The organism is Psychrosphaera algicola (assembly GCF_028401425.1).
Classification (GTDB): Bacteria; Pseudomonadota; Gammaproteobacteria; order Enterobacterales; family Alteromonadaceae; genus Psychrosphaera; species Psychrosphaera algicola.
In genome coordinates, this window is sequence record NZ_JAQOMS010000002.1 from 3460288 (window position 1) to 3690973 (window position 230686).

Annotated in this window: 201 protein-coding genes, 1 tRNA gene and 69 pseudogenes (2 of these 271 running past the window's edge); 139 read left to right on the forward strand and 132 right to left on the reverse strand. The window is 40.1% G+C overall.

The genetic code is table 11. The features are described from left to right. The 6 genes and pseudogenes from PN838_RS18930 to PN838_RS18955 form a co-directional block, all read left to right on the forward strand. Positions 1–16: the 3' portion of a hypothetical protein gene (locus tag PN838_RS18930; RefSeq protein ID WP_272181645.1), read on the forward strand. The gene continues 686 nt to the left of window position 1, outside the view; the window shows 16 of its 702 coding nt (coding positions 687–702); the start codon falls outside the window, past its left edge; the stop codon is at positions 14–16. A gap of 300 nt (positions 17–316) precedes the next feature. Beyond that, a pseudogene (locus PN838_RS18935) lies at positions 317–1411 on the forward strand (polysaccharide lyase family 7 protein). A 178-nt stretch (positions 1412–1589) separates the two neighbouring features. Beyond that, the gene (locus PN838_RS18940; protein WP_272182653.1) at positions 1590–1961 is read left to right on the forward strand and encodes an MmcQ/YjbR family DNA-binding protein; all 372 of its coding nucleotides are present in this window, start codon (positions 1590–1592) and stop codon (positions 1959–1961) included. A gap of 213 nt (positions 1962–2174) precedes the next feature. Beyond that, the gene (locus PN838_RS18945; protein WP_272181646.1) at positions 2175–2663 is read left to right on the forward strand and encodes an HNH endonuclease; all 489 of its coding nucleotides are present in this window, start codon (positions 2175–2177) and stop codon (positions 2661–2663) included. A 109-nt stretch (positions 2664–2772) separates the two neighbouring features. Next, positions 2773–3126 (forward strand): 3'-5' exonuclease family protein, encoded by a 354-nt coding sequence (locus PN838_RS18950; RefSeq protein ID WP_272181647.1) that lies wholly within the window; start codon positions 2773–2775, stop codon positions 3124–3126. A gap of 26 nt (positions 3127–3152) precedes the next feature. Continuing rightward, positions 3153–3410, forward strand: a complete 258-nt coding sequence (locus tag PN838_RS18955; RefSeq protein WP_272181648.1) for a hypothetical protein — start codon at positions 3153–3155, stop codon at positions 3408–3410. Here the strand turns inward: PN838_RS18955 and PN838_RS18960 are convergent. Beyond that, positions 3407–3868, reverse strand: coding sequence for a YccF domain-containing protein (locus PN838_RS18960; protein WP_272181649.1), 462 nt, complete (start codon positions 3866–3868; stop codon positions 3407–3409). The two genes, PN838_RS18955 and PN838_RS18960, sit on opposite strands and share 4 nt — an antisense overlap. A 186-nt stretch (positions 3869–4054) precedes the next feature. On the opposite strand from PN838_RS18960, the pseudogene PN838_RS18965 reads away from it, so the two are divergent. Next, positions 4055–4414: pseudogene (locus PN838_RS18965) on the forward strand (IS66 family transposase); the annotation flags it as partial. 275 nt (positions 4415–4689) lie between these two features. Here PN838_RS18965 and PN838_RS18970 read toward each other — a convergent pair. The 9 genes and pseudogenes from PN838_RS18970 to PN838_RS19010 all read right to left on the reverse strand — a co-directional run bounded on the left by PN838_RS18970 (position 4690) and on the right by PN838_RS19010 (position 11873). Beyond that, positions 4690–5823: a hypothetical protein gene (locus PN838_RS18970; protein ID WP_272181650.1), complete on the reverse strand. Its 1134-nt coding sequence runs from the start codon at positions 5821–5823 to the stop codon at positions 4690–4692. Further along, positions 5820–6248, reverse strand: coding sequence for a hypothetical protein (locus PN838_RS18975; protein WP_272181651.1), 429 nt, complete (start codon positions 6246–6248; stop codon positions 5820–5822). The genes PN838_RS18970 and PN838_RS18975 overlap by 4 nt, the downstream gene beginning before the upstream one ends. A 196-nt stretch (positions 6249–6444) precedes the next feature. Further along, a complete protein-coding gene (locus PN838_RS18980; RefSeq protein WP_272181652.1) occupies positions 6445–7362 on the reverse strand; it encodes a DUF4062 domain-containing protein in 918 nt (305 codons plus the stop codon). A 172-nt stretch (positions 7363–7534) separates the two neighbouring features. Then, positions 7535–8017 (reverse strand): hypothetical protein, encoded by a 483-nt coding sequence (locus tag PN838_RS18985; protein WP_272181653.1) that lies wholly within the window; start codon positions 8015–8017, stop codon positions 7535–7537. Between the two features lie 148 nt (positions 8018–8165). Then, entirely contained in the window at positions 8166–8867 is a 702-nt protein-coding gene (locus PN838_RS18990) for a hypothetical protein (protein ID WP_272181654.1), read from the reverse strand. A gap of 2 nt (positions 8868–8869) precedes the next feature. Beyond that, positions 8870–9196, reverse strand: coding sequence for a hypothetical protein (locus PN838_RS18995; protein WP_272181655.1), 327 nt, complete (start codon positions 9194–9196; stop codon positions 8870–8872). A gap of 551 nt (positions 9197–9747) precedes the next feature. Continuing rightward, positions 9748–10017 (reverse strand): hypothetical protein, encoded by a 270-nt coding sequence (locus PN838_RS19000; protein WP_272181656.1) that lies wholly within the window; start codon positions 10015–10017, stop codon positions 9748–9750. After that, a complete protein-coding gene (locus PN838_RS19005; protein WP_272181657.1) occupies positions 10001–10663 on the reverse strand; it encodes a RelA/SpoT-related domain-containing protein in 663 nt (220 codons plus the stop codon). The genes PN838_RS19000 and PN838_RS19005 overlap by 17 nt, the downstream gene beginning before the upstream one ends. A gap of 347 nt (positions 10664–11010) precedes the next feature. Further along, a pseudogene (locus PN838_RS19010) lies at positions 11011–11873 on the reverse strand (YicC/YloC family endoribonuclease). 498 nt (positions 11874–12371) lie between these two features. On the opposite strand from PN838_RS19010, the gene PN838_RS19015 reads away from it, so the two are divergent. From PN838_RS19015 to pyrE, 4 genes and pseudogenes are all read left to right on the forward strand, one after another. Beyond that, complete coding sequence (locus tag PN838_RS19015) at positions 12372–13745, forward strand: DEAD/DEAH box helicase (protein WP_272181658.1); 1374 nt, start codon at positions 12372–12374, stop codon at positions 13743–13745. A gap of 124 nt (positions 13746–13869) precedes the next feature. Further along, on the forward strand, positions 13870–14253 hold the full coding sequence (locus PN838_RS19020; RefSeq protein ID WP_272181659.1) for a DbpA RNA binding domain-containing protein: 384 nt from the start codon (positions 13870–13872) through the stop codon (positions 14251–14253). Between the two features lie 130 nt (positions 14254–14383). Then, complete coding sequence (gene rph, locus PN838_RS19025; protein ID WP_215962458.1) at positions 14384–15097, forward strand: ribonuclease PH; 714 nt, start codon at positions 14384–14386, stop codon at positions 15095–15097. A gap of 18 nt (positions 15098–15115) precedes the next feature. After that, positions 15116–15758, forward strand: a pseudogene (gene pyrE / locus PN838_RS19030) (orotate phosphoribosyltransferase). Between the two features lie 178 nt (positions 15759–15936). Here pyrE and metJ read toward each other — a convergent pair. After that, positions 15937–16252: pseudogene (gene metJ, locus PN838_RS19035) on the reverse strand (met regulon transcriptional regulator MetJ). A gap of 261 nt (positions 16253–16513) precedes the next feature. Here metJ and metB point away from each other — a divergent pair. From metB to panP, 12 genes and pseudogenes are all read left to right on the forward strand, one after another. Further along, a pseudogene (gene metB, locus PN838_RS19040) lies at positions 16514–17730 on the forward strand (cystathionine gamma-synthase). Positions 17731–17813: 83 nt separating this feature from the next. Then, on the forward strand, positions 17814–18938 hold the full coding sequence (locus PN838_RS19045; protein WP_215962454.1) for an aspartate kinase: 1125 nt from the start codon (positions 17814–17816) through the stop codon (positions 18936–18938). 8 nt (positions 18939–18946) lie between these two features. After that, positions 18947–19845 (forward strand): annotated as a pseudogene (metF, locus tag PN838_RS19050) (methylenetetrahydrofolate reductase). A 1495-nt stretch (positions 19846–21340) separates the two neighbouring features. Next, positions 21341–22156: a DUF3413 domain-containing protein gene (locus tag PN838_RS19055; protein WP_272181660.1), complete on the forward strand. Its 816-nt coding sequence runs from the start codon at positions 21341–21343 to the stop codon at positions 22154–22156. After that, the gene (locus tag PN838_RS19060) at positions 22150–22314 is read left to right on the forward strand and encodes a hypothetical protein (protein ID WP_272181661.1); all 165 of its coding nucleotides are present in this window, start codon (positions 22150–22152) and stop codon (positions 22312–22314) included. Before PN838_RS19055 ends, PN838_RS19060 begins: the two co-directional genes overlap by 7 nt. 108 nt (positions 22315–22422) lie before the next feature. Further along, positions 22423–23207 (forward strand): annotated as a pseudogene (locus tag PN838_RS19065) (sulfatase-like hydrolase/transferase). A gap of 176 nt (positions 23208–23383) precedes the next feature. Further along, a complete protein-coding gene (locus tag PN838_RS19070) occupies positions 23384–23524 on the forward strand; it encodes a hypothetical protein (RefSeq protein WP_272181662.1) in 141 nt (46 codons plus the stop codon). Between the two features lie 131 nt (positions 23525–23655). After that, the gene (locus PN838_RS19075) at positions 23656–23826 is read left to right on the forward strand and encodes a DUF5665 domain-containing protein (RefSeq protein ID WP_272182654.1); all 171 of its coding nucleotides are present in this window, start codon (positions 23656–23658) and stop codon (positions 23824–23826) included. Positions 23827–23916: 90 nt separating this feature from the next. Further along, positions 23917–24498, forward strand: a complete 582-nt coding sequence (locus PN838_RS19080) for a PhnA domain-containing protein (protein WP_215964195.1) — start codon at positions 23917–23919, stop codon at positions 24496–24498. Between the two features lie 3 nt (positions 24499–24501). Then, positions 24502–24765: a hypothetical protein gene (locus PN838_RS26610; RefSeq protein WP_334313408.1), complete on the forward strand. Its 264-nt coding sequence runs from the start codon at positions 24502–24504 to the stop codon at positions 24763–24765. Next, complete coding sequence (gene trmB, locus PN838_RS19085) at positions 24696–25199, forward strand: tRNA (guanine(46)-N(7))-methyltransferase TrmB (protein WP_334313543.1); 504 nt, start codon at positions 24696–24698, stop codon at positions 25197–25199. The genes PN838_RS26610 and trmB overlap by 70 nt, the downstream gene beginning before the upstream one ends. Before the next feature lie 431 nt (positions 25200–25630). Next, entirely contained in the window at positions 25631–27283 is a 1653-nt protein-coding gene (gene panP, locus PN838_RS19090; RefSeq protein ID WP_272182655.1) for a pyridoxal-dependent aspartate 1-decarboxylase PanP, read from the forward strand. 142 nt (positions 27284–27425) lie between these two features. Here the strand turns inward: panP and panC are convergent, their stop codons facing one another. From panC to pcnB, 4 genes and pseudogenes are all read right to left on the reverse strand, one after another. After that, complete coding sequence (gene panC, locus PN838_RS19095) at positions 27426–28328, reverse strand: pantoate--beta-alanine ligase (RefSeq protein ID WP_272181663.1); 903 nt, start codon at positions 28326–28328, stop codon at positions 27426–27428. Positions 28329–28343: 15 nt separating this feature from the next. Next, a pseudogene (gene panB / locus PN838_RS19100) lies at positions 28344–29137 on the reverse strand (3-methyl-2-oxobutanoate hydroxymethyltransferase). Positions 29138–29162: 25 nt separating this feature from the next. Next, positions 29163–29644, reverse strand: a pseudogene (folK, locus tag PN838_RS19105) (2-amino-4-hydroxy-6-hydroxymethyldihydropteridine diphosphokinase). A gap of 110 nt (positions 29645–29754) precedes the next feature. Then, positions 29755–31064 (reverse strand): annotated as a pseudogene (gene pcnB, locus PN838_RS19110) (polynucleotide adenylyltransferase PcnB). 315 nt (positions 31065–31379) lie between these two features. Here pcnB and PN838_RS19115 point away from each other — a divergent pair. Beyond that, complete coding sequence (locus tag PN838_RS19115; RefSeq protein WP_272181664.1) at positions 31380–32237, forward strand: DUF3014 domain-containing protein; 858 nt, start codon at positions 31380–31382, stop codon at positions 32235–32237. 858 nt (positions 32238–33095) lie between these two features. Here the strand turns inward: PN838_RS19115 and PN838_RS19120 are convergent. From PN838_RS19120 to PN838_RS27565, 5 genes and pseudogenes are all read right to left on the reverse strand, one after another. Continuing rightward, on the reverse strand, positions 33096–34034 hold the full coding sequence (locus PN838_RS19120) for an IS110 family transposase (RefSeq protein ID WP_272181665.1): 939 nt from the start codon (positions 34032–34034) through the stop codon (positions 33096–33098). Between the two features lie 759 nt (positions 34035–34793). Next, positions 34794–35756, reverse strand: coding sequence for a tRNA glutamyl-Q(34) synthetase GluQRS (gene gluQRS, locus PN838_RS19125; RefSeq protein WP_272181666.1), 963 nt, complete (start codon positions 35754–35756; stop codon positions 34794–34796). Between the two features lie 36 nt (positions 35757–35792). Further along, positions 35793–36233 carry an RNA polymerase-binding protein DksA gene (dksA, locus tag PN838_RS19130; RefSeq protein ID WP_215965170.1) on the reverse strand — a complete coding sequence of 147 codons (441 nt, stop codon included), beginning with the start codon at positions 36231–36233 and terminating at the stop codon, positions 35793–35795. A 190-nt stretch (positions 36234–36423) separates the two neighbouring features. Further along, on the reverse strand, positions 36424–37128 hold the full coding sequence (gene sfsA / locus PN838_RS19135; protein ID WP_272181667.1) for a DNA/RNA nuclease SfsA: 705 nt from the start codon (positions 37126–37128) through the stop codon (positions 36424–36426). Beyond that, positions 37125–38069, reverse strand: a pseudogene (locus PN838_RS27565) (DUF808 domain-containing protein). Before PN838_RS27565 ends, sfsA begins: the two are co-directional and overlap by 4 nt. A 201-nt stretch (positions 38070–38270) precedes the next feature. On the opposite strand from PN838_RS27565, the pseudogene pepB reads away from it, so the two are divergent. Beyond that, a pseudogene (gene pepB / locus PN838_RS19145) lies at positions 38271–39557 on the forward strand (aminopeptidase PepB). 92 nt (positions 39558–39649) lie between these two features. Here pepB and hslU read toward each other — a convergent pair. Beyond that, a pseudogene (hslU, locus tag PN838_RS19150) lies at positions 39650–40983 on the reverse strand (ATP-dependent protease ATPase subunit HslU). Between the two features lie 13 nt (positions 40984–40996). After that, a pseudogene (hslV, locus tag PN838_RS19155) lies at positions 40997–41514 on the reverse strand (ATP-dependent protease subunit HslV). 186 nt (positions 41515–41700) lie between these two features. Here hslV and PN838_RS19160 point away from each other — a divergent pair. Beyond that, complete coding sequence (locus PN838_RS19160; RefSeq protein WP_272181668.1) at positions 41701–42039, forward strand: hypothetical protein; 339 nt, start codon at positions 41701–41703, stop codon at positions 42037–42039. A 49-nt stretch (positions 42040–42088) separates the two neighbouring features. Then, positions 42089–43294, forward strand: coding sequence for a methyl-accepting chemotaxis protein (locus PN838_RS19165; protein WP_272181669.1), 1206 nt, complete (start codon positions 42089–42091; stop codon positions 43292–43294). Positions 43295–43460: 166 nt separating this feature from the next. On the opposite strand, the gene PN838_RS19170 is transcribed toward PN838_RS19165, so the two are convergent. The 21 genes and pseudogenes from PN838_RS19170 to PN838_RS19270 all read right to left on the reverse strand — a co-directional run bounded on the left by PN838_RS19170 (position 43461) and on the right by PN838_RS19270 (position 60375). Continuing rightward, positions 43461–43970: a serine hydrolase gene (locus tag PN838_RS19170; protein WP_272181670.1), complete on the reverse strand. Its 510-nt coding sequence runs from the start codon at positions 43968–43970 to the stop codon at positions 43461–43463. A 16-nt stretch (positions 43971–43986) separates the two neighbouring features. Further along, the gene (locus PN838_RS19175) at positions 43987–44778 is read right to left on the reverse strand and encodes a serine hydrolase domain-containing protein (protein ID WP_272181671.1); all 792 of its coding nucleotides are present in this window, start codon (positions 44776–44778) and stop codon (positions 43987–43989) included. Between the two features lie 109 nt (positions 44779–44887). Beyond that, positions 44888–45043 (reverse strand): hypothetical protein, encoded by a 156-nt coding sequence (locus PN838_RS19180; RefSeq protein ID WP_272181672.1) that lies wholly within the window; start codon positions 45041–45043, stop codon positions 44888–44890. After that, positions 45040–45984 (reverse strand): annotated as a pseudogene (locus PN838_RS19185) (TRAP transporter substrate-binding protein). The gene PN838_RS19180 and the pseudogene PN838_RS19185 overlap by 4 nt, the downstream one beginning before the upstream one ends. A 97-nt stretch (positions 45985–46081) precedes the next feature. Next, on the reverse strand, positions 46082–46684 hold the full coding sequence (locus tag PN838_RS19190) for a substrate-binding periplasmic protein (RefSeq protein WP_272181673.1): 603 nt from the start codon (positions 46682–46684) through the stop codon (positions 46082–46084). 424 nt (positions 46685–47108) lie between these two features. Next, positions 47109–47255: a hypothetical protein gene (locus tag PN838_RS19195; RefSeq protein WP_272181674.1), complete on the reverse strand. Its 147-nt coding sequence runs from the start codon at positions 47253–47255 to the stop codon at positions 47109–47111. Between the two features lie 71 nt (positions 47256–47326). Beyond that, a complete protein-coding gene (locus PN838_RS19200) occupies positions 47327–49792 on the reverse strand; it encodes a M16 family metallopeptidase (protein ID WP_272181675.1) in 2466 nt (821 codons plus the stop codon). Positions 49793–49823: 31 nt separating this feature from the next. Further along, on the reverse strand, positions 49824–49961 hold the full coding sequence (locus PN838_RS19205) for a hypothetical protein (RefSeq protein ID WP_272181676.1): 138 nt from the start codon (positions 49959–49961) through the stop codon (positions 49824–49826). A 211-nt stretch (positions 49962–50172) separates the two neighbouring features. After that, a complete protein-coding gene (locus PN838_RS19210; protein ID WP_272181677.1) occupies positions 50173–50970 on the reverse strand; it encodes a CvfB family protein in 798 nt (265 codons plus the stop codon). Positions 50971–51027: 57 nt separating this feature from the next. Further along, positions 51028–52383, reverse strand: a complete 1356-nt coding sequence (mgtE, locus tag PN838_RS19215; RefSeq protein WP_215965181.1) for a magnesium transporter — start codon at positions 52381–52383, stop codon at positions 51028–51030. Positions 52384–52560: 177 nt separating this feature from the next. Beyond that, positions 52561–52833, reverse strand: coding sequence for an HPr family phosphocarrier protein (locus tag PN838_RS19220; protein ID WP_215965182.1), 273 nt, complete (start codon positions 52831–52833; stop codon positions 52561–52563). 2 nt (positions 52834–52835) lie between these two features. Beyond that, a pseudogene (gene rapZ, locus PN838_RS19225) lies at positions 52836–53694 on the reverse strand (RNase adapter RapZ). A 1-nt stretch (position 53695) separates the two neighbouring features. Next, positions 53696–54076, reverse strand: coding sequence for a PTS sugar transporter subunit IIA (locus tag PN838_RS19230; RefSeq protein WP_334313544.1), 381 nt, complete (start codon positions 54074–54076; stop codon positions 53696–53698). A gap of 156 nt (positions 54077–54232) precedes the next feature. Next, entirely contained in the window at positions 54233–54520 is a 288-nt protein-coding gene (gene hpf, locus PN838_RS19235; RefSeq protein ID WP_215965185.1) for a ribosome hibernation promoting factor, read from the reverse strand. Positions 54521–54552: 32 nt separating this feature from the next. Beyond that, positions 54553–56040, reverse strand: a pseudogene (locus tag PN838_RS19240) (RNA polymerase factor sigma-54). A gap of 43 nt (positions 56041–56083) precedes the next feature. Beyond that, entirely contained in the window at positions 56084–56809 is a 726-nt protein-coding gene (lptB, locus tag PN838_RS19245) for an LPS export ABC transporter ATP-binding protein (protein ID WP_215965187.1), read from the reverse strand. A gap of 19 nt (positions 56810–56828) precedes the next feature. After that, positions 56829–57320, reverse strand: a pseudogene (lptA, locus tag PN838_RS19250) (lipopolysaccharide transport periplasmic protein LptA). After that, positions 57320–57871: an LPS export ABC transporter periplasmic protein LptC gene (lptC, locus tag PN838_RS19255; protein ID WP_215965189.1), complete on the reverse strand. Its 552-nt coding sequence runs from the start codon at positions 57869–57871 to the stop codon at positions 57320–57322. The pseudogene lptA and the gene lptC overlap by 1 nt, the downstream one beginning before the upstream one ends. After that, positions 57871–58437 (reverse strand): 3-deoxy-manno-octulosonate-8-phosphatase KdsC, encoded by a 567-nt coding sequence (gene kdsC / locus PN838_RS19260; protein ID WP_215965190.1) that lies wholly within the window; start codon positions 58435–58437, stop codon positions 57871–57873. Before kdsC ends, lptC begins: the two co-directional genes overlap by 1 nt. Then, positions 58438–59402 (reverse strand): annotated as a pseudogene (locus PN838_RS19265) (KpsF/GutQ family sugar-phosphate isomerase). Positions 59403–59416: 14 nt separating this feature from the next. Further along, positions 59417–60375: pseudogene (locus tag PN838_RS19270) on the reverse strand (calcium/sodium antiporter). A 269-nt stretch (positions 60376–60644) separates the two neighbouring features. Here PN838_RS19270 and PN838_RS19275 point away from each other — a divergent pair. From PN838_RS19275 to murA, 7 genes and pseudogenes are all read left to right on the forward strand, one after another. Beyond that, complete coding sequence (locus PN838_RS19275) at positions 60645–61442, forward strand: ATP-binding cassette domain-containing protein (protein WP_370661119.1); 798 nt, start codon at positions 60645–60647, stop codon at positions 61440–61442. A gap of 1 nt (position 61443) precedes the next feature. Next, positions 61444–62221, forward strand: a pseudogene (mlaE, locus tag PN838_RS19280) (lipid asymmetry maintenance ABC transporter permease subunit MlaE). A 15-nt stretch (positions 62222–62236) separates the two neighbouring features. Continuing rightward, a pseudogene (mlaD, locus tag PN838_RS19285) lies at positions 62237–62691 on the forward strand (outer membrane lipid asymmetry maintenance protein MlaD). Positions 62692–62698: 7 nt separating this feature from the next. Continuing rightward, complete coding sequence (locus PN838_RS19290) at positions 62699–63364, forward strand: MlaC/ttg2D family ABC transporter substrate-binding protein (RefSeq protein WP_215965196.1); 666 nt, start codon at positions 62699–62701, stop codon at positions 63362–63364. A gap of 3 nt (positions 63365–63367) precedes the next feature. Continuing rightward, positions 63368–63661, forward strand: a complete 294-nt coding sequence (locus PN838_RS19295) for an STAS domain-containing protein (protein ID WP_272181679.1) — start codon at positions 63368–63370, stop codon at positions 63659–63661. A 27-nt stretch (positions 63662–63688) separates the two neighbouring features. Continuing rightward, positions 63689–63946: a BolA family protein gene (locus PN838_RS19300; RefSeq protein WP_215965198.1), complete on the forward strand. Its 258-nt coding sequence runs from the start codon at positions 63689–63691 to the stop codon at positions 63944–63946. A 15-nt stretch (positions 63947–63961) separates the two neighbouring features. Further along, a pseudogene (gene murA / locus PN838_RS19305) lies at positions 63962–65225 on the forward strand (UDP-N-acetylglucosamine 1-carboxyvinyltransferase). Between the two features lie 2 nt (positions 65226–65227). Here the strand turns inward: murA and PN838_RS27965 are convergent. The 7 genes and pseudogenes from PN838_RS27965 to PN838_RS19345 form a co-directional block, all read right to left on the reverse strand. Beyond that, positions 65228–65773, reverse strand: a pseudogene (locus tag PN838_RS27965) (DUF6436 domain-containing protein). 2 nt (positions 65774–65775) lie between these two features. After that, on the reverse strand, positions 65776–66102 hold the full coding sequence (locus tag PN838_RS19320; protein WP_272181682.1) for a methyl-accepting chemotaxis protein: 327 nt from the start codon (positions 66100–66102) through the stop codon (positions 65776–65778). Between the two features lie 8 nt (positions 66103–66110). Next, the gene (locus PN838_RS19325; RefSeq protein WP_272181683.1) at positions 66111–67256 is read right to left on the reverse strand and encodes a methyl-accepting chemotaxis protein; all 1146 of its coding nucleotides are present in this window, start codon (positions 67254–67256) and stop codon (positions 66111–66113) included. A 109-nt stretch (positions 67257–67365) separates the two neighbouring features. Then, positions 67366–67857 carry a S1C family serine protease gene (locus PN838_RS19330; RefSeq protein ID WP_272181684.1) on the reverse strand — a complete coding sequence of 164 codons (492 nt, stop codon included), beginning with the start codon at positions 67855–67857 and terminating at the stop codon, positions 67366–67368. Continuing rightward, positions 67832–68443 carry a trypsin-like peptidase domain-containing protein gene (locus tag PN838_RS19335; RefSeq protein ID WP_272181685.1) on the reverse strand — a complete coding sequence of 204 codons (612 nt, stop codon included), beginning with the start codon at positions 68441–68443 and terminating at the stop codon, positions 67832–67834. Before PN838_RS19335 ends, PN838_RS19330 begins: the two co-directional genes overlap by 26 nt. A gap of 108 nt (positions 68444–68551) precedes the next feature. After that, positions 68552–69934 (reverse strand): DegQ family serine endoprotease, encoded by a 1383-nt coding sequence (locus tag PN838_RS19340; protein ID WP_215965202.1) that lies wholly within the window; start codon positions 69932–69934, stop codon positions 68552–68554. Between the two features lie 99 nt (positions 69935–70033). Next, complete coding sequence (locus tag PN838_RS19345) at positions 70034–70465, reverse strand: ZapG family protein (RefSeq protein ID WP_215965203.1); 432 nt, start codon at positions 70463–70465, stop codon at positions 70034–70036. Between the two features lie 147 nt (positions 70466–70612). On the opposite strand from PN838_RS19345, the pseudogene zapE reads away from it, so the two are divergent. The 8 genes and pseudogenes from zapE (at position 70613) to PN838_RS19385 (ending at position 77594) form a co-directional block, all read left to right on the forward strand. After that, a pseudogene (gene zapE / locus PN838_RS19350) lies at positions 70613–71704 on the forward strand (cell division protein ZapE). 262 nt (positions 71705–71966) lie between these two features. Next, the gene (gene rplM, locus PN838_RS19355; protein ID WP_272181686.1) at positions 71967–72395 is read left to right on the forward strand and encodes a 50S ribosomal protein L13; all 429 of its coding nucleotides are present in this window, start codon (positions 71967–71969) and stop codon (positions 72393–72395) included. A 13-nt stretch (positions 72396–72408) separates the two neighbouring features. Further along, positions 72409–72802: pseudogene (gene rpsI, locus PN838_RS19360) on the forward strand (30S ribosomal protein S9). 961 nt (positions 72803–73763) lie between these two features. Continuing rightward, positions 73764–74356 (forward strand): annotated as a pseudogene (gene petA / locus PN838_RS19365) (ubiquinol-cytochrome c reductase iron-sulfur subunit). After that, positions 74356–75623, forward strand: a pseudogene (locus tag PN838_RS19370) (cytochrome b). Before petA ends, PN838_RS19370 begins: the two co-directional pseudogenes overlap by 1 nt. Further along, a complete protein-coding gene (locus tag PN838_RS19375; protein ID WP_215965207.1) occupies positions 75623–76384 on the forward strand; it encodes a cytochrome c1 in 762 nt (253 codons plus the stop codon). The pseudogene PN838_RS19370 and the gene PN838_RS19375 overlap by 1 nt, the downstream one beginning before the upstream one ends. Positions 76385–76497: 113 nt before the next feature. Beyond that, positions 76498–77123 (forward strand): annotated as a pseudogene (gene sspA / locus PN838_RS19380) (stringent starvation protein SspA). A 15-nt stretch (positions 77124–77138) separates the two neighbouring features. Then, complete coding sequence (locus PN838_RS19385) at positions 77139–77594, forward strand: ClpXP protease specificity-enhancing factor (RefSeq protein WP_272182657.1); 456 nt, start codon at positions 77139–77141, stop codon at positions 77592–77594. Positions 77595–77655: 61 nt separating this feature from the next. Here PN838_RS19385 and PN838_RS27570 read toward each other — a convergent pair. After that, positions 77656–78006, reverse strand: a pseudogene (locus PN838_RS27570) (NUDIX hydrolase); the annotation flags it as partial. A 458-nt stretch (positions 78007–78464) separates the two neighbouring features. Between PN838_RS27570 and PN838_RS19390 the strand changes: the two are divergent. From PN838_RS19390 to PN838_RS19405, 4 genes and pseudogenes are all read left to right on the forward strand, one after another. Beyond that, the gene (locus PN838_RS19390) at positions 78465–78680 is read left to right on the forward strand and encodes an SIMPL domain-containing protein (protein ID WP_272181687.1); all 216 of its coding nucleotides are present in this window, start codon (positions 78465–78467) and stop codon (positions 78678–78680) included. 100 nt (positions 78681–78780) lie between these two features. Continuing rightward, positions 78781–79164, forward strand: a pseudogene (locus tag PN838_RS19395) (SIMPL domain-containing protein); the annotation flags it as partial. Positions 79165–79542: 378 nt separating this feature from the next. Beyond that, positions 79543–81084 (forward strand): MASE1 domain-containing protein, encoded by a 1542-nt coding sequence (locus PN838_RS19400; protein WP_272181688.1) that lies wholly within the window; start codon positions 79543–79545, stop codon positions 81082–81084. Positions 81085–81110: 26 nt separating this feature from the next. After that, on the forward strand, positions 81111–81728 hold the full coding sequence (locus tag PN838_RS19405; protein WP_272181689.1) for a hypothetical protein: 618 nt from the start codon (positions 81111–81113) through the stop codon (positions 81726–81728). A 131-nt stretch (positions 81729–81859) separates the two neighbouring features. Here the strand turns inward: PN838_RS19405 and PN838_RS19410 are convergent. The 8 genes and pseudogenes from PN838_RS19410 to PN838_RS27575 form a co-directional block, all read right to left on the reverse strand. Beyond that, positions 81860–82962: pseudogene (locus PN838_RS19410) on the reverse strand (phosphoribosylaminoimidazolesuccinocarboxamide synthase). Positions 82963–83071: 109 nt separating this feature from the next. Continuing rightward, complete coding sequence (locus tag PN838_RS19415) at positions 83072–84496, reverse strand: methyl-accepting chemotaxis protein (RefSeq protein ID WP_272181690.1); 1425 nt, start codon at positions 84494–84496, stop codon at positions 83072–83074. After that, complete coding sequence (locus PN838_RS19420; protein ID WP_272181691.1) at positions 84480–84695, reverse strand: hypothetical protein; 216 nt, start codon at positions 84693–84695, stop codon at positions 84480–84482. The genes PN838_RS19415 and PN838_RS19420 overlap by 17 nt, the downstream gene beginning before the upstream one ends. A gap of 220 nt (positions 84696–84915) precedes the next feature. Continuing rightward, on the reverse strand, positions 84916–85683 hold the full coding sequence (locus PN838_RS19425; RefSeq protein WP_215965500.1) for an ABC transporter permease: 768 nt from the start codon (positions 85681–85683) through the stop codon (positions 84916–84918). Next, positions 85683–86633, reverse strand: a complete 951-nt coding sequence (locus PN838_RS19430; RefSeq protein WP_272181692.1) for an ABC transporter ATP-binding protein — start codon at positions 86631–86633, stop codon at positions 85683–85685. Before PN838_RS19430 ends, PN838_RS19425 begins: the two co-directional genes overlap by 1 nt. 10 nt (positions 86634–86643) lie before the next feature. After that, positions 86644–87288: pseudogene (locus tag PN838_RS19435) on the reverse strand (flavin prenyltransferase UbiX). Positions 87289–87304: 16 nt separating this feature from the next. Continuing rightward, positions 87305–88684 carry a UDP-N-acetylmuramate:L-alanyl-gamma-D-glutamyl-meso-diaminopimelate ligase gene (mpl, locus tag PN838_RS19440; RefSeq protein ID WP_272181693.1) on the reverse strand — a complete coding sequence of 460 codons (1380 nt, stop codon included), beginning with the start codon at positions 88682–88684 and terminating at the stop codon, positions 87305–87307. Positions 88685–88759: 75 nt separating this feature from the next. Next, positions 88760–91182, reverse strand: a pseudogene (locus PN838_RS27575) (zinc-dependent metalloprotease). Between the two features lie 234 nt (positions 91183–91416). Between PN838_RS27575 and PN838_RS19460 the strand changes: the two are divergent. Together PN838_RS19460 and PN838_RS19465 are read left to right on the forward strand one after the other, a co-directional pair. Continuing rightward, entirely contained in the window at positions 91417–92397 is a 981-nt protein-coding gene (locus tag PN838_RS19460) for a class 1 fructose-bisphosphatase (protein ID WP_215965220.1), read from the forward strand. A gap of 218 nt (positions 92398–92615) precedes the next feature. Beyond that, positions 92616–93083, forward strand: coding sequence for a hotdog fold domain-containing protein (locus tag PN838_RS19465; RefSeq protein ID WP_272181697.1), 468 nt, complete (start codon positions 92616–92618; stop codon positions 93081–93083). A 57-nt stretch (positions 93084–93140) separates the two neighbouring features. On the opposite strand, the pseudogene purU reads toward PN838_RS19465, so the two are convergent. The 5 genes and pseudogenes from purU to PN838_RS19490 all read right to left on the reverse strand — a co-directional run bounded on the left by purU (position 93141) and on the right by PN838_RS19490 (position 97520). Then, positions 93141–93991, reverse strand: a pseudogene (gene purU, locus PN838_RS19470) (formyltetrahydrofolate deformylase). Between the two features lie 129 nt (positions 93992–94120). Next, positions 94121–95173, reverse strand: coding sequence for a hypothetical protein (locus tag PN838_RS19475; RefSeq protein WP_272181698.1), 1053 nt, complete (start codon positions 95171–95173; stop codon positions 94121–94123). A 5-nt stretch (positions 95174–95178) separates the two neighbouring features. Next, positions 95179–95877 (reverse strand): DUF3857 domain-containing protein, encoded by a 699-nt coding sequence (locus PN838_RS19480; protein ID WP_272181699.1) that lies wholly within the window; start codon positions 95875–95877, stop codon positions 95179–95181. Further along, the gene (locus tag PN838_RS19485) at positions 95829–96173 is read right to left on the reverse strand and encodes a hypothetical protein (RefSeq protein WP_272181700.1); all 345 of its coding nucleotides are present in this window, start codon (positions 96171–96173) and stop codon (positions 95829–95831) included. Before PN838_RS19485 ends, PN838_RS19480 begins: the two co-directional genes overlap by 49 nt. 630 nt (positions 96174–96803) lie before the next feature. Further along, complete coding sequence (locus PN838_RS19490; RefSeq protein ID WP_272181701.1) at positions 96804–97520, reverse strand: outer membrane protein assembly factor BamD; 717 nt, start codon at positions 97518–97520, stop codon at positions 96804–96806. Between the two features lie 179 nt (positions 97521–97699). Between PN838_RS19490 and PN838_RS19495 the strand changes: the two genes are divergently transcribed. Then, the gene (locus PN838_RS19495) at positions 97700–98623 is read left to right on the forward strand and encodes a manganese-dependent inorganic pyrophosphatase (RefSeq protein WP_272181702.1); all 924 of its coding nucleotides are present in this window, start codon (positions 97700–97702) and stop codon (positions 98621–98623) included. 157 nt (positions 98624–98780) lie between these two features. Beyond that, positions 98781–99925 (forward strand): annotated as a pseudogene (locus PN838_RS19500) (MFS transporter). Between the two features lie 236 nt (positions 99926–100161). Here PN838_RS19500 and PN838_RS19505 read toward each other — a convergent pair. After that, positions 100162–100317, reverse strand: a complete 156-nt coding sequence (locus PN838_RS19505) for a hypothetical protein (protein ID WP_272181703.1) — start codon at positions 100315–100317, stop codon at positions 100162–100164. A gap of 390 nt (positions 100318–100707) precedes the next feature. Between PN838_RS19505 and PN838_RS19510 the strand changes: the two genes are divergently transcribed. The 12 genes from PN838_RS19510 (at position 100708) to PN838_RS19560 (ending at position 107443) form a co-directional block, all read left to right on the forward strand. Next, positions 100708–101085 carry a hypothetical protein gene (locus PN838_RS19510; RefSeq protein WP_272181704.1) on the forward strand — a complete coding sequence of 126 codons (378 nt, stop codon included), beginning with the start codon at positions 100708–100710 and terminating at the stop codon, positions 101083–101085. A gap of 342 nt (positions 101086–101427) precedes the next feature. Beyond that, a complete protein-coding gene (locus PN838_RS19515; RefSeq protein ID WP_272181705.1) occupies positions 101428–101586 on the forward strand; it encodes a hypothetical protein in 159 nt (52 codons plus the stop codon). A 525-nt stretch (positions 101587–102111) separates the two neighbouring features. Beyond that, positions 102112–102489 (forward strand): hypothetical protein, encoded by a 378-nt coding sequence (locus PN838_RS19520; protein ID WP_272181704.1) that lies wholly within the window; start codon positions 102112–102114, stop codon positions 102487–102489. Between the two features lie 110 nt (positions 102490–102599). Continuing rightward, a complete protein-coding gene (locus PN838_RS19525) occupies positions 102600–103385 on the forward strand; it encodes a DUF2071 domain-containing protein (protein ID WP_272181706.1) in 786 nt (261 codons plus the stop codon). A gap of 124 nt (positions 103386–103509) precedes the next feature. After that, positions 103510–103986, forward strand: coding sequence for a hypothetical protein (locus PN838_RS19530; protein ID WP_215965229.1), 477 nt, complete (start codon positions 103510–103512; stop codon positions 103984–103986). A gap of 466 nt (positions 103987–104452) precedes the next feature. Beyond that, on the forward strand, positions 104453–104893 hold the full coding sequence (locus tag PN838_RS27580; RefSeq protein ID WP_370661120.1) for a DUF2971 domain-containing protein: 441 nt from the start codon (positions 104453–104455) through the stop codon (positions 104891–104893). Positions 104894–105003: 110 nt separating this feature from the next. Further along, positions 105004–105234: a hypothetical protein gene (locus tag PN838_RS19535; RefSeq protein WP_272181707.1), complete on the forward strand. Its 231-nt coding sequence runs from the start codon at positions 105004–105006 to the stop codon at positions 105232–105234. A gap of 11 nt (positions 105235–105245) precedes the next feature. Further along, a complete protein-coding gene (locus PN838_RS19540; RefSeq protein WP_272181708.1) occupies positions 105246–105452 on the forward strand; it encodes a hypothetical protein in 207 nt (68 codons plus the stop codon). 75 nt (positions 105453–105527) lie between these two features. Then, positions 105528–105935, forward strand: coding sequence for a class I SAM-dependent methyltransferase (locus PN838_RS19545; RefSeq protein ID WP_272181709.1), 408 nt, complete (start codon positions 105528–105530; stop codon positions 105933–105935). Then, a complete protein-coding gene (locus PN838_RS19550; RefSeq protein ID WP_272181710.1) occupies positions 105932–106129 on the forward strand; it encodes a hypothetical protein in 198 nt (65 codons plus the stop codon). Before PN838_RS19545 ends, PN838_RS19550 begins: the two co-directional genes overlap by 4 nt. Before the next feature lie 67 nt (positions 106130–106196). Next, positions 106197–106583 (forward strand): hypothetical protein, encoded by a 387-nt coding sequence (locus PN838_RS19555; RefSeq protein WP_272181711.1) that lies wholly within the window; start codon positions 106197–106199, stop codon positions 106581–106583. Positions 106584–107029: 446 nt separating this feature from the next. Next, entirely contained in the window at positions 107030–107443 is a 414-nt protein-coding gene (locus tag PN838_RS19560; RefSeq protein ID WP_272181712.1) for a hypothetical protein, read from the forward strand. Positions 107444–107473: 30 nt separating this feature from the next. Here PN838_RS19560 and PN838_RS19565 read toward each other — a convergent pair whose 3' ends face one another. From PN838_RS19565 to rpe, 18 genes and pseudogenes are all read right to left on the reverse strand, one after another. Beyond that, positions 107474–108304 carry a putative bifunctional diguanylate cyclase/phosphodiesterase gene (locus tag PN838_RS19565; RefSeq protein WP_272181713.1) on the reverse strand — a complete coding sequence of 277 codons (831 nt, stop codon included), beginning with the start codon at positions 108302–108304 and terminating at the stop codon, positions 107474–107476. A gap of 227 nt (positions 108305–108531) precedes the next feature. After that, a complete protein-coding gene (locus tag PN838_RS27585) occupies positions 108532–108756 on the reverse strand; it encodes a diguanylate cyclase domain-containing protein (RefSeq protein WP_370661121.1) in 225 nt (74 codons plus the stop codon). Positions 108757–108776: 20 nt separating this feature from the next. Then, a complete protein-coding gene (locus tag PN838_RS19570) occupies positions 108777–109418 on the reverse strand; it encodes a hypothetical protein (protein ID WP_272181714.1) in 642 nt (213 codons plus the stop codon). Further along, positions 109415–111010 (reverse strand): GGDEF domain-containing protein, encoded by a 1596-nt coding sequence (locus PN838_RS19575; RefSeq protein WP_215965236.1) that lies wholly within the window; start codon positions 111008–111010, stop codon positions 109415–109417. The genes PN838_RS19570 and PN838_RS19575 overlap by 4 nt, the downstream gene beginning before the upstream one ends. Further along, positions 111003–111428: a type 2 periplasmic-binding domain-containing protein gene (locus tag PN838_RS19580; protein ID WP_252736768.1), complete on the reverse strand. Its 426-nt coding sequence runs from the start codon at positions 111426–111428 to the stop codon at positions 111003–111005. The genes PN838_RS19575 and PN838_RS19580 overlap by 8 nt, the downstream gene beginning before the upstream one ends. Further along, positions 111428–112132, reverse strand: a complete 705-nt coding sequence (locus tag PN838_RS19585) for a hypothetical protein (protein ID WP_272181715.1) — start codon at positions 112130–112132, stop codon at positions 111428–111430. The genes PN838_RS19580 and PN838_RS19585 overlap by 1 nt, the downstream gene beginning before the upstream one ends. 141 nt (positions 112133–112273) lie before the next feature. After that, positions 112274–112429 (reverse strand): hypothetical protein, encoded by a 156-nt coding sequence (locus PN838_RS19590; protein WP_272181716.1) that lies wholly within the window; start codon positions 112427–112429, stop codon positions 112274–112276. Positions 112430–112902: 473 nt separating this feature from the next. Next, positions 112903–113292, reverse strand: a complete 390-nt coding sequence (locus PN838_RS19595; protein ID WP_272181717.1) for an acyl-CoA thioesterase — start codon at positions 113290–113292, stop codon at positions 112903–112905. A gap of 27 nt (positions 113293–113319) precedes the next feature. Then, entirely contained in the window at positions 113320–114126 is an 807-nt protein-coding gene (gene speD / locus PN838_RS19600; protein WP_215965239.1) for an adenosylmethionine decarboxylase, read from the reverse strand. Positions 114127–114234: 108 nt separating this feature from the next. Next, positions 114235–114639, reverse strand: coding sequence for an OsmC family protein (locus PN838_RS19605; protein WP_215965240.1), 405 nt, complete (start codon positions 114637–114639; stop codon positions 114235–114237). 47 nt (positions 114640–114686) lie between these two features. Then, positions 114687–115040, reverse strand: coding sequence for a DUF3802 family protein (locus PN838_RS19610; RefSeq protein WP_215965241.1), 354 nt, complete (start codon positions 115038–115040; stop codon positions 114687–114689). Positions 115041–115275: 235 nt separating this feature from the next. Continuing rightward, positions 115276–116775, reverse strand: coding sequence for a succinylglutamate-semialdehyde dehydrogenase (gene astD / locus PN838_RS19615; RefSeq protein ID WP_272181718.1), 1500 nt, complete (start codon positions 116773–116775; stop codon positions 115276–115278). 10 nt (positions 116776–116785) lie between these two features. Further along, positions 116786–117810 (reverse strand): annotated as a pseudogene (gene astA, locus PN838_RS19620) (arginine N-succinyltransferase). Between the two features lie 63 nt (positions 117811–117873). Then, positions 117874–119079 (reverse strand): aspartate aminotransferase family protein, encoded by a 1206-nt coding sequence (locus tag PN838_RS19625; protein ID WP_215965244.1) that lies wholly within the window; start codon positions 119077–119079, stop codon positions 117874–117876. A 357-nt stretch (positions 119080–119436) separates the two neighbouring features. Next, positions 119437–120516, reverse strand: a complete 1080-nt coding sequence (locus PN838_RS19630; RefSeq protein WP_272181719.1) for an HDOD domain-containing protein — start codon at positions 120514–120516, stop codon at positions 119437–119439. Positions 120517–120653: 137 nt separating this feature from the next. Continuing rightward, positions 120654–121232 carry an anthranilate synthase component II gene (locus PN838_RS19635; RefSeq protein WP_272181720.1) on the reverse strand — a complete coding sequence of 193 codons (579 nt, stop codon included), beginning with the start codon at positions 121230–121232 and terminating at the stop codon, positions 120654–120656. A gap of 62 nt (positions 121233–121294) precedes the next feature. Beyond that, a pseudogene (gene trpS / locus PN838_RS19640) lies at positions 121295–122293 on the reverse strand (tryptophan--tRNA ligase). 187 nt (positions 122294–122480) lie between these two features. Next, positions 122481–123146, reverse strand: a complete 666-nt coding sequence (rpe, locus tag PN838_RS19645; protein WP_272181721.1) for a ribulose-phosphate 3-epimerase — start codon at positions 123144–123146, stop codon at positions 122481–122483. 209 nt (positions 123147–123355) lie between these two features. On the opposite strand from rpe, the gene PN838_RS19650 reads away from it, so the two are divergent. The 3 genes from PN838_RS19650 (at position 123356) to PN838_RS19660 (ending at position 125524) form a co-directional block, all read left to right on the forward strand. Continuing rightward, positions 123356–123973, forward strand: a complete 618-nt coding sequence (locus tag PN838_RS19650; RefSeq protein WP_215965249.1) for a TorF family putative porin — start codon at positions 123356–123358, stop codon at positions 123971–123973. Positions 123974–124156: 183 nt separating this feature from the next. Further along, positions 124157–124420, forward strand: a complete 264-nt coding sequence (locus tag PN838_RS19655; protein WP_215965250.1) for a DUF4404 family protein — start codon at positions 124157–124159, stop codon at positions 124418–124420. A gap of 378 nt (positions 124421–124798) precedes the next feature. Beyond that, on the forward strand, positions 124799–125524 hold the full coding sequence (locus PN838_RS19660; RefSeq protein WP_272181722.1) for a SapC family protein: 726 nt from the start codon (positions 124799–124801) through the stop codon (positions 125522–125524). Positions 125525–125673: 149 nt separating this feature from the next. Here the strand turns inward: PN838_RS19660 and PN838_RS19665 are convergent. The 6 genes and pseudogenes from PN838_RS19665 to PN838_RS19690 form a co-directional block, all read right to left on the reverse strand. Continuing rightward, a pseudogene (locus tag PN838_RS19665) lies at positions 125674–126957 on the reverse strand (inorganic phosphate transporter). A gap of 33 nt (positions 126958–126990) precedes the next feature. Continuing rightward, positions 126991–127668, reverse strand: a complete 678-nt coding sequence (locus tag PN838_RS19670) for a TIGR00153 family protein (RefSeq protein WP_215965253.1) — start codon at positions 127666–127668, stop codon at positions 126991–126993. A gap of 261 nt (positions 127669–127929) precedes the next feature. Beyond that, positions 127930–128637 (reverse strand): phosphate signaling complex protein PhoU, encoded by a 708-nt coding sequence (gene phoU / locus PN838_RS19675; protein ID WP_215965254.1) that lies wholly within the window; start codon positions 128635–128637, stop codon positions 127930–127932. 47 nt (positions 128638–128684) lie between these two features. Beyond that, positions 128685–129509: a phosphate ABC transporter ATP-binding protein PstB gene (gene pstB, locus PN838_RS19680; protein WP_215965255.1), complete on the reverse strand. Its 825-nt coding sequence runs from the start codon at positions 129507–129509 to the stop codon at positions 128685–128687. 55 nt (positions 129510–129564) lie between these two features. Further along, positions 129565–131214: pseudogene (pstA, locus tag PN838_RS19685) on the reverse strand (phosphate ABC transporter permease PstA). 33 nt (positions 131215–131247) lie between these two features. After that, a pseudogene (locus PN838_RS19690) lies at positions 131248–133515 on the reverse strand (ABC transporter permease subunit). Between the two features lie 227 nt (positions 133516–133742). Here PN838_RS19690 and PN838_RS19695 point away from each other — a divergent pair. Next, positions 133743–134249 (forward strand): glycine cleavage system transcriptional repressor, encoded by a 507-nt coding sequence (locus tag PN838_RS19695; protein WP_272181723.1) that lies wholly within the window; start codon positions 133743–133745, stop codon positions 134247–134249. Positions 134250–134347: 98 nt separating this feature from the next. Here PN838_RS19695 and PN838_RS19700 read toward each other — a convergent pair. The 6 genes and pseudogenes from PN838_RS19700 to PN838_RS19725 all read right to left on the reverse strand — a co-directional run bounded on the left by PN838_RS19700 (position 134348) and on the right by PN838_RS19725 (position 139142). Next, positions 134348–135315 (reverse strand): annotated as a pseudogene (locus tag PN838_RS19700) (PstS family phosphate ABC transporter substrate-binding protein). A 345-nt stretch (positions 135316–135660) separates the two neighbouring features. Continuing rightward, positions 135661–136368: an ATP-binding protein gene (locus PN838_RS19705; protein ID WP_272181724.1), complete on the reverse strand. Its 708-nt coding sequence runs from the start codon at positions 136366–136368 to the stop codon at positions 135661–135663. 29 nt (positions 136369–136397) lie between these two features. Next, positions 136398–136970, reverse strand: a complete 573-nt coding sequence (locus tag PN838_RS19710) for a phosphate regulon sensor protein PhoR (RefSeq protein ID WP_272181725.1) — start codon at positions 136968–136970, stop codon at positions 136398–136400. An 8-nt stretch (positions 136971–136978) separates the two neighbouring features. Beyond that, entirely contained in the window at positions 136979–137662 is a 684-nt protein-coding gene (gene phoB, locus PN838_RS19715) for a phosphate regulon transcriptional regulator PhoB (protein ID WP_215965261.1), read from the reverse strand. 179 nt (positions 137663–137841) lie between these two features. Beyond that, a complete protein-coding gene (locus tag PN838_RS19720; RefSeq protein ID WP_215965262.1) occupies positions 137842–138381 on the reverse strand; it encodes a hypothetical protein in 540 nt (179 codons plus the stop codon). A gap of 65 nt (positions 138382–138446) precedes the next feature. Further along, positions 138447–139142, reverse strand: coding sequence for a HupE/UreJ family protein (locus PN838_RS19725; protein ID WP_215965263.1), 696 nt, complete (start codon positions 139140–139142; stop codon positions 138447–138449). A 288-nt stretch (positions 139143–139430) separates the two neighbouring features. Between PN838_RS19725 and PN838_RS19730 the strand changes: the two genes are divergently transcribed. Further along, positions 139431–139745, forward strand: a complete 315-nt coding sequence (locus PN838_RS19730) for a hypothetical protein (RefSeq protein ID WP_272181726.1) — start codon at positions 139431–139433, stop codon at positions 139743–139745. A 137-nt stretch (positions 139746–139882) separates the two neighbouring features. Here the strand turns inward: PN838_RS19730 and PN838_RS19735 are convergent. The 3 genes and pseudogenes from PN838_RS19735 to PN838_RS19745 form a co-directional block, all read right to left on the reverse strand. Then, positions 139883–140793: pseudogene (locus PN838_RS19735) on the reverse strand (porin). A 192-nt stretch (positions 140794–140985) separates the two neighbouring features. After that, the gene (locus tag PN838_RS19740; protein WP_272181727.1) at positions 140986–141747 is read right to left on the reverse strand and encodes a metallophosphoesterase family protein; all 762 of its coding nucleotides are present in this window, start codon (positions 141745–141747) and stop codon (positions 140986–140988) included. 90 nt (positions 141748–141837) lie between these two features. Then, positions 141838–142347 carry a hypothetical protein gene (locus PN838_RS19745; protein WP_272181728.1) on the reverse strand — a complete coding sequence of 170 codons (510 nt, stop codon included), beginning with the start codon at positions 142345–142347 and terminating at the stop codon, positions 141838–141840. A 282-nt stretch (positions 142348–142629) separates the two neighbouring features. Here PN838_RS19745 and PN838_RS19750 point away from each other — a divergent pair, with 282 nt between their 5' ends. The 4 genes and pseudogenes from PN838_RS19750 to PN838_RS19765 all read left to right on the forward strand — a co-directional run bounded on the left by PN838_RS19750 (position 142630) and on the right by PN838_RS19765 (position 145272). Then, positions 142630–142860: a hypothetical protein gene (locus PN838_RS19750; RefSeq protein ID WP_272181729.1), complete on the forward strand. Its 231-nt coding sequence runs from the start codon at positions 142630–142632 to the stop codon at positions 142858–142860. A 35-nt stretch (positions 142861–142895) separates the two neighbouring features. Then, positions 142896–143531, forward strand: a pseudogene (locus tag PN838_RS19755) (Dyp-type peroxidase). Positions 143532–143715: 184 nt separating this feature from the next. After that, positions 143716–144054 (forward strand): P-II family nitrogen regulator, encoded by a 339-nt coding sequence (locus PN838_RS19760; protein WP_215965269.1) that lies wholly within the window; start codon positions 143716–143718, stop codon positions 144052–144054. A gap of 11 nt (positions 144055–144065) precedes the next feature. Further along, positions 144066–145272, forward strand: a pseudogene (locus tag PN838_RS19765) (ammonium transporter). 67 nt (positions 145273–145339) lie between these two features. Here PN838_RS19765 and argR read toward each other — a convergent pair. Further along, entirely contained in the window at positions 145340–145804 is a 465-nt protein-coding gene (argR, locus tag PN838_RS19770; protein ID WP_215965271.1) for a transcriptional regulator ArgR, read from the reverse strand. Positions 145805–145944: 140 nt separating this feature from the next. On the opposite strand from argR, the gene mdh reads away from it, so the two are divergent. Further along, entirely contained in the window at positions 145945–146883 is a 939-nt protein-coding gene (gene mdh / locus PN838_RS19775) for a malate dehydrogenase (RefSeq protein ID WP_215965272.1), read from the forward strand. A gap of 227 nt (positions 146884–147110) precedes the next feature. On the opposite strand, the pseudogene ispB reads toward mdh, so the two are convergent. Further along, positions 147111–148081: pseudogene (ispB, locus tag PN838_RS19780) on the reverse strand (octaprenyl diphosphate synthase). 272 nt (positions 148082–148353) lie between these two features. On the opposite strand from ispB, the gene rplU reads away from it, so the two are divergent. The 5 genes and pseudogenes from rplU (at position 148354) to PN838_RS19805 (ending at position 151219) form a co-directional block, all read left to right on the forward strand. After that, complete coding sequence (gene rplU / locus PN838_RS19785; RefSeq protein WP_215965274.1) at positions 148354–148665, forward strand: 50S ribosomal protein L21; 312 nt, start codon at positions 148354–148356, stop codon at positions 148663–148665. 19 nt (positions 148666–148684) lie between these two features. Next, the gene (gene rpmA, locus PN838_RS19790) at positions 148685–148942 is read left to right on the forward strand and encodes a 50S ribosomal protein L27 (RefSeq protein ID WP_215965275.1); all 258 of its coding nucleotides are present in this window, start codon (positions 148685–148687) and stop codon (positions 148940–148942) included. Between the two features lie 144 nt (positions 148943–149086). Next, positions 149087–150245, forward strand: a pseudogene (gene cgtA / locus PN838_RS19795) (Obg family GTPase CgtA). A gap of 19 nt (positions 150246–150264) precedes the next feature. Continuing rightward, positions 150265–150759 (forward strand): type 3 dihydrofolate reductase, encoded by a 495-nt coding sequence (folA, locus tag PN838_RS19800; RefSeq protein WP_272181730.1) that lies wholly within the window; start codon positions 150265–150267, stop codon positions 150757–150759. 88 nt (positions 150760–150847) lie between these two features. Beyond that, positions 150848–151219 carry a DUF3718 domain-containing protein gene (locus PN838_RS19805; RefSeq protein ID WP_215965277.1) on the forward strand — a complete coding sequence of 124 codons (372 nt, stop codon included), beginning with the start codon at positions 150848–150850 and terminating at the stop codon, positions 151217–151219. A gap of 33 nt (positions 151220–151252) precedes the next feature. Here PN838_RS19805 and PN838_RS27895 read toward each other — a convergent pair whose 3' ends face one another. After that, a complete protein-coding gene (locus PN838_RS27895) occupies positions 151253–151699 on the reverse strand; it encodes an EAL domain-containing protein (RefSeq protein WP_441295814.1) in 447 nt (148 codons plus the stop codon). Continuing rightward, positions 151630–153753, reverse strand: coding sequence for a diguanylate cyclase (locus tag PN838_RS19815; protein WP_272181731.1), 2124 nt, complete (start codon positions 153751–153753; stop codon positions 151630–151632). Before PN838_RS19815 ends, PN838_RS27895 begins: the two co-directional genes overlap by 70 nt. A 176-nt stretch (positions 153754–153929) precedes the next feature. Here PN838_RS19815 and queA point away from each other — a divergent pair. Next, positions 153930–154988: pseudogene (gene queA / locus PN838_RS19820) on the forward strand (tRNA preQ1(34) S-adenosylmethionine ribosyltransferase-isomerase QueA). 41 nt (positions 154989–155029) lie between these two features. On the opposite strand, the gene PN838_RS19825 reads toward queA, so the two are convergent. Beyond that, complete coding sequence (locus tag PN838_RS19825) at positions 155030–155290, reverse strand: CBU_0592 family membrane protein (RefSeq protein ID WP_272181732.1); 261 nt, start codon at positions 155288–155290, stop codon at positions 155030–155032. 219 nt (positions 155291–155509) lie between these two features. On the opposite strand from PN838_RS19825, the pseudogene tgt reads away from it, so the two are divergent. From tgt to PN838_RS19850, 5 genes and pseudogenes are all read left to right on the forward strand, one after another. Then, positions 155510–156644 (forward strand): annotated as a pseudogene (gene tgt / locus PN838_RS19830) (tRNA guanosine(34) transglycosylase Tgt). A 93-nt stretch (positions 156645–156737) separates the two neighbouring features. Further along, positions 156738–157073: a preprotein translocase subunit YajC gene (yajC, locus tag PN838_RS19835; protein WP_215965282.1), complete on the forward strand. Its 336-nt coding sequence runs from the start codon at positions 156738–156740 to the stop codon at positions 157071–157073. 66 nt (positions 157074–157139) lie between these two features. After that, positions 157140–159000, forward strand: a pseudogene (gene secD, locus PN838_RS19840) (protein translocase subunit SecD). Positions 159001–159018: 18 nt separating this feature from the next. Beyond that, positions 159019–159990 (forward strand): protein translocase subunit SecF, encoded by a 972-nt coding sequence (gene secF, locus PN838_RS19845; protein ID WP_272181733.1) that lies wholly within the window; start codon positions 159019–159021, stop codon positions 159988–159990. A 69-nt stretch (positions 159991–160059) separates the two neighbouring features. Continuing rightward, entirely contained in the window at positions 160060–160545 is a 486-nt protein-coding gene (locus tag PN838_RS19850; RefSeq protein ID WP_272181734.1) for a YajQ family cyclic di-GMP-binding protein, read from the forward strand. A gap of 22 nt (positions 160546–160567) precedes the next feature. On the opposite strand, the gene PN838_RS19855 is transcribed toward PN838_RS19850, so the two are convergent. Beyond that, positions 160568–162178 carry a hybrid sensor histidine kinase/response regulator gene (locus tag PN838_RS19855; RefSeq protein WP_215965286.1) on the reverse strand — a complete coding sequence of 537 codons (1611 nt, stop codon included), beginning with the start codon at positions 162176–162178 and terminating at the stop codon, positions 160568–160570. Positions 162179–163614: 1436 nt separating this feature from the next. Here PN838_RS19855 and PN838_RS19860 point away from each other — a divergent pair. From PN838_RS19860 to PN838_RS19905, 10 genes are all read left to right on the forward strand, one after another. Next, a protein-coding gene (locus PN838_RS19860; RefSeq protein ID WP_272180397.1) for an IS630 family transposase occupies positions 163615–164651 on the forward strand; the annotation gives its coding sequence in 2 pieces (ribosomal slippage) (positions 163615–164197 and positions 164197–164651; 1038 coding nt in all). 339 nt (positions 164652–164990) lie between these two features. Continuing rightward, positions 164991–165398, forward strand: coding sequence for a YacL family protein (locus tag PN838_RS19865; protein WP_272181735.1), 408 nt, complete (start codon positions 164991–164993; stop codon positions 165396–165398). Positions 165399–165405: 7 nt separating this feature from the next. Next, entirely contained in the window at positions 165406–165810 is a 405-nt protein-coding gene (locus tag PN838_RS19870) for a hypothetical protein (protein ID WP_272181736.1), read from the forward strand. A gap of 203 nt (positions 165811–166013) precedes the next feature. Continuing rightward, positions 166014–166373, forward strand: coding sequence for a hypothetical protein (locus PN838_RS19875; RefSeq protein WP_272181737.1), 360 nt, complete (start codon positions 166014–166016; stop codon positions 166371–166373). A gap of 67 nt (positions 166374–166440) precedes the next feature. Beyond that, entirely contained in the window at positions 166441–167154 is a 714-nt protein-coding gene (locus PN838_RS19880) for a sensor histidine kinase (protein ID WP_272181738.1), read from the forward strand. A gap of 23 nt (positions 167155–167177) precedes the next feature. Continuing rightward, positions 167178–167978 carry a PAS domain-containing protein gene (locus tag PN838_RS19885; protein WP_272181739.1) on the forward strand — a complete coding sequence of 267 codons (801 nt, stop codon included), beginning with the start codon at positions 167178–167180 and terminating at the stop codon, positions 167976–167978. A 15-nt stretch (positions 167979–167993) separates the two neighbouring features. After that, the gene (locus PN838_RS19890) at positions 167994–168647 is read left to right on the forward strand and encodes a response regulator (protein ID WP_272181740.1); all 654 of its coding nucleotides are present in this window, start codon (positions 167994–167996) and stop codon (positions 168645–168647) included. A gap of 94 nt (positions 168648–168741) precedes the next feature. After that, positions 168742–169143 carry an MASE1 domain-containing protein gene (locus PN838_RS19895; RefSeq protein ID WP_272181741.1) on the forward strand — a complete coding sequence of 134 codons (402 nt, stop codon included), beginning with the start codon at positions 168742–168744 and terminating at the stop codon, positions 169141–169143. Beyond that, on the forward strand, positions 169122–169904 hold the full coding sequence (locus tag PN838_RS19900) for a CHASE domain-containing protein (protein WP_272181742.1): 783 nt from the start codon (positions 169122–169124) through the stop codon (positions 169902–169904). Before PN838_RS19895 ends, PN838_RS19900 begins: the two co-directional genes overlap by 22 nt. 87 nt (positions 169905–169991) lie before the next feature. Beyond that, positions 169992–171482, forward strand: a complete 1491-nt coding sequence (locus PN838_RS19905; RefSeq protein WP_272181743.1) for an ATP-binding protein — start codon at positions 169992–169994, stop codon at positions 171480–171482. Between the two features lie 60 nt (positions 171483–171542). Here the strand turns inward: PN838_RS19905 and PN838_RS19910 are convergent, their stop codons facing one another. From PN838_RS19910 to PN838_RS19925, 4 genes are all read right to left on the reverse strand, one after another. Further along, positions 171543–172394, reverse strand: coding sequence for a DMT family transporter (locus PN838_RS19910; protein WP_272181744.1), 852 nt, complete (start codon positions 172392–172394; stop codon positions 171543–171545). Positions 172395–172551: 157 nt separating this feature from the next. After that, positions 172552–173037 carry an FKBP-type peptidyl-prolyl cis-trans isomerase gene (locus tag PN838_RS19915; RefSeq protein WP_215965293.1) on the reverse strand — a complete coding sequence of 162 codons (486 nt, stop codon included), beginning with the start codon at positions 173035–173037 and terminating at the stop codon, positions 172552–172554. An 8-nt stretch (positions 173038–173045) separates the two neighbouring features. After that, the gene (gene ygfZ, locus PN838_RS19920) at positions 173046–173528 is read right to left on the reverse strand and encodes a CAF17-like 4Fe-4S cluster assembly/insertion protein YgfZ (RefSeq protein WP_272181745.1); all 483 of its coding nucleotides are present in this window, start codon (positions 173526–173528) and stop codon (positions 173046–173048) included. A 143-nt stretch (positions 173529–173671) separates the two neighbouring features. Further along, a complete protein-coding gene (locus PN838_RS19925; protein WP_272181746.1) occupies positions 173672–173872 on the reverse strand; it encodes a hypothetical protein in 201 nt (66 codons plus the stop codon). 323 nt (positions 173873–174195) lie between these two features. On the opposite strand from PN838_RS19925, the pseudogene PN838_RS19930 reads away from it, so the two are divergent. Further along, positions 174196–174400: pseudogene (locus PN838_RS19930) on the forward strand (FAD assembly factor SdhE). 13 nt (positions 174401–174413) lie between these two features. Beyond that, a complete protein-coding gene (locus PN838_RS19935) occupies positions 174414–174932 on the forward strand; it encodes a hypothetical protein (RefSeq protein WP_272181747.1) in 519 nt (172 codons plus the stop codon). Positions 174933–175000: 68 nt separating this feature from the next. Here PN838_RS19935 and nadB read toward each other — a convergent pair whose 3' ends face one another. Beyond that, a complete protein-coding gene (gene nadB, locus PN838_RS19940) occupies positions 175001–176611 on the reverse strand; it encodes an L-aspartate oxidase (RefSeq protein ID WP_215965297.1) in 1611 nt (536 codons plus the stop codon). Between the two features lie 268 nt (positions 176612–176879). On the opposite strand from nadB, the pseudogene rpoE reads away from it, so the two are divergent. From rpoE to PN838_RS20020, 17 genes and pseudogenes are all read left to right on the forward strand, one after another. Further along, positions 176880–177460 (forward strand): annotated as a pseudogene (rpoE, locus tag PN838_RS19945) (RNA polymerase sigma factor RpoE). Between the two features lie 122 nt (positions 177461–177582). Beyond that, positions 177583–178200 (forward strand): sigma-E factor negative regulatory protein, encoded by a 618-nt coding sequence (locus PN838_RS19950; protein WP_272181748.1) that lies wholly within the window; start codon positions 177583–177585, stop codon positions 178198–178200. Between the two features lie 97 nt (positions 178201–178297). Then, positions 178298–179344 (forward strand): MucB/RseB C-terminal domain-containing protein, encoded by a 1047-nt coding sequence (locus PN838_RS19955; RefSeq protein ID WP_215965300.1) that lies wholly within the window; start codon positions 178298–178300, stop codon positions 179342–179344. Beyond that, positions 179344–179727: a SoxR reducing system RseC family protein gene (locus PN838_RS19960; RefSeq protein WP_272181749.1), complete on the forward strand. Its 384-nt coding sequence runs from the start codon at positions 179344–179346 to the stop codon at positions 179725–179727. Before PN838_RS19955 ends, PN838_RS19960 begins: the two co-directional genes overlap by 1 nt. A gap of 172 nt (positions 179728–179899) precedes the next feature. Then, positions 179900–180192, forward strand: a pseudogene (locus PN838_RS26625) (hypothetical protein); the annotation flags it as partial. Positions 180193–180291: 99 nt separating this feature from the next. After that, on the forward strand, positions 180292–180528 hold the full coding sequence (locus PN838_RS26630; RefSeq protein WP_334313545.1) for an OB-fold-containig protein: 237 nt from the start codon (positions 180292–180294) through the stop codon (positions 180526–180528). Between the two features lie 108 nt (positions 180529–180636). Continuing rightward, positions 180637–182450, forward strand: a pseudogene (locus PN838_RS19970) (flotillin family protein). 224 nt (positions 182451–182674) lie between these two features. Further along, positions 182675–184464 (forward strand): annotated as a pseudogene (gene lepA / locus PN838_RS19975) (translation elongation factor 4). 23 nt (positions 184465–184487) lie between these two features. After that, positions 184488–185407 (forward strand): annotated as a pseudogene (gene lepB / locus PN838_RS19980) (signal peptidase I). A gap of 83 nt (positions 185408–185490) precedes the next feature. Beyond that, the gene (gene rnc, locus PN838_RS19985) at positions 185491–186165 is read left to right on the forward strand and encodes a ribonuclease III (protein ID WP_272182659.1); all 675 of its coding nucleotides are present in this window, start codon (positions 185491–185493) and stop codon (positions 186163–186165) included. A gap of 31 nt (positions 186166–186196) precedes the next feature. Next, positions 186197–187123: a GTPase Era gene (gene era / locus PN838_RS19990; protein WP_252736776.1), complete on the forward strand. Its 927-nt coding sequence runs from the start codon at positions 186197–186199 to the stop codon at positions 187121–187123. Positions 187124–187126: 3 nt separating this feature from the next. Further along, positions 187127–187423 (forward strand): DNA repair protein RecO, encoded by a 297-nt coding sequence (gene recO / locus PN838_RS19995; protein WP_272181750.1) that lies wholly within the window; start codon positions 187127–187129, stop codon positions 187421–187423. A 19-nt stretch (positions 187424–187442) separates the two neighbouring features. Further along, positions 187443–187904, forward strand: coding sequence for a DNA repair protein RecO C-terminal domain-containing protein (locus PN838_RS20000; RefSeq protein ID WP_272182660.1), 462 nt, complete (start codon positions 187443–187445; stop codon positions 187902–187904). An 18-nt stretch (positions 187905–187922) separates the two neighbouring features. Next, positions 187923–188659, forward strand: a pseudogene (gene pdxJ, locus PN838_RS20005) (pyridoxine 5'-phosphate synthase). Positions 188660–188661: 2 nt separating this feature from the next. Continuing rightward, positions 188662–189036, forward strand: a complete 375-nt coding sequence (gene acpS / locus PN838_RS20010) for a holo-ACP synthase (protein ID WP_272181751.1) — start codon at positions 188662–188664, stop codon at positions 189034–189036. A 70-nt stretch (positions 189037–189106) separates the two neighbouring features. Then, positions 189107–189382 (forward strand): hypothetical protein, encoded by a 276-nt coding sequence (locus PN838_RS20015; RefSeq protein ID WP_272181752.1) that lies wholly within the window; start codon positions 189107–189109, stop codon positions 189380–189382. A gap of 68 nt (positions 189383–189450) precedes the next feature. Beyond that, positions 189451–189897: a transporter substrate-binding domain-containing protein gene (locus PN838_RS20020; RefSeq protein ID WP_441295807.1), complete on the forward strand. Its 447-nt coding sequence runs from the start codon at positions 189451–189453 to the stop codon at positions 189895–189897. On the opposite strand, the pseudogene PN838_RS20025 reads toward PN838_RS20020, so the two are convergent. Further along, positions 189894–190614: pseudogene (locus PN838_RS20025) on the reverse strand (SIR2 family NAD-dependent protein deacylase). The gene PN838_RS20020 and the pseudogene PN838_RS20025 overlap by 4 nt on opposite strands. Before the next feature lie 16 nt (positions 190615–190630). Next, positions 190631–192143: pseudogene (locus tag PN838_RS20030) on the reverse strand (DUF3612 domain-containing protein). Between the two features lie 152 nt (positions 192144–192295). Between PN838_RS20030 and PN838_RS20035 the strand changes: the two are divergent. Next, on the forward strand, positions 192296–192895 hold the full coding sequence (locus PN838_RS20035) for an aldolase/citrate lyase/malate synthase family protein (protein WP_252736770.1): 600 nt from the start codon (positions 192296–192298) through the stop codon (positions 192893–192895). A gap of 60 nt (positions 192896–192955) precedes the next feature. Here the strand turns inward: PN838_RS20035 and PN838_RS20040 are convergent, their stop codons facing one another. The 3 genes and pseudogenes from PN838_RS20040 to PN838_RS20050 all read right to left on the reverse strand — a co-directional run bounded on the left by PN838_RS20040 (position 192956) and on the right by PN838_RS20050 (position 195692). Further along, positions 192956–193663: a recombination-associated protein RdgC gene (locus PN838_RS20040; RefSeq protein WP_334313546.1), complete on the reverse strand. Its 708-nt coding sequence runs from the start codon at positions 193661–193663 to the stop codon at positions 192956–192958. Between the two features lie 20 nt (positions 193664–193683). Continuing rightward, positions 193684–193845, reverse strand: a complete 162-nt coding sequence (gene rdgC / locus PN838_RS27590) for a recombination-associated protein RdgC (RefSeq protein ID WP_370661055.1) — start codon at positions 193843–193845, stop codon at positions 193684–193686. An 87-nt stretch (positions 193846–193932) separates the two neighbouring features. Then, positions 193933–195692: pseudogene (locus tag PN838_RS20050) on the reverse strand (ATP-binding protein). A gap of 442 nt (positions 195693–196134) precedes the next feature. Between PN838_RS20050 and thrA the strand changes: the two are divergent. The 5 genes and pseudogenes from thrA (at position 196135) to ung (ending at position 201543) form a co-directional block, all read left to right on the forward strand. Next, a pseudogene (thrA, locus tag PN838_RS20055) lies at positions 196135–198590 on the forward strand (bifunctional aspartate kinase/homoserine dehydrogenase I). Then, the gene (gene thrB / locus PN838_RS20060; protein ID WP_272181755.1) at positions 198587–199282 is read left to right on the forward strand and encodes a homoserine kinase; all 696 of its coding nucleotides are present in this window, start codon (positions 198587–198589) and stop codon (positions 199280–199282) included. Before thrA ends, thrB begins: the two are co-directional and overlap by 4 nt. A gap of 15 nt (positions 199283–199297) precedes the next feature. Continuing rightward, positions 199298–199540: a homoserine kinase gene (locus tag PN838_RS20065; protein ID WP_272181756.1), complete on the forward strand. Its 243-nt coding sequence runs from the start codon at positions 199298–199300 to the stop codon at positions 199538–199540. Positions 199541–199583: 43 nt separating this feature from the next. Further along, a complete protein-coding gene (gene thrC, locus PN838_RS20070) occupies positions 199584–200861 on the forward strand; it encodes a threonine synthase (protein WP_272181757.1) in 1278 nt (425 codons plus the stop codon). Between the two features lie 12 nt (positions 200862–200873). Then, positions 200874–201543: pseudogene (gene ung / locus PN838_RS20075) on the forward strand (uracil-DNA glycosylase). Between the two features lie 53 nt (positions 201544–201596). Here the strand turns inward: ung and PN838_RS20080 are convergent. The 4 genes and pseudogenes from PN838_RS20080 to tal all read right to left on the reverse strand — a co-directional run bounded on the left by PN838_RS20080 (position 201597) and on the right by tal (position 205684). Then, the gene (locus tag PN838_RS20080) at positions 201597–201776 is read right to left on the reverse strand and encodes a DUF3545 family protein (protein WP_215965318.1); all 180 of its coding nucleotides are present in this window, start codon (positions 201774–201776) and stop codon (positions 201597–201599) included. A 180-nt stretch (positions 201777–201956) separates the two neighbouring features. Continuing rightward, a complete protein-coding gene (locus tag PN838_RS20085) occupies positions 201957–202775 on the reverse strand; it encodes a DMT family transporter (RefSeq protein ID WP_252736778.1) in 819 nt (272 codons plus the stop codon). 150 nt (positions 202776–202925) lie between these two features. Continuing rightward, a pseudogene (gene pgi / locus PN838_RS20090) lies at positions 202926–204554 on the reverse strand (glucose-6-phosphate isomerase). A 177-nt stretch (positions 204555–204731) separates the two neighbouring features. Next, positions 204732–205684: pseudogene (tal, locus tag PN838_RS20095) on the reverse strand (transaldolase). 252 nt (positions 205685–205936) lie between these two features. Here tal and PN838_RS20100 point away from each other — a divergent pair. Next, complete coding sequence (locus tag PN838_RS20100) at positions 205937–206419, forward strand: DUF3429 domain-containing protein (protein ID WP_272181758.1); 483 nt, start codon at positions 205937–205939, stop codon at positions 206417–206419. A gap of 126 nt (positions 206420–206545) precedes the next feature. Further along, positions 206546–207331 (forward strand): annotated as a pseudogene (yaaA, locus tag PN838_RS20105) (peroxide stress protein YaaA). Between the two features lie 115 nt (positions 207332–207446). Here the strand turns inward: yaaA and PN838_RS20110 are convergent. Then, positions 207447–207893 (reverse strand): hypothetical protein, encoded by a 447-nt coding sequence (locus tag PN838_RS20110; protein ID WP_272181759.1) that lies wholly within the window; start codon positions 207891–207893, stop codon positions 207447–207449. An 83-nt stretch (positions 207894–207976) separates the two neighbouring features. On the opposite strand from PN838_RS20110, the gene PN838_RS20115 reads away from it, so the two are divergent. After that, complete coding sequence (locus PN838_RS20115; protein WP_272181760.1) at positions 207977–208207, forward strand: hypothetical protein; 231 nt, start codon at positions 207977–207979, stop codon at positions 208205–208207. Between the two features lie 223 nt (positions 208208–208430). Here PN838_RS20115 and PN838_RS20120 read toward each other — a convergent pair whose 3' ends face one another. The 9 genes and pseudogenes from PN838_RS20120 to PN838_RS20160 all read right to left on the reverse strand — a co-directional run bounded on the left by PN838_RS20120 (position 208431) and on the right by PN838_RS20160 (position 215060). After that, a complete protein-coding gene (locus tag PN838_RS20120; RefSeq protein ID WP_272181761.1) occupies positions 208431–208811 on the reverse strand; it encodes a tetratricopeptide repeat protein in 381 nt (126 codons plus the stop codon). Next, complete coding sequence (locus PN838_RS20125) at positions 208769–208915, reverse strand: hypothetical protein (protein ID WP_272181762.1); 147 nt, start codon at positions 208913–208915, stop codon at positions 208769–208771. Before PN838_RS20125 ends, PN838_RS20120 begins: the two co-directional genes overlap by 43 nt. Before the next feature lie 533 nt (positions 208916–209448). After that, positions 209449–209643: a hypothetical protein gene (locus PN838_RS20130; RefSeq protein ID WP_272181763.1), complete on the reverse strand. Its 195-nt coding sequence runs from the start codon at positions 209641–209643 to the stop codon at positions 209449–209451. Between the two features lie 13 nt (positions 209644–209656). Further along, positions 209657–209986, reverse strand: coding sequence for a hypothetical protein (locus PN838_RS20135; RefSeq protein ID WP_272181764.1), 330 nt, complete (start codon positions 209984–209986; stop codon positions 209657–209659). 8 nt (positions 209987–209994) lie between these two features. Beyond that, the gene (locus tag PN838_RS20140; RefSeq protein ID WP_215965327.1) at positions 209995–210552 is read right to left on the reverse strand and encodes a hypothetical protein; all 558 of its coding nucleotides are present in this window, start codon (positions 210550–210552) and stop codon (positions 209995–209997) included. Beyond that, positions 210549–211094 carry an RNA polymerase sigma factor gene (locus tag PN838_RS20145; RefSeq protein WP_272181765.1) on the reverse strand — a complete coding sequence of 182 codons (546 nt, stop codon included), beginning with the start codon at positions 211092–211094 and terminating at the stop codon, positions 210549–210551. The genes PN838_RS20140 and PN838_RS20145 overlap by 4 nt, the downstream gene beginning before the upstream one ends. A 223-nt stretch (positions 211095–211317) precedes the next feature. Then, a complete protein-coding gene (gene suhB, locus PN838_RS20150) occupies positions 211318–212121 on the reverse strand; it encodes an inositol-1-monophosphatase (protein ID WP_272181766.1) in 804 nt (267 codons plus the stop codon). A gap of 346 nt (positions 212122–212467) precedes the next feature. After that, complete coding sequence (locus tag PN838_RS20155) at positions 212468–212818, reverse strand: DUF2750 domain-containing protein (RefSeq protein ID WP_215965330.1); 351 nt, start codon at positions 212816–212818, stop codon at positions 212468–212470. Between the two features lie 25 nt (positions 212819–212843). Then, positions 212844–215060, reverse strand: a pseudogene (locus PN838_RS20160) (YgiQ family radical SAM protein). Between the two features lie 268 nt (positions 215061–215328). Between PN838_RS20160 and PN838_RS20165 the strand changes: the two are divergent. The 15 genes from PN838_RS20165 (at position 215329) to PN838_RS20235 (ending at position 226166) form a co-directional block, all read left to right on the forward strand. Then, positions 215329–216099 carry a phosphatase PAP2 family protein gene (locus tag PN838_RS20165; protein WP_272181767.1) on the forward strand — a complete coding sequence of 257 codons (771 nt, stop codon included), beginning with the start codon at positions 215329–215331 and terminating at the stop codon, positions 216097–216099. Positions 216100–216677: 578 nt separating this feature from the next. After that, positions 216678–218165, forward strand: coding sequence for a sodium/proline symporter PutP (putP, locus tag PN838_RS20170; protein WP_272181768.1), 1488 nt, complete (start codon positions 216678–216680; stop codon positions 218163–218165). 105 nt (positions 218166–218270) lie between these two features. Continuing rightward, positions 218271–218750: a MarR family winged helix-turn-helix transcriptional regulator gene (locus tag PN838_RS20175; protein WP_272181769.1), complete on the forward strand. Its 480-nt coding sequence runs from the start codon at positions 218271–218273 to the stop codon at positions 218748–218750. 561 nt (positions 218751–219311) lie between these two features. Then, a complete protein-coding gene (gene proB, locus PN838_RS20180; RefSeq protein WP_272181770.1) occupies positions 219312–220154 on the forward strand; it encodes a glutamate 5-kinase in 843 nt (280 codons plus the stop codon). Further along, positions 220108–220407 carry a PUA domain-containing protein gene (locus PN838_RS20185; RefSeq protein WP_272181771.1) on the forward strand — a complete coding sequence of 100 codons (300 nt, stop codon included), beginning with the start codon at positions 220108–220110 and terminating at the stop codon, positions 220405–220407. The genes proB and PN838_RS20185 overlap by 47 nt, the downstream gene beginning before the upstream one ends. Next, on the forward strand, positions 220407–221663 hold the full coding sequence (locus PN838_RS20190) for a glutamate-5-semialdehyde dehydrogenase (protein ID WP_215965336.1): 1257 nt from the start codon (positions 220407–220409) through the stop codon (positions 221661–221663). Before PN838_RS20185 ends, PN838_RS20190 begins: the two co-directional genes overlap by 1 nt. Position 221664: 1 nt before the next feature. Then, on the forward strand, positions 221665–222549 hold the full coding sequence (locus PN838_RS20195; RefSeq protein WP_272181772.1) for a pyrroline-5-carboxylate reductase family protein: 885 nt from the start codon (positions 221665–221667) through the stop codon (positions 222547–222549). Positions 222550–222859: 310 nt separating this feature from the next. Further along, the gene (locus PN838_RS20200; protein ID WP_272182662.1) at positions 222860–223510 is read left to right on the forward strand and encodes an FAD-dependent oxidoreductase; all 651 of its coding nucleotides are present in this window, start codon (positions 222860–222862) and stop codon (positions 223508–223510) included. Further along, positions 223462–223746 carry a flavin-dependent monooxygenase gene (locus PN838_RS20205; RefSeq protein WP_272181773.1) on the forward strand — a complete coding sequence of 95 codons (285 nt, stop codon included), beginning with the start codon at positions 223462–223464 and terminating at the stop codon, positions 223744–223746. The genes PN838_RS20200 and PN838_RS20205 overlap by 49 nt, the downstream gene beginning before the upstream one ends. Continuing rightward, the gene (locus tag PN838_RS20210; RefSeq protein ID WP_272181774.1) at positions 223709–224029 is read left to right on the forward strand and encodes a hypothetical protein; all 321 of its coding nucleotides are present in this window, start codon (positions 223709–223711) and stop codon (positions 224027–224029) included. The genes PN838_RS20205 and PN838_RS20210 overlap by 38 nt, the downstream gene beginning before the upstream one ends. A 52-nt stretch (positions 224030–224081) precedes the next feature. After that, positions 224082–224381 (forward strand): hypothetical protein, encoded by a 300-nt coding sequence (locus tag PN838_RS20215; RefSeq protein ID WP_272181775.1) that lies wholly within the window; start codon positions 224082–224084, stop codon positions 224379–224381. A gap of 101 nt (positions 224382–224482) precedes the next feature. Continuing rightward, positions 224483–225034 carry a CAP domain-containing protein gene (locus PN838_RS20220; RefSeq protein WP_272181776.1) on the forward strand — a complete coding sequence of 184 codons (552 nt, stop codon included), beginning with the start codon at positions 224483–224485 and terminating at the stop codon, positions 225032–225034. A gap of 142 nt (positions 225035–225176) precedes the next feature. Then, entirely contained in the window at positions 225177–225395 is a 219-nt protein-coding gene (locus PN838_RS20225; RefSeq protein ID WP_215965341.1) for a DUF6500 family protein, read from the forward strand. An 88-nt stretch (positions 225396–225483) separates the two neighbouring features. Beyond that, positions 225484–225867, forward strand: coding sequence for an SMU1112c/YaeR family gloxylase I-like metalloprotein (gene gloA2 / locus PN838_RS20230; protein ID WP_272181777.1), 384 nt, complete (start codon positions 225484–225486; stop codon positions 225865–225867). A gap of 223 nt (positions 225868–226090) precedes the next feature. Then, a tRNA-Arg gene (locus PN838_RS20235) sits at positions 226091–226166 on the forward strand. Positions 226167–226377: 211 nt separating this feature from the next. Here PN838_RS20235 and PN838_RS20240 read toward each other — a convergent pair. From PN838_RS20240 to PN838_RS20255, 4 genes and pseudogenes are all read right to left on the reverse strand, one after another. After that, positions 226378–226913, reverse strand: a pseudogene (locus PN838_RS20240) (MarC family protein); the annotation flags it as partial. Between the two features lie 128 nt (positions 226914–227041). After that, positions 227042–227401, reverse strand: coding sequence for a hypothetical protein (locus tag PN838_RS20245; protein WP_272181778.1), 360 nt, complete (start codon positions 227399–227401; stop codon positions 227042–227044). 130 nt (positions 227402–227531) lie between these two features. Next, positions 227532–227723: a hypothetical protein gene (locus PN838_RS20250; RefSeq protein WP_272181779.1), complete on the reverse strand. Its 192-nt coding sequence runs from the start codon at positions 227721–227723 to the stop codon at positions 227532–227534. 791 nt (positions 227724–228514) lie between these two features. After that, complete coding sequence (locus PN838_RS20255; protein ID WP_215965354.1) at positions 228515–228937, reverse strand: MarR family winged helix-turn-helix transcriptional regulator; 423 nt, start codon at positions 228935–228937, stop codon at positions 228515–228517. Positions 228938–229149: 212 nt separating this feature from the next. Here PN838_RS20255 and PN838_RS20260 point away from each other — a divergent pair, with 212 nt between their 5' ends. The 3 genes and pseudogenes from PN838_RS20260 to PN838_RS20270 all read left to right on the forward strand — a co-directional run. Continuing rightward, on the forward strand, positions 229150–229632 hold the full coding sequence (locus PN838_RS20260) for a TlpA disulfide reductase family protein (RefSeq protein WP_215965355.1): 483 nt from the start codon (positions 229150–229152) through the stop codon (positions 229630–229632). A gap of 67 nt (positions 229633–229699) precedes the next feature. Further along, entirely contained in the window at positions 229700–229924 is a 225-nt protein-coding gene (locus PN838_RS20265) for a DUF4266 domain-containing protein (protein ID WP_272181780.1), read from the forward strand. Next, positions 229915–230686, forward strand: a pseudogene (locus tag PN838_RS20270) (DUF3570 domain-containing protein); it runs 534 nt beyond the window's last position. Before PN838_RS20265 ends, PN838_RS20270 begins: the two are co-directional and overlap by 10 nt.

Below are 230686 nucleotides of genomic sequence, written 5' to 3' on the forward strand. Positions count from 1 at the left end.
GGTTTGTTATCAATAATTAAACTGAGGACCTTTGTTCTGGTCTTTTATTAAAGCGGTTCAAAGATGCACTAAGGTGTGTCTTTGAACGTGTCTTTTCCACTAACTTATACTTTCTCTCAATTTTTTGCATTGCGCGCATTTTTACTTATCGCCGTTCTAATTATAAAGTTAACAAACCAATTTAAGCATTTTTGTCTAATTTATTTTAAAAATGGTCAACCAAATTGTAAGTATGACTTGTATTTTGGATGTTAATTGGTTAACAATACACCACAGGATTACAATCAAAAATAAAATTAGAATAACAGAGGTAGGCATGCGTTTAACTAGAATCGCCGTAATATCAGCGTTAACAACAAGTTTATTGGCTTGTTCAGCGACTGAAGAACAACCGGCACCATTTAAAGAAAGAGCAAATTCAAAAGCGCCAGCATCTAAGTTTGACTTACGTGAATGGAAGATCACTTTACCTCTAGATGAAGACAATAACGGTAAAATTGACGAAGTTGGTGTGCGTGCGATCCAAGATTACGCCCACCCAGACTTTTTCTATTTAGACGACAACGGCCACATGGTATTCTGCAACACCAAATAAAGCGACGACCTCTGCTAATTCATCAAACACTCGTAGTGAATTACGTCATATGTTACGCGGTGACAACAAGAGCATTAAAACGGCCTCATTTAAAAATAACTTTGCCATAGCGAGACATACATTTTCTGATAAATTTGCGCAAGTTGGCGGCAAGATGGAAGCAAGTTTAAAAGTCGACCAAGTTGCAGTACGCGCTGGTTACCCAGACAAGCCACCGGCGTTTTCAGTGGTTGTTGGTCAAATCCACGCGGGTAAAGACAAAAACTTATTGGAAAAAACCAACGAGCAGTTTGGTTGGGGTAATGAACCAATTAAGATCTTCTATAAAAAATGGCCAAACCACGACACAGGCTCAGTATTTTGGACCTACGAACGTAACTTGCCAAAAACAGCAAAAGACCGTACCGACATTGCTTATCCTGTTTGGGGTAACACTTGGAAAAACCCTGCCGATCCGGGCGCTGAAGGCATAAAACTTGGTGAAGAATTTAGTTACGTTATCAACGTCCATGAAAATACCATGTACCTAGAATTTACCGCCTCAGGTAAACCAACGGTTAACTATGCAATTGACCTTAGTAACAATATTGATGCGTACGGCAACCAAGACCTTAAAGACAATCCATTTGGCTATACGCTTGATTGGCATTACTTTAAAGCCGGTGCTTACAACCAATGTAGCACTAAAGATGACGTCGCTGGTTGGTATACTGCTTGTCCATAGGTACGGGCGATTGGGAAATCGACAAGGCCAATGGTGACTACACTCAAGTGACTTTCACAAAACTTAAAGTTGGAAAAAGCACAAAGCCTTAAAAGAACACTAATGCACATTTACCAACAAGGTAACTATGACATTCCCCAAAAAGCCCTTTTTAAGGGCTTTTTGCGTTTCTCATGACTGACTTTTTATAATGTTCAAAATGGTATTACACTATTGTGATTAAGTAGAGCAAACTCAGATAAATGCTTAAAACGCCACTTTGGATAGATGATGAATTACGACGAATTTAATACATATTGCCGTTCATTCCCTGCCACCACATATGTTGTGCAATGGGGCAATTCTCATGTTTGGAAAGTGGGCGGCAAAGTCTTTGCTATTGGAGGTTGGACAAAAGACAAGACCCCAGCCTTTACATTTAAAACTTCAGAACAAAACTACGGATTTTTAAGTGAAAGCGAAGGATATCGACCAGCGCCATATTTAGCTAATCGCGGAATGAAATGGATCCAGCAGATATCAAGCAACCCAGAACTCGACGAACAACTTACATATTATTTGTCTGAATCCTATCGTTTAGTGTCGTTAGGATTAACCAAAATAAAACAAAAAGAGTTAAATCTAAATCAACCAGACAGTTAACCCCAGCTATCCCGCAACATAGGAGCTCATATATCCGCGTACACATTGGTTTGTGACTTAACAACACAGACACTTTTTGCTAGAGTTTTGCTAAGAAATCAAAACAGTTTGGCTTGCTTTGCACTAAATAAATAACCGTTGTTGAGCTAATTACAGCAAAGTTAAGCCGCCGTTTAACACATTAGGTATGGCCATAAATGCAGGGAGTCAGCTATGTATACCGTAAGTTTCCATGCCGCCGAAGGTACCGACAACCATTCTTCTGCGAGTTCGAATAGCGGTGCAAAGGGCAGCGCTAAAAGCATCTCTAAAAAGAAGAAATACAAAACCGAATCCGGCGCAATGAAGGCAATGTGGAATTGGCTTAATGCCAATAAAGGTTCTGTGAATTATTTCTCCCCACACAGCATGCCGCAAACATTTACCGACAGTAACGAACTGCCATATGAAGGAACCAAAACCGAAACCGATTTTTATCGCACGGCTAAATGGCTCCGCCTGCGGACAACAGCGTTTGAGCAATTTGGCAACAGATGCGCGTGCTGCGGCGCAACGCCAGACACCGGAGCCGTGTTGCATGTAGATCACATAAAACCACGGTCTAAATACCCACATTTAGCACTAGAGTTAGACAATCTTCAAATCCTGTGTGAAGCGTGTAATATGGGAAAACTGAATGTGTCAGAGACCCAATGGCGTTAGTGTGTATTAGTTGGCAAATGGGCAACTAGGTTGCTTTAGCTCGTTAAAGAGTAACGTTGAAGCAGTAATATATAACTAAGTTATTTGCAAAAAGATAAAAGAGATAAATTTGAAACGTCCAACTAAAGAGCAAATTCGAGCGCTACCTATGTACTCAGGTCTAAATTTACAAGACATCACCATTGTTGAAAACGAGCAAGATGCAAAACAAGCATTTGCGGCATTAAACCAAGAGCGCTGTGTTGGGTTTGATACAGAAATGAAGCCTATTTTTAATAAAGGTGAAACCGGCCCTGGACCGACCTTGATCCAACTGGCTACCGACTCACATGGCTATTTATTTCCCACTCGGTTTAAGTGTGCAGTAACCGCCGCTCGAAAAATTTTAAACAATGAACAGATCAAAAAAGTCGGTTTTGGGCTAAGAGGTGATAAAAAGAGCTGCGCAATAAGCTCGACATAGAACTAAACAATGTAGAAGACTTAGCTGTGACATTGAAAGTAATGATTGGCGACAGGGACCTAATTGGCGCTCGAACCGCTGTTGCCATGGTACTAAACGCACGACTCGGCAAGGGCGCACAAAAATCCAATTGGGGGCTTACCCACTTAAGCCAAGCCAAATCCAATACGCTGCAAACGACGCCCACTCAGCAATTTGTATCGCTAATGTATTGGCCAAACAGAAATGACCAAGCAGAATTGACCAAGCAAAGTGGGCGCGAATACAACAAGGCCGTTGGTTAATAACGACGACGCAGATTAGCCACTTCGGCAGCAGCGTTCGCTTCATGGGCTGCAGCCGCGACTTCTTTGTCTACAACGGTTTTACCAATAGGCGCAATTGAAATACCAGCGAGCTTTAGGTGTTGGATGGCAAACGGGATCCCTATAATAGTCACAAAACAGGCAATAGCAGAAACAAGATGACCAATGGCGAGCCAAAGCCCAGCAAACAAAAACCAAATTACGTTACCCACAACCCCAAACTCACTAGTGCCAACGTCCTCTTGCAAGGTTAATTCGTCGCGGGCAATAGCCTCTTTGCCAAAAGGAAAAAACGAAAACCCCGCCATCACAAAACAAGCGCGACCCCACGGAATACCCACAATACTTATAAAGGCTAGTAACCCAAAAAAGCACCAAGCCAAACCCATGACTACACCGCCAAATATAAACCAGATTAAATTACCAATTGCACTCATCTCAAATCCTCAAAAAACACTCACTTTAGAAATCATAATAAAAAATAGGGGCAGTGCGCTATAACTAATTTGTGAGAAAATGTGTGGCAACCCAGCCAGCAGCGCCAAAGCTCGACTTGGGGTTGAAAATATTAGGAAAAATTAGAATCGTTTATTTGTAGTGGCATAGTGATTTTGGCCACTACACTGCAAACATGGTTAGAGAAAAACCAACCAAGATTGATTGGAAAAACGAAATTAGCAGAGGCCGCCAACTACTTAGCAAACCAATGGTCAAAGCTCATTGTGTATCTACAAGACGGTCAGTTGAACATCGACAATAACCGAGCAGAGAGGGCCATCAAGCCCTTCGTGATTGGTCGAAAAAACTGGGTGTTTAGCCAAACTGCAAACGGTGCCCAAGCCAGTGCTAATCTCTATAGCATCATCGAAACGGCCAAAGCCAATGGCTTAGTGCCGTTCGATTACATGATGAAATGCCTCGATGAACTCTGCAAGCCAGAGCCCGATATCGAAAGTTTATTACCATGGAACTTCAAAGCCTAGGTGGGATTGGCCGGACGTTTACTACATTGTTGAAATAATCTACACGAACAAAACGTCCTGCAAGTATTTCAACAGCACGTTCAAGTATCTGTTCATCATTTAATTAAATGGATTTTGGGTAATTGCTGGGATGAAAGACTCCTCATTCCAATAAATATAAGGGTTTTCAACGTCCCGTTTTTGAAATTTGGGAAGTTACTCTTTACATAGGTAGTTATTTTATTATTCAATTTAATATGCGCTAAGTATAAAAAGCAAAGTTTTTATTAGAGCTTCTACCATGGTAAATCAGATTCGGGTAATAGTTGTTTAATCGACAGCAACACATTCACATTTCGCAGTTGAGACAACATTCCCTTACCCTTTAAACTTTCTATACAGTGAATGCACCTACTTATACATAATAATAATTTAACATCATTTTGAGGTAATAAATTTAATAACTCCAAATTATATTCAAGAAATTCAACATAAAAATCGGCTGCTTGTTGCATGTATAATGGGCTATCAACATCGTAATCACATTTATCTGCTAGGGATGAGCTCATGGCTGGAGGTTGGGTAGCCAAAATATTCCACAACTTGAAAAGCTCGACTCTTGCACTGTCCGCTTCTCTTAAAGCAAGCAATACATTTATCAGGTCTAACATAGAATCGATAGTATATTTATTGTACTCACCGAATTGACCTTTATTAAAGAGCTTAAGGTTGTCGCATATTTTTAATTTGGCATTTGAATATTCTCCGAGGTTAGTAGATGCAACAGCTTCATATACACAAGCTGACTTGAACTCCTCTTCTTTTATGTTTGGATTATTTTGACATAACCGAGAATAAAAGTAAGCTAAATGTTGTTCATTATATTCTAGTAACACTCTAGAAAATTGAGCGCGTCCCGCATCCTGAAATGAATCCTTCCAGGTTGTTATAAATACTCGTTTAAACATTTCTGATTGGTCAGAGTCTAAAATATTTAAAAGTAAAGCGTCTAAAAGAAATGGAGAATAATCGTACAACGCAGAGATCAATAGTGGGGAGGAAATAAACAGTGCCGAATAAGTGGGAGCTTTTGAAAGGTAAGCTTGTTGGGCTATAGCCTTATATGTACCGTTAGAAAATAATAACTCTGGAGTATTTCGGCTGTACTTTTTGTAAACAGCATCTAGAAATTGATATCGCCATTTTTTAATTTCGCTGTTAAGTGACTTAATGCTAATGCCGTCAATGTTATTGATAATTACAGGGTTTAATAAATAAATTGCTTTTAAAACAAGTGCTTCGTTAATGTCTGGCTTAATGATTTTTATACAAGAATATATTTCCTCTTCACTCGTCTTAAAATCTCCTAGAAGGGAATACACATAGAGCACCAGATCAAAATTAGCATCTTTGAATAGTAAAGTATTCATCGACTCAATGTATTTTTTTCGATATCTTGAAGCGACGTGGTGTTACTTAAAAAACGTTCTAAATCAGCTGTAATATTATTGAAATCAGATATTAACCTTAAGTACTCAAATGTAATATTTAATGCTAAAGGGCTATAAATCATGGAGTTGTTTAAAATTGATAACAATTCATTTGAAACTGCCTTGCCATACATCGACGCAAATTTCGTGAAATAAATCTGTCTGTAATCGAGTAATTCATTTTCTTTAATCGCTATCTGGTAGACTTTCGATTTTGCATCTTTGCTTATTAAGTCTAGTTGCGTGTTAGAGTATATAATGAAGAGGTTTTTGGGCAGGCTCGCTTCTGACAAAATTAAATCAAAATACGAGTGGCCTATAGGCTCTGATTTATCAATGCTAGACTTTATTAAGTCATTTAACACAATAAAAACTTTCGTTTCTTTTCGTGAATTCCAAAAACTCATTAATCTTGTCAGCGTATCCCAAGCATTAAAATAGTGTATATCTTCTCCTGGCGTTTTTTAGTGTAGGTTTTAACGTTTAAAAGTTCGGCAATAGATTTATTTGCAATGTTTAGAACGTCGAGAATTGATCTGCCAATGCTATAATTTTCAATAATCAACGAATCTGGAAAAAGATTTCCAGTACGTTTGCCATATGCGCTAAAAACGTTGTTGCTCCATAACCACTGTTGCCCTCAATTCCGATAATTGAGTATTGTTCAGAGTTTATCTTCTTTAATATATTATCCGAACCGTAACCATAGAAATGCGGATGAATAATGCCGTGAGAGATTCTTTTTCGTTTTAATTTTTCAACTATCTGGTATTTATTTATGTCCGAAGTATTATTAGCCGTAGAAATAAATTTATGTATTTCTTCGGTTAGGTGCTCTGATATGAGTGTCACTAATTCGTCTGGTGTTTCGTAAGAATGAGGGGAAACATACTTATCCATAGCGAGCTCGGCTTTTAATTTTTCGAGTTGGTCGCGCTGTTTATAAACATTCTTTTCTCGAATTAGTGAATTAAAAGAGCTTTCTCCACGTCTTGGGGATAATTGTTTTAGAATATAGGAGTCGTCAGGTTTTCTAAAGTAGAACAATAATTGTTCATGGGAAATAGCATTTTCAATGGCGTGCTCAATTTCCATATGGGTAATACTTATTCTTCTTTCTAAATAAGTTCGGATTTTAGCTGCTAATTGACTAGTTGAATTTTCTGTATACTTCTTAATATCCACTTCATCTAATCGAGGGACCCACCCATAGCGATCACCTATAATGTTAATGAAAAATATTTTAGAGTTAGTGCTATTTTCAATTTCCGTAAGGCAATGCTCAATTGTTAAACCCTGCTCAACCTGTTCAGGAGTGACTCCCCAATTCAAGTCGATTACTCGAAAACTTAGTCCGTGAGTTTGACACAAGTTTTCTAGTTCCGGAAATACCTCCAATCGTAGCGCATTTCTTTCTTCTGTCATGTCTTCGAAAGTTGAAGATAAAAACACTCTTATTTCATAGGGATTGTATAACATAATTAAAATTCTTAGTTGCTAGCAATTAAATACCGAGCGACTGATAAAAAGTCACGTAAGGTCATTTGTTTATTCGAATAGGTTTTATCTTGGCTGACTTATAATAATCAAATATTCCTCAATATAAGAATAACTGGTATCCGTAGATGAATGAATAATAAAAGCTTTCAAATTAACCTCCATGTGCTGTTGTTAGTGTTTTTATGTTGTTTATATTTAACCAAATAACGTGCTCATTCGATAACTCTTGTGCAGCAATTAGTGCGGTTTTATCAATGTTTTCTTCGTCAATATCCTTATTTTGAATAGCCTCGATGGCTTGGTCTAAAAAAATAATATGTTGATTTGCGAACTGAGATTGTTCCTTTAAGGATTTATTCACAGCAAGTTGCTCGTTTATAAGGCCAATAACAGGAATTAAAGCTGATAAAAATACGGCCCAGACTTTCCCGGATATCCCAAGAAAAACAAATGAGTTTAATAAGTAGTATGTCCATGGAAATAACACCAAAAAGAGTATAATAATTGGTAAATAAATGGATATTTTAATAAAGCGCTCAGCTTTTTCGTGCGAGCCATGTAATCTATGGTGAGACTTGTTAAAGTATGCTCTTTGATTTTCAAACCAGTCTAGTAGAACATCTCGTTTAGACATGTTGCCTGTTGGAGCATATCCACAAATAGTAGATTGCTTTAGAATTGACCTGACAGTTGAGTCAAATTCTGAACCCCTGTATTCAAAATAGTGCTTAAGGACTTTTGGCCAACTCTATCGGATACGCCACTCTGAGATAAATAAAATTCTATGCGTAAACTCTCAGAAATGAGCCGAAAAAAGCGTAACTCTCCTTTAGCTTATTAGGGTTAGCTAATTTAAACCAACAACCCCCAAAGATAAACAACAAAATATATCCGGCTAGAATATACTGAGAGGGAAATAGCTTTGCGTAAATCAAAAAGCTCGTGGCAATTAGTAATGTCAGCATGGCTAATGTAGAATGAATTCTATTAACTTTTTGTTGCGTACGATTAGCTAAAAAATCAAAAACTCCAAAATACTTCATAATTCGTTTGGCATCATCTGACTTATAGTTTTGTACGTGATCAGTGGGCTTGTAAAGCTGTTCTGATTCTAGATCATAATTTGAAATTTCCTTTTGTAAGGATGATAAATTTATAAGCTTTGCTGTCAGAGCTTTAGGCTGCTTCTGAGTAAGAACTTTTTCATCTAGGTTAAATAAGTACCCAGATTTAGTTTGGCAACTAGGGGAGTCGTAACTAATTCGCTTACAGGGAATAACGTACACTGGAATATTTGATTTTAGATAGAAATTTCCAGCTGAGGTTAATGGAGTCCTTCTGAAGGCCAAAGACGTTACATCGTATGTCCCTCCTAAAGCCTCAGTTTCATTTAAGTCCCAAACAGAGATAATAATATCGGACTTGTTGAGTAAGTATGAGCCTAACTTTTGATAGCAAGCTGGCCTAGTTCCGTGCTCTTCCAATTCTATAATGTTGAACTGATTTGATTGAAGTTTTTTATTAGACTATCAAATTCGTTGCACTCGGAGTTAGAGAAGTCATTTTTGTAATCTAATATAGGGAGAGGGAGCACGCCTGTACATGAAAGTCTAGGGTTTGATATATCCAGAACGGCATTAGTAATTATTCTATCGGCTCCAGATGCAAGACCAGATAACACTCTGAAGTTTAACTCAGGGTATTTAGTTAATAATTCTAAAATGTATTCTTTAAAGCTATCTACAACTTTATCAATATCATTAGGTTCTATATCTCTATGTCCTGTAACCCCGATAACAACTTCTAAGTTCATCTACATTATCCCTTCTGAAAAGTTTACGAAACAAGTTTTCTTAATATACCGAAACGTCGCTAATATTTAAAATTGGCTAATTATATACTTATTCAATCCAAGGTAATGCTTTATCTTTTTCATCATTTTCAATATAAAGCCCTGAGCTATTGGCGGTAAAAACGACTGTACCATCTGTAACTAACATTAATCCGTTTATGCCGATACTTACGATATCCCAAACTTTTTCATTAGCTTCATTTTTTAATGAGTATGCAAATGTACTACCTGACGAGGTACTTAATGTATCAATAGCTGCCGAGTTAGCATTAACTGTGGTACTTAATGATTCAAGAGATTCTGTGTTTGTAGTAACACTAGTACGTATATCACTTCGAGTGCTTTCTTATTCATAACTATCTATCTTAAATTCTTAGTGGATTGGTTGATAGGCAGTTACACCGATTTAGTTACAGTCTCAAATTGTAGCTCACCAGCCAAGCGCAGGTGTATTAGCTTACAGCTAGAAACTTTTAATTTATGCATGCGTCGCCTTTTTCATGATTTTTTACTCAATAAAAAGCAGCAAGACCAACTAATCCGACAGCCAGTAGCGCGCCATTACCGCTATTGTTTTCTGCCTTTGCAAAATAGCGACTGTGTGTTCGTTTTAAATCGGCTAGGCTATTAGCTTCAAATACGACGACTTCCATCTCATGTTTATTAGCTGTAAGAAACTGTTGCTCTTTTAGTAAACAAGCATTTTGAGCATCAATATAGTTATTATATTCATCGCATTCTGTCGTTTTAGTGGTGCGATTATGTTCAATCAGATAATACATGGCGAATCGCTGCCTCTATTCGTTGTTGATATTGCTCAATAGAGTGATTGTGAGCTTCTGAATCAATGGTAACAAACGACTCTGAGAGTTGCTTTAGTTTATTCATTATTGTTTGCTCTTGCTCATTGCCGCCATATTTTAAGGTATTTTTTTCATCAGACATAGTTTCGACTAAGTTTGCCCAAATATCTTGAGCATAGGTTCGTAATTGAATCTCATAAAATTGTTTACCTAATTTAGCAATAATATGAATAGCCCGATAACCGTCATTGTCTCTTTCTTTACCTTCTACTTGCCAGTCTTGTTGTGTAAAAGCGGCAAGCAGTAAATTATTTAATTCACTGGCTTGTTTAGTGCCTGATTTTAATACTATGCGACATCCTGCGATATCTTGCATTTGAGGTAAACGTAGTTGGGGTAGCCTACACAGTTTATCAACAATTGATTGTTGTGTTTTGCGCTTACGTTTGGTTGCTGTCCAATCAGAAGTATTTTCCAGTACTTTATGTGTGATGGTATACGCTTTTTCATCAATCTCACTAAAAGTTTGACGAAATTCATCAAGTAACGCTAAATCGTCATTAGTAATTGAACTGCTGCGGAGCCTATCGCCTAACCTTGTTACTTGACTGTTACTCAATGCCATTTGATTTGCCTCAATTTCCGCTATTGTATTTTTCGATATTCTTTTTCTCTTTACTATTAGTTAACACTAAAATAGTAACTGTAATGCACGTATTAAAAAATTAACTAATTCGAGTAATATAAATGTTTAGCAGGATATTATCTCAGTCTTTACATACTACCTAGGTTTGTAGACTACTATAAAAATACTTTATTAGACCAGTAAGTTAAGCGATAAAAATGGCTATGATTTATAAGTTAGTAACCAGTTTTATAAGGTGTGATTTTATGCTGGAAAATATAACGGTTTATTCCAACTATTAGGAAAAAGCTAATAGTTGGAATGTTGAGAATCTTATTGAATAAACATTACTCTATATTTTGAATTTGCTCCCTCATCTGCTCAATAAGAACCTTTAACTCAACAGCGGCTTTAGTGATGTCGGCGTTGATTGATTTTGAGGCTAGGGTATTTGATTCGCGGTTGAACTCTTGCATCATAAAGTCGAGTCTGCGGCCACATGCGCCGCCTTTTTCATGATCTTTTGCGTTTCAGTTACGTGGCTTTCGAGGCGGTCGAGTTCTTCGGCGACGTCGGTTTTTTGTGCCATATAAATCAGTTCTTGTTCGAGGCGAGCGGCGTCGATTTCAACTTTTGCGTCTTCGAGTTTGGCAACTATGCGTTCTTTTTGCCACGCCATGATTTCAGGCATGTGTTGTTTTACGATAGCGACTTGTTCAACAATGATCTCAAGACGAGAGTCGATCATTTGTTTTAAGTTTGCGCCTTCACTGCCGCGGGCTTCTTTGAAGTCTTTAACAAGTTGGTCAAAGCCACCGATAACGTCTTTTTGCACTGAGTCCATGTCGGTTTCTTCAGCTTCCATAACGCCTTACCATTTTAATATGTCGACTGGATTTAACTCGCCAGCACCAGCGGCTTTATTTACCCAGTTTGCACTGTCGATAAGTTGTTGCGCTAAGGTTTCATTTAATGACAATTTGGCAACTGCCGAGGCATTGGCGGTGTATTTTAAAAATACTTCAACTTTGCCGCGCTGTAACTGTTTGCGCAGACGTTCACGTATAATGGTTTCCATCGAACGGAATTGCTCTGGTAAGCGAATATACGTTTCGAGATAACGTTGATTTACCGAACGTATTTCCCAAACGGCGTTGCCCCAATCGCCTTTAACTTCGTTACGGGCATAAGCGGTCATACTTTGGATCACGGTCGTTCCTAACATTTTATTTTACAATTGCCTCTATTATAAACATCGGAGGAGTTAACACACGGAAAATTTGTTTTTTGGATCTAAAACTATACCTAGTGCTTCGCTTTTAGTTTGTGGCAGTTTTAGGATTTAATACGCTAATTATTTGTTTTTTAGGTTTGAATCTAATCCTAATACTTTGATTGCAAATTTAATTTGGGTGGAGGTGACTGAGATAAAAATTAATTTGTGATTTTATAACGATGTACAATTTTTCGACTATAATTTTCGGCACGCGCAGGTGTTATCGAAACTTTATTTAAGTAATTACTTTAATTTGATGCTTTTTTATACATTAAGGCTCGCTAAAGGTTATAAAAACGTGTACAATGCGCGCCCTTTGATATATATCCCCATATCAGGCTAAGCTCGAATTGTGAACGTGTATAAGACGCGTGTGTAGGTAGAGTGATGACGGAATAGTGCGTGAAGTTGGGGTCGAAATGTGAGTAAACAATGACAGAAAATGTAACACCCCAACCAAATGCAGCCGTAGTTGCTGAAGCAACAGAATTAAAATTCGCTGATTTAGGTTTAAGCCCTGAAGTATTAGACGCCGTTCACAGTGTTGGTTATGAAACACCTTCACCAATTCAAGCAGAATGTATTCCTCATATCTTAAACGGCGATGACGTTTTAGGTATTGCGCAAACAGGTACTGGTAAAACAGCCGCGTTTGCATTACCAGCATTATGTAAATTAGATGCAAAAATTAATTCACCACAGGTTTTGGTATTAACACCAACGCGTGAATTAGCAATTCAAGTTGCTGAAGCATTTTCAACATACGCTGAAAAATTATCAGGTTTCCATGTATTACCTATTTACGGTGGTCAAGACTTCCGTACGCAATTACGTTCTTTAAAACGTGGTGTGCATGTAGTAGTTGGTACTCCTAGCCGTGTTATGGACCATATGCGTCGTGAAACATTAGACTTGTCTAACCTGAAAATGGTTATTTTGGACGAAGCTGATGAAATGTTGCGTATGGGTTTCATCGACGATGTTGAATGGATCATGGAGCATGTTCCTAAACAAGCACAAATTGCTTTGTTCTCAGCAACGATGCCAGCACAGATCTTAAAAGTAACTAAAAACTACTTAAAAAATCCTAAAGAAGTGCGCATTAAGCCTAAAACGGCGAGCCACTCAAACATTACGCAGCAATATTGGATTGTTAATAACAACCAAAAGCTTGACGTATTGACTCGTATTTTAGAATTGATCCAATTCGACGGTATGATCATCTTTGTTAAAACACGTATTAGCACAAGCGAACTTGCGGATAAATTGTCGGCAAGAGGTTATGCGGCAGCGGCACTTAATGGTGATATGAACCAGTCGCATCGTGAACAATGTATCGAATCTTTAAAATCAGGTCGCTTAGATATCATCATCGCAACAGACGTTGCTGCTCGTGGTATCGACGTTGAACGTGTTAGTCACGTTATTAACTACGATTTACCATATGATGTTGAGTCTTATGTTCACCGTGTTGGCCGTACGGGTCGTGCGGGACGTAAAGGTAATGCAATCTTGTTTGCTGCGCCACGTGAACGTCGTTTATTGAAAACGATTGAACGCGAAACTAAGCAAACGATTTTACCTTATGAAGCGCCTTCAAATGAAGAAGTGACCCAATTACGTGTTTCTTCGTTTAAAGAAAAGATCTCAGATGCATTGGGTTCTCAAGAATTAGAATTCTTCCAAAAATTAGCGATTGAGTATGCTGAAGAGCATCAAATGGATGTTGCTGAAGTTGCAGGTGCGTTAACGTACTTAGCGCAACAAGAAGCGCCTCTACAGGTTACTGGTAAAGGTATGCCTTAGTCACAACAACGGCGATGATCGTGGTGACAGAGGTCCTCGTGACCGTAACGATCGTGGTCCTCGTGATCGCAATGACCGTGGTGACAGAGGCGGCCGTGATGGCGGACGTGGACGTGATCCAGGTATGAAGATGCAAGCTTACCGTATCGAAGTTGGTCGTGAGCATGGCGTATCACCAAAAGATATCGTTGGTGCAATTGCAAATGAAGCGAACATTAGCTCTCGTTTCATCGGCAACATCAAACTTGCTCCTAACTTCTCAATTGTTGAGTTGCCAGCAGAAATGCCAGCTGACGTACAACAGAAGTTGAAGCAAACTAAGATCCGTAATCAAACGATTGACCTTAAAGTTGACCCTCGTGGTGGCGAAGGTGTTGGTCGTCGTGAAGGCGGTGGCGGTCGTGACGGCGGACGCGGTAGAGATGACCGTGGCGGACGTGGACGTGGTCGTGACGGCGGACGCAGTGGCGGTGGTGAAGGCCATCGTGGACGTCGTTCAGAAAAATAATTTAACCATCTAGGTTAATCTAAGGGCAACGTATCGTTGCCCTTTTTATATAAACAATTTACAAACGTAATTTAGGTATACACCTTTTGTTGGTATATTACGTTTTCAAGAAATTTAATAGGGTATTAACATGCGTCCAAGCGGCAGAACAACTTCTCAAATTCGACCAGTCACCATCACACGTAACTTTACAGCACACGCTGAAGGTTCAGTTTTAATTGAGATTGGCGATACAAAAGTATTATGTAATGCGACCGTTGAAGTGGGCGTACCGCGTTTTATGAAAGGTAAAGGTAAGGGTTGGGTAACGGCGGAATACGGTATGTTACCGCGTTCGACTCATACTCGTAACAACCGTGAAGCTGCGCGTGGCAAACAGTCTGGCCGTACAATGGAAATTCAACGTCTCATCGCTCGTTCACTTCGTGCCGCTGTCGACTTAACGGCGCTAGGCGAAAATACCATTACCGTTGATTGCGATGTTATCCAAGCTGATGGCGGAACACGTACTGCGTCAATTACAGGTGCTTGTGTGGCGTTAGTTGATGCAATTAACTATATGCGTAAAGAAAACATCATTAAAACGAATCCACTTAAACACCTTATTGCGGCTATCTCAGTTGGTGTTTATAAAGGCACGCCAATTGCCGATTTAGAATACCTTGAAGATTCTGAGGCTGATACCGACATGAACGTGATAATGACTGAAGACGGTCGTTTAATCGAAGTACAAGGCACGGCAGAAGAAGAACCATTTACGTTTGACGAAATGCAAGAAATGTTAGCTTTAGCTAAAAATGCGATTGGCGAACTTATCGATGAACAGAAAAAAGCGATTGCTTAAGTAATACTAGGTGACCACATGAAAGATTATCAAATTGAATTTATTGAATTTGCACTAGAAAAACAAGTTTTAAAGTTTGGCGAATTCACCTTAAAATCTGGCCGTACGAGTCCGTATTTCTTTAATGCAGGTTTGTTTAATACCGGTCGTGATCTCGCGCGTTTAGGTCGTTTTTATGCAGCTGCATTGGTCGACTCTGGCATCAAGTTTGACGTATTGTTTGGCCCTGCTTATAAAGGCATTCCAATTGCGACTACAACGGCGGTTGCGTTGGCTGATCATCACGATATTGACACGCCATACTGCTTTAATCGTAAAGAGAAAAAGACCCACGGTGAAGGCGGAAGTTTAGTTGGATCTGAGCTTAAAGGTGACATCATGTTAGTGGATGATGTGATCACAGCGGGCACGGCGATTCGTGAATCGATGGAGATCATTCAGCAACATGGTGCTAATTTATCTGGGGTGTTAATTGCTTTAGATCGCTAGGTAAAAAGGCAAAGGCGAATTGTCTGCGATTCAAGAAGTTGAACGCGATTTTGGTACAAAAGTCATATCAATCGTGACATTAGCAGACGTAATTACTTATTTGGCTAAGACGCCATCTTATGCTGACTATTTACCTTTAGTGGAAGCGTATCGTACAAACTACGGTATTTAAGACAAAGGTGCTGTTGGTCAAAAGTCTTGTTAATCAGTCATTTTGCTAACAGGCGTATTCATATTAAAATCAAACGTTAATATAAATAGCAAAAACGAACGTAAATAAAAAAGCCATCGAATGCAAATTTGATGGCTTTTTTTATTTCGGTTGTATTTAGTCGAACTAACTAAAATAACTAATCTTCGATTTCAGGGATCGCTTTTCCCATCTCTATCAAAATATTGCGCACTTCTTCAGGTATTTGTTCAGGATTGTCTTTCGACAAATCACCGTCGGCCGGCAAAGGTTGGCCTGTAAACGCGTGTAGAAATGCTTCACATAACAATTCGCTATTAGTAGCGTGCCGCAAGTTATTCACTTGGCGTCGAGTTCGCTCGTCGGTTAATACTTTTAAAACGTTAAGCGGAATTGAGACGGTTATTTTTTAACCTTTTCCGCTTTTTTCCATGTTCTGCATAAGGATGAATGTATTCGCCATTCCACGTAGCCATAGTACACCTGCGATGTTCAGTAATTCTTTTTTAACATTTTTGCCACTTCGAACTCGTCTTTGGAAGTATTAGGACGTTATGGGCAAAATCGAAAGATATAAGTTAAAGACCCGGCAAATTGTATTGGATTAAATTAATTAGTCAAATTATCGATTTCTAAAAGTTTAGACGTCTAGACTGTTGACATAAAAATTAATCAGTTTATAGTCTAGTCATCTTGAATGGTTTAGCCATCTAAACGTATAAAAGTCTGGAATGAACATGAGTAACTTAGCAAATAAAGATTTCGCAGCAGCAACAATAGCCGTGCAAACCGGTTTAAACACAGATAAAAATCACCAATCAGTTGTTGCCCCAATTTATATGGCTAGTAACTACAAGTTTGAAGACTTAAACAATCGCCCGGCTTACGAATACAGCCGCAGTGGCAACCCTACCCGTGACTTGTTAGCAAATGCATTAACCGAACTTGAATACGGTGTCGGTTCGGTGGTTACGTCATCTGGCATGGCGGCAATCAACTTAGTGTTAAATCTGTTGTCAAAAGATGATGTGATTGTTGCGCCACAGGATTGTTACGGCGGCACCTATCGTTTGTTCGACAGTTTTGCTCAGCGCGGTGTGTTCAAATTAGTCTGGCTTGACTATTACGCTGACGATATCGAACAACAAATTCAAAAAATTAAACCGAGTATTGTTTGGATTGAAACCCCAAGTAATCCGTTACTTCGTATTACTGACATTAAAAAATTATCAGCGACCGCTAAGTCGGTTGGCGCACGCACTGTTGTAGATAATACGTTTTTGTCGCCAATTGGTCAGACGCCGTTAAAACTTGGTGCCGACATTGTTGTGCATTCAAGCACAAAATATCTAAATGGTCATTCAGACGTTGTATCAGGCGCAGTAATTTGTGCGAGTGCTGACGATCATGAGCAATTAGCTTGGTGGGCAAATAATACAGGCGTTACCGGTTCTCCGTTCGACAGTTATTTAATATTGCGCGGGATCAGAACCCTGCCGTTAAGAATTAAGCAACACAGTAAAAATGCCCAGTCTATTGCTGAAGTGCTCGATGCGCACGAATTGGTAAAGCACGTTAATTTCCTGGATTACCTTCACACCCAGATCATGAACTAGCGAATCGTCAGCAAAATTACAATGCTGGAATGTTGAGCTTTGAATTAAACGGGGATATCGACACCGTAAATTCGTTTATCAAAAATTTGCAGCTCTTCACATTAGCTGAATCATTAGGTGGCACCGAGAGTTTGGTTTGTCATCCGTCAACAATGACTCATGCGGCAATGGATGAAGAAGCCCAATTAACGGCTGGAATTACGACTCAACTTGTTCGTTTCTCGGTTGGGATTGAAGATAAAGCAGACTTAGTAGCTGACGTAATACAGGCTTTATCCGTTGCGAACATTGAAAAAATACACCAAATGCGGCGGGACGTTCTGCTAAAGCTGGTTTAAAAAAGTATTAGACGATGATTCAGTAGACTCGGCGGCTTGCCGACTCAGTCCTGCGCTCGCGGCATTGTGGTAGGGAGTAGATAATGTCAAATAACCTTACTGAAATTAATGTCGTTGTATTGGGGCGTGGTGTTGTTGGCTCGGTCTGGCTTGACGGTAGTGCTGAGCTTAGATCTCGTTTTAAAAATGTTGCTAACGTTAAAATTGTTGCTGTTGCTAATTCGACTCGCTATTTGTTAGATAAAAATGGTCTTGGTATTGAACAATTAAATCAATATGCTCAGTTATCTAAAGCTGCGGACTTACATCAGCTGATTGGTGCGTTGTCTGATTTAGAGTTACCAAACTTGGTTATTTTAGATCTCACAGCCAGCGATATTGTTGCAAATCGTTATTTAGAATTTGCTGAACGTAGCTGGAATGTTATTTCAGCTAACAAAATCCCTTTAACTAAATCAACAGAACGCCATAAATTGTTGATCAATACATTCAGAGCGAATGGTTGTTTTTGGGGTATTAATGCCACAGTAGGCGCGGCGTTACCCGTGCAGTCTAGCTTAAGTGACTTACTGCAAGCGGGTGATAAACTGCAGTCCATAACCGGTGTTTTTTCTGGTAGCTTGTCCTACTTATTAAGTTATTATGACGGTGAACAAAGTTTTACTGACTTAATCAAACAAGCAAAAGAAGTCGGTATGACCGAGCCTGACCCACGAGACGATTTATCTGGGACAGACGTTCAACGCAAATTATTAATTTTGGCGCGTATCGCAGGATATTCGTTAAACCTAGAAGACATTAGAGTATCGCCGTTATTACCTCAGTCTTTATTAGACGGTGACCTTAATGACTTTTGGAACAATGCTGAAGCGATTGACCAGTTTATGGCTGAGAAAAGCGCGGCAGCTAAAAAAGTCGGTCAGAAATTAGCTTATCAAGCAAAAGCCACTTTTAACGGCAATGTAGCCGAAGGCGAGGTGAGTTTAGTGTCGTTACCACTTGATAATGCGCTTACCCAACTTACGCCAGCGGATAATGTTTTCACATTAACAACTGATTTTTACTTGAATAACCCGCTTGTTATTCGAGGCCCGGGCGCAGGTGCAATTGTCACCGCGACCGCTGTAAACATAGATTTGAATAAATATATCCTGCAGATTGCTGTCGCAGCATCTGGCACAGGAAATCCAAGAACAGAATTATATTAGGAGGCGTCATGGCTTTTCATCATGCGCAACAGCTAGAATCCATCAACAACAACTTGTTGGACATTAAAGGTAAGATCGACGTTTCATTTGAATTTTTCCCACCAAATTCAGCAGAAATGGAAACCACATTGTGGAATTCTATCGAGCGTTTAACTCCGCTTAATCCAAAGTTTGTATCAGTTACATACGGTGCAGGTTCAGGCACACGTGACCGTACTCACGATGTAATAAAACGCATTCAAAAAGAAACAAATCTTGCAACGGCTGCTCATTTAACGTGTATAGACGCAAATGAAGATGAGTTGAAAGCAATAGCTAAAGATTATTGGGATCACGGCGTTCGTCATATTGTAGCTTTACGTGGTGACTTGCCAGACAACTCTACTGTTCCGCATATGTACGCGACAGACTTAGTTAAGTTGTTGAAAAAGAAAACGATTTTGAAATTTCAGTAGCCGCTTATCCAGAAGTGCATCCAGATGCACGCAATGCACAAGCAGATTTGATCAACTTAAAACGTAAAATAGACGCTGGGGCGACTCGTGCTATTACGCAATTTTTCTTTGATGTAGAAACCTATTTACGATTTAGGGACCGTTGTGTTGCCGCTGGAATCGAAGCTGAAATCGTACCGGGTATCTTGCCTGTAACTAACTTTAAAACGTTAAAGCGTTTTGCCGGATTAACTAACGTTAATGTACCTAATTGGTTACACAACTCCTTTGACGGTCTTGATAATGACCCAACAACTCGTAACCTAGTTGGCGCGTCAGTAGCTATGGATCAGGTAAAAGTATTATCTAAAGAAGGCGTAAAAGACTTCCATTTTTATACCTTGAACCGTAGTGAATTAACGTATGCCATTTGCCATTTGTTAGGTGTTCGCGCACAAGACAATCAAGGGTAAAATAAAAAGATTAATGCGTCTGATGCTGTTTAAGCCAGACGCAAATCCTTTTAGGCACGTCTGTAGCAATCGCTATTCTCAATATATATGCTCATAATTTTAGAAAAAAGTCATTCCAAAAACACAGAAAAACGTCATTCCAAATACCCAGAAAAAACGTCATCCCAAAAGAGCCACAGCGATATTAGGGATCTCCAACCAAATGCAGAGGAATTTCATAATTCGCCTTTCAATTGGCTCAAGATTTCAGAACAAAAAACGCCATTCCAAATACCCAGAAAACCGTCATCCTTTAGCTTGTAATATGAGTCGAGCCTAAGCGATATTTGGGATCTCCAACCGAGTGCAGAGGACGTTAAAAAAATCAGCGACATTGACCCAGCAGGTCCCCAAATCCATAGAACACAACGTCATCCCAAAAGAGCCACAGCGATATTAGGGATCTCCAACCAAATGCAGAGGAATTTCATAATTCGCCCTAAATTGGCTCATAATTTCAGAACACAAAACGTCATTCCTTAGCTTGTAATATGAGTCGAGCCTAAGCGATATTAGGGATCTCCAACCGAGTGCAGAGGATGTTCATAATTCGCCTTGCGGGCTGCGCTTTTCTTTGCCCTGCGGGCGGCTATTTCGACTGCGTCGACCTTACTTTTTCAACAGCCAAAAAGTAGGCAAAAGGCCGCTTTCGACCAAATCCCTAATCCTTATTTAAGATTTATATTATCGTCGAAGACGGAATGTACGCACATCCCTATGCACATTCCTTGCAACGGCGTCCCTGCCGTTCACTTCGAGATATAAATCTCAACTAAGGGGATTTAGACGAAGGAAAAAGTCGCCTGAACTTTATGTGCAATAACGTGTTGTTTTAAAGAAAACCGTCATCCCAAATCAACAGAAAAAACGTCATCCCAAAAGAGCCACAGCGATATTAGGGATCTCCAACCAAATGCAGAGGAATTTCATAATTCGCTTTAAATTGGCTCATAATTTCAGAACAAAAAACCGTCATCCCTTAGCTTGTAATATGAGTCGAGCCTAAGCGATACTAGGGATCTCCAACCAAGTGCAGAGGACGTTAAAAAATCAGCGACATTGACCCAGCAGGTCCCCAAATCCATAGAACACAACGTCATCCCAAATACCCAGAAAAAACGTCATCCCAAAAGAGCCACAGCGATATTAGGGATCTCCAACCAAATGCAGAGGAATTTCATAATTCGCCCTAAATTAGCTCATAATTTCAGAACAAAAAACCGTCATCCCTTAGCTTGTAATATGAGTCGAGCCTAAGCGATATTAGGGATCTCCAACCAAGTGCAGAGGACGTTATAAAATCAGCGACACTGACCCCATTGGTCTTAGTGGGAGTTCATATTTAGTGATTAGTATTCGATTTGTTACATTTTTGTTTATGATTTATTAAGGTTTTGTTTCACATACTGAAGCGGTCACAGTAAAATTGCGCTGAATTTTTAATGATGAGCAATTTATGACAAACCGTGCAGTATTTCTAAAATGGACTTTGGCCTTTTCTATCTTCATCAGTGTGATCTTGTGTGTCATTTCACTTCGATTTTTTGAATTTATGCCAGAAATTTCCAGTGCCAAAGCAGCGCTTTTCATCTCAACGGGTCTGTTTAGTCATTATGTGCTTATTTGTTTGTTGGTATATTTGTCTCTTTGGCTTGTCAGTTTTCCACTCAAGTTTGTTCCCCACGGATTCAAGGTGCTAAAAGTCATCACCTTAATATTGGCTGCGGCCGGCTGCTTTCTATTGGTCGCTGATACCTTTGTGTATGCTCAATATCGCTTCCACATTTCTGGATTTGTGGTCGACATGCTGCTTCAAGGCGGAAGTGCGATAATCGATTTATCTTGGTTTACTTGGTTGATTACAGGTTTGGTTGGCGTCATCTGCCTAGTTGGTATTGTGGCGCTATCTCGCTGGGCAAATCTGGTATCGCAAAGTGGCCAGTGGTTACGAATAAAAAGGATCTATTTATCAGCGTTTTTTGTGAGCTTTTTTGTAAGTAACGGCATTCATTTATTTGCCGACGCAACGTATGACCAAAGCGTGACAGCGCTTGTTCGTCATATTCCAATGTTTTCGCCACTTACGGGTAAATCAACATTACTCAACTCTGGTTTAATAGACGCGGAGTCCATTCGTGCAGAGCGACAAAACCTGTCGGTTAAAACCTCAAGTGAACTTAATTACCCAAAACAGCCAATTGTTACAACAGATAATGATGAATCGCTAAACGTTTTAATGATCATCGTCGACTCCTGCGTTATGACATGTTAAACGATACAAACATGCCATCGGTTATGACATTAAATAATGGGCCAAATACGTTAGGCTTTGAACAACATATCAGTGGCGGCAATTCTACTCGCACTGGTATTTTTAACTTATTTTATGGCCTACTAGGTACGTATTGGAACGCATTTTCAAGTAACTAGGTTTCGCCGGTACTGGTGGATACGTTTTTAGAACATAACTATCAACCTAAAATTTTTGCTGCGGCACCGCTAACAAAACCGGCTTTTGACCGCACAGTGTTTTCTAAGGTGACCGATTTAACGTTAAAAACCCTAGGAGACTCTCCTTGGCAACGGGACGAAAATATTACCGAATATTGGCTCGACTTTGTTGAGCAAAGAGCCGCAGATCCAAGTAATCAAACGCCATTTTTTGGCATGTTATTTTACGATGGTGTACATGGCTTTTCCGTACCAGAAAATGCGGAGTCTAGATTTGAACCAAGTTGGCAAAGGGTGGATCATCTATCGCTAAATGCCGATTTTGATCCAACGCCGTATTTTAATCTTTATCAAAACTCGGTTTATCAGGTGGATAAACAAATTAATCGAGTATTGACCCAGCTACGGAAACAGGGTTGTTAGACAATACCATTGTCATTTTTACCAGTGATCACGGGCAGGAATTTAATGATAACAAGCAGAATTACTGGGGGCATGGCAGTAACTTTACTGACGTCCAAGTCAAAGTCCCATTTTTTGTGCACTGGCCCGGTAAAGCCAAAGCAAATTACACGCACCGTACGAGCCACAGTGATCTGAGTGTGACATTAATGGAAGATTTATTTAACGTCACCAACTCTCGGGCTGACTACAGTACCGGCGTTCATTTATTTGAAGAACAACGAGACTCGTGGACCATAATTGGAAGCTATGTTAATTACGCGATAAAAGAATCAGAACAGCAAACGGTTACTTATCCAAATGGCAGCTATGAAATTTTGGATAACCGAGGCAAGCCAAAAGAAAACGGTAAGCTAGCTACCGATATCGCGCTTAAGGCCATGAAGCAGATGTCTGACTTTTATCAGTAATGTGATTTAAAGACGGGTAAAGTCGGTCATCACTCAACTTGCTTGTTAGGTTATTTACGTTATTCTGTTTTTATTGCTCAGTCGCGGCTAGTCAAAAAGTCGATAGCCGTTTCTTGTAATTAACCATTATTTACCCTTAGCTATTTATTCATAGGCGTCACAAATTAAGTATGAAGATGACAAACGAAGACAATCTTGTTGCTCACAAAAGTGAAGCGATGAGCGACCCAAAAAGTGACGTTTTAGGATCAAATCTAGAGCCGAAAAAGATCTGGAAGAAGCCACTATTAAAGCCGAGTCTGAACAGCAAAATGTAGCGTCATCTGACGAAACATCTGAGCTTTCTATCTATGATGCCTTATTAAAACAGACTGAAAATATTCAGGCGGAACTCGAAAAACTTAACAATCATAAGTTAGTACATACTTACAACTCAATTCCTAGATTGATGTGGTTTAGTCTGCTAAAAGGCATTTCTTTGGGTTTAGGAAGTGTCTTAGGTGCGACGGTTGTTTTATCTACATTAGTGTATTTGCTATCGCAAATGGAGTTTATTCCTATCATAGGTGAATGGATTTCCGCGATTTTAGATGTAGTGAAGGAAAAACCAGACAATTAGTGTGCTTTTACAATTTAAATTTATCGTGAAATTTGGCATAATACGTCGCCTGTTTGCCACACATTGATGGCTCTTATTAAAAGGCTCAACATGTCTATCGAATCAACACTTCAACAACGCAGTAACAATACTTGTGAACTTTGCAGCTCAACTACTGACTTAACCGTTTATGCCGTTGCACCGAAAACCGGTGACCACTCGGATGATTGTGTTTTGACGTGTGGGACTTGTACCGAGCAACTTAATGGCGACGCTGACCTTAATATGACGCATTGGCGTTGTTTAAACGACAGCATGTGGAGCACAGTGCCAGCGGTTCAAGTATTGGCATTTCAACAGCTTACTATTTTGACTCAAGCTGGCGAAACCTGGGCTCAAGACTTGTTAGACATGATGTACCTAGAAGATGATGCAAAAGCATGGGGCGAGTCTGGAATTGCACACCGTACAGCCGGTGGTGATTCTGAAGCCATTGACTCAAATGGGACAAAGCTTGCTGCTGGTGACAACGTTTATTTAATTAAAGATTTGCAAGTTAAAGGGGCTGGCTTTACGGCCAAGCAAGGGACGACAGTTCGCGGCATTTCGCTAACCTCTAACCCTGATCATATCGAAGGTCGTGTTAACGGTCAGAAGATAGTGATCTTAACTAAATTTGTGAAAAAGGTTTAATTTATGGAGAGTGGCGAAGGTAATTCGAGAGCCGTAACATCGAATCAAACTGGTGTGCACGACGATTTAGTGTCCGTCGTAGATAAACATCTCAACACTCAGTTTAAAAACCTTACGCCGCTTTTTCAATCGAGACGTTTGAACAAATTAGACGCACCGTCAATGCGTTTCTGCAAGACAATCCAGCGGGAACGATTATTCTCGACTCCTGTTGCGGTGTTGGCGAGAGTGCTTATCATCATGCTCGCAGCAACCCAGCTAGCTTAGTTATTGCGATTGATAAATCAGAGCATCGGATCGAAAAGCAAGAACATCATAGTCAGGCGTCAGTAACCAACTGTTTTTTCTTTCGTGGTGACTTAAACGACTTGTGGCGTTTGATTTCAGTTGAAGACTGGCCTATTTCTCATCACTATATCCTGTATCCAAATCCTTGGCCTAAAAGCAAACATTTAGGTCGTCGATGGCACGGTTCTCCTGTTTTCAAAAACTTACCGAAAATTGGCAAACGTTTGATTGTTAGAAGTAATTGGTCCATCTATATTGAAGAATTTGTAGCGGCGTTAAAGCAAACGGGTATCGTTGCCCAAATGCAAGAGTATAAAAGCGACACCGCCATAACGCCTTTTGAGCGAAAATATTGGGCAAGCGGTCAAAAAAGCTATCAACTCGACGTTCGGCTAGATGGTTATTTTGACTAAAATTTAGTTAAAATATAGAAAAGTTAAAATTCCCCATCTGTTGTCACTTTGTACTTATCCTTTAATAACAATGGGTTAACTATTGGCATTTATCCTGTATTAGCTATTGTACTTATAGATTACAGGAAGACACAAAATGACAACTCAGCACCCCAAACGATTTGTATTAACGACCGCATTTGCTTTAATTGCATTAGTCGAACTTTCATTTGTTTTGCTTGGTTCCATGATGTGATTTCCTACATGATATAAGTTTTTTCCCAAATAGCGCGGATATGAACAGATATCTAAGCTAACCAATATTTTGACCGCTTGTCTCACCATTCAAGCGGTTTTTTTGTTGATTTCGGTATATTTGTCCCGCTAATTGCAGACATTACAGTTGAGTTACAGTAAAGTACTGGAAAATTTTTCGCTCAATTTTCTAAATGATGTCAGAGAAAAGATTCGCTGCGGCGACGGAACAAAACTTATTTCGTATTTTTACGATACCAGAAGAAGCAGACTCAACGTTGGCTCGGATAGAACAAGAGATCTCTAATAATTTAGATGGTTTTTTGCGAGATAATATTGTGGCTGTGGAAAAACCCTTGTCTGAAATAGAACAAGACTTTTTGGATTCTGTCATTCCTGAGCATCCTCAGTTTGTTTCAGATTTTGCTGACGACATACTTGCGAAGCTTATTGCTCAGTCGGTACATACTTCATCCCCTAGCTTTATAGGGCATATGACATCAGCCTTACCTTACTTTTTATTGCCATTGTCCAAACTTATGGTTGGGTTAAATCAAAATTTGGTAAAGATAGAAACATCTAAAGCGTTTACACCGTTAGAGCGTCAAACCATAGGTATGTTGCATCGAATCGCCTACGGTGAACTGCAAGCGTCACCCCAGCAAGCGGACGATTATTACAACCGATACATGCACAGTGCAGAAACCTCACTTGGGGCGTTTTGTTCGGGCGGTACGGTTGCTAATATAAGTGCTCTTTGGGTTGCACGTAATGCCTTGTTACGTCCTGATGGCGCATTCCGTGGTGTTGCCAAAGAAGGTTTGTTCCGGGCGATGACCCATTATGGTTATCAACGGTTGGTGATCTTAGTTTCAGAGCGTGGCCATTATTCCTTAGGTAAATCCGCCGATGTACTCGGTTTAGGTCGCGATGACATAGTGACTGTACCAACCGATGAAAATAATAAGATAAGAGTTGATGTCCTCGAAGACATTATTCTGCAGTTAAAAGCGGATAATGCCGGAATTCTTGCCATTGTTGGCGTCGCAGGGACAACCGAGACAGGTAATGTTGACCCATTAGATAAAATTGCCGATGTTGCAGATAAATACAAAATTCACTTCCATGTCGATGCGGCTTGGGGTGGAGCTACGTTAATGTCTGAGACCCAGCGTAAGATTTTACGAGGCATCGAACGTGCTGATTCAATAACTATCGACGCCCACAAACAAATGTATGTGCCTATGGGCGCGGGTATGGTGTTGTTCAAAGATCCGCATTCAACCGACGTTATTGAACATCACGCCGAATATATTTTACGTAAAGGTTCAAAAGATTTGGGAACCCATACGTTAGAAGGTAGTCGACCTGGAACTTCTATGCTGGTGTATGCCTGCATGAAAGTGATGGGGCGTAAAGGTTACGAGATCTTAATTGATAGAAGTATCGACACTGCGCACTATTTCGCTAATTTGATCGCTAACGATCCTGATTTTGAATTGGTTTCCAAACCTGAACTTTGTTTATTGACATACCGCTACGTGCCTAGTGCTGTGCAGGAGTATTTACGTCACTGTAGCGATGAAGATAAAAGGGTCATTAACGAGTTACTCAATGATCTAACAAAGTTCATCCAGAAGAAACAACGTGAGTCAGGAAAATCATTTGTGTCTCGTACGCGTTTAACTCCTCAAGCTCATAGCGGACAAACAATTACTGTATTTAGATGTGTGCTGGCGAACCCGCTAACCACTCGTGATATTTTGCATGAGATACTTGAAGAACAAAAAGAAATCGCTCGGGAAAGCTGGAGAAGTTTACCGGCTATTTTAGAAAAGCTACGCAGTTAAGCCATACAGCATAAAAAAGCGCGAACAAAGTTTTTTGTTGGCGCTTATCATTCTTATCTCAAGTCTAGTCGATTTAGCCAAACTCCATTTAATTTAGAGTGTTAATCAACGATTCGCCATTTATAGGTACTCGCTAACAAACCTAACGGCTAAACGTGATGTTATCGATAAGTCGGGCTTTTCCTAAAAAGGCAGCGCCGAGAACAACAAAGTCTTGGGTGTCTTGGGTTATAGGAGCCAAGGTATGGGCGTCTCGAGCGATAACATAATCAACTTTTAACCCTGCTTCATTTATTGCAGCAATCGCGGCAGCTTCAATCTGGGCGTTATCATCAATCACAGAACGGTTATTTGATAAATTATCAGTTGTGGTTGAAGATTGGTAATGTGCCAAAATGGCCGTTTTAACCTGCTGAATTGATTTATGCAGCACAGGAGCAATGGCTTTTTCCGCCGGAGTTAAATAGCCGTTTCGTGAGCTTTTGGCTAAACCACTTTCTTCTCTTACGGTCGGCACTCCAACAATCTTTATGGGCATGTTGAGGTCGGCGACCATAGTGCGGATAACACGTAATTGTTGATAGTCTTTTTCACCAAAACAAGCCACGTCGGGCTGAACCATATTAAATAGCTTGGTTACAACGGTCGATACACCGCGGAAATGTCCCGGGCGCTGCGTTGACTCAGCACACAATGTATTGTCGTTATCTGGAACCTGAACAAATGTTTGTGCGCTTAAGCCATTCGGATACATTTCACTCACACTAGGGAAGTAAACAGCATGGTTATCCGCGGCAGCAAGTTTTTCGCAATCGGCATCAAATGTTCGTGGGTAGGCATCTAAGTCTTCGTTTTCACCAAACTGCATTGGATTGACAAAAATCGAGGTGATCACCACATCTGCATGTTGATGAGCTTGATGCACAAGCTGAATGTGACCTTCGTGTAAATTACCCATAGTTGGAACAAAAGCCAAGGTTTTGCCGTCCATACGCAATTGCTGACGCCATTGGCGAAGATCTTCAAGATGCTTAAATATTTGCATTGTTATTTACTTCAATTAGTTAAACGAACGGCTTTCGTCTGGGAAGTCGCCAGATTGCACTTCTTCAATATAAAGTGAAACGGCTTTGCGCATATCCCCGGTGAGCTCGATGTAATTTTTCGAAAATTTTGGAATGTAACCTGAGCTGATCCCAAACATATCGTGCATCACTAAAATTTGGCCGTCGGTTTGATTGCCAGCGCCTATGCCAATCGTTGGAATAGCAATAGCATCAGTTATCGCTTTTGCCAGATCGGATGGTACGCATTCTAAAACCAACAAACTTGCGCCTGCAGCTTCTAATCCCTTAGCATGTTCAATCATCTCTAACGCTTTTTGATTGTCACGTCCTTGCACTTTAAAGCCACCAAATACATTCACCGACTGTGGTGTTAGACCTAAGTGACCACAAACTGGAATACCGTTTTGAGTTAACTGTTTTATTGTGCCGTATAACCAATCACCACCTTCCATTTTTACCATGTTAGCACCGGCAGCCATTAGCTCGTGGGCGTTTCTCATGGTTTCAGTCTCGTTGTAATACGTCATAAATGGCATATCAGCAATAACTAAGGCATTTGTCGCACCGGCTCGGACTGATTTGGTATGATAGGCAATTTGTTCGTTGGTGACAGATAATGTGCTGTCGCCCCCTTGTAGTACCATTCCTAGTGAATCGCCAATAAGTAAAACGTGGACACCAACTGAGTCGAATAAACTGGCGAAACTGGCATCATAAGCCGTTAAAGCAGCAATTTTTCTTCAGATTGTTTCATTTTTAACAGGGTAGATGTGGTGATCTTAGCCATAGGAATTAACCTTTATCACGTTAAGTTAGTTAATTGGCGTCATGCCGTTTAGAGAAATGTGTTTTGTTAATTCAACAACTTCTGTGCCGCATGGTAATACGAGATTTGGTGATATGTCGAGCAGTGGGTAAATGACAAACTCTCGTTGCTTCAATCCATAATGAGGAATTGTTAAGACATCGTTACTAATAGTGTGATCACCAAACAGTAAGATATCTAAATCTAACGTTCTTGGACCCCAATGTTCACCGTCGCGTGTTCTTCCATGTTGCTGTTCAATTGTACAGGTGTGGTCGAACAATGTTGCTGCCGTAAGACTGGTTTCTAATGCAACAACACAGTTGATGTAATCGGGTTGGTCAGCCGGGCCCATTGGGGCACTGCGATATATTTTGGAGACACCAAAAACTCGCAATCTGGCAATTCCGACAACGCATCAATGGCTAAATGAATCGTTTTTTCCGGTTCATTTAAGTTAGCCCCAAGGCCAATATAGACAACTTCAATCATGACTAGCTCGATTGAGTATCGGTATTTTTAGGCTTTGGACGTCTGCGGCGTTTTTTATACGGGCCTTTTTATTTGGACCATCTGTTGCCGCAGGTGCATTTGTTTTTTCACCTTAGCACAACAGGGCGGTGACGGGCTTTAGACGCTCTAATAGCGGCTTCTTTCGCTTCATCACTTTTTTGGAATTCGGTCCAAAATTCGGCAAGTTGAGTTAATTCTCCACCTTCTGCTTCAGCACGTAATATCAAGAAGTCGTAGGCAGCACGGAAACGTGGGTTTTCGGCCAGTTGCACTGGGCGACGGCCTTGAGTCTTAGTTAAACGATGCTGGAATTGCCATATTTCGCGCATAATGGCACTGAAACGTTTTGGAATGGCAACGGTTTTTATCATTTTTTGCAAAATATCATTTGATGCAATTTGGAAAGCATCATAGGGGTGTAATCCACCTTCGATGGCTAATTCGTTGGCGTGTGCTTCAAGTGGGTACCACATTAGCGCCGCTAAAATAAATGCTGGAGATACCGACTTGCCGCTATTAATGCGCTCATCAGTATTTTGGAACATTTGTCTTACTAATATTTCTTCTTTATCTTGGTCGTTACCTGTTAATACTTGATCAACGACCGGGAAGAAATAACGGAACAAGCCAAATTCACGCAACATTTGGAAGTTGTCTTCAGCTTTACCGGCTAAAAACAGCTTTAAACTTTCGTCAAACAAACGTGCTGGCGGTATATTGCGTAACAAGTGTGCCAATTCGTACATTGGTGTTTCTGTACGAGGGGCGATTGTCATACGTAATTTGGTCGCAAAACGGATAGCTCTGAGCATACGAACCGGATCTTCACGATAACGGGTCTCTGGATCACCAATTAAGTCGATGATACCTTTGTCGATATCTTTTAAACCGCCGGCAAAGTCGTGGATGCTAAAGTCATTGATGCTGTAGTACAGCGCATTGACCGTGAAGTCGCGACGTTCTGCGTCTTCTTCAATAGATCCGTAAACATTATCTCGTAATAATTGACCTTCACCCGATGCACGCGATGTTTTTTCGCTAATTCTTTTGGTGTTTCTTCTTCTTTTGGATCGTCTTCTGGCGCATCGTGATGGCCCCTAAACGTAGCGACCTCAATGATTTCGCGACCAAACATAACGTGAGCAAGTCTAAAACGACGACCGATTAAGCGACAGTTATTAAAACAACGTTTTACTTGTTCTGGTGTCGCATTAGTAACAACATCAAAATCTTTAGGTTCGAGGCCGAGTAATAAGTCGCGAATACAGCCACCGACTAAATACGCCTCAAAGCCGTTGTCTTTTAGTCGATACAATACTTTTAAAGCACTTGGACTAAGTTGCTTACGCGATATCGCATGTTCACTGCGAGGCACAGTTGTAGCGCCCGCAAAGATTGAGTCGACACTGGGGGTGCCGCTTGTTCTGGTTGCTTAACTGATTTTTTGCTTGAGAATCTTTGCCCAACCAAGAAATAACCTTTCTAAATACCACGAATTAAATACCCAATCTTAAGTTATGAAGGTCAACCTTAACAGGTTGAAGTGGCGCGCATTTTACAGCAATCTGACGCAAATTAAAAATAGTTCGCGCATTGTCATAATATTTAAAATTTAATTTGAACTAAGCCTATGATTTCTGGTCTTATAGCTAATAGTTTTTACGCCATACTGAATTAAGCCTAAATTGGAGAACAAATACAATGGAAACAAGTGGAACTGAAAAAAACCTTTACCGATTGCCGTATATGCAGGTGCCGTTGCCATTATTCTTGCCGGAGTTGTCTGGGTAGCGATGTCGCTATAGGTGATAATGAGCCTGAAAAACCAGCGCCAATTGTAAAAATGCCAGAGCCAGTGATATTGCCTGAAATTGAAAAAGAAGCCCCGGAAATGGTTGAGCCAGAACCTGAGCTCGCTGAAATTACGATTGAACCTGAGCCAGAGGTCGAGCCTGAGCCACCAAAACCAGCGCATCCGCCATTGATGGAAAGCGATAATTGGTTTCGCGCGGAGCTGACTGACTTAGTAATGGGCACGCCTGCAATCAAAAAGGTGGTTCAAGAAAATATCATCAGTAATTTTGTTGTATTTATTGATAACGCCGCTAAAGGTGAGATTGTTCGTAAATTTAGCCCAGTAGTTGAACCTGAAGGAAAATTTAAGGCGACTTTGTTGGAAGGCCCGGAACTTAAATATGTTCTAAACGAACAGAGTTACAAGCGTTATGACATGTATGCCGATCTAATTACTGCGCTGCCAATTGATGCGAGTGATAATTTATATGACACTTTGTCTCCTTTGGTAGAGGAAGCATACTTTGAGCTTGGTTACAGTGAGAATGACTTTAATGATAAAGTTCTTGAAACCATCGATATTTTGATGGAAACACCAATTGTTGATGGCGATATTAATTTAGTAACACCGTCGGCTATGTTTGAGTTTGCAGACAAGAAGCTTGAGGCGTTATTGCCAATTCAAAAACTATTTTTACGTATGGGGCCAAATAACCAACGTAAAATATTACCGGTTTTAGAAGAAATCAAAGCGAAACTAGAAGCGAAAGACTAATCTAAAAATAACAGGGTATTGCCTGTTTTTAATTAACAGTTATTAACGAGAGTTAATTGGAAAGCGACGTTTGAGTAATCAATCGTCGCTTTTTTGTGACGATCCTAGACCTGTGGGGTCAGAGTCGCTGATTTTATTATTTCCTCTGCACTCGGTTGGAGGTTCCAAATATCGCTCCGCTATTTTAGGATGACGTTTTTTGTTCTGAAATTATGAGCTAATTAAAAGCGAATTATGAACTTCCTCTGCACTCGGTTGGAGATCCCTAATATCGCCGTGGCTCTTTTGGGATGACGTTTTTGTTCTGAAATTATGAGCTAATTAAAAGCGAATTATGAAATTCCTCTGCACTCGGTTGGTAGACCTGTGGGGTCACCCATTAGACAAACCGTGTCAATAGCACGAGCGATCCCGTGTCGCTTGTGCAACCATTTATATCGTTAACTTGTTGTTTCTATGAACAAAAGCGTTTTGGCCTTTTTTACTCGCTAATTTGTTTTTCTATGGTTTGTGCTGAATATAATATTCGCACCACTCACCCATCTGGATCTAGGATAAATATTATCCCCACGCACTTTTGGTGCGCCACAAAAACCTCAGTTCCCCATGTTATCCAATGCGTAAATCGCACAGAGTAAGTGGCTAAACAAACGCTACATCGTGTTGTTTTCCAGACCCTAAGTGGCTTAACATGCGGGCGAATAAATAAGTGCCGATAACAACCTCCATTCAGAGGAACATTGGCTTGTTATCCAACCCCAACTACTGGCTGATTGTTATCGGCTAAGTCATTGAAATACCCTGTTTACATCAAACGGCTCGTTGTTTTTCAACATATGATACACAGCTCTGGCTATTTTATGTGCCACAGCGCGTATGGCGACGATGCCGTTTCGTTTTGCTTTTTTCTCTCATAAAAACGCTTTGCTTTACTGTCAAAACGTACAATGTAATGCGCGGCTTCTGAAAACGCCCATGATAAGTATTTGTTACCTGCTTTGCGGTTGCCTGAGCCTTTTTCTTGCCGTTACTTTCTCGTAAACTGTTTACGCATCGACAATAAGATACGTAATTCCCTACGTCATCAAACCGCTGAATATTGCCCGTTTCTAACATGATGGTTAAGCCGAGAATGGGACCAATGCCTGTGATACCTGTTAGTAACTTATATTCATTTTCTAAGTTAACGGCGTTTAATACTTCGGTTTCTATCTGATGGATTTGCAGTTGTAATAATTGCAGCACCTGCAAGTTTGCATTGGCCGAATGGTATAAATAGCTGTTTTGTTCAAACGGCAATTCAAAGTCTAGTTTTTTCATTTGATTACTATCGACTCGGTAACCTAACGAGCGCCATATTTGATTTTGAATACTGATCAGGTGCGTAGATGACTGCCTAACTAGTTGTCGACGACGGCGTAATAAGTCTCTAACCGCTCTGCGCTCTTTGGGATAAATATGTCCGGTAGGCAATATCCCAAGTCGCATTAAATGAGCTAAGAAAAAGGCGTCTTGGTGATCGCCTGAATATTTTAATCCCTCGTATTGTTTTACAGCGGCAGTATTGACTAATTCAACACTGAATCCTGCATCTAACAGACCATCGACCAACCAATACCAGTTGAAGGTAGATTCAACAGCAATGGAGTGTAACTGGTTTTTAAAGGGTGATAACAACTCAATTGTTGTAGATAAGTTATTATCAATACGTTTGTTCACAAGTTTATTATCCTCTTCATCAATCACCACAATGACGTGATTATTTGAATGTAAATCAATGCCGCAGTAAAGTGTCATAACAGCCTCCAGTTTGGGTTTTGGATTTGAGCATCTACAGCATAGCTGGTACTCAAATTGGAGGTCTGTCTAGAGGATTTTCAGAGTCGCTGATTTTATTATTTCCTCTGCACTTGGTTGGAGGTTCCAAGTATCGCTCTAGACCTGTGGGGGCAGTAGACCTGTGGGGTCAGAGTCGCTGATTTTATTATTTCCTCTGCACTTGGTTGGAGGTTCCAAATATCGCTCCGCTATTTTAGGATGACGTTTTTGTTCTGAAATTATGAGCTAATTAAAAGCGAATTATGAACTTCCTCTGCACTCGGTTGGAGGTTCGAAATATCGCTCCGCTATTTTGGGATGACGTTTTTGTTCTGAAATTATGAGCTAATTAAAAGCGAATTATGAACTTCCTCTGCACTCGGTTGGAGGTCCCAAATATCGCTAAGGCTCTTTTAGGATGACGTTTTTGTTCTGAAACTTTGAGCCAATTGAAAGGTGAATTATGAAATTCCTCTGCACTTGGTTGGAGGTTCCAAATATCGCTCCGCTCTTTTGGAATGACGTTTTTTGTTCTGGTTATTATGATCCAATTTTGGGCGAATTATGTGATTCCTCTGCACTTGGTTGGAGGTTCCAAATATCGCTGTGGCTCGACTCATATTACAAGCTAAGGAATGACGTTTTTTGTTCTGAAATTTTGAGCCAATTGAAAGGTGAATTATGAAATTCCTCTGCACTTGGTTGGATATTCTGAATATCGCTTAGGCTAGACTAGTTTTACAAGCTTGAGAATGACGTTTTTTGTTCTGAAATTATTATTTCAGTCGTATCAGGCAAGTTGGCGATATCCCAATGTGCCACAGCCCATGTAATGATATCTGCTACCGATTTTAACATTAAATCTTGCTGAACAGGTAAGCCGAGTAAGGTTAACGCTTGTATTAGCTCAGGTTTTGGATTGTTGATATCAATGGCACGAGCATGATTTTGTTTACTGAGTTTAAACCCTGGTTTAGTTGATACTAATGGCAGGTGCATATAATTAGGTGGGGTGATGCCAAACAACTTGTACAATGACGTTTGTCGAGTTGTGAGGGGTAAAATGTCTGCGCCTCTTACTACTTCCGTTATGCCCTGATCTATGTCATCTATAACAACAACGAGTTGATAAGCAAATAATCCGTCGCGACGTTTGATAATGTAGTCTTCGTGATTAAAATCAGAGTTAGTCTTTGTGGCGTTAACATGATCATTGCAAATTCGTATGGCCGCATCGGTGAGAGGTAAATTTTTGTTTCTACAATAACCCGTATAATTGGCCCCCATTTGCCTAATTTTCTTGCGGCTACAATGACAGGCATAGGTAAGGTTATGTGCGTGTAAGGTGTCTAAGATCTCTTGATAGCGACGTAAACGCCTAGTTTGAACTAAACATCCCCGGTCTGCAGGTGCGAGGTCTTCGCTCGTATTTGGATCAATGTCCCAAGACATACCAAACGCGCTTAGAGCATCTAAAATTTGGTCAACGGCGCCAAACTGTTCTCTGGGTTTATCAATATCTTCGATGCGTACAAACCACAAACCATGGTTGGCTTTTGCTTGTAGATAACTGCCAAGTGCAGTTAATAGAGAACCAAAATGTAGGGGACCACTGGGGGAGGGAGCGAAGCGGCCACGATATTGTGCCTGTTTAAGCAACGTAGATTGATTGCTAAACAAGTTCGTAAATGTGTGGCTCACGCAACGCTAACTTAACAAGGTGTTAAGGCTTTAGCCTTAACCGCCAAGTTGTTTTTCTTTAATTTCAGATAACGTTTTGCAATCGATACATTGGTCTGCAGTAGGACGTGCTTCTAATCGACGGATACCGATTTCGATGCCACATGTTTTACAAAAACCAAAATCATCGCTTTCGATTAAACCAAGTGTTTTTTCAATTTTTTTGATCAACTTGCGTTCACGGTCACGCGTACGTAATTCAAGTGCAAATTCTTCTTCTTGTGACGCGCGGTCAACTGGATCTGGGAAGTTTGCAGCTTCGTCTTGCATATGACTTTTAGTTCTGTCTACTTCTTCACGAAGTTGGTTGCGCCACGCCTCTAAGATTTTTCTAAAATGCGTAAGCTGCTCATCGCTCATGTACTCTTCATTTGGGCTTTCTTGATAAGCCTCAACGCCTGCTTGGGCTAATAGTCCCAATGATTTTTTATCTGCCATGCGTTGTTTATCTCCTAAAGTTCTAAAACCAATTCGCGCAGTTATATTTTGTGTACTTTAGCATCTTGTGCGTAGTGCTAAAAAAACGGCGCTATCTATAGCAAAATTGGACACAATACGCAATCAATTCATGTTACATATGGTAATTGGGCCGTAATTTACTGCGAAAATGAGTAATTCTGAGTTAAATTTACTTATTTATAAATTTGCCTCTTTCACTCACTCTAATTTGTTGCGGGTCTATATGGGTACAAATTACTACAATTTCTACCCCTTGAGCGATAGCTTTTTGCAATTCTTTGGCATATATAGGGTCGATATGGTCAGCGACCTGAACATTTTTGATCCCAGTATGCTGTACTAAAAAGAGTAAAACAGCTCTAGAGCCCTCTTCAACTAAGCGTGTTAGTTCTCGTAAATGTTTTTGACCACGAGTGGTCACCGCATCGGGGAACGCTCCTAAATGGGTTTCAGCGTTTAGCAATAAAGTTGCAGATTTAACTTCAATAAAACAATCTGGCAGCTCAGGCGACGAAAGTTTAATATCGATTCGACTGTTTTCTTCACCATATTTCACCTCACGTTGAACGGTATTGTAGCCATTAAGTTCTGGGATTAACCCCGCCTCAAAAGCATTTACGGCGAGTTCATTTGCTTTAACAGTATTGATACCAATATAGTGGCCATACTGATTTTGAGCCAATTCAAAGGTATTTGGGTATTTACGCTTTTTGTTGTCACTCGTGCTGTAATAAACGGTAAAGCCCGGCTCGGCACATCCTGTCATTGCACCCGTGTTAGGGCAATGAATCGTAATTTCATCCCCCGACTCAGTGGTCACATCGGCTAAAAATCGCTTATACCGTTTTATTAAAGTACCTTTTTGTAATTTCAAACTGTCTCCGTTGGTGACTTTTTAGGAATAAAATGAACTACGCCAGCAACAAATAAACCGGCTAAAATTCCGTAAATAGCGTCGAGTAATATACCTGTTGTGCCTTTTAACAGGTACATGTCGGGAACGATATTGACGACTGATTCAGAGAAGTGATGCAAAAATGGAATGTTATGTGTGAGCATACCGCCGCCAACTAAAAACATAGCAACAAGGCCGATGACCCCCAAACTTTGCATTAGGCGCGGAGCAAACAATAAAAGTCCACCACCTAATGAGTACAAAACTTTGTTGACCTGGGTTTTATTGCCTAGTGATTGCCAATATAAACCTAAGTCGTCGAGCTTAACAATAACCGCGATAAGGCCATAAACACCGATAGTCATTGCAATAGCAATGATGCTCAAAACCGTAATTTTGTCACTTAGTGATGCTGTAACTAATGTGCCTAGTGAGATGATGACAATTTCAGCGGACAATACAAAGTCAGTTCGGATAGCACTTTTGATTTTATTTTTCTCGAATTCAACAAGGTCGACAGTTTCGTCTTTTACCGCTTCGACAAGTTCTTTATGTGCGGCTTTTTTTCGTTGGTCTTATTATCGCTTTGGTGGAATGACTCTAGGATCTTTTCTGCGCCTTCAAAACACAAAAATAAACCACCTAAAATCAACAAGGGGACAATTAACCACGGTAAATAAACACTAATTGCCAGTGCGGCTGGGACGAGGAAAAGTTTGTTGATAAACGAGCCTTTTGCAACCGCCCACACAACAGGAAGTTCACGATTGGCTTTGACACCAGATACTTGTTCGGCATTGACCGCTAAATCGTCGCCTAAAACACCGGCCGTTTTTTGCAGCAACTTTTGTCATTGCAGCAACATCGTCTAATATTAGCGCGATATCGTCAAATAGCGCGAAAAAACTTGCTCCAGCCATGTAGCCTCTCCATGTGTAGTGTTTAAAATTGAATACGTAGAATTGATAATTAGCCAATATTAAAGATTATTTTTTACATTACCATAGAGAACGACTGACTAAGGTGTGATAATTTTCTATTATCTATAATGAAACAAAGACATCGTGCACAAAACGAGTTTTTGATAATAATAAAATCCCTACAAAATTGAGAATAATGATATGACTAATACGATCGAAGTGACGTTGAGCGGACAACCTGCCGCTAAAAAATGGGGTGATTCAAACCCAATTAGTACGACAGTAGAAGGTTATCAAATACATATTCAGCAATTGGACGAACGCGCAAGTTTGCCGCTTGTACAAACGTCATCACGTAAACTTCAAGGTTTAGGTATCGACGCAGTGACGCTTACTGGTGAGTGGACAGTTGAACAACAATGGGCTTTTTATCTCGGGTTTGTCACTGCTAAAGGCGGCCAAACGGTTGTCTGGGCGAGTGATGATAGCGAATTAGAACACCGCAAGCTGGCCTATGATTGGACTCGAAATATTATCAATTTGCCGCCACAGGATATGTATCCATTAGCACTGGCTAATCACGCCATAGACTTTATTAAGTCGGTAGCAACGGGCAAAGTTGAAGCAAATGTTATTATTGGCGACGATTTATTAGAAGCTGGCTGGGTAGGTATTCATGCCGTTGGCCGAGCGAGTGTGCATCCTCCAGTGTTATTAAGCTTAGATTACAATCCTACAGGCGATGAGAACGCGCCAATAGAAACGGCACTAATTGGTAAAGGGATCACGTTTGATAGTGGCGGATATTCAATAAAATCGTCTGAAGGCATGTTAACGATGAAATGCGATATGGGCGGTGCAGCAACCGTTACAGGCGCGTTGGCATTGGCGATCTTTCGTGGTTTGAACAAACGTGTCAGACTGATCTTATGTTGTGCTGAGAATATGATTGGTGGCAATGCATTTAAACTTGGCGACATTTTAACGTATAAAAATGGTACGACAGTCGAAATCGTGAATACCGACGCCGAAGGCCGTTTGGTGTTGGCGGATGGATTATTCCATGCAACAGAATTGGGTGCTAAAAAGTTATCGACGCGGCGACATTAACTGGTGCAGCTATGATGGCCGTAGGTTCCGATTACAACGCGGTATTTGGTTTAGATAAGGAATATGTTTCTAAAGGTTTAGCGGCTGCAGGAAGTTGAGTTTGAAGGTGCGTGGCCTTTGCCATTAGACAAATTCCATCGTAATACTTGTCCGTCTCCATATGCTGATACGGCAAATAGTCGTCCGCAAAAAGGTGGCGGTATGGGTGGCGCATCAAATGCAGCTGGCTTCTTATCTCGATTTGTTACAGAAGACGGCACGGGTTGGTTACATTTTGACCTCGCTGGCGCATTTAACGGTTCGAGTAACGCTAAGTATTCTGCTGGTGCAACGGCGATGGGTGTAAGAACAATTGCTAGATTGCTAACTGAAGATTAAGAAAACGAAATTTATTTTTCTTAACCCAAATGAAAGTACAAAAAAGGCCTGATTAAATCAGGCCTTTTGTCATTTTTGGGGTTCGCTAACAATTAAAGTATGTATTTACTTAAGTCTTCGTCAGCCACTAATTCATCTAAATTATCTTTAACAAATTGCTCGGTAATCTCAAACGTTTCGCCCGATTTTTCAGAGGCGTTATAGGAGATTTCTTCCATCAAACGTTCCAAAACGGTATGCAAACGTCGAGCACCGATGTTTTCATTGGTCTCATTGACTCTGAATGCCGCTTGAGCGATTTGTTTGATACCATCCGTAGTGAAGTTGACAGTCACCCCTTCAGTCGCTAACAATGCTTTGTATTGCTCGGTTAAAGAAGCATGGGGCTCCGTTAAAATCCGTTCAAAGTCTTCAGCAGTTAAGGCATCTAATTCAACGCGGATTGGTAAACGACCTTGTAACTCTGGAATAAGATCCGACGGTTTGCTCATTTGGAACGCCCCAGAGGCGACAAATAACATATGATCGGTTTTCACCATGCCGTATTTTGTTGATACTGTGCTGCCTTCTACCAGAGGCAGTAAGTCACGTTGCACACCTTCGCGTGAAACATCGGCGCTATTTGCCCCTTCACGTTTACAAATTTTGTCTATCTCATCGATAAATACGATGCCGTTTTGTTCAACCGATTCAATAGCTTGTTCTTTTAAGTCATCATTGTTGATCAATTTAGCGGCTTCTTCGTCAATCATTAACTTAAGTGCAACAGAGACTTTTAGTTTTCGCTTATTGGTCTTTTCACCCGATAAGTTCTGGAACATGCCCTGTAATTGAGAAGTCATTTCTTCCATGCCCGGAGGCGCCATTATCTCAACACCAATTTCTTTTTGAGCAACGTCAATTTCGATTTCTTTGTCGTCAAGCTCACCTTGTCTCAAACGCTTACGCAAAACCTGACGAGTTGAACTTTCTGGCGCATCGCTATCAACCGTTTGTCCAAACGAATCTCTAGCCGGTGGCAAAAGGGCGTCTAAGACACGTTCTTCTGCCGCTTCTTCTGCTTTATGTTTGTTTTTTGAATTGCCGTTTCACGGGTTAACTTAACCGCTATTTCGGTAAGGTCACGGATAATACTTTCGACTTCTTTTCCGACATAACCGACTTCAGTGAATTTAGTTGCTTCAACTTTTATGAACGGCGCGTGGGCTAGTTTTGCCAATCGACGTGCGATTTCTGTTTTACCGACACCGGTTGGTCCAATCATTAATATATTTTTCGGGGTGACTTCAGCACGAAAGTCAGCGTCGAGTTGCATACGGCGCCAGCGGTTGCGGAGCGCAATTGATACGGCACGTTTTGCTTTGTCTTGACCAACGATGTGCTGGTCTAACTCATGTACTATTTCTCTAGGGGTCATTGCTGACATAATAAAATCCTGCTTATAGCTCTTCAATCGTAAGATTGTTATTGGTGTAAACACAGATGCTGCCGGCAATATTTAGGCTTTTTCCACGATTTCTTTGGCAGAAAGCTCTGTGTTTTCTAATAAAGCAGTTGCTGCTGCTTGGGCAAATGGTCCGCCAGAACCAATTGCAATTAGGTCATGTTCTGGTTGGATGACATCGCCATTACCTGTAATTATTAGTGAGGCGGTTTCATCTGCAACGGCCAAAAGGGCTTCGAGTTTGCGCAACATTTTGTCGGTGCGCCAGTCTTTTGCCAATTCAACAGCTGCCTTAGTTAAATGGCCCTGATGCATTTCAAGTTTGGCCTCAAACTTTTCAAATAGGGTAAATGCGTCGGCTGTACCACCGGCGAATCCGGCAATAACTTTGTTGCGATATAAGCGTCTAACTTTTACGGCATTACCTTTCATTACGGTGTTGCCTAACGAAACTTGGCCGTCACCGCCTAAACATACTTTGTCGCCGCGACGAACTGAAACTATTGTGGTCATTTTCCACTCCTGTTTGGATCAATGAACAATATGTAATGGTGTTTTTTCCATTTTCAATGTTAACTTATGAATTATCCCGCCGTTACCCTTATTATCTAGTATTAAACTAGAATGAAATATAGTCGTGATATATTCGGTCTTAGTTACTTGGGCCTATGTTGTCTGTTGTCAATTCGAGGAATAAATATGTTGTTGAATTCTATTAGCCGAAAAGTCTTAGTCGGTTACGCAGCCATCATTGTCATTGTTGCTATTGTAACGAGTGTGCTGTTTACCGGTCTATCAGACATTAATAGAGTCACGGATGAGTTTGTCGATAAAAGTTTACCCGCCTTGCAAAATGTCACAAAAGTAAACCAAGGGGTCAATCGAATTTTAGTTGCCGCTTACAGTTTGTACGGTTACACCATTGAAAAAGATGCATTTGAAACTTCAGTAAACAGCGAATTTAAGTCCGTTGTTAGTGCGATGAAAAGTTTAAATATTTTAGTACCGACCGGAAAAAGGTTAATTTTGAACTGCTAAAAAGTGAACTTGAGCGATTTCAAAGCATAATGACCAGTGACGAAGTAGATTGGGACGGTGCGCGGGGTCGCTAACAAAAATTCAAGAAGAAGCCACGCGGATTGAGTCTATCGTCTCTATGTCAGCAACCGTATTATCAAAAGAAGCCAATCAAAAAACGTCTGTCATCAGCAACGATGTAAGTAGCATGAGACTTTGGTTGTTTTTAAGTACTTTAAGCATTGTTGTTATAACGGCAATCGCTTACGGATTTGCCAAGAAAAATATTGCGTCGCCAATTAAATCGCTGTCCAAACAGCTAGATAATGTGGTTGCACATAATGATTTGAGTCAATCGGTCGATGTTCGATCAAACGACGAAGTTGCATTAACCGCGGCAAGTATTAACAAGTTGCTATCGGTATTTAGAAAAGTTAATTCAGATATTAGTAACTCTGCCGCCATCGTTAAAGATTCAATTTCAGTGCTGAATCAGAGTGCGAGCTTATCAGGTAATGAAGTGGCGAAACTATCTGATGTTGTGGACAAAATATTCTATAGTTCAGAACAGTTAGCGGCAAGCATTGCAGATGCAGCTAATCGGTCGGAAACCGCGTCTGACATTGCTCATACCGGGGCGACACAGGTTGAAGATGGCACCGCTAATATTAGTCAAACGGCAAATATTATCTCTGAACTCTCAAGTGATATCGATGCGTCGGCAGAAATGTTACTCAGTTTGAAGCAGGCTGGGGATAAAGTTAGCGACGTTGTTAAAACCATCGCGGACATCGCCGACCAAACGAATTTATTAGCGCTTAACGCCGCGATTGAGGCTGCTAGGGCAGGCGAAACCGGTAGAGGTTTTGCGGTTGTTGCCGGTGAAGTGAGAACTTTGGCCTCTCGAACTCACGAATCAACCTATGAAATAAACTCGATATTGGAAGAGATCGTTAACTCTATATCTAGTGCCGTTGAAGCAATGGATGTTAATAAAGAGAAAGCCAACGAAGCGGTATCGGCTGCTGAAATCACCGTTGATTCTTTAAAAGTCATTCAAGCAACTGTGCGTTCGTTAAGTGATGAAAACCGAGTGTTAGCAACCGCGGCGCAGGGCAGTCAAGATGACATTGGTAGGATGAAGTTGGATCTCGATGACATCAAAAAAGGCATGACAATTGTTTCGGACTCGTCGAGTGATACTAAGCAAACTGCAGCGACACTGGCAAAACTCTCACTGGACTTAGAACAAGTTGCAGGTCAATTTAAAGTCTAGATTAGCGACTTTATGTTTTGTCTCTATTTAAATGTAAAGGCGATTGATAAAGAGGTTTATCAATCGCCTTTTGCTATTTTACAATTAGCTGTAGGGATTTACTGCAACTGATTATTAGTCAATTCTCTTGGCGGGATGATTGCCATTTTGATGCAGCACTAGGAGTCTACTTTCCCTTCTTTATTTTTATTAAATGTATAAGACGCTTTAACAGCTTTATAAAAAATTCATTTTTAGATTTCGCAAAGATTGGTAATTTTTGTTGTCCGGTAGCCTGGGCAAACAAACGCCCGCCCGCTTCGCTTATGGTAATGATGAAGTTGGGCGCCAATTGATAATCACCAGTAAGGGCTGTTAGTTCTTGTTTACTTAACGTCACTTCCTCAGTCACAACCATTTTTATTGAGTCAATTTTTCCGGTCAACACCGCTTGTCCTATCGCGTCGGGAGCGTCCTGTGAGTTGGCTAAAACAACCACCCCAAGATTGGATGTTTTATTAAATCCAATAAACGAACGATACCCACCAGTGCCGCCGTCATGCACAATGACATCTCCGGCTGGCGTGTTAGCGATTATCCAGTTTAGTCCTATGGATAATGTGTCATTACCAAAGGAATGTTGAAACTTATGAGTTAAATCGATGGCTGCCGCTAATGGGCTGTCTAGTAGGCCCATATTGGCCTTCAAAAGATCAACATATCTGCGCCAGAAGAACGTAAAGCACCTGCTCAGGAAGTGTCGGGAAATCCCAATGAGGGGTTGGATTACCAGATACATCGTGGCCAGTTGTCAGTTGTTTTTGTTGGGCGGCAGAAATAGTTATGGTCGTATTGTCCATGCCTAATATCTTTAAAATTCGTTCTTTAACTAAGTCTTCATAAGATTTTCCAGCTTTTAGTGCGAGTACATGTCCTAACAGGCCCACTCCGAGGTTTGAATATTCTGGGGTTTGGCCAATATCACGGGGTAAGTGATAGTTAGATAGAAAGTCATACATCATATCGACCGAGTAATCTGCGTATGGATTTGTCATATCTTTAGGTTTGAAATCCGTAGGTAGACGCGGTAAACCGGAGGTATGTGTTGCTAAATGCAATAAGGTGATCTGCTTATCGTTGCGGGTCGGCATAGATACCCCCTTGGGTAAATATTTAGACACAGGATCGTCAAGATTTAATTCACCTTTAATCACCATGTCTGCCAATAAAAGTCCGGTAAACGTCTTACTGATCGAGCCAATTTCAAACAAACTCGATTTATTTAGTGCCATGCTGTTTGTTTTATTGGCTTTACCCACAGCAATGATTTTGTCTTGTTTACCGTCTACGACAGCAACGACGAGTCCGACGCCAACCGAACCTTCAGATACCCGTGTTTGTAAGTGTTGCTCAATAAGTTTGGTATCAATATTTGCTGCTGATAAGAGGGAAGAGCAAAGTAATAATGAGCTAGTTAGGGCAACTAATTTAGTCAATTTTGGCATTTTATTTCCTTAATGTTTTTATCTGCCATGGGGCCTGTAAATATTTAATGAGTTTCGCGTCCAGAAATACCGTAATAAACTCAAATTTTATCATCTTAGCTATTTGATGCTATTTGATAACATCCAATACCTCGTCAATGAGTTCTTTACCGCCCACTCTGAAATAAAATTCAGGCCAAATCGAACGCGCTTTTGCCTGCCAATCGCCTACTTCATTTAAAGGGTCAACAAATATCATGCCCTTGGTTTTGGCAAATTGTGTCATTTTATCATCTTCTTTTTTACCAAACTCCAACTATACACCTCAGCCTCTCTAGCGGCTTGTTGAACAAGCATCTGACTATGTGGTGTTAGTTGACGATAAAATGATTCTGACATCATATGGGGCGCGGTAAACATAAAGTAATGGATGTTAGTAACGTATTTTAATACATCCCATACTTCTTCTGTTTTATTGACGCCATCAAAAATAATATTGATTGGGTTTTCCTGACCTTGAATAACCCCAGACTCTAGGGCTGGCCAAATACCTGTCCAAGGCAATGGCACCGGTTCGATGCCCTAGGAACGAAATGCTTCGACCATTAATTGGTTGCGCGGAACTCGGATCCTTAGCCCCTGCAAATCCGCAGTGGTCCTTACGGGCTTTGCGCTATTTGCCAATAGGCGGTAACCGCCGATAAAGAAGCTAAGTGGCCTCACATTTGACTCTAATCCAGTACGGTCGGCAATTTTTTCCATCAAAGGATCGTGAAACAACTTTTTAATACTCTCCTCATTGGGAAACATGTACGGCAACGATAGAAAGCCTAACGATGGTGCAAAAGGTGACAAGTTATTTGTCGCTACCATTCCCATGTGACTTTTACCTTCGGCAATATTCATTACGATGTCATGCTCGGTGGTCACGCCAAATTTTAGGTTTACCTTTAACTGCCCGACGGAAAGTCGTTCTAAAGACTCTTTGAATTTTGCAGCATATTGCCAATATCCGCCATATTTAGCTGTTGAGCCTTCGAATATTAGTGTTGCAGATTCAATTTTTTTGCCGCCTGATTTAAAGTTAAAATTAGTTTCTAATCGTTCGACATAATTTCCAGCAAACGGGTCGCGTTCAATTGCAACTTGGTTTTCCCAGTCCGTCAGACCGTAATTGGCCATGACCTTAGCAAGCTCTCCCGACTGGCGCATTTCGGTAATGCCCATCGTCACTATTTCAGCGTATGTGTTAGCTTGTTGATTATTTGGAGAGAAGCCGACATATAAATGATCTGGAGGAATGACACCGCCTTCTATTAGCTTTTTATTTTTTTCTTTTTAAATGAAAATCCAGTACGTTTTTATCTTCGAACAAAATATCTATGTACTGATTTTCTAATAGTTTTAGCAGGTTTGTTGTCGAATTATTGCCATAATTTTGGTAAATGACGCGGTTGTCTTTGGTATGGCGCTGTATGTAACTGTCAAAAATACCGTAAGACTTACCGGCCTCAACGCCAAGTATTTTGCCTTTCAGAGAATTTAAGCCAGTATATAGCCAGTCACTATTGCCAGAGGTGTACATGACATATTGCACTTGTCCAATGCTCTTCGCAGGGTAAACAAGTTGCAGAGCATTACGCTGTAAGATACCGACAACCCCATCGATAACATTATTTTCAAGCATTCGCATTGCGCGATTTAGAGGGAAGAATTGAATTTCAACGGTCACCCCTTTCTTCTCAAAGATGCGTTTTATTATATCAACTAGAACACCTTGATTTGCTGAATTTTCAGCACAAACGTAAGGACATCTTTCAGTTACACCTAGTTTGATTTTGGGCTCTGCCTTGACGACAAAATGCATGCAAAAAGCAGCAGTTAATAAACATGTTAAAAACAGTTTCTTAATTGCATCAATTGTCATAAAAACAATCTCTAATAGAATTTTAATCTTCACAGTAACAGTTTTAGTTTATATAAAAAAGCTAATTTGGCGCTTATAAACGGCTACTTTTGAAGTTTATTTAATTCAAATCTACGCTGATTATTATTGGTAATAAACCGACTTTCGACTAGTGGCAATCGACTCATAAGAAATCAAGTGACTGTCGCTTTTTTGAATAGGAATTTCGTGCCTAGCACCGACGTTGGGTTTGATTAATCGCGCGATTTTTCAAAATGTATTTCGGTGTTTTTCGTGAACAAGTAATTTTGTTTAGGTTTACGCAACAAAAAGCCCGCTTATTATTATAACAAGCGGGCTTTTATTGTTTAACAATCAGGTTGTTATGCCTTTTTAAGCCGAGCAGTACAGGGCACTGCTCGACGCCGGTATGGCAGGCTATTTTTTATAGTTTGAAGTCTATAACTTTGTAGTTTAAAGCTTCTAGCTGTGGTTTTAACACTTTTGCATCACCAACAACAACCATCAACATTTCGTCGATGTTGAGATGTTTTTCGCTAAAGCGTTGATTTCTTTTTGCTGATATTGGCAACTATATCGTTTCTGACATTAACAAAGTCAGGTGTTAAATCGTGCTCAAGTATCTGTGCAAGGAAACCTAATTTAGCGCCTTAGCGTTTCATATTTTAATGCATCTCGCTGATTGATTGCTTTACGCATGAAATCAAGTTCTGCATCCGTTATACCATCTTTATGGTAGCTTTTGATTTCGTTAACAAATTCGACAATTGATTTGTCAGTTGCATCGGCACGGACTTCAGCACTGGCAGTGTAACCACCTGATAACTTGTCACCCCAAAAGTACGAACGTGCGCCGTAGGTATAACCTTTGTCTTCACGTAAGTTCAAGTTGATTCGGCTGTTAAATGCACCACCCAGAGGGAAGTTCATTAGGTAAGATTTGTAAAACTCACCAACAATATCGCGACTGATCCCGCGCTTACCAATTCTGATCGCAGATTGCGCTGCTTGATCTTTATTGACTAAATAGACCACACCTGCTTTGTGAGAGCTATTAGGGATTTCAATTGATAATTTAGGGCCTTTACCTTGCCAGTTATTTAGCGAATCCAATGACTTCTGAACGGTTGTTTGTGGCAAGTCAGAAACAACGATAAGTTGTGCATCAGCTGGTTTTACATGAGTTTGATAAAACGCTTTTACGTCAGCTAAAGTCAATTGCATGACAGTTGCTTCAGTTCCACCTTGAGGCATTCCTGCTAATGAATCACCAAACATTAATTTACGATACGCAGTAGATGCTAAATAACCCGCATCCTTTTGGCTGTTTTTAATGCCTTGAATTGCATTATTTTTAACGCGAGCAAATTCATTTGCATCAAACGCTGGAGCGACTAATTTTTCGTTTGCTAATGCAAGTGTCGCATCAAGATGTTTTGTTAACGCATTGATATTGATATTAAGGTAGTGATCATCAGCAGAAATACTGACGTTACTGCCAAGTTTTTCTAGCGCTTTACTCATATCTTCAGCAGAACGTGTCGTTGTCGACTCATTTAACATTGCAGCAAGAACTGACGCCATGCCTGCTTTGTCTTTTGTCTCAAAGTAATTACCTGCAGGAACTTTGATTAGAATCGCAGTAGTCGGTGTTTCAGTGCTTTGAGCGCCTAATACGGTAATACCGTTATCTAATTTGTTTTGCCACATTTGCGGAACATTCACGGCCTTGTTTGCACCCGCTTGAGGCATAACACTGCGGTCAAAACTTGAAGTCGCTACGCGTAATTCTAAGTCATCTGCGCTAGTATTAGATTTTTCACCAATCGTTCTTTTTGGAATTGTGTAAGTATCTTCGTGGGCAATGGCTTGTAATTGACCTTTAGGTACTATGCTCATTACAACTGAATTTTTGCCTTTAATGTATTGTTTAAATACACGCATGATGTCTTCTTTAGTGACATTGGCATAACGAGCGATATCTTGCTCAATATAATTTGGATTACCAGTAAATGTTTCATTGGCCGCGAGCTGGCTCACTTTACCTGACACACTTTGTAATCCAAATACAAATGACGCTTCCATTTGTGCTTTGGCTTTAATCAAATCATCTTCTTGTACGCCACGTTGTTCAAATTCAACTAACGCATCTCGAATGATTTGTTCTAGTTCTGCAAGTGACTTGCCTGCCGCTGGGTTTGGCAAAGCGTACATATTAAACATACAAGCAAGCTCTGAACACGGGTGACCGACAGATGCCTGTACTGCAAATTGGTTTTTAACCAAGTTTTTATAAAGGATAGAGGTTTTTCCTCCACCTAAAATTTCAGATAAGATATCCAGTGGTGCTTCGTCAGGGTGACGGTTACTTACTGTTGGGAATGCCATGTATATCAGTGGCAAATGTACGTTGTCTTCCATAGAGATATAACGATCTTCGTCAAGTGTCACCATGGTTTTTTCTGGCATGTTAACTTCAGGGCCGCGAGGAATAGAGCCGAAGTATTTTTTGATAAGTGATAATGTTTCTACTTCATCAAAGTCACCACCAATCGTTAATGTAGCGTTGTTTGGGCCGTACCAACGAAGGAAAAAGGCTTTTAAGTCATTAACGTTAACGCGGTTTAAGTCTTCCATATAACCAATTACAGGCCAAGAATATGGATGTCCTTCTGGGTAAAGCGCTGCTGATACTGTTTCGTACAAGCGGCCATAAGGGCGATTGTCGACACGCTGACCACGTTCGTTTTTAACGGTTTCGCGTTGAACTTCAAATTTTTCTTGAGTTACCGCATCTAACAAGTAACCCATGCGGTCTGATTCTAACCATAACATTTTTTCTAGTTGGTTAGCCGGTACGGTTTCAAAGTAGTTTGTACGGTCTGAGTTGGTTGTACCGTTTAAAGTACCGCCAGCTTCTGTGATTATTTTGAAATGTTGCTCGTCAGCCACGTTTTCTGAGCCTTGGAACATCATGTGCTCAAAAAAGTGTGCGAAACCAGATTTACCAATTTCTTCACGGCCAGAACCAACATGATAAGTGACGTCTACATGAACAAGTGGATCGGAAGTATCTTTATGCAAAATAACCGTTAGGCCGTTTTCCAATTGGAGTTTTTTATATGGGATAACTGTTTTGCTAAGGCTCCGCAGTTACTTCTTCGATAACCGGGATACCAGCGATGACTTGTTGTTTGTCAGCGTCACCAAATGGTGAAACCAAATTACAACCAGTTAATACGGCAAGGGTAATTACCGGTAGAGTCCACTTTTTCATTTTGAAAATCCTTTGTTGAACACAAATTTTTACATGCAATATTATGCACATAGTTTCAGCCAACAAGAATAACGTAATGGCGTTACTCTTGTCACCTGTACTTAACGGCTTAATACTTGTTTAAATGTAAAAAGTTGTAACAACCTCAGGATCTGTTCTAGGCCTTGTGTAGCCTACTTTTCAATCAGTCGGATGCCGGTTGATTCGATGACTATGTCACCTTTTTTATACAGTCCACCAATGGCTTTTTGAATGCGCTTTTGCTCATGCCAAATAATTTTCTAATTAAATTAGGATCTGACTTGTCGTGAACGCCGGCAAATCCACCTTCTTTAACTAAAAAGTCGATGATTTGTTGGCTCTGACGGTCACGAATTTCAGTGGTTTTTTCCAGTGCGATATTAATTTTGTCATCGCCACGGATCTGTTTTACAAATCCCGACACGGTGTCACCGTAGGATAATCGTTTTGATATGTCGTCTTTAAAAATTAGACCCCAATGGCTCTGGTTGATAATCGCCTTTAAGCCCAAATCTGTATTCGACGCAATAAGCAGTTCAACTTGTTCGTTTGTTTTAAATGTCTTGTTATTTTCTTCAACTAAAAATTTGTCTATTTTAGAAGACGCGGTAGGGCGTAAGTCGAGTGAATCGATGTACATAGTGACGATATATGATTGGCCCACTTCCATTGGCGTATTTTGCTCTGCAAATGGCACCATCAAGTCTTTTTCTAAGCCCCAATCTAAAAACGCACCAACGCGATTAACGTCGACAACTTTTAAATAGGCAAATCCGCCAACTTGTATTTTAGGCTTTCTAAATGTTGCGATTGGTCGGTCTTTGGAATCTAGGTAAATAAATACACTGATCTCTTCGTCAACTTGCACTGTGTCATCAACTTCACGACGTGGAAGTAATATTTCGCCGGCTTCTCCACCGTCGAGAAACGCGCCAAATTCAACATGTTTTACTACAGTGAGCGTATTAAAGCGGCCAAGTTGTATCATTTAAGTCAGTCCAATATAAAGAAAATAGGGTATTCGGCAAGAGTATAGCGTATTGAGTTAGATCAGTAACCAAGTCGCTGTACCTAAAAAGGTAAAGATGCCGACTATGTCGGTAACTGTGGTTAATATTACACTGCCAGCAAGCGCTGGATCAATGTTCATGCGTTTTAGCATTAGGGGGATAAATACGCCAGAAAGTCCGGCTGCGATTAGGTTCATCATCATTGCAAAAGCAATAACTGCGCCTAACATTAAATCTTGTTTCCAAAGTGCAACTACGCCAGCAATCAACACAGCCCAAATTAGACCATTATAGAAACCGATAGCGAGCTCTTTGCCCATTAACCATCGTTGGTTAGCTTGTGTAACATGACCTACGGCCATCCCGCGAATAACGAGAGTTAGTGTTTGACTACCCGCGACGCCACCCATACTCGGGACAATGGTATTTAAAACCGCTAGGAACGCTAATTCGTCGAGGGTCGATTCAAACAGGCTGGAGACAAATGCGGCTAATAACGCGGTAAACAGGTTCACGCCCAACCACAAAGAACGTCGTTGGGTACTTTTTACGATTGGCGCAAAGGTATCCGCCTCGTCGTCGAGACCCGCCATGCTTAGCATCGAGTGCGCGGCATTTTCGCGGATTACGTCGACGATGTCATCGATGGTTATACGTCCAAGCAATAACCCATTTTCGTCAATAACCGGAGCTGAAATCCAGTCGTACCGTTCAAACAAAGACGCGACTTCCGTTTCTTCCATCGTTGCAGGAATGACTTCGAAATCGGTTTCCATTACTTCAGAAATTAGGCTAACCGGTTGGCTGGTTAACAAGGCCGCGAGGGAGACTTCACCAATAAATTTTTCGTCTTTGTCCACGACATACAAATAATCGGTGGCTTCAGGTAAAGCGCCTTTTAATCTCAGATACCGCAAAATGACGTCCACCGTTACGTCCGGACGTACTGTTATTGTGTCGGTGTTCATCAATGCACCGGCGGTATCTTCTTCGTAGGACAACACACGCTCTGCGCGTTTGCGGTCTCGCTTGTCCATACTTTTTAATACTTTACGATAAATCGTATCTGGCATACCACGTAAGACTTCGGCAAAGTCGTCGTCGTCTAAGTTACCGGCAGCTTCAGCGACTTTTTCTGGGGTCATGCTACGTAAGATAGGGTTACGCACATCTTCAGACAGTTCTTCGAGAACTTCACCTTGGATACTGGAGTCGATTAATTGCCAAATTACGGTTCGAGATTTTGGTGGTGAGGAATGCAGTAACAGAGCGATATCTGAAGTAGGCATCGAATCCAACATGTTTCTAACGTGCACAAACATACCGCCGCTAAGTGCAGTATTGAGTTCTTCGATAGGGATGTTGTATTCTTGCTCTAAAAGCTCTGCCATAAAACCCTTAGTGTGTGATGAAGTTACTTTCTATAAAGGATATATTGCCAATCGCTGGCCCAATATATAAAGGAAACGTAAACCTAAGTGTGGTCTCGCCGCCAATATTAACTCAAAATGACATTTTTTAATAGCAACTGATTGTTTTTATTTAAGTTAAAACAATCAAAATACTAATTATTCGTCTTCATCAAATTTATTGCTAATGAGCTCGCAGATAGCGTCAACAGCGACTTTTGCTTCGTTACCCGTCGCGATTACGGTCACATCTTTACCTTGGTTACTGGCCAACATCAACAATGCCATCACGCTATCGGCATTGGCTTTTTTGTCTGCTTGTTGAATAGTTACCGTTGCTTCAAATCCCTGAGCTAATTGCGCTAGTTTGGTGGCCGCACGGGCGTGCAACCCAAGTTTGTTTTCTATGGTAACGGTACGACTAATTTCCATGTTTATTCACTCTTCAAATAACGACTTATCTCACGATGGCGCGTTTTAACGTCATTTTCACGTGAGCGATATAAGTTTGCAAGTGCCTCGGCGATGTAAACCGAGCGATGTTTTCCGCCAGTACAGCCAATGGCAATGGTTAAATAACTGCGGTTGTTTCGTTCCAAATGTGGCAGCCACGTCGACATAAAGTTATTAATTTGGAATACAAATTTATTAACCAATGGCTCGGCTTCTAAAAATTCTATTACGGGTAAATCCATACCGGTTAAAGGCCGCAGAGCAGGTTCCCAATGTGGATTTGGTAAAAAACGTGCATCAAATACAAAGTCGATATCGTTTGGTACACCATATTTGAAACCGAAAGACTCAAACGTTATTACGAGGTTTTTTCTGATTTACCAAGAATTTTTTCGCGCACCATTTCGGTTAGTTGGTGAACGTTTAAATCTGACGTGTCGATAAACAAATCGGCACGAGTAGCAATAGAATCAAGGAGCTTGCGTTCTTCTTGAATTGCCTCAGGTAGGCCAGACTCTTTTTTGATAATGGGTGCAAGCGACGAGTTTCGCTATAACGACGGATCAAAACCTCGTCTTTAGCGTCAATATACAAAACCGTTGTATTAACGTTTTTAGGTAAAAAATCGAGGTTTTCGACTAGCTCTTGCTCGGATTCTGGAATATTCCGAACATCAATGCTAACGGCAACTTGTTCATAATTTTGACTGAGACTGTGCGATAGAGCTGGCAATAGATTTACTGGTAGGTTGTCCACACAGTAATAACCAAGGTCTTCTAACACTCGCAGTACGACGGTCTTCCCTGAGCCTGAACGGCCACTAACAATAAAAATATGCATTTTAGGCGGCTTCTATTATGTTGTATAAATCCAAATCTGTTTCTGCTCTACGAATTTTGCGTAAAACATCTTTGTTGTCAAAGGTTTTTGCTATCGATGCCAATGTTGCCAGATGAGTGTCGCATTGATCTTCTGGTACTAACAGGGCAAAAAAGATATCTACAGGTCGTTTATCAATCGCATCGTAATTCACTCCTTTGTGGGTAACTAAGAGAACTGCTACCGCTTTACTCGAATTTTTTATTCGGCCATGTGGTATCGCAATTCCGTTACCTATACCAGTGCTGCCCAACTTTTCTCTGTTCATCAAGCTCTCTAAAATATCTATGCTAGATAAATTTGGCAGCTGCGCACTCGCAATTTCAGCTATATGTTCAAGTATTTTTTCTTGCTTTTACAATCAGCAATAACTTTGGTGCAATCTGGTTGAAGTAATAATTTTAAATTCATGTTTGGTTAACTGCCTACCTTTTGCTTACGCCAAAAGGTGTTGTTTGTGACGCCGTCCCTAGCGTCACGTTTATTTAGTTTAAACCCATCAGTGACGGGTCAATTTCTCTTTATGTTTTATTACCTGTCGATCTAGCTTATCTATTAAACTATCAATCGCGGCATACATATCGTTATGTTCAGAAGTGGCGAACAATTCACCACCGTTTACATGTAAGGTTGCTTCAGCTATTTGACTCAGTTTTTCAACGTCTAAAATCACATGGACATTATTGATATGGTCAAAGTGACGCTCTAATTTAGCAAATTTGTTATCTACGTATTCTTTTAATGACTCTGTTAAATCTATATGACGACAAGTTAAATTAATTTGCATAAAAAATTCCTTCTGTTGATATAGAGAGGTGTTTACACCAGTCGTTTTCGTTGGTTTGAAGGGGAATATTCAATGATTCCCGGTATTTTGCAATAGTCCGTCTGGCAACCTGAATACCTTGGTCAGCTAGGATCTCTGCAATTTTACTATCACTGAGAGGTTTAGCCTGATTTTCCGCCGCAACTAACTTTCTGATTAAAGCTCTAATCGCAGTGGAAGAACATTCACCACCGTTCTCTGTACTTACATGACTCGAAAAGAAGTACTTAAGTTCAAAAATTCCTCTAGGTGTGTGCATATATTTTTGAGTCGTCACACGAGAAATTGTTGATTCATGCATGTCGACCATTTCTGCGACATCGTTCAAAACCATTGGTTTCATGGCTTCTGGGCCATATTCAAAAAATCCCTGCTGTTGCTGCACGATACAGTTTGATACTTTTAGCAGCGTATCGTTACGACTTTCTAAACTTTTGATAAACCATTTAGCTTCTTGTAAATGGGAACGTACAAATTGCGTGTCACTGGTATTTTTTGAGGTTTTTGACAACGATGCATATTGTTCGTTTATTTTTAGTTTAGGCATGGAATTTGGATTTAGCTCTACTAACCAACGACCTTTTTCTTAACGACCGTTACATCGGGAATGACGTAGTCGATTTCATCTTTGATAACGACACTTGCAGGATTTGGATTAAGTTGTTGGATGAGTTCTAGAATATCTTTCAGATCGGGTTCTTTTAACTTGGTTTTTCTAAGTAAAGTCCGGTAATCACGATTGGCCAGTAAATCGATGTAATTGTCGATAACGTCTATGGCTTCAAATTTCCACGGCGTGTCATTTGAAAATTGTTTCAATTGCACCGACAAGCATTCTTGTAACCCTCTGCAGGCGACGCCTACGGGGTCGAATAGTTGAATACGTTTAAGTACCGCTTCAACTTCTTCTATTTCCACATCTTCGATGTCAATGGCTTCTACGATGTCCTCAGCGGTGAGGCGTAAAAGCCTTTTTCGTCGACACCGTCAATAATGGCGGTCGCGATTGCAAGATCTTGTTCGGTAAACGTAGAAAGGTTTAACTGCCAGCGTAGGTGGTCTTGAATATTGTCAGTGGTTTCACCTTGATAGACTGTGTCTTCGCCTTCATATGCTGGGCCAGAGCTCGCAGGGGCGGCGCTCATGTAGTCATCCCATGTTGTATCCGTAGACATCTCTTCACTGATGGTTTCGGTTTGAAGTGCTTCAGTGGTATTTATTTCTTCCTGCGCCCAGTCGGTATCGTCGTCGGTCGTTTTGTTTTGACCTTCCGTTTCACCCAATACATCTTCTATCGATTGTTCGCTTTTTTCGTGATTTAAACTTTCGTCTTCTGCGTCCAATAGAGGATTGCTATCCAAGGCTTCTTGAATTTCTTGGTGGAGTTCTAATGAGGATAACTGCAACAACCTTATGGCTTGTTGCAATTGTGGGGTCATTGTTAATTGCTGACCCATTTTTAATTGAAGTGAAGGTCTCATCTAATTCCAATCAGATTATACTAATTAATGGTTATACACTAAATTACAAAGTGAACTGGTCACCTAAGTAAACTTTTTTCACGATTTCGCTAGCAAGGACTTCTTCTGGTGTACCTTCTGCGATTAATTCACCATGACTCACGATATAGGCTTTTTCACATACATCAAGCGTTTCACGTACATTATGGTCGGTAATTAAAACACCGATCCCTTTTGCGACGAGTTGTTGGATAATCTTTTTAATATCAATTACTGATATAGGGTCAACCCCAGCAAATGGTTCGTCAAGTAATATGATTTTAGGATCCGCAGCCAGCGCTCTTGCAATTTCTACTCGCCTACGCTCACCACCTGACAATGCCATACCTAAACTATCGCGAATGTGTTCTATATGAAATTCACCAATAAGATCATCTAACAAATCGGCTTTTTGGTTGGCATTGATGTCCTTTCTCATTTGTAACACGGCCATGATATTTTGGGAAACAGTAAGTTTTCTAAATATCGATGATTCCTGTGGTAAATAACCTATTCCATGACGAGCACGAACATGCATTGGTTCGTGACTTAAGTCAATATCATTAAGCGTAATGCTACCTTTGTCGTTAGGAACCAATCCAACTATCATATAAAAAGTTGTCGTTTTACCGGCACCATTTGGCCCAAGTAGTCCGACGACTTCGCCGGCATTAACTGAAATACTGACGTCTTTTACAACTTGCCTTTTGTTATACGACTTGGCGAGATGTGTTGCGATTAATTTAGTCATCGAGTTATTAATTCCGTCGTTAGCCGTTTTTCTTTTTTGTTTTTATCGTAGTGGTAACTCGACCACCCGTTGAGGCATCGCCATCCGCTTTTACGCGCTTTTTAGCAAGGTCAAATTCGATCGAGCCACTTTGTACTTCAGAGCCACCTTGTTTAAACTTTGCGTCGCCACTTAATTTAAGGGTTTGAGTTGTAACAAAGTATTCAATCTCGTTTGCTTTTGCGGTTAAGTTACCGTTTTCTTCGTCGATTTGAGTAAATAAAGCCGGACTGCCTTTGGCAATTAATTTTTCACCAGTGCCGTCCTAGGTGTCGACAAATAGCTCATCCGCTTTAATTGATATAGGCCCCTGAGAAACAACAACATTACCTTTAAAATACATCGTATTGTTGTTGTAATTAAGATCTTGATTGTCCGATTTTATTTTCAAATCTTCGCTGTTTGCCGAAACGGCCATACTAAATAGAGCAACCAATATTGTGGCGATATACGCGTGTCGCTTGAATGTCATTACTTGTTACCTTTAATCAGCGTTTCCACATGATGAGTTAGTGTCACCGTGCCTTCAGTTAAATTTGCAACCAAACCTTGCCCAACAATTGTCAATTTATCACCCGTAATCGTAATCGGATTGTCTGTTGTTACCAAGTTAGAGTCTAAGTTAATTTCTAAAAAATTTGTTGTTATGGTTTGGATTAACGACTTTTCGCCAAGTTGTACCATGATGACATTTTTATCTAAGGTTAATATACCTTCTTGCATGTCGCCAATTTGTGCGGAGAGTCGCCAAAATGGTTTTTTATCTTGATAAATTATAAATTCAGGTGAAATAAAATGAGTAAGGGACAACTCTGAGAAGTGCTCCATTTTTTGTGAAAACACTTCTTGCTGCAGTTCACCATTAGAGTCAAACAACTCTTGATGCAGCAATTTAGCGGTAAATTCCGGGATCAGTTCTTCTTCAAAGTCAAAAGGCATTTGCGATTGTGGCGCGAAATTGGGCTGCCATAAAACGGCAACGATCCCCAAAAACAATATAACAACAACGCCACGGGCTAACATTATAGACTTGCTCCGGTGATATTCTCGGTAATGTACTCTTCACCATAGTTCGCCATGATCAGTAGGTCGGTTAATTCTCTTACAGAACCTCGTCCACCATTTAATGTCGTTACTAAATGAGCAATGCTTTTGATATATGGGTGCGCGTCGCCTGTAGCGGTTGCAAGGCCAACTTTTAACATTACCGGAGCATCTGGAAAATCATCACCAATGTATGCGATTTGTTCGTCGGTTAAGTTTAAGTCTGATTTTAGTTGCTCGTAACCTTCTAGTTTTTGGTCCATACCTTGGTAAATATGTTTTACACCTAAACTGCTCATGCGAGTTTGCACAATTGTTGATTTGCGTCCCGTGATTACGGCGACTTCAACACCTGCATCTATTAAAGAACGAATGCCATAACCATCTTTGGTATTAAAGCCTTTTAATTCTTCACCACTGTTGGCTAGAATTACGGTTCCGTCTGAAAAAACGCCGTCGATATCGCATATTAATAATTTGATTTGCTGCGCGCGAGCGACAACATCATTTGGTATTGCCTGATACCAAGTTTCATATCTGCGCATTTAAAGTACCCCTGCTTTTAATAAGTCGTGCATATTTATCGCGCCCACTGGGAAGTTATTATCATCGATTATAAAAAGACTGTTTATCTTTTTTCTTCCATAATATGCAAAGTTTCTGCGGCAAGGATATTTGCGGCGCTGCAAATTGAGTTACGAGTCATATAGTTAACTATACCGGCGGACATGTCGAGCTTGTCTTGATCTAGACAACGACGCAAGTCTCCGTCGGTAAAAATACCCGCTAATTGTCCCTGGTCATTGGTGATCCCCGTCATACCAAGTCCTTTGGCTGACATTTCGATGATCGCTTGTTTTAATGTCGCTTGGTCAGTGACCAACGGGATCCGTTTTTCAGTATGCATTACATCTTTATTAGTGAGTAATAACTTACGGCCAAGTGCTCCGCCGGGGTGACTAAGGGCAAAGTCTTCCGCGGTAAACCCACGTTCTTCTAACATTGACACGGCCAATGCATCGCCAAGAACTAAACTCGCTGTTGTCGATGCTGTTGGTGCAAGTCCGAGTGGGCAGGCTTCTTGTTTAACGCCTGCATAAAGGTGCACATCGGAATTAACGGCTAGTGTTGAGCTTGGTTTTCCAGTCATAGAGACAATTGCACAGCCAATGCGTTTTAACACCGGTAATAACGAAATGACTTCGGCTGTCTCACCACTGTTTGATAACGCTAACACTATATCGGCGTCAGTAAACATACCTAAGTCGCCGTGACTTGCTTCACCGGGGTGAACATAAAAAGCTGGTGTCCCTGTGCTAGCTAATGTCGCCGCTATTTTGTTGGCTATATGACCTGACTTGCCCATTCCAGTAACAATAATTCGCCCTTTACACGCCAACATTAGTTCGCATGCATTTGCAAAATTGATGTCTATGGAATCGGAAAGTTGCTCAATAGCGGCCTTTTCAATCGCAATAACTTGTAAACCTGATTGTATTAACGAATTCATAATAACGACTTAAATTAACTAAATAAGACAATTTGGTATGCAACGAACCCTACTAACAGTAAACCGCCTTCAACGCGATTAATTCTGCGAGTGCCTTTAAAGTTCATTGCCATAAACAGTAGAGCGACTGTTGCTCCGATCATGACAAAAATATCACGGGATGCGGCGTTCGGGTCTATTTCACTCGGATGAATAAGGGCGCCAACCGATAACACGGCTAGGATATTAAATATGTTTGAGCCGATGACATTACCAATTGCCATGTCATCTTCGCCTTTTAATACGCCGGCTACACTTGCCGCAAGCTCTGGCAAACTGGTTCCAATCGCGATAATTGTTAATCCAATAACAAGGTCGCTAATGCCAAAGAATTGAGCGATGATCACTGCAGAGTTGACTAAAAAGTGAGAGCTAAGTGGCAACATGATTAACCCGGCGATGACCCATAACACGGCATATAAGGTTGGTAGATCTGACGGGATTTCGTCGTCGTTATCGGCAAGTAAAGGGTCGTTAGGGTTCTTAGTGTGGTTAGCCAAAAAATGAGAAAGCCAATAAACATAAAAAAGCCAACCAACAGGCCGATTCCTTCGTTAAAGCTTAAAACATTATCAGATAAGATATACCAAGCGAGCAATGTAAATCCTAATAGAATCGGCATTTCACGATATAAGGTGGTAGAAGATACTGTCAGTGGGCGAACCATCGTTGTAATGCCAAGCACTAAAAGTATATTTGTAATGTTAGAACCAAGTGCATTACCGACGGAGGTATCCGTCGCACCATTTAATGCCGCATTGGCTGATACCATTATTTCAGGTGCAGATGAGCCCATTGCAACTATAGTTAAGCCGATGATCATTGGAGAAACGCCCAGATTTCTGGCTAATCCAGAAGCTCCATATACAAATTTGTCGGCGCTCCACACGAGCACCGCAAAGGAAAGAATTAAAATTATTGAGGCAGATAACATAAATTAAGTCATATCGATAAACATAGTTGCCTGATATTGTGGCGGTTGTAGAATTATAAAGCAAAGAATTATCGTTGATTTAACGCATTTAGGAAACTTTTTGCGTGATTTTTCGTCAATATAGCTACGTTACATTTTTTAACGTTTTAGACGTAGCATAATCGCTATTTAACTCATACAATGTACATCATATGGAGCCACTATTAATGTCAGAATCGGAGTTGCGATTGACCTCTCAATTAGAAAACAGTGAACAACCCTCAGATTGGTTGAAATCACCACATGTTGAACTAAAAAACGTGACGTTTTCTAGAGGCGACAGATTGATCTACGACAACATGTCTATGATCTTTCCTAAAGGTAAAGTGACCGCAATAATGGGACCGAGTGGTATAGGCAAAACAACCTTGCTGCGTTTGATTGGCGGTCAATTATATCCTGATTCGGGTGAAATTCTTGTTAATGGCCACAATATCCCTTCTTTGAGTCGTTCGGAATTATATAAAGTTCGTGAGACAATGAGCATGTTATTTCAAAGTGGAGCGTTATTCACAGAAATGACGGTCTTTGATAATGTGGCGTTTCCAATTCGAGAACACACTAAGTTACCGGAAGAGATCATCCGAACTATGGTTTTAATGAAACTTGAGGCCGTTGGTTTGCGTGGTGCTCACAGCTTGATGCCAAATGAGTTATCCGGAGGTATGGCAAGACGAGCTGCCTTGGCACGTTCAATTGCTCTGGATCCAGAATTGATAATGTACGACGAACCATTTGTAGGACAAGACCCAATATCTATGGGCGTATTGGTTCGTTTAATAAGAGATTTAAACCAGTCATTGAACTTATCAAGCATTGTGGTATCTCATGATGTAACAGAAGTGATGAGTATTGCTGATTATATTTATATCGTTGCCGATAAAAGAGTTATTGGGCATGGAACTAAAGAGCAACTATTGGCGAGTGAGTCACCTTTGGTCCAGCAATTTTTAAGGGGTGAGTCAGATGGTCCGGTGCCATTTCATTACAACGCTCAGCCTATCAAGCAAGATTTAATGCAGGATTAAGATGGATTGGTTGCAAAATTTAGGTAAGGGTACGTTAAGTAGTTTCGCGGCAATTGGTCGGGCGACGTATCTTTTATTTGGTGCTTTATTTGGTGGTAAACCAAATTTCAAAAAGCGTTTCCACTGCTAATTAAGCAAATACATGTGGTTGGCGTTCAGTCACTTGTGCTTATTTTAGTGTCAGGTTTATTTATCGGTATGGTACTCGCCTTGCAAGGCTATACTGTGTTAATTGATTACGGCGCTGAGGATAGCTTAGGTCCTATGGTGTCATTGGCACTATTAAGAGAATTAGGGCCGGTTGTTACCGCATTGCTGTTTGCTGGTCGTGCAGGTTCGGCATTAACAGCTGAAATTGGCTTGATGAAAGCAACAGAGCAGTTAACGTCGTTAGAAATGATGGCGGTTGATCCACTTCGCCGTATAGTCGCTCCGCGATTTTGGGCTGGTGTGATTAGTATGCCTTTGTTGGCAATCATGTTTTCGTCGGTAGGTATTCTTGGTGGCCACATAGTTGGTGTCGAGTGGCTTGGTGTTGATCAGGGAGCTTCTGGTCCATTATGCAAGCTAGCGTTGATTTCACAGATGACATCTTAAACGGTGTTATTAAAAGTATTGTTTTTGCGTTTGTAGTGACTTGGATTGCATTATTTAGAGGTTATGATGCAGTTCCGACGTCGGAAGGAATTAGCCAGGCGACAACACAAACTGTTGTGCAAGCGTCGTTGGCAGTATTGGGGTTGGACTTTGTTCTTACAGCCCTTATGTTTGGAAATTAAAAGTTGGTAATTTAAATGACATCTCGAAAGTTTGAAATAATGGTTGGTTTTTTGTCGCGTTGGGTATTGCAGCTTTGATTTTCTTGGCTTTAAATGTGGCCAGCGCAGGGGTTACAGGGTCGGGTCAGACATATAATCTTTATGCAAAATTTGACAATATTGGCGGTTTAAAAGTGCGTAGCGCGGTTAAAGTTGGTGGTGTTGTTATTGGACGAGTTGAAGAAATCACACTTGATCCTGTTGATTATGCACCAATCGCAAAACTTGCAATTGATTCACGATACAACAACTTCCCAGACACAAGTTCGTTGTCCATTCTGACCTCTGGTTTACTCGGTGAACAGTATTTAGGATTGGAACCTGGGTTTATCGACGAAACCGTTGAAATATTAGGTGAGGGTGGCTTTATTGAAGATACGAAGTCAGCCTTAGTACTTGAAGAGTTAATTGGGCAATTTTTATTTAGCTAGGGTAATCATGATTAAACATTTTTCTTTATCGCTTTTATTGGTCGTAGGGCTTGCAGCCCCAGTTTATTCAGCACCGGTAAAAACTGAAAACATTACTGATTTATCAAACGTAGATAAATCTGATCCATTTGGATTAGTGCGCGTTGTTGCAGACCGTTTATTTAGACGCATTGCACGTGAACAAGAACAAATTCAGCTAGACCCAGAAGTTCTACGTGGTGTTGTTGCAGAGCAATTAGCTCCAACGATTAATCACAAATTTGCAGCGGCAAAAGTTTTGGGTCCTTATTATCGCCAGACCACTAAAGAACAAAGGGAAGAGTTTTATGAAGCTTTTCGTTCTTATTTAATCGCGACTTACGCTGGTATTTTGACTTTATATAAAGACCAGCAAGTTATATTTGAACCTTCTACACCGGTTACTGGTAAACGCGTGCAAGTTAAAGTTCGTGTGTTAGATGAAGGTCGTCCAGATATTCCAATTTCATTTGTATTGCGTAAAAACAAGCAAGGTGAATGGGCCGCATACGACATGGTTGCACAGGGCATCAGCGTGTTAAATAGTAAAACGCAGGAGTTGCAGGGGCTAATCCGCCAACAAGGCATAGAGTCTGTTACTCAGTTTTTATTAGAGAAAGCCGCTAAGCCAATCGTCACAAAAGACCTAGGTTAACCCATGTCAGTTAATGTTAAACGCGATAAGAATAAGTTACTAATTGACGGTGAATTAGATCGATTTAATTTATCTGATGATGCACTTTACGAGTTTTTAGCGTTCGATGATCGGGTCGAAATAGACCTTGAAAAAGTGATCAACATCGACACCGCAGGTGTCGCGTACCTGTTAAAGGTTGTCGATCATTATCAAAAATTACACAAGCTTGTTACGATTTGCGGCGGTTCTGAACAATTAATTGCTTTAGCGAATATAAGCAACGTGTTAGAGTTACTGCCATTACATCGCAATTAAAAATTCAGTTCCAATTTTGAGCGTATTATGGATTTAAACCAAATCAAAACCCTTTTAAATGAACAACTTGATTTAAGTGAAGTTATTGTTAAATCAGACGGTTCACATTTTCATATCACTGCTGTAGGCGCCTGTTTTGACGGTTTGTCTCGAGTGAAGCAACAACAATTAGTTTATAAACCTTTGTTGGCAAATATTTCTGACGGCAGCATGCATGCAGTTAGCATTAAAACCTACACCCCTGCGGCGTGGGAAAAAGACAAAAAACTTCAACTCCTTTCCTAACTACAAGTTGTTCCTATGGAAAAATTGCTAATTACCGGTGGTCCAGCCCTTAGTGGCGAAGTGACCATTTCCGGTGCTAAAAACGCCGCACTGCCTATATTAATCAGTTCTATTTTGAATGAACATCCGTGTGTGTTTCATAACGTTCCCGATTTGCGGGACATTGTTATCACCCGCCAATTGTTAGAACAGCTCGGGACCAAAACAAAGCAAGTGGGCAATACTGTCACCATTGATGCTGGTCCGATTTATTCAACAAATGCCCCATATGATCTCGTCAATATGATGCGTGCTTCAATCTTGGTATTGGGCCCGCTTTTAGCGCGATTTGGCCATGCTGAAGTATCGTTACTAAGGCGGTTGTGCAATTGGGGCGAGACCTGTTGATTTGCATATCGAAGGGTTAAAGAAGCTCGGTGCTGAAATTACAGTTGAAGCTGGTATGGTTAAGGCGAAAGTTGATGGTCGCCTCAAGGGCAATCGGATTTACATGAGCACGATAAGTGTTGGTGCAACTGAAAACTTGATGATGGCCGCTGTTTTAGCCGAAGGTACCACAATTCTTGAAAACGCTGCGCGTGAGCCTGAAATTGTCGACCTTGCCGTATGTTTAAATAAAATGGGTGCCAAGATCACTGGTGCTGGTAGTAATAACATCGAAATTGAAGGTGTTGATACATTAGTGGGTTGTGAACACACTGTGTTACCTGACCGTATCGAAACTGGCACGTTTTTAGTGGCGGCTGCGGTAACAGGTGGCGACATTGTTTGTCGAAATACAGATTACCGTTTGATTGAACCTGTTATCGAAAAGTTGCGTGACGCAAACGCGATTGTTGAATGGGATGATGATTCTATTCGGCTTGATATGCGCAATCGTCAACTTAAGTCAGTGAATATCAAAACACTAGCGCATCCTGGTTTTCCAACGGATATGCAGGCCCAATTTACAATTTTAAATGTAGTTGCAAAAGGGGTAGGAACGATTACTGAAACGATTTTTGAAAATCGTTTCATGCACGTCCCTGAACTACGCAGAATGGGCGCTGAGATCCAACTTGAAGGCAACACTGCTATTTGTACTGGTAGTGATAAGCTAACGGGGGCACAGGTTGTGTCTACTGACTTGAGAGCATCAGCTAGTCTTGTCATTGCAGGCCTTGTAGCGAAAGGTACAACACAACTTGACGAAGTGTTTCATATCGACCGTGGTTACGAAAAAATTGAAAAGAAACTGATCGCGTTGGGCGCTCTGATTGAACGTGTAGACCAACCTTAGTTTTAAGATTTTAAGGCTGTTACTGCACAGTAGCAGCCTTTTGTTTGCGAAATAACCGCAGCGCCTACTGCAACAGATTTCCCCATATTAGAAATAAATGACTCCACGATTCCATTTCCAATAGTACAGCTGTATCCAGCAGAATAGGGCCCTAAATACCGTAACTCACCGTCTTGATCAAAAACAGCAACTGCAGGTGTGGATGGGATTAAAGCTAGCATGTCTTTTGAATCTTCGTTGATAACGATATTAGACATCAAGTGTTCCTAGGCAAGCAACTTAACACTATTTATGTGCTCCTCTGCCGCCTTATTACAGTTGCACTGAGATTGGCTAAAATGCACTACGGTATTATTTAGCTGAGGTGCATATTGCTGTATTCTCGCTTTGAAATCTTGATCAAATGAACTCGATGCAGCCTGCGTTACCAACTGTTGCTTAGGATCAAACTCTGTTAACGTTTTAATGGTCGTCAGGTAGAGCAAGATAATGACGACACTTGCCCAAATTGCCATTGCGACGGCCCAATACCACCTTGTCGACTTCATTGTTACACTTCGAATTTTTGTAATTCGTCGTTGAGTTCACCAATATGCAACTGCAAATTCTGCATCTCTTGCTGCGTCAAAGAAATGTTTTGATTTAAAATGGAAGATAGATTTTGCATCTCTTGTGTTGCGCTAGAAATCGCATCGGATACGTCGGATTGATGAACCGTTGCGTCAGCTACTGACGTAATGTTATCTGCAACTAATTTGATACTAGAAACGACTTTATTTGCAGTATCTGACATTCGCTCAGACTGTTCCACAGCTTGGTCAACTTGGGAAATACAGTTGCCCATTTGCGTTACCGATAGGCCAGCATCTTCTATCAAGGTTTGTACTATTTCACTAATCCCTGAGCATTTTCACGAGTTTTTGTAGCCAGTTGACGCACTTCATCGGCCACTACGGCAAAGCCGCGTCCATGCTCACCCGCTCTGGCTGATTCAATGGCGGCATTTAACGCGAGCAGGTTTGTTTGATCAGATATCGCGGTTATTGATGTCATAACTTCGGTGATTCGGTTGCATTTTGATGATAAGTTTTCAATTGTGCCAGCGGTAGATGAAATGATCTCTTTCAATTGCCTAATGGTTTGGTGAGAGTGCGTTATGGTTTCTTGGATCTCTAAAGTTGAGCCCTGAGCTGATTTTGCACTATCACTTACATCCTTGGCGCGATTTGAAATGTCAGAATTTGCCATCGCCATATTTTCCACAGAACGAGCTATCGATTCAACTTGACCTGTGCCTTGCTCTGAGTAGGCCATCATTTCTGTAGAGGTATCTACCGCTTGTTGAGTTGCGGTTAACGCTGTATTTGCGGTGTTTTTCGTTTGTTCAATTAAAGATTTAAAGGACATGATCAGTCGATTATATTCGTTTAATGCAGGCAACTGGTTAGGAATTGGCACCGTCAGGTCAAATTTCCCAGAATGAGCCAAAATCTGATGAATCGAATTTTGAACAGCATAAGCGGCCACCCCTTCGTCGTGGCTGTCTTTTGCAATATACATTAGGATACAACCTTCAATCACGGCAAATAATGCATGAATAACTAATATGTAAACCGCAAGATGACCGGCTTCAAATACATAAACAGGCATGTTCTGTAGTTGCAAAATAAAGAATAGGACATGGTGGACTGCAACGACCAAAACACTCGTGAGGATAACTTTCCAATCTCGATAAAATATCAAAATGGCAAGCAACGAAAATATCTCAAAATGAATTTCGGTTAAACCCTGCGCTAAATGGATATGCAGGGCGGTTGCTAATTGAATTGCAATTGCGACACAATGACGCGTGATTGTTTCATAAGGTTTTTGGGTTAACAGCAATAATGGGAATGCGGCTATTATCCCGCCGATAATAAGTGCCTGTGTAAAGCTATCATTAAAGAGCCCAATAACTAGGCCAAAAACTAACTGTGAGATTATGACATAAATAAATGTCTTATTGGCTTTTCTTAACCACGGATACTGCATAACCACTCCGAATTTAAAATCTACTGCTTGTGTTAAGCGTAGTATTTTAAATGGCAAATACAAATTTAGTCATTGCATGCAGTTTTGCAGTTGGTCGCAGGGTAATCCGTTATCGACTGGTTTCAAGTCTTCCGACTTCAACGTCCTTATTTAATAAATTGCCATTTCGGAACAGTTTAAAAGTTATGATGCTACCGGGCTCGACGTTTTCAACAAATGACAAGAGTTCACTTAAACTGATAAGTTGTTTGCCGTTAACCGACAACAGTACGTCATTTGCTTTTAAACCTGAAGCCCACGCCGGACCGAGGGGATCAACACTTGTGATCTGGATACCAGCGATGGACTCAACACTGCTTCTTACCGGTGCCCCCATTTGGTTTATTGCCGTACCACTGAGTCCTAAATAACCCCGCTTAACTTCACCATCGGCGAGCAGTTTATCCATAATATTTTTTGCTTGTTTGTAAGGAATAGCAAAAAATATCCCTTGAATACCAGTCCGGTCTGATTGTGCAGACGCAGTATTGATGCCGACCAACATTCCCTTCGAATTTACTAAGGCACCGCCTGAATTACCTACATTTATAGCTGCATCCATCTGAATCAAATCGCCATGGCTTGGGCCTTGGCGTTAGGCCGCGTTTGCCAGAGGCACTGATAATGCCCTGAGTAATCGTTTGGCCATAATTTAATGGGTTACCGATGGCTAGAACAATATCGCCTACCTGCGCTTCTAGGTCTGGATCTTGTGGGATAGTAGGTAAGTTGGTGGCGTCAATTTTTAATAATGCTAAGTCGGTGACTTCGTCCAAACCAATAACTTCGGCACTAAAACGTCGTCCATCCTGTAAATCGATGTAGATAATCTCGGCGCTATCAACAACATGGTAGTTGGTGAGAATGTGCCCATTCGACGCCATAATGACACCTGAACCAAGATCGTTAATTGCCTGCGTTTGATTAAAGTTACTGTGATTAACAACAATAGAATAGATATTAACAACTGCAGGCGCTGCCAATTTAACTGCGTTTGCAAATGACATGGCCTCCTGATTAATGACTTTGTCAGTAAACTGGGTAATACCAAGATTTGAACGCAGTTGTGGGTTTATTGCGATGACAACCAACGCAGCTGCCAAACCATAAGCAATCGCATTAAAAATATAACGGAACTTCTGCAACACTGGCTGTCCTTAACTTACTGTAAATTATCTATAAAGTTGTCACTGTTGGGCCAATGAGAAAGGCCTACAATGTTGGATATTGTAGGCCGTTCTTGAGTAAAAAGCGAGTTATCGAATGAGTATGAATAATGAACTGCCACCGCGAGATACATTAAGCGCCATAACGCCGCCGGAATTTTCCAGTGATTCTCTTAGTTCGGTAACGGATATTACTCGTTTATTATTAACTGCAACTATGACATCGCCATCTTCAAGCCCTACCATAGCGGCGGGTGAACGTTCTGCAACTTCAGAAACAACGACACCAGCTTCGCCTCGTTTTGTCTCGCCCGCAGCTAGTTTTGCACCTTTTAATGATGGGTGAATATTTTCCGCAGTAACCACAGGTTGGTCAGCTGCACCTAATACAACGTTGACATCAACTTCATCGCCGTCTCGTAATACTTGTAGTTCAACTTTTGTGCCTGCGCCTTTAGTTGCGACTTTACTTCTTAATTCAGTAAATGAACGTATTTTCACGCCGTCAACATGAGTGATAACGTCACCTGATTTAAGCCCGCCTTTTTCTGCCGAGGAGTCTGGCATAACTTGTTGTACAAAAGCACCTTGCGCCAGTTTTAGACCAAATGCGGCCGCGATATCTGAATCCATGTTGGCGCCTTGGATACCTAAAACGCCGCGTTTGACTTCACCAAATTCGATGATTTGTTCAATCAAGTTATTCATCATTACTGAAGGTATAGCAAAACCTATCCCAACGTTACCGCCGCCCGGGGCAATAATCGCCGTATTAATACCGACTAACTCACCGTTAAGATTGACCAACGCACCACCAGAATTTCCTGAATTTATAGCGGCGTCAGTTTGAATAAAGTCTTCATAACCGCCGTTACTCGTGTTTAACCCTGTGCGTCCTTTTGCACTGACAATACCGGATGTAACGGTTTGACCTAAACCAAATGGATTACCAATGGCAACAACAAAGTCCCCAACTCGAATTTTATCTGAATCGGCTAGTTCCATTTCTGTTAAATTGTCGGGTTCAATTTTTAACACGGCGATGTCGCTTTGTTCATCTCCGCCCAATTTTTTTGCTTTGAATTTGCGGCCATCCTTTAGGGTGACTAATATTTCATCGGCGTCATTTATTACATGGAAGTTGGTAACGATGTAACCCTTATCTTTGTCGATAACCACACCAGAACCTAAACCTTGAAATGGTTTTTCTTGAACTTGCGATTGACCTCGTCGTTGACCAAAGAAATATTGAAATGGGTCCATTCCAGCTTTGACTTCTTTACTGCCCTTAACCGAAATGTTGACAACGGCAGGCGTTACCCTTTCCACCATAGGAGCCAAAGAAGGGACTTCGTCTTTGAATGATGAAAATGGAAACGCTGCGTGTGCAGGAAGGCTCATACTGAGACTTGATAATACAATTGCTGAAATCGTGGTTAGTTTAATGATTTTAGTTTTTACCGAAACTGACATTTTCCGTACTCCTTAAATAGAATCACTGAAACAGACAGGATTAGCTTGGCTAAGTTCACTGTTGAAACATAATGTTACTTTTTAAAATCAAAGTCTGTGTTACACACTTTGTTTTTTGTTTAAATTTTCGCCTTCAAATACACCTGATTTTGTAGATGAATAATCCAATGGTTGATCTGAAAGCATTGTTTTTTCGCGTTTTTTCGAATCTGCACTTTGCAATATTTCAGTCGCCTCTTTAGAAAAGAATGGGAATGAAGGTGTTTTAGGTGCTTTATTAAGCAGACTTTCAGCTTCTTGAATATTGCTATTAATGTGGCGCGACATTTCGTCTAAGTTAGTTGCAACTGAACGAAACTGCGCAAGTTGATCTTGCCAATCTTGCTTTAGTTGCGCTTGATCTTGTTGGCACTGGTTTAATGCAGTTTGTGTTTGTTGGACCCCTGAATCCCACTTGCCTCTAAGTAACATAATTCCGATGCCGGCAATCAAGCCCAACAGAAATAATAAAATACCAGTCAAAATTTCCATAACTACTTCCTAAATAATAAATTTACGTCTTTTATCATAATTGATTATGTCTCAGAACGCCTATGCCATGTTACTATTTTCTTTATATAGTCAAAATTAAAAATTTAAAGCGTAGAACTTAATATTATGTCGAATCCGACCACTGAAATGACTCCTTGGCAACAATATCAGACTGATTTGCAACGTAACGATTTCCAGCATGATGCTGCACAAGAAAATGCCGTTAAAAACTTACAACGTTTATATGATGATTTAGTGCTAAATCAACAAACTGAAAAGCCGAGCTTTTTTCAAAATTGTTTGGTAATAAGTCGAAGCCCCAAACGGCTCAGGGGATTTATTTTTGGGGCGGTGTTGGACGCGGTAAAACGTATTTGGTCGATACCTTTTATGAATGTTTGCCAATTGAAAAAAACTACGCATTCATTTTCACCGCTTTATGCACAAAGTTCATGATGAGTTAAATTCGTTAAAAGGTGTTAGTGACCCGTTAAAAATTGTGGCGAAACGCTTCGCCGATAAAACACAGATTATTTGTTTTGACGAGTTTTATGTTTCCGATATAACTGACGCAATGATTTTAGGAACATTATTAGAAGAGCTGTTTAAACTAAATGTTGTATTTGTAACGACTTCAAACATAGTGCCGGACGATTTATACAAAAATGGGCTACAGCGCGCTCGATTTTTACCAGCGATTGCCTTATTAAAGCAACATTGCGATGTGGTTAATGTCGACTCTGGCGTTGATTATCGTTTGAGAACATTAAAAAAGCTGAAATTTTTCATTCACCACTCGATGCGCAGGCAGATAGCAACCTTCATAAGTATTTCAAGCAACTTGCTCCTGAAGTGGGCAAGCAGAATTTCACGATAGAAATTGAAAGTCGTAAAATTCAAACGCGCGAAGTGGCAGACGGGGTAGTGTGGTTTGACTTTGGCGCACTATGTGAAACAGCGCGTTCGCAGCTAGACTACATGGAGATCAGTCGAATATACCATTCTGTTCTACTTTCAAATGTAAAAGAAATGGGGCAGAACAATGATGATGCTGCTCGTCGATTTATTGCTATGGTTGATGAATTTTACGAGCGCAAAGTAAAGTTGATCATTTCAGCGGCAGTCCCTTTGGATCGACTTTATACCACAGGTACATTAGGTTTTGAGTTCAGACGGTGCATCAGTCGACTGCAGGAAATGCAAAGCCACGAGTATCTGGCCGAACCGCATATTCCTTAGGTGAGTTAAAGTAGGTTTGGTTTAAAGCAGCGTGTTTTAACAAAAATAGACTTATTGCTTAGATTTACATAATTTTGTTCATTTTTTAGGTGATCTTTCTTTGTAAATCTGTATAATCCCGCGCCTACCCACCGTTACTAACCTTATTGCTTTAGCCGGCATTAGGTTACGCACTCGAAGGGGTGCAAATGAAATGGGGTATTTTGTTGTCAAATGACAGCAACTTACTGGCTTAAAACTTTAATTTATTAGGTTCTAGATAATGAAAACCTTTACTGCAACACCATCTACCATCACTCGTGATTGGTATGTTGTCGATGCTGAGGGCAAAACCCTTGGTCGTATCGCAACAGAAATTGCTCTACGTTTACGTGGCAAGCATAAGCCTGAGTACACTCCGCACATGGACACTGGTGATTACATCATCGTTGTTAATGCAGAGAAAGTAACTGTTACTGGCAACAAAGGCCAAGGTAAGATTTACTACTCTCACTCTGGTTACCTAGGTGGTATTAAAGATATCAATTTTGATGACTTACAAGCTAAAAAGCCTGAAATGATCATCGAAAAAGCAGTTAAAGGCATGTTGCCTCGTGGTCCTCTTGGCCGTGCAATGTTCCGTAAACTTAAAGTGTATGCTGGCGCTGAACATTCTCATGCTGCACAGCAACCACAAGTTTTAGATATTTAAGGAGCATATACCAATGGCTAATACTCAATACTATGGAACAGGTCGTCGTAAGAGCTCAACAGCTCGCGTATTTCTTCGTCCAAGGTACAGGCAACATCTTAATTAACAAGCGCACTATCGAAGATTTCTTTAGTCGTGAAACGGGTCGTATGGTTGTTCGTCAACCATTAGAATTAACTGAAACATTAGGTAAATTTGACCTATACGTTACAGTTAAAGGTGGCGGTACTACAGGTCAAGCTGGTGCAATTCGTCACGGTATCACTCGCGCACTTATCGAATTTGATGAGTCTTTACGTCCTTCATTACGTCAAGCAGGTTACGTTACTCGTGACGCTCGTAAAGTTGAACGTAAGAAAGTGGGTCTACATAAAGCACGTAAGCGTCCACAGTTCTCAAAACGTTAATATTTATATTACGTTTATCAAATCAAAAAGTCTGCTCTCGCAGACTTTTTTGCCCCAAGGATGGGGCAACACCCGGTGGCCATGGATGGCCAAGAAGGGTGTTCGGTACTTAAATGTACAACATGAATCTCAAACAAGGATGGGGCAACACCCGGTGGGCACGACTACATGGATGTAGGAGGTAGAATGAAGCAGGATGCCAGAATCGATGGATGCCCAAGAAGGGTGTTCGGTACTTAAATGTACAACATGAATCTCAAACAAGGAAGGGGCAACACCCGGTGGCCACGACTACATGGATGTAGGAGGTAGAATGAAGCAGGATGCCAGAATCGATGGATGGCCAAAGAGGGTGTTCATAAGTTCAAACTTATAGCTGGGATAAGACAAGGATGGGGCAACACCCGGTGGGCACGACTACATGGATGTAGGAGGTAGAATGAAGCAGGATGCCAGAATCGATGGATGGCCAAAGAGGGTGTTCATAAGTCATTTGATTAACGTTTTTATGCCAGTATTTAAACCCGAACGTGTGTCACCCGTCTGCACTTTTTGTGTTTCGAATTATGGGATAAATATTTAAGTTGTGCATTTTTAGCGCATAAAATAATGACCCGTTTGGTGGTACGTAAAAACTCCGCCATAGTCGTACAAATGAAATTTTGAGGCTATTTGGTTACTAGCCGCCAAGTTTTTTGATGAAGTCAAAAGTGTTCAGTGACTCAACAAAGAGCAAAACGTTAGGAAAATAGACAGATCTCGACTTAACTAACTGGTTAAAATGTAGCCGTTAATGGCATAATCATTAAGTATTTGAATTTTTCTAACCTATCTTTGTATATTGCCTTGTTTTACATAGGGCTTTTTCGGTAGAATCGTAGAAATTACAAGAATTTTAAGAACCAGCTACAATTAGTTGACTCTTAGACGCTTTTTAATCCTAATCGCGGAGAAAAATTGGATGAGCAATGCGCCCGTAGACAATAGTCGTCGTCGTTTCCTTACCGCCGCCACCTCAGTTGTAGGTGGAGCTGGTGTGGTAGCTGCGGCAGTGCCTTTTATTGCTTCTTGGAACCCGAGTACTCGAGCTAAATCAGCCGGTGCTCCAGTGGAAGTAGATATTACCAAAATAGAGCCGGGTCAATTGATCCGCGTTGAATGGCGAAGCAAGCCAGTTTGGATCGTTTATCGAACCCCTAAAATGTTAGAGCAAATTTCTAGCATTTCAGAAGACAATCTAAAAGATGCTAATTCGACAGCAGACCAGCAACCAGAATATGCCAGAAATGCGTATCGTTCTAAAAAAGAAGAAATCTTTGTTGCAGTTGGTATCTGTACTCACCTAGGTTGCTCACCAAGTTATCTGTCTGATGGTTATCAGGAAATTGTTGAAGGCCAAGACTCTGGATTTTATTGCCCTTGTCATGGTTCAAAATTTGACATGGCTGGACGTGTATTTAGCGGTGTACCAGCGGGGCAAATCTACAAGTTCCGCCTCACTACTTTGTCAACGATACAACGATCTTGATCGGTGAAGATGGAGGAGCTGCATAATGTTTAAAAATTTAGTTGAATGGATTGATGCTCGCATCCCAATGACACGTACATATGAAATGCACATGTCAAAATATCCTGCGCCTAAAAACATGAACTTTTGGTACGTATTCGGTTTTTTAGCGACTATCGTTTTGGTAAACCAATTGGTTACTGGTATCTGGTTAACAATGAGTTACGAACCATCTGCAGCGGGCGCATTCGCCTCTGTTGAATACATCATGCGTGATGTTGAATATGGTTGGGTTATTCGTTATATGCACTCTACAGGCGCATCGGCGTTTTTCGTAGTGGTTTATCTGCACATGTTCCGTGGCTTAATGTATGGCTCTTATCAAAAACCACGTGAGTTATTGTGGTTGTTTGGTATGTTCATCTACCTTGCACTTATGGCTGAAGCCTTTATGGGATACCTACTTCCTTGGGGTCAGATGTCTTATTGGGGTGCTCAGGTAATCATCGGACTATTTGGTACTATCCCAGTCATTGGTGAAGACCTTGCGTTATGGATCCGTGGTGACTACGTCGTATCGGGCGCGACATTAAACCGTTTCTTTGCTCTACATGTTATTGCATTGCCTTTAGTTATCGTTATTTTGGTTTTCCTTCATATCGTTGCATTACACGAAGTGGGTTCAAACAACCCTGATGGTGTCGATGTTAAACGTCCTAAAGGAACCGTAGCTGACGAAGATAAAACAAAATTCGAATTCCATGAATATTACACGTCGAAAAAGATTTACTCGACGATGTTGTTCCATTCTTCCCGCATATGGTGTTGAAAGACTTGATGGCGTTTGGTGTATTCTTGTTTATATTCACCTACATCATGTTCTTCAATCCAGATTTTTACGGTAAGTTTATTGAACACCCTAACTTTGAACCGGCTAACAATCTTAAAACACCAGAGCACGTATTCCCGGTTTGGTATTTCACTCCGTTCTACGCGATATTGAAGGCTGTTCCAGATCCATTCGGTGGCATGGTTACAATGTTTGCTTCAATTATCTTGTTAGCGTTAATTCCTTGGATCGATCGCGGTAAAGTTCGCTCATGGCGTTACCGTTGTGGTTTACACAAAGTGAACCTAATTATTTTTGCAATGGTATTTATTGTTTTAGGTTATCTCGGGGCGACCCCAGCGACACCGTTTAAAGAAACCATGGCGAAACTATTCACCATAGCCTACTTTATGTTCTTCGTGGCGTTATGGTTGTACAGTAAAAACGAAAAGACTAAACCATTGCCTGAAAGGATCACAAAATAATGAAAAAGTTTATTAAGACTCTTGGATTGTTAGTTGGTTTAGTTTCAACGTCTGCATTTTCAGCAGGTGGTGGTCATTTACCGTATACAGTAGATATTGATTTAACAGATAAGGCATCTCTTCAAAATGGTGCTAAAACGTTCATGAACTACTGTTTAGGCTGTCACCAAATGCAATACCAACGTTACGAACGTACGTTTAACGACTTAGGTATTCCACTTGATCTTGGTTTAGAGCATTTAGTTTTTACTAAAGGCACAAAGATTGGTGAGCACATTAAAAATGCGATGCCAGCGGATGACGCCAAAAAGTGGTTTGGTGCTACACCTCCTGATTTAACTTTGGAAGCACGTTTGCGTGGTCCAGATTGGATTTACAGCTACCTAAAATCTTTCTATGTTGACCCTTCACGTCCATTTAACGTGAACAACACAGTATTTAAAGATGTTGGTATGCCACATGTATTGCAAGAACTACAGGGCGTTCCTACAAAACAAGAAGTTTTTGAAGAGCGTTTAATCGACGGTGAAATGAAACGTATCTCCCTTGGAGAGCAAATTGTTGTTGATGGTTCTGGTGAGCTAAGTGAAGATGAATATGACGTTGTCGTTCGAGATTTAACAAATTTCATGGTTTACATAGGTGAACCAATGATTTTAGAACGTGAAAGCATGGGCTGGAAAGCCATGTTATATAGTTTCATATTCTTCGTATTTGCAGTGCTCTTGAAGAAAGAGTACTGGAGAGATATTAAAAAATAGTAATACTTTAATATTCAAGTAGTTAACTATTCTAAAGTATAAAAAGGGGTGTTTAACCCCTTTTTGCGTAATTTAATTTAAGTGGCGAAAGCCCTAAATTTATGGAGATTTAAATGGCAGTGTCTGCAAACAAAAGAGCAGTAATGACCTTATTTTCTGGTGCTAACGATATGTATAGCCACCATAGGTCCGCATAGTGCTAGCAGAAAAAGGTGTCAACGTTGATATTCATTATGTAACGCCTGACAACATGCCTGAAGATTTATATGAAGTTAATCCGTATGGTAATGTTCCAACTCTAATTGATAGAGAACTAGGCCTATACAGAGCAAATATCATTAACGAATATCTTGACGAACGTTTCCCTCATCCACCACTGATGCCTGTTTATCCGGTTGCCCGTGGTCGTTGTCGTTTGATGATGGATAGAATTGAGCAAGATTGGTATTCGTTAACGCGTAAAATTGAAGCTGGTGATGATTCAGCTCGTCAAGAATTGAAAGAGAGCATTTTAGCAATCGCGCCAATTTTTGCAGAACAGCCATATTTCATGAGTGAAGAATTCAGTCTTATCGATTGCTATTTAGCACCATTATTATGGCGTTTGCCTTCTTGGGGCATCGAGCTTGAAGGCATTGCGTCTAAAGAAGTTAAAACGTATATGCTACGTGTATTTGAACGTGAATCTTTCCAAGCATCTTTAACAGATGTTGAAAAAGATATTCGCGCGACGTACTAAGTCAAGATGGATAATTTGACGTCAAATCGCCCTTATTTGTTGAGGGCGTTTTATGATTGGATTTTAGACAACGACTGTACTCCGTATATTGTTGTGGAAGCCGATTTACCGCATGTAAGTGTACCGCCTCAAACCGTCAAAGACGGACAGGTGGTATTAAACGTGAGTCCTGATGCTGTCAACGCGTTAAATATGGATAAAACACAATTAACCTTTTCTGCTCGATTTGGTGGTGTGCCGCATGACGTTTATATCCCAATGTATGCCATAAGTGCTATCTACGCTAAAGAAAATGGTGCCGGAACTATGTTCCCGCCAGAAGATTTACCAGATGATCTAGAGCAAGATTTAGATGGTGATCCATTAACGACTCCAAGTGCTGTTACTGAGGTTGAATCTGCTGGAAAAGCAGCTGATGAGCCCAAAAAACAGAAACCTAAAGTAAGTCATTTGTCTTTAGTTAAGAAGTAAAAACTTCAAAGTAAAAACCGCCTTCATGGCGGTTTTTTATGCCAAAACACTAGTTTGCGATTTAGACATTGCCTGCTAATTTAGTGACATAAAGTTGCAGAGCAGCTTTTAATGAGTCAAATCCAAATTGACTAAAGTTTATCTCGCTTATTTTTATCCATTTTGCTGCAATTAACTCATCATGTTGGATAGTAATGTCTGGCTTAGCATCTAGTACGGCATAAAAAGTAGTGTCGACAGTGTGATATGTAATTGAATCGTAAAGGTACGTGTTTGAGCCTGAGCAGAGATATTTCCAATTAGTAATCCGAATACCTAGCTCTTCTATTGTTTCTCGTGTGAGGGCTTGCTCAAGTGTTTCGTCAAAGTCGGTAAATCCCCCAACTAAATCTAGGCAGCCTGCGGCGGGTTCTTTTTTCGTACGTTTATTAAAATTTCATCCCCGACATGAATAATACCCGCTACGGCACTAGCCGCGTTATGAAAGTAGGTCTGGTGGCAATCAAGACACTTAAAGAATCGATTGTCAGGCATTTCAAAATGATGACTTTGGCAATAAGGGCAATTTTTAAAATTCATAATTAAGATATTTGAGACTCAGAGAATACTGACCCTAACACGAGTGCGTCGCCAGACACCAACAAAAACAAGCTAAGTAGTGCTTTCGACAAGTAAATTTATTGCGATATTAGCTTTGCAGTTGTCATTTAGGGCAATGGTAAAATAAGCCCAATTGCAATGGAAATCGAGTTGTAATCAAGTGATAGTTACCTAAAAAGTACAGTTTTTAAGTGTAAAACTTGCTTTATTCTTAGTGAACTTATACAAATTGCCGTTGTCGAATCACTAACTATTGAACAAGGATATTTCATGAGATTCATCCCGTTAATTTTATTTTTTGCCGTTTTTTTATCGCCTTTTGTTCTTATTGCAGAGGGACAACCCAGCTTTCCGTTTTTGAGTGTGGTTGGTCATGCTGAATATGAAATACCGCCAGATAAGTCAGAGGTCAATTTTCGGATAGTTACGTTCGCAGAAGAGTCAGAAGATGCCGTTAAAAAATCGTCAATATTTCTAATCATGTGAACAAGATTATTACGGAATTGGGTATCGACCCTAAACATGTTAATTCGTTTGATATAACAAAAAAGCAAAGCGTTTTCGACATAGAGAGTCTCAAAACGAACTTCAGATTTTGGGCTACGAGATGACCCAAAATTTTAATGTTGTGATATTTGATCTATTGGCATCAGAAAAACTGGTGAATAAACTGTTAGTCCTCAACGGAGTTGAAGGCATTAACGTTACGTTTGACTTACAAAGCCGAAAAGAAATAGAGCAAAAGTTGTCAGTATTAGCCGGTAAAGATGCCAAACAACGCGCAGAAAACCTCGCATTGGGAGTTGGCGCTACCATTGGCTCTGTTTATTCGGTTAGAGAGCAGGGGCGAAGTTATCAAGCATTCGGTGTTAGACAAAATTCTTCGATGAGAGAGAACTTGTCAATCAACCCGCCTGAAACGATTACAGTAACTAAGTCTATTGAGGTTATCTATCGTATAAATCCTTAGTTTTTTGTAACGGATTAGCCGGTTAACTTTTTCATATACGACAGAGGAGTGTAAGTCGTTACTCGATTTTCATGCTGTATTTGGGATGGTTTGGAAGTTTTTTCTGCGAACTAAGAAATACAGACTATACTTTCTTTTTAATGTACCGATATTTAGCGAAACTATGCATTTCCGATGTTATTCACGTCAAAGGAAGCTAGTTATTAAGTGTTTTTAGATGGCGAACTCCTATTGGCAGCAGCGAAAAGCGATGAAGTAAAGCGAATAGAGCGCCAGTACACAGCGACATATAGAAGATCAGTCCATTGTTTTTTGATATGTTTTAGTAAGCACTAATTGTGACTACAACCTCACCAATAATAATAAGAGGGTTGTCTAATGGAGTGGAAGACTGTTACATCCACTGAACGAGATATAGAAAGTCATATTCGAATTAAAGAACGTGTCGCCTGCGACCACTTATTTAATGTTCAAGCGCTTTACGACATCCGCTTAAAAGATATTGTAATTTTTACAGTCGTATACATATTGCTCGCGAGATTTAGTCAAAGCTTTGCGATTGCACCTAGCCATGTCAGTCCTATTTGGATCCCTTCTGGAGTCTTGTTTGCATTAGCCTTAAAGTATGGTGTCCGTGTTTGGCCGGGGGTTTTTGTCGGCGTATTGTTTAACAATATTTGGACCTATTCGAGCTCAACTGCATTAATTGATTCTTTGATAGCTGGGGTTTTTAATGGCATAGGTGATGTTTTTAGCATCATTGGATCTGCCGCACTTATTTATCATTTAACCAAAACAAATAACCCATTGCATCGCAAACTACATTTTGCCATTTTTGTCGCTGTCGGGGTCATATTAGGGCCCCTAATTAGCGCTTTGTTTGGCGTATTGGGGCTATCTGTTTTTGATTTTATTGGTTATAAAGATTTGATCAATATGTTTTTTACTTGGTGGGTTGGTGATGCTGTTGGCGTATTGGTATTTACGCCATTATTGATCTCTTGGTTTAATCCTGAACAGATTCATCATAACCATAGCGCTTTGGTGTTCTTTATTATTGCGTTGCCCGCTAGTTTAGCGACAGCAGCTATTTTTGACTTAATAATTATGCCTATTGAATTGATGTTCTTGAGCACTATTATGTTGCCGATGCTGTTAGTTACTATGGTGCATTATGGGCAGCGCATACTTTTTACAATTCAACTGATTGTGTTAGCAATCGCGGTTACTGCAACATCACAAAATTTAGGTCCTTTTGCCGTGGGGGACAGCAACCTGTCTCTTATTCAATTGCAGTGGTTTGTTGCTATTTTTTCATGCTCCATTTTTGGTCTAGCGGTAGTGACCTATGAAAATCAAAATGCCAAAGAAGTCATTTTTGAAAAAATGAAGGAGCTAGAAAAATTATACCGAACGGATAACTTAACCGGCGTCGCAAATCGGCATCTCATCACAGAGTTTATTAATCGTGAATTTTCACGTATGGCTCGCACCAACTTACATTTTGGGGTGATATTAATCGATCTGGACAATTTCAAACTCGTAAACGACAAGTTTGGGCATAACGTTGGCGATCAGGTATTAATACAAATGTGTGAAGCGATTCAACTGCAAATCCGAACAAATGATTTGCTCGGGCGTTGGGGCGGCGAAGAGTTTATTGTGATTTGTGACAACATTGACCGAGATGGTTTGATGCATGTAGCTGAGAAAATAAGAATTATGATTGAAAATTCTACATTTGAACAATACCTCAGTCTAACCATCAGTTTAGGCATAACACTAGCGGATCAAAACGATACGATAAATACGTTAACAAAACGCGCAGATGATGGCTTGTATACTTCGAAACGGAATGGTAAAAATTGCTCTACCTATGTCGATGGTAGTCATAGTGATTTATCAACGACCACGAAATAATTGTTTTGAAATACGAGAGCTCTGTAATGGAATTTGACAAAGAAAAATACAAAATTTGGAAGTTACCTCACCCAATGTTAATACACTGGGTAGTAAACCCTAGGCTAGCTTTTAATGAGCTTATCCTAGGACAACGAATTCCTAAGATAACCTTAATAGATAAAACCAGCGACGCCCCGTTAATGGAGCGGCAATATATTCCCTGTCCACACTGCAATACGATTCACAATGGCTTGTTATGGGCTAAACGAGGCGCCTATAAAAACTGGTTTGGGTTTATGTGCCCTACATGTGAAAACGTCATTCCATGCCTTTGGAACTTTACAAGCTTGGTTCTATTGGCTATTACCTTTCCGATTTGGGGTTGGTTTCGTAAACCGTTAAAAACAAAGTGGTTGAAGTTTAAAAAGGCAGAGTTACTAAATAGTCCCGAAGCTGAACTTCCAACAGCAAAACAAACGCCTTGGCTGAAAATGGGTCTTATTTATGGCGCACTAATGTTTTGTTTTACCGCTGCACCAAAGATCGTTAGTGGTGAATTGACCTCGACAGGTATTGCCGTGCAAGTGGGTATTTGGCTCTTTGCGGGCTTGGCATTTGGTGGTGTAATGAAATTGGTATTAGGTCGTAGTAAAGTGCAATAAGGGCTGGTGCTTTAATGTGCATTTGAAAGTGGGCTACCTTTTTTGAAAAAGTCGTCACCAAAGATAGAACAAAATAGGTAAATAAAAACCCGCTTAAGTCAGCGGGTTTATTGTATTTACGTACTTATAACCTATTTAATTAAATCAAATTTCTCGCGTAATACGTCGATGATTTCTTGTTTTGGATCCGCAGATAAAACGATTTTCTCACCAGTTATTTTTTCTGCAATATTGCGATAGGTTTCTGAAATTGCCATGATAACGTGTTTTGGTAAATCATTGTCTCGTGCTAATGCTTCGCGTTCAGGCATGCGGTTTTTATTGAGTAAGATATCTGGATCTGGGAAATAGTTTAACAAGGTCTGCCTAAAACCTTCTTTAGAGTTTTCTACAACTTTACCGTCACGGTAACTTGGTCCATCCCAAATACGCGATGAGTCTGGGGTTCCGACTTCATCCATATAGATCAACTTATCGTTACCTGATGCGTCTTTGACATAGCCAAATTCAAATTTAGTATCGACAAATACTTGGTCAATTTGCTCCAGAGCGTCACTGATAAGGTTGAACCCTTCCTTTAGTAACACTTCATAGCGAGCGACATCTGATTCTTTTAAGAAGTTAAAAGCTTCGTAGTTTTCTAAAATATCCTAGCGTCGAATATTTACGTCATCGGCTTCAGGCACATTAGGGATCCCTTTTAGAATACCTTTTGTAGACGGCGTAATTAATATTTCAGGTAACTTTTGATCTTGTTGTAAATTGTCAGGCAAGGCGATGCCACAAAATTCGCGTTCACCTTTTTCATAGCTGCGCCACATCGAGCCTGTTATATATTGACGGGCAATGGCTTCAATCATGACAGGTTTTGCTTTTTGCACTATCCAGACAAATGGATGGGGGATATCCAAAATGTGGCTATCTGCTAATCCCTGTTCTTTAAATAATCGGAACCAGTGATTAGAAACGGCATTTAGTGCAGCGCCTTTCCTGGAACACCCTTGATCCCACCTTCACCGTGCCAGATGCAATCAAATGCCGAGATGCGGTCACTGATAACCATAATGGCCAAAGGAGCGTCAGATTGAACGTCATAGCCTTTTTCTGCAATCAGTCGTTTGCTGTCTTGCTCGGTAAGCCAATAGACGGAACGTACTTTTCCGCTATGCACAGGCAGGTCGGTTTTTATTGGAAGATCATTATTAACTGCTAAAACGGAACTGGCTAAGCTCATTTGGGATCCTAAGGTGGTAACGAAGAGTCGATTTTGCGCGAATTTTAGCAAATGCTGCGAACAACAAAAAGACTACAATGCAGTCTTTTTGTCGAACTTAGTGTTAATTTTACAATTTAAACTTAGATGCCGCTTCAAGTAGGTCGTCAGACAGGGTATGTAGACTCTTAGAAACGTCACGAATGTCGTCTAGGGCTTCTAATGAATCACCGATTGAATGGTTCATGTCGTCAACGTTTTGGGTAACGGTTTGCGCGACCATCGTTTGCTGCTCGGTTGCGGTGGCAATTTGGGTATTGAGCTGATTAATCGTTTGAATATGCGTCGCAATTTTATTAACTGATTCACCGGTCTGTGCTGCAAATTCTTCATTTCTTTGTGCTTGCGTACTGGCACTTTCCATTGATTCAACCGACGCACTTGCTGCCTCTGTTAGGGCATTAAGCAATTCTCTAATTTCCGTAGTCGATTTAGATGTACGACTTGCTAATTCTCTTACTTCATCAGCAACCACGGCAAAACCACGGCCTTGTTCGCCTGCACGGGCAGCTTCAATAGCGGCGTTTAACGCCAATAAGTTTGTTTGTTCAGCGATAGAAGTGATTACATCTAAGATTTTGTTTACGTTCTGCGTATCTTGAGCCAGTTTATGAATGACGGTAGACGCCACTTTAATTTCGTTATTGAGCGCTTGCGACACGGCCATAGTTTGATTCAAAATTTCAAGGCTTTGAATTGCTTCTTGTTCTGCGTTAGTAGTCGCGGTTGCCGCTTCATTAGCCGAATTTGTTATTTCAGCAACACTTTGGCTCATTTCAGTCATGGATTGTTTAACATGAGTCGAGTCTTCGCCTTGTTTATGCATGGCCGATTCTGCAACTTCCATTCGTTGGATTAATCGAGTGGAGTTGTCCAATAATGGTTGAACCACCGACATAACGTCACTAATAGACCCTCTTAATACCGCCATGAAACGATTAAAGTTGCGCGACATTTGGCCAATTTCGTCATTGCTTTCAACAACTAACGTGGACTTTAAATCACCGTCACCATCGGCTAACTCGCGTAAGGTTTCCGCTGCTACTGATGCGGTTTGTTTAATGCCTTTACCGATGACAATGCCTAATCCAACAATGATAAACACGAGAACAACAGATACGAGAACACTGGTGAAAATGGCGTTTTCTGAGCGAGTTTTTGAATCTTCGGCCAGCTGTGAATATTTATTGTCAGACTGTTTTTTGTATTGCTCTAAATTGCTTGTCAGTTGTTCAAAAAGGTCCGACTTAACTTTGGCTTTTTCTTGAACCACCGCAAAATCGACGTCACCTGCAATAAAGCTTTTGACGATGACTTTGGCAATCTCATTGTAGTCTTTTAGTGTTGATTTAAATTCGTTGAGTTTGGCGCGCTCCGCGGCCTGCTCGAGACGTTGAATAGAGTCGATGTTTTTTAATAAGCGCTCGTATTGTGCTTCTGCGCTATTAATTAAGTCTTCATCACCAAACGTAACTGCCTTAGGTGTAGGTTTCATCTATTTTGTTGATAATAAAAGAGTTAGCGGTAGATAACTGGGCTATTTCATATCGGCTGTTTTTTAGTTCATCTAAGTTTTTATTATTGGCACTGATGGCAGTTGCATTTAAGACGATAACCACAATTAGCGCTACAAGTGCAATAACTGTAATGACATTTATTTTAATAAAGACACTTAGATTTTTAAAATTGTCCACGTGATCAAACCCTTTAATATCCGGAGGCGTTGTTTTTTATCGACCCAAGTGGTCATTTCTTTAGTCTAATTATTAACTATGCATTAAAAAACAGCCTACTTCATAATAATCAAAAAATTAGTTAACAACATATAGTTATAGTTGAATAAAGGGGAGTGTAAAGTGCAGATGGGATGAATCGAGGTAAAAATAGGATTTTTACCTCGATTTTAAATTTTTGTTACGAACGAATACCAATACCACGATTTATTAACATCATTGCGATGGTGAAAAATATCACAGCAAAGCCAATGATCATTGCAAATGCGAATGTCAAATTGACGTCAGTTACGCCCAAAAAACCATAACGAAAGGCATTAACCATATATACGATTGGATTAATCTTTGACACGGTTTGCCAAACTTCAGGTAATAAAGTCAGGCTATAGAAGACACCACCGAGATACGTTAGAGGGGTAAGCACAAATGTTGGTATGATTGATATGTCATCAAATGTATTGGCAAAGATGGCGTTAATTAACCCCGCCAACGCAAAAACCATCGCCGTGAGCAGTACTGTTGAGATTAATACAAAGTAGCTATGAATATGAATATCAACAAAAAATGTCGCAACGAGCGTTACGATAATGCCCACTAACAAACCACGTAACATACCACCACCAATATAGCCTAAAACAATAATGTAATTAGGCACAGGTGCAACGAGCAACTCTTCAATGTTTCGTTGAAACTTGGCACTAAAAAATGAGCTCGCTACGTTTGAATAGGAATTTGTAATTACAGACATCATGATCAAGCCTGGCACTATAAAGGCCATGTAATCAAACCCGCCCATTTGGCCAATGCGCTCGCCTATTAGGCTACCGAAGATGACAAAATAGAGTGTCATAGTTATCGCTGGTGGGACTAAGGTTTGAACCCAAATACGGAGAAATCGTGTGCATTCTTTAATTAAGACGGCATTAAGCGCGACTGAATATTTGCCAATCATGATTTGTCTCCTTTGTTCGCTTTTTGTTGTTTGCCGTCTTCTACAAGTTTGACAAATAATTCTTCAAGTCGATTGGACTTATTGCGCATACTCAATACTTGGATATTCTGACTGGTTAATTGAGTGAATACGTCGTTAAGGCCCTTTTGTTTTTCCACCGACACTTCAATTGTGTGGTCGTCGATAATAGAGTAAGTAAAATCGGTTAACTCTGGCGCTTGGCTAAATTCAACCGTATCTAAAATGAAAGTTTCGATATTGAGTTTTGACAGCAAACTCTTCATATCGGTGTTTTCACCAATCTCACCTTTATCGATAATCGCAATGTTACGACACAGCATTTCTGCCTCTTCGAGGTAATGCGTTGTCAATATTATCGTGATGCCTTCTTTATTAATTTTATTTAGAAATTCCCACATACTGCGGCGGATCTCAATGTCTACACCTGCGGTTGGCTCATCTAAAATTAACAGTTTAGGTTCGTGCATTAAGGCACGTGCAATCATTAGTCTGCGTTTCATTCCGCCAGAAAGTGAACGTGCAGCGTCGTTGCGTTTTTCCCACAAATCAATCTGTTTGAGGTATTTCTCTGCTCGAATATGCGCTTCGCCGCGCTCAACACCATAATATCCAGCTTGGTTTAAAACAATTTGTAAAACGGTTTCAAACTGATTGAAGTTAAATTCCTGTGGAACTAGGCCGATTTGCGCTTTTGCATCTTCAAGCTCGGTATCGATGTCGTATCCAAACACCTTTACTGAGCCCGATGATTTATTCACAAGTGAACTAATAACGCCAATTGTGGTGGACTTTCCTGCACCATTTGGGCCTAACAGGGCAAAAAAGTCGCCCTGTTCAACACTAAAAGTAACCCCTTTAAGTGCTTCTACCGTACGATTTTTAGAACGATAGGTCTTTTTTAAATCTGTTATTTCTAAGGCTTTCATATCGTTAAGTTTACTTTTTATTTGTATAGCCCCAACGTGGGACTAAAGTTTGTTCAATTCGGAGGTGGTCTAACATTCTGGCGACCATAAATTGCACTAAATCGTCAATGGATTTTGGCTGATGATAAAACCTAAGGTGCTGCGGGCATTATAGTGACCCCTAACCTTGAAAGCTTTAACATATTTTCTAAATGGATAGCGGAAAAAGGTGTTTCACGGGGACCAAAATAAGGTTACCACGTTCTTTTATAACCACATCTGCCGCTCGCTCAAGTAAATTGTCACTGGTGCCATTGGCAATGGCCGATAAAGTACCGGTGGAGCACGGGACTACGATCATATTTTTAGGTGCAGCCGAACCCGAGGCTGGGGGAGAAAACCACTGATCTTTTCCCAGCACACAAATTTGCCTAGGGGCACTATTGAAGTAGTTTTCGCACCATTGGCTAGCCTTTTCAGGGTGAGCGGGGATATCGAGTTCAACTTCAGTTTTAAATACCACTTTTGCTGCACTTGAAAACAACAAATAGATTTGATGATTGGCGGCAACTAACTGTTTAATTAGCTCTAAAGTATAAGGTGCGCCAGATGCACCAGTTACACCAATAGTCACTTCACCTGCAAATAAGCTCGGACCGGAATAAGGCTGTGTCATCTCATTCTCCATGGCGTTAGTTTGACGCAAATTTTGTATTTAATTGATTTGTAATTAGCTGGTGAATACCCGAAAACCCACCATTACTCATCACCACTATATGGTCATTTGGTTGGCAAATTTCAATCACACGTGCAACTAAACTTGATATTGACGTTTCGATAGTGGTTGGTGTTGTCGAGTTAGACAAACGTTCTGCCCAGTCTAAATCTTTTTCGAGAAACAGAAAAACCTGATCTGCGTTTTGCCACGAATCCGCTAATGTATCTTTATGCACACCCATTTTCATTGTATTTGAACGAGGTTCTATGATGGCAATGATCCTGCGTGTCCCAACTTTTTGGCGAAGTCCAGCGAGAGTGGTATTGATTGCTGTTGGGTGATGGGCAAAGTCGTCATAAACTTCAATGTTGTGCTGATTGTAAATTAGTTCCATGCGTCGTTTGGGGCTAATGAAGTTCGAAAGTGAAGCTATCGCTTGCGCTGTTGTCAGCCCAGCATGGTGAGACGCTGCCAAAGCCATTAACCCGTTGTCGACATTATGTTGACCCGTTAATGTCCACGCCACTTGGCCTACCAATGTTTGTTGGTAATAAACGTCAAATCGACTGCCGTCAGTTCGGCCTTCACTATTAGGCATAAGCTTTGCCTGCCAGTCGGCATGATCACCGACTAATTCAACATCGCTCCAGCAACCGCGTTGAAGTGTTTCGGTTATCGCATTTACATGTTTTGGTGCAATGATTTTACCGGTTGAAGGCACAGTCCGAACCAAGTGATGAAACTGGGTTTGGATAGCGCTTATGTCTGGAAAAATATCAGCGTGGTCAAATTCTAAATTATTGATCGTGACCGTACGTGGTAAGTAATGCACAAACTTAGAGCGTTTATCAAAAAATGCAGTATCGTATTCATCGGCTTCAATAACAAAAAATGGAGACCTACCGGCACGGGCCGAAACCGAAAAATTGCTAAGGCACGCCGCCAATGAGGTAGCTAAGGTTCTAGTCCTGCGTCTTCTAACAATCAAGGCAATCATGCTTGAAGTTGTGGTCTTGCCATGCGTTCCACTCGAAGCGATAACCCAACGGTCTTTAAGAAGGTGGTGTTTTAGCCACTCCGGACCAGATGTATAAGGTATGTTTCTATCAAGGATATATTCTACAGCTGGATTGCCCCGCGAAAGGGCATTGCCGATTACGACAACATCAGGTTGAGGGTCAAATTGGCTCGTGTCCCAACCTTGGGTTAGTTCAATGCCTAATTGCTCTAATTGAGTCGACATGGGTGGGTAAACATTTTGATCAGAGCCCGTCACTTTATGACCTAGCTCTTTGGCAATAGCCGCGATTCCGCCCATGAAGGTACCGCAGATCCCGAGAATATGTATATGCATGATTTTATTACATGATGAAGTTTGTAACAGGATAACAAAAAGGCGACTTGTTCGTCGCCTTGGTTTACATTTTTTCTAAATTGGCGAACCTGGCGGCAACTTAGGTGCTTTAATTAACGGCTGCCATTTACGGTGTTCTAAATACCAGTCAATGTGGTGCTGCAACAAATAAAGTGTCGTGTCACTGTGAGCTGTTTTCTCGACAATCGACACGGATAACCAATTTGACATACCTTTTATGACTTTCAGCGTTGCCGCTTTTATTTCAATACTTGATGATTCATTGGTTAATAAGGTCATTAGATTTTCAACCGTTAATGCCGATAATCTTTGATAAACAGGAGCTTGGCTGCTATCCGCTGGCAGCGTTTTTACTGTGCTATCAACAATCGTTTGCAAGTATTCGGTGAGCGACCAGTTGCTTTGATCTTGGCTATGTTGAAACGCAATTCGGTTTAGACGAGCAGGGTCTAATATGGCCTGCAGCGTATGTTGCGCGTTGGCGCTTGCTAATGTTATTGGATCAAAAACTAAACCCATTTTAGATGGCGCACTTTCCCTATTCTTATAGCTGCCATAGGCTTTAGGTGCAATTAGGGTTAAGGCTGTTTTAGGTATGGTTAGATTATCAAAAGTTAACGTGGCCATGAGCTGCTCTAAAGCAAAACGTTGACGTAAAGACGTAACATTGCTGATGCCGAGGTTTTTAGCGCCTTTAATTTCGTAATGATAGTCCACGCCGCCAATGAGTTTTGCTGCAGCAGTGACTTGGAATCGATGAAATAAGTAAATAGGGACTAAGATTTCTTGTAAATCACTTAATGGTTGGTTTGCCGCTAAATTGTTAAGGCCAAACTGAGCTAGGGCAACCTTTCTTATTTCTAGCATACGTTGCAGTTCAATTGCAGGATCTTGACCATTATCCCATAAATGCCCATCTGGATTAGCACTGCTCATCGCCCGTGCATCAGGGTCCGACATATAGCGTAAGCCGGCATTTTTGCTTGTTCGACAAGTTTTGCAAGAGCTTCGGTTTCGTTGCCATCCTTACCAAACTCGGAATAACCATACTTGATGACATAGTGATCCCAGTCACCGACACCATGGGTATAGGCTTGCGAAAGGTCTATTTTTCCGTCAATAAGTACTGCATTTGGATGTGGGTAGTCCATCACAGAGGCGCGATTATTAACCGACGCCGAAAAGTTATGCGCTATACCTAACGTATGGCCAATCTCGTGCGCAGAAAGCTGTCTGATACGGTCCAAAGCCATGCTTTTTATCGCGTTTGTGTCGGGCTTGTCTGAAGTAAATGGTGCCGTAAGTCCCTGTGCGATGAGATAGTCTTGGCGCACACGTAGTGAACCTAATGTCACATGGCCTTTAATAATTTCTCCGGTTCTGGGATCTATAACCGATGCACCATAACTCCAGCCTCGCGTAGCGCGATGAACCCACTGAATCGTATTGTAGCGGACGTCCATTGGATCGGCATGGGGCGGTAACATTTTTATTTGAAAAGCATCAATGTATCCGGCGCTTTCGAACGCTTTATTCCACCATTTTGCACCGTCTAATAATGCCGTTTTAACAGGTTCTGGCGTACCTTGGATCAAGATAATAAACAATTGGTTTTATGGTACTTAGCTCTTTGCCTTATTTGGGAAACGTTTTTGTAAGCGATGTCGGGGGATATATTTAACGTCCATAGATTGGTCTAGTGAGGCTGAGTAATCTTTATGGGATACGCTCCAAAAACCACTGAATGGGTGAAATTTACGTGGTTTGTATTTATCGTCAGGCAATTCAATTAAAGAATGACGCATGTGAACAGTGAGCGCTGAAGGTTCTGGTGCTATTTGTTTCACAAATTTGCCAGCTTTGCTGCCCACAAATGTAATTATTGCTTCGAGTTCGGTATTTTTAGGAAACGCTTTACTGCTGCCAAAATCGACGGCACTTCTGGATTTATCAACACTGAAGGACCCCTGCTCTGTAGCGGTTAGTGTCGCGGAAACTTGGTGGATATCGCTTAAAAGAAAATCGGTGTATTCAATAAGAATGGAACCGCGAGTCTTAGCCTTTATTTCAAATCCTTGAATGATTGAAGTGGCAAATGCTTCTTCAACGCTTTTTTGTTCTGCACGATTTGTCGATGACGCTCGGTAGTCGGTATTTAGTTGCACCAATAATACTTTATTACCATGGCGTTCAAATTGAACCAAGCGAGTACGACCTAATTGACCGCGGTCTAAACCTATGTCGTTAGAGCCTAAACCGCTTGGAAGAGAACTTTGAAATAGGAAAGGTTTCTTTTCTTTGTCAACGTTAAGAAATATTTTGCCGCTATCCTTGTCATAGTAGAAGTCATAATAACCTTCGATATGCAACATATCGCGCGTGAATTCGCCGACTGAGCTGACGGCAGCAAATAACTGAAAGGTTAAAAATAAAGTGGCTATACTTAAATAACGTAACCCGTGTTTCCAAAATCGCATTTGCTAACTTCCATCTTTTATCGGTTAATGTTTAGTGTGCATTATGTTGGGAGTGATTGGAATAACCAGACAATCGTTTTTAGTAAAAAGCTTATGTAATCGTGTTGGTAAACTTTCATGTTAGGCAACTTTTGACCTGCAAAGTCGACCATTTTGATGTATCATGTTCGGAAAATTTGGCGGAATATTAGTAGTCTCTGCGGCGGCAGAGGGAATTAAAAGGGCAAAACTTATATGCGTAGATTAGCACCAGTTTTAAGAGAAGACGGCGTAGAGCTAGATTTAATTTCATTAATAAGAACCATTTTAGCAGCGTGTAAAGATATTTCGTTTCGCGTAGGACAAGCTGACTTAGCAGGTGTTTTAGGTTCAACGCTAGACGAAAATATTCAAGGCGAAACGCAGAAAAAATTAGACATATTGTCCAACCAATTATTAAAAGACATGCTGTTGGAATCTGGGTTTGTTCGTGCCATAGCCTCTGAAGAAGAGGACTTTGTAGTAGAAGGGATCCACGGTGGTCGTTTTTTAGTTGCATTTGATCCCTTAGACGGCAGCTCAAATATCGACGTAAACAGTCTTACTGGCACCATATTTTCTATTATGCCGGTACCAGCTGACAAACCGACAGATGAACCTATTACCGAGCAAGACTTTTTGCAACCGGGTCGTAATCAAGTCGCTGCGGGCTATGTAATGTATGGACCTTCAACTATTTTGGCACTTACAACGGGCAAAGGTGTGAAGTTTTATACCTTGGATAAAACCCATGGGTCATTTTTGCTGACACAAGAAGCCGTCACCATTGAAGAAGAAACTCAGGAATTTGCAATTAATAGTTCAAATCAGCATAAATGGGAAATTCCGATGCAGCGCTATATTCGGGACATTTTAGATGGTAAGCAGGGCATTCGTGGTAAAAACTTTAACATGCGATGGGTCGCTTGTATGGTTGGCGATGTGCATCGCATTTTATGCCGTGGTGGGATCTTCACTTACCCGGCTCACACTGACGAAGTAGATAAGCCATTTAAGCTTCGCCTTTTGTATGAAGCCAATCCGATGGGATTATTGATCGAACAAGCTGGTGGATTAATATCAACCGGTAGCCAGAATATTCTTGATATACAGCCAACTGAATTGCATCAGCGAGTGCCGGTTATTTTGGGTTCAAAACAGGAAGTATTAACCTGTTTGGACTACCATAATTATTAATTGATTTGGTTTCAAATATTGACCTAAAAGCATCCTTAATTGGATGCTTTTTTGTTTCTGGCATATTTGTTTCTGGTATAGATGAGCAATAATATTTGGACTTCATCTGGTCGGATGTGTTAATTTGCCCCACTAATGTAATTCGATCATGCCGTGCTAACTGAGCGGTATTTTTCGAACATATTAATTATTTAAATCTTGTTGATAGGTGAAGGGTAATGTCTAAAAACTATGTGCTGTCGTTGTATAACAAAATGGGTAAATTACCTTTTGGTAAAAAATTGTTTAGTTTATTTGCTAGCAATAAAGCCCCGTATTTTAAGACCGTGTCTCCTTTGATCACAAAAGTGGTTCCTAGCGAATGTCACTGCCTAATCAAAAAGCGTAGAAAGGTCGAAAATCATATTGGCACTGTACATGTCATAGCTATAGCAAATGGTCTTGAAATGGCAATGGGTTTTATGGCGGAAGCATCAATACCAACCCATTTACGATGGATACCTAAAGGCATGGATTTACAATACACCGCCAAGGCCGGTAGTGATATTCGTTGCGTCGCTTTACTAGAGAATAATCAATGGCAAGTTGGCGACCTGCCAGTTGAAGTTACAGCGTATGATGAAAATGATGTTGTGGTTGTTAAAGGGATTATCCACTTATGGGTATCTGAAAAACCGAAAAAATAACCAATGCTCGGTATTTAATCGGTTTTAAATAGGCCTCTGTTTTTATAAAGCGAGGCATTAATCAGCAAAAACGACAGTCTTGTTGCCTTTAACCATTACGCGGTGCTCTAGGTGGTATCTAAGCCCGCGTGCTAGCGCCTGCTTTTCACATTCTTTACCTTTACGCACCATGTCTTGTACTGAGTCACTGTGGCTTATTCTACTTATTTCCTGCTCAATGATAGGCCCTGCATCTAAGTCTGCTGTGACATAATGGCAGGTTGCTCCAATCAGTTTTACACCACGTTCATAGGCTTGATGATAAGGTTTTGCACCTACAAACGAGGGCAAAAAGCTGTGGTGAATATTGATGACTTGGTGAGCAAACTTTTGACATAAGGTGTCTGGTAAAATTTGCATAAACCTAGCAAGCACTATGGTATCGGCTTCGTAGTCAGAGACGAACTGTTCCATTTGACTAAATGCAGAGGTTTTGTCGGCCTTAAAATCGATATGGTGGAATGGAAGTTGATACCATTGAGCGTATTTTTCCATTTCTTTATGATTAGCAATAACCGCAACAATTTCACAGTTTAATTCGTTTTCATGCCAACGATGTAAGATATCAGTGATGCAATGAGATTCTTTACTGGCCATGAGCACAACTCGATTTTTACGGCATTGTCGGCCAATGTCCAGGTCATATCGTATTGAGTCGCTATTGCTTTGAAGTCATTCTGTAACTTGTCTTTAGTCGTGACTGTGGGATCAAAAATGATTTCGTGACGCATGAAAAACCATTTTGTTTCGCCATCAGTATGGTGATTTGCTTCGATAATCGAAATTTGGTGTTTCGCTAAAAAGTTACTTACTGCAGCGACGAGCCCAACTTGGTCCGGGCATGAAATAGTTAATGTTAATTTGTTCATAGTTTAATACTGCTTGTTTCCAATTTATCTATGATAACGCCCAATATGCCAATGTTTTAAGAATGCATCGACATATACTAGATCCCTTGCACTAACTTAACTGTTTTAGTCAGTGTTAGCTCCCGAGGGTTACTCGGGATTATTTTGTTCTGCACCTGCCTGCTCAGACAGCTTACGATTAAGTAAGTTTCGTAACACAGAACGTATCGATGTACTCGCATTTTTTCCGTTATAAACAGACAAATAAATCGCGTCTCTAATCTTTTTTATATCTCGAACATAACCTGCAACCGAAGCTGGTGGCATGGATTTTTGTTTCGTTTCATAATGATGTGTAACCGTTAACCTTTCTTTCTCAAAACTGATGTCTCTAACGTATTTGATAGATTCATTTTCGATAGTCAGTGGGTTGTTTTCAAATGTCCATTCCACCGTTTCTGGAAAAATAATATCTACTTGTTGTGAGACTTCTGAATGATGGTATAAACCCAGTGGAAATTTACGTTGAATGGTACTAGGTAACTGGGCATAACTCGACAGAAACTCACCGTACAATGGCGTGGTAACTCGATTATTTTCGATATGCCAAAATTCAGCTATTTTGAATTTACCTGTCAATTCGACAATGTTGTTGACTGTGTCATCTACCACTTTTATGTCGTCAACGACGCTGATCCCGTGGAAGTGTTTACTGTAAAAATCCAGATAATGCTTGGTGAACTCTGTAATTGATTGGGCGGCTAACGCGCCTCTTAAGTATTCTGCTTCGTGGCTGTGGAATTTAATCGACATCGTTAGATTGACGTCATCTTCATAACCACCTGTAGCTGCAAAAGTCTCATGCACATGGGTTTGTGAACGATGTTTAAATTGTGTTTTTAATTCAGTTAACGACTTTTGATTAGGCCTGATAACCAACGCTTGCTCAAAGCTAGAAACACCTATGTTATCCAACTTGCCTAATTGAAATGTTCTTGTGCCGTCAATCCAGTATTCTTTGCCATCAACGATGAAATAAGAAATAACATGATCAAAATGTCCTGGACTTGGTAAGTTATCGGCAATGGTTCCCCGTGATTGCATTGAAATCAGCGCTGGGTACGCTTCAATTCCATGTTCGGTTAATAGGTAATTTAGCAACATGGTTTTGTCTTTACAGTCACCATAACGACGCTCAAACACTTCACCTATGGTTTCGATGGGATATGGCTGTTCTGACCGGTTTCAATTCCGAAGTAGCGGACATCGTTTTGGACAAATTTTATTGCAGCTTCAATGTACTCAAATTTATCCTTGGATGTCGCTTTTAATTCATTGACATATTGTTGCAGAATTTTTGAAGCTGAATTTTGCTGTTTGTAATGGATCAAAGCCCAGTCGATAACTGACTGCCAACTGTTAAATTCACTAAATTCGATAAATGGGTAAGGGGTAAAGCCTGCCGGGTAACCTTGTTCATCTAAGATTGCGAGGTTATCTTTTTGAGCCCAGGAATATTCAATGGTTGTTGCGGTTTTGTTAACCACAGGCTCGCCCGAATGTTTGTGGACTCGATATTCTAAAGGTCGGTCAAGGTCGGTGACTAAGCGCATAAAGCTCGATTGCACAGCCACGCCCCATCCCAGCGAAAACGAAGCAAAATTATTGTCGCCAAAAACTGGGTTTTTACCGTAGGTTGTAGATGCGTACTCAACAATATCGCCCACTCGGATGTCGGGAATAACAATAAAAACAGTGACTTTGCCGTCGTAAATGTTGTTATTAACTTGTTCTTCGCGTTGGAATAGTTCGATTTTACTGGTGCGAGTAAGATCCAATGTGGTTGCGCCACGTTTAACTAAAATTTTATGCAAAGCAAATGTCTGGAATTCAGGATTAAACTGCATAGAAAGTTTAGACGCCTGTTCAAGGCTTTGTTCGGTTGTGACTTTTGTGCGACTCGCGAGAAGCTGTCGTATCGACCCTCGGATACATTAAGTTGCTCGTCACTTAGTAAGTATTGACTGCCCTGAGAAAGCTCCTTTTGTGGCTCTGGAACAGCTTGCTCTAATACCCAGTCTGGTATTGGCGTAATTGAGTATTGAAATCCACCCGAGGTGAGAGGTTCATCTGAGGCAAATGCAATTCCGCTATTGGCCATTAACACAACAAATAAAATGCGAATTATCGAGGTTTTAATCATAATTTATGGTGCTCAGTAATAAAAAGTTTTGCAGGTTCGAATCCCAAGTTTGCGCTTTTTGGACTAATTCTTGTCCTTTTAGCTCATTCTGTTTTGAGGTATCTGCCGTTTGAATAAAATATTTGCCTAATATAAACATGGCGTTTAAGTCGTTTTTAGACGACGCAAACTTGAGTAGGTCAATTTCGTTATCTGGAATTGCCTGTCTAGCTTCTACTGGAGGTTGGTAATGTTTTCCAACCGCTTGAATAATATTGATGTTTTGAGTGGCTTGCCACCATCCTGAAACTGCCTGAGTCGGTGAAGGGTGGCTTAGAATATTGTCTAAAACAAGCTGGTAAGCAGTGCTTTGATCACTTAGTTTGATGATTTGTTCAAGGCTTAGGTCAACCTGCTTAAATTCTTCTTCTGTCTCGCCGTATCTAAGTAAGGTGTCTATCAGCGTTAAGTGGGCTTCAAGCGAGCCACTTTCAGAATAAGAGACTAGCGGTTCGATGAGTTGTTGAAGTGCATTTAAATCGTGTTGTTGTAATGCAATGTCTGCCCGAGCGACCGCAATCAGTTGCCTTAGATGTTCTGGTTTTCCAAGGGCGTCGATGACATTTTGTGCTTCGTCTACTTTTTTGGCATTTAGCAGTTTTTTACATCAAGGAGCACAATTGGCGCATGGCTTTGTTCGCGATAGGTTTGCAACGCTAAATTGGTCGACATCTGACGCGAGACGGGCTGGCTAATAGCACTTTTATGGATTGCATACATAAACTCAGAGTTATCAAAATACTGGTATCTGAATTTTTGAGTCAAGCGGTCGAAGGTGTGCATTTTGTAAATAAAGCCGACCTCGCCTAAGATGATTTCTGACCCTAAAAGGTCAAATCCAGCGGTATCAAGGATGACATATGCTTCATCAATTTCGCGAACTTTAACGGCATGGCGCGGCGTTTGACCATTATTTTCACCAATAAGCTGCGTTGCAATTGCTTTCACATTTGTCAATAACTGCTCCGCTTTAGCCGATTCTTTGGTTTCTAGTGCGCATCGGTATAACGACAACGTCGCCACTAAACTTGTGCGATTGAGTCGAATTGCATCAATGAGTCTGGACTGGTTCTCAGGGAGGCAGATTTGATTTCGTTCAACTGTGTCAAACGACCTGATAATATCGAGGTAATTTCCATAAACTTGGATGGAACCGAGTTGATTAAATTGCTCTAAAGCTAATCGCCATTGCTGAGGTGTCAATGTTTGAATTAGGTTTTTGTCAATTTTTGCAACGGTTTGTTGTTTCGTTGCTGAACAAGACGCTAGGGTTAGCACAATCGCGATTGCGGCTAAAATTCTGAACATTTCATTCCCTGAATTTGTGATAAGTATTCCCCCATACTAACCCGCGTAGACAGGATACTTCAATCTTAGACTGAGTCGATTTAACTAAGGCGTTATATTTTTAGGTTAATTACTCGAATTTTGCGCTAATTTGGTTATAATTCGCGCCAATATCAAAACTACTTTTGTGAAGGTTTATCATGCCAAATTATGTTGTGGGTCATAAAATCCCAGATTCAGACTCTATCTGCTCTGCAATTGCATTGTCTTATTTGAAAACAACGTTGGGTGAACCAACTGTACCAGCGAGATTGGGTGAGTTGTCACCTGAGACGCTATACATATTGGACAAATTTGGCTTTGAACAGCCTGAACTAAAATTATCGTATGCGGGCGAGAGCTTATACATAGTCGACCATTCAGACCGCGTACAGGGTCCAGATGACATTGACGATGCAACAATCCTAGGGATTATTGATCATCATAAACTTGGCGATATCACGACAAATGCTCCATTAGAATGTTGGATCCGTCCAGTAGGTTGTACGAATACCATCATCAAAATGATGTATGACTTCCATGGTGTTGAAATTCCTAAAGATATTGCGGGCGCGATGATGTGTGCAATATTAAGTGACACAGTTATTTTTAAATCCCCAACGTGCACAACGGCTGACATCAAATGTGTAGAAGCACTCGCCGAAATTGCTGGAATTGATGATCCAAAAGAAGTTGGTATGGATATGTTCAAAGTAAAATCAGCGGTTGAAGGAACGCCAGTTCGAGACTTAGTATTACGTGATTTTAAAGACTTTAAAATGAACGGACAGTTGATTGGTATCGGTCAGCTGGAAGTTATCGACTTAGCTATTTTCGATGACATGAAAGCGGATTTAGAAGCCGATATTGCGGCACTAAAAGAAGAGGGCGGTCGTCATACTGTAATGTTGTTATTAACAGACATTATGAAAGAAGGCTCAGAAGTTTTGGTGTCTAGCGACGATGCGAGCATTGTTGAATCCGCCTACGGCGTTAAATTGGTCGACAATAAAGTATGGCTTGACGGTGTATTAAGCCGTAAGAAACAAGTTGTACCACCGTTGCAGGAAACGTTCGGCGCTTAATCGCAACATCCTGCTAAAAAGGCCGCTAAATAGCGGCCTTTTTTCTCTTAAATTTTGCGCAACTACTCTTGATCAACATTTTGGCTCATGGGGAAACAATTTTGAAATTATCTAATCCTTTTACTGCTTTACCACAGCAGCATGTCTTTTGTTGGCAATGGCTTTTGTTATGCCCTTTGTCTTTTCTGTTTGGGTCACACTGCTAAATAACTTTGTTGTTGAAAAAGCGGCTTTTACCGGAGCAGAAATTGGCATGTTACAGTCAATTAGAGAGATCCCGGGGTTTTTAGCCTTCACCGCGATATACGTTTTGCTATTTATTAAAGAACAAAAATTTGCGATTTTGTCGTTAGGTTTATTGTCTTTTGGTGTTGCGATTACTGGATACTTTCCGTCAGAAATTGGTCTCTATTTAACCACGTTAGTTATGTCGATTGGCTTTCACTATTATGAAACCACGCAACAAAGTTTAACGTTGCAGTGGCTACCAAAAGATCAAGCGGCCCATTTTATGGGTAAAGCATTAGCTATGAAGTCATTTGCGTCGCTACTTGCATTTGGTGGTATTTGGTTGGCGATGGAGTTCTTTTCCGTTAGTTATGAGTCGACCTATTTGAGTGCCGGGGTCATTGGTGCTTGTATTGTTATTTGGTTGTTGATGCGCTTTCCAACTTTTGAACAACCACATGCTCAACACAAAAAATTATATTGCGTAAAACTTACTGGTTGTATTACGCCTTGACGTTTTTAAGCGGTGCACGACGTCAAATATTTATGGTGTTTGCCGGTTTTATGATGGTCGACAAGTTTGGTTATAGTGTTGGTGAGATTAGTATTCTGTTTGGTATTAATTACGTTTTTAACCTGTTGTTTGCATCTAAGATTGGCAAACTTGTTGGTAAAATTGGTGAACGTAAAGCGTTAACCTTGGAGTATGTGGGACTTATTTTAGTATTTACCGGTTACGCTTTTGTAGAGTCTTCAGAAATTGCCGCTGGTTTGTATGTCATTGACCATATGTTTTTTGCCTTAGCGATTGCGATAAAAACCTACTTACAAAAAATTGCTGACCAGCAGGATCTCGCCGCAACAGCGTCTGTTAGCTTTACGATTAATCATATTGCTGCAGTCGTTATTCCTGCTTTGTTAGGTTTGTTATGGTTACATTCCCCAACGTCGGTTTTCCTCGTCGGAACTGGCTTTGCGGTGTGCAGTTTAGTGTGTGCTTATTTTATTCCAGATAGACCGACGCAGACTCATGTGACACGTTTTATTACAACGCCAGCTGTTGTTACTGGATAACAAATTGGCTCATAATTTCTGAAAGAAAAACGTCATTCCTTAGCTTGTAATATGAGTCAGCCACGGCGATATTAGGGATCTCCAACCAAGTGCAGTGGAATTTCATAATTCGCCTTCAATTGGCTCATAATTTCAGAACAAAAACGTCATCCCCTAGCTAGTAATATGAGTCGAGCCTTAGCGATATTTGGGATCTCCAACCAAGTGCAGAGGAATTTCATAATTCGCTTTGCAGGCTACGCCTTTCTTTGCCTTGCAGGCAGCTTTTCGCCTAAAGGCGAGTCACTTTTCTCAACAGCTAGAAAAGTAACCAAAAGAGCCGCATCCAGCCAATATTCTTGTCTTACATTAAATTCAGTTTTGTCTAAAAGACGGGATGTAATTTCGTCCATGAAAACATCCCTTACTCGACGTCCTGTCTCATACTTTTGAAAACTGATTTAATTTCAGGAATATTGAATGGAGGAAAAAAGTCGCCTGAACTTTATGTGCAATAACGCGTTGTTTTAAAGACAAATGTCCTCCCAAATAACTAGTAAAAACCGTCATCCCAAAAGAGCCACGGCGATATTAGGGATCTCCAACCGAGTGCAGAGGAAGTTCATAATTCGCCCTAAATTGGCTCATAGTTTCAGAACAAAAACGTCATTCCCTTGCTTGTAAAATTAGTTTGTAGCAAAGGTTTGTGTAATTTGATACAAATATAAATATTGTTAAAAAGAGGAAAGTTTCCTCTGATTAAACTGTTATGTTTCAATCGAATTATCGGAGATGTTGACAATATGGAAATTAATAAAGACTCTGATCTTATGGCTTTACATAGAGCAATTGTTGAAGCTAAGTTTAGTGAACAACCGCAAGATAAATGCATTCCTTACAGTGAAATTTTGGCTAACCTTTCAAGTAAAATATTCGATAATATTATCGAAACATTAAATGTTCAAAACGAACCTGAACAGGCTGAACATTGGGCTAGTTGTAGATATTTGGATTCTGATTGGGTCGGCTACGATAATATCAAAAAACGAATAAAAGAAACTGATGTTTGGGCTGAGCTCTCCGAAAAAGAAAAAGTAGAATTAATCAATATTATTTGTGCACCATTCAAGCCGAATACAGAGCAAGTATCTGAGTTGTTGATGTGCAATAATGAAACATAACAAGCTAATAAACAAGGACAAAAACAGTTTGCTGTTTTCGTTCCTCAACATTTTAGCAAACAATTTTTTGCCTGTTATTAGGGCGTTATGAGTATTAGGGATGATTGAGCTTTTAATATTTCTTCTGCCAATAATCACGGCAGGAATTGGAATATATCAAAAAACGATACTAGATGAAGGTTCTGCTATTTCCTTTGTAGATTATGCAAATAAGCATGGTGCAAAAGCGAGAACGTTAAAGTCACCTCGTTTCTTTTTGCAATTAACCTCATATATCATTTCGCCTCTGTACATCGGTTTTGGCTGGGTTTGGATGATATTAGGGGCACTTTATTTATTTGGATGGGTGTTTATTTTTTATTTGGTGATGAAAAAACGGTTACGCCAAATCTATGTTCTTCTGACTTTGATAAACTTGTTCTAAAAAGAAGAAAACAAGCAATGGTAAGCTCGGTGGTAATGTTCTTATGGATTGCTAGTTGGGTTGCAGAATACTCATAACAAGTCATTAAAGCAGGACAAAAAAACAGTTGGTTTTTGCTCGTGCCTCGCTTATTTTAACCAACTATTTTTTGCCTCTTAATGAGGCGTTAGCAAGTCAAAGGAAGGGCTAGGATTTTTATTTAAACAAGGAATGTGTTCTGCTCAAATCAAAGCAATATTTCAACATTTCCTAGTTTGCACCAAATCCCGATAACGTTCCGTAAAGTATTAAAGTAGTGTGGTAGTTTGGCTACTCACATTTTATGTTTTGAAAAAGTGTGGTTTATCTGAGAAAGTTGAACCATGAATTATTAATTAAAAATTGTCTCACAGCGGAATTCTGTTTTGGCTTGGATTTGCCGGTAACTTACAGTGGTTGCAGTAAATTGCACACTCTCAAGGTTGCCAGCTAACAAGTCACTAAAGAAAGACAAAACAGAGTTGTACCGGTTCTTGCAAACACCGCAACAACCGGCCCAACAAGCTGTTTTGCTTCTTAGTGAGGCGTTATGTTTCAATCGAATTATCGGAGATGTTGACAATATGGAAATTAATAAAGACTCTGATCTTATGGCTTTACATAGAGCAATTGTTGAAGCTAAGTTTAGTGAACAACCGCAAGATAAATGCATTCCTTACAGTGAAATTTTGGCTAACCTTTCAAGTAAAATATTCGATAATATTATCGAAACATTAAATGTTCAAAACGAACCTGAACAGGCTGAACATTGGGCTAGTTGTAGATATTTGGATTCTGATTGGGTCGGCTACGATAATATCAAAAAACGAATAAAAGAAACTGATGTTTGGGCTGAGCTCTCCGAAAAAGAAAAAGTAGAATTAATCAATATTATTTGTGCACCATTCAAGCCGAATACAGAGCAAGTATCTGAGTTGTTGATGTGCAATAATGAAACATAACAAGCTAATAAACAAGGACAAAAAACAGTTTGCTGTTTTCGTTCCTCAACATTTTAGCAAACAATTTTTTGCCTGTTATTAGGGCGTTATATTTCAAGGATGATTAGGCATTGGATTCACTAAAGTTAAATGATTATCTCCATTCAAGACCTCCGCCAAAAGGGATTGATGTTCTATGTAAACTACAGCACTTTTCCATAATTACTTACGCTGTAGATCCTTCAAGATTTGATGGACTTTTCCCTGAACGTTTTAAATTGGATACCGTTGAAATCAACGGAGTAGAAAAAGCTCTGATTTCAGTAGTCCCATTTATCGATGTCGATTTTACTTCCGCTGTTTATCTATTCCCTAAATTCACTATGGGTCAAACCAATTATCGAATCTATATAATCGATAAAGAAACCAACGAACGCTGTGTCTGGTTTCTAGGAACTACATTGGATTCATGGACGCTTGCAGTACCAAGATTTTTGTGGAATTTACCTTGGTATTTAGGCGAAGTTAAATTTGATTGTGACTTTGACGAATCACAAAAAATATATCGTAAATATAAAATGACTACAGATGCTACTTGGGCTCCAGCTAGTGTCGAGCTGTCTCAAACAAAAGGTGCTTCAATTGAGCTCGTAGGGTTTCCTGATACTGAAACTGGCCTAGTGTATTTAACTCACCCATTAGCTGGTTATTATCATCGACGTGATGGTAAATTGGGTACGTATAGGGTTTGGCATAAGCAACTCGAAGTGTCTTCTGCAAAACTTGAGTTTGCCAGCTTTGGGTTATTGTCGCGTTTAGGTTTGGTCACTCAAGAAGAGCAACAAACAGCTCATAGTGTACTGGTTGAACCAATAAATGAATTTACTATTTATTTGCCGCCAAAAGTGGTGAAATAGAAATATAACAAGCTAATTAATAAGGACAAAAAACAGTTGGCTATTTGTTCGTGCCTCACTTATTTTAGCCAACTGCAATTTGCCGCTTAAAACGGCGTTATATATCTAAGAGAAACCGAACCTGATGAGCAAAAAATACTTATTAGTTTTATTTGTGGTTTTATACTCTGCTAAAATATTTGCAACTTCTACATGGACACCGCAATGGGATAGCATATCAATTTCTGCAATAGGCCCAAAAAGTGCGGGGGATATTAACATTAGTGCTAAGAGGATAGATTCCGACGAGCTTAAACTGGTAGTTAAATCCAATTATGGTGAATTTAACCTCCAAGACGATTTAAAAAAGCCTCAGATTCAGACTATAACTGTGACAAGGTATGGAGAAAGCGTAAAAAACTATACTGATTTATTTTACGTTTGTTTGTTTTTCGGTGACGAGGCCTTAGTTAATAAAGGTACACGTGAAAAACCCAGAAATGAGTGGCAACCTAATCTCGCGGTTTATACCTTTTCAAAAGGTAGTGCTAAGCTTAAGAGGTTTAAAAATACAGATAAAACATGGTTCTTTCCCGAATGCCTCCCAATAATGGGCATATAACAAAAACATTAAGAACGGACGTATAACACTTGGCTTACGGTCATTTCTCCCAAAGTATAGCCAAGCTTAGCCGCAGCTTCTTAATGAAGCGCTGAGGCCGTAGAATAACTTTTTTATGAAAAACGGCCCATTTTATGGGTTCCAAATGCATTACCTAGTGCGAGAAAAAGCTTAGAATTTGTTGCAGGAACACGATTTTCATCAATTTGGGCTGTTGGAGTATTTCTACAGCCTCGTTAGCATGCCATCGTTGGATTCACTGGGAAGTCTATGAAACTTTATAAGTTTAAATCTTTAGAAGGTGACGGTTTTTGCACTCGTTAGATATGATTGTAAATCAACGAATTTTTCTTCCTCCTTGCAAATCATTAAATGACCCTCTTGAGGGCAGTTGGAGTAGCACGGAATCAAGAGTAGAACTTTTGAACAATGACTCTTTAGATATTAAAGATAAACTATACTTTTTATTGCTTCAAAAAGAACCGTCAGCTTTACCCGTTGTTTTAAAAATGAACTTTTATGGGCACATTATGCTGGTGGCTATTCAGGCGTTTGTTTTGAGTACGACTTATCTCCAGAAGACTTCGATATCAGGGCTATCCAGTATGGTCGTCCACCATCAATTTCTATAGAACAGACAAAACAGATACTAGATGGAAAATTACAACCACAAGATCTAGGGATTTTAAATAGTAAATCTAGTTGCTGGAAGTATGAAAATGAATATAGGCTATTTCAGAATGAGTATTCTAAAGATGAATATATTTCCGCTGTACCAACACGAATAATTTTTGGAATGAGAGACCTTAAATATGATAGTGTTTTTCGGCAAATATCTATCAAGTATGGCATTCAAACAACCTATTTAATGAATAACAATAATGAATTTAGCACGTTGGATTTGTAAGGGCATGATATTAAGTTACAAAAACAGTTAGCTTTTACGCCTTTCTCTCTCATTTTAGCCAAGCTATTTTACGCCGCTTGATTCGGCATTAACCATACCTAAGGATCTGCATGAGCATTGTCACCAATATTAAGAAAACAGTCTGGGATCTTGGAGCAATTTTATTTTTTATTTGGCTTGGGTTTAAAGCCATAGGCTATGGAATGGATTTGTTAAATGTTGACGTTTCTTCAATATGTAAGCATACAGACGTAGCAGAGTTTCCTTCGCCAAACGGTAAAAAATTGCAAAACTTGGTTATTCTGATTGTGGTGCAACAACAAATTGGCAATCAGGCTTAAACATCGTTGATGTGAAAACCGGTAAAGTATACCGAGGCTTGTTTGGGTTGGATGGAAAACCCGACAATTTAAAAGTTGTGTGGACGTCAAATACGAAAGTAGTGGTTTCTAATTTCTCAATAGAAAATTTGCTTTGGTTTAATAATGATAACTTTGCAGGTGCATGGATAGAGTTGGAGCCAAGTATGGCTAACAATCTACTCAAGCAGGACAAATAACAGTTGGTTTTTTTCCTTCGTCGCTTATTTTAGCCAACTATAATTTCCCGTTTAATGGGGGTTAGGCAAAACCCTATGAATCCAGCACAAATAGGCAAAAACTACGACACAATTACAGATCGTTGGTCTGATGATCGATTCAATATGAAAAACGGAATCGATCAACATAAAAAAGCAATATCCTTTGTAAAGTTGAGAGGCAAGGCACTTGATGTTGGTTGCGGAAGAACTGGGAGAATAATGGATTTGCTAGCCAAAGAAGGCTTTAAGCCTGAAGGCTTAGATATCTCAGAGAAAATGATAGCGCTAGCTCGAAGCCGCAATCCAGAATGGAATTTCTATCAAGAAGATATCTGCTCTTATCCGTTATCAGAAAAATATGACTTCATAACTGCTTGGGATAGCATTTGGCATATACCATTGGATAAGCAAGTTAGTGTGATTTCAAAACTGGCAAATGCGTTAAACCCTACGGCATCATGATATTTTCATTTGGCGGGGTTAACGAACCGGGAGATCATACCGATGATACTATGGGGCCCATGATGTATTACTCATCTCTTGGAACAAATGGCTTTATACAAGTGTTTCTCGATAATGGTTGTACTATCAAACATTTAGAGTTTGATCAGTACCCGGAGTTACACACCTACTTAGTGGCGCAAAAAATTGTCTAATAAATTTGTCAACTGCTCCGCACTTCGGTTCGATTACAAGGTTTCATACATCTAAAAAGGAAGTTTCGTGTTCTGGATTAAGCGTCATTTATATTATCAAGTTAAAAGAGGTCAAGTTACGGTAACTTTTGTTGAAGGTAACAAATCAATAACTAAATCTTGTAGTGCTTTAAATCACCCAAGAACGTTAATGGGTAATTTTATGGAGATTGAAGACTGCTTCAAAAGCATTGCTAAGGAATTAGCTCCTCGACGTTTCTTACTGCAAGACCCTACAGCGGTTGTTCACTTGTTAGAGTCAGTTGAAGGTGGTTACACAAACGTAGAAATCAGAGCTTTTAGAGAGGCTGCATTTGGCGCTGGTGCGCGCGAAATATTTATGCCTAACAGCAATTCTAAGTTATCTAAGTCACAAATTTTAAATCGAGAGTTTATGGAGTGGGACGGCGTATAAATCACAAAACTCGGACACTAAACAGTTCGCCTTTGTTCTTTTGCTCCTTTGTTTCTCACCCTAACTAATGTTGTTTTGTCTATTTTCGAGACACTTTAATTTAAAAGATGGCTCGTGTTAAAAATGTCAATTTGGGAAAATCATGTCAAATGTAATGGATAAAATTGAAACTCAAGAAAAGAACTACAATTTTAAGCTGGTTATGATCTTAGCGTTCTTGTTGGTCGCTATGTCTTTTTTGCGGTAGGTTTTTATATGCACAGGCTCCGGGTTTTGAGCTGTTAATTAAGTTGTTAGCTGTATTTGGCGGTATTAATATTTGGTTGCTCTACTATTTATGTAAAAATTTAACGGCGTAGTAAATATTTAATCTCTGCTGTTTGTTTGCTATAAAAACAAAATCTTAGGTAATGTAGTGGTCTTTAGAATACTTGAGGAATGGGACTATGTTTAACCGACAACAGTCTGGCCGAAAACGGTCTTACCAAGTCAGGAAAACGGGCGTGAAGGATGAAAATATCGATCGCCAGATCACCGTCATCCATAGTGCCATTGCGTTAAAGTTGGTAAGTGCCAACTTAAAAGGGGATGACGCGTATATTAAACAAGTACTTGCTGTCCTTGAACAACGTCGCGACGAAGGTCGAATGGGATATGGGGCTTTTCTAACGTGGTGGTCAATTATGGAATTGATTGATCAACCCGATGTGTTTGTTGCTGCAATAGTAGAAGATTCACCGCGTATGCGTAAGCTCAGACGCAGAACACCTTTTGTTGGTATCCTAACCGAAGAAGAACGGCAAAATGCGTTAGAACAAGACTCACTTGGTAATTTACCCGATTTAAAAACACTTTATTAGCCTGCCACTGAGTTGCTTTGCCAAGCGTTATTAGTTTGCCTGTCTTATCGGTGTAACGTTGCCGTTCCCTTGAGCCTTGTAATTAATTAAAAATTGAATGAACTCTTGCTGCGGAATGGGCTTTGACCAGTAAAAACCTTGGCCGTATGTGCAACCAAGTTCTTTTAACAATAAGCTGGTTTGTTTGTTCTCGATGCCCTCAGCAACATTTTCTATGTCTAAACTCTTACTCATTTGCAGTATCGCATTAACTAAGTGTTTATTAAGGGGCGAGTCCATAATGTCGAGTACAAAAGACATATCTATCTTTAAAGTCGATGCGTTAAACTGACTTATATAACTTAGGTTCGAATAACCTGTACCGAAGTCGTCAATAGCAATCGAAGCACCTCGTTTGGTAATGGTATGTAATTGATCTTTAACGGAGTCTGTATCGTCAAAGACAATGGATTCGGTGATTTCTAATTCTAAAAATCGTGGTGCTAATTCACTTTTATTTAGGGCTAAATGAACAATATTAGGTAAGTTTCCACGGCGGAACTGGTACGGTGAAATATTCACTGAAACTTGAATTTGCTGGCCTGTTTTTGAGTGCCACTCTTTACAATCACGACAGGCCTGCATTAAAACTTGCTTACCTATTGGTGATATTAGCCCAGAGGATTCGGCAATAGGGATAAAGTCATTTGGTGTAATAAACTCACCGGTTTTAGTTTTCCATCTCAGCAGTGCTTCTGCACCAACGATTTCATTAGACTCCAAATGAATTTTAGGCTGGTAGTAAAGCTCAAATTCTTCGTTTTCTATGGCGCTTTTGAGGGCGTGAGAAAGATGACTGCGCTTTTTCAACTGGCTTTCCATTTCCATTTCAAAAAAGTTAAATTCTCGACTTTCAAGCGAATGGGCATGGGATAAAGCAATTAGCGAGCGGGTGCGCAGGATCTCATAACTTTTGCCGTCAAATGGGAACAGGGCGATGCCAATTGAATTTTGAATTTCAAGTTCATTGTCATCGATTAAAATCGGTTGGCGATTAATCGATACAATGTCTTGAACAAACTGAGAGATCTCGTCGTATCCGTTCGCTTCTAATAAAAATGAAAATTCGTTGCCAGAAAGATGAAATAGACTGGCTTTTTACCGACTAAAATCTGAAGTCGCTCTGATAAAGCTTGTATATACTTATTGCCTACTTCATAACCTAAAGTTGAATTTATCCACTTTAGGTTTTTTTGGTCAATGGTTATTAACGCGATTAACGTGGGGCCATTAGTATTTTTTTCGATAGCGGCATTAGTTTTGACCGCAAAAATGTGTTCATTAGGTAAATTTGTTAGGGGTTTAAATCAAATGCGACCTTAGCCTTTGCCTGCGCTTCTTGGGTTTTTTCGTTTTCGGTGACAAGGCGAGTAATTAATTTTAGATTCTCATTGGTCAAAAATCTCAAAGAAATGGTATAGAAAAATAAAACCAGTGCGAGGTTGTTGGCTTTTGCCCAGATGGAATTATCAGTAACGGAAATTGCGTCAATAACCCCTAACTCAGTCACCCAAGCTAATCCGTACAATGAACACACCATATAAGCCAATAGGCTAAATAGTAATATTGAGCCACTTAACAGCGAAGTGCCAATTAGAATACAGGGATAGATGAGGATAGCGGTGTCGTATAATCCATCGTTTTTCCAACAAAAATAAGACGCTAAAATGACTAATGTCCACATGAGTAAACTGACAATTTCGTTAGTCGTATCGTCGCTCAGAAATTTGTAGAAAAAGCCCATTAAAATGAGTGTACTGGCGTGTTCGTAGAGGTTACTCATGTTCAAAAATATTGAATCGTTAATCAATACAATTGTCATTACGACCATTAAAACGATTAATAGTTGGCGGGTACGGTTTGTTTTATTTTGAAGTTGAAAACGTTCGGAATTCGATATTGGATTTCCTTTTACAATGACGTTCTCATCAATCATTTTACGCCTCCGGAACTGTCCTGATCGAAAGCAAATTTAATGTATTCACTTGGCGCAGTTTGTTTATTTCTTTTGGCTCGGTACATCGCTTGGTCAGCTAACTTCACTAACGACTTAAGATCGGTATGGTCGTCAGGATAAAAGGTTACGCCCATACTTGATCCAACGGCAACTTGCATGTCTTGATTATTAAGGTAATAGGGTTTGGCAATTTTATCGTATATTTTTTCTGACAATTTCACTAAGTCTTCTTTACTGATACCCGGTAAAACCACGACAAACTCATCTCCACCCCATCGACATGCAATGTCACGCTTACGTAAACTTATCAATAATTGTTTTGCAACATGGCGCAGTATTTCATCCCCTGCGTCATGACCATAGATGTCATTAACTTGTTTAAAGCCATTTAAGTCTAGCAAGATAAAGGCAAATGGTATTTGATCGGCAATGAGTTGCTTGATTTGAACTTCTGCGCCATGGCGGTTAAGTATATTAGTAAGTTGATCGTAGTCGGCAAGTTCACTGAGTTTTTCAAGCTGTTTTCGACGTTTTGAAATATCATGTAACGTTAATTGGTAATACTCTTTTAAGTCTTCGGAGACAATTGTTGTGACAACGATTTGAACCCAAACGGTATCGCTTGAAGGGTCTTCAGAAACAAGTTTAAATTCGCCGGTGGCGATTTCATCACTTGATATCGCGAGTTCAACTACATCTTTTAGTTGTTCGCGGTCGACAAATATTTCTTCTAACAAAACCCCAAAGTTCTTTTTAAAATGTTTACCAAGTTTACTTAACAACACTTCAAATGCTTTGTTAAACAATATGATATTGCCCGACGGTTCGGTCAAAATTATTGGTGAAATCGAGTTTTCGAATAACATTCGGAATCGTTTTTCGAGAAATTCAATGTCTTGCCTTAGTTTGGTTTCTTCTTGAAATGAGTTATATGCTTTATCAAGTAGGAAATTGACGTCGTCGACGAGTACTCCTATTTCACTGCTGGTATGAAAAACAGGGTAACTTAACCTATCCTCTGTACCGGGCTTAACTTTACCTAGTGCGCTTCCTACAGAAAGGATTGGTTTAGTGATTAAGACATAGGCAATAAAGATTGTAATTAACGTAACAAATATCGCCTGAGTTACTAGGGCGGTGGCATTGTTCTGACCGATTTGTTGTGCGTGTTGCTGAATGTATTTTTCGTCGTGGTAAAGAATAAGTTTGCCGACGGTGTCTTCTTTTATAAATGGCGATGGGATATCAAATTCACTTTTGGCGTTATCCGATTGCGCAAGAACCCCATCAATTAATTTCAAATTACTCGTTTTAAATTCGGCCGCAAGAACAACATTGTTGCTCACTAACCCTTTTAGTACGTCGTTGGCCATTTCAGTGTCTTCGAGATAAGCCGCCACAGATGCGGTAGCTGAAACGGTTGAATACAACTGGCTAATTTCGTTTTTAGTATCTTGAACAGTATCTAAGTAGGTGATCCGATAAAAAATTTGGGCCGAGAGAAAGCCTATTGCTAATGCAGCAAATATGATGATTAAGGCGAGACGAATTAATAATCCACTTTTATTCAAATCGATATACCACTTTCATGTTTTCCGTTACATAACTGGATTCTATATAGGCTATCGCATTTTTATTGTTTGCAATATAGTCCTGAATAAATTCCATTGAATTATATCCAATCGGCGGCGTAGCTTTGCCAGTAAAGCGCACTCTCGACCAATAAGAGTTAATTTGTGATAGGTTTTTATTGACCAAAGTATAATAAAATTTATGTCGCATTGCGCTTGGGCCATCAATTGGTTGCGCTTTTTCACCATTGGGAAATGCGACATATTTTCCCATATATAAATCGATTAGTTGTCGTTTGCTTAGTTGTTCCGTCGGGTTGTCAGTATTTACCACAACAACGAGCGATTGTTCCAACGCGTTGCTATTAAACACCGTTAACATGACGAGTAATTTGAAACTTCTAAGCAGTAATTTCATCAGAATATAAAACTCAGATTAAGAAACAAAGCGTGAACAATATGATCTTTGTCTAGAGATTTATCAGGGTTGTTGAGCCATAACGTATCGCCGCCTTGGTCAACATCAGTTCGGTCTAACTGCAGTTTTAACGCCATACTGTCGCTGATATCCCATCGGCCACCAATAGACACAGTACGCTGACTCGACGCATAATAATTTGCTACAGACTCAGTACCTTCTCTTAAAAGGCTCAGTTGATAAAATGCCTGGGCAGGTAATGATTTTAATTGAAGGCCTGTGTCTCCATCTTCTGAAAAACTGTATCGCCCTGAATTAGTAAATCCTAGGCTGGTAAATATCTGAAAGTTATCAATTCTATAGGTTGCAGAGAAGTAACCACTCGACAAATCCGCTATCGCTCTTTCTTGACTGGAAACTTCAGCGAGTTCACCATAAAAAGTCAGGTTGTCTAAATCGTACCGACCACCAATGGATACATAATCTGCAACAGCATCTTTTAGTTCAAATTGAGTGGCAAAGCGTTCTACGTCAGGCCAATAAGGTTCTAGTGTTTTTAAGCCGTTAATCAACTCCATTGTGCCTATTGGGTTTTCATCAAAATGTCCCCGACTAAATTTTGTCGATACCATCCAATTAAAACTCTGCAGTTCAAAAGAGAAACCAGTGATATTGGCAATCTCAATTAAGTCCGCATACTGCAAACTACCGATATTCGAACGTGAAGAACCTGTGTATATTTTTGATAAAAAGCTAAAATCATCAAGCGGTAGAGTATAAGAAACATCAACACCATCAACAAAGTAGAAAGGAATAATGCCGTAGACTTCATTTGGGGCTTTTGCCTAGGGGAATGCATAGTCTACTTCTCTATACTCTGTAATCAAAAAGGTGTCTAAAGGAACTCGGCCTAATCGAATGTCTAAATTTGCTGTTGGTTTGTAACGTAAAAACGCTAATCTAAAATAATCTGATAACGCTTCTTGTTTGTTTTCCTGCAATAATACTTGTACAACAGCATCAAAGTCATTGTTACCTTGCCATTCAAGTTGTAAGCCTAGTTTTGAGTTTGTTCTAAAATCGAGGTCGCCGGAGAACTTGCCAAAAGCCTGAGAGGTGTTATTGCGATATGCGAGGTAATCTGAATCACTCGCAACAATGCCTAAGTTCCCAAAGCCGCTAAATCTTACATTAGCGTTGGCTAAAGAGGGAAGCTTAAAATAAATAAAATGATCAAAGCTTTTGTCACAGAAAGTCCATTCATTTGTGCTAGTTAATCTTTTAATTTAAAACAGTAAGACTGTGAATTAGTCGTTTAATCAAAGCGCTTACTTTTATCGAATTTTACTTTTTTAATCTTTTATTGCGACTGTTTTGTTTGGATGCCAAATTTAATTACCTGAGTATAGCGCTAATAAATTCTAAAGTGTCGATTCAATTGTATTATTTTGTCGCAAAAAGACGATTATTTCGACTATCTGATGTGTTTTTTGAGTGAATATTGCTCACTTTCAGAAATGGCGCAGGATTGGTTAGTGCCATAGTCAAATTTGACGAGCACACATTCACCAAACGCGACTTTTTGGTCTTGCTGCCAAACTTCCTGTAGTAAAGTAAGCGAGGAATTTCCTATTCGTTTTACAAAGGTCCTAATTTCGACATTAGCGTTATACGACATTTGCGCTACATAATTGACTTCAATCTTGGCTAAGATCAAGTTCCACTTTGTCAAACTTTGGGTCGGATTGAAAATTTCAAACACCGGCACCCGGGCGGTTTCAAACCAAACAGGGACAACAGTGTTATTGATATGACCTAACGCATCGGTTTCTGAAAATCGAGGTTGTAGACTAATTGTTAACATAATTGCCCTAATGAGTTAGAAACACACCTAGTCAGGCATGTTTCTACCGTAGAAAATTTCCTGCATTTCTTTTCGCAGTTTTAGTCGGATTTCATCTTCTTCGTCTTTTTCCAAATCAGCTTTAGTGATCCCAAACAAATAGTTGTTCAGATCATTATCTTTGATCATCATTTTGGTGTGGAACATATTTTCCTGATACACATTCACGTCGATCATTTCATAAAGCTCTAAAATGTCATCACCGATGAAGTTTTGGATAGAGTTTATATTGTGATCAATATAGTGTTTTCGGCCGTCGGTATCTCGTGTAAACCCGCGTACACGATAATCTAACGTTACAATGTCTGATTCTAACGCATGGATTAAGTAGTTTAACGCTTTAAGTGGTGAAATGACCCCACAAGTAGACACTTCAATATCGGCTCGAAATGTACAAATACCATCGTGTGGATGAATCTCAGGGTAGGTATGAACACAGATATGACTTTTATCTAAGTGCGCAGCAATTACCTCTGGTACATCTGGAACCGGACCCGGTGTTTCAGTTTGGTCGACTTCGTCAGGCGATTTTATTTCTTCTTCGCTTACTAAAATCGTTACTGAAGCACCTTGTGGTTCATAGTCTTGGCGCGCAATGTTTAAGATGTTTGCACCAATAATGTCGCAAACTTCGGTCAAAATATCGGTCAAACGGTCTGCATTGTATTGTTCATCGATATACTCGATATATTCTTTACGTTGCAATTCTGTTTTTGCATAACACACGTCATATATGCAAAACCCTAGGCTTTTGGTTAGGTTATTAAAGCCATGTAGTTTAATTTTACTGTTCAACGCAGCACCCTCTTAAAAATTTTGCGTATGATAATGGTGTTTTACTATTTTAGACAATAATTTTTAAAGTAGTTAATCGCCCGCCCTTATATCAAAAAGTGTTGAGGACTAAGCGGCTTTAATTTCAAAACTGTGGGTTATGGTTGCTGTGTTTTCTAACATTTTGGCAACAGAGCAATATTTTTCTGCAGATAAGCTAACGGCACGTTCAACATGTTTTGCCTGAATGTCATGTCCGGTAACGACAAAATTCAAATGAATAGAAGTGAAAACTTTAGGAATACTGTCGGCGCGTTCGCCACTAAGCTCGACTTCGACATCCACAATTTTTTGACGTGCTTTTTCTAAGATACCCACAACGTCAATAGCACTGCAGGTTCCTGCGGACATTAGTACCATTTCCATTGGCGTGGGGGCGCCACCTTCTCGATCGCCATCCATAACAATTTTGTGGCCAGTTTCTGAATGGCCTACAAATGTCATCGCGTCTAACCATTTTACCGTTGCTTTCATTTTATTTACTTCTTTGATTTGTTAATAGGGGTGGTTAATTGAAAAACCTAATCGAGCAGGTTGGCAATTGCTGTATCAAATACATTTTTAATTAGCCCAACAAACTCTTCGAGAAATTCTTTTTGCTCATCTGTTGCTTTTTGACCCCAAAAAACACCAAGAACTTGCTGAATGTCATACACAATACCATCAACTTCTCGAACAATTATCGAGCGGTGGTTTGTTTCAAGTTCGTCGTGTTGCGTACAAAGAATGATAATCTGGTTGCCAATTTCCTGTTCGACGAGGTCTTCAATTATTTTATTGCTCGACTGTTCAGAAGCCGTACCGTGGCGAAACACATCTAAGTTGGATGTCAGATAATCGATTAATTCTACGTAAGCGGGTTTGTCGATAACCATTTTGCCCTCATCACATTTAATATTTGGTTAGGTAACGCTTGTTGAAAGTCGGTTTCAATATGCGCTTTGTTAATGTGCCTTAATTTAACTCTTAATTGGTCAGTATTCAAAATTAGTTGCGGTTATTAGTGTATTTTTGAAGCTGATCAACGGCAATGTTATTTTTCACTAAAAACGCGCTAAGTAATGGGCCAAAAAAACCTCTTATAACTAAGAGGTTTTTCTAATAGGTTGTTTAGATTAGATCGTATCTACCTGGGCTTAATGTGGCGGGTAATTCGACTTTATCTAGTTCAACAGAGGCGACTGGGTAAGCACAGTAGTCAGCCGCGTAATAAGCGCTTGCACGGTGATTACCACTTTGGCCTACACCACCAAACGGCGCTGCACTGCTCGCGCCAGTAATTGGTCTATTCCAGTTAACGATACCGGCTCTAATACGACTTAGGAAACGTTGGTATAAATGTTCATTGTCACTAAGTAAGCCAGCAGATAGGCCGTATGTTGTATTGTTTGCAATCTCGATTGCTTGATCAAAATCTGAGAAACGGAAGACTTTCAGTAAAGGACCAAAGTGTTCAACATCTGGGAAGTTTGCGATATTAGTACATTCAATAATCCCAGGAGAAACAAATCCGGTTTCTTCTTTTAAGTGAGTTAACTCAACTAAAATTTCGCCGCCAAGTTCAACTAATTGATTTTGAGCTTCAACCATGCCTTCTGCAGCTTGCACCGATATCATCGATCCCATAAATGGTGTTTCATTGCCTTCTACGAGAGAATCGCCAACAACTATCGCTTTTGTCGCGTCAATTAATTTGGCTAATATCGCATCACCTTCAGGGCCTTCAGGTAACAATAGTTTTCTGGCACATGTACAGCGTTGACCGCTAGAAATGAATGCCGACTGAATTATATCGTGCACAACGGCTTCTGTGTTTTCAGCTTCCGTTACGATTAGTGGGTTATTGCCACCCATTTCTAATGCCAGAATTTTACCTGGTTGTGCAGCATATTGTTGATGCAATACGTGACCGGTATTTGAACTACCTGTAAAAAACAGTCCGTCAATTTGCGGATGACTTGCTAGTGCTTTGCCGGTTTCAACTTCACCTTGTACAAGGTTTAGTACGCCGTTTGGTAATCCTGCTTTTTGCCATAGCTCTACCATGATCTGAGCAACCATTGGTGTCAGTTCACTTGGTTTAAACACAATCGTATTACCGGCGATTAACGCAGGAACTATGTGTCCATTTGGTAAATGTCCTAGGAAATTGTAAGGGCCATAAACCGCTACAACGCCGTGTGGACGGTGACGTAATATGGCTTTGCCCTGTGGCATTGGGTTTTCTTTTGTGCCAGTACGTTCAAAGTACGCTTTTTCAGAAATTGCGACTTTGCCAATCATAGCGCCTACTTCAGTTTTTGTTTCCCAAAGTGGTTTGCCAGTTTCCATTGCAATAGCGTAGGCGATTTTATCTTTGTATTCACCAAGCAGTTCAGCGAAACGTTTAACGATTTCAAGACGCGCTTCAACTGTTAGATCAGCCCAAGGATAAAATGCCGCTCTAGCTGCAACAACCGCACTATTTACCTGCGCTGGGGAAGCGCTTTGGGCAGCCCAAATTGGCTCATCTGTTGCTGGATTTAAAGACTCAAATGCTTCGCCTTCGCCCGCTAGCCATTGGCCGTTTATAAATTGTCCGTTGATAAACAGATTTTCACTTTTAGTCATAATATTTACTCTATATCAGTTTTGACGCACGGACCTTGTCACCGGCCGCCACGTGTAAATTAGCGGCGACTTTAGCCGGCAACTGGATCACTAAATTTTTATGATCTAACGTTGTTTTTAACGCTGTTGCTCTAAAGTTTTTGACCGCTAGGTTAGCGACAATTATAAATTCAGTGCCGCTTGCTTGTTCAGATATTTCGACCGTGTAGTTGTCACTATCACGAACGGTTCTAATTTGACTCACGTCAGCTTCAACCGTAGGCCCTGCATCAAATATATCGACGTAACGTTTCCAGCTGAAACCTTCTGACTTTAATAATCGAAGTGCTGGTTGGGTTTTATTGTGTACTTTACCGATGACTTTTTGTGCTTCTTTCGATAGCAAGTTTACATACACAGGGTATTTAGGCATAAGTTCTGCGATAAAGACTTTTTGACCTATACCTGTTAAGTAATCGGCGGTAGGAAAATCGATAGAGAAAAATGATCTTCTAACCATTGCCAAAAAGGTGATTTGCCATCGTCGTCAGAAACCCCGCGCATTTCGGCAATTACTGTATTGGCGAAACGACGTCTGTGTTCGGCAATAAATAAAAATCTAAACTTACTTAATGCGCGACCATTAATGCTTTTCCGATGGTCATCGCGAAGAAACAGCGTGCATAACTCAGTTGCGCCAGTGTAATCATTACACAGCGTTAAAATTTCGGCTGATTTATAAATGTTTAATTCGCGACTGTTATGAACCACTTTACTTAAATGGTAGTGATAAAAAGCGTCGTCGAGTCCAACCGCACCTTCTATTCCGCTGGTTCCCATGATCGCGCCAGTTTCGACGTCTTCCATAACAAACAAGTAGCCTTGTTCGGTTGGGATCTCTGATTCATCAGAGTTAAAAGCGGTTTCCGCGCGTTGAATTTTAGAGGCCAGTAATTCACCATTAACAGGTAATGATGTAAATCCATGGCCAGACTCTTCCGCGATTTTGAGCAACTCAGAATAGTCATTTTTTTCAATTGGACGAATTACAAACATGCGTCATCCTCTTTAACAAAGGCACCAGTTGGTGCCTTTAAGATAGGTATAATTTGTGTGATATTAAGCGTTTACGATTGCTGCGACAGCTTTTTCAAATCGTTCTAAACCGGCTTCTATGTCAGCTAATGGAATGACAAGAGATGGTGCAAAACGAATAACACTGGCGCCAGCAACAAGTGTCATAAGACCTTGTTCCATAGAGGCATTCAAAAAGTCTTTAGCGCGGCCTGTATATGTTTCGTTTAATTCAGCACCAACCAATAAACCAAGACCACGAATATCACTAAAAACATTGTGTTTGGCATTAATTTCAGCAAGCTTTGTTTTAAACAAGGCTTCTCTTTGTGCAACACCGGATAGCACCTCAGGTGTATTTACGGTATCAAATGCAGCTTCAGCAACGGCACAAGCGAGCGGGTTACCACCATAGGTTGAACCGTGTGTACCCACTTTCAGATGTTTTGCAATGTCTGTCGTCGTTAACATGGCACCAATTGGGAAACCGCCACCAAGTGCTTTTGCGGTTGTCAGAATATCAGGTGTAACACCCAGGCCCATGTAGGCATATAAATGACCAGTACGGCCAACGCCAGATTGCACTTCGTCGAAGATCATCAATGCATTGTGTTTATCACATAGTGCACGAACGCCTTTGATAAACTCATCAGTAGGGGCAATTATTCCGCCTTCACCTTGAATCGGTTCTAGCATTACGGCACAGGTATTGTCAGAAATTAACGCTTCTAAGCTGGCAAGGTCGTTGTATATCGCATGTTCAATTGCACCAGGTTTTGGCCCAAAGCCATCAGAATAAGCTGCTTGGCCGCCAACCGTTACCGTGAAGAATGTTCTACCGTGGAAACCTTGCTTGAATGAAATGATTTGTGATTTTTGCTCACCAAAGTTTTCCAGAGCCCAACGACGAGCAAGTTTTAACGCCGCTTCATTTGCTTCTGCACCAGAGTTGGCGAAATATACTTTGTCAGCGAATGTGGCATCAACCAATTTTTTGGCTAAACGTAAAGCCGGTTCGTTGGTCATAACATTGCTCAAATGCCATATTTTTTGGCCTTGCTCATTTAGCGCTTCTACTAATGCTGGATGGCAATGACCTAAACAGTTAACTGCAATGCCACCGGCGAAATCGATGTACTCATTGTCTTTTTGGTCCCAAACTCGCGACCCTTTTCCTCGAACTGGGATCACAGCAGAAGGTGCGTAGTTCGGTACCATTACATCATCAAAAATATCGCGGGTAATATTCATTGTCGCCAACCTCAATTAAAACAGTAGACTAGTAAATTTAGTCTAATTAGTAGGAATATGAATCGATTATTGCAGAATTTTTTTGATATGTCTTGCCATCAAAATCGTGGCAACGCCTTTAAAATCAAGCAATAAACGAATATATAAAGAAAAAGTGAATAATTACCCACAAGTCGAAGTTTGCCAATAATTAAATACGTATAAACTATTCCCTTATGTATTCACGGACTGGATTTATAGCGCAAATTGGATCCACTTAATAATATGCAAAATGTCGGTTGCATAGAATGTCAGAAAAAAAGTACAAATAATTTTCACGGGATCTTATTTTCTGACTGAAAACGACGAATAAAGAGCTTATTCTTGCGGTCGAATGTCAATCTTGAGCAAATCAACTTTATTTAAAATGGTAATAATGTCGTTATTGATATTTGCTTGAGTCAAAAAAACCTTAGCGTCATCTAACTCAATTAGTCGCGATTTTTGCAGCATTTTGTACTGCACAAATGTTTGTGATTGTTTTAATAGCCGGGTCATTGGACTTGATTGTTTAAACGGTACGTTCTCTCGCAACTCCTCCATTGTTGGCAGTATTGGCGCAAATTTGAGTCCAAGTCGTTCAATAACATGATGGGAAACTGTGGGGGTAAATCGTCGTAAAGCTTCACTAACAAAGCTATTATCTAGCGTTAATGTGTCGACTAATTTGACAATGTCTTTGCGATTGGCTTTGGTTAACGCTTTCATTTGTATTACCCGCACTGTATCAAAGGCACGTAAATAGAGTCGAAGCGACATAGACATACCTATGCCATGGAGCAGCCCTAACAAAAATGCGACGGATTCATCTATTTTGTAGTATTTAGCCAAAGTGCGGGCACAATTGGCCGTTGCGATAGAATATTGCCAAAACTTTTCTTTAAAATCGTTATAAGGCTCTGTGCTGTGTGGCAGCCAATTTTTACCAATGTAACTTAATAGCGCAAACCTGACATTATCAACACCAATATATCTCACGGCTAAGCCAATTTTATCCACATGCGCCTTGTTTGAGTTTTCTGCTCGGAAGGGCGGGTTATTTACCATTTTTAAAATGTCACGAGTTAAGAATGTGACTTTTGATATTAAGGTATCCAACTGCGTCGCCGTCGTGGCCCTTTTTACGCAGGCGTCTAAAACATCAGGGATATTTGGGTCAATAGTTAATATTTGGGAGAATAAATAGTTCTTATCATTTGAGTATACGTCTAAATATTCGAATAGGGCTTCGTGGAAGTATTCGTTCACATATTCTTTGAATTCTGTTTCAGTGGCTTGTTGTTTCACCTTACGTTCAAGCGCTTTCTCTTCAATGTGCAGTAACTCTCGAGCAGTACCCAATTGTTTTCTGTCGGCATAAACACCCAAACGGGTTAAAGCGATTTTTTCTGACAACATAAGATCAAAAAATCGAGACTGGATAAATGATGTGGTTTTTCCTGCTGCGATACGCTCATAACTTTACTGCTGCCCTGACTGTTACACTGACTGTTACACTATGATTTAAGGTTGTTTTTTGCAATTTAGTATTGTAGCTAGAATTTCAAAAAATTGTCTAGAATTAACATACCTTGATGCGTTAACACAGATTCAGGATGAAATTGTACCCCAGCAACGGGATAATCTTTTAACTGCAACGCCATCAATTCATCTTTTACATTATTTTTTTCCAATCCCCAAGCGGTAGGCTGGATAAAGTCCGGTAGCGTATTATGATCAACAATCAGTGAGTGATATCGTGTTACTTGTAATGGATTTTCTGCACGACTAAACAAGCCATTTTCTGAATGCGTAATTAAGCTGGTTTTACCATGCATTACTTTTTTAGCTTTAATGACGTCTGCTCCAAAAGCCTGCGCTATGCTTTGGTGACCTAAGCAAACCCCAAAAATAGGCGTGGTTTGATAAAACTGTTTAATGATCTCAAGTGACAAACCTGCTTCATTCGGAGAGCAGGGACCTAGCGAAATTACTATATGTTCGGGATTTAATGACTTTATTGCAGCGATAGAAAGTTCGTCGTTGCGAACCACTTTTACGTCTTGATCTAGCGATTGAAAATATTGCACTAACGTATACGTAAAAGAGTCGTAGTTATCTATCATTAACAACATAGAGGAATGCTCGCTGAGGAAAATAAGGCGGCGAGGTTAATTGCCTTTGCCGCCTTTAATCTTTATGGACGCGGGATAAAACCGATTGCATCGTAAACTGCTGTGAGTGTTTTCTCAGCTTTAACAGATGCTTTGTCTGCCCCTTTTTCATTATGTCGTTCAATAAAGTTTGGTCGCCTCGGATTTCTTTAAATCGCGCTTGAATTGGCTCTAACATTGAAACAACTGCGTCGGCGGTATCTTTTTTAAGTGCCCATACATTTTGTCTTCATATTGAGGTACTAAATCTGCTATTGACTGATTAGTTGCAACGCTTAACAAGGTTAAGAGATTTGAAACGCTAGGTTTCTCAGCAGTGTCAAAATAGATACGGGCTTGCTCGTCAGAATCAGTAACCGATTTTTTGAGCTTTTTCTCAATTTTCTTAGGTTCATCTAGCAACATGATGTAGCCATTTGGGTTGTCATCGGACTTCGACATTTTTTCGTCGGGTCTTGTAGACTCATTACACGTGCACCAAACTCTGGGATATACGGTTCTGGAACGGTAAATACGTCGCCATAAACATTGTTGAATCGCGTTGCGATATCGCGAGTCAGTTCCAAATGTTGCTTTTGATCTTCACCTACAGGCACTTTGTCAGCCTGATATAACAAGATGTCAGCTGCTTGTAAAACTGGGTAGCTAAACAAACCAACATTGATATTGTTGTTATGTTTTGACGACTTGTCTTTAAACTGAGTCATGCGATTTAACTCACCCATTTGGGCGTAACAATTTAGTACCCAAGCAAGTTGTGCATGTTCTTTTACATGTGATTGCACAAATAACGAAGAACGATCTGGGTCAATTCCGCAGGCAGCGTACAAGGCAATACCGTCTAAGACACGACTTTTCAGTACGTCTGGTTCTTGGCGAATAGTAATCGCGTGCATATCAACCAGCATAAAATAACAATCATGATCGTTTTGTAACGTACGCCATTGGTTGATTGCGCCGATATAGTTACCTATTGTCATACCGCCCGTTGGCTGGATACCGCTTAAAACTGATTGTGTCATAACTGTCCTGTCAGAGTAAAAGTGTCGAAACTTGCTGGAAGCCGCTATTGTAGCGGCTATTTTTATTGGTGCAATCGACTTAGGCTGATTTTTACAATAATTACCCACTTAGGTAATCGACTATCTTTAAAGTGTAAAGTTGACCGTCAGATTGTCTTTGCAAATTTTGGGCATGGTTAATTTTAAATTAGTTAACCTGCGCTAAAGTCTGTTTAATTGTGGCTGCCCGATCTTCACTTGCAAATATCGCCGAGCCCATGACAAACGTATCTGCCCCTGCATCGAAGATTTGCTTAATGTTGTCTGGCTTAACGCCGCCATCTACAGACAGTCTGATATCTAAATTATGTTCGTCAATCAAACGACGCACCGCACGGATTTTATCTAGTGTTTTTGGAATAAAGCTTTGCCCACCAAATCCTGGATTAACTGACATAATTAGGATGATGTCGAGATCCTCCAATACATCTTTAATCAAATTAATTGGGGTTGCAGGGTTTAATACAAGGCCAACTTTACACCCTAACTCTTTTACAAGGTGAACCGAGCGATGAAGATGTTTTGTTGCCTCTGGATGAAAACTAATATAATCGGCACCTGCAGCGGCAAACGATTTAATCATCTCATCAACAGGTTCAACCATAAGATGCACATCGATTGGGGCTGTAATACCGTAGTCTTTTAAGGCTTTACATATCATTGGACCGAATGTCAGGTTTGGGACGTAATGATTATCCATCACATCAAAATGCACCCATTGGCAACCGGCTGTAAGCACTTCATCAACCTCAGCACCAAGTTTGGCAAAATTGGCTGACAAAATAGATGGGGCAATAACCGCTGAATTTTTCATATATATCTCTTAATAACTGATAAAACCGCCCTTAAATGGTGAATTTGTTCGCACCATAATAGGGATATAATCGCTTTTTTTAAATGAGTATAAAAAATACTCAATAAAAACAATGTGTTAAAAGTTGGCTTGGTAGTTGAATTAACCTAGTAAACCACAAATCAATAATAATTATATTTATAAAATACAAAAATCTAGGGAACTTTCACATGAAAAAAACACTTTTAACAGCATTATTAAGCGCAACAATCCTTGCACCAGTAGCAGCACAGGCTGAATGGTCTGCAAACGCAGGATATGTTTCTCAGTATCACTTCCGTGGTGTACAACAAACAGCATTCGGTTCTGGTAGCGCTGGTATCGATTATGAAAAAGGCAACTTGTCAGCTGGTGTTTGGGCTGCAGACGTTTTTGACGGACTTGAAATTGACCTTTACGGTGCATACGGTCTTGAAACTGAAAGCGGTTTTGCATTAAGTGTTGGTGTTACAACTTACCAATACACTGGTGATTTTGACACGTCTTACAACGAATTAAACTTATCAGCTGGTAAAGGCGCATTAAGCGTTGAATTAACATTTGGTACTCACGAAGACGGTGCTGACGATGGCGACGCAAGCTACACATTCTTAGGTGCTACGTACTCTGCTGATAACGGCGTATACGGAACAGTTGGCGTATTTGGCGGCGATTGGGAAGGTAGTTATGTTGAAGCGGGTTACGGAACAACTGTAGGCGAATTTGACCTAGGTGTTTCTCTTATCGTTTCTGGTTCAGACCTTGATGATAATGAATCATTAGTATTTAGCCTTGGTAAATCTTTCTAATTGTAGATTGACAAACAATAGCTAAATCTTCAAAAGCCGCGTAAAGCGGCTTTTTTGTGCCTACTGATCAGCCAAAAGTAAAACTCAGTTAGTTGTTGATATCTGCGCCAATTGAATTCCTTGTAACTTTGCTATTTTTAACACCTCAACTATATTTGAAGAGTGAGAAAACTGGAGAAAGATATGCAATCAAGACAATTGTTGGATTCGGTCGTTGAATTACATACGGCGTTAGAAACGATGCCAAATGTGGACGATGCATTATTGGAACAGGCGCGAGAATTAGATGCACAAATGCATCAAATGATTAAGTCTAACGAACTTAAAGCCGAAGAGTCGCTTACAGAACAACTGTTGGCAATGGAGACACAGTTTGCTGTTGAGCACCCAACTCTAGAACGGTTGACGAGAGAAATAATCGACCGGTTATCACAAATGGGTATATAAATACCAAAAGTCCTTACAATATTGCCTAACTACGGTGGATTTTCATTCGCCTGTTCGATTATTTCAATCTTTTAGTTGTTTCCCCTTTTATTTGTGGATATTGTCCACATGTAGTTTACAAACATAAATAGTCGAATTTAAACATCATGGACTTTTCCGGTATTAACAAATCGTCATCTGATTCATTTCATCAGCAAAAGAACATGATTAAACAAGTATTGGCTGGAAAGTCTGTACCTTGTCTCAAATGTAAAAAACCGTTAAAAGTAGAAACGATTGAGACTGGCCTACACCTTTTCTGTGCCGCTGGTTGTACCGATGTTAAATTGGACACATAATAAAGGGTCTTAAAGGCCTCGGAACCCAAGGAGAATAACAATGGCAACTAATTTTCAGCCGTTAAATAAAGAAACGCACAAGAATGTCAAAATCAAAACAATTTCTAATGTTGAAGATCTTGCGGGACAACATGCACTAGGTGTTGTTGTTCAAGAGTTTGCACTTGCTGGTAATCAATACCCGATTGCATTTGTTAAAGATAAAAGCGAAAGTTTCTTTCCGGTCGCCATTTTGGGATTAGAACAAGGTAAAAACTTGTTTGTTAGCGAAGAAAACAAATGGGATGGCATGTACATGCCTGCACGTTACACTCATAAACCATTTAGCGTTATCCCTAACCCAGATGATAAGAATCTATACGGTATTGCAATCGACGTCGACAGCGAAGTTGTGAGCGATTCTGAAGGTGACGCTTTGTTTAACGAAGATGGTTCAGAGTCTGAGTATTTGGACAAACGTAAAGCGTCTTTAATGAGCTACGTAGAGAATGAGCAAATGACAAAAGCGTTTGTTGAACTTCTTGTTAAACACGACCTACTTAGCGCACAGAACATCAGTGTAAAAGTTCAAGGTAAAGAATACGTATTAAACGGTTTAAATATTGTTGATGAAAAGAAACTGAATGCGTTGTCTGATGAAGACTTCTTAGAGATCCGTAACCGTGGTTTCCTTGGACCGATTTTTGCTCATTTAGGCTCTATGCATCAAGTAACCAACCTGATCCAGCGCCAAGCTAAAGTATTAGCAGCCTCTGAAGCAGCATAAATACTAAGAGTTAACACGCTTCATATTTAGCGTAAATTTTAGATATAAAAAAGCCGCTTATAAAAAGCGGCTTTTTTATGTCCGTTTGTTTATGCTAATAAAAACAAACGGACGAAATATGCATTCATTTAAAATACATCAAAGGGCTATTAAGCTACCCCAAAGACAGCTTTTAGAATGAAGAACATAACAATCGATATTCCGGCGCCGATTGGTAGGGTAATTACCCACGAAATCACGATGTTACGTACAACACCCATATTTAACGCAGCAATACCACGAGCAAGACCTACACCTAACACGGCCCCTACTAAGGTTTGTGTTGTTGAAATTGGCAAGCCTGTACCTGAAGCGATAATAACGGTTGATGCTGCAGCAAGTTCAGCAGCAAAACCACGACTAGGGGTTAAATGCGTAATGCCATTACCAATTGTCGCAATTACACGATGACCGAAAAGGGCTAAACCTGCAACGATACCAAATCCACCAAGTGGTAATATCCACCAAGCAAGTGCAGCTTTAGCAGCGATTTCACCATCATTTTGTACAATAGACACAACCGCAGCCAAAGGACCAATTGCGTTAGCAACGTCATTCGAACCGTGGGCAAATGCCATACAACATGCGGTAACAACCATCAACACTGCAAATATTTTTTCAACATTGTTGAAATGCATTTCTTTGTCAGCTTTAGGGTCAATCTCAATTTTGCTTATGAAGTACTTACCAATCAATGCAATAGCAATACCGATGATAATCGCATAAACATAAGACTCAGTGGTTGAAATTGAAAACTCGCCTGATTTCATGACATGTTTAAGACCTTTTTGATCGTGACCAAGGCCATAACAAATCCAGCAAGAAACATATAAAACGGAACGTACTTTTTGGCATTAGCTAAAGGATCTTTAGTATCAAAGATCAGCCGCTGTGCCGACATAAATATAAAGTAGGCTAAGGTTCCGGAGAGGGCGGGGGTTACAATCCAACTGCCGACTATGCCACCAACTTTTGCCCAATTAACGGCATCAACACCAACACCAACAGCCGCAAAACCAACAATGGCTCCGACAATTGAATGGGTCGTTGATACAGGCCAACCTAAGTATGACGCAACAGCTAGCCATATAGCAGCGGCAAATAGTGCTGAAATCATACCAATTACAAGATATTCAGGGTTGGCGATAAAAGGAGTAGAATCGATAATGCCTTTACGGATGGTAGAAGTTACTTCCCCACCTGCTAAATAAGCACCAGCAAATTCAAAGATCATCGCAATTATGATGGCTTGTTTAATTGTTAGCGCTTTAGAGCCAACTGATGTTCCCATTGCATTGGCAACGTCATTTGCCCCAATACCCTGAGGCCATGAAAAAACCGACTACTGCCGCAAGAACGATCAGCATTACGCCGTAAGTTGAAATAATGTCCATTGAAATACCTAACTATTTTTTTATTAACATTAATTATCGCGCGAGCATAAGCTCAAGGCGTGAACCAACTCGTTCGGCAACATCTGCCAAATCACCAATCCATTCGAGCATACGATAGGTCACCATGACATCAATCGGGTTTAATTCGTTTTCTAACTTTTTATAAGCCATGCGGATATTGATCTGCATCGTGTCCGTATCATCTTCGATTTTGTCCAATTCAGTGATAATACGAGCAACAAGTTCAACTTCACGTCCTCTGAAACCAGTTTCTAATAACTCGTCAAATTCGTTGATAGCTTTACGTGCTTGTTCGGTAGCATCGACATTACGTTGGATAAATGCTTTAAATTCAGTTTGAATCGACAATGGGATAGTCAACTCACGGCCAAGGAAGCGACCAGAAATATCTTTTGCGCGGTTAGCAATTTTATCTTGTTGGGTAATTAACTCTAACAAGTCTGTACGTTCAACAGGAAGGAATAAACCACGAGGTAAATTCATACGTATTTCACGTTTTAGCACGTCGGCTTGTTTTTCAGCGTGGGAAATTTGAGCGCGGATCTTGGCGGCTTCTTGCCAATCTTCTGCAAAAACAGCGTCAAAAAATGGCAACAATAGTTCAACTGCTTCTTGAACCTGATTGATGTGCTCTTCTAAAGGTTTTAGAGGAGACTTTGCAAATACGCCTAATATTGAATGAGCGGCCATATTTATACCTTTATTTATTTGGTAAACAGCAAATTTGTTGTGTTGTAAAATTCTGCGTTAACACAACAACTAAATTCCTAGTTCTATAGTGTAGTTGTAAAATATAGACCTAGGTTGAGCGGAACGCAGTTTATGTCACTTTTATTACATTATTATGACAGAAATGACTTCGCGCGGTATTTTAACCATAAAATTGCCGCAGGTGTGAAAAAACCGCTTATTTAAGCGGTTTTTTACTGTTGACAAGCTTACGCATAATATTTATGAAAGCACGTTATTTTGAATGTCCTTTTCAGAAGTATGGCGTACATCGGTGCCTTTAACAAAATAGATAACGTATTCAGAGATGTTTTGGCATCGGTCACCAATGCGTTCTAACGAGCGCACTGACCAAAAGACATCCATAACCTTTGGAATAGAACGTGGATCTTCCATCATGTAGGTCATTAATTGGCGTGTAATAGCTTCGTACTCTTTGTCCAAAATTTTATCTGACTTATGTACTTCAAATGCCGCGTCAACGTCCATTCGCGCAAATGCATCTAATACTTGGTTCAACATATGGATCGCTTTACGGCCCATGTTGTCCATCGACACCAAAAACTCCTGTTGTGTCTTATTAAACGATTCCAATGCGACTTTAGCAATTCGTTCTGCTTCATCTCCAATGCGCTCTAAATCAGTTATGGTTTTGACAATTGCAAGTACTAAACGTAAATCTGACGCCGCTGGTTGACGTTTGGCAATGATACGTGTGCATTCCTGATCGATTTGAACTTCCATCCGGTTGATCAAATAATCGGTTTCCAATACACGTTTTGCTAAGGCTTGGTCTGAATTGTTAACGGCATTTAACGCATTGGTTAACTGCTGTTCAACAAGGCCGCCCATTTTTAATACGTCATTTCTGATCTGCTCCAATTCTTCATTAAATTGGCCTGAGATGTGTTTGTTTAAATTTAATTCCATGTTTCCCCTAAGTCGCTATTTAACCTGTTACTACTAAGACCCGGTTGTTAACCGTAACGACCCGTAATGTAGTCTTCAGTCTTTTTCATTTTTGGTGTAGTAAATAGCGTATTTGTATCGGCGTGCTCGATTAGTTGCCCCATATACATAAAGGCGGTTTGGTCAGAAACACGAGCGGCTTGTTGCATGTTATGCGTAACAATAACAACAGTGTATTTGTCTTTAAGCTCAGTGATCAATTCTTCAATAGTTAATGTTGAAATTGGATCCAGTGCTGAAGTTGGTTCATCGAGCAGCAAAACTTCTGGTTCAATGGCAATTGCTCGGGCAATCACAAGTCGTTGTTGTTGACCACCAGATAGGCCTAGTGCACTGTCGTGTAAGCGGTCTTTCACTTCATTCCAAAGTGCTGCGTTTCGAAGAGAACGTTCAACCACTTCATCTAAAATGCGTCGGTCTTTTATACCTTGTAAACGCAGCCCGTAAACCACATTTTCATAAATGGTTTTTGGAAATGGGTTAGGGCGTTGAAATACCATACCTACGGCACGACGAAGTGACGCAACATCAACTGACTTATCGTAGATGTTTTGGTTATGTAATAATATTTCGCCTTCAATACGACAAGTATCAACTAAGTCGTTCATTCGATTAATACAACGAAGTAATGTTGATTTACCGCAACCAGATGGACCGATAAAAGCAGTCACTTGGCCTTTTGGGATATTCATCGTAATGTTTTCTAACGCTTGTTTTTCTGCGTAATAAAGATCTAACTCTTTTATCCTAAGGGCAATCTGCTCATCTCTTAGGTTGTTTAAATCTATTACTGACGACGTTTTGTTGCTCATATCTGGTGCTACAGAAATCATCTCACACTCTCTTACTTTCTTTAATCTTTAAAATTCTATTTAGCTAGGGACCGGTTTAGTGCTCTAGCGCTTTATATTTTTCGCGTAAATGGTTACGAATGCCAATCGCTGTAATATTTAGCGCGACGATAACCGTCACTAATAAAAACGATGTTGCATAAACCAAAGGTCTTGCGGCTTCTACGTTTGGACTTTGGAAGCCCACATCGTAAATATGAAAACCTAAGTGCATAAACTTGCGATCTAAGTGTACAAACGGAAAGTTTCCGTCGACAGGTAAGGTAGGTGCCATCTTAACGACACCAACTAACATTAATGGTGCGACTTCACCTGCTGCGCGGGCAACGGCTAAGATCAGACCCGTCATAATTGCTGGGCTGGCCATAGGGATCACGATACGCCATAGTGTTTCTGCTTTTGTTGCACCTAATGCTAATGAACCTTGACGTAACGAACCTGGAATACGAGATAGGCCTTCTTCTGTTGATACAATAACAACAGGTAAAGTTAATATCGCTAATGTTAGTGCCGACCACATTACACCTGTGGGTGCCAAACGTAGGTCCTAGCAAAGCTTCAGGGTAAAACAATTGGTCGAGTGAACCACCAAACATATATACGAAGAACCCTAGACCAAATACACCATAGACAATAGATGGGACACCGGCCAAATTGATAACCGCGATACGGATGATTTTGGTTACTGCACTGTTCCCTGCATATTCATGAAGGTAAATTGCAGCGATAACCCCAAATGGTGTAACAATAACAGCCATTAACATTACCATAAAGACCGTACCAAATATGGCTGGGAACACCCCACCTTCGGTATTGGCTTCACGCGGGTCATCAAATATAAATTTCGATATTTGTTTTCCGTATCGTGCAACCTTGCCAAAAAGTTCATGTCGTTTGGAAATGCGACATCCAAGATGTAGTTCATTGGCAATGATACTAATTCACCGCGCATGTCTTTTACTATAACTTCGTCACGTTTCGCTTGGTTACGATAAGCAAATAGTTGCTTTTCGTATTCGCGATATTCCAAATTAAGTTCGGCGCGTCGGTCATATAGCTCTTGAACTTTTTCAGCGGTTAATGTGCCTTCTAATTCATACTTTCGTTGTTTTAATCTAAGTCGTTCTAGTTCGTAGTTTATTGCACCGATTTCATCGTTTTGTAAATCTAATGCCAATTCATTGAGTTCAACAGCGCGTTCAATAGCTTGTTCTAATGCGGCTTCTTTGTTTTCAACGATACGTTTGCCGTCGGCTATTACCGCTTCAACAAAACCGTAAAAGTTACCATTTTTGCTGCGTTCAAATACAGCGAGACCACTAGGTGTGTCGCTTTGTGTAATTTCAGGACTTAATATCCACTGAAAATCCAGTTCAACAAATTCGCGGTTACCGGTTTTCACTAATAGGCGTTCAACTTCCTCGCCTTGAATGTTATCAAACTTGATCCCAGCTTCGATAAGGCGTTGTGTTGGAACCAATTCGCGGTCATAAATTTCACCGATAACAGTGTAGCTCTGACCCGTTTGGGTATTCACGCTAAACTGATGAATATCTGACGGCCAAAAATACGAAAGGCCGCGACTTGCAATTAATAATAGTAACCCGATTACAGATATCAAGCTGATGCTAACTGCACCAGCTGTCATCCAGATCCAAGGGGCACCTGATTTAAACCATGACTTCATTCTAAATTCTCCAAAATCTTAAGTAGGTGCGCATTAAAGTGAGCTGTACTTTTCACGTAAACGTTGGCGAACGAATTCCGCAATCGTGTTAAAAAAGAAGGTGAATATAAACAATACAAATGCGGCTAAGAACAAGATACGGTAGTGCGAACTGCCGACTTCCGACTCTGGCATCTCAACAGCGATATTTGCTGACAATGTGCGCATTCCTTCAAATATGCTCCAGTCCATAATTGGTGTGTTACCTGTGGCCATCAATACAATCATTGTTTCGCCAACTGCGCGGCCTAGCCCCATCATTACAGCAGAAAAGATACTCTGGGCTTGCTGTTAACAAAACCACTTTTACTAAGGTTTGCCACTGCGTTGCGCCTAGTGCTAATGAACCAGATGATAAGGTTTTTGGTACACTAAATACCGCATCTTCCGCAATTGAGAATATGGTTGGGATAACTGCAAAGCCCATTGCGATTCCAACAATTAACGAGTTTCGTTGGTCGAATGTTATGCCTAAGTCGTTGGTGATAAAGAGACGTGTATTACCATCAAATAACCACAGTTCAACTAGCGGACTTAACGCAAACGATGTCCAGCCAACAATAACAACAATTGGTAGTAAAATAATTGAATCCCATCCGGCAGGTACTTTATTACGTACTTTGGTCGGTAAGTTGTGCCAAATAAATGCAGTTATAAAAACCGAAAGTGGCAACAATATGAGTAACAATACAACACCATGGAAGATGTTCTTCGATGACGGGGGCAAGCCATAGGCCAGCTAAAAATCCTAAGATAACCGTAGGTAATGCTTCCATAATTTCAACCGTTGGTTTTACTATCTTACGAACGCTTGGGGCCATAAAGTATGCGGTGTAAACCGCTGCCGCTAAACCAATTGGTACGGCGAACATCATTGCATACATCGCTGCTTTTAGGGTGCCAAACGAAATTGGTACTAGGCTAAATTTAGATTCAAAATCGTCACTTGCAGAAGATGATTGCCAAATGTAGTCGGCTTCTGGGTAACCTTCGTACCATACTTCTTGCCATAGTCCCGACCAACTAACTTCAGGGTGTTCGTTTTCAATTTTAAACACACTCAAGCCTTTTGCAGAATAAATCACAATGGCGTTAGAGCGCGGCGAAAATTCAAAATCGAGAATTGCCTTAGTCCACTAATTGCCCTTGCCATAATTCCGCTTCAGAAGTGGTATGGAATATATTTGCTTCACCGCTTTTAGTTACCGCGGTAAATGTTCTGCGATAAAACTCAGGGTAAATAGCAACAACAGCTTTATCTTCGGTGTCTACTGCCATTTGGAAATGACGAGATTGAATAAACGCTCGTCCATCCGCACTATTTGTTTCAAACCACTGACCAATGTAACCATCACTGTAGCCAACCATCAGGGAGTTTGCGCCGGCCAGTAACTTTGCTGTAGTAATTGTCGCGGCGTTTCTGCCAACATCAACTGTATACAACAATTGAACATCTTCACCATCTCGGCTATTTGCGACATAGATATGTTTGTCGGTGACAACAAAGAGCCTTGATGCATCTGGGGAAATTAGAAGCTGTTGTATTGTTCCTGTAACAAAGTTTAAATCCGATTGATAAGACGTCCAGCTGAGTTCGTCAGTGAACATATCTTCTTCACTTTCTAAACGTGAGAAGATAACGTCATCATTGGCTGTTTTGTAAACGATGCCAATGGCGTTTTCGTCAGTTGCAAAAGCAAAGTTGGTCTTTTCACCGCGAGATAAAATATTTCTCGCTTCTCCTGCTGGGAGGTCTAGCGCCGGTGTAGGTTGCTCACCAAAAGGGTAAGTAATAACCGGAGTTAACGTGCGTACATCATTAGGAAACGCCACTCTAAATGACGGTTTGATTACAGTAATTTCACCGTGTTCGTTTAGATATGCATATTGTCCTTGATGAGGCGCACTTGAGGAAAATGCGATTATATTGTCATCGATGTTGGCGTCAACGCTAGTAATTAGCTTACCTGTGCCCGAACCTTTGACGTTATAAAAGTCAACCATACCTTTGTCAGTTAAGCCAAACGCAATTTCGGTTTGTTCTTCTATCCCAACGGCGACGTATTTATTAGCCATAGTGCTAACTGAACTGCGAGGTTCAATATGAGCTGCATTAAATACGGGTTTCACCACATACAATAAATAAAAGAAAATCAAAAGTAGTGCACAAAGGACTAAAACACCGCCCGTCATTACACCGTACTTTGCGAATTGATCTTTGAATAAACGTTTTGAATCTGTTTTCAATCCGTTACTCGAAATTTGAGACATACAAATTACCTGCCCTAGATTAGTTGCTGCGTATTATATTTCGTTATTGTTACAGTTATGTGACATAGGACGGAAACGGGGGTCATGATAGAGAAATAAATATGATTAAATAATATACATTAGACAATTTGATTGCACTTTATCTGGGCATAGTGCTGGATTTTTTTGATTTGTTGACAATACTCTTCCCAAATAATAAGAAAATAAGTGGCCAAGATATGAAGAAGCTTGTGTTAACAGTAATCGGTAAAGATAAAGTTGGGTTAGTACAGAACCTATCAAATGTTTTAGTAGAGAATCATGGCAATTGGCTTGCGAGTAACTTGTCTCATTTATCGGGCTATTTTGCTGGTGTTGTTGAAGTTGAAGTTGCTGAAGAGTTTATAAGTGATTTAACTTCTGCATTGTCACAATTGGACGATCTAAAAATAGATGTTCACGACGGTACGGGTAGTGAAAGTGACCAAAACCAACAAATTGAGTTTGTGATCACGGGTAATGATCGTAAAGGAATTGTTCGCGAATTATCTGAAATAATTCAGCATAAAGGTGCCAGCATTGTGAACTTTACGTCGAGTCGCCAAAGTGCTCCTAACTGGGGCGGAGGCTTGTTTCATGCAGTCGCAAAAGTCGAACTTCCGGTAGGTTTGGACGCAGATGTGATCGCAGAAGCGCTTGAAGAATTAGCCACAGATATCGTGGTGGATTTGGAGTTGGCAAGTTAAGGTTTGATTACAAATAGATTATTGTATTGCGATCAAAAAAGAGCACATTAAGTGCTCTTTTTTTGTTTTGGAAACTATCTATCTAACATTTATGACGTTTAGTTAAGACCAAGTACTTTAAGTTGTTTCTCGATAACTTTTGCTGGAAGAGGGATGTAACCGTCTTTTTCAACAATCTCTTGGCCTGTTTGAGATAACACCATTTTTACAAACTCAGTTTCCATTGGAGAAAGAGGTTTGTTTGGGTGCTTGTTTACGTAAACAAACAAGAAGCGAGATAGTGGGTACTTACCGTTAACCGCATTTTCCATGTTCGCATCTACATAGTTTGTGCCTTTCTTAGCAAGTGCAACAGCACGTACACCAGACGTTTTATAACCGATACCTGAATAACCAATACCGTTAAGCGAAGATGATACTGACTGGACGACAGATGCTGAACCAGGTTGTTCATTCACGTTGTTTTTAAAATCGCCTTTACATAGCGCTTTTTTCTTAAAGTAACCGTAAGTTCCAGAAACTGAATTACGACCAAATAACTGAACGTCTTTTGCAGCCCATTGACCTGTCAGGCCTAAATCGCCCCAGCGGTCGATATTTTGTGGTGCGCCACATTTACGTGTTGATGAAAATATTGCGTCGACATCAGATATTTTAAGCCCTTTAATCGGGTTGTCTTTATGTACAAATACCGCTAACGCGTCGATTGCAACTGGAATAGGTGTTGGTTTATAACCGAAACGTTTTTCAAATGCTTCTATTTCTTTAGACTTCATTTTACGGCTCATTGGACCGAAGTTTGACGTACCTTCCGTTAACGCTGGTGGCGCTGTTGATGAACCAGCTGCTTGAATTTGAATGTTAACGTTCGGGTATAAACGCTTAAATTCTTCAGCCCAAAAGGTCATCATGTTAGCTAATGTATCAGAACCAACAGTAGATAAATTGCCAGATATACCACTGGTTTTTGGTAAGTAGGGATGTCTTTGTCTACGGCTACCGCAGAGGTCGAGACTAACGTGGCTAACGTAAAACCAAGTGCGCCAACAAGTGCTTTAAGTTTCATTTTTTGCTCCGATTAAATAATCTGTTTTACCTGACGTTGGATAAGTTTTTACCCGAAAGGTTATGTTTTACTTTTCAATGTTGGCCATAGTAGAGATGAAATGTGACATCTTTATTACATGTGTCATTTATTCTGGTAATTAAATGCTAATGAGGTCTAAGCTTCTGAAATGTATTGAGTATTTATTTTGTAAAATTCGTTATTGTTAGAAAATAACGTGCCAAATGATCTATTAACGCTTGGCAAACGACGTTTTAAATAAAGTGTCTTTAATTTGTAATAAACTGGTTTTTGCGGGTTTGAAAGAGATTTCATATAGCCGTTTGGGCATGAAATCTCCTATCGTTATTGGCTTTCAGGCGGGCAGATGAATTTTTTATTAATGACAAAGCCAAATTGACTACCAACTTGTCGACGACTCGTAATGGTAAGTTTGCTGTCATGAATTTTTAATATACGATTGACGATAGACAAGCCTAAACCTGAACCTCCACTATCTCGTGTACGCGCTTCGTCAATTCGATAAAAACGTTCTGTTAGTCTTGAAATATGTTCCGGTGCAATTCCCTGTCCATTGTCTTTACAACAAAATTTAGCACCGCCTTTGTCGTCACTGAGCCATTCTATTTCTATTTTTCCGCCGGCAGGTGTGTACTTTACGGCATTAAATATCAAATTAGAAAAGGCACTACGGAGTTGCTCTTTGTCAGTTAACATCCACAATGATTTGTCGATATTTAAGGTGATTTCATGTTGGTTGTTCGATAGCGCAATTGCGTCAGACTGTATTTTTTCCAACAGTGCAGGGACGTCGGTGGGTTTGGCATATTGTGTTGGCTGGGCGTTTTCCAAACGTGTTAATGTCATTAGCTGCTCAACCAATGCTTCCATTCGTTGGGACTGTTCACTCATCATCTTGTGTGCTTGTGGCCAAATTCCCATCGATGGCGCTTCGTCATTAGGTAACATTTCTAAATAGCCGCGCATAACCGTTAATGGTGTTCGGAGTTCATGCGACACATTGGCGATAAAGTCTTTCCGCATTTGTTCCATGAGTCTAAGCTGAGTGACGTCGCGAGCAATTAACGTCCACTGGTTTTTTCAAACGGGGCGATTCTGCATTCGAGTGTGATGTGTTCATTTAGCGGTGAAGAGAACTCAAATGGTTCGTCGTATTCTTTTTGTTCTAGATAGTGAATAAACTCAGGATGACGAAGAAAATTATCTAGACGATTGCCAATATCACTTGGCATTTTGAAGCCCATCATTATTTGGGCTAACGTATTACACCAAACTATGGTTCTATCAGTGGTAAAAACAACAACGGCATCTGGCAATGATTCCGCGCCTTTGCGAAACCGTTTGATCAGCAGCCCTAACTCTTTGCGTTTTTGTTTGTGCTTACGTTGTAACTGAAACAGGCCATCAAAAAGTAGCGCCCAAGCGCCTTTGGCATTATACGGGGCAGAATTATTGTCGTACCACAGCCAATGAATGGCTTTTAGAAGATGAAAGTAATGCCAAATAATAATCGACAATAAACCAATAGCTATGGCTTGGTAGACATACCCGAAGGCCATTCCGATTAGGATAAAAGGCAACAATATTAACGCTACCTTTACAACAATATCCCTAATTTTTGGCAGTTGTATCATTTAAATCCTTAGTTGTTAGCTGAAAACCGATATCCTGAGCCTCGAACCGTTTGGATCATATGATTAACGTCGCCCATGGCTTTTCTCAAACGTCGTATTTGTACATCAACTGTACGATCTTCAACATAAACGTTTGTACCCCAGACATGATCTAATAATTGTTCCCTGCTGTAAACCCGTTCTGGGTGCGTCATGAAAAAATGCAGTAATTTAAATTCTGTTGGACCAAGCTCAATTCGTTCATCGTTTACCGTTACACGGTGTGAAACTGGGTCTAAAACCAGTCCATTAGCCTGCACTGAATCTTCAATTGAAGTCGGTGAAACACGGCGTAACACCGCCTTAATACGGGCCATCAGTTCTTTTGGTGAAAATGGCTTTGTCATGTAATCGTCCGCGCCTACTTCTAGACCTCGGATCTTATCTTCTTCTTCGCCGCGGGCTGTTAACATTATAATTGGAATGTCTTTGGTGTAGTCCTGCTGTTTGAGCGTTTTAGCAATTTGAATGCCGCTGGCGCCGGGTAACATCCAATCGAGTAAAATAAGCACAGGTGAAGGGTCTATTAAATACTTTTGGGCTTCCTCAAAACTTTCGGCTTGAAGTGCTTCATAGCCATTTTGTTCAAGTACAAAAGCTAACATTTCTCTAATTGGTGCTTCGTCTTCAATTACTAATATTTTATTTGTCATTTTCTATTCATAAAATTGGAATAATTACTGTGAATACAGTATCAAATAAGTATATGACAATAATATGACAAAAGACTTAGGGGTAATAAAAAATGACATTAAACGATCATTAAATAGAAACAATCATAAAATTGTTATGTCATTTAATAACTTAGAACTTTTTGGATGAAATTAAATGACTATTTTAGGCGATGTGATATGTATTGGCCTTCAACAATCAGGGTCACAATGACGGGCTTATCAGTGGTATTTTTCCAATACCAACCATGTGAACCGGAAAAAGGGGCGGTAAAACTGCCTTTCATCGTTTCTAATGTCGCAATCGCGTAACTTTCAAAATAGCCCGTAGTATCGCCTTTGGGTTCGCCGTGCAAATCGAAGTACAGTAAAGAGCCGTTGGTTTGCCATTCGTAGTTTAGTTTTTGATATTGCGTCATTACAAATTTGTATTCAACGCCACGTCCAGCTGGCACAATTACTTCTATGGTGACCGGCGGTTTATTTGTTGCGTTCTGGACAGGTTGTTTTAAGTTTGTGTTAATGGCATTTGTCGAAGTTTGAGTAAATACCGTTAGCCCTAATTTTTCACCTAGCCCGGTTGGGTCAATATTATATTCTGCAGGAAGAATAATGATCAGTAATACAGCCGCTGCAAAAATAAAGCTTAACAATGTGTATTTAATTAAAGCTGGCGTTGATAATAAAACTGTTTGTTGCATATTTAACTCTCTTTTTCAATATGGCATTATTGAATTAATAATTATTGTTACACTTTTAAGCCCAACTAAATAAAGTATCCAGTTAACTGTAAGCCGAAGAGCATAAAGCCAGCGCTCATCAATAACCCATTTGTATATTTGGCAAATCGGATAAAACTCGGATGTGTTCGCCACGTATTAATTATCAATAAGATAAACGCTAATGCGGTAAATTGACCCAATTCAACACCTAGGTTGAACGCTAACAAATTGATCACTAAACCTTCATCCTGTAGTTGGAATTCCTGCAGTTTGGTGGCTAATCCAAAACCATGAAATAAGCCAAAGATGAGAACGACCAGTTGAGGATTAGGAGATTTTCCAAATAACGCGTTAAAGCCGCCTAAATTATCAAAGCCCTTATATAAAACTGACAAGCCAATAATCGCGTCGATTAAATAGGCGTTTATTTGAATGTCATTTAGAACGCCAAAGAGCAAAGTTAAACTATGCCCAAGTGTAAACATGCTGACATACAATAATACATCGCGACTTTTATGGATGAAAAATAGTACACCAACTAGAAATAATAAGTGGTCATAGCCTGTTACCATGTGTTTAGCGCCGATATACAAAAACGGGATAAACTGCACTCCCGAATGTTGTTGCAAGAATGCCCGGGTACTCTCATCAACACCGTGGGCAAAAAGTGCAAACGGTAAGCACAACGCGAGCAGACCGATAAGACTTAGCCAACGGAATCGAAGTAACGTATCAAACATTCATATTTTCCTTACGGGCGATAAGATGGCGGATTAGGTGATAACGCACCTTAGCAAAAAAATGTAGATATTTGCGGTAAATCTTGTTTTATTGGTTGAATTTTAGATAAGCAAATTGGTGTGTTTGCTATACAGTACAATAACCTTATGAGTGATAAATAAACGGTGAGGATGTTAAATGCACTATCAACATAAACAAATCGGTACGGCATTGTTGGTTGTAATGGCAGGGATTTTCGGTTTTGTCTTTTTTATGGCGATTGAAAAAACGCAGATATAGGTTGGCCAGTGTTTTTGGTGCTAGCGCCTGTCGCTTTTCTGTTCCACTCTCTTAATATCAACGTAGATTCTGACGTTATTAGGTGGTCTTTTGGCCCAGGCTTTTGGCGTAAGTCATTGCCGTTAGAAGCAGTGGATTCAGTAAGTTTGATCACAACTAAATGGTACTACGGTTTAGGGATCAGATACATTCCAACGGGCTGGTTATATACGGTATCAGGGACACAGGCGATTGCGCTAAAACTAAAAGATGGCACTACAATTAGCTTAGGTACAGATGATCCTGATAACTTGATTGCTGCGATAAACTCGGTTCTTAAATAGAGACAAGATCACTAGCTTTGTTTAGCTAATGACATAAACAAAAAAAACCGCAGGGTTAACCGCGGTTTTTGAATTTCTAATTAAAGCATAAGCAAATCGTATAAAAGGGTTGCTGAAGCTTTTATCATCGAGGCAAGTTAGAACTTTTGTTCTAGACCTAAACCTAAGTAATTTTTGTTGCTTCCAGAAGCATCATCATCTGAACCAAATGTCGTATAAAACGCAAATGCTTTGGTATTTTTACCTAATTTACGATCCGCACCGACGGTAAAGCCAGAATCATCTTCTAAGGTTTGGTATTGACCTTTTAAGTTATAGGCTCCCATTAGATACTCAGCACTGACCATAAAGCCATCTTTTTCGATGCCGGTATCAACACTTTCCTGAGTCTGGAACATAGCACCAAGTTTAACTGAACCGACTTTAGTTCCGCCCGTTAGTCGAGTTACGTTGTAGCCATTTAGTTCATTGTCCATCGCAACGGCTGCATAGTACTTGCCTTTTTCAGGGCGCTGTCACCGTAAGTCACCGAAAGCGATGTCGCAGAATCGTCGTTCTCTTCATCGATGTAATAACTTGCACCAAACTGGAAGCCATTAACTTTAGGCGTTTTATAGGTTATTGAATCGTTAATGCGATTTTCACCTTTCCAGCCTACATTTTTTATATCGGCAGTTAAGTCAGAGAATAGGTCAAATTTTCCTTGAGACTGCTTTAAGACAGTATCGTTACGGCCTAAAATAACCTCACCAAACGAGCCTTTAAGACCAATATATTGGTTACGTGATTTTAAGTTTTCTGTTGTAGATTCATCTGCCACATCAACTTGAATTTCGTATTTGTAAAACACTTCCAAGCCGCCTTTAAGCTTTTCAGAGCCCTTTAGGCCAAAACGAGATGAGTTGCTTTTTAATTCAGTTTCACCATCTGAGTTTTGTACGGTAACGTTAACTTTACCGTAAACGTCAGTGGTAAATTGAGCAGCAAATGCGCTGTTTGTCAGTGCACTTAGGGCAGCAACGGCGATGATTGGTCGCAATATTTTCATTTTAATACCTATATCAAGGAAGTTGATTAACTTAATCCTAGACGCAAAATCGGCGTCTTGAAATATTTGACGGTATTAAATAGCACAAATGTTACAGAAATATTTCAATGTGAATAAAATATTTCATTTTTATTTCTGTTTTGTTTCTAAGTTGTGACTTTTTTATTAATTTTTAGTGAGATAGAGAAAAACCTACCTAATTTCAATTTCGGCTGGTAAACAGACAGGATCGCATTGTTCAATTGTAATTGTGTCTGGTGTAACCGTCATGATGGCAAATTTAACATCTTGAGTATCGGCGGTTATAAAGTGAGGTAAGCCCACTTCTTCTCGCTGGTAATAAGCAAATTTGTGTTTGTGGGCATGAAGCATTTGATCAAACCCATTTTTAGCCAAGAACTGGCTTAGATCTGGGGCTCTTCCCCAAGGTTCGATGTGTGACATACCAATGGTGTGTAGCCGTGTTTCGTTGTCAGAAATTGCTGAAGCTTGCTCTAACCAGTCAAGATCTGGCACGTCTTCAAATTCGTATTGGTTGTCGTTGTAGGCAACAAACTTCGTCCCTAAATATGAAAATGTAAAATCGTACTCACCAAACGTTTGAAGCCAAATATCGACCCCATAAGATAATGAGTCGTGGTTACCGATTACTGGAATAATAGGTTTGTTTGAATGATTCATGGCTTTACATGTCCACTCAAACTCCTGTTTTAATCCAGTTTCGACTAAGTCACCTAATAGAATAATAAAATCGACTTCCGCATAGGTGTTTAACAATTTTATCGTTTCGTCAAAATCTTCTGGAAATTGTTGTGGGTCGCCCAATAATGCAACTTTAAATGAATCGCCGATTTGTTTGGTTTGTTCAATCTGTTTAATCAACGCAAGGTTTTCATCAACGGATTGACTATGGGCAATAGACGTCGGTTTGCCATGGCGAAAGTTCGTAATCACAGCCCACCAAAATGAGTGTTGTTGCTACAGCAATTAAGGCTGTGCGAAGATAATTATAGCCGTTTGAGGCGACAATATTCATAATTGAATTCAAAATCGTTTCCTTATACCAAAGCCATAACTTACGATACCTTCCAAACCAAAGGCGTCGTAATTGTCATTATAAAATTCAAAATTTCTAACGTAATTTATCAGGCCAACATCTAGCACACTCCAATCCATATAAACTTGCAGGTCTGAATTGAAAGAAACAACTGTCTGATAGTTAAAAATAACGCGTTTTGCCGTAGGGAAATAATAGCCATCGGGCAGGTAATCTGGGCTTTTCTTATATATTTCGTCTTGGTGACCAATTAGACTTGCCAAACCAAAGTTAAATGGACTAATTGTTATAGACGTACCAAACAATTCGCTTTCAATACGAGTGTCACCTTCATAGCGATATTTTAAACTCGTTAACGTCATTTCTTCGTGGCTGTCTAGCTCTGGTACAAAACCAATGCCAATGGAAAAATTGTGATTCTTATGGAGCGTTAGACCAAACGAAATATGTGCCATTCCCATTAATGAGCCTGTTTGCAATTCAACAAATTTCTCCACAGCATGACCTGTGTGGCTAAAAAATAAACTGAAGATGAGAGTAACTATGATAATAAATTTGGGCATTAATTGTTTTCTAACTATTTCATTCAAAGTACAGACCGGTCGGTTTGTAAATAATAAGGGCGGCTAAGGTGTTTTTCAATTTAAAAAGGCAAATTTGTGGTTATATAATAAAAGAGAGTTATCTATAGTTGAAATTTAGGACATAAGGTTATTGTTTTTATTAAGCTTAAGTGTATTTCAGAGTAGGATGCGTTAATACAAATGAAGAGGTGAATAATGGCGAGAGAACAATGGGGCATTTGTACTGAAGCAAATTTACATGGATTGCATTTGTTTTTTAATGCACATGAAGGTTACGAGCCCGTAATTAGAGAAGCGCTAAGCCAACTACCGAAAATCTTTGACGAAATTTCTGAACAGTTTTCCGAAGGTATGTTCAGTGGAGTTATTGCGATTGGTGCAAGTTTTTGGCAAGAACTTTACCCAGATGATATCCCCATGGTTTAAAACCATTTCCGGCAATGGGGCAAGACGACAGACAAATGCCGGCGTCGCCAATGGATTTGTTTATTCAACTTCGTTCTGACCGCCAAGATGTGAACTATATTGCGAGTCGCCGTATTTTAACTTTATTTGGTGAAACCATAGAACTAATCGAACAGGTGCCATGTTTTCGCTATCTAGACGGTCGTGATTTAACAGGCTTTGTAGATGGTACCGAAAATCCAAAAGGCAGAAAACGTCGTGAAATTGCATTACTAGCAGATGCCGGCAAGTTCACTGCTGGCAGCTTTGTTCATGTTCAACGCTATCGCCACCACCTTAATCGCTGGGATAAATTACCAACCTAGGAGCAAGAGTTGATCATTGGTCGGACAAAAATGGATGACAAAGAATTTTCAGCGGAAGATATGCCTTTAACCGCGCATGTGAAAAGATCAAATGTCAAAAATGCAGAAGGAAAAACGCGAGAGTTAATGAGACAAAGTATGCCCTATGGTGATTTAAGCCATCAGGGATTATTGTTTATCTCGTATTGCGCTGACCCTGATGCGTTTTCTGCGATCTTATCAAATATGGTCGTCGGTAATGATGATGGGGACTATGACCACTTGTTAAATTATACAACTGCAGAAACGGGGGCAGCCTTTTTGCACCTTCAGTGGACTTTTTGGTAAACCAAGGCTCTCTCTAAATCTAGTCTTTCACGCCAGTCACCCTAGACACTATCATTCGGCTTTTATATGGGTGAAAAGATTTCATCCATATAAGTGACCAATACTCACCTGTAACTATTGCATATTTAACTGTGAATATTTAGGCTCTTTTTCAAAATAAATATGCAATCAACATGGTGTAAAAATGAAAAAGATTGAAGCAATCATAAAGCCGTTCCGTTTAGAAGACGTTCGTCTTGCGCTGCAAGAAGTAGGAGTCGTCGGCATGACGATTACAGAAGTAAAAGGGTTTGGACGCCAAAAAGGGCATACTGAAATGTATCGAGGCGCTGAATATCAGGTCGATTTTTTACCAAAAGTGAAAATTGAAATGATTGTCAACAGTGACGATGTGGAGCGCTGCATTGATGTCATTACCAATACAGCCAGAACTGGCAAAGTTGGCGATGGCAAAATTTTTGTAATTGATGTCGACCGTGTCGTGCGGATCCGTACTGGTGAAGAAAACAACGAAGCGATATAGGGTTAGACAAAATGCAAGAAATTAATAGTGCAGTAGAGACATTAGTCCAAAGCTCTAACACGTTATTTATATTACTCGGCGCTATAATGGTTTTTGCCATGCATGCCGGATTCGCCTTTTTAGAAGTTGGTACGGTTAGACACAAAAACCAAGTTAATGCGTTGGTTAAGATCATGGCTGATTTTGGCGTATCATGCGTAGCTTACTTTTTGTTGGTTATTGGTTAGCGTACGATACGACCTTTTTGCGAGTGCTCAGACGTTATCAGAAAACCATGGTTATGATTTAGTTAAGTTTTTCTTTTTAATGACGTTTGCGGCAGCAATTCCAGCTATCGTGTCGGGCGGTATTGCGGAACGTGGTCGTTTTTATCCATTTTTAATCGCATCCGCGTTGATAGTTGGTGTGGTATATCCAACGTTTGAAGGGATTATTTGGAATGGCAATTGGGGCTTTCAGGCTTGGTTAGAAGCGTTAACCGGCGCTCAGTTTCATGACTTTGCAGGTTCTGTGGTCGTCCATGGTGTAGGTGGTTGGTTAGCCTTTGTCGCTGTTATAATGTTGGGAATGCGACAAGGCCGAATACGTGGCGGTAAACTTGTGGCATTTGCACCATCTAACATTCCATTTTTAGCGTTAGGTGCTTGGATATTAAGTATCGGCTGGTTTGGCTTCAACGTAATGTCAGCACAAACACTGGATGGTATTTCAGGCCTTGTGGCGGTTAACTCATTAATGGCGATGGTCGGTGGTATTTTAGCTGCTTTGTACTTTGGTAAAAATGACCCTAGTTTTATTCACAATGGTCCATTAGCGGGCTTGGTGGCGGTTTGTGCAGGCTCTGATGTCATGCATCCAATCGGTTCATTGTTTGTCGGTTTGATTGCTGGTGGCTTATTTGTTTGGTTGTTTACCTATGTACAGAACAAGTTTAAGTTTGATGATGTATTAGGTGTGTGGCCATTGCATGGCGTTTGCGGTGCATGGGGCGGTATTGCCTGTGGCATATTTGGTAGTGAAGCGCTCGGTGGTTTAGGTGGCGTATCATTGACAGCTCAAATTATCGGTACACTTGCTGGTATTACAATTGCGTTAGTCGGTGGTGGAATTGTTTACGGTTTGGTTAACAAATTCTCTGCTCTAAGAATGACAGATGAAGACGAATTTGTTGGTGCAGATCTTTCGATTCATAAGATCGGATCTATAAACGAAGATTAGTTTAAAGTAATTACTTATAAAAAATCCGCATGAAAATATGCGGATTTTTTTATTTTTGGCTAGTTATCTAGACAGTTTCAAACAATTGTTTCACGTTTGTTAGGGTATGTTCAATCTCACTTACCTTCAATGGTGCGATGAAAATAGTATCGTCGCCGGCGATTGTTCCAAGCACACCTTCGGCTTTTCCAACTGAATCGAGTAAGCGAGCAATGAGCTGTGCAGCGCCCGGACTGGTTCGGATTATAACCATAGACTCGTTGTGTTCTACATCGAGCACTAATTGTCTAAGAGGGCTCTTAGCGGTAGGCATACCAAGCTCTGCAGGCAAACAGTAGACCATTTCTTGTTTGGCATTACGGGTTCTAACAGCGCCAAATCGAGTCAGCATCCTTGAGACTTTAGATTGACTTACATTGTCAAATCCTTGAGCTTTTAGGGCGTCAACGATATCGCCTTGCGATCCGAAACGTTCTTCTTTTAGTAATGCTTTGAACGCTTTTATTAGCTCTTCTTGTTTGGTTTGACTCATGTAAATATTTTCCCCACATTTAACAAATAAATAATAATTCATTTGCCGCTATAATACTAATTGCTATTTGAGTTTTTACTCATATTTAAGTATGGTTTGCCGGAAATCGTACTCTATAACCAATTAAACTGGAGAAATACATGAAAGTTGCAGTTTTAGGTGCCGCTGGTGGTATCGGTCAGGCTCTATCTTTATTACTAAAAACTCAGTTACCACAAGGTTCTGAATTAGCATTGTACGACGTAGCACCGGTTGTTCCAGGTGTTGCTGTTGACTTGAGCCACATCCCAACTTCTGTAAAAGTTGAAGGGTTTGGGGCAGACGACCTTGATAAGGCGTTAACGGGTGCAGACATTGTATTGATCCCAGCTGGTGTTCCACGTAAACCGGGTATGGATCGTTCTGACTTGTTCAACATCAATGCAGGTATCGTTAAAAACTTGGTTGAAGGTATTGCTGACCATGCACCAGAAGCATGTATCGGAATTATCACTAACCCTGTTAATACGACAGTTGCAATTGCTGCTGAAACGTTAAAAGCAAAAGGTAAATACAACCCTGCGAAATTGTTTGGTGTTACGACACTAGACGTTATTCGTGCAGAAACGTTTGTTGCTGCAGTTAAAGGTTTGGATTGTGAAGATATTGTAGTGCCTGTTATTGGTGGTCACTCTGGTACAACAATTTTACCTCTTCTTTCTCAAGTTGAAGGCGTAGAGTTCTCTCAAGAAGAAATTGAGCAATTAACTCACCGTATTCAAAATGCAGGAACAGAAGTTGTTGAAGCCAAAGCGGGTGGCGGTTCTGCTACTTTGTCTATGGGTCTAGCAGCTGCACGTTTTGCACTAAGCTTAGTAGATGCGCTTAACGGCGAAGAAGACGTATTTGAATACACGTATGTTGAAGGTGACGGTTCTGATGCTCGTTTCTTCGCACAGCCAGTATTAATTGGTAAAAACGGTGTTCAAGAAATTCTTCATTATGGCGACTTAAGTGAATATGAAGAAAAATGTAAAGCTGAAATGATTGAAGGCTTACGTGGTGATATTAAACTAGGTGAAGATTTCGTTAACGCGTAATTAAACTTAAAATATCGTCAAAAAACCGCTTTGGGGCTTAGCCCTTAAGCGGTTTTTTATTATTCAGTAGGCGGTAAAATTACTGCTTTGATACGGGTTCAGTCCACCGTTTATGCCTAAGTCATACCTAAGCAAAGTTTATTTATGTGATATTGCTTTATTACTACGTGACCAATTTACTAAATAAATTGGCCACGTAAACTTAAAGTGGAACTAATGGTAAGAAGTTAATTCGTTCGATGAACGGAGATATGTGCTAAAGAAACAAGCGCTTGCTTAAATTCAGACTCTTCTAAACAGGTTAATTGCTCTATCGCTTTGTCTGCTTCTTTCTCGGCTTTTATTCTCGTATATTCTAAGGCACCGGTTTGTTCCATCGTTGCTATGATGTCTGAGAGGTGGGGCAGGCCATCACCGTTTTGAATCGCAAGACGAATTTGTTCAGATTGTGCACCTGTGCTATTCCACATGGCGTATAGCAGAGGCAAAGTCGGTTTCCTTCTGCTAGGTCATCACCGGTATTTTTACCCATGTCGCCGGCTTCTGAAGTGTAATCCATTACATCGTCAATTAGCTGAAATGCCGTACCTAAATGCATGCCATATTTTTGCATCGCTTGTTCAGTTGCCTCATCTGCACCTGCAATAATAGCCGAGAGTTGCGTTGCCGCTTCAAATAATCGTGCGGTTTTACCATAAATGACATCAAAATAACTTTGTTCAGTGGTGTCTGGATCATTACAGTTCATTAACTGCAAAACCTCGCCTTCTGAAATTTCATTGGTCGCATTGGCTAAAATATCCATAATACGCATGGATTTTAAGCTAACCATCATTTGAAACGAGCGGGTATAAAGAAAGTCACCCACAAGTACACTTGCTTGGTTACCAAACACTTCATTGGCGGTCTCTTTGCCACGGCGCATCGTAGATTCATCGACAACATCATCATGGAGTAATGTTGCGGTATGGATGAATTCAATTATGGCCGCTAAAGTAGAATGGTTATCACCTTCATAACCCAGCGCTCGCGAGGCTAATACGGTTAACATAGGGCGAATGCGTTTACCGCCACTATTAACGATATAAACACCTAATTGGTTAACTAACGCGACATCTGACTTTAATTGTGACGCGATACACTGATTTACGGCTTGCATGTCGGGACTGGCAAGTTCGATGATTTTCTGAATTTCCATCAACTGCTTTAAAATTTTAATTCAACTTGCGGCAAAGTGTACCTGAGTACACACATTATCTAAATACAAAATAGATTAAGAAATCTAAATCATCATAAAATAAGTAAACTTAAATGGGCAATCTACCGCTTTTATCTGATTTAGTAATTAAATGTCGTTTTTTATTCATTTAAACGTAATTAGTGCTTGCGTCTATTTTGCATCTCATTTAGAATTCGCGCCCTGTTTTACAGATTAAAATTGTGCGAAGAACGCACAGGAGACGGAGTAATATGTACGCGGTATTCCAAAGTGGTGGTAAACAACACCGTGTTGCTGAAGGCCAAACCATTCGTCTTGAGAAACTAGACGTAGAAACTGGTTCTGCAGTCGAGTTTGATCAAGTGTTGTTAGTTGCTAACGGCGACGATGTAAAGGTTGGTGCGCCATTAGTATCTGGTGGTAAAATCACAGCTGAAGTTGTCTCTCACGGTCGTGGTGAGAAAATAAAAATTGTTAAATTTAAGCGTCGTAAACATTCACGTAAACAAGCTGGCCATCGTCAGTGGTTTACAGAAGTGAAAATTACAAGCATTAACGCTTAATTAGTAGAGGAACTATAAAATGGCACATAAAAAGGCTGGTGGTAGTACTCGTAACGGTCGTGATTCAGAAAGCAAACGTTTAGGTGTTAAGCGTTTTGGTGGAGAAACAGTATTAGCCGGTAATATTATCGTTCGTCAACGTGGTACTAAATTCCACGCTGGCACAAACGTTAGTATGGGCCGCGACCACACATTGTTTGCTACTGCAGAAGGTAAAGTTAAGTTTGACGTTAAAGGTCCACTTAACCGTAAATACGTGAGCATTGTTGCTGAATAATATCAGTAACTGTAAAGTATTTTAAAACCCCGCTTATGCGGGGTTTTTATTTCTAATGCATACATACTAGAATAGTGGCAGCTTTACCCATCCCGAGATATAGTGATAGGTAGGCGCTTTAGAACAACAAGAGTTAATTGCGAAATGAAATTTGTAGATGAAGTAGAAATCAAAGTCGACGCTGGTGATGGCGGTAACGGCGCGATCTCGTTCCGTCGTGAAAAATATGTACCTAATGGTGGTCCAGACGGCGGCGATGGTGGCGATGGTGGCGATGTATTTTTACTCGCAGATGAAGGACTCAATACCCTTGTAGATTATCGTTTTGAGCGTTTTCATAAAGCCCAGCGTGGCCAAAATGGCATGGGTAGAAATTGCACAGGTTCACGTGGTGAAGATTGCATATTGTCAGTACCAATCGGTACTCGCGCTCGAGACTTAGACACAGACGAAGTCATTGGTGACTTGACCAAACACGGTCAAAAGTTATTGGTGGCCAAAGGTGGATTCCACGGATTAGGTAATACGCGCTTTAAAAGTAGCGTTAATCGTGCACCTCGACAAAAAACCAATGGTACGCTAAGGTGAAGTTAGAAACCTACAAATGGAACTGTTGTTATTAGCTGACGTAGGTATGTTAGGTTTACCAAACGCTGGTAAATCGACTTTCATCCGGTCAGTTTCAGCAGCTAAACCGAAAGTCGCTGATTATCCATTTACCACACTTATTCCAAATTTAGGTGTTGTCCGTGCGGGTAACTCGTTTGTTGTTGCGGATATACCTGGCCTAATTGAAGGTGCTGCAGATGGCGCTGGCTTAGGGATCCGATTCCTCCGCCATTTAGAACGTTGTCGCGTACTGTTGCATTTAGTCGATATTTTACCTGTTGATGGTTCTGATCCAGTCGACAATGCACGAGTTATCGTTGGTGAATTAGAACAGTACAGCGAAAAACTTGCAGGCAAACCGCGTTGGTTAGTCTTTAACAAGATTGACTTGATGTCAGAAGAAGAAGCAAACGAGCTTTGTAAATCTATCGTAGAACGCTTGGAGTGGGATGGGCCTGTTTACCAGATTTCAGCTTCCACCGGTCAAAATACAAAAGATTTATGCAACGATTTGTCAGACGCGTTAGAAGATATGCCGAGAGAAATTGTTACGGATGAAGATGAGAAAGTTGAATTCCAGTGGCATAGTTACCATGAAGAAGCGTTGGAAGCGGCTGCAAGTGATGCAGATGACGAAGACGATGAAGATTGGAACGAAGATGACTACGATGTTGAAGTCATCTACAAGCCATAATTGAGATTAGGAAAGCCGCGTGACTAAGATTTCATTAATTGCCGCGATGGCCCACGATAGGGTAATAGGCAGAGATAATGACATGCCTTGGCATATGCCTGCCGATTTAAAGCATTTTAAATCGGTAACGCTTGGTAAACCGGTCATTATGGGGCGTCGGACATTTGATTCAATTGGCCGACCACTGCCGGGTAGACAAAATATTGTCGTCACTAGTAATAAAGATTGGACGCATGAAGGGGTCGATGTTGTACATTCACCTGAAGATGCGCTCACTTTGGTTGAAAAAGAAGCTGAAGTAATGATCATTGGGGGTGGTAAAATATACCAACACTATTTATTATTAGCGTCGACCTTGTATCTAACTTTGATCGATTTAACGATTAATGATGGTGATACACAATTCCCAGATTGGGAAACCGTCGGTAGTTGGACGGAAGTGGACAAAGAAAGCCACCTCCCTGACGAGAAGAATAGCTATCCTTATACGTTTGTTACTCTTGTAAAGGATTAGGGGTTTTCCTTAAATTGACAAAACATAGACTTGAATAACAATAATTCTGTGGTAATGTCCTTAATAATAATAAAAAGCGAGAATGTTTATGAAGTTTGTAACAACACTATTGTCTGTTTCTTTGATTTTAGGTGGAATTGCGTTTTCAACTCCAGCCAAGTCTGCAGATATGGCTTCAGTGCTTGCAGGATTTTGCGATAACGTTGCAACTGATAACAAATCACGTGTCCGTAAGAAGTTAAAAGAAGCCGGCGTAAAACTACGCCATATCTATGACGGCATAACTTGTGGCGGAGAGAACTTGGTTCGTTACGCAATGACAAAAAATGCTCAAGGTGCGGGCGAGTTTATCGTTAAACGTATGCCAGCATCACATTTTGCTGATTCAGGTGATTTAGATTGGGCAAATGCCAATGGTCACGGAGATTCAGAGATAGCCAAAGCAATTAAAGACAGATAATTTAAAAATTATTTGGATAAAAAAGCCACTTTATTAAGTGGCTTTTTTATTGTGTGCGAATTGAAAGTCTTTAACGTCATCAAGTTGTAACGGTCGGCTAATGTAATATCCTTGGGCATATCGAACCCCCATTTTCAACAACTCGTCAAAGATATCGGCGTTTTCAACAAACTCCGCGACGGATGTCTTACCTAACGCGGTTGCGACTTCTGCAATAGCACTTACAAGAGTTTTATCAACCGAATTATTGTTCATGTCTTTAACAAAACTACCGTCAATTTTAACAGAGTGTGCCGGCAGTTCTTTCAAATAAGCAAACGTACTAAAGCCCGTACCAAAATCGTCTATGGAAAATTCACAACCTAGCGCGCTTATGGTCTCAATCATCCGCCTTGTGCCACTTACATTAGTTAAGCTGGCTGATTCAGTGAGTTCGAATATAATTCGATGACCATCGACATTGTATTTTTTAGTTTTGATTCAATAAGTGGCGCTAAGCGTTCATCTGAAAAAGCATGTGCAGAAAGGTTAATGGCCACACGGTGTAATTCAGGGTTACTACTCAGGGATTTTAATGCTTGGTTAATCACTTGATGATCGAGAAAACTAATGTCCTCTGCACGTTCAAGCGCAGGAATAAACTCGTTTGGAAAAGTTAACGTATCGCCATGTTGCAGTCTGACCAACGCTTCAAAGTAGGCCACTTTGTTTTCTTCAAGATCCCAAACTGGCTGGAAGTGCAGTATTAAATTGTCATTAATAACAGCATCTTGTAGCCGGTGTACCCATTTCATATTGTCGAATTGCATTGTCGATTCAACGTCATCTTCTGCAAAACAATGAATTTGATTTCGGCCTTTATTCTTGGCCACATACAAAGCGATATCAGCTTGTCGGAGGTATTCAGGCGCTGTGCTGTGGCCGTCTATTTCTGACAGACCAATACTGGCGCTGATTTTATAGGTGTTGTTGGAAAATTGAAAATGGGTATCGGATATTTGCTTACAAATATTATTGCCAATCGTTTTTGCGTTTTCCATTGTTGTACTGGACAACAGGATAACAAATTCATCACCACCAACTCGGCATAAAATGTCTGACTGTCTAAGGCGTTGCGAAAGTATCTGAGACACTTCTCGAAGGACCATATCACCCGTTTGATGACCTTCTGTATCATTAATTACTTTAAAGTGGTCAAGGTCGATGTAGAGCAAACAGTGGCTGTCATCTCCGCGTGACGCAAGGAGTGTCAACCGACTCAGTTGCGTATCAAAGTAATATCGATTATAGAGACCAGTTAACGTGTCGTGTAATGCAAGGTGACTTAATTTTTCTTCTGCTTTTTTACGATCATGAATATTATCAACTGTTGCACTTAAACCTGACGTTACGCCATTTTTAATTATTTTATGCAGCTTAATCTCAACCCACAAATTGTAATTGTAAGCCGTTCTAATTTTGACCTCTTCGGTAGAGGATGTTTGATTCAACTTCAACATGCTGTTGATTTTGGCGGTGAATCTGACAGCGCCTAATTCATCAACTTCAATAAACTCGAGTAAGTTTTTGCCAATACATCGTTCAATCGAAAACCCAGTTAAACTGCGCCAAGTTTTGTTCAGGAATTTTATTTTACCCTCTTTATCTAATTCAATGACAACAGAACTCAAGTTCTCTAGAAGGGTTGTATGCTCGTCAAAAAGGTCGCGAAATTTCCGTTCACTTTGTTCTAGCTGCGATACTTTTTGCGCAAATTGATTATTGCTGATCATAAAGTCATTGCGTCGCGCAGCCCGTTCACAAATATTAAGAACTCGGGAAGGATTTAAAGGGCGGTAGATAAAGTCACTTGCGCCATGGATCATGTAATATTCGGCAACTTCAATATCGTTCCTAGGAACGATAACGACACATGGGATTTCGGGCAGTTCTTGATGTACAGCTTTGATTAATTCTGACGCTGTGTTGTCCGGCAGTGCATTATCAACGATTAGAAAGTCAATGTTTTGTTGGCGGAGAATAGCCAAGCCATCTTTGGCATTTGGAACGGTGAAGGTCTCAAATTTTGAATCTATAAGTAATTCGATTTCCGACGCTAAGCTTTTGTCCGCCATAACATTTAAGGCGGTCATTTTACTACTGATCGGTAATGAGAGAGAAAACGCGTCGGCTAAGATTTCGTTTACTTTAGATGTTTCACTTTTAGTTAATACCGCGTTTATACCAAATGCTTTAGCTGTGGCTTCGGCAATACGTTCACTGTGAGTGTCGGTCAACAATACGATAGGAATTTTACGGTCGCATACATAAATGTCCGATCGAATTAAACTTGATAGACACCAACCATCAACATCACCGATATCAATATCTGAAATGATAAAGTGAAAATTATTATTTTTTAACTTTTCAATTGCACTTGTGCTGTTTTCAACAGTATGGATATCAAACAGTTGTAAACTTCTAATTCGATTACTTAGTTGTACACGATTCTTAGGATCAGATGTAATGAGTAGTAGGGGAAGTTTGCGATCCACGAAATTACAACCTTTATATTACGCGTTCATTTAACGCATCTGTGCCTAAAAGACCTTTACTCTATAAAGAAACGAGAATTTAAACAAGTCGTGAATAAGATAAGTACCACAAGTTGGGGATTTCTATTAAAGACTGGTAGAATATCGCGAATTTTACCAACTATTTGAGGTTAGATGTGCAAGTCGCCGATTTCCATTTTGATTTACCCGAGCAGTTAATTGCCAAAGCACCTAAAAGTGAACGCAGTAGTAGCAAACTAATGGTGTTAGATGGCAATACGGGCGAGGTTAACCACAGGGTATTTTCTGATATCGTGTCGTTGGTAGAACCTATGGTGATTTACTTATCTTTAACAATACTCGTGTTATTCCAGCCCGGATGTATGGCAAAAAGAATCTGGCGGAAAAGTTGAAATTTTAGTTGAACGATTGATTGACGAAGCTTCTGTCTTAGCGCATGTCAGAGCCAGTAAAGCGCCAAAGCCCGGGACGATTCTTATTCTAGAAGAGGACGTTCGGGCAGAAATGATCCAGCGCCACGATGATTTATTTGAATTGCGATTTCTTACAGACTCCACAGTTCTTGAGGTTTTAGAACAAAAAGGGCATATGCCACTGCCACCATATATTGACCGTCCGGACACAGAATCTGATAGAGAACGTTATCAGACGGTTTATAACGAAAAGCTAAGGTGCGGTTGCTGCACCAACGGCTGGTTTGCATTTTACTGAAGGGTTATTAGCGGAATTAGCCGCAAAGGTGTGCAAACTGAGTTTGTTACTTTACATGTAGGCGCTGGAACGTTCCAGTCGATTCGTGTTGATACGGTGACCGACCATAAAATGCATGCTGAATATGCAGATGTGTCGGCAGAGGTTGTTGAAGCAATTCAAAAAACTAAAGCGAATGGAAAACGAGTCATTGCGGTCGGGACAACGTCGGTGAGATCAATAGAATCGGCGGCTTGGAAGTCAGAGATGCAAACGGGGCAATATTCGCAATTAAAACCTCTAACTGGCGAAACCGATATTTTTATTTATCCTGGATATGAATTTAAAATAGTTGATGCGATGGTCACTAATTTTCATTTACCTGAGTCAACCTTGATCATGTTGGTGTCTGCTTTTGCTGGTCAACAACATATTTTGAATGGCTATAACTTAGCGGTTGAAAATGAATACCGATTTTTAGTTACGGTGACGCGATGTTCTTAACTAAAAAAACGGTTCCATAGCTGATGAAAGAAAATGGTAGAGCGGAAAACCGCTTTACCATTTAGACTTGCACTCGGCCTTTTCTAAAATATTTATACAATCCAACCAAAGACGCTGCTATCCAAAACAGTTCAATGACAAAACTCGCTAAGTTAAAATTAATGCAAAGGCTAATCAGCAGCAAGATTGCGCCAACCAAATTAAGCATATTGTAGATCACGCCTTTGGGATCCATTTTATCCAATTGGATCATGAAATAGGCAAGAACAATCGAAAAAGTGCCGCACATACCAATGATGTCGGCAATTATTGAGATAGACATTATGACTCCTAAATCTCTATACAGATTAAAATAATATGGCGCGGTTCCTTGGAGACATGCCCATGCAGCGTGCGCTGACTTCCATTTGGCAGAAGTTGCCATTGTAATTCACCTAGTTGATTATTCAATAGGGATTTTTACTAAGAACTCAGATATAATGCGCGCAATTTTAGAAGACTTAATCAAGCTAAATAGTGCTTGTCATTTTAGAGACCAACGATGAAATTTGAATTGATCAACACCGACGGCAAAGCTCGCCGTGGTAAATTAAAGTTTGATCGCGGTGAGGTAGAAACTCCTGCGTTTATGCCGGTCGGTACTTACGGTACGGTTAAAGGGATGACACCCGACGAATTATTAGAAACCGGTGCTCATATTTGTTTAGGCAATACGTTCCATTTGATGTTACGACTAAGGCACTGAAATTATTCGTAAACACGGCGATTTACACGACTTCATGAATTGGCAAAAACCAATTCTGACAGACTCGGGTGGTTTTCAGGTATTTAGTTTAGGCGATTTGCGCAAGATAACTGAAGCCGGTGTGGAATTCCGTTCACCAATTAACGGTGAAAAAATTATGTTAACGCCAGAACGTTCAATTGAAGTTCAACGCGATTTAGGCGCTGACGTTGTGATGATTTTTGACGAATGTACGCCATATCCAGCGACAGTTGAAGAAGCTAAAACGTCAATGGAATTATCATTACGATGGGCACAACGTTCTAAAGAAGAACACGGTGACAGCAAAGCGGCATTGTTTGGTATCGTGCAAGGTGGCATGTACCCAGACTTACGTGAAGTTTCACTTGCGGGTCTAGAAGAAATAGGTTTTGACGGTTACGCCATTGGTGGATTGTCGGTTGGTGAGCCTAAAGAAGATATGATAAATATCTTAGATACCACGGCTTACAAATTGCCAGAACAAAAGCCTCGTTATTTAATGGGGGTTGGAAAGCCTGAAGATATCGTTGAAGCGGTAAGACGTGGTATAGATATGTTCGACTGCGTAATGCCAACTCGAAATGCTCGTAATGGTCATTTATTTGTTACTGACGGTGTTGTTAAGATCCGTAATGCACGTCATAAAGACGATACGGGCACACTTGATGCTGGGTGTGATTGTTATACCTGTGGTAATTATTCCCGCGCTTATTTACATCACTTAGACAAATGTAACGAAATTTTGGGCGCTCGTTTAAATACGATCCACAACCTTCGTTATTACCAACGATTAATGCAAGGCTTACGTGATGCAATTCAAAACGATCGACTAGATGAATATGTTGCTGAGTTTTACGCATTACGTGATTTACCTGTTCCGCCAATGTCGGATGAAGGGTTAAACAAATAGCTTAAAATTAGTGGACGAGGCATTGTATAAACGCTGTTTCGTCCTTATATAGAATTTCATTGTAAAAATTATTAAAGAGATTAAGGGAAATCCATGAGTTTATTCATTTCTAACGCATATGCCGAAGGCGGCGCTCCAGCTGCAGCTGCTGGACCTGACATGTTGATCATGTTGTTAATTTTCGGTGTGATCTTTTATTTCATGATCTACCGTCCACAGGCTAAACGCGTAAAAGAACATAAAAACCTAGTATCGTCACTTGCAAAAGGCGATGAAGTTTTAACGGCTGGCGGCATGATTGGTAAAATCACTAAAGTTGCTGACGATAAAGACTTCGTTCGTGTTGAACTTGCGGAAGGTATTGAAGTAATGGTTCAAAAAGGCTCAATTAATTCTGTTTTGCCTAAAGGCACAATAAAATCAATTTAGTAGTTGTTAAGTCCGGCTTAGCCGGGCTTTTTCATTTAACGATAATAATTATAAAAGGGTCTTAACGTGTTAAATAAGTATCCACTCTGGAAATACGTCATGGTGGTGTTGGTACTGCTTATCGGCGGGTTGTATTCTGCACCAAATCTCTACGGCGAAGATCCCGCCATCCAAGTATCTGGCGTCCGTGGCGCTGAAGTTAATGCGTTAGTATTAGACACTGTTGTGGCTAAGTTAGATGAAGCCAAAATAGAATATAAAAAATCAGAATTGGCTGAAGGTCGTATTTTAGTTCGACTTAAGCGTGAAGATGATCAATTAAAAGCAAAAGAAGCGATTGGCGATAGTTTAGGCGACGGTTTTGTAGTAGCGTTAAACCTTGCTCCTGCAACACCTGGATGGTTACAGGCCTTTGGTGCTGGTCCACTTAAGCTTGGTCTTGACTTACGTGGTGGTGTGCATTTCCTTATGGAAGTGGACATGAAAGAAGCCATGAATAAAAAATTCACTGAAATGGAAGAAGACTTTAAAGCTGACCTTCGTGAAGAGAAAATTTATTATCGTCGTATAGCGCAAACCGGTTCTGGTGAAGCTGTCCGAGTTCAAATTCGAAAAGCTGAAGAATTAGACGACGCCCGTCGCTTTATCGAGAAAAAATATCCGGATCTTGTCGTTATTGAAGATAGCAAAACAAGTGAACCTGACTTGTTAGTTTCAATGACGGAACAAAAAATCAAAGAAACGCGTAATTACGCGGTTGACCAAAACATTACTATTATTCGTAATCGTGTAAACGAACTCGGCGTAGCTGAACCTTTAGTTCAACGTCAAGGGCAAGAACGAATTGTTGTGCAATTACTAAGGTGTACAAGACACTGCACGTGCGAAAGAAATTTTAGGCGCTACTGCGACATTAGAATTTAAAATGGTTTATCAAGACGGTGATATTGGCGCTGCTATGAACGGCCGTGTTCCACCAAAAGCTAAACTATATGACAGTAAGAAACAGGGACCTGTTTTACTTGAGAAAAAAGTAAGACTTACGGGTGACCACATAGTTGACGCACAAAGTTCATTTGATCAATACGGAATGCCGCAGGTAAGTATTTCATTAGATACAAAAGGCGGCAATAAAATGTCGGCGATGACAAAAGACAACATTGGTAATCCAATGGCTGTTGTGTTCATCGAATACAAGCCAACTGAAGTAAAAGACAAAAATGGCGTTTCGATTCTTAAAAAATATGAAGAAGTTATTAGTGTTGCAACGATTCAAGCGCGTTTAGGTCGTAACTTCGTTATTACCGGTTTGGATTCGTCATCAGAAGCACATAACCTTGCCTTGATGTTACGTGCGGGTGCGCTAATTGCGCCAATTCAAATTGTTGAAGAACGTACGGTTGGTCCAAGTTTAGGTCAAGAAAATATCGATGCTGGTTTTAATGCCGTAATGTTAGGCTTTGGCTTAGTTTTACTGTTTATGCTGGTTTATTACAAAAAGTTTGGTCTTGTTGCAAACGTCGCACTAGCTGCAAACTTAGTTATGATCATCGGTGTAATGTCTATGATCCTAGGCGCAACACTAACCCTTCCTGGTATTGCGGGTATCGTATTAACCGTTGGTATGGCAGTTGACGCCAATGTACTTATATTTGAAAGAATAAGAGAAGAGTTGAAAGATAACCGTAGCCCTCAACAGGCGATTCATCATGGTTATGACAGTGCTTTCTCGACAATTGCCGATGCCAATATCACAACGTTTATTGCTGCGGTTATATTGTTTGCTATAGGTACTGGACCAATTAAAGGCTTTGCGATTACGTTAGCCATTGGTATTGCTACTTCCATGTTTACTGCCATTGTTGGGACACGTGCAATCGTGAACGCAACATGGGGTGGTAAACGAATCGAAAAACTTTCGATATAACTCGGCGAGATTATTAATATGCAACTTTTAAATTTATCAGAAACAGTTAATTTTATGTCGCTTCGCCGCATAACGTCGGCGCTTTCAATCTTATTAATTGTCGCTTCAATCGCGTCATTTGCAACAAAAGGTTTAAACTGGGGACTTGATTTTACCGGTGGTAGCTTAATCGAAGTTTCTTTTGAGCAAAGTGCTGACTTAACAAAAGTCCGTCAAGTTATGGATGAAAACGGCTTTGGTGACGCTACGGTACAAAACTTTGGCTCAAGTCGTGATGTATTAATCCGAATTGCACCAAGATTACATGCTGAGGGCGAATCAGTAGGTGAAAAAATTGACTCTAAAATGATCGGAGATACGATCATGTCAGCGTTAACTGCTATGGACGATACAGCGACAATGCGTCGAATCGAGTTTGTTGGCCCGAGCGTGGGCGGTGAACTTAGAGAACAGGGCGGTTTAGCCATGTTAACGGCGTTATTATGTATCCTAATCTATGTTGCTCTTCGTTTTGAATGGCGATTTGCGTTAGGCTCGGTATCCGCGTTAGGACATGACGTTATTATTACGGTTGGTTTATTTAGTGCCCTAGGTATTGAATTTGACCTAACGGTATTAGCTGCTGTGTTAGCCGTAATCGGTTATTCACTTAACGATACTATTGTTGTATCCGATCGAATCCGAGAAAACTTTCGAAAGATACGTCAAGGTGAAGCAGAAGAAATTATCAATATTTCGTTAACGCAAACGCTTAACCGTACTATGGTTACATCATTTACGACAGCTCTAGTGTTGTTGGCCTTGTTGTTTGTTGGCGGTGAGCTAATTAAAGGCTTTGCCACTGCGTTATTGTTTGGTGTTGTAATTGGTACATATTCATCAATTTATGTTGCGAGCTCTATCGCGCTTGCTTTAGGGATCAGTAAAGAAGACATGATGCCAACAGAAGTTGAAAAAGAAGGTGCTGATCAAGACCAATTAATGCCTTAACAAAATCCGCGTAAATTTGTATTTTGATAAACGGTAAGCTTAGGCTTACCGTTCTTTTTGGAGATTATTATGCCTAGTTTCGATATTGTGTCAGAAATTGATGTAAATGAAGTGCGTCACGCTACTGAAAATGCAACTCGAGAAGTGTCAACACGATTCGATTTTCGTGGGGTTGAGGCCAGCTTTGAATATAAAGACGGCACCGTGAAAATGGTTGGTGAAGGCGATTTTCAGTTAAAGCAAATGTTAGATATTTTGAGAAATAAATGCACCAAGCGCGGATTAGATCCGGCATCAATGGACACCGAAGGGAAAGTCGATATCACCGGTAAAACCTATACACGAGTTATTGGTTTTAAAGAGGGCATTGAACAAGACATGGCTAAAAAGATCGTTAAGTTGATCAAAGAAGACAAACTTAAAGTTCAGGCGTCTATCCAAGGTGATAAAGTCAGAGTGACGGGTAAAAAGCGTGATGATCTGCAACAAGCTATGCAAGTGCTACGAAGCGCAGAGCTGGGGCAACCGCTACAATTTAACAATTTCAGAGACTAGTCGATATTTTACGATCTACGTTTTAGGTAGTCGCTTGGATTAGTAAATTTTGACTAATCGCGTCGACTAATTGGTCAAGAGCAATTGGTTTAGTGAGAAAGCTATCAAATAAGGCTTTCTCTCTACTTGACCTATACACATCTGCGGTAAGTGCTAGGATCGGAATTTTGACTTTGTTCGCTCTTAGCCGGCGAGTGGCTTCTATCCCACTTATTCCCGGTAAATGAATATCCATCAAAACTAAGTCAAAATCAGCATTTGTACCAAAGGTTACAGCCTCTTCGCCAGTCCCTACGATTTTAAACTGCACCGGTATTGCGCCTAACAAGGCTGCAATAACCATTTGATTGACTTTATTATCTTCAACAACAAGTATGTTTGTCGTGTCTGGGATGTTCTTTGTTTGTATATTGCTGGACGAGGGCGTCGGTACATTCTTATAAGGCAGAGACACAGTTACTGTTGTGCCGACTTTGTTTTTACTTTGAACATCGATATGACCATGCATGAGTTCGACTAAGCCCTTAGTAATCGATAGCCCTAAGCCCGAACCTTCATTGTTTTGTGATTGCCCCGTAATTTGCGCAAACTGATTAAATAGGTAAGGGATCTTTTCAGTTTGAATTCCAATACCGCTATCGACGACTTTTAATATCAGTGTCTCATTAAGCACTGATGCACTCACAATGACCTTGGAGTTTGAATGACTAAACTTGATGGCATTGTTTATTATATTAGATAAAACACAACCAAATTTAGCTTCATCAATTGCCACTGTTTTAGGAATATCATTGGCTATTTGGACATCAACTTTAATGCTTTTTTCGTTGGCCTTGATCATTAAGTTATTTACGACAAATTTGATATAGTCAGAAGGGTCAGAATGCGTAATTTCTAGATTTAACACACCAGCATCAATTTTACCGACCTCCAATAAGGCATTCAGTGTTTTTAACATTTGCTTGCCGCTTAAGTCTATTTGCGACAAGTTTTCAGTGACGGCGGGAAATTGCGCTGCGAGTTCGACATTTTTCGTCAACAAGTCGGAAAGGCCAATGATTGCATTCAGAGGGGTTCGCACGTCATGGGAAATATTAGACAAAAACGATTCTTTGTAGCTGTTTGCTAAAATGAGCTTGGTACTTTGTAATTTTAATTCTAGTTGAGACATCACGGACGTTGCCAAAGTAAGCAATGATTTACTTTGCTTTGAACTCAATGTTTTAGGTCGGTCACTGGCAACGCAAATCGTGCCTATATTTAGACCTGATGGGGATTTAAGGGGCGCTCCTGCATAAAATCTAATGTGTGGAGAATTGGTCACGAGTGGGTTGTCAGCAAACCGTTCGTCTAACATAGTGTCACGAACTTCAAATATTTCATCTTGTAAAATTGCATGGGCACAAAACGCTACGTCACGACTTGTGCAGTCTATATCGACACCAATCCGAGATTTATACCATTGTCGCTTTGCATCTACTAAGCTAATCATTGCAATTGGGCATTCACATATTTCAGACGCCAATATTGTTAAGTCATCAAAAGCTTTTTCATGTTCTGTATCAAGTATCCCATAGGAAAATAAGGTCTTCAGACGTTCTTTTTCATTTTTAGGTAAATCAGCAATTTTCATAATAAGTGTACCAAGTAATTGATTACGTCCATTTATTTCCGCCTATCGTGTAAAAATAGCTTGCGAACCGTCAGCATCAATTTTACTCATTGCAGTTGTCTGTTATAAGCGAGCAAGTTACATCGCAAGTTTATTGATATTGCTTATTAACAATATGTTTTTACCCAAGTAAGTTGTAAATATCCCCACCGCTTCGTTTATACATGTACCTTCAATTACGCAAGAAATCCTCTAGCGGTAAAAATTAAAATCGACTCTTAATTAGATTATAGACAGTAAATAAAATGTTGAGGGACTAATTTTGATCACTTTTAATGGAGTAAAAAATAGGTGAGAAATAGTAGAATAAAAAGCTGAAATCCATATGATTCAGTAGCTGTGTGTGCATGTCTGGGTTTATTTGACAGAGCTTGATGATAAAAGCTGTAGGTGCGAAGTTCAGTTTGAATGTTAGTCGTATGAATAACTTAAAATGACGTAATTACACAATAGAATGTCGATAAGCGGTGATCTACAGTCATAAAAAAGCAGCGCTAAGCTGCTTTTTCATAGACTCTTTAAGCGTCCTGCTCAACTAATTCCGTTAGTATCGTCTTCCCTGTTTGCTCCTTGCCCTCAATTCCATTGAGTTCCCATCCATTTGGTCCCATATTCCTTTGCGCTACCTTGCGTTCATGTCCTTATGATTCCAATTTCCATACCGACTGATTTCCGTATTGTTCGCTCCGTGCGTCCATATTAGTCCGTTAACGCATCCTACGTTTCCATCCCTAATAGTCCAATTAGCTTCCCATCTATCCCTATCCATTTCCTTGTGTTTAAGCTCCTGCTTTCCTACAATATTTCCTTATTCGCTTCCAGCGTTTCCTATCCCTGTGTGTTAAATCATTTAACACTCTCGTCGTTTCGTTGAGTTCATATTAGAGACAAACGAAAAATGGGGAACTATGAAAATATTATGGTTTCTAAATATAAAAGTAGTCACATTGTGTTTTTATTGTTATTTTCCTTATGAAACAAGTGTTTATGGTGTTTTGTTCTATGGTTTAGTCGTCTATATTCAGAAAGGTCTTAGGGTACTGTGAGATATGTCTTACAAGTTTTCAGGCGGTATACGCTTTTGCCCATAACGTAACTTGGTATCCGCCATTCAAAATGAATTTTTAGTCAACTGTAATGGTCTGCCGGGTCAACCCTTTATATACTAGAGTACTTTACGTGATGGTGAGTTTAGTCCAATATTTTCTTTTAATAACGACACTCAAGCAATGCAGGTTGATAGTAATTACGGAAATGCTAGCTTATTTAAAACTCCTGTTGCCAATGTCCTAGGATCAATGTGGTCGATAATTATCAATAAGCAAGAGGATGACTTATACCATTTCATTTTAAATTGTGATCTAATAACAGCACTTACAGTCTAATCGTTTATAAATGTGAAAGTAAATTCTAAAAATGATGTTTTGGCCTTAGCCAAAGCTGAACAAAACGCACGTAAAAAGTTACGCCTTTTGGCCGTTTACCATTTTCTAGATGGTAAAAATAGAACCCAGATAGCCAGTATGCTAGTCGTAAGCCGGCGTATCGTTAATGAATGGATTAAGCGGTACCTTTCCTTTGGCTTAGATGGATTGGAAAGTAAAAAAGCAAAAGGACGAGAACCGTATCTAAACGAGATCCAAAAACTAAAATTAGCCAAGTTTGTTGAAAAACAATCCGTTAGCGCAACAGGCGGCAGATTGACTGGTGAACGAATACACCGTTACATCGTGGATAACTTTGGCGTAACTTACCACCCGAATTCCGTCTACAAATTACTCGAATCTTTAGGCTATAGCTGGATAACGAGTCGCTCTAAGCACCCAAAGCAGTCTCAGAATAACCAAGAGACTTTTAAAAAAGTTCACCCTGAAACGATCCTTAACACTCCATTTAATGTTATGCCTAAAGATATGGATATATGGTTTCAAGACGAAGCAAGGTTTGGACAGCAAAATACAACGACAAGAGTTTGGGCAAAAAAGGGACTAGGCCAAGAGCGGTCAAACAGCAACAATTTGAATATGCGTATCTCTTCGGCGCAGTCTGCCCACGCAATGGAAGGACAGAAGCGCTGATCACTCCATACGTTAACAAAGAAGTAATGACATTGCATATGGAGCAAATATCAAAGGCGACACCAATAGGCCGACATGCCGTAGTTATCATGGATGGTGCAGGCTGGCATACGCTCGATACGGTACAACCATTTGATAATGTGACGCTAATAAAACTTCCACCATATTCACCAGAACTGAATCCAATCGAACAAGTATGGAGTTGGATGCGTCAGCACCATTTAGCCAATAAAAGTTTTAAAGGTTATGACGACATTGTGAACTCATGTACAAAAGCATGGAATTGCTTCATTAGCGATACAAAAAGAGTCATTAAAATGTGTACTAGGGCTTGGGCTTCAGTGGGAACAAATTAAGGTGGATTGGTATTATTATTAAAGCGTAACGGTTAGTTATTTTCTTGTAGTAAGAATTTGTTTGGATATGATGAAAGGAAAGTCTTTAGGTACTTTTAGTGAATTATTTATCGTTTCTAAACAACTTCTGACACGGATTTTGACGCGAATTTTACGGAAATGCTTCAATTGGTTATTCCTAATCTAGTTGCAGCGCTTAAGCTACTTAACAAGAATACCCACTTATTTTTAATATCCGCAGATTATTCATTAAGGCTTTTTGTTTAAAACAACTACTATAAGTTAATACGACACTAGCGTAATGCGAGCGGTATACGCAATTACAACAAAGGACTTAACTTGGACTTTCAGTTTGTTTACGATCGACGTCTAAAACGACATTTTTTAGAACTTGGCGGTGAGTACACTGTTGTCGCTAATTTATTTAACGACGAGTTAGCGCCAGCTGGTATGAGTATTTCAGTGCTGCAAACTTTACGCGAGCAATTGCTAAAAAATTCTGGGGTATTGATCGGGCAAGAGTGGTCGGTCAATATTGAAGCAGAAGAACTCACTATTTATCACAATAATTATGCTGAGCACTTAGAAAATCTGGTTACTGAACGTGACGAAGATGAGGATATGCGTCAGGAAAAAACAGAAGATGAAAGCGAATACGATGTATTTCTAGGTGACCATATTTTGAGGTGCGGTAAGGACGATCTTATTTATCTAATTGATAAATGGATTGATTTTATTCAGGAATGAATAACGAATGTTAAATAGTACAAATTCACCTCGTCATTTTGTCGTGGCCACGTTGGCATTTTTTGCTTCGTTTGTTGTGATTATTTTTATGTCACAAATGCAAACAGCCATGTTTCTAAACTATGATTTTTTTGTAAAAGTTAAAAGCTTCAAGGCAGTACTGTGTTTGTCTGCGCTATTTTATCTTTCATTTTTAACAAAAAGTTATTTGGGCAGTGTATTACGTTGGGATCGTTTTAAATGGCATATACCGACTATATTGGTAGCACACGGCATTGAATCAACATTTTATGGGTATGTTGATAATCCCGCATACTGGGTTGTCATTAGCTGTATAACATTAATTATTTCCGCCGTTGTTACGCTATTTTATGTTGTATCTCAGATAAAAAAATCAAAAAAGAATGGCTGATTAATATTCTAATTGGTACGGGGTTAATTTTTAGCTGCGTTTATGCATTTACATTAAATGTGAATTTTAATCATATTGATGAATTCAGTTTGTTGCTTGTCATACTGGTTACGTTTTCAGCCTCGTGTTTAATTTTGTCTTCATTACTGCTGTTGAGTCATCCCCATAGTTCGCAACGTGAAATGCATTCTGTACCTTTGGTCATGGCTATTATTTCTTTATTTGAAATATTTGGTCGGGAAGGGTTCGTTGTCTGGTGGGGAGCGGTAATACTCCATGTATTTCTATTTTATTTGTTGGTTGTCACAATTGTTAGAATAAATCAGTCAGTAGCTCGCGTGATGAATATGTATCAACAAGGCTTAGATACGAATTTAACTCCCTACTTTTGTGGTAGCCTAAATGGCCGTATCTTGTTTGCTAATCAAGCATACAAACGCCTTGTTGGCGAGAAAATTGATAGCAACACCAAAGAGTTACATAATGTTTTGTTGGAACACCCCTTTGGCCAGAAATTAAAGAAAAATTTTGTACAAAAGGTTTTTATAAAGCGGAAACAGTAATCAATCGAAATAACTTAGCCCCGCATACGGTGTCGTTACATATTAAACCATTGCATCCAGAAAACGATTGGTACCAAGCGTCTTTTACCGATTTGGAATCTCGAATCGAAATCCAAAAAATCGTGATGATGCACTTGAAAAACTCGCTCAATTGTCAAAAAACTTGATGGAAAAGCAGGAAGAAGAAAGACGATATTTTGCTAAAGAACTTCACGACGAAATTGGCCAAGGTTTGACGCTTCTTAAAATTCAGCATCAATTACCTGAACCGGATATTGAACTAATTAATCATGTGCTAAACGAGTTATTGGAATCGGTTCGTAATCTATCACTTAATTTAAGACCTTCAATTTTGGACGATATGGGGGTATCTGTTGCATTAGGCTGGCTAGCAGAACGACAGGTTAAATTCAGTACATTAAATGTTGAGACTAAGATCCAAACTGATGTTCCGAGGATGTCCGAAAAATTGGAGATTTCTATTTTTCGGATTGCACAGGAAGCGTTTACCAATATTCATAAATACGCTAAAGCGACAAAAGTTAAGCTCGAGTTCACCTTTGTTGATAATACAATTACATTATCAGTAATCGACGACGGCATTGGTTTTGATGTAGGCTCTAAGTTAAATTTTGCAATCAAGAGTCAAAGTTTAGGACTGGTAAGTATTAGAGAGCGTGCTTTTACTATTAATGGAAAATTGCAGTTAAATTCCAGTCCTGAAACTGGGACATCGATTAAACTGGTGGTGCCTTTTGTTGGCAGAGGTAACGTAGTTTGAAATGTCTTAAATATATAGTCGTTGTGTTGCTGGTATTGGCATTTAGTGCAAATGCTAACGAACAGGCCAATTTTAATGTGGTTTATAAGGTCATTACCAGCGCCGATAATCAGCTATTTTTAGTTACCGATAATGGGACATGGAAAGTAGACGGGCAATATATTGTTAGAGTTGACTCTGTAACAGTTGAAAAACTTAAACTTGCTAATTTTGATTTTCCAAAACCTGTTTTATCGTTTAACCATGTTTCAGAAAACCCAAGCTGGCATGGCATTTTTATTGTTATCGTAGGGATATTACTTTGTATTGCACTATTTATTTTGCAGCGCGATTCAAGCCTTAAAGATAAACAATATATGACTACGTTGAGGCAACAGAAACGATTAATGGATTTGTGTTTCTGGGTGACAGGTGACATTGTATTAGATTGTGATTTAGAACAAAATTTTGTCGAAAAAATCACAGACAGTAAGCTGTTTTTTGATCTGGATGGAATTACATTTTTATCTGACAGCTACTTAAATCAGATCCACCCCGACGATAAATCAATGTTTCAAACGCAATATCAAGCTATATTGGCAGCTGGCCACAATCGATTTCAATTGATGTACCGATTTTCTGATAACAATGGCGATTGGCGATGGATTGTTGAAAGGGGGTGCGTCATCGAACGTGCGTCTAACGGAGAAGCAAAGCGAATAGTAACGAATTTGCGAGATGAAAGTGAGTTGCGACGTGAGCAAAATAATCTGGTTAGAATTAATCATGCTCTGGAAAAGAAAATTGCAGCGATTAAAGTGCAAGAGCAGGCAAACAAAAACTAAAATAGGTGATAGTTAATGGAGAAATACACCATATTATTTGCAGATGATCATACCTTGATAAGACAGGGGATCATCAGCTTAGTCAGACACTTTGCCTTTATTGATAGTGACAACATATTACAGGCAAGTAATGGCCTAGAGGCCATCGCTATCGTTAAACGTGCGCATCCTGATGTTGTTGTTATGGACGTTTCTATGCCACAGATGAACGGACTTGAAGCGACCCAACTCATTAAAAGTCAGTTTCCGGAAGTGAAGGTGCTTATATTGTCTCATTACAATAACGAACCTTATGTGCTAAGAGCCCTAAAAGCTGGTGCCGATGGTTATATGTTAAAAGACGCTGCGGTAAGCGAATTGGAGCAAGGTTTATTAAATGTGCTACATGACAAATTGTATATTAGTCCGGATATCGATCAGAATATTATCGCAAAGTTGAATAATAGCCCTAACGGACTGAATGACGCATTAGAATTGTTAACTGCACGGCAGCGTAATATTCTACAATTAATTGCAGAAGGTCATTCTACTAGAGATATAGCCGAAAAACTTTTCCTGAGTGTAAAAACCATTGAAGCTCATCGTTCTAATATAATGGATAGACTCGCTATACGTGATATCCCTAGGTTGGTTCGTTTTGCAATTCGAGTTGGACTGATTCAAGCCTAAATTATTAATAAATAAATCAATAGCTTTATTTGGAAATGCAGAATTTTTAATTGGACTTATACTAAGGTTACATATTTTAAAAAGGGTATTTGAATTGACTAATAACTCGCTTCTAGCGCAGCGGTATGCATTTTTGTTACTTGGCTATTTTGGTACCGGTTATATCCTTTCTAATATTTCTTTTAACAGTCAAATTGTGCCAGTTTGGTTACCTGCGGGTATCGCGCTTAGCGCTGTATACCTATGGGGATACAAGCTATTACCCGCGGTATTTGTCGCATCAATCATTTTCAATTTTTCAGTTTTGCCCAATTTTGAAGTTTCTCAAATACTGTCTGAACTCGGCTTTCAAAATATCCTAATCGCCTCCGGTGCGACGTTGCAGACCTTTGTCGGTGCATACATTCTTAGTCGTTGGATTGGTAATCCTATAAAACAAGCAGAAAGTAAAAAAACCATCAGTTTTATTTTTTTGTGGGCCTATTTGTTAATTTAATTTCGTCAAATATTGGTACTTTGTCACTGACTTTACTGAATGATCTTTTTAGCTGGGACGCTTACCTACTTAATATGATGTACTGGTGGTTGGGAGACTCATCGGGTGTATTGATCATGACACCATTTTTACTCAGTCTTTACACAGTTAATGATGAACAGCAGGACTCAAGTCAACCGAAATATATGGTTGTGAATTCGGTTAGTATCTTGTTTGTAGCAATTGTTATGATGACTTGGTTATTCGTAGAGGACTCTAATCAAAATGCGGATTCGCATATTGATTCAAATATTAAAACCATTGAAAATGCGATTTACAGAAAAATAACAACCAATGTCGCTAAACTTCAGCAATTGAGTCATTCAATTCAATTGCAGGATGACTTAAAAAAATCTGATTTTTTAATGTTATCTGATGATTTTTTGGCCATTGATAATTCGATTAAGGCATTGTCCTGGAACCCCTTAATTTCACAAGACAAACTGGATGCTGCGCAACAACTTCTGGCAAGAGAATATAGTGATGGTGAGCATATCAAAGGTGACCCTTTAAGTGAGGATGACCCTATTGTTTATGTGCAATATATCAATCCAATTGAAGGTAATAAGCAAGCAGTTGGCTTTAACGTCTATTCAAATCCTTTGAGAAAGCTTACTATTGATTCAATTTTAAATACCTATCAACCCGCAGCGACGCAAATTTTACAGTTGGTTCAAAACGACTTTTTGATCCATCTTTTTTGGTGTTTTATCCGGTTCTAAAGCCTTAGTCACGACATCGATGACCCCACCAAAAATCACATCACTGGATTTGCTACAGGTGTTTTTTCGGTTTCTAAAATAATCGAAATGGCCTTAACTAAAGAGCAACGACATTTATTTGAGTACGAGTTATTTGAATTTGGCGAAGAACACCCATTTTTAACCAGCAAAAATTTTCAGGACGTTAATACACTAAAGACTAGCGCAATTTTAAATCTAAATATGTTGAACCAGATTTGGAAGATGAAAATATTTGTCAATGAAGCAAATCTCATACTATTTAAAAATCGTTCGTATTTAGTGTTGTTTATCCTGCAATTTACTTTAGTGGTTATTTTTATAAGCTTAATTTTAATGATGAATAATCGACAAGTTGTATTAGACCGCCTCGTTTTACAAAAGACCAAGTCGCTCAGTTTGGCGGTGAAGGAAGCCAAACATGCAAATGAAGCCAAAAGCCGGTTTTTGGCGAATATGAGTCATGAAATTCGAACACCAATGAACTCTGTTGTTGGTTTTTCTCGACTTGCGAATAAATCTGATGATATCGATGAGATTAAGTCGTTTGTTAATAAAATCGAAATTTCGTCAGATATTATGATGAATGTCGTCGACGATATCTTAGATATTGCCAAAATTGAATCCGAGAAATTGAAACTAAGCGAAGAGGATTTTGATTTAAAAATAATTTTGCAAAAGGTATCTGTGATATTTAAAGCTCAAGCAGAGCAAAAATCCATAAACTGGTTGATTAATGACAACTTACCCGACGGGGTGTTGTATAAAGCTGACAAAACAAGGTTGCAACAAATTATTATGAATTTGTGCAGTAATGCTATTAAATTTACCGATAGCGGCAGTATTACCTTAAGTGCCGATGCTAAAATGCAAAGGAACGGGGTTGCGGAAGTAAAGATTGGCATAACGGACACAGGAATAGGCATGACCCCGAGCCAACTTAGGCACATTTTCACGCCATTCACTCAGGCAGACGATACAACCTCAAGAAAATACGGTGGCACAGGATTGGGATTAGCCATATCTAAACAATTGAGTGAATTGATGGGAGGACAGCTTACTGCTAAAAGTCAAATATCAAAAGGGACGTATTTTGAACTATCGTGCCCGTTGAAAATATCAACTAAACATGGACATGAGAAACTTAAAACACAGCAATCTGTACCAACGGTAGATATTAGCCATTTAAAAATATTGGTTGCAGAAGACAATAAAATTAACCAACTGCTTGTAACTAAGGTACTTGAAGAATTTGCTATTACACCAACTGTTGTAGAAAACGGTGCATTGGCTGTTGAAGCAGCAAAACGCGAACCCTTTGATGCAATACTCATGGATTGCCAGATGCCTGTGCTGGATGGTTATGAGGCGACAAAACAGATTTTAATGACACCAGATTTAAACAATATGCGAATAATTGCCTTAACTGCTGATGTGGACGTATTAAGTAAGTCCAAGGCACAGGATTTTGGTTTTTCCGCACATCTTTCGAAGCCAATTGATGTCGAAAAATTGTATGAATGTTTAGCTGAAGTTGTTCGTCATTCCAAACATAAATAGCAAGACGTTAAGCGGCGAATATTCCGCACAGGTACAGCCATATTCGACTTTAGTTGTTTCTTACACTCGAACTTTTTGGCTAAATGGTTTCGCTAATACAAGAAAAATACCGCCAATAACCAATACGGATGCACCAACGAGCCGCAACGTTATTGCTTCATCAGCCCATATTAAGCCACCAACCGCTGCAATAATCGGAACGGCAAGTTGTATAACGCCAGCCTGTAGTACGTTGATATGTTTTAATATGATGTACCAGACCGTGTAGCCAGCAGCACTTGCTAATACACCAGATGCGATCGCAAGCAAAACCCCTGTCTGATTGATAATAGTTGTGTCTAAATTAAAAAGCGCAACAAGCAGGCAGATTGGTACGGCGTAAATAAAGTTAAAGCTAGTATCAATGCTTGGATCAGAGCCAGCTTTTCCACGAATCGTATAAACTGCCCAGACCATACCTGACAGGGCCATTAGGATAAACCCAACAATACTCGGTGATGTTAACTCCGGAAACACCAAAACTACGAGCCCCAAAAAGGCTAATCCTACGCCAAACTTCTCAATGGCTAATGTCGATTTTCCCTGCAATGCAGAAGCAATAAACATGGTTATCTGTACAGCGCCAAATAATATTAGTGCCCCTGTGCCAGTATCTAGTGAGACATAGGCAAGTGAAAAGCAAAAGGCATAAACCATTAACCATAATGAAGAAAGCCAATTCGACTTCCGATTCAATGCCAATTTTTGTCTCTTTGCAAAAAGGAAAATAGCTAATGCAATAGCACCAGATATTAGTCTAATGTTGGTGAACGTTATGGGGTCGATGTGGTTATCACCTAACGCTAAACGGCCAAAAATAGAATTGCCAGCAAAAGCAAAGAGCGCAAATAAAATAAGGAAAATCAGCTGCACGTTAATAATGGCCTAGCCTATGGTGATTAACAGTTATGCGAATCAACTATTGTTATTGGAGATATTATTTTGAAGACAAGAATGAACAGATAAATACTAACTGTAAATTTTGAGCTAATGTCACACTTTGCAACATTAACCCAAACAGTTGATGCGCCTAGTGAGAGTGGCCACATCCGCCTGCACTATGAACATGACCGTGGGCAAGTTCATCTTGAGTTGCTTCACGCACCTCTAGTATTTCAACGTCAAATGCTAAGTCGATTCCCGCAAGAGGGTGGTTACCGTCAACAGTTACACTCTCGTCGTCTTTTGCGACAACGATAACCGTTTGCTCACCATTGTCTGTCCCAGCGCGCAATTGCATGCCAACTTCAACTTCAAAGTCTGCAAACAACTCTTTACCAAGTTTTTGTACTAGACCGTCAAAACGTTCCCCATATGCATCTTCAGCGGCAACTTTAACTTCAAATGTATCGCCGACAACATGGTCAATTAACTCTTTTTCTAATCCTTCGATTAAAAATTTTGTCCCTAAAATAAACTCGATTGGTTGTGAGTCATAAGAACTGTCAATTAGAGTATCTTCGCTATCTTTTACCGCGTAATGCATTTTAACAACGGAGTTATTTGTAATTTTCATTTTTAGCCTTAGTTTTCTGCAAGAGAGTAGGGCAATTCAAGTAAACTTAGTGCCGTATCATCATCTTGGTTTATATAAATAGGTTGCTGTTCGATGTCCTTTGGCAACACGAGTTGCACGGCGGTTTCACCTTGATAGTTAGAGAAGTTTATCACTTTACCCTGCGCTCTGCGATTGCCATTTAACGCAACGTATACGTCTTGGCCAATTTCAAATTCAACAGGTTGGTCAATTGAAGCGACAAATAATGCACGTTTGTTTTTGCCCAAGTAGCGCATTCTGGCGACAGTTTCTTGTCCCATATAGCAACCTTTGTTAAACGAAATATAGTCTAACGCTTGGAGGTTCAACATTTGAGGTACGTATTCACCAATTGTCTTGGCGTACAGATGTGCGCGTCCGCTTAGGACTTCTTGATGCCACCATTGGGCCGCATCACCGCTGGTTTCGATTTCATCTTTACTTAAAATTAAGACATGTCCAGGTGCCAATTCAAAGTTAAAACCTTGGGCATTGACGTGGTCTGAACCATAAACGTGCCAGTTAGCGGTGTCGTCTACGATATCCGCTTTTGCAAAAACACCGTATTTGTTTAGTTCAGCTAATGATGCTGCAGCACTGTCTTTGGTCGCGATTAGATAAAGTGCATCGTCAATTTTTTAGCGATAAAGGTCGACCACATTTTGCCTTTGGCATTGCAGTGACTACCGGCAAGCCAATTTGCGTCCGTCAACTTTGTGACGTCACAAGAAACTTGACCTTGTAAAAACGAGGTGGCGTCCACCCCAGAGAGTTTAATCACACTGTATTGAGTTAAGGAAACGGTCATTGACATGGTTTAGTCCAATTTTTACGAATTGCCTACTTCTATGGGGATGAATTTACAAATTCCAATTGATTTTGTTAATTAGTCTATCAGAGCTGAGAAATGGGGGTTGTCGTAAAACATGATTGAATGCCAAGTTGATTTGGACAAAATGAATATAAGCTGAAGTCCAGCTATATTTTAAACTCAAACTTTTGGTATCATAGGCCTTCAAAATGATAATCGAGACGGTTGATGACGGAAAAAAAGCACAAGTCGTATATGTAGATGAGAGCGGCACAAAATTTCAATTAGATTCCAAGCCAAAACTTAAATGGGCATGCCGACGCGGTATGTTAGAACTCGATGTATTGTTTGAACCGTTTGTTGACGATGCATATGACGCGTTAAACGAAAAGCAGCGATATACTTTTCAGCGGTTATTGGCGAGTGAAGATCCAGAGTTGTTTGCCTTGGTTTATGGGACATGAAATTTGTCCAGACGAGGAATTACGCGGCATGGTTGAGCTCATATTAAATAGAGTTAAAGTGAGTTAACGAGAATAGGATCATGGATGATTCGTCTTACTTTAGGGTAGCCGTTGCAACAACCAATAAAGTGCGACACAGGTTGTATGTTGCGCTTTGTTTCTTAGTTGTAGTTAGTGTCTTAATAACACCGCATTTAAATACTCTATTGTTATCACTAAGTAGTTTGCTGATTGCGCTATCTGGCCTATTCATCTTTTTGGTGTTTTCAAAACGTCCGACACCACATCTTCTCCTACTAACTGAAAAAGGCCAAGTAAACCTTGTATTTATTGCGCGACATAGCAATAGGCCAGCAATGGCAACGGCCGCCAAACCATTGAAAATTGATTCTATGCCTAGCACCTATGAATTGTCGCAAGACATGCAAATACAGTCGGGGAGTTGGGTGTTATTTGGTTGTTTGCATATCAAATTACAAAATAGATTGTCGGCTCAAATTACTTGGCTAACGCTTTATTCTGATCAAATAATGGCAAGTGATTGGTGTCGGTTAAGGCGGATTTGCCTTAGATGTAATCGACCAGCGCCAATAAGCTAACCTAAATTGGCGCGTTTAGTGGTCAATATTTTAGTAAGTTTAATTACGACATAAATCGTTTGGTTAAACTAGGCATCTTTGTCCGGTGATAAAAACGTTGGAGTTGCGATGTCTAAGGTATCAGGATAATCCTTGTTAAAATGTAACCCACGACTTTCTTTTCGTTCCAAAGCACACAGCACAATAAGTTGCGCTACTTGTGCCAAATTACGTAACTCAAGCAAGTTATTACTCACTTTGAAATTAGCGTAAAACTCGTCTACTTCCTGTTTTATCAATTCGATCCGAGTAATCGCTTTATGTAAGCGGCGATTGGAACGGACAATACCGACAAAATCCCACATTAGTAATCTGAGTTCGTGCCAGTTGTGACTGATAAAAATGTTTTCTTCTGAGATGGTTACGCGACTTTCATCCCACATCGAAATTGGATCGGGTTCACTGATATTGTTTATTTCAGCCAGAATTGAACTCGCCGCGCCATGGGCAAATACAATACATTCCAGCAAGCTGTTGCTGGCCATGCGATTTGCGCCGTGCAACCCTGTGTAGGCCACTTCACCGATAGCAAACAAGTTGTCTAAGTCTGTTTTGCCGTTTAAGTCAGTAACAACACCGCCACAGGTATAATGTGCTGCAGGGACAATTGGAATTTGTTCTTTAGTAATATCAATACCTACTTTTAGGCATGTGGCGTAAATCGTAGGAAAATGTTCCAAGATAAAAGTTTCATCTTTATGACTTATATCAAGGTACATGCAGTCAGCACCAAGGCGTTTCATTTCAAAGTCGATTGCCCGTGCCACGATATCTCGAGGTGCGAGTTCTTCACGTTCGTCAAAGTCAGGCATAAAACGAGTGCCATCAGGACGTTTTAGATAGGCCCCTTCACCACGCATTGCCTCAGTAATAAGGAAATTTTGTGCTTTATCATTGTATAAACTAGTTGGATGAAATTGATTAAACTCCATATTGGCGACACGACAACCGGCACGCCATGCCATTGCAATACCATCGCCGCTGGCAATATCGGGGTTTGACGTATATTGATAAACTTTACTGGCACCACCTGTCGCAACCGCAACGAACTTAGCTTCAATGGTTTCGACCCGCTCTTTTGATCTATTCCAAACATAAGCGCCGTGTACCCGCTTGTCTTTTTTACCAAGTTTTTTGCTTGTGACCAAATCAAGCGCATTGAAACGTTCAAATAGAAAAATGTTTGGGTGGGCTCGTACTCGGTCAAGCAAAGTGGTTTGTACTGCTTTACCTGTCGCATCTGCGGCATGCAATATTCTGCGATGACTATGACCGCCCTCGCGGGTTAGATGAAATCGAGTTGAACCATCCTGGGCAATAATTTGATCAAATGGTACGCCTTGGTCAATTAGCCATTGCATTGACGTTTTTGCATTGGTTGCTGTAAATCGCACTGCTTCTTCATTACATAAGCCTGCACCGGCAATTAATGTATCTTGAACATGAGATTCAATACTGTCATTCTCGTCAAAAACGGCGGCTATACCACCTTGGGCATATAGGGTCGAACCTTCTTTCAGTTCGGACTTACTCAATATAATGACTGATGCTTTATCGGCTATACTTAGCGCTAAAGTCAATCCAGCGGCACCACTGCCGATAATTAAACAATCTATTTTATGTTGGATTTTGTCATTCATCTGTAATTGGCCAGTTAAATTAAAATTCATAAGTGGTGGAGTGTTATCCCATATTACTATTTAGTCACTTAGTAACCGTATAATTAAATGGAATGGCATGGCTCAAACCACTATAATCCCGCTATGAGATCTTGAAAAATAAGAGATTTCGAGTTTTTACAAAAAAAGTAAATATATTCGAACTTTTTTAAATTCAGCAGGTCATAGTTGTAACAGATAGGGATGATATCAGATTATCAACTCTAATAAACTGGGAGTAGTAGCTCGAATGAGCGAGCAAAGCAAAGATTTAGGACTGGTAAGGCGAGCGCAAGCTGGTGATAAAAAGGCCTTTGATTTATTGGTTAGAAAATACCAGAACAAAATCATTAGCTTAGTTTCTAGATATTTGGGGCATAACGGGGATGTACAAGATGTTGCGCAGGACGCATTTATCAAGGCATATACCGCATTACCTGGATTTCGTGGAGAAGCGGCTTTTTACACTTGGTTGTACAGAATCGCCGTAAATAGTGCAAAAACTATTTAATGGCCAAGGGGCGTAGACCCACAAACGTAGACGTTGATGCAGAAGACGCCGAATATTACGAAACAAGTGATGCCCTTAGAGAAAACGCATCACCTGAACGGTTGGCATTAACAGAAGAAATTAAACATGTAATTTTTGACACCATGGAAAGCCTCCCTGAAGAGCTGAGAGTAGCGATTCAATTAAGGGAAATAGATGGCATGAGTTACGAAGATATAGCAGCAGCGATGGGATGTCCGATTGGGACCGTAAGGTCTAGGATATTTCGAGCAAGGGATGCAATTGATATTAAATTGCAACCGTTGTTAGATAATCGTTAAAACAGGTTTAAAAATTGCTAGGTGTTTTAACTAGCACCTAATTATTTGATAATTGTTTTGTTTTGGTGAGCATTTAGGTTTTACTAAAAGCAATACAGTAATAACTGGAGTCGGTCGTATTTATGACTAACAATAATTTAGAATCTCTTTCCGCATTACTGGATGATGAAGTAAATCAATCTGAAATAGAACAGACAATGGATGTTCTAGGTGATGAGCAAACGGCAACGTTTGGGCGTTACGGATTGATTGGCGATGTATTACGTAACGAACAACAGTTGGTTACAGACAATGCGTTTTCCATGAGTATTCAAGCCGCAATTGAAGGTTTGGAACAGGATGCCGGATTAGAATCGAGCGTTGCTTCAGATTCTGTTGTTGCAATAAATACGCATCCTAAATGGCATCAGCGTATTACTGGTAAGGTTAAGAGTTTCACCTCTAGCTCTACTGGTAAAGGCATGGGCCAAATGGCAATTGCCGCGTCAGTTGCACTTGTTGCGGTATTTGGGGTGAGCAACATGGCACCACAAAATAATCTAATGCCTTCTCCGGTATTAAATACAACACCGCTTATTGATGGTATTTCACCGGTGTCGACGGATGGCTTAAAAGCTAAACCTTCAGCCAACCAAGTGACCCAAACTCGCATTAATGCGTTGATGGCTGACCATAATCAACAACTTCGAGTTGCTGAAGATGAAGAGCTAGATAAAGACAAAGAAGAGAACGACAACTAAAGTCAATTTGTCTAATGATGTAAAGTTAAAATCAATTAGTGTAAAAACGCCTGTAACTCGATAGAATTACGGGCGTTCTTGTTTATAAGGAAATCCCGTGGTCCCTTTGTTTTCGTTTAGCTTCACTACTTATTTTAATCGTATTTTTGTGGCAGCTAAGTCTTCCATTATTTGTTTGTTTTTGCTGTTTACCAGCACAGCATTTTCCTCTCCCGCCATTCCTACCGATATTGCAGCAACGACTGAAAAAGTTAATGCAGCCTTCTGGTTATCTAAATTACGAATGGCATTAACTCAAACCAACTTTGAGGCGGGCATTGTCACTTTAAAAGGTGAAAAAACCGAATCTTTTCAATGGGTCCATGGTGTTGAAGAAAGCACTGGTACAGAAGTAGAGCGAGTATCCCCTCTTATTGGTGGCGGCGTTATGACGATTCGTAAAGGCGATACTGTGACATTTGTGGAGCCTAACAAAGAACCGTATTCTGTTAAAAGTACAAGCATTCGAAGTTTTATCCCGCCAGTTTTTTATAAAAATGCAGCACAACTCATTAATAGTTATCAGTTTGTGTTGGTGAGTAAAAGTCAAATCGCAGGCCGTTCAGCACAACTTATCCGTATTGAATCGGTAAGCAAACATGCCTATAACTACTGGATTTGGATCGACGTATTAAGCGGTTTACCGCTACGTTTAGCCTTTGTCGACGAAGTAGGCGATGTTAAAGAACAAGTTCTGATGACTCACTTAACGTTGCACAAAGAGCCGGCACCAGAGATTACAAAACTTTTTGAATTCTCAACACCACCGGCTACAGAGGCATTGATCGCCCAGCGTCAGGAAACGAATAATTGGAATATGTCATGGTTACCAAACGGCTTTAAGTTGATCAAAAGTGACCGTCATCATGTCTCTATAAGTCGTGAAGTTTCTGATTATTATCTATATAGCGATGGCTTGGTTGAAGTATCTATCTACGTTCAAAGACCACTAGAGAGTTTTAATGGACCTTTAGTGTTACGAGATGGTGCAACATCGTTTGCAATGGTGCACGCTAATGGGTTTGACGTGACCGTTGTTGGTAAAGTGCCAGAAGAAATCGCCGTAAAAATTGCCAGCTCAGTGAAAGCGGTTCAACAACCATAATGATTAAAGAGCAAGGGGTTGTTGTCCAACTCGAAGGTGAATTTGCATGGGTTGAAACGTCAATCAAGTCAACCTGCTCAAGTTGTGCGGCCAAGTCGAATTGTGGCACAAGTGCTATTGCAAGCGCTGTAGCCGGCAAGTCAGTTGTCAATAAAGTGGTAAATCATTTAAATGCTGAAAACGGAGCCGTTGTTGAAATTGGTATTGCAGAAGATACGATAGTTAGTGGTGCGTTTTATATGTATATTCTGCCACTTATAACCGCTATGTTTTTTGCCTTTTCGGCACAGTATTGGTTGGCAAATTTGATTGAAGTGACCGAACCTATGGTGATACTTTTACCTTTGCAGGTGGCGCATTGGGTTTCTATTTGGCCAAGTTAAAACTGAGTAATTTGTCGGACACTGCTCTGCTACCGCAATTATTGAAAATTATTCCACAATCAATTGAAATTAAACAACTGAACTAAAAGAAAAAACTAATTAATAATGGATTTTTTGTGTCTCATAGGTTACGTTTGTAATTTATAAGCGCACGTTATAGGGAGAATAACCAATGAGTGAATTTCTATTTGCATCATTTAACAGTTACTACACCATCGCTTTATCAATCGTATTAATATTGTTGTTTATCGAACTTGCCGGTCAACTGGTTGGCTTTTCCTTTTCTCATCTATTCGACAGTGGTGCAGATATTGACACGACAGCGAGTCTTTCTGGCAGCGCATCAGTGTCATTGGATATTTTGGGCTGGTTAGGTCTAAAAAATTACCCTTGTTAATTTGGCTTGTGAGCTTTTTAACAGTCTTTGCCATTGTTGGCTATTGCTTGAGTTATTTTGTCTTTTTTGTACTCGATGTTTCAATAGCAAAACTTTTAGCTGGTGGTATTACACTTGTTATCTCGCTCTTCTTAAATAGCAAAGTCTGTACTAAATTGGCAGAGATTATGCCAAAAGAAGAATCCTCAGCAGTATCGAAAGAATCCTTTGCCGGTTTACTTGCAAACATCACAGTTGGCACGGCGAAGCTAGGTCAACCTGCAGAAGCCATGATTAGAGACGAATTTAATCAAAAACACTATGTGTTAGTAGAACCTATTGAAGAAGACGAATTTAGCCAAGGTGAAAACGTTGTTCTTGTAGTTAAAGAAGGTTCTCGGTGGTTGGTAACACGGTTTGATTAATCTTGTTTAACTCAATAAGTTTATTCTAAATGGATGGCGTGTCAGCGCCTCCCAAATACAAAAAGTAAGTCAAAAAAATCAACAAAAGTTAACTCTTACAAAATGGAGATGGATATGGAAAGTATTACAACGGATATGAAACTTATATTAATTATTGCAGTAGCAGTAGTGGTCGGTTTACTCACAATAGGGCTGATTTTCGCTAAATTGTATGTCAGAGCAACAAAGAAGTTTCCTTTGTTCGTACCGGCTTTGGTGGTGAGAAAGTCGTAAAAGATGGTGGCGCATTAGTGTTGCCAGTTTTGCACGATACAATCCCAGTAAACATGAACACGCTACGAATTGAAGTGGAAAAAACGAAATCTGAAGCCCTTATCACCAAGGATCGATTGCGGGTCGACGTTAAAGCCGACTTTTATTTGCGCGTTGCGCCAAATCAAGAATCGATCGCTATGGCAGCACAAACTCTCGGTATTCGTACGACACGCGTTGAGGAACTTAAAGCGTTAATGGAATCTAAGTTTGTTGACGTTTTACGTGCAGTGGCCGCTGAAATGTCAATGACAGAAATGCATGAACAACGTTCTGAATTTGTACAGAAAGTGCAAGTGAATGTCGCTAACGACTTAGAAAAAATGGTCTTGAACTGGAGACGGTTTCTCTCACCGGCTTTGACCAAACCGATTTGCAATATTTCAATGAAAACAACGCGTTTGATGCAGAAGGTCGTGCAAAACTGGCTCGTATTATTGAAGAAAAGAAAAAAGAAACAAATGACGTTGAGCAAACCAACCGCATTGCAGTTGAACGCCGTAATTTAGACGCGTCGCGTGAATCACTAGATATTAGTAAAGATGAACAACAAGCTAAACTTGAGCAAGAAAAATCGCTGGCATTTTTACGAGCAGAGCAAAATGCAGAAATCGTAAAAACACGTGAATCAAAAATGCGTGAAGAGCGACAAGCTGAAATTGAAAAAGAACAAGCGATTGAATCGTCAGAAATCGAAAAACAAAAAGAAATTGAACGTCGGAATATTGAAAAAACAATGCGATTGAACAAGCTAAAATTCAACAGCAGCGGGATATCGAAGTCGCTCAACAAGAAAAGCAAATTGCTGTAGCTGTGAAATCGGAAGAAGAGTCGGCGGCACGTGCTAAAGCGGCTGAATCTGAGAAGCTGAAAGTTGAAAAGGAAGAGGCGGTTGTAACAGCAAAGCAAGTCGCCACAGCAGAAAGACAAAAACAAATTGAAGTTATCGATGCGAAGAAAATAGCTGAACGTGAAGCTGTCGGTGTCACAGTTAAAGCCGAAGCAGAAAAACAAGCCGCAACAGACTATGCTGAATCTATACAGATTAAAGCACATGCTGAAGCAGAGTCAGCTGTGTTATTGGCTAAAGCTGACGAGAAAAAATTCGAAGTCGAAGCCGCCGGTAAACGTGCCTTGCATGAGGCTGATAACGTATTGAGCGCCGAACAAGTCGAGCTGCAAAAAGCGTTGGCAATGCTACAAGCCTTACCTCAAGTGGTTGCAGAAGCCGTTAAACCTCTACAAAATATCGATGGTATTAAGATTTTACAGGGTTATGGCGCAGGTCAAAGCTAGGGGGAACTGAAAGCAATGGCACCAATGGTGGTGGTTTTTCAGAGCAGGTAACAAGTGCAGCACTTAATTATCGAGCAAATGCGCCGCTTGTTGATGCCATGTTAAGAGAGCTAAATATGGTTGATGGTGAAAGTGGAACATTAAATGACTTAGTTTCAGGTAATTCGCCATTGCTACAAAACTCGGTAAATCAAGGGGCTGAGCAGATCCAAGTAAATCAGAGCCAGCATAGTGAAAATAAACCAAACAGCGTCCAGGCGGAGGTTGTAGCGAATAATTCGCCGTTAGATAAAACGGAAAACAGTCGTACTTAAGCGGTTTAAATATTTTGTTACCAAAAACCAGCATTGAGCTGGTTTTTTATGTCACAATTTTATCTCAGAAGTTATTGGTTTAAAAAACCGCTGAGTTATTTAACAGTGGAGTACAACGTCATTTCAGTGTAAAATTGCGCCCTTTTTATACGCTTGAAAATGTCGAGCGTAGATCAGTTTTTGTTATTACGTCAGTATCATGACGAAGGTATATCACTAAATATATGAAGAACATCCGGAATTTCTCAATAATTGCCCACATAGACCACGGTAAATCCACATTATCAGATCGCCTAATTCAGCATTGCGAAGGACTAACCAATCGTGAAATGAAAGCGCAAGTACTAGATTCGATGGATATTGAACGTGAGCGTGGGATTACGATAAAAGCACAAAGCGTAACGCTAAATTATAACGCTAAAAATGGTGAAAGTTATCAATTGAACTTCATCGACACGCCTGGACACGTTGATTTTACTTATGAAGTTTCTCGTTCGTTAGCGGCCTGTGAAGGTGCCTTGCTCGTTGTTGACGCGGGTCAGGGTGTTGAAGCGCAAACGGTTGCAAACTGTTATACCGCCATTGAGATGGACCTAGAAGTACGTCCTATCTTGAATAAAATCGATTTACCGCAAGCTGATCCTGACCGTGTTTCTGAAGAAATTGAAGACATTGTTGGTATTGATGCTCTCGACGCCGTGCAATGTTCTGCTAAAACGGGTATCGGTATTGAAGATGTACTTGAAGATATAGTATTAAATATCCCGCCACCGGTCGGTGATCCTGAAGCCCCGCTTCAAGCGCTTATAATTGATTCGTGGTTTGATGCTTATCAAGGTGTTGTGTCGTTAGTTCGAATTAAACACGGCAAATTGAAAAAGGCGATAAAATTAAAGTCATGTCGACTGGCGCTTCTCATATCGTTGATAAAGTTGGTATTTTCACGCCTAAACAAACAGACACTGGTACGTTAGGGACCGGTGAAGTTGGCTTTATTATCGCAGGTATTAAAGATATTTTGGGCGCACCAGTAGGTGATACGTTAACGTTAAAAGACAACCCATCGCCAGAGCCGTTACTCTGACTTTCAAAAAATAAAGCCACAAGTATATGCTGGTTTATTTCCGGTGAGCTCTGATGATTACGAAGCGTTTCGTGATGCTTTGTCAAAGCTAAGCCTAAATGATGCTTCTTTGTTCTATGAGCCAGAAAGTTCGACAGCACTTGGACTTGGATTCCGTATTGGTTTCCTTGGTATGTTGCATATGGAAATTATCCAAGAGCGTTTAGAGCGTGAATATGACTTGGATTTGATCACCACAGCACCAACGGTAAACTACGAAATTCTTAAAAAGACGGCGGAATAATTAAAATCGACAGCCCGTCTGAACTTCCTTCTGTAGGTGAAATTGAAGAAGTTCGGGAACCAATTTGTAAAGCCGACATCTTAGTACCACAAGAGTATCTCGGAAATGTGATTACTTTGTGTATTGAGAAACGCGGAACGCAAACCGCCATGAGCTACCATGGTAAGCAAGTTGCAGTAAGTTATGACTTACCAATGGCGGAAGTTGTGATGGATTTCTTCGACAGATTAAAATCGACTAGTCGTGGGTTTGCGTCGCTAGATTATAACTTTACTCGTTTTGCTCCTGCGGACATGGTACGTGTTGATATTTTACTTAACGGTGAACGCGTCGACGCGTTATCAATGATTTGTCACCGTGACTTTTCACAAAGTCGTGGCAGAGAATTAGCTGACAAGTTACGTGAGCTTATTCCACGCCAAATGTTTGATATTGCGATTCAAGCGGTAATTGGTGCACATATTATTGCGCGTACAACGGTTAAACAGCTTCGTAAAAACGTAATAGCGAAATGTTACGGTGGCGACATCTCTCGTAAGAAAAAGCTATTGCAGAAGCAAAAAGACGGTAAAAAACGAATGAAGCAAGTGGGTAATGTTGAATTACCACAAGATGCATTCTTAGCCATTTTGAAAATTGGCAAGTAAATCTAAAATAGGAAATTATTGGTATGGCAGGATATTTCGCAGTATTTCTGGTGGTTATCACTTTGTTGAGTGGCCTGATCTGGCTCATTGATGCAAAGGTGTTTGCGCCTTCTAGAAGAGAAAGAGTTGCAACCGCAGTAGCTTCTGGTGTTGAACTTCCTCAGGAAGAGCTAGATAAAATTGCACCGCAACCAGCAATTGCAGAAACAGCACAGTCCATTTTTCCAATTTTGGCGGCGATTACTATTTTCCGTTCGTTTTTGTTTGAACCGTTTCAAATCCCGTCGGGTTCGATGATGCCAACGATGTTGGTGGGTGATTTTATTTTGGTTCAAAAATACTCGTATGGTGTCCACGATCCTGTTTGGCGCTCTGAACTGGTTGCTACGGGTGAACCCAAACGCGGAGATATTGCGGTGTTCAAGTACCCTTTAGATGAGCGTCTTGATTACATAAAACGTGTTATTGGGTTACTATAGGTGACCGCATTGTTTATCGTAATAAACAATTGGCGATTCAACCAAGTTGTGACCGTGAACCAGAAAATTGTAAAAAACTGATGCCGGTTGAATTGGAAGCTAAAGAGCAGGGGGCCTTTGTTCATATGGGCATGCCATTGATTACGGCCAATGAGCAATTAGGTGACGTAAATCATGAAATATTAGTTAACCCAGCTATCCCAGACATGGCAGATCGCTTTTATCAACAATATGGAACGCGCGCCAGTGAATGGATTGTCCCTGACGGCAAATACTTCATGATGGGCGATAATAGAGATAATAGTACAGACAGTCGTTTTTGGGGTTTTGTTGACGAAGAGCAGTTAGTAGGTAAAGCGGTATTCATTTGGATGAGTTTTGTTTACAACGATGGCCAAGTTAGTTGGTTACCAAATTGGGTTCCAGTAGATATCCGTTTCTCACGTCTCGGCACAGTACAGTAACTTTAAGAAAGACAGGCCAACTCGAATTTGCTCTGCTAGAGTTAATTCGAGTTGGCCTTATTGTTTTTTGGGCGAAAAAATTGATCAAAAAAGATTATAAGCAATTATGTAAAAAACTTGGTTACCAATTTAACGATGAGTCGTTATTGGTACAGGCGCTAACGCACCGAAGTTTTAAAGGTAGTCACAATGAACGTTTAGAGTTTATTGGCGACTCGTTATTAGGAATGTTTGTTGCGGAAAAACTGTATTTTTCCTTTCCTAAAGCAACAGAAGGTGAATTGACTCGAATGCGATCACAAGTCGTTAAAGGTCAAACCTTGGCAATTGTAGGTAAAGACCTCGAGTTAAGCGAGTGGTTGCGTTTAGGTCCAGGCGAAATGAAAAGCGGCGGTTGTCGCCGCGAGTCAATACTAGAAGATGCAATTGAGGCGATTATAGGTGCGGTCTATTTAGATTCGGGTCTGGAAGAATGTAAAACATTTGTCCTTAATTTAGTCGACAAACAATTAAAAAATGTTGATCCAAATTCAGCATTAAAAGATCCAAAAACGCAGTTACAAGAGTGGCTGCAATCAAGAAAACGCGCTTTACCTATATATGAAGTTGAAGAAGTATTAGGGCAAGCACATAATCAAAAGTTTAAAGTCTCATGTACTTTAGACAATGGTGAAGTCGTTTTGGCATCAGGCACGAGTCGCAGGAAAGCGGAACAGGGTGCAGCACGACTAGCTTTAGAGGTAATTAAAAGTGAGTAATTCAGAAAATAATCAACAAGAATTAGACGCCTTGTTGGCAAACCTAAACAATCGTGCAGATTTATCTGACCCTAAACGGTGCGGATTAATTGCGATTGTTGGTCGTCCAAATGTAGGTAAATCAACCTTGATGAACCAAATTTTAGGGCAAAAGATTTCGATCACGTCTAAAAAACCACAAACGACACGTCACCGTATTTTAGGTATTCATACGGAAGGTAATGATCAGGTCATTTACGTTGACACGCCGGGTCTGCATAAAGAAGAAAAGCGCGCGATTAATAAGCTAATGAACAAAGCCGCGTCAAGTGCTCTTGGTGATGTTGAAATGGTGTTGTTTGTTGTTGAAGCCATGAAATGGCATGAAGACGATGAAATGGTATTGAACAAAATAAAACGTTCAAAACAGCCATGTATTCTTCTTATTAATAAAGTCGACAACATCAAAAACAAAGAAGAATTGATGCCATTTTTGCAAGAAATAGGTGCCAAACATAAGTTTGAAGAAATCATTCCAATTTCAGCAGAAAAGTCGACAAACATTGAGCCGATAAAAGAAACTGTACTTAAATTTTTACCTGAGAACCCATTCTTTTTTCCAGAAGATAATGTCACAGATAGAACTTCTCGTTTTATGGCCGCGGAAATTGTTCGTGAAAAGCTAATGCGATTTTTAGGTGAAGAATTACCTTACAGTGTAACTGTTGAGATTGAACAGTTTAAATGGGATGAAAAAATCTGGCGCATCAATGCCTTGATCTTAGTTGAACGTGAAGGTCAGAAGAAAATGGTTATCGGTAAAAAAGGCGAAAAGCTAAAAATTATCGGCCGTGACGCACGTCAAGATCTTGAATTGTTACTCGACGAAAAAGTCTTCCTTGAGCTTTGGGTTAAAGTCAAAAGTGGCTGGGCTGACGACGAACGTGCATTGCGTTCATTGGGGTATGGCGAAGATTAATAAATGACACCTGATGTAGAGATAAAATCTGCTTTTATCCTTCATTCTCGAAGTTATAAAGAGAACCAAGCTATCGTAGAGGTTCTACTCGAAGATGAAGGAAGAGTGTCTATTGTGACCTATAAAGGGAGCAAGAAAAACTCTCAGCGCTCTGCACTGCTCCAGCCTTTTAGACCCTTGAATGTCGGTATTCAAGGGACTTCAGGCCTCAGAAAGTTAAAACAAATTGATGCCGACTTAGAACAATCTAAACATTTGTTAGCACTAAAGGGTAAAAGCCTTTTTGTGGCTTCTATTTAAATGAAATCATTTGCCGTCTGTGTGCATCGGATGCGTTTTTCCCCGAACTTTTTCAATATATCAATCCACCCTTATTTCATTGTCAAAACTGGATAACACCGCAGCGCATTTTTCAGTGCAGATGGCGTTATTGTTGCGCCGGTTTGAATTGCAGTTATTGCTGCAACTTGGCTATGGACTAAACTTTGAAACTGACATGATGACAGGGGATGACATTGTATTTAACGATGTATATGAGTTATTTGACGCCAGTGGATTTGTGTTGTCTAACCGGTCGATTTCTGCGCCTGATACATTTATCGGAGAAGATCTTAGTTTAATGTCGAGTTTATTAGAAATCCCTTTTGAAGACATCACAATTGACCAATTTCGTCAGCACCAGCCACTGTTTCGACAATTAAAATTGATTATGCAAACATGTTTGCATCGCCATTTAGGGGATAAACCGTTAAAATCCCGTGAATTATTTAGAACCGCTTAATTCTTTTTTGGAGACTGTATGAGCGAAATCCACTTAGGCGTCAATATTGACCACATCGCAACACTTAGACAAGCCCGTGGTACAACGTATCCGGATCCCGTTCATGCTGCTGCTGTAGCCGAGCATGCTGGGGCGAGTGGTATTACTATTCACCTTCGTGAAGACCGTCGCCATATTCAAGATAGAGACGTATATGTTTTGGCAAAAACGCTACAAACACGGATGAATTTAGAAATGGCGGTAACGGATGAAATGATCCGTATTGCAGAGGAAGTCAATCCTGAGTTTGTGTGTTTAGTGCCTGAAAAACGTGAAGAGTTGACCACCGAAGGCGGTTTGGATGTTTGCGGTCAATTAACCAAAATTACCGATGCGGTGACTCGACTTGATGCTATTGGTACAAAAGTTTCTTTGTTTATTGATGCCGACCAAGCGCAGATAGACGCAGCTGTTGCGACTAAAGCGCCTTATATTGAGATCCATACAGGTCACTATGCTGATGCAACAACAGAACAAGCGCAATTAGCAGAACTCCAAAAATCATTGAAGGCGTTAAATACGCGACTAGCAAAGGATTAATTGTTAACGCTGGGCACGGCTTACATTATCATAATGTAAAACCTATCGCGGAAATTTCCGAAATTTATGAATTAAATATTGGTCACGCAATTATTGCCCGAGCGGCGATGGACGGTTTAGACAAAGCGGTACGTGACATGAAAATATTAATGAATGAAGCTCGGCAGGGAATATAGCCATGTCAGTCATCGGTTTGGGAACAGATATTGTTGAAATTGCTCGGATAACGCAAGCGTGTGCAGGGTCAGATAGACTGGCACGTCGAGTGTTAACAGATTATGAAATGGGCTTATTTCAGCAAGATAATGAACCAAGCCGATATTTAGCCAAGCGTTGGGCTGCTAAAGAAGCAGCCGCAAAGGCCCTAGGAACAGGCATTGGACGTGGAATTTCATTTCAACATTTTGAAATTCGAAACAATGATCTGGGAGCCCCAAAATTGACTTTAACATTAGCTGCAAAACAAAGAGCAGATGACCTCGGTGTAAAAAGCGCTTTGCTTTCTATTTCAGATGAGCAACATTATGCGATGGCGACAGTAATTTTATCGTAAATAAACTGGCTAAACCGTAATCGAAGGTTACACTTAAAGTATCCATAGTTACAGGGATTGATATTGGGAAATGTCTAAATTATTTAGTTACTTAGTTAAACTTGTATTGGTGATATTGTCATTTACGTTCAGTCAGGCCGCGGTCGCTGATGATGAGTGGGTTGAACTCTTCAAACTTCACAATCAAACGAACTATGTGGCGGAAAATTATCCTCCGGCAAACTTTTATAAAGATAATTTACTGCAGGGCGTTTCCATCGACTTGCTTCACGAAATTTGGTCGACACTCTCCTTACCCAAAAAGACGTTTTGGTCGTGCCATGGGTGCGAGGCTATCGACAGCTAGAAAATACACCTAATACTGTACTGTTTACTATGTCGCGGACCAAGGAGAGAGAAGACTTATTTAAGTGGGTGGGTCCGGTATTTTCATCGACTCATGTGCTAGTTGCAAAACAAAAAACAGTCATCGATATAAAAGAAACTAAAGACATCTTTAAATATAGTGTCGCCACAGTTAGAGCGGATATTTCAGAAAAGTCACTGCGCAAAATTGGCTTTCCAGATCAAAAATTAGCAAAGTTGTCGAATGTAAAACAAGCCTTTTTAATGCTTAAAAATGAAAGAGTTGATTTGGTTATGCTGTCTATTCACGGCTTACATCACGTATTGATGGAACTTCACGAGTCGAGAAACCGCTATAAAATAGTCTGGCAAGTTAATAAAATTGGTAATTATTTTGCGTTTAGTAAAGAAACCCCAGACCTGATCATAAATAAATTTCAGCAGACGCTAGACTCACTTGAAACCAAACGTATAGAAATACTGCAGAAATACAAATTGCCAGAAGAGGAGTACTAATCCTGCTTGGAAATGTACTCTAGTGCCGTCATCGCGTGGTAAGTGACATCCGGATGTAATACATGACTTGGTGATGGGTCTACAACTTCAATTGGGGTTTTATTCTGGCGCGCGATATCGAGTGCCATTTGAGTGATATTGACGCTAAAAGACGTCCCCATAAAGACTATTTTCGCCGCGTTTTTCATTTTATTCTGAGCCGCTGATACCCGGTACAATTCGGTATAAAATTCATCAAATAGCAATACAAACGGCTTTAACGATACATATTTCTCGGGGCCGGTTGCTGGAATTTTGAAAATGGATAACAACGACTCGGTTAAATTTGATTCGTCTACCTGATCCCAAGGTGCGGCTAAACAATCAATATCTTGGCCTTGAGTATGAAACAAAGTAATTTGGTCGATACGACCGTGAATTGGAATATAATCGGTATTCCCTGCCTTACCATCTAAGCCATCAATGTTTTGAGTTACAACATCCTTGTTTGCCAACCAATGGTGGACGTCATTCGGCCCACAGTTCCGATATGTAACAAAACGCTTGTAATACTCAGGTCAAAAACTCACTCGGATTTGTTTTATACATCTCACGAGTAGCCATTTGCTGGGGAGTGTAATTTTGACTGCCTATGGTCCAAAATCCATCTTCTCCTCGAAATGTAGGAATGCCACTTTCAGCACTGACACCGGCGCCCGTGATATATAATGTACTCATTTAAGTCCCGCTAAAGTTATGACGAACATGGGTTGTAGCAACTCGGTTGGCGAGGGCACACATTCCCCCTCGAACAAATGAGTTTAGCTTGCTTATCCATCGCCCGTTCTATCCAGTTAATATTTAATATTTTTGCAACGCTCAACAGGTTGGATTTTAGTTTTGGCGTGAGCACAGCACTGCCGCCATTTTTAACACAACTTTGTTGGATTTCATAAGTGATAGAATCTGCGTCTTTTCCCTGCGCTTGAATGGCTGGTGTTAAATCGATACCCGCGCAAAGTACGTGGTGGTTAGTCGCCATATCTTGAACCTTGATGGATTCACAAATATACAATCTCGATTGGCCATCGACGTTCATTATTGAAAGTTGCGCTGACGTGCCTTCAGTTGGTTCTGAAATCATATTAAAAACAGCCCAATGCTGACAAGGATCGTCTACTTTTGTCATATTTCCCAGGGAAGCGGGATGCCATTACCTCGATAAACAGCTTTAAGCTTACTAGGAGAGTATGCATCGAAATAATGCCAGTGACGATATGGTGATACCGCGGTCATGCGACGCATCGCGACTGAGGCCGATACATCAGCCATCTGGTGACTCGAAATTTCATACCCGTTTCGATCGAGCAGTTGCCTAAAAGGCACTTTGGGGCACAACAGAGCGCCGGCAAAAAGCTCGACTCGAAGTCATGCCATGCATGGAGGATATCCTGTGGATCGACGCCTGAGTGCGCGGTTGGTCTGTTACTAGATGTACTGTTTTGACTGCCAACGGACTGAGCACTGCGTAGACTTTCTTTGTTATGTAAAATGCAATGGCCAATGTAAACCGCGAGTTCATATTTCAAACGGCGAGGGTATTGCTTTAGGCGTCGGTTTAAGTACAGTTTATTGGCGGGTTCAAAATAGGATGTGATTAGGTTTTTTGACGTGACCCCTAATTCATCACGCGCTTCTTTTGGTGCTTCGTCAAACCAAAATATTTTAAGCCCAACCTGTTTAACGATGGCAAATAATTCATCGATGGTCAGCGGCATGCGTTTTAATCCTACTTCTTCAGCTGCGCGTTCTAAATCGGGAAAATGGTTTTGGTTGTTTTCTTGATGCGCTCGAATTAGCAAATGAGCAAATTGACGTCCGGATATACCTGTTTGTGACAGCATTTCGGGTATTGCGATTTGTAAAATATCTTGCGAAAACAAAAAACTAGGCTCAAGTGGCATGCCGTTTATGCCGCCTCGATTACCTTTGTCTGGCACAATATCCTGATGTTCAGGGGTATCATCTAAAAACCACTCTGTGGGCTTTTGAAAAACACTGGCCACCACCTCTAACATATCAATACTTGGCACTCTTTTGCCACGTTCAATCATCGATAAATATGAAACTGAGGGAGCATATTCAGGGTCAATCCGAATACAACGTGCGGACAAATCTTCAATGGTTAAATTATTTCTCTTTCGTAAATTTCGTATCTTTGTGCCAAGGAAATGGGACTTACGTAACAGGCTTTTATTCGGTCGCATTTTGGTTCCTATTTTGTAAAATTTACAGTGTGAAATTTTTATTGTGAAATTTTAGTGTAAATTCATCTAGACTGCTTATCAAGCAATTCGGACAAATACTACACAAAAAAGAATTGCACTAAAAATACCCGACATATAACGAGGATTGAACAATGAATATGACAAACACTTCACAAAATGAATTTAATGCTACGTCTGGTTTTGATCAGTTCATAAATGAAGAAGTATCCATTTTGGCTGAATTAAACGAGAAACGCGTACTTGAAATTATGACGTACTCTAAAAGTTTCTTAGATAAGGTTTTCCCTTTGGAGTCGGGTTCACATCGTGATGTGAGTAGCTATGTAATTTATTACACGCATTTATTGGCGTTCTTCCCAGACGGCAGCAAAAGTGGCTTAAGCCATCCCAAACAGTTTGTCGCTTTATCAGGTCACAAAAGCGAACCAACCTCGATTGTGTTAAAAAATGACGGTTTTCATGTTGAGCTTATTTTCAATAAAAATGGGACTCGTGGGATAAAAGATATTGCCGGTATCGATGACATTCAAGTAGAAACCAACAAGCTAAACTTTGGTGGCGAAAATGCGGCTAATGACGAAACAACAGAACAAAAAACACGTCATTGGTTCAGTATGATTAGAAATGACGACGAAATGGTTTATGACGCAAAGGGCAAACAATTGTGTCGTTGTGTTGACGTACCAAAAGCGTTTACTGATAAAAACGGTGAGGACTACCCGCTTTCTTAAGGGGATGCATGGTCAACATATAAGGGTCAGTAATAGACCCAGTATGTTGGCCATGTTTTGTTATACGATGACTTTTTCCAGTTCTAAAATGAGCTGGTTCAATTCGCCTGTCATGATGGCGTAATCGGCGTCAAACTTCGCCAATTTGTCTTCATTTGGCACATCTTCAGTTTGCTCTTTTACGATATCCAAAAACTTAATTTGTTTAATGACAGCTTCTTCATTTAATACAAACTTAGATTTTTCAGACCAAACTAAACCTAATTTTGTGACAAATTTACCGTTTGAAATATGCAGTTGCACTTCTTCTTCGGTGACATTGTGATTTTTTAGTTTTGCGACAGCGGCTTCTTCGTCTAATGCTTTTAGTTCAATATCCTGGGCAAATTCGAAAGGAGCAGGTAATTGATCTTTTTGAACCCACAACGTCATGGTTGCCATTAGATCACCCTCTGGTTTGAATGGCAAAACAGGTAAAGTCCCTAAACATTGGCGCATGAAAGATAATAGGTTTTCAGCTTTATTTGCGCTTGAAGAATTGACCACAATAAACTGGTCAGTCACATTGATATAGGCGTAAAGACGACTATTGCGAGAAAACGCTTTTGGCAATAATTGCTGAGTGATCTCTTCTTTGATTGTTTGTTTTTCTTTTTTACCGACTTTCTGTCCACGTTCTGCTTCAATCAGCTGAACTTTTTCATCTAATGCTTCTTTAATGACAGACGAAGGAAGAATTTTTTCTTCGGTTTTAAGACAAACTAAAATGTTGTTATTGGCGCTGTGGCTTAAACCTTCAGTTCAGGAATTGGTGAAACCCAACCTTGAGTTTGTTGATCTTGGCTTCCACACGGGCGAAATAGGTGCGCTTGAAATGAATCAACTAACTCTGCTTCGCTAGTCGTAAACGGTTTTGTAAATTTGTAAATATGAGCGTTGTTAAACCACATGATCTTGACCCTAACTTTGATGAGCCAAAGATAATACCAGAGTAATGTTAAATTGGCTGTTCAAATCACAGCCAATTTATCGACATTTTATCTGTGAGTCTGAGGTAAGGCGTTTTCCAATGATTTTGGAATTCGCAAATGATAGGTTAGACCTTCACCTTCTTTAGAACTGGCTTCAATGTCGCCTTCGAGGGTCTGCTTCACTAAGTTATAAGCGATATTTGTACCCAGCCCAGACCCGCCAGCTTCTCGCTTGGTGGTATAAAATGGGTCAAATAACATCGCAAGTTGTTCTTCTGAGACACCATTGCCATTATCTTTATATATAATGTCTACATATTCGCCATCGAGCTTTACGTCGATATCGATACGGCCTTCATCTCGACCGTCAAAGCCATGGATCACACTATTCAATAAGAAGTTGGTAAAAATTTGAGAAACCGCACCAGCAGGAACTTTCATATCCAAGTCGTCTGGGCAATTAATAAAAATATCGTGTTTTGACTTTTTCAGTTTTGGTTTTAACGATGTGATCACTTCATTGAGGTATTGTTTAATATTGATCGTACGAACAGCTTCACTTGTTTGGTCTACTGCAATTTGCTTGAAGCTTGCAATAAGTTCGCTGGCGCGTGACAAGTTGTTGTTGAGTAAGTCGATGCTCTGTCTGCTTTCAGATACAAAGCTTTTCATGTCAGATGCACTTAAAGATTTGTCGTCAAATTTTTTGCTTATGTGATTCAGGCGGTCAGCTAAAAAGCTAGTTGCAGTTACACCTACACCAATTGGTGTGTTTACATCGTGAGTAATGCCGGCCACGAGACCACCAAGTGCAGCGAGTTTTTCAGATTCAACTAGTTTACCGTGCGCAAGGCTTAAGTTTTCGATGGTGTTTTCAAGTTGATTGGTTTTTTCAACCAGTTCTTTTTCTGTTTCGCGTCGAGTTTCAATTTCTTCTTTAAGATTTTTTTGCTGAGTTTCCAATTGATATTTCTGTTTTTGCAAATCCATCATAGCTTGGCTGAGATTGGCGGTTTTTTCGCGACTTCTTGCTCCAGCATCAAATTTTGTTGGTCGAGCATATCGTTGGTTTTTAGCAATTGTTTTTGAGCTTGCTTCAATTCGTCTTGGGAACTCGAGACTTTTCCAATGAGATTATTAAAGGACAGTTGGATAACGCTCAATTCGCTTTCTTCAAGTTCGGTCACTTGCAGTTGTGCTGTTCCTAAGTTATCGAGATCAATTCGTTCAATTTGATCAACCAAATCGCCAAGTGGCTTGGTAAGATGTTTTCTAAATGCGAGTAAAAATAGACCAATTAGAAATGCCGTTTTTGTCGCTGCGCTGCCGAGCATAAAGTAAATACTGACAATGATTCTATCGATGACAACATGGTGACTTGAGAAAAGGGTGACATCGCCCACATGAGTCGAACGGCCAGAAAATTCGAAAACGAGAGGAAAGGTATAGCCAAATAAACCATCGGCACCATGGATGACATTGCCATGTCCTGTTGAGGTGTTGCTTCTAGAGTTCTCAAATTCTGAGACTTGACCCATTTGGGTCAGCAATTCGCTTTGATCATCTCTGATCAATACGCCTTCAATCATTGGGATCGCCAATAAACCCTCAGAAATGGATACAACTTGTGGGGTATTAAGTTCCCAAATAGCGCGGGTTAAACTGGCACTGAATGTATTTTCTAATGTCCTTAGCTCGTCACTAATGTAATTTTTGGTCGTGGTATATTCGGCCACAACTTGAATACAAGTCACTGCAAATGTTAGGACAAAGTAGACAGATAATACACTTACAAGTAGTCGACGCGAGATACTCTTGGTTGCCAGCATTCCAACATATTCCTAATCGGTTTAAAGAATCAATAGCTGTAGACTTACAGTTTGGCTATTTTTCTGTGAAAATCCAGTATTATAGTGAGGATAACCCAAAAATGACGTTATTCAATTTAATTTCTTAATGTTAGTGGTTATCTAAAATCAAAATCTACAGTAAATTTATTGGTAACATTAACAATAAATTGCGTAGAATTGTAACCGGATTATGTTTAGTTGCAATTAATGCAACATTAGCTGTAATAATTAGCACTTGACTTTTTGGCCCATTCCGTCAAATTTAGCACCTATGAATTTACGCATGATCCGCACTATTATTACGACCACCAACATTACCCATACGGGCTAGTGGTCGAACGAGTGCAACAAAATTTTGTTAAACCCGTGACCAAAATCACGGGTTTTTTTGTCTTTAGACTTGGAAAGGTAGTTTAGTATGAGAGTAGTTAAGTTTGGTGGAAGTTCTTTGGCCGATGATTTTAGATTTCAATCGGTTGCGGCTATTATTAGCGAGCAGGCGACCTCTAGCACAATTACCGCGGTACTTTCAGCGCCAAAAGGCGTTACCAATAGATTGGTGAAGTTGTGTGATATCAGTGAAGCAGGTGAAGACTACCAAGGCGAACTTGATGGTTTAGAGAAACATTTTCTTAATATCGCCGAGCAAGCCGGTTTTAGTCAAACAGCTGAATTAGTATCAAAAATAGAACAAACTATTTCTGAACTAAGTCAAAGACTTCAAGGCGTGAAGTTATTACAACATTGCCCTGATCATATTCGTGCGTTCATTATTTGTCGTGGCGAAGTGTTTAGTGTGCATTTAATGCAGCAATATCTAAAAGTAAAAGGGTTTGAATCGCAGGTATTAGACCCTACCAAATCGATTGTTAGTTCTGACGATTATTTAAATGGCGTTGCGGATATCGAATTATCACGCGCGGCGTTATTGTCACATATGGAAAACGGTAAAAAGTTTACTTATTACTAGGATTTACCGCCGCCAACGAAAATGGTGAGTTAACAACGTTAGGTCGCAATGGTTCTGATTATTCTGCGGCAATTGTTGCAGCGTGTTTACATGCTGCTGTTTGTGAAATATGGACAGACGTTGATGGTGTTTATAGCGCAGACCCACGTCAAGTTCGCGGTGCTATGTTAGTTGAAAAGCTGTCATATGGTGAAGCAATGGAGTTGTCTTATTTTGGCGCCAGTGTTTTACATCCAAAAACAATCGGCCCTTTGGCGCAGCACCAAATTCCATGTGTTATTAAAAATACGTTAAATCCAAATGCAGAAGGCACGTTGATTGCTGAAGAAGCCGCCGCAAATACGTCGCCGATTAAGGCAATTTCATCTTTAGAAGATGTAAGCATGCTAACCGTTTCAGGCCCAGGCATGAAAGGTGTTGTCGGTATGGCGAGTCGCACGTTTAAGGCAATGGCCGACCGTGAAATATCGGTTGTACTTATTACTCAGTCTTCCTCTGAATTTAGCATCAGCTTTTGTATCCCAACGGAACGTGAAAAAGACGCTGTTGCTGCGTTGTTACGTGAATTTGAATTAGAAATTAAAGCCGGTTTATTGGCTCACCCTAAAGTAGATAACGAAGTCGCTATTGTGTCGATGATTGGCGAAGGAATGAGACAACACAAAGGGATTGCTGCCAAATTCTTTACGTCTTTAGCACAAGCCCGTGTGAATATTCTTGCGATTGCTCAGGACAGTACAGAATCGTCAATCTCTGCAGTACTTGAGTCTAAAAAATGCGCCGATGCGATTAAAGTCTGTCACGAAAACTTCTTTACTAAAGTTCCGTCAATCGATGTGTTCATCTTAGGATGTGGCGTTGTTGGTGGTGAGTTGGTAGAACAAATTAAACGTCAGCAAACGTGGCTACATCAACGCAATATTAAACTCAATGTTTATGGCATCGCAAATAGTCGTAAATTGTTGCTTGACGCAGAAGGTATCGACTTGGCGTCTGACTGGCAATCGACACTAGCGGACTCTGAAAACAATTTCAGCCTGTTAAACGTGACGCAGTTTGTTCAAGACAATCATTTAGTAAACCCCGTACTTGTCGACTGTACGTCTTCTGAAAGTGTTGCAAGTCAATACGTAGAATTTTTAGCTGCAGGTTTCCATATCGTTACGCCAAATAAAAAGGCTAATACGGGTAGCATGGCATATTACAACGAGTTACGTGATACCGCACAGTCAACAATGCGTCGATTCTTATATGAAACGACCGTTGGTGCAGGCTTACCAGTTATCGATACATTGCAAGGGTTGTTCAATGCCGGTGATGAATTAGTTGCATTTGAAGGGATATTGTCGGGTTCTTTGTCTTATATCTTTGGCAAATTAGACGAAGGAAAAACCATTTCTGAAGCAACAATCGAAGCGCGTAATTTAGGTTATACCGAACCAGACCCACGTGATGACTTAAGTGGTATGGACGTGGCGCGTAAGTTATTAATCATGGCGCGTGAAGCTGGATTAAACCTTGAATTATCAGACATCGAAGTTGAATCTGTATTGGGCAACGACTTTGACGCCACTGGCAGTGTTGATGAATTTATCGCAAAATTACCGAGTTTAGATCCAACGTTTGCTGCCTTGATTGATAACGCCAAATCAAGCGACGAAGTATTACGATATGTTGGTGAAATTAAAGACGGAAAATGTAAAGTTAAGATCGTTTCAGTCGGCGCTGACAATCCATTATTTGCCGTTAAAAATGGCGAAAATGCATTAGCGATTCATAGTCGTTATTATCAACCAATTCCGTTTGTTTTACGCGGATATGGCGCTGGTGCCGCTGTCACAGCAGCGGGTGTGTTTGGCGATGTAATGCGTACATTGAGTTGGCAACAAGAGGTGATGCTGTGAGTCAGATAGGACAACGCGCTTCAGCGTTTGCGCCAGCAAGTTCTGGCAACGTTAGCGTCGGGTTTGATTTGCTTGGCGCTGCGCTTCTACGTATCGATGGTGGCGAACTTGGTGACCGTGTTAATGTTGAATTTGCAGAGCAGGACGAGCTGAAAAATTCGGGTGAATATGCCCACGTGTGTCCAGATGATGCTGAGCAAAATCTAGCGTGGCAAGCTTACCGCCTGTTTCGCAGTAAATTAGCAAATGAGAGTTTTCCAAAAGTAAAAATGGAACTGGTAAAATCGTTGCCAGTGGGCAGTGGATTAGGTTCTAGTGCCTGTTCTGTGGTTGCAAGTTTAACCGCCTTGAATCGATTGTTTGGTCATTATTTTAGCGATAATGACATGTTACTGATGATGGGTGAAATTGAAGCCGCAGCAAGCGGTGACTTGCATTATGACAATGTCGCGCCTAGTTATTTTGGCGGACTACAATTAATGTCACCGTCAACGGATGAGCCGGTGCTAGATTTACCAATACCAGATCAATGGTATGTTGTTGTCGCGTTTCCTAGCTTTGCTTTCCCGACCAAACAAGCTCGAGAAGTATTGCCAAAACAGTACGACAAACATGATGTTATTGCCAATGCTCAAAATCTATCTGTGTTTATTACGCAGTTATTTAAGGGGCAACAAGTTAAAGCGGCCTGAGCAATTAAAGATGTCGTGGCTGAACCTTTTAGAGGCGAATTAATCAAAGGTTTTGTTAGTGCGCGTAACGCATTAGTGGAACAAGGGGCTTTAGCGGTTGGAATTAGTGGGGCAGGGCCAACATTGTTTGCTGTAACCACTGAGTTAGCAGAAGCCAAAAACTACGAACAATATTTGAATGAGCATTACCTTCAATCGGAGAATGGTTTTGCCCATATATGTAGAATTGCCCCGCAGGGTGCAAAACATCTAGATTAACCCAGTAAATACTGGAATAAAGTAAGAAGTAACGAGGATTTCAATGTTGTTAGCCAATATAAAACATAACGACCAACAGGTAACGTTTGAGCAAGCAGTAAAAATTGGCTTAGGTCGTGATCAAGGTCTATTTTTTCCACAAAAAATTACTCCGCTTGAAAACTTGAGTGAACTACTGGCAATGCCGTTTGTTGAACGTAGTGGAATAATTATTTCTCATTTATTAAACGGTGAAATCAATGTAGCTGATGCAACAGCTATGATTAAAAATGCCTTTGAGTTCCCAGCACCTTTAGCCAATGTTACTAGTAATATCTATAACTTAGAGTTGTTTCATGGTCCAACGTTAGCATTTAAAGACTTTGGCGCGCGATTTATGGCTCAGTGTTTAAGTCGTTTTTCCCAGGATGGCAAGCTAACTATTCTTACAGCAACATCAGGTGATACTGGTGCGGCGGTGGCACATGCTTTTCACGGCATTGACAACATTCGTGTTGTTATTTTGTACCCTAAAGGCAAGATAAGCTTGTTGCAGGAAAAGATGTTCTGCACATTGGGTGGTAACATTGAAACAATCGCAGTTGAAGGCGACTTTGATGATTGCCAAGCATTAGTTAAAGCGTCTTTTGAAGACCAAGAATTACGCCAAGAAATTGGTTTGAACTCGGCAAATTCAATTAATATCAGCCGTCTATTTGCACAGGTTTGTTACTACTTTGAAGCAATTTCACAATTGCCAGCAGAGCAACAAGATAAAGCGGTAATTTCAGTACCAAGTGGTAATTTCGGTAACTTAACAGCTGGTATTATCGCTAAAGTATTAGGCTTACCAATTAAACGCTTTATTGCCGCTACTAACGCCAATGATACCGTTCCACGTTACCTAGCTACGGGCGAATGGAAACCAAAAACGACAGTCGCGACCTTATCAAACGCTATGGATGTGAGCCAACCAAACAACTGGCCACGCGTAGAATTTATGATTGAGCAAGGTTGGTTTGATAAAAGCTTGTTATCAAGCTACATGATTGACGAAGACTTAACGCAAATGGGTGTTAAAGAACTTTATCAAATGGACTACTTGTCAGAGCCCCATGGTGCGATAGCGTATAAAGCGTTAAAACACGAAATTAAAGAAGGCGAAGTTGGGATCTTTTTAGGTACCGCTCATCCAGCTAAATTTAAAGAAAGCGTTGAAAACATTTTGGGTGAATTAATTTCATTGCCTAAAGAACTAGCAGACGTCGCTGGGAAAACACTATTGTCTAGTGAGATGGCGCCTGAATTTGCTAAACTACGAGCCTACTTAACAAATCAATAGGCAAGGTTATCTTTGAATTGGCAAACCTTAATTGAGCAACAAAAGCAGCTAACGTATTTTCAACAGATTGAAGCTAAATTAGCTGCCGAGGTGGAAAGTGGTGCAACCGTTTATCCGCCTCAGAAAGACATTTTTTCTGCGTTTGATAATACCCAGTTTGACCAAGTCAAAGTCGTAATTCTAGGTCAAGACCCATACCATGGACCCAATCAGGCACATGGTATGAGTTTTTCCGTTTTGCCAAGATCAAAATTCCCCCTCATTACGTAACATGTATAAAGAATTGGCGTTAGAGTATCCAAATTTTGAGATCCCGACGCACGGTTTTTTGCAATCTTGGGCGGACCAAGGTGTGTTGTTGATCAACAGTGTCTTGACGGTTCGAGCAGGTGAACCTAATTCTCATCAAAAATGGGGTTGGGATATCTTCACCGACAATATGATAGCGGCATTAAATCAACACAGAAGTGGCATCGTGTTTTTATTGTGGGGCGCGTTTGCACAGAAAAAGCAAAATCTAATCGACCCAGAACGTCATCATATTTTAACCGCGCCACACCCATCTCCGCTGTCGGCCAGAAGAGGATTTTTTGGTTGTGATCATTTCATCAAAACCAATGATATTTTGGTAAAGCAGAATATGGTTGCCATAAACTGGCAACCGCCATTAAGCTTAAGCTGAACGGTATAGTCGACTTAAAGCAAAAAAGCCCAACTGGTTAAAGTTGGGCTTTTTTAAAAATCTAATTCTGCTAAATCATATTCCATTGATGGGTCGATATCTTTAAGTTCGTCGCGAAGACGATACTTTTCTTTTATCGACTCTATTTCGCGCCACTTACGCTTTGATGCTCGTTTTGAAGACGGTTTGTTATTTTGTACAGCACTTTCGAATAACTCAGCTAGACCTTCCATAATGGCCCCTTAACGTCGTATTAAAATTTTTATTGTTATAAGGAATACTCAGTACATTTTTCGATGCCTGAATAATGCTTAACGCAACATTTACCATAACGCCGTTAAAAGTAAAATACTTTTGTGAAAAAATATGACCAGTTTATGAAACTAATTTGAACAATTTGTCGGGAAAGTAAGCTATTTCCTAGGTTTTATAAGGCCTGTAGTCAACATAACGCCTAATAAAATAAGCAGACCACCAAACAACATATTGATAAATAGTTGCTCATCTAAGAAGACGTTACCAAATACCACACCAAATATCGGAATAAGGTAGGTTACCATCATGGCTTTTGTTGGGCCGGTATTTTCAATCAATCGATAAAATAACACATAAGCAATACCCGTACTGAAAACACCAAGACAAGTTATAGCAAGCCAAGCGTTGCTTGAGACTGAAGACCATTCTAAAGAGCTGCTGAGGAGCACTGGGAGCATAATGATAGCGCTGCATGCCATTGTACTCGATGCAACTAAAAGTGGCGGTACGCCTTGTAGAAAGCGTTTAGAGTAGTTTGCAGATATACCGTATAAACACGTTGCTGTAACAACGGCTAATATTGCAAAGACTTCGGCATTAACACCGTGAGTGAGCTTATGAGATGACAGTACAACAACCCCCGCAAAGCCAACAAACAAACCAAACCAAGCGCTTTTACTTAACGTTACCGACAAAATTATAAAGCTAAACACTGCGCCCCATAAAGGGGTGACCCCATTAATTATCGAGGACAAACCCGCATCGATATTCATTGCTGCATAGCCAAACAACATAAATGGCAGAACTGAGTTGCCTATTCCAACGAATATTATGGGTTTAATGAAAGGTTTAATTGATTTCTGTTTGCTAAATTTTGTGGCCGTTAAGTACAGCAAGGGACTGAGTGTGAGCGCCGCAATGATGATCCTAAGGGACGCTAAATTTGTTGCGCCTAACTCAGGAGCCGCAACACGCATGAATAAAAACGACGCCCCCAAAGAGCGGATAAAATAAGTAATTCGACAAAATGTTTCGCGGCCACGTTGTACTCAACTATAAAAATTAACTGTCAGGCAAAAAAACGCCTCACTAAGGAGGCGAATTATAACACTATATTTGACAATGAGTTACTTGATGACCGCTCTAAACATGTCAACTAACTGCTGAGTAGACGAGTCGAGTTCCGGTTGCGCTTTATCTTGTAATGCGTCTAGCACTCGGTTACCTAACACTTTCCCTAGTTCAACACCCCATTGGTCAAAGCTATTGATATTCCAAATAACGCCTTGAACAAATACTTTATGCTCATACAAGGCGATTAGAGAACCGAGTTGTTTTGGAGATAATTCATCCATCAACAGGGTATTTGACGGGCGGTTACTAAGGCATAAACTTATGTTTAGCCAGTTTTTCCGCTTCGTCAGCATCAACGCCTTTTGCAAGTAAGGCGGCTTTGATTTCTTCTCTTGTTTCACCTTGCATTAACGCTTGAGTCTGCGCAAAACAGTTTGACGCTAACATTTGGTGATGTTCAATTTCGTCATGTGCTGGTTTTACTGGCAAAATGAAATCCGCTGGAACAACGGTATTGCCTTGATGCATTAGTTGGTGGAAGGCATGTTGGCCATTTGTGCCTTCGCCGCCCCAAATAATAGGACCAGTTGAGTATTCAATTTCTTCATCCTCGTGGCTCGTACGTTTACCGTTTGATTCCATATCCAGTTGTTGGACGTATGCTGGGAATCCGCGCAGATAATGCGAGTACGGTAACAATACGTGGCTTTGGCAGCCAAAAAGTTGCTATACCAAACACCAAGTACGCCCAAAATTACAGGTAAATTTTTGGCTAAAGGTGTATTTTGGAAGTGATCATCCATATCACGAGCACCGTCAAGTACCGCGGAAAAATTGTCGTAACCAACGGCAAGGGCAATAGGTAGGCCAATCGCTGACCAAAGTGAATAACGACCACCAACCCAATCCCACATTGGGAAGATATTTTCTTCAGCGATGCCAAATTCTGTTGCTTTGGCAATATTGCTCGAAACACACATAAAATGTTTTGCGATATCAGTAAATTTCGCACCAGACGCCAAAAACCACTCACGGGTTGTTAACGTATTTTGCAAGGTTTCTTGGGTCGTGAAGGACTTAGAACTCATTACAATTAGTGTTGTTTCAGCGTTTAATTTAGCCAAAACGTCAGTTATATGATGACCATCAACATTAGCAACAAAATGTACTTTGATTGCTTTTTGTTGATAAGGTTTTAACGCTTCAGTAACAATTTTAGGACCTAAAAATGAACCGCCTATCCCAATGGCAACAACGTCAGTAAATGTTTTTCCGGTGTACCCTTGGCGAGTGCCGTTGTGAACTTCTGCGACAAATTGTTTGATCTTGGCAAGCGTAGCGTGAACTTCATCAACTACGTTTTCGCCATCTACTAATACCGAATCGCCTTTGGCTCTGCGCAATGCGGTATGTAAAACTGCGCGTTGTTCAGATAAGTTGATAACTTCTCCGGCAAACATAGCGTCACGTTTTGATTCAACACCTGAGTCACGGGCAAGTGAAAGCAGGGCGTTCAAACTTTGCTGGTCTATTCGGTTTTTTGAGTAATCTAATGTAAATCCGCACGCTTTTGTGGTGAATGTTGCTGCTCGATTTTGATCGGCTGCAAACAAATCACGCATATGGCTCGGTTTCATGCGGTTATATTCTTGCTCGACATTTTGCCATGCTTGATTGCTCATTAATTGGTCCTCTAAAAGCTCTTTGATTGACGTTGTAATAAGTATTACAACGATATTTACGAAAATAAAACAAATCGATTTATAGCATTAACGTCTCCCACAACATTAACTCAATATCATCGAATTTATTAAACGTAAAGTGTAGTAGAAACGCGACCTAAAAGGTCGCGTTTAATTTTATAGTTTAGCTTGTAATAATGCTTCAAGCTTAACTTGGTCTTTGGCGAAGTTGCTTATGCCTTCAGCTAATTTTAGCGTAGCCATTGGATCTTCGTTATGATCCCAACGGAATTGCGCCTCTGTTAGTTTTTCAGGTTTAGCTTGAACTTCACCAGAAAACGTTAGTTTTCTTTCTAATGGTTGAATTTCTTGTTCAAGTTCGTCAAGTAATGCAGGTGCGATTGTTAAACGGTCACAACCAGCAAGTGCCTTGATTTCATCGGTGTTACGGAAACTCGCGCCCATAACGACAGTTTGATAACCGTGTTGTTTGTAATATTGATAAATTGAACGAACTGAAATAACACCTGGATCAGTTTCACCGGTGTATTCTTTTTGGTCCGTGTTGGCTTTATACCAATCTAAGATACGGCCAACAAATGGTGAAATTAAGTAAACGCCAGCTTCTGCACACGCACGAGCTTGGGCAAAACTAAACAATAATGTTAGGTTACATTGAATGCCTTCCTGCTCTAATTGCTCAGCAGCTTTAATACCTTCCCATGTTGACGCTACTTTAATTAGTACGCGGTCTTTAGAAATGCCAGACTCTTCGTATAATTTAATTAACTTGTGTGCTTTAGCAATAGTCGCTGCAGTGTCAAATGAAAGACGAGCATCTACTTCAGTTGATATACGACCTGGGATAACGGCACTGATTTCTTTACCGATTAATACGGCTAGCTTGTCACCCGCATCATCTAACTGTTGCTTAGGATCATTAGATTGGCTTTTTGCATAGCTTACTGCTTCATCTAAATAACTCACGTACTCTGGGATCTGAGCCGCTTTTAACAATAAAGAAGGGTTTGTCGTGGCGTCGACTGGTTGGAATTTTTTATCGCTTCGATTTCACCCGTATCTGCGACGACAGTTGTCATTTCTCTTAATTGCTGTAATACACTTGCCATTTTTGGCTCCTAAAATTAACTGAATATTTGGTGTTTATCTAATTGCAGATTGGATTTTGTAGTTCTGTAACTTTATTACAAAAACAGTCTTTCATCAAGTGGAATTCACATTTACCTGTAGGTAAATTACAAACTGTGACGCTATTGTACAAGTACAACAGGTAATTCTGTTATTATGATTTTTCTTGTGAAATAACGGAATTCTATTAAGGTAACCGCTGAAATTCCTTGCAATTAGAATATTGAACAAATATGACCGAATCATTACAACAAAATAGTCAAAATAGCCTGAACTCTCAAGTGCGCATAGTCACCTTTGCAGGGGTACTCCCTTTTGTTTTCTTTACCTTTTGTGTTTGGTTTCCACAACTGAATCCATTTAAAATTGATGCCTTGGTTATTTTCCGCTTTTATAGCATCGTTATTTTAAGTTTTATGGCTGGGGCATTATGGCCTTTGGGTTTTATCGCAGATCTTTCGACCGATAAACGCCAAGTGGTTAGATCTGGACTGTTATGGGGCAGCATAATGATTGCACTTGCCGGTTGGGGAACTTTGTTTTTACTGCCTAAAGTGGCAATTTTTGTTTCAGCGTTGCTGTTTTTAGTCATTTGGCAAATAGAAAATAAAACCCAATTAGTGAAAAGTTATCCACAGTGGTATGCAAGTCTCCGGGCTGGTGTAACTATGGTTGTCGCGATAACACATATGTCCGTTTGGATGACAATTGCCTAAGCATATTTAAAGGTCCTCAAAGTGGGTTAACAATGTCATCGTAGGGACAAATCAACGTCATCGCTTTTTTATGTTAGTGCGTGGGCGTTAATTTGGTAAACTAGTTGCAGTTTATGGCAGTAATTGATGTTGAGATATGTTGTATTTAATTTCCCCGCTAAAAATTTAGATTATGAAACACCGCCTGCTATTGCAGAGTTCACTTTACCCGAGTTGATGGATGACGCTCAAGAGTTAGCAAAAGTCTGTGTTAAATTAACGCCACAGGATTTGAGCTCGCTTATGCACATCAGTGACAAATTGGCTGGGTTAAATGCAGCTCGGTTTACACAATGGCACCCAAATTTTACCACTGAGAATGCGAAACAAGCCGTATTAGCGTTTAACGGCGACGTTTATAGTGGCCTTGAGGCAACTAAATTTAATCAACAAGAATTTGACTATGCCCAGTCGCATTTACGCATATTATCTGGCCTTTACGGGATCTTAAGACCGCTTGACCTAATGCAACCTTACCGACTTGAAATGGGGACCCGCTTAGCAAATCCTCGCGGTAAAAACTTGTATGAATTTTGGGGCGAGATAATCACCAACAAAATTAATGAACAAATTGCAGTAACTGATTCTAATTTTGTGGTGAACCTTAGCGTCTACCGAATACTTCAAATCGGTGAAAAAGAAACAACTAAGTGTGCCATTAGTAACGCCAATGTTTAAAGATTGGAAAAATGGTCAGTATAAAATGATCAGCTTTTTTGCTAAAAAGCCCGGGGCATGATGGTTCAGTATTTGATTAAAAACCAAATTAAAGACCTTGAAAATTTACTTAAGTTTGACATGGATGGTTATGAATATAACGCGGACTTGTCTAAGCCAAATGAACCTTGTTTCACCAGACGTATTGCAGATTGATCTAGATAATTGAACAGCTTTTTAGCGCTCCATTATAAATTTAAAAGGGCTGTATTATTAATACAGCCCTTTTGTATTGTCACTTTGTTAGGGTAAGAAGTGATCAAGCTATGGGTTAAGCTTTACTGTCATGCCAACTAAATTCACATGACTTGTCATATTCCTTCCAAACAACAGGTGTCCAGTGTTGTCCCGTTCTTATCTGTGATTTTGCATCCCGGTTAAACTTTGAGGCTAAGGCATATTTTTTATCCGCGCTCACATTTAAGGTTAATGTTTTCGCTTCGCTCGTGCCATTGAGTTGTCTAAAACGTCGAACCGTTTGATCATCTATCATTTCCTTCAGTTCGATTTCATGAGTCCCGACAGGTAAGTTCATTGTTTGTCTTTGGCCCATAATATTCTTACCATCGACTTTGTAAATAAAAGCAGGGTAGATGGATTGTGATTCTTTCGTAATGTTTTTTACCGTAATTTGACCACATTGTTGGTCAGCCAAAACTGTGCCAGAGAAAGACGCTCCAGCAGCTATTAGGCATGTTGCGATTATGATGTGTTTCATGTGTATTCCTCTTATTCATAAAAATGACGAACTAGAATTTTCAAATAAGGGCTGTCAACACTTTCCCTAACAGCCAATGTTTATTGTTAACTTCATTATTAAAGACAATACTCGACGGTTATTGGTTACAAATAAATATGATAAAAGGTTATCCACCGCTGCCCATAATAGCGGACAAAGCGATATCATTGAGTTCGCCTGCCAATATTTGGTATTGGCTAATACTCATACCTGTGCAAGTTAAATTTCGTTCACAGGTTTGGCTAAATATTTTAGAGCCGGTATTAACTCGATATTTTTCAGGTGAGATATGAGAAAAGCGCTGAATTTCATAATCAAATATTTCAATTAACGATGGTGCGCGAACGGTTATGACCTCTGTGCCATCGTCTTCAGGCCAACGAAACGTAGATTTTCTCTTGGCTTTTGAGTTTGGAGCCTGCTGAGTTTCGATGCTGTCAGATGTCTTATTTTGAATGGCGCCATTCGATTTTTTCGCAACGACTTGTTGCTCCGTATTGGCTTCTGTTTCCTTAGCTAAATTTGTGATGATCTCGTATACATCAGGTAAGTTGTCGGCATTAACTTCCCTTTTAAATAGATATGCTCGATAAATTCCCTAACCTGCTTGTTATTCTGTTCATAGGCTTTAGTTAGCCATTTGTCAGCATCTGAAAGTGATTTTTCACCTAATTGGCCACGATAGTAAATAACACCGAGGATAAATGAAGATTGCCCACTGCCATTGCGGGCTGCCTTTTTAAAGTATTTTAAAGACTCATCGTAATCAAAGTTTTCTTTGTCAGTAAGGTAGATATAACCAAGTTTGAACTGCGCTAAGGACGAACCAAATTTTGCAGCCCGCCGATAAGTTTTTATCGCGCTGGAGGGATCTTTTTCGTGCCGTATCCTACCCAATACATATCTCCTAAGGCGTACATTGCATCAGCGTAACCACGTTTAGCATACTGCCTAAACTCTTTAAAGTAAGTCACACACTCAGCATCAAGACATTCTTCCATTTGATTGGCATAGATTGTTGGATTAAAAAAATCAAAAAAACGATAAATAATTTTTTCATTTCAAGCTCCTTGTTTATTTACTTGCATTCATTACGTTAAATACGATGTGTCAGTTCTGTTAATCGTCATGCCACTTTAATTCGCAGCTTGCTTCCGAGACTTCTAAAACACTAATTTGCCATTCTTTATTATCGTTAATCATTTCAGCCGCGAGCAGATAATTTTTGTTTGGAAGAACATCAAGCGTGAATTCCTTTTTTCATGAAGGGTTTTAAACATCGGACGCTTTTTTGTATATCTTGCTGCGGGTTCAGATTTAAATAGAAGTTTATGACGGCCAGCTTTTAGTCTAACAGAGTTTAGGGCCCCGTTTTGCTTTGAAATAATACCCATGTTGGAAACGATTTGACCGCTGAAGTTTTGGGTCGTTTTACCATCGATACGGCGCAGTTCTAACGGAAAAAACGTTCTGTCGCTTCTTGCTTTTGGGATCGTGTATACACGCCCACATTGATCTTCTAAGTTGTCTAATTTTAGGGTGAAGTCAGAATATCAGTGACACTTAACACGGCTGTTAAGGTTTTTCGCTCGCCACCTTGCTGTACGTCTAATTTGATACTTTGTTTGTCGGTGAAACTACGAACAAAAGAAGAGAAGGCCGTAAGTTGGCTTCTATGGGCTGGAATATCATCGAGGAAAAATAGTTTATCGCCGGAATTGAGTCCCAATTTTTCCGCTACGCTACCTATGGGTGATACCGACTATATGAAAGTAGTTGTCGTTACTTTGAACATCGAGCACTAAGCCTAGATCACTAATACGTGTGGGTTCTGAAGACAATAACTGTTCAAAATCACTTAATGAATTACCTCTTTGCGCCTCAATGTTTTTAACCCGTAAAATAGTCTCAGTTGTGGTTTGCTTTAATTGCGCTAATAATTTTGCTGACTCAGGTGATAATGAATTTGTTTCGTCATCACTGAATGGCTGTCCTTCAACATTTTTATTCGCTAGTAGCGAGCCACTTGAGATAAGTGCTGAGATAAATAAAATAACTTTTACATAAGACATAACAATCCCTATATCTTCATTGTGGCAGGCGAAGTGGTTTTAGCTAAAATCCTTTCGATTTCAGATTTTCGTTGACGCCACAAATCGTGAATAACAACTTTATTACTTTGACTTAAATATGCGTTTTGGATCTGACTGTCTAATAACATCAAATTATGATTAATCTGAGCGGTTTCACTATAATCATACTGCCTTGCCATTTGCTTTTGTAATTCAGTATTTTGATCTATCAAAAGGCTTGTCTCTCTGTCTATCGTGTTATTTTCGGGCATCAAAAAATATACTGAAGTTGCAAATAAAATGCTCGCGGCCATGGCAAACCATTTGGGTTGTAATTTTAATTTAGTGACATTTGAAGTTGGATTTTGGGCCCGTTGAAAATCGTCCCAACTAGGTGCGCGCTTATTTTCGATATTTGTTGTTAACTCGGTTTGCATGTTCAAATTGGCAAACGAACTTCGTATTGCAGTCAAATTATTGAATCGAGACAGACACTCCTCACATTGCATAATATGTGGCTCGTCACCTGTGGATCCTAAAAGTTGTAAATCGGTTAAATGTTTCATTGTTCTGCCAATACTTTTAGTTGCTGATAACAACGCATCAAGACAACTTTTGAGTAACTCACTGACTTATCCAATAACTCAGCAATCTCTTTATGTTTATAGCCTTCAATTTCGTGAAGGACAAAAACGGTTCTGTATTCGTCATTAACCCGCATTAACAGAGAATTTATATCTCGAACCGCACTAAGCCAATTCTCGTTAAACAGACTTGTCGTTTCGATAATATCCTCTTCGGGGAGTTCGCAATTAAATTTGTTTTGTACTTTAAGCTTGTTAATTGCTTGGTTAATCACAATTCTTTTTAACCATGCAACAAAAACCTGTTCACCTTGGTATTGCTTGATATGGCGAAATACATTGATAAATGCATCCTGTAAAACATCCTGAGCCAACTCGTGATGCTTTACCATTCTCAGTGCAATACCATAACCAATACCGCTGTATTGTTCGTAAATTGCTTTAAATGCAGCTTCATCACCAACTTTTGCGCGCTCTAGTATCTCTTTTGAGACAAGTTGGTTAAATTCCGTATTTAAAGGCATAACATCCATAAATTTCGAGTTTTATCTAAAGACAATGGGATCGTTCAAAAGGTTACAAAAAATTTAACCATATAGGTTTTTTTCTTTAGTATCGAATTTTAACGAGATTTATCTGTGTTGGAGGATTGGTATAAGATAGCGAAATGCAGATACAAAAAAGCCCGCTACATTGAACGGGCTTGATAAGTTAAACCAAAACGTTTGAGTTTTGGATTAGCGGTAATTACTTAGAACGTAAACCGTCGTTTAAGTGTGGACGAATCGTTTTTAAAATTGAGCCCAATACTTTTGGTGTTGCGACAACGATATTGCCAGATTTGTCGAAGTTGTTACCACCTTCAAAGTCAGATACTACCGCACCCGCTTCAATGGCGATTAATTGGCCGGCAGCTGTATCCCAAGGCTTTAAGCCCATTTCCCAAAAACCTTCCATACGACCCGCTGCGACATAAGCCAAATCTAATGCAGCTGAACCGGCACGACGCATATCCGCAACTTGTGGGAATAGGTCAGCAAAGATGTTTTGATAAGCTTCAAGTTGGTGTTTTTGTTTGAACGGAAAGCCTGTTCCAATTAACGTGCCTGAAAGGTCACGTGCTTTAGAAACTCGAATGCGTTTGCCGTCTAATTGAGCGCCTGCACCTTTCGATGCAGTGAACATTTCACCACGAATAGGATCTAAAATTACGGCCTGTTCTAATTTTCCATCAACCTTAAGGGCAATAGAAACGGCAAAGTGAGGGATGCCTTTAATGAAGTTTGTTGTGCCATCTAATGGGTCGATGATCCACTGATATTTTTCGTCGCCTGCGGTAATTCCACTCTCTTCGGCAATGAATGAGTGATCTGGGAAAGAGGCTTTGATAGTTTGGATGATTGCTTCTTCTGCTTCCTTGTCAACATTAGTTACAAAGTCATTAGAGCCTTTTAGTTCAGCTTTAACCATATCAAGTTGCTCGAACGCACGAGCGATAATTTTACCAGCATTACGCGCAGCACGGACTGCGATGTTTAACATCGGTTGCATTTACAATCACCTATTTGTAGAAAGAACGTAAGTATTCTGAATATTCGAAGACACGGCAACGCCGCAGAGTCTTATACAAGCTTTCGCTTTGAGCTCTACATCAAACATCAGAACAGATTACTAAAGAACATTTTTTAAACAGTCGCGCATTGTAGAGATTTTTTGAAAAAAGTAAATAGTTAATGCTAAAAATGTGGAGGCAATGGCTAATTTTGACTAGGGTTGTAGAGGTTTTGCACAGGAGTGGCTGAATAAATCAGCAGCAGTAAACAAGCGATAATTTGGCAGGGTTAAACGAAAATTTAACCCAAACCAAATGTGCTAACTGTTTAAATATCAAACAATTTTATAGCGCTTCAATTTCAGCAACTTCCTGCGTAAAGTCGACAACTTCTAATTCTTCGCATGGGCCATTATCTTCCCAGTCTAAGCCGATTAAAATGTCGTCTTCTTTTAGTTCCTCAAACCAAAACTCTAACCATTCAGCAACAGAAATTTGAGTTGGGACAAAATCAGACCATTCATCAACACAACATTTTTGTGCCATAGACTCTGTAGACCATAACGGCATTGTTTCTGCGTTTTCAAAATTTGAAGAATCGGCAACAACCCATCCGTCATTCGCTTTGTCGTGTAAACCCCATAACATTTGGGTGGCTTTTACTTCTTTAAAAAATTCTGCAGTTACGTCAGACATATTGATTCCTTACCGGGTACGGTTTTTAGTATTTGATTTTGGTTTTTTGTCGACGTCGATGTTGAACCACTATTATTGCGGCTCGATGACGCAGGAGCTGGTTTTTGCCATGTTTAAATTGGCCAAGCCCTGTATGACGAGACAATGCTTTTTGTCCACGACCACCTTTGCTAGCAGACATACGTTCTTCATCTGCGGATGCTGGTGGCACTAAGTGTTGTTTACCGTGACCGATTAACTTAGTCAGGCCCATGTCTTTTAAGGCATGGCGGATCATTTTCCAGTTTTTTGGATCGTGATAACGCAAAATAGCCTTATGTAAACGACGTTCTTTTTCGCCACGAGGGATCGCAACAAGATCGTTTTGACGTTTAACTTTATGCAGTGTATCAATTTCAGTGTGATACATAGTTGTCGCCGTCGCCATTGGCGATGGGTAGAAGTTTTGCACTTGATCGAGTCTGAATCTGTTTTCTTTTAACCAAAGGGCTAAGTTGATCATATCGTCAATAGTTGTACTAGGGTGCGCAGCGATAAAGTAAGGAATAAGGTACTGCTCTTTTCCTGCCTCTTTCGAGTACTTTTCAAACAACTCTTTAAATTTGTCGTAGGTGCCCATACCCGGTTTCATCATCTTAGACAATGGACCTTCTTCGGTATGTTCAGGCGCAATTTTTAGATAACCACCAACGTGATGAGTAACGAGTTCCTTGACGTAACGTGGGTCTTGGATCGCTAAGTCATAACGCACACCAGAGGCGATAAGAATTTTCTTCACACCCGGTAATTCACGTGCTCGCTGATACAATTTAATCGTAGGTTCGTGGTCGGTGTCCATGTGCTTACAAATATCGGGGTAGACACAGGATGCACGGCGACATGTTGCTTCGGCTTTAGCGCTTTTACAACGCAACATATACATGTTGGCCGTTGGGCCACCTAAATCAGAGATGACACCAGTAAAGCCTGGAACCGTATCTCGAATTTGTTCAATTTCATTGATGATTGAATCTTCTGAACGACTTTGAATAATACGACCTTCATGTTCGGTTATTGAACAGAAAGTACAACCACCGTAACAACCACGCATGATATTAACTGAAGTTTTTATCATTTCGTAGGCTGGAATTTTTTACCTTCATACTTTGGATGAGGGATACGCGCAAACGGCATTCCAAAAACATAATCCATCTCTTCCGTTTCTAAAGGAAACGCTGGTGGATTGATCCAAACACTTCGGTCACCGTGACGTTGGAATAACGCTTTAGCACAACTAGGATTGGTTTCCTGATGCAAAATTCGGTTGGTATGTGCATATAGAGTTTGATTTTGTGATACAACTTCAAACGCTGGCAGTTTAATGTAAACACGGTCCCATGGACGTCTTAACTGCGCTTTGGTTTTTTCTTGTCGTATGGTTGTACAACAATCGCTTGGCTGGCGTCTTTATCTACTGCGCTTTCTTCTATGGCTTGATCTTTATTGCCACAAGTATTTGGCTCGTAATCTTGATAAGGGCTATAGAGAGGGTCGATGATCCTGGTTTGTCGATTTGTGTCGAATCAATGCCTTGCCAATCTGGTAACGCATCTTTAGTTATAATTGCGGTGCCACGAACGTCTCTAATATCTTTTATATCTTCACCACGAGATAAACGATGCGTGACTTCAACAAGCGGGCGTTCAGCATTACCAAAAACCAACATGTCGGCTTTGGAATCAAAAATGACACTTCGGCGTACTTTGTCTGACCAATAATCGTAGTGACTAATGCGGCGTAAGCTTGCTTCTATTCCACCAACAATGACCGGGACACCTTTGAAGGCTTCGCGACAACGTTGTGAATAAACCGTTACTGCACGGTCTGGGCGTTTACCACCTATATTGTCTGGCGTGTAAGCATCATCATGGCGTAATTTACGGTCCGATGTATATCGGTTGATCATTGAGTCCATGTTACCGGCGGTAACCCCAAAATACAGATTTGGTTTACCGAGTCGTTGGAAATCATTTTTACTTGTCCAGTCTGGCTGGTCGATGATCCCAACGCGAAACCCTTGAGATTCCAGCATTCGGCCGATAACCGCCATACCAAAACTTGGATGGTCGACATACGCGTCACCCGTAACAATAATTACATCGCAGGAATCCCATCCTAGTAAATCCATTTCTTCACGAGTTGTTGGTAAAAATGGCGCTGGACCAAAACATTCCGCCCAAAATTTTGGGTAGTCCCACAACATTTGGTCACTATGGACGGTGGCCTGTGGTGGTTTGACTGCTTTTGTCGCAACAGTAGATTGAGATTGCATAAATAGATGTACCCGAGCTTTGCAATTAAATATCAACTTGAACAAATTTTGTACAAGAAATGAAGACGCGGGATTATACAGAAATTTGATCAGAAGTGGAAAAGGGTTTTCCCTATATTCGAACTTTTCATAAATATATAACTTGAAGCTTTGCAATTCCGCCTTAGAATAGAGGCGATTTTTTGTCTAAAGGTGCATTATGAGTGAACAGATGGAATCGGCAACTGAATGTGTTGAACCGAGAAAAACAATAACAAAATCAACATGGTTTGGACTTGCGGCGTTTGTTTTAGTTTCGTTATTTTTCTATTTATTCCCGCAAGTAGACTTGTGGGTTTCAAGTAAATTTTACGATGAACAAAATGGATTTTATTGGAATGAAACCCAATTAGTTCAAATAACCTACGATATCTTTAAGCATATGCCTAAGTTATTGCTACCAGTCATGTTTATATTTTTACTTTTAAGTATTAAAAACGTGTATTGCAAAATCCGTCGGCATTTGTGTTTATTTGCTTTAGTCACTTTATTAGTTGGCTCAGGTATAATTGTCCACAATGTATTTAAAGATCATTGGGACCGAGCTCGTCCAAGAACGGTTGTCGAGTTTGGTGGTGACAAGACGTTTTCTCCTGCGTGGGTAATCTCGGACCAATGTGAACGTAATTGTTCATTTGTCAGTGGTCATGCTGCAATGGGCTTCTACTTTATGATCTTAGGGTGGTTACTAGGTTCACGTAAGTGGTTCTACATCGGTTTAGGTATAGGCGCGGCCGTTGGCATGATACGAGTTGTGCAGGGAGGTCACTTCTTAAGTGACTCCATCTTGGCTGGGTTTATGGTCTACTGGACAATTTGGGTATTTGCAAAATGGATGCGGGTTCCTAATCCAGGAGACGATTGGCAATGCCCACAAGTTGAAAAGCAGCGTAAGTTATGTGAGCAAGAAAAAGCCGCTGAATCAGCTTAATTTATCTTTATAGTCATAGCATCACGTTCGACAATTTTATTTGGAATAGAATTGTCGTTCGTGAGATTGTCCCCTCGAAAACCTTTCGTTTAGTAAGCATTATTTTACAATTCATCGTGCTACACCTCTCTTCATCATAATTTGTTTTCTACTATTCCCTACCGAACTCATCGCTTGGTTCTCTTAAATACCCTTATCTTTGTTGCCTTTTTCATATGTTTTTTCCGAACTGATTAGCTTACTAATTAACTAAATGTCTATGTAACCTTGAAATAATTACTAATTTCGCCCAGAATACTTAGTGTTCTAATAGTTAGAGGTGGAATCATGTTTACTGGTAAGCGATTAAGTAGAGCACCGGATTATATTGGGTATCTTTGTTTTTGGTTGATTATAGGTGTTTATGTGGTGCCCACTATGGCTTTTAGAGGTTTGTGCAGTGCTGTCAATTATTTGGACAGGCTTACACAAAAGTGGTTATATGGTTAAATTAATTCGTAGACGAATTAATTATTGATTGCGCCAGAGAGAATGTTTATACATTCTTTCTTTGTATTTAACACACTATGAAGTTGATTATGTCGATAGATTATTCAGTTGTTTCTATAGTTTTATATTTTGTATTATTAATCGCAATAGGCTTTTATGCCATGCGTCAATCCACATCTAATAACAGTGAATATTTATTAGGGGGCAGACAAGTTGGCCCGAACGTCACTGCTTTGTCCGCAGGTGCGTCTGATATGAGTGGCTGGATGTTGTTAGGATTACCTGGCGCTGCTTACACCACTGGCATTGGCAGTATTTGGTTGGCTATTGGTTTGGTGATAGGTGCTTATGTTAATTATCTCATTGTTGCACCAAAACTGCGGGTTTACACTGAGCTTGCTAATGATTCTTTAACCATTCCTGAATTTATGTCTCGTCGATTTATGAAAGACAAAAGTCACCTGCGACTTATCGCGAGCGTTGTTATCATCCTATTCTTTACCGTATATACGGCGTCTGGCCTTGTTGCCGGCGGCAAGTTATTCTCCTCAGCATTTGCGACATCTTATTCATTTGGGGTTTTTGCAACGGTAGGAATTGTAGTCGCATATACTGTTATGGGCGGATTTTTGGCTGTGAGCTTAACCGACTTTGTACAGGGGGTTATTATGCTCATTGCGCTCATTGCAGTGCCATACGTTGCATTTATCTCAATTGATACAGTGGCACAGTCAACGAGTTTTGGTTCTCAGTTTTGGGAGTTGTTAACCAAAGAGGCCAATTTCGAAATTGTTGCCTCCATTAGTTTATTCTACTGGGGGCTTGGTTACTTTGGGCAACCACACATTATCGTTCGATTTATGGCGATAAGCAGTCACAAAAAATTACCACAGGCTCGAAGAGTCGGTATAAATTGGATGATCGTATCTATTATCGGGGCGTTATTAACCGGTATTGTCGGTGCTGCGTATATTAAATCTGTTGGTACACAATTGAGTGACCCTGAAACGATATTCATTCATTTGTCGCAAATTTTGTTTCATCCTTTAGTTGCTGGCTGGTTATTAGCAGCAATTTTAGCGGCGATTATGAGTACGATTTCCTCACAGCTTTTAGTGTCATCCAGTTCGCTTGTTGAAGATCTTTATAAAGTTTACTTTTCAGAAAACGTAAGTCCTGAAAAATCACTAATTATCAGCCGTGCTTGTGTAGTGGTTGTTGCTGCTTTAGCGTCACTTATTGCACTTGCTGAATTAGGCGGTGTACTTAAATTGGTCTCTAGTGCTTGGGCAGGTTTTGGTGCCGCATTTGGTCCAGTTATTCTATTCAGTTTATGGTGGAAGCAATTAACTGAACAAGGCGCAATTGCAGGCGTATTAGCAGGTGCTATTACTGTATTTATTTGGGGTTATATTCCATTGTTACCAAATGGACTAACATTGAGCTCTGAGTTTTATGAACTGTTACCAGCATTTTTAATAAGTTCCTTGGTTATTGTGATTGTAAGTAAACGCACACAAGTACCATGTGAAAAGACAACTGAGTTATTTGAGCTAACTAAAAATTCATTAAGTTAGTGGTCAAATAATTTGAATAATAAATAATTGCTAGTGGATTCTATGTTGCCAACATTTGTGAAGCAGAGTAGAGTTCGGCATTTTTAAGATTACGGCGGGTGTACATTGGAAAAATATGAAGAGTTGTTAGTCGCAATTCGGCAAATTATCCGCGCAATTGATTTGCGTTCTAAGAAGTTAAGTAAAGCAGTTGGGATCACCGGCCCACAACTGTTGGTTTTGCAAGAAGTTTCGGCTTTACTAGGACTGACATCAAAGCAGGTATCGGACAGCATTAACTTATCTCAAGCAACGGTAACGAGTATTTTAGACCGTTTAGAGTCAAAGGAGTTATTGGTGCGTAAACGCGATAGTGAAGACCGCCGAAAAGTTTCTTTATATTTGACCGACCTGGGCGTGGAAACATTAAAAGATGCGCCACGTGCAATGGAAGATACGTTTATTGAAAAGTTTGAAAACATTGAGCCTTGGGAGCAGACATTGTTGCTATCAAGCGTTCAGCGAGTTGCAAGTATGATGAACGCAGGTGAACTCGATGCAGCACCAATTCTTAATCTAGGTGAAATTCACGCACCTAAAGATTGATTGCATTGCAGTATTAAAGAACAAAACCGCTCTAACTAGAGCGGTTTTTTGTATTTATCCATTAATGCCGGTTACTCGAGTCGCCACAGCAACTGTACTCAATTTTAGTTGAGGCAGGGTTAGGCGCATAATTTTACTTCAATCAATTAGTTTTGATAAGCGCAAGAAACCAACATGGTTTTAGCAGTACACTTTCCGCTGACTGCAATGCCCAGTAGCTATCATCTTTATCCTAAGCTTAAATATCGCGACCTTACCTAAAACATATTCTGTTGTTTAATACGTCCAAACTGCAAAAACGAAATGGATTGGCTCATCAGGGTTGTAGTGGAAGATAAAATGTTTCCTGTAAAAGCGTAAACACCAGTGTTTCTTGTTTATAATATTAGTTTACGAAATATATATATCGAATGAAAATAAACCGCCATAACATTATATAGCCTTGTTTTCGGAGCTTTTAGGGGCTATAGACAAGGTGCTAAAAGTAATTTCAGGTTGATTAAAAATTAATAGTTAGTATACTAAACATAAGTTCACTAAATATATTTTTGGAGTTTTGTTTTGTTTTCTAGTTTTAAACGAGTTGTATTGAAAGTGGGTAGTGCATTGATAGCGCCGAGTGGAAGTGGATGTAGCCCTCACAAATTATTTCCTATCGCTCAGTTTATAATTGATTGTCGCCAACGAGGCATAGAGGTTGTTTTAGTTTCCTCTGGGTCTATTGCGGCAGGAAAACGACATTTTCCTAAAATTGATAGTGCTGATGTGTCTATCACAATGAAAAAAGCAATGGCCGCAGCGGGTCAAGCTGAAATGGTTTCAACGTGGGATAAGTTGTTTGATTTTGCGACTTGTCAAATTCTGCTGACGCATGGTGACTTACGAGACCCTGAACGTTATGCAAGTGTGTCGTCAACCATCGACGAAACCCTAAAACACGGTATTTTACCAATCGTAAATGAGAACGATACTATTACCACTGATAAGCTAAAAGTTGGCGACAACGATAACTTAGCGGCTATGGTTTCAGCGGCGGTTGGCGCAGATGCACTAATCTTATGTACCGACGTTGACGGTTTATATTCCGCAAATCCAAAAGACAACCCAGATGCCAAACACATCCCAGAGGTCCGTTCTATCACTGACAGTTTACGCAATTTAGATATGCGTACGACCAACTCAGTTGGTACTGGTGGTATGGCAACAAAAGTTCAAGCGGCAGAGAAAGCCATTGCAAACGGCATTGCGACTTACATTATTCACGGTGAACAAGCGGATTCATTTCCTGCACTGTTACGGAACGAAAACCCGGAACAATCTTCTTTCCATCAAAAAGTCCAATCAACGACAAAGATCATTGGCTCAGATACACCACACGCGCCGGGGCGAGCTTGTTGTAAATAAGGCTGGTGAAAAAACAGTAATCGACGGTTTACTTAGTTTATCAAGCGAGCAATTGCTTGAAGTAAATGGTGACTTTAATACCGGTGATACTGTTGTTATTAAATCTGAAGATGGAAAATCTCTCGCGAAAGCAATCACAAATTGCAGTAGTTGTTTAATGTCCTACCTAACAGAACAGGAGGATTCGTCGTCGCTAAACCATTTAGATTCTGTATATGAAAGCGACCAAATGACACTGCTTAAGGAAGTTTAATGAACAATATAGAGACTATGGCTCGAAACGCTAAACGCGCATCAAAAGTATTAATGTTGACGCCAGAAGACGTAAAAAATCGTCTTATTTTGGAAGTGGCGGCAAGAATTAGCAGTAATAAAGACATGATTTTACAAGCCAACTTTGTCGATGTTATTGGCGCTAAAGAAAAAGGCGTTGATGATGCATTTATCGACCGGCTGACACTAACCGAAGATCGCCTAGATGAGCTATGCAGTAATCTAGTTACGCTAACTAAACTGGACGATCCAGTCGGTAAAACTGAACACTTTTCTACTCGTCCAAACGGGCTTGAAGTGACAAAGATGAGCGTGCCGCTTGGTGTGATCTGTATGATTTACGAAGCACGTCCTAATGTTACCGTAGAAGCCGCGTTAATGTGTTTAAAAGCGGGTAATGCCGCTATCTTGAAAGGTGGCAAAGAAGCCAAGAACACCAATTTAGCATTTGCTGGGATCATTCGTTTAACACTCGCTGAGTTTGCGCTACCTGAGAACCTTGTTACTTTGGTTGAGTCCACTGACCGCGAAGACTTGTTAACATTGATGAAACAAAAAGATTCAATCGATTTGGTTATCCCTCGTGGTGGCGAAGGCTTAGTTAAGTTTGTGTCCGAACATAGCCTAATCCCTGTTATTCAACATTTTAAAGGTGTGTGCCATTTATATGTCGACAAATATGCTGACTTTGATAAAGCGATTAACATTCTGATTAATGGCAAAACCCAGCGCACTGGGGTGTGTAATGCCCTTGAATGTTTATTGGTTCATAAAGACATTGCAGACGACTTTTTACCTGTTGCAGCCCGAGTTTTAGAATCACATGGCGTAAAAGTAAATACCTGTGAAAGTGCTCATAAGTTCTTTTTGAGCCCAACTTTGTTAACGCCAGACAGCTTTGGCCAAGAATACTTGCGTAAAGAAATCGCCATACGTACCGTACCGTCGTTAATTGAAGCTATCACGCACATTGACCAATTCGGCAGTAACCACACAGAAGTGATCATTACCGAAGATAAAGACCGCGCTAATACGTTTATTAAAACAGTAGATGCGTCAGTCTGTATGGTTAATGCGTCATCGCGTTTTTCCGATGGCAGTCAGTTAGGTTTAGGTGCAGAAATTGGTATTGCAACCACTAAACTCCATGCTTATGGCCCAATGGGGATAGAATCTCTAGTGACCCAAAAGTTTGTTGTTTCTGGCGAAGGTCAAGTGCGAGGTACTGGCGTTTAGTATGGTATTTGATAAAAACTTCGCGACCAAACGCATAGGGTTTATCGGAGCCGGAAAAATGGCAAAAGCAATGATCCAAGGCTTTCTAAAGTCAGGTGTCGTTGCCAATCAAATTATTGCTTCGACCCGCACGGTTGAGTCTAAAGTGCGAGTCGAAAAAGAATTTGGGATAGCTGCTACTACGTGTAATAACGAAGTAGCGAGCCTATCTGATGTTATCTTTATTTGCGTAAAACCAACGAACGTACAAAACGCATGTGATGACATTGTTGCGGGATTAACGTATCAAGAGCTACAGACCAAAATCGTGATTTCTGCTGCCGCTGGTGTACCTAGGGTTTTAGTTAGTGATTGGCTACAAAACCTTCCAACGACATTTACTATGATGCCAAACCTCCCTGTCTCTGTTAATGAAGGGGCTATAGCACTTTATGGCAGCAAAATAAAACAACATTTTTTGACCGAAGTAACCCAGTTGTTGTCAAAACTTGGAAAAGTTTATCAAGTCGAAAGTGAAGTTGAACTCGCTTATATGGTTGGGATTGCAGGCAGTGCACCTGCTTATTATTACGCTATGGTGGAGGCAATAGAGCAGGCCGCTAAACACTACGCCTTAACTAATGTAAACGTAAGTGAAGTCGTGCGGCAAACGACACGCGGCACGCTTACCTTATTGGCAGAACAAGCATTTGATGCAAGTTATCTAAAGGATATGGTTGCCTCGTCAGGAGGGACAACTCGAGAAGCGCTTAATGTGATAGAAGAACAACACATTGGTGATTCTTTACATGACGCTATGGAAGCCGCTGTGCTCAAAACGATGAAGCAACTGTCATATCACCTAAGCCAGTCGAATAAGCCTAAGGTGGCAACAGAGCCTTGTTAAACACATTCTTCGTATGCTGTTGTGACTAGCCCAATCTTATTTGATTGGGCTTTTGTATTTTAGGTTTCGGCACAATTGCCATTTGTCTAAAGTATCCATACTTAAAAGTCCCACAAATCCAACTATTCCCGCAATTAAGACAATGTCAAAAACTTAACTTGTAACGTTTTATTGCTAACGCTTGTTATACCCCGAATGACAGCTATTATGACGGGGATAAACAATACAAATAAGCGCGTTGTTTGCTCTCAATTTCAGTAGAATAATTTATGCCGAGGAATGAAATGGATATCGCAATTTTAGGGGAGGTATCGGTGGAATTAGTGCTGCAATTTCGCTCAAACAAGCCGGGTTTAATCCGACAATATATGAACGTCACCAAAGCATTTCTGAAATGGGGGCTGGCATTGTCTGTTGGCCAAACGCGATCTTTGTTTTAGAAACACTGGGAGTTTTACAAAAGATTGAAATGTTTGGCGGCAAGATAACCGCAATGTCTCGTTTTTCTTCATCTGGCGAACCGCTTGGTAGCTTGGATGTTAGCCAGCTTAATAAACACATGACATTGCCAAGTTATTCAATTTTGCGTCGTGATTTAATGTTAATTCTCACTGAGCGTGCGCAAGAACTTAACATATCAATTCGATATGCCCACCAAGTTACAGCAATTGCAAGTCAGCCCAGTGGCTTTAAAACCCAAATTACCTTTGATAATGGCATGGTCATAAAGCCCGACCTTATTATAGGCGCTGAAGGGCGAATGAACTCTCCGGCTAGGCAATTTGTGACAGGAAACAATACGCCGGTATTTCAAAAGTTTATCAATTGGATTGGCGTTTATAGGGAAATCAGCCTCTATTTGACCAAATGCAGGTGCTTGATTTTTGGGGCTGCGGCCAGCGCTTTGGTATCGTGCCTATTAATGATAAGTCTGCCTATTGGGCTGGTGGCGCATTTGTAAGTGACCTTAGAAATATAAAAACAGAGCCAGAGTTATTCAAGCAAGAGCTTGCCAATCATTTTAGTGATTGGCCTAAGCCAATTTTAACCTTGATAAACGAAACGCCTGTAACAAGTATTAACAAAATTTATGTGCATGATCACGATCCTATATCGACTTGGTACAAAACAAATGTGGTACTGTTAGGTGATGCGGCTCATGCACCTTTACCAACATCTGGACAAGGTGCTTGCTAAGGCTTTAGAAGACGTTTGGCATTTAACTAAATGCTTGAAGGCTTCCCCAAACGACATAACTTTTGCGTTTAGGCAGTATAACGATATTCGTAGAACAAAAACGGCGGGGATAATTGAAACCGGTCGTCAACTCGCTAGGTCTATATTTAACCCTAATGAGGCTTATTGTCAGCAACGTAACCTTGTGAGTAAACAAACTGATTATAACGCAGTAGCTCAAGGGATGGCTAAAGGCTGGGCGAGTGGATTACCAATTGGTGATGTATCAAACCGTGTCAGCTAAGTCGTTTACGGCGAGTTCATATTAAATAAATTAAGTGATTAAAGAATATATTATGGGAATAAAATTTTGGTTTAAACGTGCGGCAATGGTTTTTAGTATTGTGTCGATGTTGCTGTTATTGGTCGAACTAGCTAAAGGGCATGTTTTTGAGCAGGCAATACTTTTTGCGTTAACATGGGGGCTGTCTCCACGGCAATTTTTATTGGAACTCGGCTGTATTACACGCGAAAAGGTGTGCACTGTGAATTGTGTAATGACCTGCCAACAAAGCCTGCTGAAGATGGAATACATTCAAATGATAAATAACAAGTGGTTGGCGTCTAGGTTATCGGGTGAAGATCCGTGTTTTTAGGTCAATTATTAAATACAACTAATCGTTTTAATAGAGCAATCCTAAGCTGGCTCACCGCATTGTCCAAGCCCGTTCGGTTAATAACTCAAGTTTTACTTTTCTTGACGTTTATTACCAGTCTTCAACTTCAATCTAAACCGGTTGAAGATTGTGGTAACAATGAAAAAGCGCAACAACTCTATACCCTGATTGTAAATGACAAGGATCAAAACAGAACTCGTATTCGTTGTAATCCACTTCTTACCAGATTGGCGATGGAAAAAGCGAAAAAGATGCAGGAATTTGGACTTGTTCAGCATAATCTTGGTGGCAGCCCAAACGCACATTTATCCAATGGCGGTTATCAACTGCCGGACTATTACGGCGTGCAGTTCCATGCAAATCAGGTAGAGGCTGTAGCCGGTGGATACGAAACCGCGGCGCAAGTTTGGGAAGCATTTAAAAATTCATCGGCCCACCGAAGTCATTTATTAGGTGAACATGAGTTTTATCTAGAGCAAGACGAGATTGGTGTTGGCTTTATTCGCGAATGGCACTCGCCGCACGTGGAATATTGGGTAGTCTATTTAACTAAGGGATATAGCCCAAATCAGTCTATATTTGACGGCCGGGATGATTTACCTAATAAAAGTAACTTGGTTATTCAAAAGTAAATATGCAAAATAGAATTGCATGCCAATGACGCTATTGAGTCGTATTACGCGATAAGCATTATCACAAATAGGTAACTGCAATTATTCTCAATTCGTCTTGAACATAAAAATAAAACAATTAATAAAAGAGCCAAAGCAGTATATGAACGAAACCCTAAGAGCCAAAATAATCGATGTTTGTGATACTAAAATTAGCCAAAAAGGCGACAACGTGGGGTTATCATTCTACGCGTTTTTTGCTAATAAAAATGACAACCCAGAATTGTTAATGGAAGCTGCAACTTGGTGGATCCAAACCCATAAACTTGATCACTTTGTGAAAGCTCGGATCATAAAGAAAATGGTCTTAGATGGACTTTAAAAAATATAGAGAGTTGGCACTCACTAACCTACTACGGTAGTAAATATTAATGTTTATTTCGTAAATCTAAACGTCAAAGAGTTTAAAAATGTTAAAGCGTATCCACCATGTTGCCATTATTTGCAGTGACTACGACAAGTCCAAGACCTTTTATAATAAAGTTTTAGGATTGGATATCATTGCTGAAAATTATCGAGAAGAAAGACAATCTTACAAATTAGATTTAGCGTTGCCAGATGGGGGGCAAATTGAATTGTTTTCGTTTCCAAATCGACCTGAACGTCCAAGTTTTCCAGAGGCTCAAGGTTTGCGTCATCTGGCTTTTGTTGTTGATGATTTAGATGCTGTTGTACAAGAACTGGAAGACAAAGGCATACCAGTTGAAGCAATACGGGTTGACGAGTTTACGGGCAAAAGGTTTACCTTCTTCCAAGATCCAGACAAACTGCCTTTAGAGTTATACGAAGCGTGATGCTATTTTTTAGAATAAGAGTGATGACAAATTATTCTCCCAAGTTTATTACATGGGAATGGTAAACCTATAGCGTGTCATCTCCTTTTTCTGCAGATTGGTTACCGATAAACCAATATCCGTCAATTTTGCAACGTGAATGATAAAGCAAACTAAAACATCAACTTATATTTTCAACAAAAGCCTTTTACTCAAGTCATATTTGGATATAATTCCCCACAACGTCCCCATAGTTTAACTGGATAAAACAAGAACCTCCTAAGTTTTAGATCTGCGTTCGAGTCGCGGTGGGGACGCCAACTTTCCTTTCTAACCAATTTAAACAAATTCAAAGCGGTTACGGCAAAAATTACAACTGGCTAAATGCGTTTAGTGTGAACAGCGACTGCCTTGGTTTTAAACCAATCGCCGCTGTTTTTTATGTTTAGTAATTGAGAAGTATTAATAATATTCGCCGAGGCCCGCGAGGATGTTAGTTGTTGCAATCGAAGACAATATTAGCCCCATAACTCGACTAATAACGCTTGCGCCACTCTTGCCAACAACCTTGTTTATAAACCCTGCAAGTAACATAAAAATGTAAGTGATAAGTAAAACCGACAACATAACCATTGCAGTTTGCGTTTGTTCCCAAATCGAATAAACCGAATTTTTAGTTAGTAACACCGCTGCTAACATTGCCCCTGGACTGGCTATCGACGGCACAGCTAATGGGAATATTGCCGTTTCTTTGTGGGAGTCCTGTAGTAGTTTTATTTCTTCATCAGGTTTGCTGTCGCCAAAGATCATATTTAATGCAAATAAAAACAAAACAATTCCCCTGAGATTTGAAAAGCGGGAAGTGGTATGGCTAAGGCGGTTAGTACAATTTCGCCCACCATTAGAAAGAACATAAGGACACAGGCGGAGACGATAGTGGCAAGCAAAGCGACACGGCGTCTGGTCTTTTGATCATATTGTTCGGTGACCGCAATAAATACTGGGATGGTTCCGATGGGGTCGATAACAGCAAAAAATGTAATAAATACGGCAATAAAATCTATCATTTAAAGTTGCTCCAATTTAAGAGAATTGAGAAGTAGTCGATGTCATTACCGGCATCGATTTAAGGATCATCATTTCAACCATGTAGATGGTTTGAAAAGAGTAATAAGTGATCTCTTGGTTGATAAGGCTATGCTAAATACGCTTTGATTAAACATATTGTACTCACTATTAAAAAAGCGATCCAAGATAAATGTTTGCCTTTAGTGAACCAAATTGCGAGTAAGGCACTGAGTAGAAACACAACACCAATGACCTTGAGGGTAAAAACGTCACCTGTAGAAGCGTTATGTAAAATAGCCGCAAATCCCAGTGCGGCGACCGACATAATATGCCAACAAAAACGTAGCGTACCTTTTGTGAATTGATCACTGCCAAAAAGGTGTGGGATATTATCGCGTTTAAACAACCTCATTAGAATGTATTTTTCACCAAGGTATGAATGTACAAAAGCAATTAAAATCAAAATAATTGATGCGACTAAAATCACAGACATACTCCTGAGTGATGGAGGTTATAAAAATAATTCGTGATCACCGACGCAGTTGAAAAAGCGCAAGCAACACAACAATTGCATTAAATATCGATAAGTGAATAGCACAGCTATACCAATTAAAATGTTAACGTTGTTTTAACTCAAGCCAAACAGCTATTCGCTCTCTACATTGCCACCTTAGTGTTGTATCATCTTGACTAATTTCATCTTGAGGTTCTTCTTTTGCCTTTGCTTTTAGTAGACGTTTTTCTTCTTTCTTTTTCTTTTTAGCGAGTTCTTTTTGGCGCTTTTCGTAAGCGTAGTTTTGCTTAGCCATGGTATCGTTCTCTCATTACTTGAATAGCAGTACCTTTAGAATACGATATTTTTCAAACGATTACGCAGATGATTACTTTTAAAAGCCAAAAATATGCTCTTACCCTAAATATCTTTGGGGTAATGTCTTAAAAAACTACGCAATAATACAAAAATAGTGTTCATTTATGTTTATACAAACTGAGGTGGTTTTAATTTATTAAAACATTTAAATATTATAGGGTTATGGAATTTCGTGGTCGTTAAGGGGCGATCTTTTGAAAGTTGAAAGTTGAAAGTTGAAAGTTTAAAGATAAGATCTGGGTTCATTTAATTGCAAATATAAAATGCTCTGGCCGCAGGAAAGCGAGCATACACTTAGCCGGTAATAAAGCAGACATGGTTTGTGTTGCTACTAGGTTGTGTTTCTAAATTGGGCACTTAAAAGAGCGCTACGAGCCAGTCGAAAGTTAAAACGGTTGTAAATACTTTAAGCGCGATAAGTCCAATTGTGGAAATAATGATTAAGAATTTAACTCTGCGGCTTTTTAGATTATTCCAATACAATAACTTTGCACCGAATTCCCGCTTAATTTGTTCAACTGAATTTTTCACATATTCCTGCTTTAACGTAGTGATCAATGATAAATAGTTCTTATTAAAAAGGGGCAATGACTTTAACAAAGTTACTGTGCTTGTTTTTATTACCACATTCTCTTTTTTGTTGGTTTCTTCGTAACTGTAATTCAGTAGGTTATTTTTATAAACTGATTTTTACCAACAGAATCGAATAGTGCGCCCCATTGATGAAAACTAACATTTAATTTTGTTTAATAAATGTAACAACATATCTATTTCTGACTCGTCAAGTAACGAAAAAGCCGATGTACAACTGTGGACAAAAGTAACATAAGCGTCGTTATATAAGGTGCGACCGACATCGGAAAGTCCAACTAAACTTTGACGAGCATCACGTGGATTTGCCAACTTTTCCGTTATATTATTTTTTTCCATTGGCGCGAGTAGGCGAGTGACACCTGAAGCCGTAAGGCCTACCGCATCAGCGAGGGCGATTCTGCTCATGTTACCCGTTGCTGAGGATGCAAGCTTATGCATGATAACAAATTCTGTCGTACTTATACCATGAACGCTTAATCCACCATCGAGCCGTTTATTTAGCAGCGTGCTTACATAGCCTTGTTCTAACATTAAGGTAACGATTTTTTTAGAGTTCATATTTTAACCTCTTAGCAATGTGTGTTTGTATTTAATTGCAATATGCTTGATAAATCAAGTATATTGCAAGTTATTTTTGAAGCCATTAGATGAAGTCAGGAGTAGTATGTGTCTAGGGAAATGCGAAAGTAATAATATTAATTTAATAATTAAGCACCCTAAACTGATAAAATCCGCTAGAGTTAAATTAGACGTTTATGTTTTGGACCGTTATGACTAAATCTTTACTAAGTTGTTCCACGTTATTTTTATTGATATTTAGTTTAGCAGTAACTGCTTTGGAGCAACCTAAAGCGTTGAATGATCCGCAGGCTCAACTGCAACAACTGTTAGAGCAAAATAAAGGGAAAGTTATTTATCTCGACTTCTGGGCGTCGTGGTGTATTCCTTGTCGACGCTCTTTTCCTTGGATGAATCAAATTAAATCAGATTTTGGTGCTGAGTCATTTACAGTTATCAGTGTTAACCTCGACGAAGAACGTCAACTTGCCGACGAGTTTCTACTTCAAAACACCGCTAACTTTGCTGTAGTTTTTAATCCAACGGGCAGCATCGCTGAGCAGTATAAAATTTTAGGCATGCCAAGCAGTTTCATTATCGACAAAACGGGTCAATTTCGTTTTGCTCACACTGGTTTTTTTAGCAATAAACAAGACCAATATGAATTGCAAATTAAGCAATTGTTAACTGAATAGAACGCCTAGCAATAAATTAGAAAACTCAACCGTGGTTTGAGAAAAAGAATCGAAAGGAGTGAACACATTGCCGTTTCAAGTTCGTAAATTACTTCTGGTTATAGTGGTATTGCATGTTTCTGCGTGCAGTTCGTTGGGTGTTAAACCTTGGGAGCGAAACCTATTAGCTAAAAAGCAAATGGCGTTAACATCGTCACCGATTAATGCGGCTCTGGATGATCATATTTATTTTAGTAAAGAGGCATCGAGTGGCGGTCGTGGATTTGCCGGTGGTGGTTGCGGATGCAATTGAATAAATCCTTAAGTTTTTCTGCCGCCTTATCAGCGGCGGCTAGCGCATTATTAGTTGCGCCAGTAACGTCAGTTAAGGCAGAAGAAAGTAATGCTTGGAAACTCGACTCAGCTGTAATGTATTACGGAGAAACCGACCGAGTTCAAGCGGTCGAAGTTATTGTTGGTGGTAAAAAGAATTTGAAGACGGTCACTTTTTGGATCTGAAATTTACCTTCGATACGCTAACTGGCGCATCGGCAACCGGCGCGGTGGCGCAACCCAATATTCAGTCCTTTACGCGGCCATCCGGTAATGGAAGATACACAGTTTCGGCAAATGAAACGCCTCTGGACGATACGTTCAAAGATACACGTGTGCAACTTAATGCTCAGTGGACACAGCCACTTAAAGGAGAGTATACATTAAGCACTGGGGCTCATTTATCAAAAGAATATGATTATTTGTCATTGGGGATAAATGCTGGATTAGCACGAGAATTTAATCAAAAAATACGACGGTATCGGCAGGCCTGTCTTTAGGTCAAGACACGATAACGCCGGAAGGTGGGTTGCCAATTCCACTTTATGAAATGCCTCATTATATTAACTCGCCAAATGGTCAGCCAAATAATACCGAGGGCTCGAGTAGTGACTTTGACGCGAGTCGCGATCGTAGTTCAGATTCTAAGCAAATTGTCGATCTATTGTTTGGGGTAACTCAGGTGATAAATAGACGATTTATTACCCAATTTAATTACTCTTATTCTAATGTTGATGGTTAC

Excerpts from the sequence above, each read along its gene's own strand:
- PN838_RS19630 (WP_272181719.1), bottom strand. The coding sequence starts at position 120,516 with ATGTTGTCAGAAAAAATCGCTTTAACCCGTTTGGGTGTTTATGCCGAC.
- PN838_RS20135 (WP_272181764.1), bottom strand. The coding sequence starts at position 209,986 with ATGTCTTATGTAAAAGTTATTTTATTTATCTCAGCACTTATCTCAAGT.
- PN838_RS19190 (WP_272181673.1), bottom strand. The coding sequence starts at position 46,684 with ATGACAATTGATGCAATTAAGAAACTGTTTTTAACATGTTTATTAACT.
- PN838_RS19515 (WP_272181705.1), top strand. The coding sequence starts at position 101,428 with ATGGGTGTTTATTTTTTATTTGGTGATGAAAAAACGGTTACGCCAAAT.
- rpe (WP_272181721.1), bottom strand. The coding sequence starts at position 123,146 with ATGAAAAATTCAGCGGTTATTGCCCCATCTATTTTGTCAGCCAATTTT.
- PN838_RS19875 (WP_272181737.1), top strand. The coding sequence starts at position 166,014 with ATGGCTATTATTTCTTTATTTGAAATATTTGGTCGGGAAGGGTTCGTT.
- phoU (WP_215965254.1), bottom strand. The coding sequence starts at position 128,637 with ATGGAATTAAATTTAAACAAACACATCTCAGGCCAATTTAATGAAGAA.
- PN838_RS19905 (WP_272181743.1), top strand. The coding sequence starts at position 169,992 with ATGGCCTTAACTAAAGAGCAACGACATTTATTTGAGTACGAGTTATTT.
- PN838_RS19695 (WP_272181723.1), top strand. The coding sequence starts at position 133,743 with ATGAAGAAGCTTGTGTTAACAGTAATCGGTAAAGATAAAGTTGGGTTA.
- PN838_RS19560 (WP_272181712.1), top strand. The coding sequence starts at position 107,030 with ATGTTTAACCGACAACAGTCTGGCCGAAAACGGTCTTACCAAGTCAGG.
- PN838_RS20080 (WP_215965318.1), bottom strand. The coding sequence starts at position 201,776 with ATGGAAGGTCTAGCTGAGTTATTCGAAAGTGCTGTACAAAATAACAAA.
- PN838_RS19855 (WP_215965286.1), bottom strand. The coding sequence starts at position 162,178 with ATGAAAATTGCTGATTTACCTAAAAATGAAAAAGAACGTCTGAAGACC.
- rph (WP_215962458.1), top strand. The coding sequence starts at position 14,384 with ATGCGTCCAAGCGGCAGAACAACTTCTCAAATTCGACCAGTCACCATC.
- PN838_RS19375 (WP_215965207.1), top strand. The coding sequence starts at position 75,623 with ATGAAAAAGTTTATTAAGACTCTTGGATTGTTAGTTGGTTTAGTTTCA.
- PN838_RS19325 (WP_272181683.1), bottom strand. The coding sequence starts at position 67,256 with ATGCAGTATCCGTGGTTAAGAAAAGCCAATAAGACATTTATTTATGTC.
- PN838_RS19220 (WP_215965182.1), bottom strand. The coding sequence starts at position 52,833 with ATGGAAATTAGTCGTACCGTTACCATAGAAAACAAACTTGGGTTGCAC.
- PN838_RS19625 (WP_215965244.1), bottom strand. The coding sequence starts at position 119,079 with ATGAATATTACCCGCGATATTTTTGATGATGTAATGGTACCGAACTAC.
- thrC (WP_272181757.1), top strand. The coding sequence starts at position 199,584 with ATGTTGTTAGCCAATATAAAACATAACGACCAACAGGTAACGTTTGAG.
- argR (WP_215965271.1), bottom strand. The coding sequence starts at position 145,804 with ATGAGTCAAACCAAACAAGAAGAGCTAATAAAAGCGTTCAAAGCATTA.
- PN838_RS19925 (WP_272181746.1), bottom strand. The coding sequence starts at position 173,872 with ATGTCAATGACCGTTTCCTTAACTCAATACAGTGTGATTAAACTCTCT.
- PN838_RS19660 (WP_272181722.1), top strand. The coding sequence starts at position 124,799 with ATGGCAACTAATTTTCAGCCGTTAAATAAAGAAACGCACAAGAATGTC.
- PN838_RS19850 (WP_272181734.1), top strand. The coding sequence starts at position 160,060 with ATGCCTAGTTTCGATATTGTGTCAGAAATTGATGTAAATGAAGTGCGT.
- PN838_RS19545 (WP_272181709.1), top strand. The coding sequence starts at position 105,528 with ATGAATCCAGCACAAATAGGCAAAAACTACGACACAATTACAGATCGT.
- PN838_RS19550 (WP_272181710.1), top strand. The coding sequence starts at position 105,932 with ATGATATTTTCATTTGGCGGGGTTAACGAACCGGGAGATCATACCGAT.
- PN838_RS20110 (WP_272181759.1), bottom strand. The coding sequence starts at position 207,893 with ATGAAACACATCATAATCGCAACATGCCTAATAGCTGCTGGAGCGTCT.
- PN838_RS18970 (WP_272181650.1), bottom strand. The coding sequence starts at position 5,823 with ATGAATACTTTACTATTCAAAGATGCTAATTTTGATCTGGTGCTCTAT.
- PN838_RS20035 (WP_252736770.1), top strand. The coding sequence starts at position 192,296 with ATGAATATGACAAACACTTCACAAAATGAATTTAATGCTACGTCTGGT.
- PN838_RS19480 (WP_272181699.1), bottom strand. The coding sequence starts at position 95,877 with ATGCAGTTTAATCCTGAATTCCAGACATTTGCTTTGCATAAAATTTTA.
- PN838_RS19000 (WP_272181656.1), bottom strand. The coding sequence starts at position 10,017 with ATGTATTATCTGATTGAACATAATCGCACCACTAAAACGACAGAATGC.
- mdh (WP_215965272.1), top strand. The coding sequence starts at position 145,945 with ATGAAAGTTGCAGTTTTAGGTGCCGCTGGTGGTATCGGTCAGGCTCTA.
- PN838_RS20125 (WP_272181762.1), bottom strand. The coding sequence starts at position 208,915 with ATGGAAGAATGTCTTGATGCTGAGTGTGTGACTTACTTTAAAGAGTTT.
- PN838_RS19415 (WP_272181690.1), bottom strand. The coding sequence starts at position 84,496 with ATGAAACCTACACCTAAGGCAGTTACGTTTGGTGATGAAGACTTAATT.
- PN838_RS19535 (WP_272181707.1), top strand. The coding sequence starts at position 105,004 with ATGAGCATTGTCACCAATATTAAGAAAACAGTCTGGGATCTTGGAGCA.
- rpmA (WP_215965275.1), top strand. The coding sequence starts at position 148,685 with ATGGCACATAAAAAGGCTGGTGGTAGTACTCGTAACGGTCGTGATTCA.
- PN838_RS18985 (WP_272181653.1), bottom strand. The coding sequence starts at position 8,017 with ATGTCTAAACGAGATGTTCTACTAGACTGGTTTGAAAATCAAAGAGCA.
- PN838_RS19495 (WP_272181702.1), top strand. The coding sequence starts at position 97,700 with ATGCCAAATTATGTTGTGGGTCATAAAATCCCAGATTCAGACTCTATC.
- PN838_RS20155 (WP_215965330.1), bottom strand. The coding sequence starts at position 212,818 with ATGTCTGACGTAACTGCAGAATTTTTTAAAGAAGTAAAAGCCACCCAA.
- PN838_RS20015 (WP_272181752.1), top strand. The coding sequence starts at position 189,107 with ATGTCTAAATTATTTAGTTACTTAGTTAAACTTGTATTGGTGATATTG.
- PN838_RS19390 (WP_272181687.1), top strand. The coding sequence starts at position 78,465 with ATGAGATTCATCCCGTTAATTTTATTTTTTGCCGTTTTTTTATCGCCT.
- PN838_RS19670 (WP_215965253.1), bottom strand. The coding sequence starts at position 127,668 with ATGGCCGCTCATTCAATATTAGGCGTATTTGCAAAGTCTCCTCTAAAA.
- PN838_RS19070 (WP_272181662.1), top strand. The coding sequence starts at position 23,384 with ATGACAAACGAAGACAATCTTGTTGCTCACAAAAGTGAAGCGATGAGC.
- PN838_RS19295 (WP_272181679.1), top strand. The coding sequence starts at position 63,368 with ATGTCAGTTAATGTTAAACGCGATAAGAATAAGTTACTAATTGACGGT.
- dksA (WP_215965170.1), bottom strand. The coding sequence starts at position 36,233 with ATGGCAGATAAAAAATCATTGGGACTATTAGCCCAAGCAGGCGTTGAG.
- mpl (WP_272181693.1), bottom strand. The coding sequence starts at position 88,684 with ATGCATATACATATTCTCGGGATCTGCGGTACCTTCATGGGCGGAATC.
- PN838_RS19750 (WP_272181729.1), top strand. The coding sequence starts at position 142,630 with ATGGCGAGAGAACAATGGGGCATTTGTACTGAAGCAAATTTACATGGA.
- yajC (WP_215965282.1), top strand. The coding sequence starts at position 156,738 with ATGAGTTTATTCATTTCTAACGCATATGCCGAAGGCGGCGCTCCAGCT.
- PN838_RS19705 (WP_272181724.1), bottom strand. The coding sequence starts at position 136,368 with ATGGAACAAATGCGGAAAGACTTTATCGCCAATGTGTCGCATGAACTC.
- PN838_RS19170 (WP_272181670.1), bottom strand. The coding sequence starts at position 43,970 with ATGGGCCTACTAGACAGCCCATTAGCGGCAGCCATCGATTTAACTCAT.
- PN838_RS19080 (WP_215964195.1), top strand. The coding sequence starts at position 23,917 with ATGTCTATCGAATCAACACTTCAACAACGCAGTAACAATACTTGTGAA.
- phoB (WP_215965261.1), bottom strand. The coding sequence starts at position 137,662 with ATGACAAATAAAATATTAGTAATTGAAGACGAAGCACCAATTAGAGAA.
- PN838_RS19570 (WP_272181714.1), bottom strand. The coding sequence starts at position 109,418 with ATGATTGATGAGAACGTCATTGTAAAAGGAAATCCAATATCGAATTCC.
- PN838_RS19890 (WP_272181740.1), top strand. The coding sequence starts at position 167,994 with ATGGAGAAATACACCATATTATTTGCAGATGATCATACCTTGATAAGA.
- kdsC (WP_215965190.1), bottom strand. The coding sequence starts at position 58,437 with ATGCGCAGATATGAAACTTGGTATCAGGCAATACCAAATGATGTTGTC.
- PN838_RS18980 (WP_272181652.1), bottom strand. The coding sequence starts at position 7,362 with ATGTTATACAATCCCTATGAAATAAGAGTGTTTTTATCTTCAACTTTC.
- lptC (WP_215965189.1), bottom strand. The coding sequence starts at position 57,871 with ATGTTAGCCCGTGGCGTTGTTGTTATATTGTTTTTGGGGATCGTTGCC.
- PN838_RS19960 (WP_272181749.1), top strand. The coding sequence starts at position 179,344 with ATGATTAAAGAGCAAGGGGTTGTTGTCCAACTCGAAGGTGAATTTGCA.
- panC (WP_272181663.1), bottom strand. The coding sequence starts at position 28,328 with ATGCAAATATTTAAGCATCTTGAAGATCTTCGCCAATGGCGTCAGCAA.
- PN838_RS19915 (WP_215965293.1), bottom strand. The coding sequence starts at position 173,037 with ATGAAAATTACAAATAACTCCGTTGTTAAAATGCATTACGCGGTAAAA.
- PN838_RS19205 (WP_272181676.1), bottom strand. The coding sequence starts at position 49,961 with ATGAAAAAGTGGACTCTACCGGTAATTACCCTTGCCGTATTAACTGGT.
- secF (WP_272181733.1), top strand. The coding sequence starts at position 159,019 with ATGCAACTTTTAAATTTATCAGAAACAGTTAATTTTATGTCGCTTCGC.
- PN838_RS19340 (WP_215965202.1), bottom strand. The coding sequence starts at position 69,934 with ATGTCAGTTTCGGTAAAAACTAAAATCATTAAACTAACCACGATTTCA.
- PN838_RS19635 (WP_272181720.1), bottom strand. The coding sequence starts at position 121,232 with ATGTTGTTAATGATAGATAACTACGACTCTTTTACGTATACGTTAGTG.
- PN838_RS19655 (WP_215965250.1), top strand. The coding sequence starts at position 124,157 with ATGCAATCAAGACAATTGTTGGATTCGGTCGTTGAATTACATACGGCG.
- PN838_RS19400 (WP_272181688.1), top strand. The coding sequence starts at position 79,543 with ATGGAGTGGAAGACTGTTACATCCACTGAACGAGATATAGAAAGTCAT.
- PN838_RS19060 (WP_272181661.1), top strand. The coding sequence starts at position 22,150 with ATGTTAAACGATACAAACATGCCATCGGTTATGACATTAAATAATGGG.
- gloA2 (WP_272181777.1), top strand. The coding sequence starts at position 225,484 with ATGTTAAAGCGTATCCACCATGTTGCCATTATTTGCAGTGACTACGAC.
- PN838_RS20100 (WP_272181758.1), top strand. The coding sequence starts at position 205,937 with ATGACCGAATCATTACAACAAAATAGTCAAAATAGCCTGAACTCTCAA.
- PN838_RS19210 (WP_272181677.1), bottom strand. The coding sequence starts at position 50,970 with ATGATACAACTTGGCCGCTTTAATACGCTCACTGTAGTAAAACATGTT.
- PN838_RS19020 (WP_272181659.1), top strand. The coding sequence starts at position 13,870 with ATGAAGATGCAAGCTTACCGTATCGAAGTTGGTCGTGAGCATGGCGTA.
- PN838_RS19075 (WP_272182654.1), top strand. The coding sequence starts at position 23,656 with ATGTGGTTTAGTCTGCTAAAAGGCATTTCTTTGGGTTTAGGAAGTGTC.
- rdgC (WP_370661055.1), bottom strand. The coding sequence starts at position 193,845 with ATGTGGTTTAACAACGCTCATATTTACAAATTTACAAAACCGTTTACG.
- rplM (WP_272181686.1), top strand. The coding sequence starts at position 71,967 with ATGAAAACCTTTACTGCAACACCATCTACCATCACTCGTGATTGGTAT.
- PN838_RS19160 (WP_272181668.1), top strand. The coding sequence starts at position 41,701 with ATGTTGTTGAATTCTATTAGCCGAAAAGTCTTAGTCGGTTACGCAGCC.
- PN838_RS19460 (WP_215965220.1), top strand. The coding sequence starts at position 91,417 with ATGCGTAGATTAGCACCAGTTTTAAGAGAAGACGGCGTAGAGCTAGAT.
- nadB (WP_215965297.1), bottom strand. The coding sequence starts at position 176,611 with ATGAATGACAAAATCCAACATAAAATAGATTGTTTAATTATCGGCAGT.
- PN838_RS19825 (WP_272181732.1), bottom strand. The coding sequence starts at position 155,290 with ATGTCTATCTCAATAATTGCCGACATCATTGGTATGTGCGGCACTTTT.
- PN838_RS20145 (WP_272181765.1), bottom strand. The coding sequence starts at position 211,094 with ATGCCTTTAAATACGGAATTTAACCAACTTGTCTCAAAAGAGATACTA.
- pstB (WP_215965255.1), bottom strand. The coding sequence starts at position 129,509 with ATGATTTCTGTAGCACCAGATATGAGCAACAAAACGTCGTCAGTAATA.
- PN838_RS18960 (WP_272181649.1), bottom strand. The coding sequence starts at position 3,868 with ATGAGTGCAATTGGTAATTTAATCTGGTTTATATTTGGCGGTGTAGTC.
- astD (WP_272181718.1), bottom strand. The coding sequence starts at position 116,775 with ATGACTAAAAGTGAAAATCTGTTTATCAACGGACAATTTATAAACGGC.
- PN838_RS19565 (WP_272181713.1), bottom strand. The coding sequence starts at position 108,304 with ATGGAAAGCCAGTTGAAAAAGCGCAGTCATCTTTCTCACGCCCTCAAA.
- PN838_RS20255 (WP_215965354.1), bottom strand. The coding sequence starts at position 228,937 with ATGAACTCTAAAAAAATCGTTACCTTAATGTTAGAACAAGGCTATGTA.
- acpS (WP_272181751.1), top strand. The coding sequence starts at position 188,662 with ATGTCAGTCATCGGTTTGGGAACAGATATTGTTGAAATTGCTCGGATA.
- PN838_RS19935 (WP_272181747.1), top strand. The coding sequence starts at position 174,414 with ATGGATGATTCGTCTTACTTTAGGGTAGCCGTTGCAACAACCAATAAA.
- PN838_RS20190 (WP_215965336.1), top strand. The coding sequence starts at position 220,407 with ATGAACAATATAGAGACTATGGCTCGAAACGCTAAACGCGCATCAAAA.
- PN838_RS26610 (WP_334313408.1), top strand. The coding sequence starts at position 24,502 with ATGGAGAGTGGCGAAGGTAATTCGAGAGCCGTAACATCGAATCAAACT.
- PN838_RS19485 (WP_272181700.1), bottom strand. The coding sequence starts at position 96,173 with ATGATTAAAACCTCGATAATTCGCATTTTATTTGTTGTGTTAATGGCC.
- PN838_RS19345 (WP_215965203.1), bottom strand. The coding sequence starts at position 70,465 with ATGGAAATTTTGACTGGTATTTTATTATTTCTGTTGGGCTTGATTGCC.
- PN838_RS19760 (WP_215965269.1), top strand. The coding sequence starts at position 143,716 with ATGAAAAAGATTGAAGCAATCATAAAGCCGTTCCGTTTAGAAGACGTT.
- hpf (WP_215965185.1), bottom strand. The coding sequence starts at position 54,520 with ATGCAAATTAATTTAACTTGTCGTCATATAGATTTAACAGAGTCATTA.
- PN838_RS19175 (WP_272181671.1), bottom strand. The coding sequence starts at position 44,778 with ATGCCAAAATTGACTAAATTAGTTGCCCTAACTAGCTCATTATTACTT.
- PN838_RS19650 (WP_215965249.1), top strand. The coding sequence starts at position 123,356 with ATGAAAAAAACACTTTTAACAGCATTATTAAGCGCAACAATCCTTGCA.
- suhB (WP_272181766.1), bottom strand. The coding sequence starts at position 212,121 with ATGCAACCGATGTTAAACATCGCAGTCCGTGCTGCGCGTAATGCTGGT.
- PN838_RS19530 (WP_215965229.1), top strand. The coding sequence starts at position 103,510 with ATGAGCAAAAAATACTTATTAGTTTTATTTGTGGTTTTATACTCTGCT.
- PN838_RS20260 (WP_215965355.1), top strand. The coding sequence starts at position 229,150 with ATGACTAAATCTTTACTAAGTTGTTCCACGTTATTTTTATTGATATTT.
- PN838_RS19520 (WP_272181704.1), top strand. The coding sequence starts at position 102,112 with ATGGAAATTAATAAAGACTCTGATCTTATGGCTTTACATAGAGCAATT.
- putP (WP_272181768.1), top strand. The coding sequence starts at position 216,678 with ATGTCGATAGATTATTCAGTTGTTTCTATAGTTTTATATTTTGTATTA.
- PN838_RS20165 (WP_272181767.1), top strand. The coding sequence starts at position 215,329 with ATGAGTGAACAGATGGAATCGGCAACTGAATGTGTTGAACCGAGAAAA.
- PN838_RS18945 (WP_272181646.1), top strand. The coding sequence starts at position 2,175 with ATGTATACCGTAAGTTTCCATGCCGCCGAAGGTACCGACAACCATTCT.
- PN838_RS19005 (WP_272181657.1), bottom strand. The coding sequence starts at position 10,663 with ATGGCATTGAGTAACAGTCAAGTAACAAGGTTAGGCGATAGGCTCCGC.
- rplU (WP_215965274.1), top strand. The coding sequence starts at position 148,354 with ATGTACGCGGTATTCCAAAGTGGTGGTAAACAACACCGTGTTGCTGAA.
- PN838_RS19610 (WP_215965241.1), bottom strand. The coding sequence starts at position 115,040 with ATGGTTATCGACAAACCCGCTTACGTAGAATTAATCGATTATCTGACA.
- PN838_RS19605 (WP_215965240.1), bottom strand. The coding sequence starts at position 114,639 with ATGAAAGCAACGGTAAAATGGTTAGACGCGATGACATTTGTAGGCCAT.
- PN838_RS19870 (WP_272181736.1), top strand. The coding sequence starts at position 165,406 with ATGTTAAATAGTACAAATTCACCTCGTCATTTTGTCGTGGCCACGTTG.
- PN838_RS19300 (WP_215965198.1), top strand. The coding sequence starts at position 63,689 with ATGGATTTAAACCAAATCAAAACCCTTTTAAATGAACAACTTGATTTA.
- PN838_RS19120 (WP_272181665.1), bottom strand. The coding sequence starts at position 34,034 with ATGACACTTTACTGCGGCATTGATTTACATTCAAATAATCACGTCATT.
- PN838_RS20215 (WP_272181775.1), top strand. The coding sequence starts at position 224,082 with ATGGGAATAAAATTTTGGTTTAAACGTGCGGCAATGGTTTTTAGTATT.
- PN838_RS19330 (WP_272181684.1), bottom strand. The coding sequence starts at position 67,857 with ATGGATGCAGCTATAAATGTAGGTAATTCAGGCGGTGCCTTAGTAAAT.
- PN838_RS19465 (WP_272181697.1), top strand. The coding sequence starts at position 92,616 with ATGTCTAAAAACTATGTGCTGTCGTTGTATAACAAAATGGGTAAATTA.
- PN838_RS19430 (WP_272181692.1), bottom strand. The coding sequence starts at position 86,633 with ATGAAAGCCTTAGAAATAACAGATTTAAAAAAGACCTATCGTTCTAAA.
- PN838_RS19490 (WP_272181701.1), bottom strand. The coding sequence starts at position 97,520 with ATGTTCAGAATTTTAGCCGCAATCGCGATTGTGCTAACCCTAGCGTCT.
- PN838_RS20250 (WP_272181779.1), bottom strand. The coding sequence starts at position 227,723 with ATGGCTAAGCAAAACTACGCTTACGAAAAGCGCCAAAAAGAACTCGCT.
- lptB (WP_215965187.1), bottom strand. The coding sequence starts at position 56,809 with ATGACTAAATTAATCGCAACACATCTCGCCAAGTCGTATAACAAAAGG.
- panP (WP_272182655.1), top strand. The coding sequence starts at position 25,631 with ATGTCAGAGAAAAGATTCGCTGCGGCGACGGAACAAAACTTATTTCGT.
- PN838_RS20210 (WP_272181774.1), top strand. The coding sequence starts at position 223,709 with ATGCACCTTTACCAACATCTGGACAAGGTGCTTGCTAAGGCTTTAGAA.
- PN838_RS19595 (WP_272181717.1), bottom strand. The coding sequence starts at position 113,292 with ATGTTAACAATTAGTCTACAACCTCGATTTTCAGAAACCGATGCGTTA.
- PN838_RS19015 (WP_272181658.1), top strand. The coding sequence starts at position 12,372 with ATGACAGAAAATGTAACACCCCAACCAAATGCAGCCGTAGTTGCTGAA.
- PN838_RS19510 (WP_272181704.1), top strand. The coding sequence starts at position 100,708 with ATGGAAATTAATAAAGACTCTGATCTTATGGCTTTACATAGAGCAATT.
- PN838_RS19505 (WP_272181703.1), bottom strand. The coding sequence starts at position 100,317 with ATGGACGAAATTACATCCCGTCTTTTAGACAAAACTGAATTTAATGTA.
- PN838_RS20225 (WP_215965341.1), top strand. The coding sequence starts at position 225,177 with ATGAACGAAACCCTAAGAGCCAAAATAATCGATGTTTGTGATACTAAA.
- mgtE (WP_215965181.1), bottom strand. The coding sequence starts at position 52,383 with ATGGCAGAGCTTTTAGAGCAAGAATACAACATCCCTATCGAAGAACTC.
- PN838_RS20140 (WP_215965327.1), bottom strand. The coding sequence starts at position 210,552 with ATGAAACATTTAACCGATTTACAACTTTTAGGATCCACAGGTGACGAG.
- PN838_RS19805 (WP_215965277.1), top strand. The coding sequence starts at position 150,848 with ATGAAGTTTGTAACAACACTATTGTCTGTTTCTTTGATTTTAGGTGGA.
- recO (WP_272181750.1), top strand. The coding sequence starts at position 187,127 with ATGACACCTGATGTAGAGATAAAATCTGCTTTTATCCTTCATTCTCGA.
- PN838_RS26630 (WP_334313545.1), top strand. The coding sequence starts at position 180,292 with ATGCCAAAAGAAGAATCCTCAGCAGTATCGAAAGAATCCTTTGCCGGT.
- PN838_RS19710 (WP_272181725.1), bottom strand. The coding sequence starts at position 136,970 with ATGATACAACTGCCAAAAATTAGGGATATTGTTGTAAAGGTAGCGTTA.
- PN838_RS19950 (WP_272181748.1), top strand. The coding sequence starts at position 177,583 with ATGACTAACAATAATTTAGAATCTCTTTCCGCATTACTGGATGATGAA.
- PN838_RS19720 (WP_215965262.1), bottom strand. The coding sequence starts at position 138,381 with ATGCAACAAACAGTTTTATTATCAACGCCAGCTTTAATTAAATACACA.
- PN838_RS19180 (WP_272181672.1), bottom strand. The coding sequence starts at position 45,043 with ATGACACAATTTGCCAAAACCAAGGGCATGATATTTGTTGACCCTTTA.
- PN838_RS18940 (WP_272182653.1), top strand. The coding sequence starts at position 1,590 with ATGAATTACGACGAATTTAATACATATTGCCGTTCATTCCCTGCCACC.
- PN838_RS19725 (WP_215965263.1), bottom strand. The coding sequence starts at position 139,142 with ATGTTTGATACGTTACTTCGATTCCGTTGGCTAAGTCTTATCGGTCTG.
- PN838_RS19405 (WP_272181689.1), top strand. The coding sequence starts at position 81,111 with ATGGAATTTGACAAAGAAAAATACAAAATTTGGAAGTTACCTCACCCA.
- PN838_RS19580 (WP_252736768.1), bottom strand. The coding sequence starts at position 111,428 with ATGAAATTACTGCTTAGAAGTTTCAAATTACTCGTCATGTTAACGGTG.
- PN838_RS19045 (WP_215962454.1), top strand. The coding sequence starts at position 17,814 with ATGTCAAATAACCTTACTGAAATTAATGTCGTTGTATTGGGGCGTGGT.
- PN838_RS19055 (WP_272181660.1), top strand. The coding sequence starts at position 21,341 with ATGACAAACCGTGCAGTATTTCTAAAATGGACTTTGGCCTTTTCTATC.
- PN838_RS18995 (WP_272181655.1), bottom strand. The coding sequence starts at position 9,196 with ATGAACTTAGAAGTTGTTATCGGGGTTACAGGACATAGAGATATAGAA.
- PN838_RS20085 (WP_252736778.1), bottom strand. The coding sequence starts at position 202,775 with ATGCGTGTTGCGGCTCCTGAGTTAGGCGCAACAAATTTAGCGTCCCTT.
- PN838_RS20195 (WP_272181772.1), top strand. The coding sequence starts at position 221,665 with ATGGTATTTGATAAAAACTTCGCGACCAAACGCATAGGGTTTATCGGA.
- PN838_RS19290 (WP_215965196.1), top strand. The coding sequence starts at position 62,699 with ATGATTAAACATTTTTCTTTATCGCTTTTATTGGTCGTAGGGCTTGCA.